Raw genomic sequence first — 222,469 nt, forward strand, 5'->3', positions numbered from 1 at the left:
GGGCGTAGTGCTCGGGCAGGTAGCCGATGTAGGCGCCAGACAGTACCAGAATCAACTGCGCCTCCATGCTCTCCACCGTCGCCGCGCTGTGCTTGAAGCCGTGCCGGGCCAGTTCTGCCTGGCTCCAGTAGCCGCGGCCGACCATGCGCTGCTGGGTGATCACTTGCTCGGGAATGCGCCGCTCGTGGTACAGCGGATGGCGGTTGCTGCAATACAGCCAGTGCTGTTCGCGGTACAGCGGCTGGTAGACAAGGCCGCTCATGCGCGTGGAAAAGGCGCCGATGGCCAGGTCCAGACGGTTATCCTGCACGCCCAGTTGCAACTCGTAGGGACTCGAAACCGACAGGTGCAGGTGCACCGCCGGGTGTTCCTGGCTGTAGGCGCCGATGGCTTCGGCCAGGGGCAAGGCGCGGTCGCCGACGGTGGAGTCGATCACGCCGAGGTTGAGGGTGCCGCGCAGTTCGCCCTTGAGCGCCGCCGCGTACTGCTCGAAACCATCCAGCTCGGCCAGCAGGCGCAAAGTCTCCTGATGAAACAGCTCGCCCTTGCTGGTCAGGCTGAAGCCTCCGCGCCCGCGATGGCAGAGGACGATGCCCAGGGCCGACTCCAGTTGGCTCATGTAGGTGCTGATGGCCGAGGTGGACAGGTTGAGATCGCGCTGGGCATTGGCGAAGCCCTGGTGGCGCACCACGCTGGCGAAAATACGCAGCAGCTTCAGATCGGGCAGGTTCGAGGCCATGAAAACGGGCGTCCGCGGGTCGGAAATGGCAACAGTCTAACCGCGCCTGGGCGGATAGTTCAGAAAAACCTGAACTAAGTATTTGCCGGTAGCGATTCTTTCCGCCCACTACCTTTTGCAGACTGCGCCGCACAGCAACTGTTCCAGGACGATTCCGGCCGGCTGGCCGTTGTCGAGAACAGATATCAACAACTAGAACAATCGAATCGATGAGGCCCGAACCGTGGACAAGATTCTTCACCAACCACTGGGCGGCAACGAAATGCCGCGCTTCGGCGGCATCGCTACCATGCTCCGCCTTCCTCACCTGCAAAGCCCTGCCGGCCTGGACGCCGCCTTCATCGGCGTACCGCTGGACATCGGCACGTCCCTGCGTTCAGGTACCCGCTTCGGCCCGCGGCAGATCCGCGCCGAATCGGTGATGATCCGCCCGTACAACATGGCCACCGGCGCAGCGCCATTCGACTCGCTGTCGGTCGCCGACATCGGTGACGTGGCGATCAACACCTTCAACCTGCTCGACGCCGTGCGCATCATCGAAGAAGCCTACGACCAGATCGTCGAGCACAACGTCATACCGCTGACCCTGGGTGGCGACCACACCATCACCCTGCCGATCCTGCGTGCCCTGCACAAGAAGCACGGCAAGGTCGGCCTGGTCCACATCGACGCCCACGCCGATGTCAACGACCACATGTTCGGCGAGAAGATCGCTCACGGCACCACCTTCCGCCGCGCCGTGGAAGAAGGCCTGCTGGATTGCGACCGCGTGGTACAGATCGGCCTGCGCGCCCAGGGCTACACCGCCGAAGACTTCAACTGGAGCCGCAAGCAGGGCTTCCGCGTGGTCCAGGCCGAAGAGTGCTGGCACAAGTCGCTGGAGCCGCTGATGGCGGAAGTCCGCGAGAAGGTTGGCGGCGGTCCGGTGTACCTCTCGTTCGATATCGACGGCATCGACCCGGCCTGGGCCCCCGGCACAGGCACCCCGGAAATCGGCGGCCTGACCACCATCCAGGCGATGGAAATCATCCGCGGCTGCCAAGGCCTGGACCTGATCGGCTGCGACCTGGTGGAAGTGTCCCCGCCCTACGACACCACCGGCAACACCTCGTTGCTGGGTGCCAACCTGCTGTACGAAATGCTCTGCGTGCTGCCCGGCGTAGCCCACCGCTAAGGCCAAGGCAAGGAGCGGTATTTGCGGCAGGAGCCATGAAAAAGGGTCCGGTGACGGACCTGCATCACTACGAAGAAAAGACCCGCGGCGGGCCCACCGTGCGCGGGATCGATCTCACATAAAAAAGATAATTGGAGACACCCCATGGCCTTGGACATATTCGTTGTACTGATATACGCCGCCGGCATGCTGTTGCTGGGCTGGTACGGCATGCGCCGCGCCAAGACCCACGAAGAATACCTGGTGGCCGGACGCAATCTCGGCCCCAGCCTGTACATGGGCACCATGGCGGCAACGGTCCTGGGTGGCGCGTCCACCGTCGGCACCGTGAAGCTGGGCTACGTCCACGGCATCTCCGGCTTCTGGCTGTGCGCCGCGCTGGGCCTGGGCATCATCGCCCTCAACCTGTTCCTCGCCAAACCCCTGCTGCGCCTGCGCATCTTCACCGTGACCCAGGTCCTTGAGCGTCGCTACAACCCCATGGCCCGTCAGGCCAGCGCGGTGATCATGCTCGCCTACGCGCTGATGATCGGCGTGACCTCGACCCTGGCCATCGGCACCGTGTTGCAGGTGCTGTTCGAACTGCCGTTCTGGGCCTCGATCCTGCTCGGCGGTGGCGTCGTGGTGGTGTACTCGACCATCGGCGGCATGTGGTCGCTGACCCTGACCGACATCGTCCAGTTCATCATCAAGACCGTGGGCCTGATGTTCGTCCTCCTGCCGATCTGCCTGTACCGCGTCGGCGGCTGGGACGAGCTGGTAGCCAAGCTGCCGGCGGCCAGCTTCAGCCTGACCACCATCGGTTGGGACACCATCATCACCTACTTCCTGATCTACTTCTTCGGCATCCTGATCGGCCAGGACATCTGGCAGCGGGTGTTCACCGCCCGTGACGAGAACGTGGCCAAGTACGCCGGCACCACCGCTGGCGTGTACTGCGTGATCTACGGCCTGGTGTGCGCGGTGATCGGCATGGCGGCCCATGTGCTGCTGCCGGACCTGGGCAACGCCAACAATGCCTTCGCCGCCATCGTCAAATCGGCACTGCCGGACGGTATCCGCGGCCTGGTGATCGCTGCTGCCCTGGCCGCGATGATGTCCACCGCGAGCGCCGGCCTGCTGGCGGCCTCCACCGTGCTGACCGAAGACCTGCTGCCCAAGCTGCGCGGCGGCAAACAGTCGAGCCTGGCGATCAACCGCCTGTTCACCCTGCTGACCGGCCTGGTCGTGCTGGCCATCGCCCTGGTGGTGGAAGACGTGATCAGCGCTCTGACCCTGGCCTACAACCTGCTGGTGGGTGGCATGCTGGTGCCGCTGATCGGTGCCATCTACTGGAAACGCGCCACTACCCGCGGTGCGATCGTGAGCATGACCCTGGGCTTCGTCACGGCGCTGGCGTTCATGATCAAGGACGGGATGGATGCCAACACGCCGATCTACTACAGCCTGGCGATTGGCCTGGTGAGTTTCGTGGTAGTCAGCCTGATGTCGCGTCCGGCGGTGAATGCGGCCAAGCTGGCCTGAACACCGGAAATGAAAAGGGCCTGCTTCAAGCAGGCCCTTTTCTTTGGCTGACGCGTACCCTGTGGGAGCGGGTTGACCCGCGATTACGGTAGTGGACTCACCGACGCAATCGCGGGTCAACCCGCTCCCACAGGGTTCGTGTCGCTCTTCAGATTCTTGATTTCAGCGCCGCGGCTGCCGCTTGCGCTTTTCTTCATCGGTCGGAATCGGCACCGGCTGCATCGGCGGGATCAGTCCCAGCGCAACCGCGAGGTCATGGAGCCAGTTCATCATCAGGTTTTTCATAAAGCCCCCCTTGAGGGTCATCGTCCAATCCAATTTGGCTACGATGTTTCCTACCCATCATAGCCGTATGTCCTACAAATCGCCTGCAGAAAAAACACTGTTTCTGACCTGCATCAAGCGCTGAGCGCCTCGCCGACGGACGGTCCCTGGTGCAGTGCTTCCTGCAAGTTCACCCAGGCATCCAGGTTCGCCCCGCGCATACCGCGACGCCACACCAGCCAGGTAGTGGCCAGGTCGAACGGCGTCTGCAGGCGATGCACCGCCACATTCTCCCTTCCCGGCAGGCTGTCCAGCATCGACTGCGACATCAGCGCCACCCCCGAACCCGCCACCACGCAGGCGAGCATGCTCGGGTAGGACTCGATCTCCATGGCCCGCCCCATCGCCGCATGGTCATGGGCGTACCAGGCTTCCAGGCGCATGCGGTAGGAGCAGCCCTTGCGGAAGGTGAACACCGCGCGCCCGGCCACATCCCTGGCGCTGCGCACCGGGGGATGATCGGGCTCGGTGATCAGCACCAGGGTTTCCTCGCACAGCGGCACGCCATCCAGCCCCGAGAGCGACAGCGGCCCGTCCAGCAGTGCGGCATCCAGGCGCCCGGCGAGCAGGCCTTCGAGCAGTTCGCCGCTGGGCGCGGTCTGCACCTGCAGGTTCACCGCCGGATAGGCCTTGTGGTAGCGCGCCAGCAGGCTCGGCAGATGGATCGCGGCGGTGCTGTACATGCTGCCGAGAATGAACTCGCCGGCCGGTTGGCCGCCCTGCACGGCGGCGAACGCCTCGTCATGCAGGGCCAGCATGCGCCCGGCGTAGTCCAGCAGCACCTTGCCGGCAGGCGACAGCTGCAGGCGCTGGCGCTCGCGGTGGAACAGCTCGACGCCCAACTGCTCTTCGAGCTGGCGCAGGCGCGTCGACAGGTTCGACGGCACCCGGTGCAACTGCTCGGCGGCGCGGGTCACCGAGCCGGTCTCGGCCACGGCCTGGAAGATTCGCAGCTGGCTCAGTTCCACAGCCATTCTCCAAAATTGAAAAAGTAGCTCAGTATTATTCAATTTTTATGAATAGCAATCACCAGTAGTCTGACGGCACCCAAACGCTTGCACCGAGGAATTCCGCCATGTCGCCAAGACACCGCCTGCTGGCCAGCTTCGTCGCCCTGATGATGGCGATGGGCATCGGCCGCTTCGCCCTCACCCCGCAACTGCCACACCTGGTTGGCGAAGGCCAGTTGAGCCTGACCGCCGCCGGTCTGGTGGCTGCGGCAAACTACCTGGGCTACCTGCTCGGTGCACTGGACGCGATGTTCGCCCGCAGCCCGCGGCAGGTGCGCCTGCGCCTGGATATCGGCCTGTGGCTGTGCGTGCTCCTGACCCTGGTGTCGTTCTGGGCCGACGGCTTCGTTGCCCATGCCCTGCTGCGCTTTGGCACCGGCGTGGCCAGCGCCTGGGTGCTGGTGATGATCACCAGCCTGACCCAGCCCCTGGCCGCTCATCACAACCTGCCACGCCTCGGTGCCATGGTGTTCGCTGGGCCCGGCCTGGGCATCATGCTCACCGGCCTGCTGGCCCTGGGTTCCAACCTCTACGGCCTGGGCTCGGCGCCGCTGTGGCTGATCTATGCCGCCGCCGCGCTGATCATGCTGCTGGCGGTAAGGCCGATGATCCCGCGCCCCGAGCACCTGCCGGCCGCCCCGCTCGCCACACACGGCAACACGGCGCCAAGCCGCGGCATCGCCCGCCTCGGCCTGATCTACGGTCTCTATGGGATCGGCTACATCATCCCGGCCACTTTCATGTCGCAGATGGCCAGCGCACGCTTCCACGGCAGCTGGATGGCCGACCTGTTCTGGCCCGGCTTCGGGCTGGCGGCGGCCCTGGGCGTGGTGCTGCTGAGCCGGCGCCGGGCAACACCCAACGGTACATCGAACTGGCTGATGACCACGCTGTGGCTGCAGGCCGCCGGAGTCTTCGCCTGCCTGCTGGGCAACGGTCCCGGCCTGGCCCTGGGGGTGATCCTCTGCGGTGCGCCGTTCCTCGCCTGCATGCAACTGGTGATGCAGCGCTCGCGGGAGCTGGCGCCCCACGCCACCCAACGCAACGCCGGCCTGCTCACTGCCTGCTTCGCCATCGGCCAACTGGGCGGGCCGCTGCTGGCAGCGCTGAGCAATCAGCTCGCCGGCAGCCTGCAACCGGCGCTGATCATCGCGGGCAGCGGCCTGTTGCTGGCCGGCGCCCTGGCCTGGAGGCCTAACGCTGTCCCAGCAACGAACGCAGGCGCCTGCGCACCCACTGTTCCGCGCTGACCAGAACGATACCGGCCAACACGCACAGGGCGCCGACGATGAAGTTCAAGCTCAGCGGCTCGTCCAGCAGCAGCACGCCGAAGGTCACGCCAAAGATCGGTGTGACGAAGGAGAACACCGCAAGGTTGGATGCCAGGTATTTGCGCAGTAACCAGAACCAGGTCAGGTAGCTGAAGAACGACACTACCAGCGCCTGGAACAGCACGCTGCCAATGGCGATGGGCGTCAGCGATACGTGGGTGATCTTGCCGCTGAAGGCGGCGATCAGCAGCAGGCCGACGAAGCCCACCGCCAGCTGGTAGAAAAGTGTCAGGGTCGCCGGCGCCTCGGACAGGCGCGAGCAGCGCACCACCACGGTGGTGGCACCCCAGGCCGCGCCGGCCAGCACGCCGAAGAAATCGCCGAGCAGCATCGGTCCGCTCAGGTCCGACAGGGAAAGCCCGCCGGCAAAGGCGAAGGCGATCCCCGCGAAGGACAGCAAGATGCCCACCCACTGCAACGGCCGCAAGCGCTCGCTGGGCAGGAGAAAATGCAGACCAAGGGCAGTGAACACCGGCGCCGTGTAGAGAAACACCGACATATGCGCCGCCGAGGTCAGGGTCAGGCCTTCGGCGATAAACAGGAATTCGATACCGAACAGCGCCCCGGCCAGCAGCCCGCCACGCCAGGTCGTGCCAACCTGCTCCCAGCCGCCTTTCCAGCAGATCAGCAGACCGACCAGCAGCGCAGAGATACCGGAACGGCTGGCCGCCTGCATCACCGGGGCGATATCGGCGGCAGCCCATTTCACCATCACCTGCTGGACGCCCCAGATCAGGCACAGCCCCAGCATCACCTGAAACGCAAAGGCATCGGGATCGCGACGGGGAGCGTTCATCGGCGCCCCCCCACTTCTGACAACGGCATGACGACCTCATGGCAGCAAAGAATTGACGCCGATTATGAGGACCGCCCGTCAGCCATTACCAGATGTGTCTGACATCCATCACGCAATCTGTGCCTTGGTAGCCACTTCTTCGAAGGTCGCTTCGTCAAGGGCATCGGCCTGTTCGTCGAGAACTTGGCGCGGGTGATCGTTGCCGGGAATGCTGCTGTCAATCAGGCTGAGCAGGCGAGAGCCGCGTGGGGTGAGCACATAGTTCTCGCCGTTGCCGCCCTCGTCTTCCGGGCGGTCGGCGATGTAGCCGCGTTCCAGCAGCAGGCGCTCGTAATCGCAGGCACGGGTTTTCAGGTGGTCAACGTCAGGCACCGGCTCGCCCGCCGCGGCGAGCTGCGCGGCATGCTGTTCGGCGTAGGGGCGCGGGGTGAAGTGTTGGTCGGCGCTGTTCTGCACTTCGTGCAACAAGCGCTCGATCAGGTCCCAGTCATAAACGGTGCTCATGGGGTACGGCCTCCGTTGGGGGTGTATCGGTTGTGACCGGAAGTCGCGCTGGCGGTTCGACTGAACTTTCCGGACGGCGGCGGCCTCCACCGCAAACCTGAACATGGAGGCTCGACCATGAAGACCCTGATGATGCTGACCGCCACCGCCAGCCTGCTGTTTGCACTGCCGAGCTGGGCCTGCACCCTGGAGGAAGCGACGGAGAAACGCGAGGAACTGGCCAAGGAAGTGAGCCGGCTGACCGAGCAGAACCCGCAAAAGGCCAAGGAAATCAACGATGAGTTGAAAGGGATGAAGCTGGGGACGGAGAGCAAGGATCTGCCGGACAAGTGCCAGTTGATCGACAAGCGGTTGCAGGAATTGCGGGAAGCGGAGAAGAAGACCTGATTCTTGTACAAACGTTGAGGGCCCCATCGCTGGCAAGCCAGCGATGGGGCCCTCAGGGGCGAAAGATTACTCAGCCGCCGGCGCGCGCTTCTTCAGCGGTGCCAGGCCATCGGAGCTGGCCAGCGGCGCGTTCGGCCGTGGCTTGGCTGTCGGCTTGCGCTTGGCCGCGGCCTTCTTGTCACCGGCCTTCTTGTCTACCTTTTTCTTCTTCACCCCAGCCGCCTTGCCCGAAGCCTTGACCTTCTTCGGCCCGCTGTAGGTGCCCTTCACTTCCTTGATCACCCGGCGCTCGAAGCTCTGCTTCAGGTAGCGCTCGATGCTCGACATCAGGTTCCAGTCGCCGTGGCAGATCAGCGACACCGCCAGACCTTCGTTGCCAGCCCGGCCGGTACGGCCGATGCGGTGCACATACTCGTCACCACTGCGCGGCATGTCGAAGTTGATCACCAGGTCCAGGCCATCCACGTCCAGGCCGCGGGCCGCCACGTCGGTAGCCACCAGCACTTTCGCACCGCCGGTCTTGAAGCGCTCGATGGCCAGCTTGCGGTCCTTCTGGTCCTTGTCGCCGTGCAGAACGAACGCCTTCAGGTCCTTGGCCACCAGGTGACCATAGATCCGGTCGGCCATGACCCGGGTGTTGGTGAAGATAATGGCTTTTTCGTAAGTCTCGTTGGCCAGCAACCACTGGGCGATCTGCTCTTTGTGCTGGTTGTGGTCGGCGGTGATGATCTGCTGACGGGTGCCTTCGTTGAGCTGGCTGACCGCGTTGAGCATCAGGTGCTCAGGGTCCTTCAGGACCTTGCCGATCATGTCGCGCAGGCCGGCGCCGCCGGTGGTGGCGGAGAACAGCATGGTCTGCGCACGGTTCTGGCACAGGCCACAAAGGCGTTCCACGTCTTCGGCGAAGCCCATGTCGAGCATGCGGTCGGCTTCGTCCAGCACCACCACCTGCACGTGTTCCAGGTCGAGGTTGCCGGCGTTCAGGTGCTCCAGCATGCGCCCCGGAGTACCGATGAGGATGTCCGGGACCTTGCGCAACATCGCGGCCTGTTCCTTGAAGTCTTCGCCGCCGGTGATGATCCCCGATTTGATGAAGGTGAACTGCGAGAAGCGCTCGATTTCCTTCAGGGTTTGCTGCGCCAGCTCGCGGGTCGGCAGCAGGATCAGGGCACGGATTTCCACGCGTTTCTGGTTCAGGTCGACCAGGCGGTTGAGCAGCGGCAGGACGAAGGCCGCGGTCTTGCCACTGCCGGTTTTCGCCGTCACCCGCAGGTCACGCCCCTGCAACGCCAGGGGAATGGCCGCAGCCTGCACCGGCGTCGGCTCGACAAAGTTGAGTGCGGCGACGGCTTTGAGCAGGCGTTCGTGCAGGGCGAATTCGGAAAACACGGATGTAACCTCGGGCATGTGCAGAAATTCAGCCACATAGGGTAACGTTTTCCGCCGCCGGAGCCGAATTTCTTTTTGCTCCGGGCCTCCCCGCGCGGCTCTAATGGCAGCCTGTTTTTTCATCGATGTGGAGTTTTTGCGTTACCCATGGCTATTCAACAGTTCTGGCAAGACGCCCTCGACCTGTGGGGCACCCTCGACCAGCACCCGCTGCTGCACGCCGGTCTCGGCCTTCTGTTACTGCTGGTCATCGCCCTGGTGATGGGCCGGGTGGCACGCTTCGTGGTGCTGCATGCGGTCAAGCTGCTGTGCCGACAGCCGGCATTGCTCTGGCTGCGGGATCTGCTGGAAAACAAGGTGTTTCATCGCCTGGCACAGATCACCCCGTCGCTGGTGGTGCAGTTCGGCCTCAAGCTGGTACCGGAGCTGAGCGTCACCAGCCAGCATTTCCTCGGCAATCTTGCCCTGGCCTTCACCATCCTGTTCCTGCTGCTGGCGACCGCCGCCCTGCTCGATGCCCTGCTGGACATCTACGCCCGCACCGAACACGCCCGCACCCGCTCGATCAAGGGCTACGTGCAGTTGGCGAAGATGGTCCTCTATGTGTTCGGCGCCATCATCATCGTCGCCACCCTGATCGACCGCTCGCCGCTGTTGCTACTGTCCGGTCTGGGTGCCATGTCGGCGGTGATCCTGTTGGTATACAAGGACACCCTGCTGTCGTTCGTCGCCAGCGTGCAGTTGACCAGCAACGACATGCTGCGGGTCGGCGACTGGATCGAGATGCCCCAGGTCGGCGCCGACGGCGACGTGGTGGACATCACTCTGCACACGGTGAAGGTGCAGAATTTCGACAAGACCATCGTTTCCATCCCCACCTGGCGCCTGATGAGCGAGTCGTTCCGCAACTGGCGCGGCATGCAGCAGTCCGGCGGCCGGCGGATCAAGCGCAGCCTGTTCATCGACGCCGGTGGCGTGCGCTTCCTCACCGCCGAGGAACAGCACCGTCTCAGTGACGTGCGCCTGCTCAAGGACTACCTGGCGCAGAAACGCAACGAACTGCACACCTGGAACGAATCCCAGGGCCAGGTCGCCGAGCTATCGGCCAACCGCCGCAAGCTGACCAACATCGGCACCTTCCGCGCCTTCGCCCTCGCCTACCTGAAGAACCACCCCGACGTGCAGCAGGGCATGACCTGCATGGTCCGCCAGATGCAGACCACCGCCGAAGGCGTGCCGCTGGAGATCTATTGCTTTACCCGGACCACGGTGTGGGCCGAGTACGAGCGCATCCAGGGCGATATCTTCGACTACCTGCTGGCGGTGTTGCCGGAGTTCGGGTTGAGCCTGTACCAGCAGCCGAGCGGCAGCGACCTGCGTTCCGGCCTGCTGGCCGTGACCCAGCAAAGCAGCGTGATTACCGAAAGCGTCCGGCAGAATTAAGCCGGGCGACAAAACAGATAACGACGTTCAAGGATGAATCCATGTTGGGAAATTTGTTCGATGCACTGAAACGCTCTTTGTCCTTGGGATCGCCCAAGGCGCTTCCTGACCCCTTCGACACCTACTATGACGAAGAGGCCAAGGTTTTCTGCATTGGAGACCTGCCGCTGAATATCAAGAAGGAAGCCGCAGGAATCATCAAGGCGAAGCTGGGTAACGACGAGATCTTCGACCGGGCCAGCCTCGATGACCTGCTACTGCAACCGGAGGGCAGGGCGCTATTCGACGAAGCCTTTTCCCAGCTGTGTTTCTGGATTTCGAAGCTGATTGGCAATAACCATCGCAAGCACGGGCAGCCCCTTTATCCGTGGAAGTGCGCTGTATGTATCGTGCCCACCCTGGCGTTCAATGCGTGGGTCAGACTGTCTTACGACGAGAAGGAGAATACCGCCCTGATTTTCCTGAACATTGGGGTGCTTCTGGAGAATCTTGACCGTCTTCATCGTATTCACGCCACGCCCGGCTTTCTGGATACCTTCACTCAGGAAAGCGGGCTGGCCCCGATCGTACCCTTCCAACAACAGGAGGGATTGCTGGGCAATCTATCGGACAATCCCCACCTTCACGCCATAGCAACGGAGGTCGCGATCAAGGCCAGCATGCTCGTGGTCTTTCACGAATGGGCCCACTTCATTTGCGGTCATGTCTCTTATCTCAGGACAGAGTTGGGTCATTCGGGAGAGATTCATGAAGCACCCGAGGCATCCGACGAAGAAATGGATAACGATCTCAGGCGAATGATCGAGCTCGATGCGGACGAAACCGCCGGCATTGTCGCATCGGTATTCTGGCGAGAATTCGACCACCCGGCAGTGGCGTTGCCCGACATGCAGAACGAGGCGTTCTCCATGGAAGTGATAATGGCCGTTCTCTCCAACAACCTGATACTCGGTCAGTACGAACTCAATGACCGTTACTACAGTCCCCTGTGGAGAACCCAGCATCTGCTGGAGCGCTTTTACGCGGACTTCTTTTATGTCAACAAAGCGCTTCCTCAGCACGAACAAGCTCAGCAGCGGGAAAGCAACAGCAGGGAAATGCACCCCTTCCAAATGAAACTCGTTGCCGAGCTGGAGCGTGCCTACAAGATTCTCGGCCTGGGCGAAGGCCTGTCGTTCGAGCGTCTAGAAAAGGAAATCGAACACCTTCTCGGTCAGGACCAGCATGAACTGGTCCGCCTGAGAAACGATCTGCGCAAATACTCGCCCGCGAATCACTATATTCAACGGCCGACAGGACAGACCCAGTACTGACGGTTCATGACGGAGTTGCCGTCAGAGCAGGACGACTGCCAAGCCGGCTCAGCCACAGTGACGCGAGGATCACCGTCCCGCCGATGAACAAACGTCCCAGCGGCTCGTCCTGGTTCCAGATCAGCAGATTGAGCAGCAACCCCACCGGGACATGCAGGTTGTTCATCACCGCAAGGGTGCCGCCCGAGACCAGGCAGGCACCCTTGTTCCACCAGTACAGGCCCAGCGCCGTCGGACACAGCCCGAGGAACAGCAGCACGCCCCACTGCACGTCGGTGGTGGGTAGATGCTGGGCGTTGCCGAACACCAGGAAGGCCGGCAGCACGACGATCAGCGCGCCGAGGTAGAAGTAGCCGAAACGCCGGTAGTGCGGCAGGTCGCTCGGGTAGCGGGCGACCAGGTGCTTGTACAGGACCTGCCCGGCGGCATAGGTGAAGTTGGCCAGTTGCAGGAGCAGGAAGCCGATGAAGAAATCCGGGTTGATGCTGTCGAAGCGGATCACCGCGGCACCGGCTACCGCTACCAGAGCGGCAAGCAGGGCCCAGGGGTTGAAGCGACGGTTCAGCGCGTCTTCGATCAGGGTCACGTGCAGCGGGGTGAGGATGGTGAACAGCAGCACTTCCGGCACCGTGAGCACGCGGAAGCTCAGGTACAGGCAGACATAGGTGATGCCGAACTGCAGGGCACCGATCACCAGCATCGCGCGCATGAAGCGCGGTTCGACCTGGCGCCAGCGGGTCAGGGGCAGGAAGATCAGCAGGGCCAGGACGACCCGCGCGAGTACGGCGAAGTAGCTGTCGACATGGCCGGCGAGGTATTCGCCGATCAGGTTGAAGGAATACGCCTGGATCAGCGCGACGATCAGTAGGTAGCCCATGGTGGTCTCTCGGCAAAGGAGGCGGCGACCTTAGCGGGTTGGGTGGTCGGGGTGCAATTGCCGAGAGTTTTGTTTCGTCATTCAGGGCCTCATCGCGGGCAACGCCCGCTCCCACAAGTCATGCGGCGCACGCGAACCTTGTGGGAGCGGGCGTTGCCCGCGATGAGGCCCTGAAGGGCAATAAAAAGGTTCTTCACGGTATATCGGGAAACTTGGGGGTTGAATGTTCGGTGTCGGTGTCGCGAGCTTATCCATTGCAGGCGGTGACGCCGCCCGCAATGGATAAGCTCGCGATACCGATTCCGCCACTAAACCCAAAGCTTCCCGGTATTCCGTGATGAACCAATAAAAAGCCCGGTCGAGCACTGGGCTTCGACCGGGCACTACACCCAAAGGAGCAAAAAGGGGTGTCAGGCAGGGAAGATTCGTTGCAGTCAGGCCACCGCGGCCAGTTGGGCCTTGGCCTGGTTCAAGCCCTTCTCGTGGAAGTCGCCGCCCATGTTCAGGCCCTCCGCGTGGATGAAGGTCACGTCGTGGATGCCGATGAAGGCCATTACCTGGCGCAGGTACGGTTCCTGATGGTCGCTGGCCGCACCGGCGTGGATGCCGCCGCGAGCCGTCAGCACGTAGGCGCGCTTGCCAGTGAGCAGGCCCTGCGGGCCGGTCTCGGTGTACTTGAAGGTGACGCCGGCACGCAGCACATGGTCCAGCCAGGCCTTGAGCGTGCTCGGGATGGTGAAGTTGTACATCGGCGCCGCCAGCACCAGCACGTCGGCGGCGAGGACTTCGTCAGTCAGCTCGTTGGAACGGGCCAGGGCCTGCACTTCCTCGGCGCTGCGCTGGTCTTCCGGCTTCATCCAGCCACCCAGCAAGGTGCTGTCCAGGTGCGGCAGCGGGTTCAGGGCCACGTCGCGTACGGTGATGCTGTCGGCAGGGTTGGCCGCTTGCCATTGGGCGATGAAATCGCGGGTCAGTTGCCGGGAGGTGGAATCCTGCTGGCGGGCGCTGCTTTCGATGATCAGTACGCGGGACATTGAATTTTGCCTCCATCGGCAAGGTCGCTAAGTCGATGGAGGCAAGATTAATGATTGACCTATCGATAAAAAAGCGTAAAAACTCGGTCAAACCTATCGGTTAATTTGCTTGTTGCCCTTTGCAGTCCACCGCGATGCGCATCTTGATGATCTGCTTGTTGAACGACGCCGTGACATCGCGGCTCGACTTCGCCGGCACATCGACACGCTTCACCCGTGGGGTTTCCGGGCCGTTCTTGAAGGTCACCCGGCACGAGGCGGCGACGTCGCCGTAGTTGTTCAGGGTGATGGTGCTCATGTCGTTGGCGGTGTCGTAGGCAGTGGTATCGAGCTTGACCCCTTCGCCGAGGTCCTTTTTCACCTCGATGGGATAGGCGGCCATCACCGACAACGGCAGCAGGGCCAATAAAGCAACAACATATTTCTTCATGCGGCGCTCTCCTTGAGAAGAGCGCCAGCTTAGGACAACAGGAGCCGAAGATGAAAGCGCCGCGCGTTACCCTGGATCAGTGGCGAACCCTGCAGGCGGTGGTCGACCATGGCGGCTTCGCCCAGGCCGCCGAAGCCCTGCACCGCTCGCAATCCTCGGTGAGCTACACCGTGGCGCGGATGCAGGACCAGTTGGGCGTACCGCTGCTGCGCATCGATGGGCGCAAGGCCGTGCTGACGGATGCAGGCAGCGTGCTGCTGCGCCGTTCGCGGCAACTGGTCAAGCAGGCCAGCCAGCTGGAAGACCTTGCCCACCATATGGAACAAGGCTGGGAAGCCGAGGTGCGCCTGGTGGTGGACGCCGCCTACCCCAACGCCCGCCTGGTCCGCGCCCTCAGTGCTTTCATGCCGCAGAGCCGCGGCTGCCGCGTGCGCCTGCGCGAAGAGGTGCTGTCCGGGGTCGAGGAAGTGCTGCACGAAGGCATCGCCGACCTGGCCATCAGCAGCTTCAGCATCGCCGGCTACCTGGGCGCCGAGCTCAGCGCGGTGGAGTTCGTCGCTGTCGCCCACCCCGAACACCCCCTGCACCGCCTTGGCCGGGTCCTCAACTTCCAGGACCTGGAAAGCCAGTTGCAGGTGGTGATCCGCGACTCCGGCCGCTCGCAGCCCCGCGACGTCGGCTGGCTCGGCGCCGAACAGCGCTGGACCGTGGGCAGTCTGGCCACCGCCGCCACCTTCGTCGGCAGCGGCCTGGGCTTCGCCTGGCTGCCGCGCCACCTGATCGAACGCGAACTGCGCGAAGGCCTGCTCAAGCCGCTGCCGCTGGACCAGGGTGGCAGCCGTCACCCACTGTTCTACCTTTACTCGAACAAGGACAAACCCCTCGGCCCGGCCACGCAGATCCTCATCGAGTTGCTGCGCAACTTCGACACCGCGCCGCTGGACGTGCCGTTCGCCGCCCCGGTCCAAGCCTGACAGGAATCGCCCATGGCCTACTTCGAACATGAAGGTTGCACACTGCACTACGAAGAATACGGCCGGGGCGCCCCCCTGGTGCTGGTCCACGGCCTCGGCTCCAGTTGCCTGGACTGGCAGTACCAGATCCCGGTGCTGGCCGCCGACTATCGCCTGATCCTCCTCGACCTGCGCGGCCACGGCCGCTCCGACAAGCCTCGCGAGCGCTACAGCATTGCCGGCTTCAGCGCCGACCTGATGGCCCTGCTCGAACACCTCAACACCGGCCCGGTGCACTATGTCGGCCTGTCGATGGGCGGCATGGTCGGCTTCCAGTTCGCCGTCGACAACCCCGGCTGGTTGCGCAGCCTGACCATCGTCAACAGTGCGCCGGCAGTGAAAGTGCGCACCCGCGACGACTATTGGCAGTGGGCCAAGCGCTGGACACTGGCCCGGGTCCTGTCCTTGCGCACCATCGGCAAGGGCCTCGCCGCGCGGCTGTTTCCCAAGCCGGAACAGGCCGAGCTGCGCCGCGAGATGGCCGAGCGCTGGGCGAAGAACGACAAACGCGCCTACCTCGCCAGTTTCGACGCGATTGTCAACTGGGGAGTGGAGGAACGCCTGGGGCGGATAGACTGTCCTACCCTGATCATCAGCGCCGATCATGACTACACCCCGGTAGCCCTCAAGGAGCGCTACACCGCCCTGATTCCCGGCGCACGGCTGGCAGTCATCGCCGATTCCCGGCACGCTACGCCCCTGGACCAGCCGCAACAGTTCAACCAGACCCTGCTGCAGTTCCTCGCTGCAGCCTCAACCACCTCTCAAGGATCATTGAGTACATGTTGAAGAAAATCCTCATGGCCGCCTGCTCGGTCGCCTTCGCCACCGGCGTGATGGCCTCGGACAAGACCCCGCACGTCGAGCTGGTCACCAGCTTCGGCAAGATCGAGATCGAACTGAACGCCGAGAAAGCGCCGATCAGCACGAAGAACTTCCTCGACTATGTCGACAGCGGCTTCTACAACAACACTATCTTCCACCGCGTGATCCCGGGCTTCATGGTCCAGGGTGGTGGCTTCACCGACCAGATGGTGCAGAAGAACACCAAGGACCCGATCCGCAACGAAGCCGGCAATGGCCTGCAAAACACCCGCGGTACCCTGTCCATGGCGCGTACTTCCGACCCGAACTCGGCCACCAGCCAGTTCTTCATCAACGTCGCCGACAATGACTTCCTCAACCCGGGTCGCGACCGTGGCTACGCCGTGTTCGGCAAGGTCACCAGCGGCATGGAAGTGGTCGACCAGATCGTCAACTCGCCGACCACCGTCAAGAAAGGCATGCGCGACGTGCCCGCCGATCCGGTCTACATCAAGTCGGCCAAGCGCATCGACTGACCGCCGTGTCACAAGGATGTGACCCGCGGGCGGCGCGCTGCCCTTTCAACAGGAGTGATACATGCTGTTCCGTCGTTTCGAGCAATTGATCGACATCTTCCGCGAGGCGCCCACTGCGGCGCCTCCGTCCCGGGTCCTGCCCTTCTACCTCTACTACCTGCGCCAGGTCTGGCCGAGCTTCGCGGCGCTGATGGTGCTGGGACTGATCGTGGCCCTGATCGAGGTGGCGCTGTTCAGCTACCTGAGCCGGATCATCGACCTGGCCCAGGGTACGCCCAACCTCAACCTGTTCAGCGAACACGCCGGCGAACTCACCTGGATGCTGGTGGTGGCGCTGATTTTGCGACCGCTGTTCGTCGGTCTGCACGACCTGATGGTGCACCAGGCCATCAGTCCGGGCATGACCAGCATGATCCGCTGGCAGAACCATGCCTACGTGCTCAAGCAGAGCCTGAATTTCTTCCAGAGCGACTTCGCCGGGCGCATCGCCCAGCGCATCATGCAGACCGGCAACTCGCTGCGCGATTCGCTGGTGCAGGCCATGGACGCGCTGTGGCACGTGAGCATCTACGCCATCAGTTCCCTGGTGCTGTTCGCCGAGGCCGACTGGCGCCTGATGATCCCGCTGCTGCTGTGGATCGCCAGCTACGTCGTTTGCCTGCGCTACTTCGTGCCGCGGGTGAAGGAGCGTTCGGTAGTGTCTTCGGAGGCGCGCTCCAAGCTGATGGGGCGGATCGTCGACGGCTACACCAACATCGCCACTCTCAAACTGTTCGCCCACACCGATTTCGAGCAGCAGTACGCCCGTGAAGCGATCCGCGAGCAGACCGAAAAAACCCAGCTGGCCAGCCGGGTCATCACCAGCATGGACGTGGTCATCACCAGCCTCAACGGCCTGCTGATCGTCAGCACCACGGGCCTGGCCCTGTGGCTGTGGACCCAGTCGCTGATCAGTGCCGGCGCCATCGCTCTGGCCACCGGACTGGTGATCCGCATCGTCAACATGAGCGGCTGGATCATGTGGGTGGTCAACGGCATCTTCGAGAACATCGGCACGGTGCAGGACGGCCTGGAAAGCATCGCCCAGCCGGTCAGCGTCACCGACAGGCCCAACGCCCCGGACCTCAAGGTGGACCGCGGTGCGGTGCGCTTCGAGAACGTCGACTTCCACTACGGCAAGAGCGGCAGCCGGATCATCAGTGGCCTCGACCTGGATATCCGCCCCGGCGAAAAGATCGGCCTGATCGGGCCGTCCGGTGCCGGCAAGTCGACCCTGGTCAACCTGCTCCTGCGCCTGTACGACCTCGAAGGCGGACGCATCCTCATCGATGGCCAGGACATCGCCCAGGTGACCCAGCAGAGCCTGCGCGGACAGATCGGCATGATTACCCAGGACACCTCGCTGCTGCACCGTTCGATCCGCGACAACCTGCGCTACGGCAAGCCCGACGCCACGGACGAAGAACTGTGGAACGCGGTGTGCCGGGCACGTGCCGAGGAGTTCATCCCGGCCCTGAGCGATGCCCAGGGCCGTACCGGTTTCGATGCCCATGTCGGCGAGCGCGGGGTCAAGCTATCGGGTGGCCAGCGCCAGCGCATCGCCATTGCCCGGGTGCTGCTGAAGAATGCGCCGATCCTGATCATGGACGAGGCGACTTCGGCACTGGATTCGGAAGTCGAGGCGGCGATCCAGGAAAGCCTGGAAACCCTGATGCAGGGCAAGACGGTGATCGCCATCGCCCACCGTCTGTCGACCATCGCGCGGATGGATCGGCTGGTGGTGCTGGAGAAAGGGCGTATCGCCGAGATGGGCAGCCATAGCGAGTTGCTGGCACAGCGCGGGTTGTATGCGCGTTTGTGGCATCACCAGACGGGGGGCTTCGTCGGCGTCGATTGAAATGGGGCCGCTTTGCGGCCCCATGCCTCAGCCCTGTCGATACGGCAATGCCGAACGCGCGTCTTGCGCATAGGCCAACACGCCAAGCCGCTCCTGCCGCAGGAAATCCTCTACCGCCGTGCGCAACCCCGGATGCAGCAGGTAGTGCCACGACCGCGTGATCACCGGTTCGAACCCCCGAATCAGCTTGTGCTCGCCCTGTGCCCCCGCATCGAACCGCTGCAAGCCTTCGGCAATCGCATAGTCCATCCCCTGGTAGAAACAGGTCTCGAAGTGCAGGCGGTCGAACTCCGCCAGGCAGCCCCAGTAACGCCCATAGAAACTGTCGCCCGCCACCAGGCTGAACGCCATCGCCACCTCGCGCCCGCCCTGGATCGCCATCACTACGCGAATCACCTCCGGCATGCGCTCGGCCAGCAGACTGAAGAACTTACGGGTCAGGTAGGGCGCGCGACGACGCACCACATAGGTATTGGCATAGCAGGCGTAAACGAAGTCCCACTGCGCCTCGCTCAGCTCTGCGCCACGATACCAGCGGAACTCGATGCCCTGCCCCGCCACCTGTTCTCGCTCCTTGCGCATCTGCTTGCGCTTGCGCGAACTGAGGGCGTCGAGGAAATCCTGGAAATCCCGGTAACCCGGGTTGCGCCAGTGGAACTGGCAACCGAGGCGCTCCATCCAGCCGTCGCGACCACGCAATAGCGCATCGCTGGCCGGATCGGTGAAGTTCACGTGCAGGCCGGACAGGCCCTGCGCCACCAACGACGTCTCCACCTCGTCCAGCAACTGCGCCAGCGCCTCGGGCTGCCCCAGCAGGCGCGGCCCGCCCACCGGCGAGAACGGCACTGCGCAGAGCAGCTTCGGGTAATAGCGGATACCCGCACGCTCGCAGGCATCGGCCCAGCCGTGATCGAACACGTACTCGCCGAAGGAGTGAGTCTTGCCGTAGGCGGGCATGGCCGCCAGCAGCCTGCCCTGCTGATCGCTCAGCAGGCGGTGGGCTGGCGTCCAGCCGGTATGCGGACTGACGCTGCCGCTGTCTTCCAGGCTGGTGAGGAAGGCATGGCGCAGGAACGGCTGGTCGTCGCCCACCAGGTCGTCCCAGGTGGCGGCGTCGATCGTATTGAGGTGCGGCGGAGTTAGGATTGGCATCGCTGGAGTGTGCCGGGTTGCCGTGAAGAAAAGAAGATTCTCTGCTGATCACGCCCAAACACCTACAGAAAAAAGCCCCGGTTTCCCGGGGCCGTGCTGCCAGGGCGCCTGCCTGCGCCCGTCAGCCAAGACAACTGTCGAACTTCAACGCACCAGGCAAGGCCGCTTGTTATCAAACTGCCAGCCCGGGATCAGGAACTGCATCGCCACGCTGTCGTCCCGCGCCCCCAGGCCCATGTTGCGGTAGCACTCATGAGCCTTGGCCAGTTGCTCCTCGTCCAGCTCGACCCCCAGCCCCGGACGCTCCGGCACCCGCACATGACCGTCGACGATGCGCAGCGGCGCGCGGGTCAGGCGCTGGCCGTCCTGCCAGATCCAGTGGGTGTCGATGGCAGTGATCTCGCCCGGTGCCGCCGCAGCCACCTGGGTGAACATCGCCAGGGAAATGTCGAAATGGTTGTTGGAGTGCGAACCCCAGGTCAGGCCCCAGTCGTTGCACATCTGCGCAACCCGCACCGAGCCCTGCAAGGTCCAGAAATGCGGATCGGCCAGGGGAATGTCCACCGCCTGCGACTGGATCGCGTGGCCCATCTGCCGCCAGTCGGTGGCGATCATGTTGGTGGCGGTGGGCAGGCCGGTGGCGCGGCGGAACTCGGCCATCACCTCGCGACCGGAGTAACCGTCCTCGGCACCACAGGGGTCTTCGGCGTAGGCCAGGACGTGGTGCTGATCGCGGCACAGGGCGATCGCCTGCTGCAGCGACCAGGCGCCGTTGGGATCGAGGGTAATGCGCGCCTCGGGGAAGCGCTCGGCCAGAGCGGTGACCGCTTCGATCTCCTCTTCGCCGCGCAACACGCCACCCTTGAGCTTGAAGTCGTTGAAGCCGTAGCGTGCCTGCGCTGCTTCGGCCAGGCGCACCACTGCCTCGGGCGTCAGGGCCTTTTCGTGACGCAGGCGGAACCAGGCGTCCTCGGCATCGGCTTCGTTGCGATAGGCCAGGTCGGTCTGGCCGCGGTCGCCGATATAGAACAGGTAGCCGAGCATCTTCACCGCGTCCCGTTGCTGGCCCTCGCCCAGCAGCGCCGCCATGGGCACGCCCAGGTGCTGGCCGAGCAGGTCAAGCAGGGCCGACTCGACGGCAGTCACGGCGTGCACGGTGATGCGCAGGTCGAAGGTCTGCAGGCCGCGCCCGCCGGCGTCGCGCCCGGCGAAGGTCTGGCGCATGGCGTTAAGCACGCGCTGGTAGTGACCGATGGGCTGGCCGAGCAGCAGGTTGCGGGCGTCTTCCAGGGTCTGGCGGATCTTCTCGCCGCCAGGGACTTCGCCCAGCCCGGTATTGCCAGCGCTGTCCCGCAGGATCACCACGTTGCGGGTGAAGAACGGGCCATGAGCGCCGCTGAGATTGAGCAGCATGCTGTCGTGGCCGGCCACCGGGACGACCCGCAGGTCGGTGACTACGGGGGTATCACCATGGGCCTGGGGAGAACCGGGAGTTTGCGGGGTGCTGTGCATGTTCATGATTTCTGTCCTGCAGGGTTCAAAGGGCTTGCTGCTTGAATGCGGGTGACTTCATCACGGGGCCGGGTGCGCACGAAGAACACCAGGATCGCCGCCAGTACCGAGGTCACGGCCAGGCCGTAGAGACCGCCCTGGATCGAGCCGGTCTGCTGCTCCAGCAGGCCGAAGGTGGTCGGCGCGACGAAGCCGCCGAGGTTGCCTACCGAGTTGATCAGGGCGATCACCGCTGCGGCGATGCGCGCATCCAGGTAGCCCTGGGGGATCGGCCAGAACAGCGACGAGGCCGACTTGAAGCCGATGGCGGCGAAACACACTGCGACGAAGGCGAACACCGGCCCGCCAGTGGTGGACATGAACATTCCCAGGGCGGCGATCAGCAGCGCCCCGGCAACCCAGGCCTGCTGGAACTTCCAGCGCGCGGAGCCGGCGGCGAAGGCGTACATGGCGATGATCGAGATCAACCAGGGAATCGAGTTGAAGAAGCCGACCTGCAGATCGGACAGGTCGCCCATGCGCTTGATGATGCTCGGCAGCCAGAAGGTCGCCGCGTAGATGGTCAACTGGATGCAGAAGTAGATCAGACAGAACAGCAGGATCTGCCGGTCCTTGAGCAGCGACCACGCCGATGGCCTGGCCGTGCCTTGCACTTCGCGCTCGCGTTGCTCGCGGTCGATGGTCTCCACCAGCGCATCCTGCTCCTCGCGGCTTAGCCACTTGGCGTCATGGGGTTTCGAATCGAGCCAGAACCAGACCGCGAAGCACAGCAGCACCGAAACCATACCCTCGACGAACAGCATCCACTGCCAGCCGTGCATGCCCAGGCCCTGGATCTGCATCAGGGCCCCGGCCAGCGGCCCGGAGATCAGCGAAGCGACCGCCGACCCGCTGAGGAAGATAGCGATGGCCTTGCCCCGCTCCACCGCCGGCAGCCAGCGGGTGAAGTAGTAGATCACCCCGGGGAAGAACCCGGCCTCGGCGACGCCGAGAAGAAAGCGCAGGACGTAGAACTGGGTCTCGTTCTGCACGAAGGCCATGGCGGTGGCCACCAGGCCCCAGGTGAACATGATGCGGGTCAGCCAGAGCCGCGCGCCGACGCGCTGAAGGAGCATGTTGGAGGGCACTTCGAACAGGGCGTAGCCGATGAAGAAAAGGCCTGCGCCGAAACCGTAGGCGGCGGCACTGATGCCCAGGTCGCTTTCCAGGTGCGGGCGGACGAAGCCGATGTTGACGCGGTCCAGGTAGTTGACGATGAACATGATGACGAACAGCGGCAGGACATGACGCTTGACCTTGCTCACGGCGCTCGCCAACACGTCGCCGTGCCGGATGGACGGATCGAGGGTGCGGTTCACTGGGGAATCTCCCACTAATTGTTTTTGTGCGGGTCGATGGATGTCGTGGCGGGGGCAGTCCGCCTGGTTGTATGACATGCCAGTGGAAAAAGCATATGTGCTTCGATGTTGTACGACAAGAACACGAACAGCTTTAAAAAAACAAAATACAAGCGGTTAAACAGCAAAAATTCGGCGAAATAACCGCCAAAAAGAAAATACTGGCGGAATGAAAGCGGCAATTCGACAAGAAAAAAAGTTGAAAATATTTACTTGTCGTACAAGTATTGCCGTTTATACACGTTCATTGCCCGCCAACTTGTACGACCACCTCAGGAAAGCCACCGATGCCCTCGCCCGAGCTGCCGGAATCCACGCGCAAACGCGGTCACAGCCGCACCCACGACCTGGTCTCCAGCCTCACTCGGCAGATCCTGCTGGGTACCTTCAAGCCCGGTGACAAGCTGCCCTCGGAAAACACCCTGGTCCGCGAGCACGGGGTCAGCCGCACGGTGGTCCGCGAGGCCCTGTCGAAACTGCAGGCGTCCGGGCTGGTGGAGCCGCGCCATGGCATCGGCAGCTTCGTCATCGAGCGTCAGGCACAGGCGCAGCTGCGGGTCGGAGCCGAGAGCGCGGCCAGCGTGCGTGACCTGCTGGAGCTGCGCATCGGCCTGGAAGGACAGGCCGCCGCCCTCGCCGCCGTGCGCCGCGACGACAGGCATCTGGCGCGCATGCGTCAGGCGCTGGACGACTACCAGGACCTGGCGGCAGCCGGCGACAGTTGCATCGAGGCCGACCGGCGTTTCCACCTGCTGATCGCCGAGGCCACCGGCAACCTGTATTTCAGCGAGATGCTGGGGCAACTGGGCAGCGGCATGATTCCACGCAACCGCATGGCCGAGGAGGAACGCTCGGGGGCGAAACTGGCTCGCCACGCCTACCTGGCCAACCTTGAACACGAGGCGATCCTTAACGCCATCCGCCGCCAGGACCCGGATGCTGCGCGCGCCGCAATTTGCCTGCACCTGTCCAATAGCCGCGATCGTCTGCTTCCGGACTGAAAACGCAGGTAGAAAAGATTCTTCACAGGATTTTGTTTGGGGGGAGTACGGGGTGGACTAGCAACCGGCATCGCGGTGCTTAGTCAGTAAAGAAGGTGACGCGACCGACCCTTCGGGACTTCACGGCGGGCCCATTTTGCCGAATCCAGCCAATCGAATCACCCAACTGACTGATTTTCCAGAGAACCCTCGATTTTCAAGTAGTTAACAAGACCGCCATCATTTAGACATTATTTTGTCATTTTCCCTCGCAATACTTGCGCCTGTTTTACGGAACCCTAGAACCTGTCTATTCAGGCCCTTTCCGAAGACATGCCAACACAGGGGCGGGCGCAGAGCCACCCCATCTTTTTCAGTAGGGAGAACCTTATGCGTCTTGTTTCTACACTTACCGGAGCGGGCATCGCCAGTCTGGCATTCGCTCTCAGCACTCCGGCCAGTGCCGCCGTCGACGCCAAACTGCTCGAGATGCTGCGTGCCAACGGTTCGATCAACCAGGCCCAGTACAACGAGCTGCAAGGCGACCTGGCTAAGGAAACCAAGGAAAAGGCCGACCAGAAAGCTCAGTCCGACCGGATGAGTTCTTTTGAACAGAAAGTGGCATGGGCCGCCAAGACTCAGGTTAAAGGCGATGTGCGTCTGCGCTACGAAGACGTCAATGTCGACAACCCGAACGCCAGCAGCGGCAACCAGGACCGCCAGCGCATCCGTGCTCGCGTTGGCTTCTACAGCGAAATCAACCCGCAAGTCGATGCTGGCGTGCGCATTGCCACCGGTAGCAGCGCCGACCGCCGTTCGACCAACCAGAGCCTCGACGGCTACTTCGACAAGAAGTCCCTGTGGCTGGACCAGGCCTACCTCGACTGGCACCCGACCGCCATCCCTAACCTGCACCTGATCGGCGGCAAGATGGCCCAGCCTTGGGTCAGCATGGGCGACATCATCTGGGATAGCGACATCAACCCTGAAGGTGTGGCAGCGACCTACAAGATGAATCTCGGCGCCGCCGAAGTCTTCGGCAGCGCCGGCCAGTACACCCTGAAGGACAACGTCGACGGCGACGGCGTCCAGTACAAGCACGACGCGCAGCTGTACCACGCTCAGTTGGGTACCAAGTTCGCTCCGGCCGACACCGTGAAAGTCACCGTCGGTGCGAGCATCTACGGCTACGACAATGACAAGCCGTCCGCCCTGCTGCGTTCGCTGGGTAACACCACCGACGAATTCAACCTGGTGGAAGGCTTCGGTCAGATCGATCTGACGGGTCTGGCGATCCCACTGTCGGCTTACGGTCAGTACGTGAAGAACACCGACAGCACCGACGGCAAGGACAAGGCCTGGCTGGCTGGTCTGAAGACCAAGATCGGCGCCTGGAGCCTGGACTACAACTACCGCGACGTGCAACGCAACGCTGTGGTCAGCCTGTTCACCGACTCCGACTTCGGCAACGGCTTCACCGGCTCCCACGGTCACAAGTTCAAGGTCGGTTACGAAATCGACAAGAACTTCTCTCTGGGCGCGGCTTACCTGATGGCCAAGACCGACTACTCGCAGTTGCCTGCCAACAACGATGCTGACGTAGACACCCTGCAAGTGGATCTGGAAGCCAAGTTCTAATCCACGCTGCTTTACCCAAAAGGCGGGAAATGCTGACCCCATCCAGCATTTCCCGCCTTTTTTGTTTCTACGCAGAGCACAGTTGCAAAAACAACGCGGCCCTTGTGGGAGCGGGTTTACCCGCTCCCACAAGGGCCGCGTCGCTTGAAGGATCAGCGTTTACGCAAGATCACACTGCCGATCGAGTAACCCGCACCGAACGAACTGAGCACGCCCAGCGAACCCTTGGCCAAATCGTCCTGATAGCTGTGCAGCGCAATCACCGAACCCGCCGAACTGGTGTTGGCGTAACGATCGAGAATCACCGGCGCCTCTTCTTCCAGGGCATCGCGCCCCAGCAGCTTCTTGACGATCAGGTGGTTCATGCTCAGGTTGGCCTGGTGCAGCCAGAAGCGCTTCACGTCGCTGACGTTGAGATTGTTTTCAGAAAGGTGCTGACCGATCAGCTCGGCGACCATCGGGCAGACCTCGCGGAATACCTTGCGGCCTTCCTGGACGAACAGCTTGTCCGGCGTGTTGGCGCTCTCCTCCGCCGCGCGGTTGAGGAAGCCGAAGTTGTTGCGGATGTTGTTGGAGAACTGGGTCAGCAGCCTGGTGCTGACGATGTCGAACTGATGCGCGGAAGTGGCCAGGTCGGCACGCTCCACCAGCACTGCGGTGGCCGCGTCGCCGAAGATGAAGTGGCTGTCGCGGTCACGGAAGTTGAGGTGACCGGTGCAGATCTCCGGGCTCACCACCAGTACCGAACGGGCCTGGCCCAGTTGCACGCTGTTGCTGGCAACCTGGATGCCGAAGGTCGCCGAGGAGCAGGCGACGTTCATGTCGAAGCCGAAGCCGTTGATGCCCAGGGCCTGCTGCACTTCGATGGCGATCGCCGGGTACGGTCGCTGCAGGTTGGAGCAGGCGACGATCACCGCGTCGACATCGGCGGCGGTGCGCCCGGCACGTTGCAGGGCCTGCTCGGCAGCGGCTACGGCCATCTGGCAGAGGATCGACGGCTCGTCGTTGCTGCGCTCCGGCAGGCGCGGCTTCATGCGTTGCGGGTCGAGGATGCCGGCCTTGTCCATGACATAGCGGCTCTTGATGCCGGAGGCCTTCTCGATGAAGGCAGCGCTGGACTCGGCCAGGGCCTGGACCTCGCCGCGCTCGATGGCCGCGGCGTTGTCGGCGTTGAACTGGCCGACGAAGGTGTTGAAGGATTCCACCAGCTCTTCGTTGGAAATACTGTTGGCCGGGGTGTACAGGCCGGTGCCGCTGATGACGACGTTGTGCACGGTCGTTCCTCTGTTCGGGGCCGTGGCCAGGCGGGCAACGACCGGGTCGGTTCGGTGAGCTGGCACCAAGGTACCAACTCGTGCAGGCAATGAGCCCCGATCATACGGGGCATTGCCGGGTGTTTGTCACCACAGCCCGGGGAATTCCCCCAGGGCCACGGAAAATATCGCCAAGTGTGCCACAACCGCGCCAGTCAGGCGTCCACCTGACTCCATTGTTTGCTCAGGCGCTTGTCGGAAATCGGCACCTTGGTCCCCAGTTGCTGGGCGAACAGCGACACGCGGTATTCCTCCAGCCACCAGCGGTAGAGCTGCAGTTGCTCATCGCGCTTGCCTTCCTGGGCGTGCTTGTCGGCGCGAGCCTTGTACTGCGCCCAGCAGTTGTTCAGCTCGCCGCTCCAGACCCGGTCCTTCTGCACCTGGGCGCCGAGTTTTTCCAGGCGCAGTTCCACCGCCTTCAGGTAGCGCGGCAGCTCCTTGAGCCAGATGCCCGGGGTTTCCCGCACGAAGCCGGGATAGACCAGATTGCCCACCTGCTGCTTGATATCGTTGAGCGCCACCGCCTGGGCCAGGTCGATCTTGCCCTTGAAGCGCTTCTGCAGACCGTGCCACAGCTTGAGGATCTCCAGCACCAGGCGCGCCAGGCGCTCGGCGTGGTCGGTCCAGTCGCCACGCTTGCGCTCGGCCAGCGAGGCCAGGGCCGCGCCGTCCCGGGGCAAGGTGCTTTCGCCTTCGAGCACGCAACTGTCGAGGCTGGCCAGGAGGATATCCTCCACCAGCGCGTCGACCCGGCCCAGCTCGCGATAGAGCAGGCCCAGCTCGGTCAGCCCCGGCAGCTTGCCGCGCAGGAACTTCGCCGGTTCTGCCAGCTGTTGCAGCAGCAGGCGCTGCAGCGCGCGGCGGTGCTGGAAGGTGGCCTCGGCCTGGGTCGAGAACCGTCCTTCCTTGACCGTGCCGCCCTCCTCCACCAGCGCCGGGTAGACCGTCATCGACAGCCCGGCGATCTTCTGCTGGGCAGTCTGCTCGACCTTGCCGAAGCCCTTGGCTTCCACCGGTTTCTGGGTCTTTTCCGACTGCGGCACGGCCAGCGCCGCCTGGCTGGCGGCGGCGAAGCGCGCGGTCAGCTCGGCTAGGTCGCGGCCTTCGCCAAGGAACTTGCCCTGGCCGTCGACCACTTCGATATTCATCTTCAGGTGGTTTTCCACCTGGTCCGCCGCTTCGGCCCAGGCCTCGTCGCTGACCCGCGCACCGGTCATGCGCAGCAATTCGCGGCCCAGCGCCTGGGGCAGCGAGCCGTCGGCGAAGGTCATGCGCGCCAGTGCCGCCTTGACGAAGTCCGGCACCGGCACGAAGTTCTTGCGCAGGGCCTTGGGCAGGTTGCGCACCAAGGCGATGCACTTGGCCTCCAGCAGACCCGGCACCAGCCATTCCAGGCGCTCACCCGGCAGGCTCGGCAGCAGCGGCGCCGGCACCCGCACGGTGACGCCATCGCGTGGATGATTGGGTTCGAAATGGTAGGTCAGCGACAGCTTCAGGTCGCCCAGGCGCAGCGTATCCGGATACTGCGCGGCGGTGACTTCGCTGGCCTCGCGGGCCAGCACGTCCTCGGCACGCATGATCAGCAGGTTCGGGTCCTTCTGGCTGTTGACCCGGTACCAGCTGTCGAAGGTGGCGGTCTGGTGGATTTCCGCCGGCAGCCGTTCCTCGTAGAAGCCGTAGAGGGTCTCCTCGTCAGCAAGGATGTCGCGACGACGGGCCTTGGCCTCCAGTTCGTCGAGTTCTTCCAGCAGTTTTTTGTTGGCCGCCAGACAGCGCGCCCGGGAGTTGATCTCGCCGCGCACCAGACCTTCGCGGATGAACAGCTCGCGGGAGACCTGCGGGTCGATCGGCCCGTAATGCACCGGACGCCGGCCGACCACGATCAGGCCGTACAGGGTCACCTGCTCGAAAGCCACCACCTGGCCGCGCTTCTTCTCCCAGTGCGGCTCGAAGTGGTTCTTCTTCAGCAGGTGCCCGGCCAGCGGTTCGATCCAATCGGAATCGATCTTGGCCACCATGCGCGCGTAGAGCTTGGTGGTTTCCACCAGTTCGGCGGTCATGATCCATTGCGGGCGCTTCTTGCCGATGCCGGACGAAGGGTGCACCCAGAAACGCCGCTGGCGGGCACCGAGGTAGTCGCCGTCCTCGGTCTTCTGGCCGATCTGGCTGAGCAGGCCGGAGAGGATCGCCTTATGCAGCCGCGGGAAGTCCGCCGGCTCCTTGTTGACGCTCAGTTGCAGATCGCGGCAGATCAGCCCGAGCTGGCGATGGGCATCGCGCCATTCACGCAGGCGCAGGTAGTTGAGGAAGTTCTTGCGGCACCAGTTACGCAGCGGGCTGGAGGTGAGTTCCTGGCGCTGCTCCTCGAAACCGCGCCACAGGTTGACCAGCGCGGCGAAGTCGGAATCGGCGTCCTTCCATTGCGCGTGGGCTTGGTCGGCGGCCTGCTGGCGCTCCGGCGGCCGCTCGCGAGGGTCCTGCACGGACAGGGCGCTGGCGACGATCAGCACTTCCTGAAGGCTGCCCTGCTTCGCGCCTTCGAGCAGCATGCGGCCGAGGCGAGGGTCCACCGGCAGGCGCGCCAACTGGCGTCCCAGCGGGGTCAACTGGTTCTCGCGGTTGACCGCGGAGAGTTCCTGCAACAGGTTGAAACCGTCGCTGATGGCCTTGCCATCCGGCGGTTCGATAAACGGGAAGGCATCGATGGCGCCGAGGCGCAGATGGAGCATCTGCAGGATCACCGCCGCGAGGTTGGTACGCAGGATCTCGGGGTCGGTGAAGGCCGGCCGCGCATTGAAGTCCTCTTCGCTGTACAGGCGCACGCAGATGCCCGGCTCGACCCGGCCGCAACGCCCCTTGCGCTGGTTGGCGCTGGCCTGGGACACCGCCTCGATCGGCAGGCGCTGGACCTTGGCGCGGTAGCTGTAGCGGCTGATGCGCGCGGTGCCGCTGTCGATCACGTAACGGATGCCCGGCACGGTCAGCGATGTCTCGGCGACGTTGGTCGCCAGTACCACGCGACGGCCCGGATGAGACTGGAAGATACGCTGCTGCTCGGCCGGCGACAGGCGCGCGTACAGCGGCAGGATCTCGGTGTGGCGCAACTGCGCCTTGCGCAGCACCTCGGCGGCATCGCGGATCTCGCGCTCACCGGGAAGGAACACCAGCACGTCGCCCGGGCCCTTGCCGACACTGCGTTCGTGGGCGGCGATCTCGTCGAGGGTGGCGAGGATCGCCTGGTCGACGCTGAGATCCTCCTCGACCCGGTTGCCCTCCTCGTCCTGCTCGCTGGTGAGCGGCCGGTACCAGGTTTCCACCGGGTAGGTACGCCCGGAGACCTCGATGATCGGCGCGTCGTCGAAGTGCTTGGAGAAGCGTTCCAGGTCGATGGTCGCCGAGGTGATGATCACCTTGAGGTCGGGGCGGCGCGGCAGCAGGGTCTTCAGATAGCCCAGCAGGAAGTCGATGTTGAGGCTGCGTTCGTGGGCTTCGTCGACGATGATGGTGTCGTAGCGTTCGAGGAAGCGGTCGTGCTGGGTTTCCGCCAGGAGGATGCCGTCGGTCATCAGCTTGACCAGGGTGTTGGCGTCGCTCTGGTCCTCGAAGCGCACCTGATAGCCGACCAGCGCGCCCAGCGGCGTGCCCAGTTCCTCGGCGACCCGGCTGGCGACGCTGCGCGCGGCGATACGGCGGGGCTGGGTATGGGCGATCAGACCGAACTGGCCGCGGCCCAGTTCCAGGCAGATCTTCGGCAACTGGGTGGTTTTGCCCGAGCCGGTCTCGCCGGCAATGATCACCACCTGGTTTTCCGCCACCAGCTTCTTGATCTCGTCGCGCTTGGCGGCGATCGGCAGGCTGTCGTCGTAGCGGATGGCGGGCACGCTGGCCTTGCGCGCGGCGGCCTGGTCGCAGGACGCCTGGACCCGCTCGGCCCATTGGGCCAGCTTGGTCTCGTCAGGACGCTTGCGCAGTTCGTGCAGTTGCCGGCGCAGGCGGTGGCGCTCGGCAGACATGGCGTGATCGAGGTTTTTCAGCAGTTGCCCGATGGCGGCGTTCTGGTCAGTCATGGATTCTTTAGCGTACGCAGGTCAGCCCTGCGGGGACGTGATCGACTTTGGAATAGCCGGTGATTGTCGCAGATTACGGGCGGTTAGGCACCGCGGACCCTGTGGGAGCGGGTTCACCCGCGATGACGGCAGTGAATTCACCATCGCAATCGCGGGTGAACCCGCTCCCACAGGGTCCGCATCATGCTTTTCGATTGTTTAGCAAACTGTTGACTGAAGTTACACAAACACCAATTTAATAACCCTTCGCCAGCATGGGAGTATCAAGGCATGTCTCTGCCCACCAGCACGCCCCGCCCCCACCAAGCCCCTTCGTTCCCGAAGGTACGGGCTCGCCGTGGCGAAAACCCGCTGGTGCACATCATCCTCGCCTTCTGGGCCCTGTGGCATTGCCGTCACGCCCGCCCACCAGATACCGCCCTCGCCTGACCGATAACCCTGGCCGTGCTTTTGCATCGGCCGCCTTGTCGATTTCCAGCGCGCCGTCACGGCGCAAGCGAGAGCACCCATGCACTTTGCCCCCCTCGAGCAGGCCCGCGCGTTCCTGGCCGCCAATCCCGATATCGAAATGATCGAGCTGTTCATCCTCGACGCCAACGGCGTGCCTCGCGGCAAGCTGCTGCATCGCGAAGAACTGCTGGCGGTCTATGAAAGCGGCCGACCGCTGCCGAGCACCATCCTCGGCCTGACCTTGCACGGTGAGGACGTGGAGAACTCCGGTCTGGTCTGGGATGTCGGCGATATCGACTGCCGCGCCTACCCGCTGGTGGGCAGCCTGGTGCGCCTGCCGTGGCGGCAGATCCCCACCGCAGCGGTGCAGGTCAGCATGCACCCGGAGGAAGGCATGCCCGCCGCCATCGCCGATCCGCGCCACGTCCTGCTGCAAGTGATCGAAGCGCTCAAGGCCGACGGCTATCACCCGGTGATGGCCTGCGAACTGGAGTTCTACCTGCTCGACCAGCAGTGCGACAGCCAGGGCCGACCGCAGCCGGCGCTGGACGCCGACGGCGGGCGACCGCGAAGTACGCAGGTCTATGGCCTGCGCGAACTGGAACAGATCGAACCCTTCCTCGCCGACCTCTACGCCGCCTGCAAGGCCCAAGGCATACCGGCGCGCACGGCGATTTCCGAGTACGCCCCGGGCCAGGTGGAAATCACCCTGGAGCACGGCGATGCCCTGCTGGCGATGGACCAGGCGGTACGCTACAAGCGCATCGTCAAGGGTGTCGCACACCGTCATGGCATGCAGGCCTGCTTCATGGCCAAACCCTTCGACCACCTCGCGGGCACCGGCATGCACATGCATGTCAGCCTCAACGATGGAGCCGGGCATAACCTGTTCGCCAGCGATGACCCGGCCGGCACGCCACTGCTGCGCCAGGCAGTGGGCGGCATGCTGCGTTCTCTGCTGGACTCGCTGCTGCTGTTCTGCCCCAACGCCAACTCCTACCGACGCTTCCAGGCCAACAGCTACGCGCCGCTGGCACCGACCTGGGGCGTCGACAACCGCACCGTCAGCCTGCGCGTACCCGGCGGCCCGGCGCCGACCCGGCATATCGAGCACCGCATCTGCGGCGCCGATGCCAACCCTTACCTGGCGGCAGCGGCGATCCTCGCCGGCATCCATCGCGGCCTGCGCGAGCAGCTCGATCCCGGCGCCCCTGTGGAGGGCAACGGTTATGCGCAGGCCACCGAACGCCTGCCAACCGACTGGCTCACCTCATTGCAAGCTCTGGAACAGTCCGCCTGGGCCCGCGATGCCCTGGGCGCCGACTTCCTCGGCGTCTACCTCGCGGTCAAACGGGCCGAATACCGTCAGTTCATGGCCGAAGTCGGCGAACAGGACTGGCGCTGGTACCTGACCCAGGCCTGACCCGCACCTTTTTCTTTTACAAGGATTCCGCTTCATGAATGCAGCCGTCACTCCGGGTGCCGCACAGCGCGCCGCCTCTTACTACAGCGCCACCCTTAACGACCAGACCCACTACCCGACCCTGCAAGGCACGGTGGAAGTGGACGTGGTGATCATCGGCGGTGGCTTCACCGGCGTCGCCAGTGCCGTGGAACTGGCCGAGCGTGGCCTGAAAGTGGCCATCGTCGAGACCAACCGCATCGGCTGGGGCGCCAGCGGGCGCAACGGTGGCCAGGTCACTGGCAGCCTGTCCGGCGACGAGGCCATGCGCAAGCAGATGCGCGACCGCCTCGGCGATGATGTCGACGATTTCATCTGGCACCTGCGCTTCCGCGGCCACCAGATCATCGAGCAACGGGTACAGCGTTACGGCATCGACTGCGACCTCAAGCGCGGCCACCTGCACGCGGCGATGAAGCCGTCGCACATGAACGAGCTGGAAGGGTTCGCAGCAGAGGCGCAACGGCGCGGCATGGGCGACCAGGTCGAATTGCTCGACCGCGAAGGCGTCCGCGCCCACCTGGATTCACCTCTCTATCTCGGTGCTCTGAAGAACACCCGAAACCTGCACCTGCACCCGCTCAACCTGTGCCTGGGCGAGGCGCGCGCGGCCCACGGGCTGGGTGCGTTGATCTTCGAGAATTCCCAGGTGCTGGAGATCGTCCACGGCCCGCGCCCGGCGGTAGTCACCGCGCAGGGACGGATCGAGGCGAAGCAAGTGATGCTGGCCGGCGATGTTTATCACAAGCTTGAACCCGGTCAGCTCAAGGGCAAGATCTTCCCGGCCATGGGCGGCATCGTCACCACCGCGCCGCTGGGCGACCTCGCCCGCCAGCTCAATCCTCAGGATCTGGCGGTGTACGACTGCCGCTTCGTCCTCGACTACTACCGCATGACCGCCGACGGGCGCCTGCTATTCGGCGGTGGCGCCAACTATTCCGGGCGGGATTCGCGGGATATCGCCGGCGAACTGCGGCCGTGCATCGAGCGCACCTTCCCGGCGCTGAAAGGCGTGCCGATCGAGTTCCAGTGGAGTTGTGCCATGGGCATCGTGGTCAACCGCATTCCGCAGTTGGGCAAGCTGTCGGAGAACGTCTGGTACTGCCAGGGCTATTCCGGGCATGGCATCGCCACCAGCCATATCATGGGCGAGATCATGGCCGAGGCGATCACGGGGACGCTGGAGAAATTCGATACCTTCGCCGGCTGCTCGCATATTCGCGTGCCGATGGGAGATCTGCTGGGGAATCCGCTGTTGGCGGCGGGGATGTGGTACTACCAGATGCTAGAAAAATTGCGCTGATCTTCAGGCCGCTATCGCTGGCAAGCCAGCTCCCACAGAGTCCGCAGCGCATGCGATCCCTGTGGGAGCTGGCTTGCCAGCGATGAGGCCCTGAAGGACTCAGGCGATCTTCTTGAGTCCCAGCTTCTTCAGCTCTTCATCCCGCAGCTCGCGCCGCAGGATCTTGCCGACGTTGGTGGTCGGCAGCGCATCGCGGAACTCGACGAACCGCGGCACCTTGTAGCCGGTGACGTTGGCGCGCATGTGCTCCATCACCTGCTCGCGGGTCAGGGTAACTCCCGGTCTGGCGACGATGAACACCTTGATCACCTCGCCCGACTTCTCGTCCGGCACGCCGATCGCCGCACACTGCAGCACGCCCGGCAGGGCCGCCATGACGTCCTCCAGCTCGTTCGGGTACACGTTGAAACCAGAGACCAGGATCATGTCCTTCTTGCGGTCGACGATGCGCATGTAGCCGTCCTGCTGGATCAGCGCGATGTCACCGGTCTTCAGCCAGCCCTCGGCATCGAGGATCTCTGCGGTGGCATCGGCACGCTGCCAGTAGCCCTTCATCACCTGCGGGCCCTTGATGCACAGCTCGCCGACTTCGCCCAGCGGCAGCTCGTTGCCGGCGTCGTCGATGATCTTGCACAGGGTCGACGGCACCGGGATGCCGATGGTGCCGACCTGGTTGCGCTCGGCCGGGTTGACCGCCGCCACCGGGCTGGTCTCGGTCATGCCGTAGCCTTCGCAGATGGCGCAGCCGGTGACGTCCTTCCAGCGCTCGGCCACCGACATCTGCAGGGCCATGCCGCCAGACAGGGTGATCTTCAGCCCGGAGAAGTCCAGGCGGCGGAAGTCCTCGTTGTTGCACAGGGCGACGAACAGGGTATTGAGGCCGACGAAGCCGCTGAACTTCCACTTCGACAGTTCCTTGACCATCGCCGGCAGGTCGCGCGGGTTGCTGATCAGGATGTTGTGGTTGCCGATCAGCATCATCGCCATGCAATGGAAGGTGAAGGCGTAGATGTGGTACAGCGGCAGCGGGGTGATCAGGATCTCGCAGCCCTCGTTGAGGTTGGAGCCCATCAGCGCCCGGCACTGCAGCATGTTGGACACCAGGTTGCGATGGGTCAGCATCGCGCCCTTGGCCACCCCGGTGGTACCGCCGGTGTACTGCAGCACGGCGACGTCGTCGCTGGCCGGCGCGGCTTCCTTGACCGGCTTGCCGCGCCCCTTGGCCAGGGCATCGTTGAAGCTGACGGCAGTCGGCAGGTTGTAGGCCGGGACCATCTTCTTCACGTACTTGATCACACTGTTGATCAGCAGGCGCTTGACCGGCGGCAGCAGGTCCGCGACTTCGGTGACCACGATGTGCTTGACCGACGTCTTCGGTACGACCTTCTCGGCCAGGTGCGCCATGTTCGCCAGGCACACCAGCGCCTTGGCACCGGAGTCATTGAATTGATGTTCCATTTCCCGCGCCGTGTAGAGCGGGTTGGTATTGACCACGATCAGGCCGGCGCGCATGGCACCGAAGACCGCGACAGGGTATTGCAGAACGTTCGGCAGTTGAACGGCGATACGATCTCCGGGTTGCAGGTCGGTGTGTTGCTGCAGGTAAGCAGCAAAGGCACCGGACAACTCGTACAATTCGCCGTAGGTCAGGGTCTTGCCCAGGTTGCTGAATGCCGGTTTGTCGGCGAAGCGCTGGCAGGACTGCTTCAATACCGCTTGAATATTCGGATACTCGTCAGGATTGATTTGCGAGGCAATCCCGGCTGGGTACTTATCCTTCCAAAAGTTTTCGATCATGGAAGCCCACTCCTCCAGCAACCGCGAATTCTTCACCGCGTCGATGCGATTATTATTGATATTTGATGTCGGTTTATTGCAAACCGAGTGATCGGAAGCGCGCCGAGAGTAACAGCTTTGAATAGGGTCGCCTAGAGCTAAAGCGGCCCGAATGGTCACTAAAATGACTCTTGATAATTCATTGGTCACTTTTAGAGTAAAGAGTCTAAAGCTTCCGAAACCCGGCATGCAAAAGCCGCGAGAAGCGCCTTTTAGAAGGCTCTATCTCGCGGCTTTCGCTGTAATGCTAGTGGCTTATGCGGGTTCTCTCAACTCGCGACGCAGAATCTTCCCGACCGGCGTCATCGGCAGCGAATCCCGCAGGACGATGTGCTTGGGCACCTTGTAGCCGGTGAAGTTGGCTTTGCAGTAGGCCTTCAGCTCTTCGAGACTGACCCCGCCGTCCCGCGCTACCACGAACAGTTTCACCGCCTCGCCGGAACGCTCGTCCGGCACGCCGATGGCGGCGCACGCGGCGACCTTCGGGTGGGCCATGACCACGTCCTCGATCTCGTTCGGATACACGTTGAAACCCGAGACGATGATCATGTCTTTCTTGCGGTCGACGATGCGGGTGAAACCGTCGGGGTCGATCACCGCGATATCGCCGGTCTTGAACCAGCCCTCGCCATCGAAGGCATCGGCAGTAGCATCAGGCCGCTGCCAGTAACCCTTCATCACCTGCGGTCCCTTGATACACAACTCGCCACGCTCGCCCAGCGGCATCTCGTTGCCGTCGTCATCGGTGACCTTGAACGCCGTGCCCGCCACCGGGATCCCCACAGTGCCGAGACGTGCCAGTTCGCCATAGGGATTGGTACTGGCCACCGGCGAGGTTTCGGTCAGGCCGTAGCCCTCGACGATGCGGCAGCCGGTAATCTGCTCCCAGCGCTCGGCGGTTGCCTTGACCAGCGCGGTGCCGCCGGAGTTGGTGACCTTCAGCGCGGAGAAATCCAGGTCCTTGAAGCCGGGGTTGTCCATCAGCGCAACGAACAAGGTGTTGAGTCCGAGCAGCGCGGAGAAGCGCCATTTCTTCAGTTCCTTGACGAAACCGGGAATGTCTCGCGGGTTGGTGATCAGCACGTTGTGGTTACCGGTGACCATCATGCACATGCAGTTCGCGGTGAAGGCATAGATGTGGTACAGCGGCAGCGGCGCAATCATCACCTCCTGGCCGTCCTTGAGCAGCTTCTGCCCGTCCGGACCGAGCTGGGAGAAACAGGCCAGGACCTGAAGCATGTTGGCGACAAGGTTGCCATGGGTGAGCATGGCGCCCTTGGCCACCCCGGTGGTGCCGCCGGTGTATTGCAGCACGGCGATGTCGTCGTGGCTGGACTGCACGGGCTTCAGCGCATGGCCCTTGCCCTGGCGCAGTACCTGTTTGAACGACAGTGCCTGCGGCAGGCTGTAGTCGGGGACCATCTTCTTGACCTTGGCGACGATGGTGTTGACCAGCCAGCCCTTGGCCGTCGGCAGCATGTCGCCCATCTTCGCCTCGATGAGGAAGTCGATGCCGGTGTCCGGCAGCACTTCCTGAACCAGCTTGCCGAACATGTTCAGGTAGACCAGGGCGCGGGCGCCGGAGTCTTTGAACTGGTGGCGCATCTCCCGCGCGGTGTAAAGCGGGTTGGTGTTGACCACGATCAGCCCGGCGCGCAACGCGCCGAACACGGCGATGGGGTACTGCAGGACGTTGGGCATCTGCACCGCGATGCGCTCGCCCGGCTTGAGGTCAGTGTATTGCTGCAGGTAGGCGGCGAAGGCTGCGGAGTAGCGGTCGAGTTCGGCGTAGGTCAGGGTCACGCCCAGGTTGGTGAAGGCCGGTCGGTCGGCGAATTTCTTGCAGGAGCGCTCGAATACTTCGATCACCGACTTATAGCTGCCCATGTCGATCTGCGAAGGTACGCCAGCGGGGCGCTTGTCGTTCCAGAAATCGGCGTGCATTTATTATTGTCCTCGGTCCTGAGCCTTTTCGGTGCCGGTCGCTGCTTGCAACACGGCGTTCTGCCGACGTTAGCAGCAATGTGGCAGGTGGCAAATATGCCAAGCGTTGTCATTGATCGTGTGAATCTCGGGCCACCGTGCGTTGCAATTCATCATCCGGCTATACACTCAACGGCATCCCTTGGTCTGGAAATCTGTCCATGAGCTACGACGCCTTCTGGCTGCCGGCCAGCAACCATTGCAGCCTGTACGTCCACCAGTGGCTGCCGGCCACGCCGGTGCGCGCCGTGGTTTTGCTGGCCCACGGCATGGCCGAGCACGCGGGCCGCTACCAACGCTTCGGCGAAGCTCTGAGCAGTGCCGGCTTCGCCCTCTACGCCCATGACCAGCGCGGCCACGGACGTACGGCGGAGCTCGGCACCCTTGGCCTTTTCGCCCGCGAGAACGGCTGGAACAGCGTGGTCAACGACCTCGGCCTGCTCAGCCAGCACATCGGCCAGCAACATCCGGGTACACCTTTATTCCTGTTCGGCCACAGCATGGGCAGCTACATCGCCCAGGCCTATCTGCTGCACCACAGTGGCAGCCTGCAGGGCGCAGTGCTGAGCGGTTCGAATTTCCAGCCACCGGGGCTGTACCGCGCTGCACGCCAGATCGCCCGCCTGGAAAGCTGGCGCCAGGGCCCGCTGGGGCGCAGCGCGCTGATCGAGTTCCTCTCCTTCGGCTCGTTCAACAAGGCTTTCAAACCGAACCGCACAGCCTTCGACTGGCTCAGCCGCGATCCCGCCGAGGTCGACAAGTACGTGGACGACCCGCTGTGCGGCTTCCGTTGCTGCAATCGCCTGTGGATCGACCTGCTCAGCGGCCTGGAACAGATCAGCCGCACCAGCAACCTGGCGCAGATCGATCCGAACCTGCCGATCCTGGTGATTGGCGGCGAATGTGATCCGGTCAGTGCCGGCAAGCGTCTGAAGGATCTGACCGGTGCCTTGCGCCTGTCCGGGAACCAGCACGTGCAACTGCGACTCTATGCGCAGGCCCGCCACGAGTTGCTCAACGAAACCAACCGTGACGAGGTCACCACGCAGGTGATCGACTGGCTCGAACAGACCCTGGCCCTTGGCCGGCCGGTCCGCAGCGAGTGATACTGCGTCCCCGTCGCGTACAGAAGGAATTTCTTCAATGACCCAGGTCACCAACACGCCTTACGAATCCCTCGAAGTGGGCCAGACTGCCAGCTTCAGCAAGACCGTCGAAGAACGTGACATCCAGCTGTTCGCCGCGATGTCCGGCGACCACAACCCGGTGCACCTGGATGCCGAGTTTGCGGCAAAGAGCATGTTCAAGGAGCGTATCGCCCACGGCATGTTCAGCGGCGCGCTGATCAGCGCCGCGGTGGCTTGCGAGCTGCCCGGCCCGGGCACCATCTACCTGGGCCAGCAGATGAGCTTCCAGAAGCCGGTGAAGATCGGTGACACCCTGACCGTGCGCCTGGAAATCCTCGAAAAACTGCCGAAGTTCCGCGTGCGCATCGCCACCCGCGTGTTCAACCAGAACGAAGAGCTGGTGGTGGACGGTGAAGCCGAGATCCTCGCGCCGCGCAAGCAACAGACCGTAGAGCTGGTGAGCCCGCCGCCGATCACGTTCGGCTGATTTGATGAGTATCGTTCCTACAAATCCCGCAAGCGGCGCTCGATGAAGCGCCGCCCGGGTTCCTGCAGGGTCAGGTCCAGGGCGGTTCGGTACGCTTCACGGGCCTGTTCATGGCACCCCAACTGGCGATATAGCTCGGCCCGCGCGCAATGCGCCGGCTGGTAATCACGCAGTTCTCCCCGCTGCCGAAGCGCTTCCATCACCTCCAGTCCCGCCTGCGGACCGTCCCGCCGAGCCAGCGCGGCAGCACGATTGAGCTCGACCACCGGCGACGGCCAGCCGCGCAGCAGCACGTCATACAGCCCGACGATCTGTGGCCAGTCAGTGTCCTCGGCGCTTGCCGCCTCGGCATGCACGGCAGCGATCGCCGCCTGCAGGCTGTAAGGACCGAACCGCCGGCTGCGCAGCGCCTCCTGCACCAACGCGCAGCCTTCACCGATCAGGGCCTGGTCCCACAGGCCGCGGTCCTGCTGGTCGAGCAATATCAACTCGCCCTCCCCCGCACTGCGCGCTCGCGAACGCGAGGCCTGCAACAGCATCAGCGCCAGCAGGCCGAGTACTTCCGGGTCGGGCAGCAGCTCGCGCAGCAAGCGCCCCAAACGAATCGCCTCGGCGCACAGGTCGTCACGCACCACACTGCCACCGGACGACGCCGAATAGCCTTCGTTGAACACCAGGTAGATCACCCGCAGCACGCTGTCGAGCCGCTCCGGCAACTCGGCCAGGGCCGGCACCTGATAGGGAATCCGGGCCTCACGGATCTTGGCCTTGGCCCGCACGATGCGCTGGGCGATGGTCGCCGGCGCCAGGAGAAAAGCCCGGGCGATTTCCTCGGTGGTCAGGTCGCAGACCTCGCGCAGGGTCAAGGGCACCTGGGCATCCGCGGCCAGGGCCGGGTGACAGCAGGTGAAGATCAGGCGCAGGCGATCGTCTTCCAGTTCTTCCTCGTTCATGCCTCCGGCCTCCATGCGTTCGAGAGCCTGGCGCAACACCTCGGGCGAACGCTCGAAGCGCGCCCGCCGACGCAAGCCGTCGATGGCCTTGAAACGCCCGGTCGACACCAGCCAGGCCCGCGGGCTGTCGGGAATGCCATCGCGCTGCCAACGCTCCACGGCAATGAAGAAGGCTTCATGCATCGCCTCCTCGGCTAGGTCAAAGTCGCCCAGCAGGCGAATCAGGGTGGCGAGGATGCGTCGCGACTCCTCGCGGTAGACCCCGTCGAGGGTGACCCGGACCGCCTGCGCCTCGGCCATCAGTCGTCCAGCGGTCCGGTCACCAGTTCCACCAGGCGGTCGAGGCTTTCGCCCCAGCCACGGTGGAAGCCCATTTCCTCGTGGGCCTGGCGGTCGCTGGCGCTCCAGTGCCAGGCTCGGGCGGTGTAGAGGGTCTTGCCGTGGATATCGTCGAGGGTGATGACCGCAGTCATGAAGGCTTTCGCCGACGGCACCCAGCCGGGACCGAAGGCGTCGGTGAAGACAATCCGCTCGGGGGCGACGATTTCGAGGAAGACCCCCTGGTTCGGGTACTCGCTGCCGTCCGGCGCCCGTAGCACAGTGCGGAACAGGCCGCCGACCCACAGCTGCATCTCGCACTCCGGCGTGGTCATGCCATGGGGCCCCCACCAGCGACTGAGCAATTGCGGATCGGTCCAGGCGCGAAATACCCGGCTACGTGGCGCGTCGATCAGACGGCTCAGCGACAGTTCATGCAGCGCCTGTCCCTGGCCGGGTTGTTGAGGATGCATTGTCGTTGTTCTCCTCGTTCAGGGTTCAAGCTCGCGCACCGGCCGGACCTCGACACTGCCGACCCGCGCCGCGGGAATGCCACGGGCGATGTTCAGCGCTTCGTTGAGGTCGCGGGCTTCCACCAGGTAGAAGCCGGCCAGTTGCTCCTTGGTTTCGGCGAAGGGGCCGTCGGTCAGGCTCATCTGCCCGCCCCGCACCCGCACCGTGGTCGCGGTCCGTACCGGCTTGAGCGCCTCGGCGGCGAGCATGCGCCCGCTGTCGTGGACCGATGTCGCATAGGCCAGGCATTCGGCATCCGCGGGGCTCTCGGGCAGACCGTGCAACAGGGTTTCATCACAGTAGACCAGGCACAGGTATTTCATGATGTTCTCCGACGCAGGGTGACGGCTGGCTTCAGGGCTGAAGGTCGAACAGGGCTTTCTGGGTTTCCATGTCGAAGGGGGCCGACCAGTGTTCATGGATGACCTGCCATTGCCCACCGCTGCGCCGATAGCCGACGGTCACGCGCATGTAGCCGCACTGGCTGTCGTCGTCCGCCGGGCCGCAGCGATTGAGCCAGTGGGCCAGGGCCAGGTCGCCCTCGGCGTGCACCGTGAGTTGCGCCACTTCGAAGACCATCGGCCCGGTGCAGAAGCCCATGCACATCTCCCAATGCGCGCGGTAGGCGGCCTTGCCCCTGAACTGCAGGGACTTGATCGCGTCGAAGGCGACGATGTCCTCGGCATAGGGCGCGACGATGCCCTCGATGTCGCGGTCGCGCACCGACTGGATCCAGCGCTCGATCAGTTGGCGGATTTCGTGTTCGGCTGCGGTGTTCATCGGTACGTCCTCCGAAGGTTCATCAGGGTGCGGCACAGGAACATTCCGGCGCCTTCAACACTGGTCGAACGGGAAAACGTCAAATCGACAAGGCGATCGGAAAATCAGCGCGATCCAGTCGCCTCAAGGGGAATCCAGATTTCCACCGTGCCGCTGGCAGTCTGCGGGTCGAAGGCCTCGCCATAGCGCTCGAATTCCGGGGCATCGGCGGCACGCTCACCGGATTGCGGCAGCCACTGTTTCCAGATCCGTTCAAAGGTGTGACCCAGGCCACTGAGCTTGCCATGGTGCTCGAACACCGCGTAGCGCTGCGGCGCCAGGGTGTACCAGCTGAACCCCTCGGGCAACGCGCTCGGGCTGCGTACCTCGACGCCGGCGATGTAGAGGAACCCGCCACGGCCATCGAAATTGCAGCAGACACCATAGGTGTCGTTGCCGATCCGTCCGGGAACCCTACCGATCTGAGGGGCGAAACGCTGCCACAGTGCAGGAATGGCCTTGTTGGTCTGCAGGGTGTAGCGCTCACCGAAACCTGCGATGGTGAACGAACGTCCGTTTTCGATTCTGACCGGGGCGAATCCGGCATCCATCAGGGTCGACATATCCACGCCTCACAAGGTCAACTCAAAAGAGCCCGCGGGGCGGCATTATCGGTTGCCGCGCCTGATGGCACAGGGCTAGCGTAGCTGTATCGAGGGAATAGGGAAACCGCGCTTCAGAGGACCGGGGCGAGAATGAACTCGCGGTAGCCGGAAACGATCACGTAGATCGCGAAATAGCAGAAGATCCCTGCCGACGCCAGGTACGACCAGGTCAGCAGCCGGTCGCCAAGCAAGCGCCCGCCATGGCTGGCCACCCCGCACAGGGTCACGCACCAGAGCACGCCGGCAGTGAAGAAGCCGCCCAGAAACAGTCCCGCTTCCAGCGCCCCGCCGCCACCCGAGCGGGAAATCAGCACGCCGCCCACGGCAGCGAACCAGAGGATCGCGCTGGGCGACGACATGGCCAGGAAGATACCGCGCAGAAATTCGCGCCAAGGCGACTCGCGAACCACCTGCGCATCGGTGTCCAGGTGAGCGTCGCCGCGGATCGCCGCCAGCAGCATCTTCACCGCAAACCACGTCAGCAGCAGCGAACCGCCGATCCACAGGACCCAGCGCACGGTCTCGAACTGCAGCAGCACGGTCATCCCGGCCAATGCCGCCAGGGCATAGACCAGATCGCCGACGCAGGTGCCCAGGCCCAGCCACATGCCTTGCCAGAAGCCACGCTGCATGGCCAGGGTGATCATCGCGATGTTGGCGATGCCGATGTCCAGGCACAGCGACAGGCTAAGGAGAAATCCGTTGGAGAAAGGCATGGGAGGAATCCGCTTCCGACACTGAAAAAAGGGCGGCGGGTATTAAAGCGGATTGGGGCAGGGTTGTATTGGGAGAAATTGCAGGAGGATGGAGTTCTTGTGGGAGCGAGCTTGCTCGCGAACGGCGGCGAAGCCGTCGTGAAACCTGAGTCCCGAGTTTATCTGACACACCCTGCGCTCAGGTTTTGTGGCCGCTTCGCGCCCATTCGCGAGCAAGCTCGCTCCCACAGGGGCCATATCGGCCACCTGTGTAGATCCCTATGCGCATCAATTCTCCGCCAACACCCGCACATACCCCTCCCGATCGATATTCGCCCCGCTCAACACCACCGCCACCTTTTTCCCACGCTGCCGCTCCCGCTCCTGGTACAACGCAGCCAGCCCCGCGGCGCCGGCGCCTTCGGCGGTGTTGTGGGTGTCCTCGTGATAGATGCGAATCGCCTGGGCGATCTCGGCGTCGGTGACCCGGACGATCCGCGCTGCGCCCTGGCGGATGATGTCGAAGGCTTCCAGCACCGGCATGCGGCAAGCCATGCCGTCGGCGAAGGTATTGGCGGTCTCGGTGGTGACGATGCGGCCTTGCTCGACGCTTTGCGCATAGGCATCGGCCTCGCTGGACACCACGCCGACGATCTCGGTGTCCAGCCCCAACAAATCGCGAGTGCGGATCAGCCCGCAGATCCCCGAGCCCATGCCGATCGGCACATACACCGCGTCCAGCCCCGCCACCGCCTCCAGCAGCTCCAGGGCGTAGGTGGCCACGCCACGGATCAGGTCCGGGTGGAACGGCGGCACGCTCTCATAGCCATGCACTTGGGCCAACCGTGCGGCTTCGGCTCGGGCCAGATCGAAATCGGCGCCGTGCTCCACCAGTTCGGCACCCAGGGCGCGCATCGCCGCGTTCTTTTCCCGGGAGTTGCCTTCAGGCACGACGATGATGATCGGCACCCCGGCATTGCGTGCGGCCAGGGCCATGCTCTGGCCGTGATTGCCGCGTGTGGCGGTGACCAGGCCGCGGGTCTGCGGCGCCCGGGCCAGCAGCGACTGCACGTAGAGCAGGCCGCCACGCACCTTGAAGGCACCGGTGGGCGCATGGTTCTCGTGCTTGACCCAGACCTCGCAACCCAGCCGTTCGGCCAGACGCGGCCAGGCGTATTGCGGGGTGGCGGGCACCTCGGCGCGGACCAGGCGGGACGCTTCGCGCAGGGCAGGCAGATCGAACATGGAGCACCTCGAGTCAGTTGGATTTGACCTGATCCTGGCCGCCGCGCATTGTATGGGTCAAACCTTATATTGCATGGCCAACAATAAAACATGTGGACCCCCAGCCTCCCCGATGACGGGCAACCGCGCTATCTCGCCCTGATCGACGCCATCGCCCGCGCCATCGAAAGCGGCGAACTCAAGATCGGCGAACGCCTCCCACCGCAACGCCGCCTGGCCTGGGCCCTGGGCTTGAATCCGAGCACCACGCAGCAGGCTTACCGCGAAGCGGCAGCACGGCACCTGGTGTCCGGCGAGGTCGGGCGCGGCACCTATGTGCTGGCCGGGAGCAAGGAGGCCACGCTGTTCCGCCTCAAACAGCGCGACGACGAGAGCGCCAGCATCGACCTGTCGACCAACGTACCGGTGGTGGACGAGCACAGCCAGGACCTGGAACAGGCCCTGCGGGACTTGCTGCAACAGGGCGCTGGCCACGCACTCGAACACTACCTTGGCGCCGAGCAATTGCTACTTGGCCGCCTGCACGGTGCCAGCTGGTTGAATCGACGCGGCCTGGCGCTGAACGCCTCCCAGGTGCTGCTCTGCGGCGGCGCGCACCAGGGGCTGTTCAATGTCCTGATGTCGTTCTGTCACCCCGGCGAAGCGGTGATGGTCGAGGCCCTCACTGCTCCCGGAATCAAGGCCACCTGCCGCCAGTTGCGCCTGCCCTTGCATGGCATCGCCATGGACCGCGAAGGGATCCTGCCCGACGACCTCGACCGCGTGGCCCGAGCCAGTGGCGCGCGGGTAGTGGTGCTGACCCCGGCCTTGCACAACCCCACCGGTGCCAGCATGGGTGAGCAGCGCCGGCGCGAGATCGCCACCGTGGTCGAACGCCTCGACCTGCTGCTGGTGGAGGACGATGTCTACGGCGCCCTCGCCGATGAACCACCGCTGCTGCCACTGTTGGGCCCGCGCGGCCTGTTGGTCAGCAGCCTGTCGAAGACCGTCTGCGCCGGCCTGCGCCTGGGCTGGATCGCCGGTGATGCGACGCTGCTGGCGCAGATCGATCCTCATGCCCAGGCCACCCACTGGCAGATCGCGCCCTTGATGCTAGGCATCGCCTGTCGCTGGATCGACGATGGCAGTGCCGCGCGCAAGCTGGCCTGGCAGCGCGAGGAAGTCATGCAGCGCTGGCGCCTGGCGCAGCGCCTACTTGGGCCGACGCTGGCCCACCAGGACAGGCCGTCGCCGCATATCTGGCTCGGTGGACCGCGTCCCGGTGACGAACTGGCTGCGGCCTGTCGCGCCAAGGGCGTGGAAGTAGTGCCAGCGCAGGTTTTCGCGGTGAAGCAAGGGCAATTGTCGGCGGTACGCATCAGCCTGACCGCAGCGCGCAGCCGCGCCGAGCTGAAGCAGGCGCTGGAGCGGGTTGCGGCGGTGCTGGACGAATTCACGGCGCAGGATCCGGGGTGAAAAGTCCTGGCCCCCTCCTACACTCACGCGACTGTCACGGACCGGACTCCCATGAACGAACTCGACGCTTTCTACTCCCAGGCCACTGACCACCTGCGCCAGCAAGGCCAGGCCTGGGCCGCGCATATCGACGCCATCGGCCCGTGCCTGCACCTGCCCTTGCCGACCCGCGATCCGTACCAGGCGTTGGTCCGCGCCATCGCCTACCAGCAACTGCATGCCAAGGCGGCAGAGGCGATTCTCGGACGTTTTCTCGCGCTGTATCCCGGGAATGACTTTCCATCGCCGGAACAGTTGCTGGCGACCACACCGGAGCAACTGCGTGCCTGCGGGTTTTCCGGGCGCAAGATCAGTACCGTACAGGCCGTGGCCCAGGGGCGGCTGGACGGGCTGGTGCCGTGCCATGCCGAGGCTCGGCAACTGGATCAGGAAGTGCTGGTGGAGCGCCTGACCCGACTGCCCGGGGTCGGACGCTGGACCGTGGAGATGCTGCTGATCTACACCCTGGAGCAGATGGATATCCTGCCGGTGGATGATTTCGGGGTACGCGAGGGATATCGGCGATTGCATGGATTGGAGGTGCAGCCGACGCCCAGGCAACTGAAGCAGCTGGGTGCCGCGTGGAGCCCGTACCGGACGGTGGCGGCCTGGTACCTGTGGCGGGTGCCAGCGAAGTGAATTCGAAAGCAAGAGGCGGAGTTTCTGGATAACAGGGAGTTTTTAAGCTTCATCCACACCACGCGAAGACAACCGCTCCCACAGGGCCAGCGTCGACTTCAAGACGGTATGAACATGCCTCGGAGACAGATCCATGCGCCGCACCGACAAACCTGCCATCACCGAGTCCGACCCACGCTGGCAAGCCCTGCTGGCCCGTGACGCCAGCGCCGACGGCACTTTCGTCTACGGCGTGCGCACCACCGGCGTGTATTGCCCACCGTCCAGCAGCGCAAGGCGGCCGCGGATCGAGAACGTCGAATTCTTCGACACCCCGGCCGACGCCGAGGCCGCAGGCTACCGCCCCAGCCGGCGACGTGGCGGCGACCAGAGCGAGCTGGCGCGCCAGCATGCGGCGCAGGTCACCCGGGCATGCAAGCTGATCGAAAGCGCCGAAGTGGAGCCGAGCCTGAGTCAGTTGGCCGAACAGGTGAACATGAGCCCCTACCACTTCCACCGGGTGTTCAAGCGCGCCACTGGCCTGACCCCCAAGGCCTACGCCAGCGCCCACCGGGCACGCAAGCTGCGCCAGCAGCTGCACCACGCCGATTCGATCACCGAAGCGGTGTACGAAGCCGGTTTCAATTCCAATAGCCGCTTCTACGAATCGAGCAATGCCCGCCTCGGCATGACGCCAGGCACCTGGCGCGACGGCGGCGCCAACACCGACATTCACTTCGCCATCGCGCAATGCTCGCTCGGGGCGATCCTGATCGCGCAAAGCCCCAAAGGTATCTGCGCAATCCTGCTGGGCGACGATCCGCAATTGCTACTGCAGGATCTGCAGGACAAGTTCCCCAAGGCCAACCTGATCGGTGCCGATGCGGGCTTCGAGCGACTGGTGGCGCAAGTGGTGGGTTTCGTCGAAGCCCCCGCCATCGGCCTCGACCTGCCCCTGGACCTGCGCGGCACGGCCTTCCAGGAACGGGTGTGGCAGGCGCTGCGGGAAATCCCCGTGGGTAGTACCGCGAGCTACGCACAGATCGCCGAGCGCATCGGCGCGCCGAAAGCCGTGCGCGCGGTGGCCCAAGCCTGCGGCGCCAACAGCCTCGCCGTGGCGATCCCCTGCCACCGGGTGGTGCGCAGCGACGGGAATCTTTCCGGTTACCGCTGGGGCGTTGAACGCAAACAGCAACTTCTGCAGCGGGAAAGGCAATAAACACGCAATAAAAAGCCCTCCTGAAAAGAGGGCTTCTTATTTATCCAGCTATAACTTTCAGCCTTGGCTGCAACCATCCCCCATCACACGGTATTCGAGGATATGACGCTGGCCTTGATGATCTTCATAGACCATGGTGGCAGGGACAACTTCACAGACATTCGGAACTTTCGACAGGCTGATGACTTTGGCGATATCCAGGTCGGAACCGTAGCTGTACTGCTCTGCCGCTGGCTGCGCAGTAGCCGGCGCCTGTTCAGCAAGGGCGAGCGAAGACACTGCAAGTAATGCAACTGCAACTAATGCTTTCATGATCGTGGGCCTTTAAAGCAATCGAACCAACTGATTGACTTCATCTGCCAAGTGGCGCGGAGAAGTTGTCATTGCCAACTAACGGCATGACACGAAGTACCGATCCCATCAGGCGTTGTTTAGTGGGGATGCGCTCAGTTTACTGATCTGCTAACTTCGTTGAATCATCAAGCCTGACATTCACTGTTACCGATTCGGCAACAATACAGGTTGATCCTTACCCGATCGACTCGCATGGCATCCCCATCAAATGCCCGTCCCAGAGCCTTCGCCCGTGTCAGAATCGCCTCCGATCCAATGCAGCACACTGAGCGCCGCCGAGCGGCCGTTGCTGAACAAGTTCTATAAAAGCCAGTCCTCGCCGATGCGTGCCAGCGACAACGGTGTGGCCTGGGTGGCGCGTTCGGGAGAAATCATCGCCGCGCTCAACCTGAGCCCGGTGCCGGGCGGCCATTGGCTGACCGGCCTGCTCGTGGCCGGGCAATGGCGACGACAGCAGGTGGCGCGGCGCTTGATCGAGCAGGCCCGTCAACAGGCCGAGGGCTGCATCTGGCTGTTCTGCCATCCGGATCTGCAGGCCTTCTACGAACGGCTGGACTTCACCGTTAGCGAAGACATGCCCGCCATGCTCTGCGAGCGCCTGGCCCGCTACCGGCGCAGCAAGCCCTTGCTGGCAATGCTGCTGCCTCAGTCGTCGGCAGCCGGATCGAGGCCGGGAAACAGTACTTCGGTGTAGCCGAAGCGACTGAAATCGTGGATGCGCGACGGGTACAGGCGACCGATCAGGTGGTCGCACTCATGCTGCACCACCCGCGCATGGAAACCATCGGCGGTGCGGCGGATCGGCTGGCCCTGGGGATCGACCCCCTCGTAGAAGATGCTCTTGTAGCGACTGACCACACCCCGCAGGCCTGGCACGGAAAGACAGCCTTCCCAGCCCTCCTCCAGTTCGGTGCCGATCGGCGTGATCACCGGGTTGAGCAGGATGGTCTGCGGCACCGGCTCGGCATCCGGGTAACGCTCGCTGCGCTCGAAACCGAAGATCACCAGTTGCAGGTCCACGCCGATCTGCGGCGCGGCCAGGCCAACGCCGCCGACGTGGCGCATGGTCTCGAACATGTCATCGATCAGTTGCTGCAGTTCGGGACTGCCCAGCAGGCGTTCCGGGACCGGCGGGGCGAGGCGCAGCAGGCGCTCGTCGCCCATCTTGAGGATTTCACGAATCATGGGAGGTTCGGCTCACGGGTTCGGGTCCGGCTGCCGGGGCGTGATCGCGACCCAGTCCGGAATCCTCACTTGTAGCACGATCCACGCCGCCATCGCCGGGTTCTTTTTCCCCGGGATTCTTGCCTTCGCTGGACAGGTGCTCGATCGCCGCGTTCATCTCCGCGCCGAGCAGCAGCACTGCGGCGGAAATGTAGAAGTACAGGAGCAGGACGATGATCGCCCCGATGCTGCCGTACATGGCGTTGTAGTCAGCGAACGTTTTCACGTAGTAGCCGAAGCCCAGGGACGCGATGATCCACACCACCACCGCCAGCACCGAACCCGGCGTGATGAAGCGGAATTCCTGCTTCACGTCGGGCATCACGTAATAGATCAGTGCCACCGCCACCATCATCAGGATCACGATCGCCGGCCAGCGCAGCACGGTCCAGACCGTGACGATGATTTCCTCCATGCCCACCTGCGACGCCACCCAGCTCATCACCTGCGGGCCCAGCACCATGAGCGCGGCGGCGGCCAGGAGCATGCCGGCGATGCCAACGGTGTAGAAGATCGACAACGGAATGCGCTTCCACACCGGACGGCCCTCGACCACGTCGTAGGCGGCGTTCATCGCGCTCATCATCAGGCGCACGCCGGCCGAGGCGGTCCACAGGGCGATGACGATACCCACCGAGAGCAGGCCGCCTTTGGATTGCTGGAGCTGGTCGATCACCGGATTGACCTGTTCCAGCGCCTGCGGCGGCAGCACCAGTTCCGACTGCAAGCGCAGCCAGGAGAAGAAGTCCGGCAGGTGCAGGAAACCGATCAGGGCGATGAGGAACAGCAGGAAGGGAAACAGCGAAAAAAGCATCTGGTAGGCCAGTGCCGAGGCGTAGGTGGACATCTCGTCATCGAGAAATTCCTTGACGGTATGCACCATTACGCGGTGGACCGGCAGACCGCGTAGATGGGTAAGTCTCATTGGCGTCTCCTTGCACAGCCTGAAGCTCATTTACAAAACAGTCTAATAGACCCTGCACACAAGGTTGCGATTCCCTCTCGGGTGCAAAAAAAACGGCCATCCATGGATGGCCGTCTTCGCTTGGCCCGCAGGCCGGTCAAGGCTTCTTCACAGCATCCTTGACCTTGCCCACGGCTTGCTGGGCTTCGCCCTTCAGTTCCTGGGCCTTGCCCTCGGCGCGCATACGATCATTGTCGGTCGCCTTGCCGACGCCTTGCTTGATGTTGCCGACCGCTTCATTGGCCAGGCCTTTGACTTTGTCTTTGGTGCCACTCATGGGATTTCTCCTTGAAGGGAACGTCGGAATCGACAAAGGGTGGAGTGGCAGGCGAAGCGGAGAGTTTCATTTATTTTTTGGACGAGACCATAACTCACTCTTTTTCCGCGTAGCACTGGTTACGAAGATCTGCATCGCTGATGCTGCCACAGCCACCATTGCCCTGCTTTGCGTAGCAGTAATCGCGCTGGTCACTGTCGGAGATCGAACCACAACCGCCGTTACCGGTCTCTGCATAGCAAGCATTGCGCAGATCAGAGCGGCTGATGCTGCCACAACTGCCATTGCCCTGTTTTGCGTAACAGTAATTACGCTGGTCGCTATCGGAAATCGAACCACAGCTGCCGTTGCCGGTTTCGGCATAGCAGGCATTGCGCATGTCGGAATTGCCGATGCTGCCGCAACTGCCGTTGCCTTCCCGGGCATAGCAGTAATTGCGCTTGTCGGAGTCGTTGATACTTCCACAACCAGCCTGGGCAAACCCGCTGAACAGCAGCAACAATGCGATAAGTACGCGCATTTCATTCTTCCTGGAAAATGGGGCAGTGATTGTCGCCAAACGACGACATCAAATTGACATCAATCTGGAAAAAAGTTCCAGCCAGGACCTGCCGCCGCAGCTTTATGTTTCAGCCCATTGCCATCACAATACCCGGCCTTACCCAGCGTCACTTGCAGGACACCGCATGAAACTCGACAAGACCACCGCCATCGCCCGCCGCAACGAGGCCTTGGGCATTCCCGCCCTGGACAGCGACAACACCCTGTTCGCCGTGCTCGACGGCAAGCGCAGCCTGTGGTGGTTCGATGTGCCAGTGGCCTGGCTGCGCACCAATACAGGCTGGGTCAACCTGCTGCTGCACACCCCGGACGGCGATCAGTTGCAGCACCTCAAAGTGCCGAAGCGCTACCTGCGCTCGCACATGGAGCAGATGGAAGTGCGCAACCCGGGCAAACGCCGCTCGACCATCAGCATCGCCCTCTCGGCCGACCGCGACTCGCTGCTGCGCGACCTGCGCCCGGGCGGCGAAAACCTGGACTTCTCCGGTTTCCGCCAGCGCTGATCAGGCCAGTTCGATGCGGTTGTCGTGAATGACGATCTGACCGCTCTTGTACAAGGCGCCGATGGCCTTCTTGAAGTTGCCCTTGCTGACCCCGAACAGGTCGGCGATCACCTGCGGATCGCTCTTGTCGCTGACCGGCAGCACGCCGTCGGCGGCCTTGAGCCTGCTCAGGATCTGCTCGTGCAGGCTACCGGCGGCGGCCTCGCCGACCGGCTGCAGGCTCAGGGCAATCTTGCCGTCGTCGCGGACTTCCTTGATGTAGCCCTTCTCCTGCTTGCCCGAGCGCAGGAACTTGAACACTTCGTTCTTGTGGATCAGGCCCCAGTGCTGGTTGTTGATGATGGCCTTGAAGCCCATCGGGCTCTCTTCGACCACCAGCAGGTCCACCTGCTGGCCGACCCGGTAGTTGGCCGGGGTCTTGTCCAGGTAGCGATCGAGCTTGGCGGTGGCGGTGATGCGGCGGGTGCGGCGGTCGAGGTAGACGTGCACCACGCAGTACTCGCCGGCGCGCATCTGGCGTTTTTCCTCGGAGTACGGCATCAGCAGGTCCTTGGGCAGGCCCCAGTCGAGGAAGATGCCGATGCTGTTGATCTCGACCACCTTGAGGCTGGCGAACTGGCCGACCTGGACCTTGGCCTTCTCGGTGGTGGCGATCAGCTTGTCCTCGCTGTCGAGGTAGACGAAGACGTTGAGCCAGTCTTCGTCCTCGCTGGGCGTGTCCTTGGGGATGTAGCGGTTGGGCAGGAGAATCTCGCCATCCGCGCCGCCATCCAGGTACAGACCGAAGTCCGTGTGCTTGACCACTTGCAAAGTGTTGTAACGCCCAACTAAAGCCATCTTCGAAATCCTCGTTGCGAGGCGCGCATTCTACACCCGAACCGCAGCGATCGCCCGGCGCTTCGGCAGTTTCGCCCCATCAATCGGGACATTGGCATCGGGTTGAACCGCACTGGCCGAACCTGCTCTATAAAGACAGAGGAAGCCAATGCAAGGACTCGCACCATGTCCGCTCGTCTATCTCGCCGCCTGCGCCCGGTTCTGCTGCTGCTCGCCAGCCTCGTGCTGCTGTCCTGCACGCGCCTGGACCTGGCCTATCGCAACCTCGACGTACTGGTGCCGTGGTCGTTGAACGACTACCTGGACATGAACCGCCAGCAGAAGAACTGGCTCAACCAGCAGCTCAAGGAAGAACTGGCCTGGCACTGCAAGACCCAGTTGCCGGGTTATCTGACCTGGCTCGACGGGATCCGCGGGATGGTCACCCGCAACCAGGTCACCGACCAGGGCCTGCAGGAGCGAACCGTGGAAGCGCGCCAGGCGGTGGCTCGGGTCGCCGAACAGATCACTCCATCCGCAGCGCAATTGCTGCGCGGCATGGACGACGAACAGGTGCGCGAGATGCGCCAGAATTTCGCCAAGGATATCGAGGAGCGCCAGGCCAGGTACGTGGAGACGCCGCTGGCGCAGCAAGTCTTCGAGCGCGGCGAGCGCATGGAAAAGCGCCTGTCGCCGTGGTTTGGTGGCTTGAACCCGCAGCAGAAGCAGCGCGTGGCCTCGTGGTCGGCGCAGTTGGGCGAGCAGAACCGCGCCTGGATCGCCAACCGCGCGCACTGGCAGGCGCAGTTCAGTTCCTTGATGGACCAGCGTCACCAAGACGATTTCGAGCCTCGCCTGGGCCAGTTGCTCAAGGAGCGTGAGCGCTTCTGGACGCCGGAATACCGCGTTGCGTTCGCCAACACCGAGGCCCAGCTGCGCAGCCTGCTGGTGGACTTGATGGCCCAGAGCAGCGCCGAACAGCGCCAGCGCCTGGACCAGCGGCTGGGCAAGGTGAGGCAGGATTTCAGCGAGCTGAAATGCCTGAAAAGTTGACGTTGCTCGCGAAGGGCTGCAAAGCAGCCCCAACGGTTCAGGCAATCACCTCGTCCCGCCCCTTGCGCCGATAAGGGAACACATCGATCACCTTCCCCGCCCGAATCGCCTCCTGCAGCCCCTTCCAGTAATCGGCGTCATACAGCTCTCCATGCAACTGGCTGAACAGCCGCCGCTGGCCCATATCGGCGAACAGGAACGGCGGGAACTCCTCGGGGAATACGTCATGCGGGCCAATCGAATACCACGGCTCGCTGGACATCTCGTCCTCGGGGAAACGCGGCGGCGGGATATGCCGGAAGTTGGCCTCGGTGAGGAAGGTGATCTCGTCGTAATCGTAGAACACCACCCGACCGTGGCGGGTAACGCCGAAGTTCTTCAGCAGCATGTCGCCGGGGAAGATATTCGCCGCCGCCAGTTGCTTGATGGCCAGGCCGTAGTCGTCTAGGGCCTCGCGAACCTGGTCGTCGTTGGCGTTCTCCAGGTAGAGGTTGAGCGGGGTCATGCGCCGTTCGGTCCAGCAGTGACGCACCAGCACGGTGTCACCTTCCAGGCTGACCGTCGACGGCGCCACTTCCAGCAACTCGGCCAGGCATTCGGGCTCGAACTTGCTCAGCGGGAAGCGGAAATCGGAAAACTCCTGGGTATCGGCCATGCGCCCGACCCGGTCGACGCTCTTCACCAGGCGGTATTTCTCGATCACCGTGGCACGGTCGACGTTCTTCGACGGCGAGAAACGGTCCTTGATGATCTTGAACACGGTGTTGAAGCCCGGCAGGGTGAACACGCTCATGACCATGCCGCGCACGCCCGGAGCCATGATGAAGCGGTCGTCGGTGCCGGCCAGATGATTGATCAGGGCGCGGTAGAACTCCGACTTGCCGTGCTTGTAGAAGCCGATCGAGGTGTACAGCTCGGCGACGTGCTTGCCAGGCAGGATGCGCTTGAGGAAGCCGACGAATTCCGCCGGTACCGGGACATCGACCATGAAGTACGAACGGGTGAAGGAGAAGATGATCGACACATCGGCTTCATCGGTGATCAACGCGTCGATCTCGATGCCATGGCCTTCGCGGTGCAGCAGCGGGATCACCAGCGGCCATTGCTCGTCGCGGGTGAAGATGCGCCCGACCAGATAGGCACCCTTGTTGCGGTAGAGCACCGGCGAGAACAGCTCGACCTGCAGCGCCGGGTCCTTGCACACCCAATCAGGCAGGCTGTCGCGCAGTTGCGCTTCCAGCCGCACGAGGTCGCCTGGCAGGTCGGCGAACGGTACGTTGAAACAGTAGTCCTCGAAGACCCGCGCCAACAGCCCGGACAGGTGTCCTTCTGGGCGGTAGATACGGGTCTGCGCTGCGCGCTCGTGGGCGCGCAGCGACGGCCGGGTGGTGTGGATGAACATGCAGCCGTCGCTGATCTGGTCATGGCTGAACAGGCTGCAGAAGATCGAGTTGTACCAGGTCTCCGACAACTCGTCGTCCAGCCGCGGGTCGATCAGGTTGATGTAGGCGCTCTTCACCAGCGGCCACAGCGAGACGTCCAACAGCACGTCCTCGGCGAAGCGCTCGCGCAGGCAGGTAGTGACTTCGGCAACCTTCTCCTCGTACAGGTTGATTCGCGCCGCCGCGGCGCTCTGGATCTGTTGCCAGAGGGCTTTTTCAAAACGCTCGCGGGCACCGTCGGTGATCTGGCGAAAGTGCTCGCGGTAGTTGTCGAAACCATCGAGGATGGTCCGCGCGATATCGGCGGCCGGCCATTGCTGGGGCATGTCAGGACCTCTGGCGGGATGGGCGAAAGCCTGAGAGTAACCGCGGCGAACGACGCTGCACAGGGGCGGATCGGCCAAATCGGCAGCAGCGGGAAAGTGCAGTTTTTGCCAACCCGGCGACATAAAGCGCATGAACGGATTCAGCCGGCAAGAAAGCGGACGAGATCGCCACGGGTTTTCCCGTACACTCCCTCACCCGCCCCGAACCGGAGTCCGCCGTGAGCCCCATCGCCCTGTCCCGCCTGCTGATCCTCGCCGCCATCTGGGGTGCCAGCTTCCTGTTCATGCGCATCATCGCGCCGGTGCTGGGCACGGTGCCGACCGCCTTCTTCCGCGTGTCGATCGCCTGCCTCGGGCTGATCGCCATCCTTGCCCTGATGCGGGTGCGCTGGGACTTTGGCGGCAAGTTCAAGGTGGCGCTGGTGCTGGGGATGATCAACTCGGGCATTCCCGCGACGATGTACTCGGTGGCAGCGCAGGTGCTGCCCGCGGGCTATTCGGCGATCTTCAACGCCACCACGCCGCTGATGGGCGTGCTGATCGGCGCGCTGTTCTTCCATGAAGCCATGACCCTGCCCAAGCTGGCCGGAATCTTCCTCGGCCTGTTCGGGGTGGGCATTCTCAGTGGCGCGGGGCCGGTGGCGTTCGATGCCAGGCTGATGCAAGGGGCCCTCGCCTGCACCGCCGCCACGGCCTGCTATGGCCTGGCCGGCTTCCTTGCGCGACGCTGGCTGGACCAGCGCGGCGGCCTCGATAGCCGCCTGTCGGCGCTGGGTAGCATGATCGGCGCCAGCCTGTTGCTGCTACCGTTGTTCGCCTGGAGCGTTGCCACCCAGCCGCCTGCCAGCTGGGGTGGCTGGCAGGTGTGGCTGTCGCTGCTGGGCCTGGGCCTTTTGTGCACCGCCTTCGCCTACATCCTGTACTTCCGCCTGCTCACCGAGATCGGCCCGGTGAAAGCGTCCACCGTGACCTTCCTCATCCCTGTGTTCGGCGTACTCTGGGGTGCCTGGCTGCTGGACGAGCCGCTGTCCACCGCACACCTGTACGGTGGACTGCTGATCGGCCTGTCCCTGTGGCTGGTACTCAGGCCCGCGCCACGGCCCGTCCCGGCTGCCGGAAAACAAACAGCAGGCCAATGACGATCAGCCCCATGCCCAGCAGGCTGAGGGCCGCGAGACGGTTGCCGAAGATCAGGTAGTCCATCAGCGCGGTCACTGCCGGCACCAGGTAGAACAGGCTGGTGACGTTGACCAGGTTGCCACGGGCGATCAGGCGGTACAGCAGCAGGGTCGCCAGCACCGAGACCACCAGCCCCATCCACAGCACCGACAGTGTGAACTGCGGGGTGAGATGGATATCCAGCGGCTGGAACGGCGCGAACAGCGCACACAGCAGCAGCCCCGCCAGGTACTGCAATGGCAGGGTGCCGAGCGGTTCGCGGGTGATGCGCTTCTGCATGATCGAGCCGAAGGTCATGCTCGCCAGGGCCAGCAGGGCGAAGCCCATGCCGGCCCAGGACATGCCGCCCAGGCCGATGCCCTGCCAGACCACCATGACCAGCCCCGCCAGTCCCAGGCACAGGCCGAACACCCGGCTGAAGGAGCGCTGGCGTTCCATCAGGACTACGGTGAGGATCGGCTGCACGCCCATGACCGTGGCCATGATCCCGGGGGTGACCTTCAGGTTCAGAGCCAGCAGGTAGAAGATCTGGTAGGCGCCGAGCAATACCCCTCCGGTAGCCACGGCCTGCCACACGGCGCCGCGTTCACGGGGCCAGCGCAGGCGCAACAAAGGGCCAAGCAGCAACAACGCGACCAGGGCAAGAAAGAAGCGGACCAGCAGGAAGGCGAAGGGCGTCGCCTCGGCCAGTCCCAGTTTCGAGACGATCGCGCCGCTGCTCCAGAGCAGGACGAACAGGCTGGTGGTGGCCGCCGAGGCCACGGATGCTTTGTTGAAAAGAGACATGTGAATTGCCACCTGTAATCGGGCAAATGAGCCGAACGGTCGGGCTGCGTCGTGACAGCCGCCGTATTCAGAATCGCTGGGGGTGCAGCGGCCTCAGGCCACTACCACGCACGCCACGACGGCTCTTACAGGTGGAGACTGGCTGATGACCGGCTGCTGAATCCCGCGCACGACAACCACCGCGTCGGGCGCGGCAGGCAGTACTGGGGTTACAGGGGAAGCAGGCATAAGCGAGTCTTCGGTGAAGGGGAAGTGTCGGGGGACTATAGGCTTGGCCATTTGATAGCGCAAGCCTTGAGGGCCTTATCGCTGGCAAGCCAGTTCCCACAAGGATCTCCACGGCTCTCGAGAACACCGGAGTACCTGTGGGAGCTGGCTTGCCAGCGATGAGGCCCGAAAGATCACATCAGAACAACCAGCGATACAGCAGCCAGGCCACCACCACCGCCAGCACCGGCCGCAGCACGCGGTAGGCCTTGGGATTGGCTCGCTTGAAGGTCTTCACCCGGGCGCTGATGACATTGCTGAACTTCTTGCTCCAGGCATAGGCCTGGTTGATCCCGCCCACGCGCTCGTCATCGGTGTTCTGCGGCGCGGTGGCGCGACCGAGGAAGGCACTGACCTTGCGGTTGATCTTCGTCATCAAGGGGCTGCTCAGCGGCCGCTCGACGTCGCAGAACAGGATCACCCGGGTCACGTCGGTCTCGTTCTTCACCCAGTGTACGTAGGTCTCGTCGAACATCACGTCCTCACCGTCGCGCCAGGCATAGGGCTGGCCATCGACATAGATGCGGCAGTTGTCCGAGTTCGGTGTGGTCAGGCCCAGGTGATAGCGCAGGGAGCCTGCGAACGGATCGCGGTGCGGGTTCAGGTGGCTGCCGCCCGGCAGCAGGGCGAACATCGCGCCCTTGACGTTGGGAATGCTGTTGACCAGTTCGACGGTCTTCGGGCACAGCAGCTCGGCCGATGGCAGGGCCTTGTCGTACCACTTCAGGTAGAAACGCTTCCAGCCCTTCTTGAAGAACGAGCCGAAACCGGCATCGTTGTCCTTCTCGGCGGCACGGATATAGCCCTCATCGAACAGGTGCATGGCCTCTTCGCGGATGGTTTCCCAGTTGTTCTTCAGCACGTCCAGCTCAGGGAAGCGCTCACGGTCCAGGTACGGCTTGGACGGTACTCCGGAGAACAGGTACATCAGCGAGTTATAGGGCGCGAACAGGGCCGAATGGTTGACGAACTGGCGCAGCACCGGCAAGCGCGCCTTGCCGCGCAGGTGCACGAACAGGACGCTGCCGAAGAACAGTAGCAGCACGCCTGCCTTGGCGACAAAGGAAAAAGTCATTCAATGCTCCTGGAAATCTCGTTCAGGCTGGAGGCCGGAAATCGTCCATGATAAACCGAACAGGCCCCGGCAAGAACAACCGGGGCCTGATAGACAGTGTTGAGGATTTTGTAATAACCCCAGGTCTGATGCATTGCCCGGGATCAAGCTGTGAAGTCACTGGCCCTATCGCTGGCAAGCCAGTTGCTCCCACAGGGATCGCGCGATGAGGCCATCAATCACAACACAAAGAGCCTGTGCTTACTGCTGGTTTTCCTGATCGGTGAACAGGTCGCTGAAGAGCATGCTGGACAGATAGCGCTCACCGGAGTCCGGCAGGATCACGACGATGGTCTTGCCCTGCATTTCCGGCTTCTCGGCCAGGCGCACGGCCGCAGCCATGGCGGCACCACAGGAAATGCCACAGAGAATCCCCTCTTCCTGCATCAGGCGCAGGGCCATGGCCTTGGCTTCGTCGTCGCTGACCAGTTCGACCTGGTCGACGATCGACAGGTCGAGGTTCTTCGGCACGAAGCCAGCGCCGATGCCCTGGATCTTGTGCGGGCTCGGCTTGATTTCCTCGCCGGCACGGGCCTGGGTGATCACCGGCGAGGAGATCGGCTCCACCGCCACGGACAGGATCGCCTTGCCCTGGGTCTGCTTGATGTAGCGCGAAACACCAGTGATGGTGCCGCCGGTACCAACGCCGGCAACCAGCACGTCCACCGCGCCATCGGTGTCGTTCCAGATTTCCGGACCGGTGGTCTTTTCATGGATCGCCGGGTTGGCCGGGTTGTCGAACTGCGCCGGCATGAAGTACTTGGCCGGATCGCTGGCGAGAATTTCGTTGGCCTTCTCGATGGCGCCCTTCATGCCCTTGGCCGGCTCGGTCAGCACCAGTTCGGCGCCGAGGGCCTTGAGGACCTTGCGCCGCTCGATGCTCATCGAGGCGGGCATGGTCAGCACCAGCTTGTAGCCGCGGGCGGCGGCGACGAAAGCCAGGCCGATGCCGGTGTTGCCCGAGGTCGGCTCGACCAGGGTCATGCCCGGCTTGAGCTTGCCGCTGCTTTCCGCGTCCCAGACCATGTTCGCGCCGATCCGGCACTTGACCGAATAACCCGGGTTGCGCCCTTCGATCTTGGCCAGAATGGTGACGCCACGCGGGGCAATGCGGTTGATCTGCACCAGCGGCGTGTTGCCGATGGAATGGGCGTTGTCAGCGAAAATACGGCTCATGGCAGGGGGTCCTTTTGGCACCGAGCGAAAACCTCAAGGGTAAGCCTGCCTAGGGGGAGCGTCTACCCCGGTCGAACTCCCCGCACCTGACGGGGGTCAACCCTTCATCGCGCCCGGGAGATGCCCGATGAAACGTCGTTATCGCTGGCCGCTGGCGGGCCTTGCCAGCCTTGTCCTGATCCTTGTCGTCCTGCAGTTGTCGCTGCCGTGGCTGGTACGCAACTACCTGAACGACAAACTCGCCGACATGGGCGAGTATCGCGGCCAGATCGCCGATGTTGATCTTGCATGGTGGCGTGGAGCCTACAAGATCAATGGCCTGGAAATCGTCAAGACCAGCGGCAAGGTACCGGTGCCGTTGTTGAATGCGCCGCTGATCGACCTGTCGGTGAGCTGGCATTCGCTCTGGTACGACCATGCCGTGGTCGGCGAAGTTGAGTTCCTGCGGCCGGAGCTGAACTTCGTCGACGGCGGCAGCCAGCAGGCCTCGCAGACCGGTCGCGGCACCAACTGGCGGCAACAGTTGGAAAAACTGTTGCCCATCACCCTCAACGAAGTGCGGATCGTCGACGGCACCCTGACCTTCCGCAACTTCAACTCGAAACCGCCGGTGGACCTCAAGGCGACGAAACTCGATGCCAGCATCCGCAACCTGACCAACGTAGTCGACAAACAAGGCCGGCGCGACGCCAGCTTCGACGGCAAGGCCCTGCTCCTCGGTGATGCCCCGGTGGAAAGCCAGGCCACCTTCGACCCGCTGAGCAATTTCGAAGATTTCCAGTTCCGCCTGCGCGCCACCGATATCCAGCTACGCCGCCTCAACGATTTCGCCGGTGCCTATGGCAAGTTCGACTTCAAGGCCGGGCATGGCGACGTGGTTATCGAAGTCCAGGCCGAAAAGGGCCAGCTCAGCGGCTACATCAAACCGCTGCTGCGCGATGTCGAGGTGTTCGACTGGCAGCAGGACGTGGAAAACAAGGACAAGAACATTTTCCGCTCGGTATGGGAGGCCCTGGTCGGCGCCACCGAGACGGTGTTGAAGAACCAGCCGAAGAACCAGTTCGCCACCAAGGTCGAGCTCTCCGGCAGCGTGCACAAGAGCGATGTCAGCGCCTTCGAGGCAGTCATCCAGATCTTGCGCAACGGCTTTATCCAGGCTTTCAACGCACGCTACGAGCGTTCCCCACCCAAGTCTGACTGAGTCACCGAGTGACGGCCCATTCAGAGACTGAATGGGCCGTCTGCGTTCCCAGTCCTGTAGGACGCGCGCTATAGTCGCGCAAGACAATTTTCCACCAGGGCCATGTCCCCTGGCATTCGCAACAACGAGGATGGACAGATGAAGTTCGAAGGCACCAGCGCATACGTCGCCACAGACGACCTGAAACTGGCGGTCAACGCGGCGATCACCCTGGAGCGGCCATTGCTGGTCAAGGGCGAGCCGGGCACCGGCAAGACCATGCTCGCCGAGCAACTGGCCGCGTCCTTCGGTGCCAAGCTGATCACCTGGCACATCAAGTCCACCACCAAGGCCCACCAGGGTCTCTACGAATACGATGCGGTGAGCCGCCTGCGCGACTCGCAACTGGGCGTGGACAAGGTCCACGACGTGCGCAACTACCTGAAGAAAGGCAAGCTGTGGGAGGCCTTCGAGTCCGAAGAGCGGGTGATCCTGCTGATCGACGAGATCGACAAGGCCGACATCGAGTTCCCCAACGACCTGCTGCAGGAACTCGACAAGATGGAGTTCTACGTCTACGAGACCGACGAGACCATCAAGGCGAAACAGCGCCCGATCATCATCATCACCTCGAACAACGAGAAGGAACTGCCGGACGCCTTCCTGCGCCGTTGCTTCTTCCACTACATCGCCTTCCCCGACCGCGACACGCTGCAGAAGATCGTCGACGTGCACTACCCGAACATCAAGAAAGACCTGGTCAGCGAAGCGCTGGACGTGTTCTTCGACGTGCGCAAGGTGCCAGGCCTGAAGAAGAAGCCGTCGACCTCCGAACTGGTGGACTGGCTCAAGCTGCTGATGGCCGACAACATCGGCGAGGCGGTGCTGCGCGAGCGCGATCCGACCAAGGCCATCCCGCCGCTGGCCGGCGCCCTGGTGAAGAACGAACAGGACGTGCAGTTGCTCGAACGCCTGGCCTTCATGAGCCGCCGCGGCAACCGCTGAAGCCACGGGGGCGATCGCCATGCTGCTCAACCTGTTCAATGAAATGCGCGCGGCCAAGGTGCCGGTGTCGGTGCGCGAACTGCTCGACCTGCTCAATGCCCTGAAGCAACGGGTCACCTTTGCCGACATGGACGAGTTCTACTACCTGTCGCGGGCTATCCTGGTGAAGGACGAACGGCATTTCGACAAGTTCGACCGGGCCTTTTCCGCCTATTTCAAGGGTCTGGAAAACCTCGACCGGCACCTTGAGGCGCTGATTCCCGAGGACTGGCTGCGCAAGGAATTCGAGCGCCAGCTGACCGACGAGGAACGGGCGCAGATCCAGTCCCTCGGCGGCCTGGACAAGCTGATCGAGGAATTCAAGAAGCGTCTGGAAGAACAGAAGGAACGCCATGCCGGCGGCAACAAGTGGATCGGCACCGGTGGCACCAGCCCGTTCGGCTCCGGCGGCTTCAACCCGGAAGGCATCCGCGTCGGCGATGCCGGCAAGCGCCAGGGCAAGGCGGTCAAGGTGTGGGACCAGCGCGAGTACAAGAACCTCGACGACCAGGTCGAGCTGGGCACGCGCAACATCAAGCTGGCCCTGCGCCGGCTGCGCAAGTTCGCCCGCCAGGGCGCGGCGGACGAGCTGGATATCGACGGCACCATCGACCACACCGCCCGCGACGCCGGCCTGCTCAACATCCAGATGCGCCCGGAGCGGCGCAACAGCGTGAAGCTGTTGCTGCTGTTCGATATCGGCGGTTCGATGGATGCCCACGTGAAGATCTGCGAGGAGCTGTTCTCCGCCTGCAAGACCGAGTTCAAGCACCTGGAGTACTACTACTTCCACAACTTCGTCTATGAGTCGGTGTGGAAGAACAACCTGCGCCGCACCTCCGAGCGCACCTCGACCCTGGATCTGCTGCACAAGTACGGCGCTGACTACAAGGTGGTGTTCGTCGGTGATGCGGCCATGGCGCCCTACGAGATCACCCAGCCTGGTGGCAGTGTCGAGCACTGGAACGAGGAAGCCGGGTATGTGTGGATGCAGCGCTTCATGGAGAAATTCAAGAAGCTCATCTGGATCAACCCGTATCCGAAGGACACCTGGGGGTATACGGCGTCGACGAATATCGTCCGGGAGCTGGTCGAGGACCGGATGTATCCGCTGACCTTGCGGGGGCTGGAGGAAGGGATGAGGTTCCTCTCCAAATAAGAGGGTGTTCTTCAGGGCCTCATCGCTGGCAAGCCAGCTTGTGTCTTCAAGTCCTCTTAAACTCAAAGGGGTGAGAGCAGTGGATGGCAGACTGAATGCCAGCGGTGCCTAAAGCACGAGTGGGAGCCAAGTCGCCATCCACCTCTCACTCTGACCAGAAGCCCGAACAGTTGGATGAGCCACGAAACTCGAAATCACAAGCTAGGGATAGGTCAGAGTGCTCTCACTTCTTGAGTGTAAGAGGGCTTGGCAATGATTTCCTACTGTGTTGGTCTCGATGTTTCGAAAGCGACTGTAGACGTGGGCTTCTTTCCCGCGAATATCTCACAGTTTCGAGTCAGCAATGACCCTGCAGGCTTCGCTCAGTTGATCGCTTGTTTGAATGAGCTTGAGGTCGAGCGGGTATTGCTTGAGGCCACCGGCGGTTATGAAAGGGCTCTATTCAGGGCCTTGCGGCTGGGCGGGCTGAACGCAGTCCGCGTCAATCCCAAACGCGCTCGTGACTTTGCGAAATCCATGGGCAGGATTGCCAAGACCGACAAGATCGACGCTCAAATGCTGGCGAAGTTTGCCAGAGATTTCGAGGACGTGCCCCAGGTTGAGCCCAACAAGGACCGAGATGAGTTGGGGGAACTGATCAAGCTGCGAGGCAGCCTGGTCAAGAGTCGGGACAGCGACAAACGCCGGATCAAACAGACCACTTGCGCTACAGCCGTATCCACTTACACCGATCACATCGCTTACCTTAACGGCCAGATCAAGGCCTTGGACAAGGCGATTGAAAATGCCTCGAACGTGCTGGACAAGGAAAAAGCCAGGCGCTTGAGATCGGTTAAAGGGATCGGGGTCATCATGTGCGGCACGCTCATGGCGCTTCTGCCAGAACTCGGAACCGTGACGGGGCGCAAGATCGCGGCCTTGGCTGGATTGGCGCCCTACAACAACGACAGCGGCAAGAAGAACGGCCCCAGATCGATCGAGGGTGGGCGCTATGCAGTCCGCGGCGCGACCTATATGTCGACCTGGTCGATGGTCCGGCATGATCCGGAAGTCAAAGCTGAGTATCAGGCTTTGAGAGCGCGAGGAAAGCTTCCCAAGGTCGCTGTTGTGGCATGTATGCGCAAGCTCCTGGTGCGTCTCAATGCGATGTTGAGAGACGGTAAGGAGTGGAGAGAACAGGAAGCTCAGGCATCCGCGGCCTGATAAAAACCGAGGACCATTTTTTAAAGCGGGCTTCGCCAGCGACACCGCTACGCGGTATCGCTGGCGAAGCCGTGTCTGAAGGGATCATTTGAAAATAAATCCTCAAAGACAGTTGCTCCCACAGTGGGAGCTGGCTTGCCAGCGATGAGGCCGTGTCAGTCAACAAACCTTTTGAACCAGGCCTGCATTTCAGCCCAGGCAAAATCCTGCACCACCGCCCTGAACCTCACCTTCTCCCCCGGCAGACACTGCGCCAACCTGGCCAGCGACAAAGGCGTCAACGCCCCCAACCGCGGATACCCGCCAATGGTCTGCCGGTCATTGAGCAACACGATCGGCTGCCCATCAGGCGGCACCTGCACCGCGCCCAGTGGAATGCCTTCGGAGATCATCGGCTTGCCCTGGTAACGCAATGCCGGCCCGATCAGGCGAATGCCCATGCGATCCCCTCGACTGTCCAGCTCCCAGGCGCTATTGAACACATCGAACAGGCTCTGCCCACTGAACTCGCCCAACTGGGCGCCCATCACCAAATCCAGACAGGCCTCGCCCTCCAACCGTGGACGCAGTGCTTCAGGCACCACCCCGCGCCCCTGCGATCGACCGTCGAAACGCAACTCATCGCCCTTGCCCAGCGCCCGCCCTGCCCCATCCAGCCCGCCAAGCCCTTCGCGTACCACGGTGGCGCAACTGCCCAGCACCTGCGCCGCGGCAAACCCGCCCGGTGCCGCCAGATAGGCGCGAGCCCCCTGCAACGGCTGGCTGAACTGCAAACGCTGGCCCTTGTGCAGATCGAAGCTGTGCCACGGCTTCAGCGGCTCGTCATCGATCCGCGCATCCAGGTCGGCACCGGCCAGGGCAAGACGGCAATCGGCCTCAGCCACCACGGCAAAGCCACCCAGCGTGATCTCCGCCACCGCTGCATCTGCCGGGTTATCCAGCAACCAGTTGGCCCACCGCGCGGACACCCAATCCAGCGCTCCGCCTTGGGTCACGCCCAGATGGCGCACGCCGAAACGCCCGGCGTCCTGCAACTGACACAGCGGCGTGCTGGCCTCGACACGCAGGCCACTCATGGGCGTTCCTCCAGCGGCGTGTCGTCGCCACCCCGTTTCAGGAATTCGTTTCTTTCGATTGCTACGAAGCGCACCCGATCACCGGGCTGCAGCAGGCTGTAGCCGTCACGCTGGCGATCGAACAGTAGCGCCGGGGTGCGCCCGATCAGGTTCCAGCCGCCAGGAGACAAGGCCGGATAGGCGGCGGTCTGCCGCTCGGCAATCCCTACGCTGCCCGCCGCCACGCGCTTGCGCGGGGTTGCCAGGCGCGGCGCGGCCAAGGATTCCTCCACCAGGCCCATAAAGGCGAAACCCGGGGCGAAACCCAGGGCAAACACCTGGTACTCGCGGCCCGTGTGGCGCTTGATGATTTCCGCCTCGGACACCCCGCAACGCGCCGCCAGCACCGTAAGCTCCGGCCCGACACTGGCGTCGTACCACACCGGAATCTCCATCGAGCGCCCACCCTGCCCGCTGTCCGGTTGCAGGTCATGCAGCGCCTCGGCAATCAGCGCCCGCGCCTCGCCCGGCGCGCAATCGAATTGCACCATCAGCGTGGTGTAGGACGGCACCAGCTCGATCAGCCGTGTACCGAACACCGCCCGCAGGCGCTGGCCGGCGGCAAGCATCCAGGGCATGTTGGCTTCGTCGATCACATCGAACAGACGCACCATCAGCGCGTCGAGGGCGACCACTTCGATACGCGGCTTCATGGGTTGGACAAGGCGTCCAGCGCCTGACGGATCTGCCGCACCGCCGAAAGCGAACTGTCGTTGTCGCCATGCACGCAGAGGGTCTGCGCGCGCAACTGCACGGCGCTGCCATCGTTGGCGGTCAATGCCTCGCCACGGGCCAGGCGCAGGGCCTGTTCGACGATCAGCGCCGGATCGTGATACACCGCCCCCGGCAGGCGCCGCGACACCAGGCGCCCGGCAGCGTCATAGGCACGGTCGGCGAAGGCTTCGAACCACAGGGTCACCCCCAGTTCGTCACCCAGGGCCCGGGCCGCCCTGTCGTCGGCGGTGGCCATGAGCATCAGCGGCAATTGCGGGTCGTAGGCGGCCACGGCTTGCAGCACGGCGCGCAGCTTGCCGTGGTCGGCCATCATGTCGTTGTACAGCGCGCCATGGGGTTTGACGTAGGCGACCCGGCCGCCCTGGACCCGGCAGATGCCGTCCAGCGCACCGATCTGGTAGTGCAGCAGGTCGCGGATTTCCTCGTTGCTGCAGGCCATGGAGCGGCGGCCGAAGCCGACCAGGTCGGGATAGGCCGGATGGGCGCCGATCATCACCTGGCGGGCCACGGCGAGGGCCACGGTGTGCCGCATGATCCCGGGATCGCCGGCATGGAAGCCGCAGGCGATGTTGGCGCAATCGATGAAGGGCATGACCTCGGCATCCAGACCCAGGGTCCAGTTACCGAAGCTTTCGCCCATGTCGCAGTTGAGTAGCAGACGGCTCACGGGATGGACTCCGGAAAGGGTTAGCGCCAGCTAGGCTGCACGGCCTTGCGCCGGCCGCCCATGATCACCCAGCCGACCAGCAGCAACAGGCTCTCCACCAGCAGGGCGAACAGCAGCGCGCAGCCCAGGCCCCAGGTCGCGGCTTCCGGTGTCAGGAGAATCTGGTAGCTGTAGCCCTTGAGGGTTTCCTCGCGGATCGCCGGGTCCGGTCGAGTCAGTACATGCCAGGTACGACCGGCCCAGCCGGTCTGCAGCGACTGCCACTCGCCCTCCAGCAGGCGATTGCGGATGACCAGGCTGTCGATGCTGTTGGCATCGCTGAGGAACACCGGATCGTCACTGGCGCGGTAATGCCGCACCAGGGCGTCGAGGTCGCCATTGAAGAAGCGTTGCGCGGTCTGCTGGAAGCCCTTCAGGCCCTCCCGCGACTCCAGCAGGTGCGCCTGCACCCGCTGGCTGTAGTCATTGACCAGGCCGGGGACCTGGATGCCCAGCAGCAGGCCGCATGTGAACAGGATCAACCGCAGGTAGCTTCTGAGCATAAGCCCGTCCTTAGCTGGTCTGGCCCGAGGCGATACACTCGCCCTTGCGCCACAGCCCCCACTGGCCGGGCTCGTAGCGGTTCCAGGTTTCGTTTTCGGTTAGCGCTTCGGTGGTGATGACCGTGACCACGTCGTTGGGCGTGGTTTCGGCGTGGAAATCGACGATCATGTCCACGTCCTTGAGCCGCGCCGGGCCGAACGGCGCGCGCCGGGTGATATGCACCAGCTTGGTGGAGCAGAAGCAGAACAGCCAGTCGCCATCGCTGAGCAGGCCGTTGAACACGCCTTTGCCGCGGTACTCCGCGCAGGCCTGTTGCAGCACCGGCAACAGTTGCTCGACTTCCACCGGCTCCGGGAAGGCTTCGCGGATGCGGTTGAGCAGGTCGCAGAAGGCCGCTTCGCTGTCGGTGTCGCCCACCGGCCGGTAGAAGGTCTTCAGGCCGTCGAAGTCGGCGAGCTGGCCGTTGTGCGCGAAGCACCAGTTGCGCCCCCACAGCTCACGCACGAAGGGGTGGGTGTTGGACAGGCAAACCTTGCCGACGTTGGCCTGGCGGATATGGCCGATGACCACTTCACTCTTGATCGGATAACGCTGCACCAGGTTGGCGACTTCCGACTCGCAGCTCGCCGCCGGGTCCTGGAACACCCGCAGGCCGCGGCCTTCGTAGAAGCCGATGCCCCAGCCATCGCGGTGCGGGCCGGTGCGGCCGCCGCGCTGCATCAGGCCGGTGAAGCTGAAGACGATGTCGGTGGGGACGTTGGCGCTCATGCCCAGCAGTTCACACATGTTCGGGTCGCTCCAGGGTCAGAGACGCGGTTCGAGACGCTCGCGCGGGCCGCCACGGGGAGGCTCGGGCGGCTCGTTGCGATAACGGTCGCGGTTGTCCACCGGATCGGCCATGACTTCCTCGGCCTCGCGCTTGGCGGCGGCCTCGGCACGCTCCCGACGGGCCCGGGCACGGGCCTCAAGCGGCATGCGGATGGCGACGAAGATCAGGTACAGGGCGAAGGCGATCATGCCGTACATCGCCAGGTCCGAGGCGGCACGCCAGACGTTGTTGCCGACCTTGAAGGCCAGGTCCAGGGCGGTGATGGCAATGGCCGGGGCGAAGATGTCCTTGGCCGGGTCGACAATGGTCGGGGTCAGCAGCAGCACCGCCGCCAGCAGGCGCAACGGCTCACGCAGCCAGCGCCACATCCAGCCGGTGAGGCGAAAGCCCACCCACAGGCAACCCAGGGCAGCCAGGGCATACAGGCCCCAGGCGAACAGATAGTCGTTTTCGGTCATGGCGTCCGTGGAAGGTAGGCAAACAGGCGCTTATGATAACGATTTTTCCGCGCGCAGGCGCCCCCCAGCCAAGGAACCGCACATGCCCTCCACCGCCAACGCCCCTTCCGCCCCGATCGCCCGCCGCGCGGACGGCGCCGATCCCTATGCCTGGCTGCAGGAACGCGACGCACCGGAAGTGATGGCTTACCTGGAGGCGGAGAACGCCTTCCAGGAAGCGCAACTGGCCGACCAGGCCAGCTTGCGCGAGCTGCTGTTCGAGGAAATCAAGGGCCGCATCCTCGAAACCGACCTGTCGCTGCCTTCGCCCTGGGGCCCGTACCTTTACTACACGCGCACTACCGCCGGAGACGAATACGCCCGGCACTACCGTTGCCCACGCCCGGCAGACGATTCCAACACCGTGGACGAAAGCCGAGAGGAACTGCTGCTCGATCCCAACGCCCTGGCCGCCGGCGGCTTCCTCAGCCTCGGTGCTTTCAACATCAGCCCGGATCACCAACGCCTGGCCTACAGCCTGGATACCAGTGGCGACGAGATCTACACCCTGTACGTCAAGGAACTGTCCGACGGTTCGATCAGCGAACTGCCGTTCGACGACTGCGACGGCAGCATGACCTGGGCCAACGACAGCCAGACCCTGTTCTTCACCGAGCTGGACGAGACCCACCGGCCGTTCCGCCTGTTCCGCCATCGCCTCGGCGACACCGACGCGCAGACGGTGTTCGAAGAAGAGGACGGCCGCTTCTTCCTGCACTGCTACCGCACCAGTTCCGAGCGCCAACTGGTACTGACCCTCAACAGCAAGACCACCAGTGAATCCTGGGTCCTCGATGCCGATACCCCGGAACAACCCTTCCAGTGCGTGGCCACGCGGGTCGAGGACCACGAGTACGACCTCGACCACGGCAAGCTCGACGGTGAATGGCGCTGGTTCGTGCGCAGCAACCAGGATGGCATCAATTTCGCCCTGTTCCATGCTCCCGGCGACCGCGTGCCGACCCGCGAGCAGTGGCAGGTGCTGGTGGCGCACAGCGACGACGTCATGCTCGATGGCCTGACTCTCAACGCCGAAGCCCTGACCCTGAGCCTGCGCGAAGGCGGCCTGCCGGTGATCGAGGTGCGTCCGACGGGCCTGCCGGCCTACCGCGTGCAACTGCCGGACGCGGCCTACAGCCTGTATGTGCAGGACAGCCTGGAGTTCGTCAGCCCGCGTATCCGCTTGCGCTACCAGGCGTTGAACCGCCCGGCCCAGGTGCGCCAGTTGAACCTGGCTGACGGCGCACAGCAGGTGCTCAAGCAAACGCCGGTGCTCGGCGCGTTCGATGCCGACGACTACGTCAGCCAGCGCCTGTGGGCCGTCGCAACCGACGGCACGCGCATCCCCATCAGCCTGGTGCAGCGCCGCGCCGATGTCGGCCGTCCGGTACCGCTGTACCTCTACGGCTACGGCGCCTACGGCGAAAGCCTCGACCCTTGGTTCTCCCACGCGCGCCTGAGCCTGCTCGATCGCGGCGTGGCCTTCGCCATCGCCCACGTGCGCGGCGGCGGAGAACTGGGCGAGGCCTGGTACCGCGCCGGCAAGCAGGAACACAAGGCCAACACCTTCAACGACTTCATCGCCTGCGCCGAGCACCTGATCACCACCGGCGTGACCAGCGCCGAACGCCTGGCGATCAGCGGCGGCAGCGCCGGCGGCCTGCTGATCGGTGCGGTGCTCAACCAGCGTCCGGAGCTGTTCAAGGTGGCCATCGCCGAAGTGCCGTTCGTCGACACCCTCAACACCATGCTCGATCCCGACCTGCCGCTGACCGTCACCGAATACGACGAATGGGGCAATCCGCAGGAGCCGGAGGTGTATGAGCGGATCAAGGCCTACGCCCCCTACGAGAACGTCAGCGCCCAGGCCTACCCGGCGATGCTGGTGATCGCCGGTTACAACGACAGCCGCGTGCAGTACTGGGAAGCGGCCAAGTGGGTCGCCAAGTTGCGCGTCACCAGGACCGACAGCAACCCACTACTGCTCAAGACCGAGCTGGGCGCAGGTCACGGCGGCATGAGCGGTCGCTACCAGGGCCTGCGCGACGTCGCGCTGGAATACGCCTTCGTCCTGAATCAGCTGGCTGTGGTGTAAATCGCATTTTTCGTTGTCTGAGCTTGCACCGCGGCGCCCGTCGCGGTGCGATCTCTTCCAGACCGACAACAAAAGACCGAACGCGATGCCTGACGCCTCCCTCCTCAAAAACGAAATCCGCGACCTGCTCATGGACAGCGGTCTGTTCGACCAGCTGCAGCCCGTCGATTTCGCCGCGGCCGCCGGCTATTTCGCCCTCAGCGCCATGGGCGCCGGCCAGGAAATCTTTCACGAAGGCGATGCGGGCACCTTCATGTGCCTGATCGTTGCCGGCCAGGTGTCGGTGCGCAAGACCGATGCGGAGGGCCGCGAGGTCGAGATCGCCGTGCTGCGCAAGGGCCGCGCCTTTGGCGAGATGGCGGTGCTCGACGGCGAGCGGCGCTCGGCGTCCTGTGTCGCTGCCAGCGATTGCCAGTTGCTCAGCCTGGGCAAGGATGCGCTGGAGAAGATGCTCAACGATGCCCCGAAGATCGCGGCCAAGGTGATTCGCGCGCTGGCGGTGGCATTGTCGAAACGCCTGCGCATGGTGGATGGGCAATTGCTGGCGCAGCAGGTCTAGTCGTTCTTCGCCTTGTCAGGATCGGGTGTCAGCCCTGGCAGCGGTTGATCCCGAGGCGGTGATGGCAACGGCATCGGCGGCAGCAATGGCCCGCCCGGCTTGCCGTCGTTGGCTCGCGGCGCCTGTGGTGGCGTTACTTGCGGATAGGGCGTCGGGGTCGGCGTACCCGGTGCACCAGGCACGGGAGCGATGACCCGCGGTTGCAGGTCTTCGGCCTGGACGCTGGTGAAACTGGCCAGGCACAACAGCAGAATGCTCGTCAGACGCATGTAAGGCTCCTGTTCGAGGTCATGTCCTACAGCCTACTCCGCCGTGTGACGGATTGCCTGCCCAGCGCGCCGCCGTGGCGTTAAACTGACACCAAACCGTGAAGCACCTGAAGGCATGACAATGACCCAATCTTCCTCCGCCGCCGCCACCGCGCGGCTCGACCGCATCCTCGCCGACGCCAAGCGCGACGACGAACGGGGCTATCGCCAGAAAGCCCTGCGCATGTACCCCCACGTCTGCGGCCGCTGTGCCCGCGAGTTCTCCGGCAAGCGCCTGAGCGAACTGACCGTGCACCACCGCGACCACAACCACGACAACAACCCCCAGGACGGCTCCAACTGGGAACTGCTGTGCCTGTACTGCCACGACAACGAGCACGCCCGCTACACCGACCAGCAGTACTTCAGCGAAGGCTCGCTGAGCACGCCGTCGATCGCCAAGGCGACGCACAACCCGTTCGCCGCCCTGGCCGGAATGCTCGGCAAGAAGGACGACTGAGTTCGCTCGTCCGTATCCGGGCCCGTATAATCGCGTCTTTTTTTGCGAAGGGCCCGGCACGTGGCGAACAAAAGGTACAGCTGCATCGGCCTGTACAACCCCAAATCCCCCGAAAACGTCGGCTCGGTGATGCGTGCCGCCGGCTGCTATGGCGTCAACTCGGTGTTCTACACCGGCAAGCGCTATGAGCGGGCCCGCGACTTCGTCACCGATACCAAGCGGGTGCACTACGACATCCCGCTGATCGGCATCGACGACCTGCAGAAGATCATCCCCCTGGGCTGCACCCCGGTGGCCGTGGAGTTGGTGGACGGCGCACGCCCGCTGCCGGAATACACCCACCCGGACCGCGCGATCTACATCTTCGGCCCGGAAGACGGCAGCCTGGACGACGACGTCCGGGCCTGGTGCGAGGAGACCATCTACATCCCGACCAACGGCTGCATGAATCTCGCAGCAACGGTCAACGTGGTGCTCTACGACCGCATGGCCAAAGGGCTCAACACCCGTTCCGGACCGAAGTTCAAGTAAGCGATTGAACGCTGGCCGCGGGCTGGCGGTCTGCTGACTATCACGTCACTCACGAGGAGAAGCGCCCATGCGCCAGAAACTTGAGATTCCGGCAACGCCCTTCCAGAGCAATCCCGAACAAAACGTGCATGGCTGGGAACGCGCCGGCTCGGTGGCCACCGGGGTGGTGATGGTGGGCAAGGGGTTGCGCCGGGGCGGCCTGCTGGGCTTGATCCAGATCGCCATTGGTGGCGCCGTATTGGCTCGTGGGGTAACCGGGCATTGTTCGGCCAAGAGCCTGCTGGAGCGCGGACGCCAGGACCTGGACGGGATCCGGGCAAAGATCGAGCGCACCGGGAGCGAGCTGAAGCAGTTGAAGGATGCGGCGGAGGCGGCGACCAAGAGTGCGACCGTGACCGGGAATGATTCGCTGGTGAGTCCCAAGCCCTGACTTTTGCATTGCTCTTGAGGGCTCAATCGCAGGCTTCGCCAGCTCCCACAGGTACCGCGCTGATCTTGAATTCAGTAGTGTTCCTGTGAAATACAGGTCTGGAGTTAGACACGGACCCTGTGGGAGCGGGCGAAGCCTGCGATGAGGCCCGTCAGTTCAACAACGAACTGCGCAAGACCTCCGACTCCCGCCCCAGCACACTCTCCGCCAACTGCACGAACTCCGCCGTATTCACGCTGTTCATACGCATCAACGCCCGCACCAGGTCATCCAGCGACTGCTTGTTATGGGTATGGATGCGAATTTCCCGGTCCAGCGCCTGCAACAGCAAGACTGCCCGGGCGACGGTCGCCGCATTGACCTGCGAACCGCGCAAGCTCGTCACCGCCTTGCTTTCCTTGGCCAGGCGCGCCTGCAGCGCCTGGTAGCGGTCATCGCTGATCCCGCCAGCCCGGCGCAGCAATTCGGTGGCGTAGTACTCCGCCAATCCTTCGCCAATCCAGTCACTGTCCTCGCGATCATTGATCCGCGCGAACACCCGTACCAACTCACGCAGCAACGGACTGCTGCCGTTCTCACCCACCAGCGGCGTGGCGCTGTTCAGGTAGATCGAATTGTTCGCCGCCCGCGCCCCGCGCCACAGATGTTCACGGGCACCGACCAGCAACAGCTTCGGCGGATTGCGCGGGAACACCGCCTGGTACTGCGGCCAGACGAAGGTCAGCAGGGTCAGCGCATCCATCCGGCGCAGGCCCTGCCCCACCGGGCCGGCAACGCTGACTTCGGTCTCGCCGAGGCGCGCACGCCGCGCCCCCACCGTACCGGCGAGCATCCAGCCAGTGGGCCGGTCGAACAGGCGCGAGACGTTGTCGATGCGGAAACGTTGCTTGCCCACCCGCGGCCAGGCAGTTTCGATGCTGCTCCAGCCTGCCGGCAGATCCACGCTCAGGCGTGCCACCAGTTCGGTGCCGTCCTGCTGGTCGAGGCGCGCGGCCGGAACCAGGTCGTCACCACGGAAAAGCGCCCAGTTCGGTGCGATACGACTGTCGTAACTAGCGTTCTTCAGCTTGTGGTTGAGACGCACCCGGTAGGTCAGGCTGGCCTTGCCGGACGCCGGCTGCCAACGCCCGCGCTGGTTGTCGGGCTGCAGTTGCCACGGGCCGTCGGCCTTGAAGTCGCTGTACAGGCCTTCCTTGCCCAGGTCGAAATCCAGGCTGCGCACCTGAGCGCCATCGGCCAGGGTCACGCGCACCTCGGCCTGCCCGCTCTGCGGCAGCAGGCGCACGTGGTAATCCAGATCGACTTTCTTCGCCCAGGCGACATTGCTCGCCAACAGCAACACGACCCACGCCAGAGGGTGACGCACAGGCATTGCCCGACTCCTTGTTCGAACGCGAAACGCGCCAGCTCAGCTGGCGCGGAATATCAGATAGTCTTCCCAGTCATCCTCGGCGACGCTGTTCTCGCTGAGCATGCGCCCGGACTGCGAGATGCGCTGCTTGTGCACCTGCTCGCGGTCGCCGCAGACCAGGTGATGCCAGCGCGGCAAGTCCTTGCCCTCGCTGACCAGGCGGTAACCGCAGGTGGGCGGCAGCCATTTGAACTGGTCGGCCTTGCCCGGGGTGAGCTGGATGCAGTCCGGTACGTGCTCGAAGCGGTTCGGGTAGTCGCTGCACTGACAGGTCTTGAGGTCCAGCAGCTTGCAGGCGATCCGCGTGTAGTAGACGCTGTTGTCGTCTTCATCTTCGAGCTTCTGCAGGCAACACAGGCCGCAGCCGTCGCACAGTGACTCCCATTCCTGAGCATCGAGCTGATCGAGGGTCTTGCGGGTCCAGAACGGCTCGGTGCTTGCCAGCATGTTGCGGTGATCCTGTTTCAAAATTCTTCAGCCCGTATCAGGCGGCGCCAGTCTAGGACGTGCGCTGCGGCTTTGCCAGACCGCTTGTCAGGGGGCGGGCGACAGTTGTAGTTTTGCAAATCATTTCAGTTCTCATCCCCCCATCAGGTACCCGCCATGAGCGCCAACCCACGTATTGCCGACTACGCCATTCATGAACAGTTCATCCAGCGCTGGTCGCCGCGCGCCTTTACCGGCGAGGCGATCAGTGAAGAAACCTTGCTGGGCTTCCTCGAAGCCGCACGCTGGGCACCATCGGCCTACAACTCGCAGCCATGGCGCTTCCTCTACGCCCGCCGCGACACGCCGAACTGGGAGCGCTACCTGGGCCTGCTCAACGAGTTCAACCGCAGCTGGGCGCAGCATGCCTCGGCGCTGGTGATCGTGATCTCCAAGACCACCTTCACCGCCCCGGGCGCCAGCGAGGAAACCCCGGCGCTGTGGCACACCTTCGACACCGGTTCCGCCTGGGGCCACCTGGCGCTGCAAGCAAGCATCAGCGGCTGGCACACCCACGGCATGGCCGGCTTCGACCAGGAGCTGACCCGCAAGGAACTGAAGATCCCTGAGGGCTATGACCTGCACGCGGTGGTGGCGATCGGCAAACTGGGCGACAAGGCGACCCTGGCCGAGTACCTGCAGGCCCGTGAAGTGCCGAGCCCGCGTCGTCCGCTGAACGAGCTGGCGGCTGAGGGTGATTTCACCTTGTAAGTCTTTTGGGACCGCTTTGCGGTCCCAATCAGTACCCCCGCTGGAAATCGACTTCTCCGCGCAACCCGTCGCCCCGCTGATAAGCCCCCTGATTCTCCACGAACAACCGCACCATTGCCGACGGCGAGGTCGGCGCCGAGCTGTGTCCGGTCAACAGCAACCCCAGCGCAGTCCAGAACGGATGATTGCGCGGCAACGGCTCCTGCCGGCAGACATCGATCACCGCCCCCGCCAGATGCCCCTTGCCCAGTGCCGCGACCAGGTCGCCATCGACCACCGCCGCACCGCGCCCGGCGTTGATGAACAGCGCATCCGGATTGAAGCGGGCGAACAGTGCGGCATCGTAGATATCGTGGGTCGCCGGGGTATCCGGCAGCAGGTTGAGCACATAGTCCACCTGCCCCACCAGCCGGCCAAGATCATCCAGCCCGCCCACCTCGATGAACGGCGCCAGCTCCCGCGGCGAACTGGCGATGCCGTAAAGCTTGCAGCCGAACGGCACGAGGAAGCGCGCCACTTCGCAGCCGATATCGCCGGTGCCGACGATCAGCACCCGACGCCCGTCCAGGCTGCGCCCGGGACGCCCATCCCACTTGCGCTCGACCTGGCTCATCAGACGGGTCAGCACTTCGCGCTCATGGCCGAGCATGTAGGTCAGCATGTATTCGGCCATGACCTGGCCGAAGATCCCCACCGCACGGGTCAGGCGATACGAACGCGGCAGGCCCTCCGCCAGCAGCGGGGTAATGCCGGCCCAGGTCGACTGCATCCAGTCCGGGCGATGGCCCTGGCGCAACAGGCTTGCCAGCAGATCCGGCTGGCCCAGCCACACCGGACACTGGGCAGCCAGCCGCGCCAGTTCGGCGGAGTCGCCGCTGGTCAGCACTTCAAGTTCGGGCGAAGCCTCGCGCAACAGGCGGGCGTAGAGGGCGTGATCCTGTTCGGCGATCAGAACGCGCATATCGTTTACAACCTTGCAGTACGGCGGGAGGGCCGGCCCTGACGGCCGGCCCCGGAAAGGACGGGATCAGACCGGGTCGTTGCGGCGCAGCAACTCTTCCGGAAGGTGCTCGATGTACTCTTCCTCGGTCGGCGGCATCTGCAGGTGATACCCCTGGGTGTCGAGGTTTTCCAGGACCTTGGTGATGTCCTCGCGGGCCAGGGTGCGCTCCGGGCTGAGGACTACATCGAAAGCATGTTGCGGCGTACCGAACAGCGGCAACAAGGCTTCCGGGACCTTGCTCAGGCCATCGGCCTTGAGCAGGTACAGGTACATTTCGTTCTTGCGGGGACTACGGTAGATCGAGCAGATGCGTTTCAAATCGGTTCTCCAGCGTCGGCCAGGCAATCCAGCAGGGCCTGGCCCATGCGCTCGCGGCGCCAGCCGCGCAGCGAGTCGGGCAATTGGTACGGTCCCTCGGGGAAGCCGCTCTTGATCAGCGCTTCGAGGGTCTTCTTGCGCAGCATCAGCTCAGGGGCGATGTTCAGGCGTTCAGCCTCGGCCTGACCGATCGCGCGCAGCTTCTTCAGCAACGTCGCCGCCTCGATCGGCAGCGGCTCCGGCACGGCCGGCGGCCACTCCGACGGAGGCAGGTTGCCAGTGCGCTTGATCAGGTCGAGGAGGAATTCGCCATCCTGGCGGATGGTACGGGGATGCATGTCCTCGATGCGCGCCAGGGCCACCAGGTTGTCCGGCTGGGTCCGCGCCATCGGCCACATGGCGTGCTCGCGCAGAATGCGGTTGCGCGGCACGTCGCGTTCACGGGCTTCCAGTTCGCGCCAGGCGCACAGCTCGCGCAGCACCGCCAGTTGGGCGCGGGACAGCTTCCAGGCCAGCTTGGCCTCACGGTACAAGGTGTAGGGGTCGGTCTCGCGGCACAGTTGCACCACCAGCTCGGCGCCGTCTTCCAGGACCCAGGCGTTCTTCTCGTCGCTCATTTGCGGGCGCAGACGCTCGTACAGCTCGGCCAGGTGCACGGCATCCTCGGCGGCGTAGCTCACCTGGGTCTCGGACAGCGGGCGTTGCAACCAGTCGGAACGGGTCTCGCCCTTGGGCAGCTCGATGCCGAGCACTTCCTGGACCAGGCGCGAATAGCCCATGGAGAAACCGAGGTTGAGGTAGCCGGCGGCCAGTTGCGTGTCGAACAGTGGCAGAGGCAGGCTGCCAGTAAGGCGGGCGAGGACTTCAAGGTCTTCACTGCAGGCATGCAGGACCTTGGTCACCGCCGGGTCTTCGAGTAGGCCGGCCAGCGGCTGCCAGTCGTGGATCAGCAGCGGGTCGATGAGAAAGGCGCGTTGCCCGTCGCCGACCTGGATCAAACCGGCCTTGGGATAGAAGGTATCGACCCGCATGAACTCGGTGTCGAGGGCCACGAAGGGCAGTTGACGCCAGCGCTGGCAATGTTCCGCCAGGGCGCTGTCATCGCGGATCCAGTGAATATCGATGGCCACAAGGCTCTCCCACTTACAATGGCGCGCAGTATATACGGCACAGGCCACCGCCGGGAAACCGCTCGACGGTGGCTCTCTGGAGAGTAGATGCGGGAGGCCGGGGCAGCGATTTTTCGAAAGGACGCTACTTCGAGGCCTGCGCCCCGCGGCAACCGGTGAACAGGTCCAGTTGCGGGTCGTACAGCTTGGTCTTCACCTGCAGCAGGCCGAGCATGGAATGGAACAGGTTGTCCTGGCTCAGTGGCCGCTCGCGGCCCTGTTGCAGGCAGTCGACATCGACGCCGAAGGTGCTGCGGTAGTTGTCCGAGAACCAGGCCAGCATCGGCACGTGCTTCTGTTGCTCCGGCGCCAGCATGTAAGGGGTGCCGTGGAGGAACAGGTTGTATTCGCCTAGAGACTCGCCATGGTCGGACAGGTAGATCATCGCCGTGTCGACCTGGTCCTGCTTGCTGCGCAGCACGTCGATCAGCGAAGCCAGCACATGGTCGGTGTACAGCAGGGTGTTGTCGTAGCCGTTGACGATGCTCTGCCGGTCGCACTCGTTGAGGGCGTTGCTGTGACACACCGGGGTGAAGCGCTCGAAGGCGGCCGGGTAGCGCTTGTAGTAGTCGGGACCGTGGCTGCCCATCTGGTGCAGGACCAGCACAGTGTCTTCCTTCAGGTCATCGATGCGCGCGGCGAGATCCTTGAGGAGGATTTCGTCATGGCATTCGCTGTCGGCGCACAGGATCGGTTCCTTGAGGTTGCTCACGTCCTCCTGATGCACGCGGTCGCAGGTGCCCTTGCAGCCGGACTGGTTGTCGCGCCAGTACACGGCGAGCCCGGAGCGCTGCAGCATGTCGAGCAGGCCTTCCTGGTTCTTCGCCTTGGCGGCGTCGTAGTCCTTGCGGGTCATGCCGGAGAACATGCAAGGCACGGACACCGCGGTTTCGGTACCGCAGGAAGTGACGTTGCTGAACGCCACCAGACCCTTTTCCTTGCTCAGTTCAGGGTTGGTATCGCGGTTGTAGCCGAGCAGGCCGAAGTTTTCCGCCCGGGCACTTTCCCCCACTACCAGCACGGTCAGGGACTTGCGTGGATGGGTGGCCCAGGACGGCGCCAGAGTGGCGTCTTCGCCGATCGTGCTGAACGGCTTCGAGGCTACCCCGACTTTCTCGCGCACATAGTTGACCGAGGCACCGATGTAGTTGCTCGGCACCACCATCAGGCGCAGCTCATGGTGATTGCGCAACAGCGAGGCCAGGCCCTGGTAATTGACCATCGCCACCGCCGCCAGCAAGACGGCGCTGGCCAGGCCGACCCACAATTTCTGCAGCAACTCGCGCGGCAGGCTGCGGAACTTGATCGGCGTCTTGAACAGAATGAAGGTCGGCACTACACCGAGCAGAAAGAGATAGACGAACAACTTCAACGACAGCAGGTCACGCACTTCCGTGACATTGGTCTCGACGGTATTGCGCAACATGCCGATATCAATCAATACCCCGTACTGGCTCATGAAATAAGCCACGCCGGCACTGACGATGAACAAGGTTGCCAACAGCGGTTTCAATGTTCTGCGAAACGCCAGCAGGGTCAGCACGATATTGAACGCGCACAGCAACAGCACGCCGAAGGCCAGGCGCAATACCAGCGCATGACTATCGCCCTGCAATACCGAGGCGATGTGCTCCCAGAGCACCGAGTTGAAGCCGATCAACAGATAGGCACTGGCAAGCAGCGTCACCCATTCGGGACGCAGCGACTTGATTTTCAGCATGACGATTCGCTTTTAGAGAAATCCACCACTAATGTCTTTGCGACATCAGTTTGTTTGCGGGGTGGACTGTAAGCAGCCGTTCATCAATTTTCCGTGAAAAAAACGCCAACAAACGATGGCCGCAGATGAATCATTGTTAATCCGCGGCCTTTTGTTCAGCCGCCGTTCAGAAAACGACGGCGACTTTTGCTTTAGCCGGGCAAGCGCACTTTGGAATAAGAATCACGATCAATATCCAACAGTTCCACGCACAACTGGATATCCACTCCCGCCTGGGCCGGCACCAGATCCTTCAGCACCTCGATCAGGTCGGCGGACAACTGGCGTTTGATCGCCGGCGAGCGGCCGCTGAGCAGGGCCAGTTTCACATGGACGAAGGCTCGTTCGACCGGAGCGATGCCGACGCGGAACACCTCATGGGCCACGGCACGGCTCTTGATGTCCACTTCATCACTGAACTGACCGCTGGCGACCAGGGCGCTGTTCAGGCGCAGCAGCGCCTTGTCGGTGTCGAGGGTGCGCAGGTTGGCGCTGTATTCCAGGTGAAGCTGGGGCATGACGATGTCCGGTTGCGGGAATGGGTCCGACAGACTAACGCCAGCTTTCCAACCCGGCAAAGGCAACTATCCTGAAGACTCACGCCCCGACCTGACTGAGGAGATCCATGTATGCCGGTCAAGCACAATCTGTACGCCGACCTGGGAGTGACCGCGGAAGAATTCGAGGCACACAAGAAGAAGGATGCACGGCTCAGCACCCTGGAGGAGGATTACCTGCGCAAGGACCGGGAAGTCATCGAGGCCGAGGAAAGCGCCAGCGCAGATGACGAGGTCAACCGCCTGCGCAAGGAGCGCCTGAAGATCAAGGACGAGATCGTCGCCCATATCCACAAGCCCTGACGCCACCCTCGACGCTGGCGCGGGTGGCGACCGTCCGCCGCGTCAGCGCGCCGCCAGGCGCAGCGCCTCCAGTGCCAGGTAAGGCTGGCGCGCCCACGCTTCGACCTGCTCCCGTACCGCCGGCGAAGCCTCGTCGCGCTTGCCCTGGCTATCGGCGACGAAGGCCTGCCCGGGGTGCTTGGCATTGCGTGCGGCGGCGGCGTGGGCCAGTTCCGCTTCCTCCGGTGCCAGACCGAAGAAATCCGCCAGATGGCCGTGCATCGCCGCCGGCAGTTCGCTGTAGTTGAGCAGCAGGTTGCCCTCTGCACGGCAGTGCTCCACCGCGGCACCGAGCATCAGGCCCAGGCGGCGGGCGATTTCCTCCTCGCGCTTGGCAGGTGTACCGTCGCCATCGAGCCAGGCCGAACCGATCAGGCCGGGAACCATCTGCATGCCGCCCTGGCGCATGTGCGACACGGCGATTTCCACCGGCTCGCGGTACAGGTACAACCACGGCACCTCCGGGAAACATTCGCGCAGCAGTGCCCGCTCACGAATATTCCAGGCATCCAGCTTGATCACCAGCGCCCGCTCCGCGCCACTGCGCACCTGGCCATAGGCCGAGAGCAGGCCGCACAGTGCCGCCTTGCGCTGCGCGTCGGGCAGGTCGATGCGCAGCAGCGTGTCGAGGGGTGGCGGCTCGGACAGCACCACCAGGCTGGGCAGGCGCGAGAGCATCTGGCCCAGCAGGGTCGAGCCGCAGCGCGAGGCGTGGTAGATGAACGCGCGCGGTGGCACGCCAGGGCTTTGCGCCTGCCACTGGCTCAGTGCTTCCAGCGAGGTCTGGCGGCGCAAGGCCTGGTTGAACGGCAGGCGCAGGGCGTCGTCCACCGAATCACGGAAGAACGGCTGCTCCAGGCGCTGCTCGCCAAACCAGCACCAGTCGACCCGCCATTCATCCGCCTCTTGCCAGATACGAATCGGCAACCAGCCGCGCAGGTTCAGGCTTTCCATTGATCTCTCCAGCTACTGCGCCCCTGGCGCATGGCGGCGCGTACTTGCGCGCGGGTGAAGACGAAGCCCTGCTCGGCCGCCAACGCCAGGGTGCGCTCGATGAAGGCCTCGCTGTCGCGCAGCGCTTGCAACTGCGCGCTGGCTGGCGGGTTGCCCGCCAGCCATTGGGCGAAACCGGCGAAGGCGGCGGCCTGGCGACCGATGCCGGCGGGCGGCGTGGTCGCCAGGCCGGTTTCGATGGCCGCATCCAACCAGGGGCCGGGGCGCACGTCGATGACCAGGTGGACCCGCGGGCTGCTGTCATGGTTGTCGACGCTGTGCGCCCGGTCCAGGTCGAGGAACCAGCACTCCCCGGCCTGCATCGGCACCCGGCGGTTTTCCAGGAGGAAGTCCACCTGCACAGGGGCAAGCAGTGGCACATGCAGGCGCATGTCGGCATCCGGGCCACCGAGGTCGTAGTCGCGATGTTCGTGGATATGGCTATCAGGCCCGAGGCGCATGAGTCGGGCATTGCGGATTTCCACGTCCAGCGCAGCGAGCCCCTGGCGCCAGCGCGGATCGCGCAGCCATGGCTGGCGCTCGACGGCGGGCCCCTCGCCATGGGTCAGTTCGCTCACGGCATCGGCCGGGGAAATCAGGGCGACGCCACTCCAGTCGCCGTCGTAGTAGCCCTGGTTGAAATGCGCCTGCCATTGCCCTTCGTCGATCTCCGCCAGCGCCGCCAGCAGCGGCGCCAGGTCGATCGCCACCGGCAGGCGCGAAAACGGCGGACGGCGAGGGCTGCCGTCCGGACAACGCGAAGAATCCATATACCCGACTCCACAAGGAATGCGGCCCAGTCTAGGGCCGGCACGACTAGCGTCAAGCACAATGCCATCACGCGTTTCCAGCGTGCTGCGCTGGATCAGCCTTACAGCGTCCTGATCGACGTACTGATCGCCCGCGCACATTCCAACGCCGCCGGTGCCAGGCGGCGCTCCGCTTCCTCGGGCGTCCAGCGACTGGTGGGCGCCACCACGTGCACCGAGGCCACCGGACGGCCCTGGCTGTTGCGCACTACGGCCGCCACCGCCATGTCACCGAGGAATAGTTCCTCGCTGTTGATCGCATAGCCCTTGCGGCGGATCTCGGCAATCTCGCCGAGGATCTCGTCCAGAGACGTGCGGGTGAACTGGGTATGGCTGGCGATATCGCTCTGTTCCAGCAAGGCCATGACCTCATCGTCCTCCAGGGCGCTCAGGTAGGCGCGCCCGGACGCAGTGCAGTACATGGGGATGCGGCTGCCGATCGGCAGGTGGATGGGAATGAACTTGGGTCCGACGAAACGCGCGACGTAGAGCATGTCGCTGCGCACCGGCTCGGTCAGGTTGGTGGTCTCCCCGGTGGTCTGCGCCAGCTCGGCGAGAAAGGGGTTGGCGACGTCCACCAAGGTGTCGGCAGCGAGGTAGTTGTAGCCGATTTCCATGACGTGGGGGGTCAGTTGGAAGCGCTTGGTCACCGGGTGCTTGCTGACGTAGCCGAGGGCTTCGAGGGTATGGATCATGCGCTGCGCCGAGCTCTTGTTGATCCCCGCAGCCTCGGCCACCTCGGCCAGGTTCATGGTGCGATTGCGCGCGTTGAAGCCTCGCAGTACGGCCAGGCCCTTCTCCAGCGACTGGTTGAACAGGCTGTTGTTATTGTCGTTTTCGCTCATCTTTCGTCCTGAAACCGGGATTTGAATATCGATAATCGATACTTATAAATCTCTTTACGATTTATGTAAATCACATTATGGTGATTTCACTGCCTCCTGCCGCTCATGAGGCCATCCATAACGCACAACTATAAAAAACCGCGTCAAATGGGAGTAATCACCATGCATCCTCGCCTTCGTGTGTTTACCTGCGCCATCGCCCTCGCGGCCAGCTGCGCAACCTCGCTGGTCGCCCAAGCCGAGACCTACAAGGTCGGCGCCACCGCCACCGGCATTCCCTTCACCTTCCTCGACGTCAAGAGCAACAGCATCCAGGGCATGATGGTCGACTCGGCCCAGGCCGTGGCCAAGGCCGCCGGCTTCGAAGTGGAGATCGCCCAGACCACCTTCGCCGCCCTGATCCCCTCGCTGACCGCACGCAAGATCGATCTGATCTCCGCTGCCATGCTGCGCACCCCGGAACGGGAAAAGGTCGTTCAGTACTCCGACCCGGTGTTCGAATACGGCGAAGGCCTGATCGTCAGCGACAGTGACGACAAGGCCTACACCAGCATGGATGACTTCAAGGGCGAAGTAGTCGGCGCCCAGGTCGGCACCATCTTCATCGACGAGTTGAACAAACGCGGAATCTTCAAGGAGGTGCGCGGCTACGATTCGCTGGCCGACCTCACCCGCGACCTGGCCCTGGGCCGGATCAAGGCCGGCTTTGGCGACCACCCGATCCTCGCCTACCAGATGTCCAAGGGCACCCTGAAAAAGGCGCGCCTGGTGGACAGCTACCAGCCCCGGATCAAAGGCCAGGTGTGCATCATCCTGCGCCAGGGCGACAGCGAAATGCTCAGCCGGGTCAACCAGGGCATCGCCAGCATCAAGGCCGACGGCACCCTGGCGGCGATCATCGACAAGTGGCACCTCGACTGACCGTCCCCCCTTCACGCGCCCCGCGCGGGCGCGCTTTCCTGATTCGCACTCACGGACCAATCCCATGTTTCTCCAGAACGCCCTGGACTTCCTGCCCATTCTTTTGAGTGGCGCGGTGGTCACCGTGCAGGTCACGATCGCCTCGTTCCTGCTCAGCTCGCTCATCGGCCTGGCCTTCGCCCTGATGATGGTGTCGAAGGTGCGCGCCGTCGCCCTGTTCGGCATCAGCGTGGTCAACATCATCCGCGGCCTGCCGATCATCGTGCAGCTGTTCTACATCTACTTCGTCCTGCCGGAATTCGGCGTGCAGCTCACGGCGCTGCAGGCCGGCATCATCGGCCTGGGCATCGCCTACTCGGCGTACCAGGCGGAGAACTTCCGCGCCGGCATCCAGGCCATCCAGCAGGGCCAGATCGAGGCCGCCGAGTCCATCGGCATGCGCGGGCCGATGATCATGCGTCGGGTGGTCCTGCCCCAGGCCTTCCGCATCGCCCTGCCGCCCTACGGCAACACCCTGGTGATGATGCTCAAGGACTCGTCGCTGGTGTCCACCATCACCGTCGCGGAAATGACCCGCGCCGGACAGCTGATCGCCTCCTCGACCTTCGAGAACATGACCGTCTACACCCTGGTGGCCCTGCTCTACCTGGCCCTGAGCCTGCCACTGTCGTATGCCCTGCGCCGCCTCGAAGCGCGGATCGCCACGAGGAAGAAGCCATGATCGACATCAAGTCCCTGCACAAGAGCTACGGCAGCACCCGGGTGCTGGAAGGCATCGACCTGAACGTCGAGAGCGGCCAGGTGGTATGCCTGATCGGCCCCTCCGGCTCGGGCAAGTCCACCCTTTTGCGCTGTATCAACGGCCTGGAAACCTACGAAGGCGGCGAGATCCTCGTGAGCAGCGAGCGGGTCGACCGGAATGCCAGAACCATCCATGAGATCCGTACCCAGGTGGCCATGGTGTTCCAGCGCTTCAACCTGTTCCCCCACCGCACCGCTCTGCAGAACGTGATGGAAGGTCCGGTGTACGTGAAGAAGGAGCACCCGGACGCGGCCCGCGAACATGCCCGCGCCCTGCTGGAGAAAGTCGGTCTCAGCCATCGCATGGATGCCTACCCGGACGAGCTGTCCGGCGGCCAGCAGCAGCGGGTGGCAATCGCCCGCGCCCTGGCCATGCGGCCGAAGGCGATCCTCTTCGATGAACCCACCTCCGCCCTCGACCCCGAGCTGGTCGGCGAAGTGCTGACGGTGATGCGCACCCTCGCCGCCGAAGGCATGACCATGGTGGTGGTGACCCACGAGATGGGCTTCGCCCGCGAGGTCGCCGACAAGGTCTGCTTCCTTTATGGCGGACGAATCGTCGAGGAGGGCGCGGCCAAGGACGTACTCGGTGCGCCGCAACAACCGCGCACCCAGGAATTCCTCCGGCGCCTGCTGAATACCGAAGGGGGCCTGGCATGAACATGCAACGGCTGCCCCTGCCCCCATCACTGTGGGCCGCGACCGCCATCGCCGGGCCGGCGACACCACCGCTGCGGGATAACCTGCGGGTCGACGTGGCCATTGTCGGTGCCGGCTACACCGGGCTGGTCACCGCCCTGCACCTGGCCCGCGGCGGCGCCCGGGTCTGCGTGCTGGATGCTGGCGAGCCCGGCTGGGGCGCATCGGGACGCAATGGCGGGCAGGTGATTCCCGGGCTCAAGCACGATCCTGATGACCTACGCAGAATGTTCGGCGGCGAGCAGGCCGAGCGCTTGATCCATGTGGCCGGGCACGCCGCCGACGAGGTGTTCGAACTGATCGGACACTACGGCATCGACTGCGACGCCACGCGCAAAGGCTGGATTCAACCGGCAGCCTCACCCTCCGCCATGCGCGCCATCGAGCGGCGCGCCGAGCAATGGCGCCAGCAAGGCGTGCCGGTGGAGATGCTCGACCAGGCCAGCGTCACCCGCCGCATCGGCAGCACCGACTACCTCGGCGCCTGGGTCGATCCGCGCGCCGGCAGCGTGCAGCCGCTGAGCTATGCTCGCGGCCTGGCCCATGCGGCACTCGCCGAGGGCGTGCAGTTGCACGGGCACAACCGGGTCACCGACCTGCGCCGCGAAGACGGCCGTTGGCTACTGACCACCCACCAGCAACAACGGGTGCAGGCCGAACACGTGGTGCTCGCCACCAACGGCTACACCGACAACCTCTGGCCCAGCCTGCGCCAGACCGTATTGGCAGCCAACAGCTTCATCGTCGCCACCAAGCCGCTTTCGGAGGACCTGCGCCAGAGCGTGCTACCCAATGGAGAGGTGTGCTCCGACGCCCGACGACTGCTCCTTTACTTCAAGCAAGACGCCAGCGGCCGCCTGTTGCTCGGCGGACGCGGCCCATTCGCCGAGCCACGCTCGGCAGCAGACTGGCAACACCTGCGGCGCTCCGTGCTGACGCTGTTCCCACAACTGGCCGGGGTCGAGTTCGAGTACCAGTGGAGCGGCCGCGTCGCCCTGACCCAGGACTTCATGCCGCACCTGCATGAACCAGCGCCGAACCTGAGCATCCTGCTCGGTTACAACGGCCGTGGCATCGCCATGGCCAGCAGTCTCGGGCGGCATCTGGCACAGCGCCTGCTGGGCAAGGAGCGGAATTTCCCGTTCCCGGTCACACCGATCCGCCCCATACCCTTCCACGACCTGCAGCGCTTATACCTGGGCGTCGGCATCGCCTGGTACCGTTTGCTCGATGCCATTTCCTGAGGAGTATCCCGATGCACCCGATCGTCTTGAAAGCCGTCGAAGATCAACAGTTCAGCAATCCCGTCCCGGTGGGCCAGCCCATCGGCGAACCCATCGCCCAGGCGCGCACCGCTGGCGAATACAACCTGCAAGGCACAGCAGCCGAAACCGGAATCTGGGAATGCACGCCCGGCAGCTTTCGCCGCGGGATCAAGGAGGCGGAGTACAGCTACATCATCAGCGGCGACGGCAGCTTCACCCCTGATGGCGGGGAGCCCCTGGCGTTCCGCAGTGGCGACACGCTGTGCTTCCCGCCGGATTGCCAGGGCACCTGGACGATCCGCGAGACCGTGCGCAAGAGCTACGTCATCTTCGCACGGTAAAGGTGGCGCACAGCCGTCACTGGCTGTGCGCGGTGACGCGTCAGTTGGCTTGCTGGATCAGGATCTGTGCCGTGCCGGTGTTGTTCTGGCAGCCGTCATCGCCGATATAGGCAAAGAGGTTGGCAGTCTGGGGCATATCGACCACCGTCGGCTTGGCCGACACCATCGTGCCCCAGCGTGCATTACCCCAGCCACCCTGGAGAAACACCGAATCCGCCAGGCAGCCGTTCGACAGGTCGCCGTTGGAGCAGCTCATGGTGTTCGAGACCAGCGAAAAGACGTAGCGGCCGGCATCCAGCGGGATCTTTACCGCCGTGCCATAGGCCGTCGGCCCGAACGGGCTGGAAATGCAGTTGGCGTTGGCGTCGATGGTCACGGAGGTGGCGGCCATGGCGGCCATGGGTGCTGCGAAAACGAGGGCTGCAGCGAGAAGCTTTGCGTACATGTTTCAAATCCTTTTGTAGATCATGGATGAGACAATCAAACGGAACAGCGTGATTCCGCCTTCAGCCAGCGACCTGCGCCGCATTGGTGAGCCGGCGTTTTTACTGGTGGTTGTCGCGACAATCACACTAACAGGATGGGATGGGTTTGTTTCCTTAGAATGGCGGGGATATTTCCAAATCATTCATGGATGAAGAGCCGCCCCATGTTCAAGAATGCCCAGCTGGAATCGGTCAAGGCCTGGATCAACGATCCGGCCCACGGCGCCCAGTCCCTGCACGTGCGTATCCAGCGCGCCATTCGCCAACTGATCCTCGACGGCGCATTGGCGGTGGGCAAGCCATTGCCGGCCACTCGCCCGCTGGCCGTATCCCTGGCTGTTTCGCGGGATACCGTGGAAGCCGCCTACGGCCAGTTGCATGCCGAGGGCTTCATCGAGCGCAAGGTCGGCAGCGGCAGTTTCGTCTCGGAACGTGCCCGCCATCTGCCGACGCGAAAGCGCCAGCGCACCAAGGTCGACACGCAGCAGCCTGAACTGAGCCGCCGGGGTACGGCGATGGTTCTCGGTGGCGGCGTGGATAACTTCCAGTATCCGCGTCCCTTCGCCCCCGGCGTCGCCGAGACCCGCAATTTCCCCTTGCAGATATGGGAACGGCTGGAACGTCAGGTGCTCCGGGAACACGGCACCCGGGCCTTGCTGCACAGCGCACCACAAGGAATGGAGACCCTGCGCGGGGCGATCGCCGATTACCTCAACCTCGAACGCGGCGCCCGGGCCTCGGCGGACCGGGTGCTGATCCTCACCAGTTCACAGCAGGCTTTGAGCCTCTGCGCCAGCGTCCTGATGGACGCGGACGAGCAAGTCTTCGTCGAGGACCCGATGTACCACGGCGCGCGCAAGGCCTTGCAGGCCGCAGGCGTGAGCTGCGTGCCGGTATCGGTCGATCGCGATGGCATGCAGGTGGAAGGCCTGGGCGAACGCGCGGCGGATGCGCGAGCCGTGTTTCTCACGCCCTCGCATCAATACCCCAGCGGCGCGACGCTGTCCCTCGACCGCCGCCTGGCCGTCATCGAATGGGCCAGGCAGCAGCGCACCTGGATAGTCGAGGATGACTACGACAGCGAATTCCATTACGACGGCCGCCCCACCGCTTGCGTGCAGGGGCTCGATCCTCACGAGCGGACGATCTACATCGGCACCTTCACCAAGTCGCTGTTCCCCGGCCTGCGCATTGGCTACATGGTCCTGCCGACGCACCTGGTCGGCCCGATGACCGCGGCGCGCACGCTTCAGGACGGACATACAGCGTCCCTCTCGCAACTGACCCTGGCGCGCTTCATCGAAGGCGGCCATTTCGGTGCACATGTGCGGACCATGCGTACGCTGTATGGCGAGCGGCGCAATGTCCTGGCCGGGCTGGTAGAGAAACACTTGTCCGACTTCCTCGTGCCCCGGGTCCCCACTGGTGGCATGCAGATGCCCTGCGTATTCACCCGCCCCCTGGATGAACAGGCCGTGGTGCAGGCAGCCCGGGCGGTGGGTGTGGACCTGCTGGGAATGGGCAGCCTGTATGCCGTGCCGCGCAACGACCAGGGTTTCCTGATGGGATTCGCCGCCCATGCGCCGTCTGAGCTGGGCAGTGCGGTGACGAAGCTGAAGAAGATCTTGCGGAAAATGGTCTGAACACTCTTGTGTAAATGGCCGGTCAATTCCGGCCATTCGACGGCTATAAATCAGCCCCGGGCATGATTCGCCCGGCCTGCTCCGTCACACAAGGAATCTTTGCAATGACCGTTGAACAACAGCCGATCGCCATTCGCCCCCTGACCCAGGGTGATTGGGAACAGTGGTGCGTGTATTGGGCGCAATACCAGCGCTTCTACGAAGTCGACCTCGGGCCGGAAACCACCCGGACCACCTGGAACCGCTTCTTCGACCCGTCGGAACCGCTGTACTGCGCAGTCGCCGCGGACGACGCGGGCATTTATGGTTTTGTTCACTACGTGTTCCACCGCTCGACCTGGGGCCGCAACGATTTCTGCTACCTCGAAGACCTGTTCGTCAGCCCGAGCGTGCGCGGGCGGAAGATCGGCAAGCAGTTGATCGAATACGTTCAGGGACAAGCGCGGGAAAAGGGCTGCGACCGGCTCTACTGGCATACCCAGGAAAGCAATCACACGGCGCAGCGACTGTATGACTGGATCGCGCAGAAGCCGGGGGTGATCGAGTACCGGATGGGGTTGGATTGAGGCTGGCAGACCAACTGCGGCCCTTCGTGAGCAAGCTCGCGAAGAGCCGCAGAGCAGCCCCGAATGTCAACAAGACTTCAGAAATCCCCGCGTACCGTCAACATGTAGCTGCGCGGCGTCCCATAGGTCGTCCCCCGGGTCCAGTACCCCGTCGAATCGAAGTACTTGCGATCCAGCAGGTTCTCGATATCCACGCCCACCGTCCAGTTCTGGTCGACCTTGTACGCCGCACGTGCATCAAAGACCGCCCGGCCACTGTTGCTCACGCCGTTGTAGGCGTCGTAGTAGCTGTTTTGCGCCGACACGCCGCCACCGACGCTGATCCGGTTCCATTCACCCGGGAGGGTGTAGTTGGTGTTCAACCGCAGCATATGTTTCGGGGTTTGCGCGGAAATCGGGCCACCTTCCGAGGAGCGGGTGGTGTTGAAGGTATAGCCGGCCGCCACCTGCAACCCTGGCAGCAGTTCGCCGCTTGCCTCGGCTTCGAAGCCCTTGCTGCGGTTGATACCGTCGCTGTTCACATAACAGCGCCCGGCAACGTCCTGCGGGCAGTTGCCGGTGTTCTCGTAGTCGCGCGCGGCGACATCTTCCTGCTCGATGTAGAACACCGCGAAGGAGACGTTCAGGCGCTTGTCCAGCAGTTCGCCCTTGATCCCGGTCTCGTAGTTGGAGCCGATGGCCGGGTCGAGCATGCCGCCGGCGGCCGTGCGGTAACTGGCCTGGGGCATGAAGATGTCGGCATAGCTGGCGTACAGCGACCAGGAATCATCGAGGTCATAGATCGCGCCCACGAACGGCGTGAACTCGTGCCGCTGCTCGTTGGTGGTGACCCGCTCGCCATCATTGACCTCGGTCTTGTACCAGCTCAACCGCCCCCCCAGCACAAGGCTCAGGTCCTCGGTCATGTGCAGGCGGGCATTGAGGTAGGCGCCGTAGCGGGTATCAAGGGTGTCTTCCTTGGAGGCCCAGTCAGGTCGCGCCGGTTCCGGGAAAAGATGGTGGTCCGGATCGAACACGTTCAAGGGCAAGGGGGTGTCCAGCTTCGCGGTGCCGTCCTTGTCGTTCATGTCGCGCCTCGACCAGTTGGCGCCCAGCGACACCTGATGAGTCAGGCCGAAGGCTTCGAAGTTGCCATCCAGATGACCATCGACGGCGTTGGTCGTGCTGTCGAACTTGTGGAAGCCGGTCCCGGAAATCATCGGCCCGGTGGGGCTGCCGTATTCCAGGGAATCCTCCGCGCCCCACTCGATGGCGCTGCGGTTGAACGCGCTTTCCGAGTGGGAGAAGGCCAGCTTGCTGCTCCAGTTCTCATTGAAGCGATGACTCAGGTCGGCGAACACCTCGTCGGTGCGGGTCTGCAGCTTGGCCCAGTCCTGGCCGAGGAAGGTCGAACGCTTGAGGTGCGGGTTGCTGCCGTCAGGATTGGTCGGCAAGCCAAGGACGCTGTAGCCGTCGATGCGCGAGGTCTGCCGACGCAGGCCCACGGCCACGGTGGTGGCGTCGCTCAGGTCGCCCTCGACGATGCCATACAGCAAGGGGCGCTTGGAGGTAGTGACGTCGATGAATGAACCGCGATCCTCGTACGAAGCGACCATGCGCCCGCGCAGGGTGCCCTCGGCGTTCAGCTTGCCGCTGGCGTCGAGGTCGAGGCGGTAGTTGTCCCAGGAACCGGCGCGGGTGGTGATGGAAAAGCGTGGCTCGACGGTCGGCCGCTTGCGCACCAGATTGACCGCGCCACCCGGACCGCCTGCCCCCACCAGCAGGCCGGCAGCGCCGCGCAGCACTTCGACACGATCGAACACCGCCATGTCCGGGATCATCCAGCCGGTATAGGCGAATGCCTGGCCAGGCACGCCGTCGACCATGTAGCTGTCATCGGTCAGGTCGAAGCCGCGGGAGCTGAAATGGTTGTTGCCGTAACCACGGTTGGCACGGGTGATCCCGGGGGTCTGGGCCATGACCTGGTCGAGGGAGACGAGGTTCTTGTCGTCCATCAGCTTGCGCGTCACCACGGTCACCGACTGCGGCGTCTGACGCAGCGATTGCGGGGTCTTGCCGATGGTCACCGCGCCGGTGGTGTAGGAACCGCTGCCTTCGGTGGTCTCCCCCAGGCCCATGCCGTTGACGTTGGTCGCCCCCAGTTCCAGCGCGCCGTCGACCGCCGGCACCACGCTGAACGTGCCACTGCCGGTGACGATGACCTGCAGGCCCTTGCCCGCCAATGCTCGCTGCAGGGCCTGCTGCACGCTCATCTCGCCGCGGATGGCCGGTGCTTGCTTGCCGGCCACCAGCGCAGGATCGAGGGACATTACCTGGCCACCCTGGCGGGCGATGGCGTTGAGGGTCTGAGCCAGGCTGGCGGCGGGCAGGTCGAAGCGCTGCAGTTGTTGCTCGGCAGTGCCTTCGGCGCGGACGAAGGCACTGGGCGCGGCGGCCAGGGCGATGGCGAGAGCGAATGGCCAGGGTTTGAACAATTGGATTCTCCTGATGGTGTTGGCGTTGTCAGGAGAAAGGTGTGACGAGCGCAAAAAACCGGACACGAATGAGAAAAATTTTTACTTGCACTACCGTCAGAGTGGCTCGATCAGGGTCAGCCACGGACCGAAGCGCCTGATCCGGATCGGCTGGGTTTCTGCCAGCGCGGCCAGGGTGCGCTCGCTGTCGTCCAGGGGGAACACGCCCTGCACCCGCAGGTTGCGCACCTGCGGACTGACCCGGATGTAACCGGAGCGGTACGGGCGCAAGGCGTCGATCAGGCTCGACAGCGGCTCGTCCAGCACGCTGAGGTGACCTTCGACCCAATCGGCGCGGTAAGCCTGCCCGGCTGGCAGCGGATCGATATGCCCCAGGCGCAGCAGCGCCGCCTGGCCTTCGGACAGGTCCCGCTGTGCGCCGTTGCTCAGGGAGACGCGCACGGCATGCTCCAGCACCACCACCCGCGTGCTGTCATCGGCGAGTTGTTCGACCAGGAAGCGGGTGCCCAGGGCGCGCACCTCACCCTGGGCGGTGCGCACGATGAAGGGCCGTGCCGGATCCGCAGCGACCTGGACCACCAGGGCGCCCCGGTACAGGCGCAGCAGACGGCGTTCCGCGGACAGCTGGATATCGACGGCGCTGCCGGCGTTCAGGAACAGCTGGCTGCCGTCGCCCAGGGTCAGGCGACGTCGCTCGCCGGTGCCCGTGCGCAGATCGGCCATCAACGTGCGGCCGCTGTCGCTGCGCCCGCCGAGCCACAACCCGCCGCTCAACAGGCCGAGGCCGGCCAGGCCACGCAACAGGTCGCGACGGGCGGTTTCCGGCTGCAAGAGGGTGTCGCGCAGACTTCCCGGCGCGCGGCGCACGACGTCGTAGTGGCGCCCCATCCCCCGCTGCAACTGCGCCCAGGCCGCTGCATTGGCCGGACTGCCTTCGAGCCACTGCTGGAACCGGGCCTGCTGGCGGGCATCGTCGGGGCCGGAACACAGGCGCACCATCCAGGCGATGGCTTCCTCGGCGACCGGGTCCAGCTCGGTACGGCTCATGGCTGCGCCCCGCTCAGGTAGCACTGGCGCAGCGCCACGGTCATGTAGCGCCCCACGGTGCGCACCGAAACATCAAGGCGCCGGGCGATTTCCGTGTAGCCAAGACCGTCCAGCTGGCTCATCAGGAAGGCTTTCTTCACCTCCAGCGGCAGGCCGGCGAGGCTGCGGTCGATGGCGTGCAGCGACTCCAGCAGCAGATGGGTTTCTTCCGGCGAAGGCGCCAGTTCCTCGGGCAACAGCATCAGCCGTTCGAGATAGGCCTGTTCCAGGCGCCGGCGGCGATGACGATCGAAGATGAGTCGACGGGCAATGGTGGAAAGATAGGCTCGGGGTTGCTCAAGGTTGTCCGGGTCGACCCGCGCGGCAATGATCTGACAGAACGCCTCGGCCGCAGTGTCCTCCGCATCCGCGCGATTGCTCAACCTGTGCTGGATATGCTGGAGCAGCCAGCGGTGGTGCTCGCTGAAGAAGAAACCCAGTTTGTTGGAATTGGAGGCGGGCACGGCGGCGGCGACCTGAGGCAAATGAGAAAGAGTCGCAATCTTATAGAGGGGATAGCGCGTCTCGCAATGCTCAGGACGAGAAAATCCGGTAGGCGCAAGGGGTCTTGAAGGCCTTGATGCAAGAGCTCAATGTACGCAGCTGCTCTGCATCGGCCGCATCGATTCCACCAGGCTGACTTCCAGGCGGCGATGTTCTTCGTCGTCCACCAGCCCTGCCAGGCGCAGGGCAATCAGCAGGCCAACGGCATTGCCGTACAAGACGAGTCGCTCGCGCTCGGTCGCTGCGTCAAGCCGTCCGAGAATCCCCTGGAACGTAGCGACCATGCGCTGCCTGACTTCATCCGGCTCCAGCACCCAGCGTTCGTTGGCGGCAGGCGTGTCTTCCTTGGACATGGAGGTTGATCCGTTCAGATGCACAAAGACGGGCCATGCTAGCGGGGTTTGGGAGGGACGGATATAAACGCGGCGGGTTGAGATTGTAGGAATTGAACGGGGCCGGGGACTACTTCGTGGTCGCTGTGAATTGCGATTCTGTTCATGAGCGTTCTGCTTCAGGGCGCGCACCAGGAAGACTGCCAGTGCGCCTGCTGACGCACGAAGCGAGCCCGTTGATGAATGGTGCGGGAAAGATCGAGCCACTCCAGCGACTTCATCTGGACGCGGATAATCGCGAAGTGCTTGAAGCCTTCCTGAAGATGTTCACAGGCTTGTTCGGGAGTATCGATGATCTGCCCCGGAATGCCGCCATGCCTGAACAGCGCCTGGGTTCTATCTCGCGCCTGCTGCCAGCAGTGTTGTCGCTGCGCGAGATCGTCGACCAGATTGGCCGCCCCTTCGATACGAACCTGCATGACGCCGCAAGGGCTTAGTGCAGTCAGCGCAACACGTTCATCAGCCAGCAATTGAGCGCATAGTGCCGAGCGTTGATCCGCATAAAAGCACAGTGTCCCCGCGTTCTGATCGACACTACGAAGAACCACCGTCCTGCATTTCGGCCATCCTTGCGGACCAATGGTCGCCAGTTGCATCAGGCGAAAGGGATTGCGCTCTGCGCCGACCGGGATTGCCAGGTCCGACCAGATGCGCTGGAACAAGACATCGAGCATGGGATATTCCGCTGCATGAAAAGCGGACCGCAACGAGCGTCGCGGCCTCAGGGGATCAGACGCTGCGCGTTACGCCGCCATCGACCTTGATGTTCTGCCCGGTGATATAGGCAGCGCCCTCGCTGGCGAGAAAGGCGATGGTAGCGGCGACTTCCTCGCTGGTGCCATAACGCTTGAGTGGCACGCTGTCGCGGCGCTGTTCGGTCGCCGGCAGGCTATCGATCCAGCCAGGAAGGACGTTGTTGATGCGCACGTTATCCTTGGCGAAGTTGTCGGCGAAAATCTTGCTGAACGCGGCCAGGCCGGCCCGGAATACGGCGGAAGTCGGGAACAGCTCACTGGGCTCGAAGACCCAGGCGGTGGAGATATTGATGATCACCCCGCCTTGCTGGCGCTGCATGATCGGCGCAACCAGACGGGTTGGCCGGACAACGTTGAGCAGGTAGGTGTCCATGCCTTTGTGCCAGTCTTCATCGCTGATTTCCAGAATCGGCGCACGAGGGCCGTGGCCGGCACTGTTGACCAGCACGTCGACGCGTCCCCATTTTTCCACCACGGCATCCACGAGGCGTTGCAGGTCATCGATCGACTGGTTGCTGCCGGTCACACCGATGCCACCCAGTTCCTTGGCCAGTGCTTCACCCTTGCCCGAGGAAGACAGGATACCGACCTTGAAACCATCGGCTGCCAGGCGTCGCGCTGCTGCCGCGCCCATGCCACTGCCGCCGGCTGTGATTATTGCTACTTTTTCTACTGACATAACGGCCTCCAGGGGTGGGAATCATGCTTTCCCAAGTGCATTAACCCTAGCAGCTGTATCAATGTGGAGGGAGGCAGCCAGCCTTTGCCAGCACAGTAGTTTAACTATCGGATACCTGTTGCTTGAGCCAATCCTTGACGACAAGCAGGGCCGGCGACTGCTGCGCCTTGCGTGGCCATACCAGAAAGAACGCCTTGTCGAGCAGCAGCTGCTGTTTGAAAACCTGTACCAGTCTGCCGGCCGCGATGTCGTTCTTGACGAACGCATGGCTGGCCAAGGCGATTCCCTGTCCGATGATAGCCGCCTCGATTGCCAGGGAGGTCTGGTTGAAACGCATGTTCTTGGCAGTGGGTGGCGGATGGCCGGGGAACAATGCCGCCGTGAATTCGGGCCAGAAGTTATGGGCGTCGTGGAGCATGAGGAATTCCTGAAGACTGTCGAAACTGGAGGGCATGCCCTTTCCTTCGAACAGCCTGGGGCCGGCTACGGCGACAACACGCTGCTCCATCAACAGTTCGGTATTCAGCCCCGCCCCGAACGCAGGCTGCCCATAGCGAACGGCGATATCGACCCCGTCGGTATGGAAATGCGACAGCCTGTCGGTTGCCAGCACACGCAAGTCGATGTCCGGATGGCTTTCGGCAAAAGTCCCCAGTTTCGGGATCAGCCATTTCGAGGCAAAGGTTGGCGTGACGCTGACGGTCAGATGGGACGGCTCCGGTCGCAGCAGGCGCGTCGCTTCGTCGATCATCGCCAGTGCGCTGCGAATGCTGCCACTGTAGGCCAGACCTGCATCGGTCATTCCCAGGCCGCGCGGCAGGCGTTCGAACAGGCGAATGCCGAGGCTGGCTTCCAGCCCACGGATCTGCTGGGCGACGGCAGCCTGGGTCACGCCGAGTTCTTCGGCGGCGAGACGGAAATTCAGATGACGGGCAACCACTTCGAACATGCGAAGCGCATTGAGCGAGGGCAACCCTGGAAAACCTTCAGGCATGGCAGTGGAATTTCTATCGATTGGTGACAGTTGGGGTGTCTCTCTTGCTTCGGCGCAGCGCTGTTAATCTGGCCATGAAAAAACCGCTATCGCTGCTTTCGTCTTCCTCGGATTCATTTGGGGCTGCAATTGCATTTTCGTCAAATCGGCAGAGTCCAGCCAGAAGCCATGACGCCGAACTGGCGAGTGTACAGTCAGCAGGAAAACCACAAGATGAAGACCTTTGATGCGCGCCGAATGATGCAGGCTGTTCACAATCAGCTCGTTGCGTTCGAGGCCACCGCCAGACTCGGCAGTTTCAGGGCAGCAGCCGACGAACTCTTCGTGACGCAGGGGGCGATCGCTCAGCAGGTACGAGCCATGGAGGACAAGCTGGGTATCAAGTTGTTCACCCGCTTGCCGCGTGGCCTGGCCACCACACTGGCTGCACAGGAGTATGTGAGCCGTGTTCGCCTGGCCATGGGAATTATCGAAGAGGCCACCCGGGTATTGCTGCAAAGCGAAAGTGAACAGGACCCGTATCGGCTGACGCTCAGTACCACAGCGGCGTTCGCCAGTCGCTGGCTGGTACCGCGTCTGGCTCGGCTAGCCGAGGACCATCCGCAGATTTCAATCATGATAGATGCCTCGGATGTTACGCGACCATTGCACGGCCGAGGCAGCGTCGACATGGCCATCCGATGGGGCGTCCCCCCCTTCGCCGATGCCAGCGCGAGCTTTCTGCTCCCTGGTCGGGCAATTGCCGTGTGTTCGCCAACGTTGAGCGGATTCGGCGACTGGCGGCTGCCTCAGGATCTAGTGCAGGCACCGCTCATCTCGGACAGTCACAACAACTGGAAACGATGGTTTGATGTCCACGGACTGCCTGGCGCCCGGTTCGTGGGGCCAACCTTTTCGCAGACCAGCCTCGCACTGGATGCCGCCGAACAGGGCGTGGGAATCGCACTGATTGCGGAACCCCTGGTAAGCCGATCATTGAAAACGGGGGCCCTGGTGCGGGCACTGGGAGACCGGTATCCGCTGGATGTCGAGGAAGGCTTCTACGTGCTGACTGCCGATCCGATCACGCCTGGATCAGTGATCGGAACCGTCGTCACCTGGTTGCTTGACGAGGTCGAGTAATCCCGCCGGGCGTGGTGTTTCGTCATGATGACGGCGCTGATGACGAATATCAGCGCCGTGGGCTTTATCAGATCACGGCCCGTTCGATCACTCGCTCGCCCTTGGCAAAGCGCGAGTAAAGGAACGGCGACAGATCCAGCGAGCGAAACTCACCGTAGATGATCTGCTCGGCTATGCCGCGTCCCACAGCAGGCCCCTGTTGGGAACCGTGGCCCGAAGAGCCATTGGTGAAGTGGAAATTCGATACCACGTCATGGGGCCCGATCACCACGTTGTAATCGAAGGTGTTGAAATCGTAGTGCCCCATCCAGAAGTCGATGACTTCCACATCACTGAACTGTGGAATGCGCTTTGACAGAATGGGGTGAACCTTCTTCTCCCAGATTCCCCCTTCTGCGGTGAAGTCATCACAAGCGACCGTCTCGTCCTCACCCATCGGCGGGCAGCCAACCAAGTAATCGTCACCGAACTGCCGGAAATGCACCCCGGTAGGGTCGATCGTAAGCGGCAGATCGCGATCCAGCGGCTGCTTCGCGCGGAAAATGAAGGTGTAGCGACGCTTGGGTTGAATATCGAGTTTGAGATCTGCCATGGCGGCGATCTCACCCGCGCGGGTTCCCGCCGCATTCACGATATGGCCTGCCTCGATAACTTCGCCGGTTTCCAGCGTGACACTGGTGACCTTGTCGTTTACACGCCCGATGGAGACCACCTTGTTGCGGACATACTCCACGCCACGCTCAATCGACTTCTTGATCAACCACTCGATCATCAAAGGAGCGTTGTAATAGCCCTCGTCCTGGGTGTTCAGGCTGCCTGCTTCGATGTCGTCGAGTCGGAAGAAAGGATACTGCGCGGCTATCTCCTGGCGGTCGACCATACGTGTGCCGGCGCCATTTTCCGCCTGAACTTGCTGATCACGCTCCAGCAGGGAGGTGAGAGTGGAGTTGTCGGAGAGATACAGGTAGCCGAAATTGCGGATTGGCAGTTCCGGTACTGCAGTGTCGCCCCCAAGATTTTCACGAAAAGCCTTCGCGAACTCGGCAGCAAACTGACCGATCCTGACATTAATCGGATTGGCAAATTGCTGACGCATGCAGTTGTTCGATGCACCGGTTTGAGCTTTGGCGAACGTCGGGTCGGGCTCGACGATAAGGATTCTGCCTTTGAAGTCCGGGTTCGACGCTAGAAACCAGGCGCTGCATGCCCCCATGGTTGCCCCGCCGATAATGACGACGTCATAGGCGCTGTGTTTTGGAGTGACATCAAATTGCGGAAGATTCATCTGCCAGGACGAATCCTTGGAAGTGGGAGCCTTATGGTTTGACATGATTATTTTCTCGGCGGTGAGTGACTTCGTGCCTATCAGGCCAGTGTGAGGAGGTGCTGTGTTTGGCACCAAACGAAAGCGGCCTAAAACAGGTGGGAAGACCATGGAAGACGCTGGATAACGGCGGAAAACCGGGGCTTTGGCGGGTGCAGGTAGTGCCAAACCGGTGCCAAATAGCTGCAAAATGGAAAACGACGTGTTTTAGCCCAAATGGGCTTTTCGAGCGGCCCAATTGGCACCGCGTTTCTCCCCTATCATTGGGCTGCAAGCCAAGCGATACCTAGTGAAAACCAGACTCACGCTTTCTACTTAATTTCCTTAGGTCGAAAAGGGAAAGAAACGAAAGCTGAAAGCTGGTTTCTTTCCGCAGAAGCCCCGCACTCTCTGGCGTGCAGAGGTTTAGCGCATCCCCGAACTCAGCTTAGAAAAGAAACCAAAGCTGAAAGCCGTCTTGCACCTCACCATGGGCGTAAGCCAGCCGTGGAGGCCGTCTGAGGTACCAGGCTGCATGATCTATACGCTTCGCTTTCCAGCAGGGAACAAACGAAAAATCATTAACTAGGCAATCCGACATTTCGGATTGCAAAAAAAATAGCAGAATCAGTAATTTGCGCTTCTGCCCTCACCCTGGCTGACCGCGAGAGAAAGCGAAAAGGGAGTGAGCGGAAATCGGCCTCGTTGTTGACGAGTTATCGTGAGTCTTTAAGGCCGATCCGCACCAGAAAGCTTGAGAATGTCTGAGTGCCAAGGCACCAATAAGGTTTATCAAGTCGTCATAGGTAAAAATGCCCAGAGTAAGAAAGATCATGCAAATTCCTCCTGGTCTGCGAGAGGAGTTGAACGCGCGTCTGCGACAGTCGGGTTACTCCGGTCTAGTGGGACTATCAGAATGGCTGAGTCTTCAAGGGTATAAGATCGGGAAATCCGCTGTGCATCGTTATTCCGTTGAGCTAAAAGCTCAGGATAGAGCCCATCAGACCGATGCGGCTGGTAGGCGCGGCGCTCTCTCAAATCTCACCACCTCAGACATGCTTATTGAACTTGGAATGCTGCGAGTTCGTGAGCATCAAATCATCAAGCGGCTGGCAGACATAGGCTACATCGGACAGCTCGACTCTCCAGTGCAGTTCAAAGCCGCCCAGCATGGGTAGAAGTGGCGAGACCGGTAAAAAAGCTTGCGTAGCCCACCGTTAGACGCTAGATTTCGGGCGTCACTGCAAATTCAGTGACCGGGTTTGGCGACCCGACGAGTAAACGGCGCAACAGCGCCCAACCAGACCGCAGGCGCTTTTTTTGTGCCCGCGATATGTCATGGCCGCTGTGCGTGGGAGACCTTCGGGTCTGCCGGGTTCCGTTTACCCCGGTTCGCCAACCTGCGCACAGCTGCCACCAATCGTTTGGCGACGATTCGGCAGCTCCATCAGTAAACGGAGCCCCATCATGACCGCCCTCATTCCGTCCAAAATCCGTGCTCTAGCACTTCGCAAGATAGCCATTGCCGCCTTGCACGCCGACTCCTCTCTTTCTGTCCGTCTTCGTCGCTACAACGCAGCCATGGAGAAAGCACGAGCCCTAGAAGCATTCTCGAATAATGAGGTGCGCCATGGATAAGTTTATCTCACTGGATGGGCGCGCAGAAACTCGCGCTGCGCTTTACATCAAAACCAATGCATCGTCAGAAGTTCTATACAGCGCAGCCTCCGAGCGTCAATATGCTGCACGCGGCCTACTTGATGCGATTGGGGCGTGTGAGATTGTAGAAGGTGAGGCGAAAGGAATTTCTAACATAGCACGAGCTATTGCAATTCTACTTGGTGATGCAGAGTCACTATACGAAGCGGCATTCAACGCTACCAGACCCAAGTAATCGAATGAAAGAACAAACTCCTGACTGCGCAAGGCCGTCGGGAGTTTTTATTTGTGTTCTGAAAAACTATATGGTTGGGGTCGATATGGCAAAGCAAGGCAGAAAGCCGATTGAAGTGGAACGAGCCACGGGAAAATCTAATCGACAACGAATCTGGGATGCGATATGTAAATTCCCCGAAGGATTCACCGGCTACTCAATCGCAAGAAAGTCTGGCGTTCACGACGCGACAGTACGCAGCTATATACAATCACTTGTTAACGCCGGTTACTTAAAGCGGATAGCCGGAGCAGATCACTTTTTAGAGCAAACGCTTTGCTTGGTCAAAAATACAGGCATAGATGCTCCGAGCGTCACCAGAAAAGGGAATAGCAGCACCGCCGGACTCAGAAATGAGGCCATGTGGCGAACGCTTAGAATCCTAGGCACTGTAACCGCAAGAAGCTTAGCCGAAAGCTCGTCAGCTAAACTCGATGTTTCGTTGTGGACAGCCCGAACTTATCTAAGGCACCTCGCTAAAGCTGGGTACGTCGAGTTAATTTCGACCGGGAATGGTGATCGGTCGGCTTACTATCGGCTTATCCCCATTGAGTACACCGGTCCCAAACCACCAGCCATAAAACGTGGCGGTATCGTATATGATGCCAATTTGGGGAAGATAGTTTTCCCGGCGGACTGATATTGAGATCATGCTCTGACAGGGCGCCTCCTGGCGCCTTTGTTACGCTAGTGTCCAGCCACCAATCACATCACCCAAGTCACCCCATATCCCCGAGCGTCTCTTGGCGCCAGCCAAGCGTCGTGTGCCATAGGCGCTATCATAGGACTAGCGGTTTGCGTTTAATCGTCCTGTGCAAATCTAACGCGCCTCTAACGGTGCTAGTCACTATGGCCTGCCAATCCATCTTGACCGAAGCATGTTTATTGGGTGCTTGGCGACTCTCTAAGGCCTTCGTGCAGCCTAGTAATGATCCTCCACGCCTTCCTAATCTTTCCGCTCTATCTTTCGTCTGGAAGAAATTCATACGTTGTCTGTAAAGTGATGAAATGAGTCTTGTCGGCGCAGGCCATTCATTGGAAGGCACATGCAATGCAAGATGTCATTAAGTCGCCTACCACACCCCGTGGCAGAGCCAAATACACCAAGTCGATGATTGAAATGATCGAGATCATCGAGCATGCAATTGATGTCGAGATGGAGCGAGACGCATCCCCAGCGCATCTTGCGAATGCAACAGTATTAGCGTTGTGCAAGGTCTTTGGCGGAACAATAGTTTACGTGCCCAAAGCTACCGCTTTTAAAAAGAACATCCGCGACAATCAGATGTTTAAGGATTTCCGGTCTGGAATGTCAGTTCGAGAGATCGCAAAAAAACATAAATCCAGCACGCAATTGGTTTACGACATCATTGGGGAGCAGCGACGCGCTCCACACTAGCCAACTTAAATAAATGGGGTAACCCAATGAGCAACTCGACAGAAAGCAGGGACTTGATACGTAAAGGGCCGCTCTTGGATATCTATGACGCCATTCTTGAGAAAATGGCGACCTTCGAGTCTGGGGCTAGTCCGGAGAAATATGCATTTCTCGCCACTATGGCCATCAAAGAAAAGCTTGGTGGTCAATGCCTCTACATCCCTATGGATCGCGATTTTTCGCGAAGAAAGCGAAACGCTGAGATCTACGCTTTCTGGGAAGATGGTAAAGCTTCAATACAGGATATCGCATTGAGGTTTGACCTAGCGCAATCTGTCATTTACGACATCATCTCTGACTTCGCAAAGCAGTCCGGTTTGTCGGGGAGAGCCCTTCAAAACCTTCGAAAAGATAGAAACAACAAGATTCATTTGGCGTGGAAAAACGGAGTCAAAATTCCGGAGCTAGTAAAAGAGTTCGGCATTTCTAATGCCGGAATTCGCCACATCATCCAAAGCGTTTCCAAATAATCCACTCGGGCTAAATCATGCTTATCACTGACAGAACACTTGACGCTCTCTTTACCGCCTTCAAAACCGCTTTCCGCCAAGGTGGGGAGAAGGCACAAACCAGCTGGAAACAAATTGCCACTGAGGTGCCGTCCACGACTTCGGGCAATACGTATGGCTGGCTTGGGCAGTTCCCAGCATTTCGCGAATGGATCGGTGATCGTGTTTTGAAGGATATCTCAGCGCACGGTTATGTCATTCAAAACAAATCCTACGAAAGCTCCATTGTCGTATCGAAGGATATTATCGAAGACGATCAAGTTGGTGTTTTCGGTCCACTTTTTGAGGAAATGGGCAGGGCAGCTACGGTCCACCCGGACGAGTTGGTTTATAACCTACTCAAAAATGGCACTACGGAAAAATGCTATGACGGCAAATTTTTCTTCGATACCACTCACCCTGTCGGTCTTGCCGGAGACAACCAGCGGTCAGTAAGTAATTTCCAGGATGGTGACGGACCGGCTTGGTATCTGATGGATGTTAGTCGGGCCTTGAAGCCTCTGCTCTTCCAGAAGCGTCAACAGTATGACTTGCGTGCGATGAACCGCGCGGAAGATGAGGCGGTCTGGATGCGAAGGGAGTACCGCTACGGTGTCGATGCGCGAGTCAGCGCAGGATTCGGCTTCTGGCAATTCGCGTACTGCTCCAAAGCACCTTTGACGCCTGAGAACTACGAGGCAGCGCGCAAAGCGATGCTCGGCTACAAAAGCGATGAGGGCCGTCCACTCGGGGTTATCCCACGCCTTCTGGTGGTGCCGTCGGAGCTTGAGGGCAAGGCCCGTACGCTGGTGGTCAAGGACGCTAACAATGGCAACCCATGGGCGGGAAGTGCAGAGGTACTCGTTAGCCCATGGCTCGACTATTGATTTCAGCTAGGCGAAATACACTGGCTGCGAGCCAGGTGTAAATTGGTGCCATCAGTTGATGGTTGCGGTAAGTGGTTGAGGTGAGAGGGAGGTAGCGCTCTTTGGGTAAGCACTGCGCGCTACGTTCGGCTCTGAGATGCGTTGTTCGGTTCGCATCTCAGGGCCATTTTTTTTGCGCTTCCTAGTGCCAAATAGCCCGCTCGACGGTGCCAAACGCAGCGCCTCCTTACAGCCAGATGTCACCGTCTTGCACTAACCACAAATAATCAGGTCTGCCAGGAGGAAAACTACAGGATAACAATCGCTGTGAACGACATATGAATGAACTACGCCCCGGCCTAATGCGGCCTGAACGAGTGATTTTTTGCCCGGAACCTGCCCAAAGCGCTGACCCCGAAACGACAAAACCCCTGAAAACGTCAACGTTTTCAGGGGCTTCGCGTACTACATGTATGGCGGAGAGATAGGGATTTGAACCCTAGGTACTGTTGCCAGTACAACGGATTTCGAATCCGTCCCGTTCGGCCACTCCGGCATCTCTCCAGTGGCGCGCATCATACCAGCACTTTTCTCAAAGGCGAAGCCTTTTGATGAAAAAAATCGCGTGCTTTCAGATGCTTGCGCGAACGCGCCGGCTTACAGCGGCACGCCCAGGCGTTTTGCGACTTCTTCGTAGGCTTCAATGACGTCACCTAGGCCCTGGCGGAAGCGGTCCTTGTCCATCTTCTTGCGGGTTTCCTTGTCCCACAGGCGGCAACCGTCCGGGCTGAACTCGTCACCCAGGACGATCTCGCCGTGGAACACGCCAAACTCCAGCTTGAAGTCGACCAGCAGCAGGCCGGCGTCGTCGAACAGCCTGGTCAGTACTTCGTTGACCTTCAGCGACAGCGCTTTCATCTTCGCCAACTGGTCAGCGGTGCCCCAGCCGAACGCGACGACGTGGGATTCGTTGATGAACGGATCACCCTTCTCGTCGTTCTTCAGGAACAGTTCGAAGGTCGATGGCTCCAGCTTGATGCCTTCCTCGACGCCCAGGCGCTTGACCAGGCTACCGGCGGCGTAGTTGCGGACCACGCACTCGACCGGAATCATGTCGAGCTTCTTGACCAGGCATTCGTTGTCGCCCAGCAGCTTGTCGAACTGGGTAGGAATACCGGCTTCTTCGAGCTTCTGCATGATGAAGGCATTGAACTTGTTGTTCACCATGCCCTTGCGGTCCAGCTGTTCGATACGCTTGCCGTCGAACGCCGAGGTGTCGTTACGGAACAGCAGGATCAAGCGGTCAGCGTCGTCGGTCTTGTAAACCGACTTGGCTTTGCCGCGGTAGAGTTCTTCACGTTTTTCCATGATGGGCTCCGCTTGCTAAATGAGGGGGGCTAGACGATTTCGCGCCAGTCGAGCCCACAATCCTGATTGGCCACTTGCAGCCAGTCCGGGTCGCACCCGAGGGTATCGACGAAACATTGCCGGGCCAGCTGTGGCAGGTTGTTCTTGCTGCTGAGGTGGGCCAGCACCAGGTGCTGCAGATTCTCCCATCCCAGTTCCGCCACCAGGTTCGCGGCCTGGTGGTTGTTCAGATGTCCGTAGTCGCCGCCGACCCGCTGCTTGAGAAAAACCGGGTAATGCCCACGGGCAAGCAGGTCTCGGCAATGGTTGGCTTCGATCATCAGGGCATCGAGGCCGCGGTAGTGCTCCAGCAGCACCGCGTCGTAGCAGCCCAGGTCGGTCAGCACGCCAAGGCGCCGACGACCGTCGCTGAACACGTACTGCAAGGGTTCCAGCGCATCGTGGGTAACACCCACCGCCTTGATGCTCAGGGCGCCCACGGCGAAGGTGTCGTTCGCCGCGAGAAACTCCGTCGCCTCCAGCGGTTTGCGCAGACCCCGCAAGGTGCCACGACTCAGGTACACCGGAACATTGTAGCGCCGTGCCAGCAGCCCCACCCCATGCACGTGGTCGGCATGTTCGTGGGTCACCAGCACGGCGCTCAATTGATCGGCCGTGACACCGAGCCGCGCCAGGCGCCGCTCGGTTTCGCGCAGGGAAAAGCCGCAATCGACCAGGACGTGCGTATCGCCACTGGAGACCAGCGTGCCATTTCCCTGGCTACCGCTTCCAAGAACCGCGAAGCGCACTTAACCCAGGTTGTCCTGGATGACACTCAGTACGCGACGGGCCACGTCAGCCGGGGCCACGGTATTGATGTTCTTCTCGACGGTGACCTGGACGCTGTCACCCACCTTGCTCAGGCGAACCTGATAACGCTCGGCACGGGCTTCGATCTCTTCCTTGCTCGGCGCGCTGCCGAACATGCGGCTGAAGAAGCCAGGCTCCTGGTTCTTCGGCTCGGCTTTCTCGGCCAGGTTGATGTAGTACAGGCCCAGGCTGCGGTTGATGTCCTCGACACGCCATTCGCCGTGCTCCAGGGCACGACCGACGCTGGACCAGGCACGATCGAGGTCGGCGCCCAGGTTCAGTACCGGGTTGCCGCTGCCGTCTTCGCTCAGGCTGACGCGGCTTGGCGCGTCGAAGTCGCGGGCCGCGAGCAGGGACACCGAACCGCCCTTCTCGGCGCTGCGGGTCATACTGGCGAGCATTTCGTCGACCAGTACGGCGTCGACGCCGGTGTTGCTGGAGCGTGCCGGGAATTCCTGCTCGGCGCTGTCGCCGGCCTTGCGCTCGACGGTCACCACGTAGACTTCACTGGTGTTGCGCTGCACGCCTGGTTCGATCCGTACACGGGCACGGATCTCGTCGTCGCGGCTGCTGGCCGCGCCGCCGAGGCGATCGGCCATGGACGCGGAAAGCTCGTCGAAACGCTGCCAGGTGGTGTTGAACTCACCGGTCTGCGGACGTTCTTCGGCAATACGGAAACCGTTGTCCTCGAAGAACTGCCGGGCCACCGGCCAGACTTCGGCCGGGGCGCGCTGGGCCAGGACCCAACGGGCAGCGCCGCTCTTCTGCAGGCTGAAGTCGCTGGCCTCGGCACTGGCGGCCAGAGGCAACGGACGCGGAACCTCGAACTCGCCCTTGACGGTGTCGTCGGCGACGTTGCGTGGAATCGGCAGCAGTGGATCGAGACGCTTGACGTTGCTCGCATCGGGCGGCAGCTGCATCGGCGGCGTCGGGTTCGCCTGCAGGTAATCGCTGCCACGGTCACGGAAATACCCGTCTTCGCCCCACAACCAGCCGCAACCGCTGGTGCTGGAAATGATCAGGGCAAGGGCGGAAAGACCAGCCAATCGCTTCATGCGGTGTACTTCCTCGATTAATACTGCACGCCAGCCTGGCGCAGGGCCTGGCGGACGGTGTCGTGACAGGACTCGCTCAGCCAGGTCAGCGGCAGGCGGATTCCCTTGTGCATCAGGCCCATTTCCACGAGCGCCCATTTCACCGGGATCGGGTTGGCTTCGCAGAACAGGTGCTTGTGCAGCGGCATGAGTTTTTCGTTGATGGCCCGGGCGGTCTCGGCATCGCCACGCAGGGCGGCCTCGCACAGGTCGGCCATTTCACGCGGGGCGACGTTGGCAGTCACGGAGATATTGCCCTTGCCGCCCAGCAGGATCAGTTCGACCGCGGTCGGATCGTCGCCGGACATGACGATGAAGTCGTCGCTGACGCCGTCGAGGATCGCCTTGGCGCGAGCCAGGTCGCCCGTGGCTTCCTTGATGCCGATGATGTTCGGCACGGTGGACAGGCGGATCACGGTCTCGGCCTGCATGTCGCAGGAGGTGCGGCCGGGAACGTTGTAGAGGATCTGCGGGATGTCGACGGCTTCGGCGATGTGCTTGAAGTGCTGGTACAGACCCTCCTGGGTCGGCTTGTTGTAGTACGGCACGACCAGCAGGCAGGCATCGGCACCGGCGTCCTTGGCGTTCTGGGTCAGGTGAACGGCTTCACTGGTGGAGTTCGCACCGGTGCCGGCGATGACCGGGATGCGACCATTGACTTGCTTGACCACGAACTCGATGACCTTGATGTGCTCTTCGACATCGAGGGTCGCCGACTCGCCGGTGGTGCCGACGGCGACGATGGCATGGGTACCGTTCTGCAGGTGGAAGTCCACGAGTTTGCTGAGGCTGTCCCAGTCCAGACGCCCTTGTGCATCCATGGGTGTGACCAATGCCACCATACTGCCCGCAATCATGAAGCTGCTCCTGCCGGAAAAAGAGAGCGGTAATGGTACTGGCGCCATCGGGCTTGCACAAGCGACGCAGGCGCCCGGAGCATTCCCCTTCGCGGCCATTTTCGCTACCCTTCCTCCTTTGATCGGTACACAGCGGCCCGCCGGGCTGCCAACAATGCGTCCCGGCGGCGTCAGTCCCCTCGATCCAGAGCCCCTGGAACCCGCTGAACCGTCTCTTTGCCGCGTCAGGTACCGACCGCTCATCGCTTTAGGAATGCTATGTCCACCCCCATCGTCCGCGAACAATTCCTTGTCGTCAGCGCCCTCGGCCCTAGCCCGATGGAGCTGACCAACATCCTCTGCCGCGCCAGCAACGACAGCCGCTGCTCGGTGGTGACCTCGCGCCTGACCCGCCACGGCGAGTGCAGCGCCCTGATCCTGCAGATCACCGGCAACTGGGACGCCCTGGCGCGCTTCGAAGGCTCGCTGCCGAGCCTGGCCAAGAAGCACGGTTTCATCGTCAACGTGGTGCGCAGCAGCGAGCTGGAAGTGCGCCCGCTGTCGCTGCCCTATGTCGCCTACGTCAGTGCCGCCTACCGCCCGGACATCATCAACGAGCTGTGCCAGTTCTTCATCGACCACCGCGTCGAGCTGGAGAACCTGACCTGCGACACCTACCAGGCACCGCAGACCGGCGGCACCATGCTCAATGCCACTTTCACCGTCACGCTGCCCGCCGGCACCCAGATCAGCTGGTTGCGCGACCAGTTCCTGGACTTTGCCGACGCGCTCAACCTGGACGCACTGATCGAACCCTGGCGTCCACAGAACCCGATGTAAGGAGCCTTCTCCATGGCCGTTGAACTCGACCAACCCGTCGCCGATTTCCAGGCCCAGGCCACCAGTGGCCAGCAGGTCAGCCTCGCAGGCCTGAAGGGCCGCCAGGTCGTGCTGTACTTCTACCCGAAAGACAGCACCCCGGGCTGCACCACCGAAGGCGGTGACTTCCGCGACCAATACGCTGCCTTCCAGGCTGCAGGCACCGAGGTGTTCGGCGTATCCCGCGACGGCATCAAGTCCCACGAGAACTTCAAGGCCAAGCAGGGCTTCCCCTTCGAGCTGATCAGCGACAAGGACGAGAGCCTGTGTCAGCTGTTCGACGTGATCAAGCTGAAGAAGCTGTATGGCAAGGAGTACATGGGCGTCGACCGCAGCACCTTCCTGATCGACAAGGACGGCGTGCTGCGCAAGGAGTGGCGTGGCGTGAAGGTGCCGGGCCATGTGGCGGCGGTTCTCTCTGCCGCCGAAGATCTGCACAAGGCTTGAAAAGCGCCAAGCCTTAAGCTTCAAGCGGCAAGAAAGAGCAGTCGGCAGCGCTACGGATTGCTCTTTCTTGCCGCTTGAAACTTGCGGCTTGAAGCTCTAGAGCAGCGGCGCTACCTGCGGCTCGCGCCGCGGCCAGGCATCCAGCACCGCCTTGAACAGCGTCGCCAGCGGAATGGCGAAGAAGATCCCCCAGAAACCCCACAGCCCGCCGAACAGCAGCACCGCGCAGATGATCGCCACCGGGTGCAGGCTAACCGCCTCGGAGAACAGCAACGGCACCAGCACGTTGCCATCCAGAGCCTGGATGATCGCGTAGACCGCCATCAGGTAGATGAACTGGTCACCCCACCCCCACTGGAACAGGGCGATCAGGGTCACCGGCACGGTCACCACCACAGCCCCCACGTAGGGCACTACCACCGACAGTCCCACCAGCAGCGCCAGCAAGGCCGCGTAGTTCAGCCCCAGGGCGACGAAGGCGATATAGGTCGCCACGCCGCAGATCAGGATTTCGATACCCTTGCCACGGATGTAGTTGGCGATCTGACGGTTCATCTCCTCGGCGACCCGGGTCATCAACGCGCGCTCCTGCGGCAGATAGCCGCTGACCCAGCGGGCGATGGTCTCGCGGTCCTTGAGGAAGAAGAACACCAGGATCGGCACCAGCACCAGGTAGATCATCACGCTGACCAGCAGCGGCAGACTGGACAGGGAGAAGGTCAGCGCCCACTGGCCGAACTTGCCGATCTCTCCGCGCATGGCCTCGATCGCCTGCAGCACCTGGTCGTCCGAGACCAGATGCGGGTAGCGCTCCGGCAGCAGCAACAGCAGCGACTGCCACTTGCCGAGCATGCCCGGCAGCTCGTTGAACAGGGTGATCAATTGGTGCCAGAGCAACGGCACCAGCACCAGCAGGAACACCGCCAGCGCCCCCATGAACAAGGTGAAGACCAGCCCCACCGCGACCTTGCTCGGCACCCGCAGGCGTTCGAGGGCATTGACCAGCCCCTGCATCAGGAAGGCCAGGACCATGCCCGCCAGCACCGGCGCAAGCATGCCGCCGAGGGTCAGGACGGCAGTAAAACCGAGGAACAGCAGGACAGCCAGCACCACCGCCTCTTCGTCGGAGAAATAACGGTGCAGCCAGCTGCGAAGCACTTTGAACATCGAGGATTCCTGGAAAACGGGTCAGGCCTTCTTCAGCCAGTAGGTATAGGTGCCGCCCTCGGCGGTATCGAGCAGCAGCGTATGACCGGCAAGCTGGGCGAAAGTGCGGAAGTCGCGTTGCGAGCCGGCGTCGGTGGCGATCACCTTGAGCACGGCGCCGGAGGCCAGGCGATTGAGCTCCAGCTTGGCCTTGAGCAGCGGCAGCGGACAGTTCAGGCCGCTGGCGTCCAGTTCGGCGTCATGGTGCAGGGTGTCGGTCATTGCAACTCTCCAGAAAAACCGGCGCGCCAGAAAAGCCCTGGCGTACGGCGCACGCAAGCCTCGCAGAATACCGCCACTGGTCGCAACCGTGCGAGGCGGCTACAGTAAGGCTCTTTGTCGACCAGAGCTCCGTGCATGAATGTTCTGCGCCCTACCCTGCTGACGCTGGCCTGCCTGCTTGCGCTTCCGAGCCATGCCGACGACCTTCCGTCACTCGGCGACGCCAGCTCCGCGATTGTCTCGCCGCAACAGGAACATCAGCTCGGCCGCGCCTGGCTGAGCTTGCTGCGCGGCAATGTCGCGCAGCTGTCCGATCCGCAGCTCAAGGATTACGTCGAAACCAGCGTCTACCGCCTTGCCGAAACCAGCCAGCTGCAGGATCGGCGCCTGGAATTCATCCTGATCAACAGCCCCGACCTCAACGCATTCGCCGCCCCCGGCGGGATCGTCGGGGTCAACGGCGGCCTGTTCCTCAACGCGCAGACCGAAGGCGAGTACGCCTCGGTGCTGGCTCACGAACTGGCGCATCTGTCGCAACGCCACTTCGCTCGCGGCGTCGAGGCCCAGCAACGCATGCAGTTGCCGATGATGGCAGCGCTGCTCGCCGGCATCGTGGTCGCCGCTTCCGGTGCCGGCGACGCCGGTATTGCCGCCATCGCCGGCACCCAGGCCGCGGCGATCCAGGAACAACGGCGCTTCTCCCGGCAGAATGAGCAGGAAGCCGACCGCATCGGCATCCTCAACCTGGAAAAGGCCGGCTACGACCCACGCAACATGCCGACCATGTTCGAGCGCCTGATGCGCCAGTACCGCTTCGATGCCAAGCCGCCGGAATTCCTCCTGACTCACCCGGTCACCGAATCGCGGATCGCCGACACTCGCAACCGCGCCGAACAGGCGCCTGCCGGCGGCACCGAGGACAGCGTGCGTTACCAACTGATGCGGGCGCGCGTACAACTCTTCTATGAAGGCACCCCGGGCCTCGCGGCCAAGCGCTTCCGTGCACTGCTGGATGAAAACCCGAAACTCGACGCGGCCCGCTACGGCTTGGCCCTGGCGCAGATCAAAGGCGGCCAGCTCAACGAAGCGCGGGAGAACCTCAAGCCGCTGCTGGCCAAGGCACCGAACGACATCACCTACAACCTGACCCAGATCGACCTGGACATCACCAACAATCGCCTGGCCGACGCCCAGCAACGGGTCGACAAGATGCGCCTGCTATATCCAGGCAACTATCCGTTGCAACAGGTGGCAGCCGACCTGCTGCTCAAGCAGAACAAGCCTGCCGAGGCGGAGAAGTCACTGGAAGCACTGGTCAAGAATCGTCCTGACGATCCGGACGTCTGGTACGACCTGGCCGAAGCCCGCGGTCTCTCCGGCAATACCATCGGCCTGCACCAGGCCCGTGCCGAGTTCTTCGCCCTGACGGGTGATTTCGACCAGGCGCTACAGCAGCTGGATTACGCCAAGCGGCGCGCCGGCAACAACTTCCAGTTGGCCTCGCGGATCGATGCCCGGCAGCGGGATCTGCTGGAGCAGCAGCGGATGGTCAAGGACATGATGCGCTGAGGGCATTTGGGGCTGCCTTGCAGCCCCAAGACTTCAGGCGTTACCGGACAGTTTCAAGCGCGCCGCCGCGGTGAAATCCAGCATGCGCTGCAACGGCTTGATCGCCTGCGGCACCAGCGCCGGCTCGACGAAGATCTCGTTGGTCCCTTCCCGCAGACACTGCAGGGTGCGCTCCAGGGTATTCATCGCCATCCACGGGCAGTGCGCGCAACTGCGGCAAGTCGCACCATTGCCGGCAGTTGGTGCTTCGATGAACTCCTTGTCCGGGCACAGCTGCTGCATCTTGTAGAAGATGCCGCGGTCGGTAGCGACCACGAAACGCTTGTTCGGCATACGCTGCGCTGCAGCGATCAGCTGGCTGGTGGAACCTACCGCGTCGGCCAGTTCGATCACCGCCTCCGGCGACTCCGGATGCACCAGGATCGCAGCGTCCGGATACAGTGCCTTGATATCGGCCAGTTGTCGCGACTTGAACTCTTCGTGAACGATGCAGGCACCGTCCCACATCAGCATGTCGGCACCGGTCTGCTTCTGGATGTAGCGCCCCAGGTGCTGGTCCGGTCCCCAAATGAAGGTCTCGCCGTTGTCCATCAGGCTCTCGACGATTTCCAGCGCGCAACTGGAAGTCACCACCCAGTCAGCACGGGCCTTCACCGCCGCCGAGGTATTGGCGTAGACCACTACGGTGCGCTCCGGATGCTTGTCGCAGAACGCCGAGAACTCCTCCACCGGGCAGCCCAGGTCGAGGGAACAGGTGGCTTCGAGGGTCGGCATCAGCACGCGTTTTTCCGGGGTGAGGATCTTGGCGGTCTCGCCCATGAAGCGCACACCCGCCACGAGTACGGTGGTGGCTGGATGGTTCTTGCCGAAGCGGGCCATCTCCAGGGAGTCGGCCACGCAGCCGCCGGTCTCTTCAGCCAGCGCCTGGATCACCGGATCACAGTAATAGTGGGCAACCAGCACTGCATCCCGCGCCTTGAGCTCGGCGGCGATGGCTGCACGGTATTCGGCCTCTTGTTCAGACGTGAGGGGCTTGGGCTGCTTGGCGTCCAGGTGGGCCTGGACCAGAAGGCGTTCGGAAATCTGCGTCATGTTCGCAAGACCTGCAGGCGCTGATGCGCGTAAGTCGAGTGTATCATCGGGCACGGACAACTCGGGTAACAGCTCAGCCCTTGCCAGGGTGGCAAAAGTCCGCTGCGACCTCGGTTTTATGAGAGGCCGAAGGCTACAGCCAATCGGATGAATTCCAAAGAGATTTTTGCCCGGACAGGCCGGCGGACGACGCTCGACACGCCGCCCGCCGTAGCAGGGTTTTACTGCGCGCTGCCGCTGAACCCAGCGGTGCGCTGCTGGACCAGCGCGGCGAACTGATCGACGGTCATCTTCTGCCCGTTGAAGTCCACCTGGCCGTCTGCATAGCCCAGTTGCAGGAGGATATCGTCGCCCTTGACGGTCGCGAGCTGGCTTTGCAGCGCGATCATGCCGACCATTTCCCCGGACGCCGAGGCCTGGCGCACCTGTTCGGCATCCAGACCTTCCAGGGTGGCGCGCAACGCGGCAAGATCCCCGACCATCGGCTTGGAAATCTTCAGGTTGGTCTGCAGCGACTTCACCGACTGGGCGAACGCCTGCTCAAGCGGCACACCGTCCAGCCCTTTGCCGGAAAGATCCAGATCCAGGTCGAAACGGCTCTCGCCATTGGCGGTCCTGAACGAAAGCTCCTCGAGAGCGATGCGCGGACCGCCCACCAACAGTTGCAGCAACGGTGCCTGCAATTGTGGATCGTCCAGCATGGCAGCACCGGCATCAGGCGCCAGACCAAGGGCCGCGCTTTGCAGTTGCACCAGGTTCTGCTCGTACCACTTCACCAGGCTACCTACCGCCTCGGGATTCAGGCGCTCCACGCGCCATGCCAGGCGCGCACTGCCGATCGGCTTGCCGGAGAAACTGATGTCGGCCAGTGTCGCCGCCTGCTTCAGCGACAGACCGGCCTCCTCGATGCGATAGACATCACGTTGCTCGAACTTGCCGAAACGCAGCGACTGATTGTCACCGAACGAAAGAGTGCTTTGCGCGACGTCGATGTTCATGGATCCGACGAAGTAGCCGTAGTCGCTCATCTTGAAATCGGTGGCCAGGGTCACGTCCTTCAGGCTGAAGCTAGACGCTGCTTCGCCCCCCGTAGCGATCGCCAGCCGGCCCATCTCGCCTTGCAGGCGCAGCCCTTCGCCTTCCAGGGCGGAGTCCATGCGCAAGGTCAGGCCGGAAAATGACAAGGAGAAACCATCCTCGTCGCTCACCTCGAAAGGCCGCACCAGCAACTCGTTGCGAATCGCGCCACCGTAACCGACGCTCATGCTGCCCTGCAGCGGCGACTGCTCGCTGGTGACGGCGAACCAGGGGGCGCTGTCGTCGTTCTTTTCCAGCGCATAGTTGCTGGCCGCCATCACCGGCAGCAGTTGCAGACGCTTGAGACGCGACCAGGGAAACGGCCCGTGCTCCAGGTGATCGGCAAAGTCCAGCTGAACATGTTCGCCATCGGCACCGTCGAGGGTCAGCCGGTAGCGGGCCTCGCTGCTGAACACGCCAGACTCCAGGGACAGCAGTTCCACCTTGCCACTGCCGCTGCCACTCAAGGCCGCTGTCAGTTGCCGGTTGGACTGGGCCAGCGAGGTGTCGAGCACCTCGGGCAACTGCTTGCCGGTGTACCAGGCAACCCCGGTACAGGCGGCAGCGCACACGGCAACCAGCCCGCCAATAGCGATGAGTGTTTTCTTCATGAAGTGATCCAGATGTCCCTGAGAGTAAGAACGGCCACTGCGCTGCATGCACAGGCCTCGCCGGGCGCGAGATTACCACCCTTGACGGCTTCGGATCCGTTGGTTTGGCGCCGCCTGGACGGGAAAGATCCTGAACGCTAGTAAGATTTTTCTCGATTTGCGCTGCAACAGTGCTGCAACCGCTATCCGATCCTCATACAACTGTCATCGGACACTGACATGTTCAGGGCACGCCCCGCCCGACCGGCGGAAGGAACAGCATCGCCTGTCAACGGAGCTTCGCCATGAAACTTGCCGTGTTCGGTACTGGTTATGTCGGCCTGACCCTCGCCGCCTGCCTCGCTGAGGTCGGTCATTCGGTGTGCTGCGTCGATGTCGACGCCGATCGCGTTGCCGGCCTGTCCAAGGGGCTGTGCCCGATCTTCGAGCCCGGCCTGCCGATGCTGTTGAAGAAAGGCCTGGCCAGCGCCCACCTGCAGTTCACCACCGAAGCTACCCGGGCCATCGACAGCGCCACGGTGATCTTCATCGCCGTCGGCACGCCTGCGCTACCCGATGGCAGTGCCGACCTGAGCCAGGTCTTCGCGGTCGCCGACAGCATCGCCCGGCATGCCAGGGACAAGAAGATCATCGTCAACAAATCCACCTCGCCAGTGGGTACCGTGGACACGATCAAGGAACGCCTGGCCCGCCACGCCCCCAGCCTGGCCAGCCGCCTGGAAGTGGTCAGCAACCCGGAATTCCTCAAGGAAGGCTCGGCGGTCCTCGACTGCATGCGCCCGGACCGTATCCTGATCGGCGGTGCCAGCCCGGCCACCCTGGTCTTGCTGCGTGACCTGTTCGCCCCGTTCAGCCGCAACCACGACAAATTCATCAGCATGGATGCACGCAGTGCCGAATTGGCCAAGTACGCGGCCAACTGCATGCTGGCAACGAAGATCTCGTTCATGAACGAAATGGCTAACCTGGCCGAACGCATGGGTGCGGATATCGAGGCTGTACGCCGCGGCATCGGCTCCGACCCGCGCATCGGCTACGACTTCATCTATGCCGGCTGCGGTTTCGGTGGCTCATGCTTCCCCAAGGATCTTTCGGCCCTGCAACGCATCGCCGAGCAATACGACTACCAGCCGCGCCTGCTGCAGGCGGTGGATGCCATCAATCAGCGGCAAAAACATCGCCTGTTCGAGAAGATCCTCGATCACTACGACGGCGACCTGGCAGGCAAGACCTTCGCCGTCTGGGGCTTGGCATTCAAACCCAACACCGATGACATGCGCGAGGCATCCAGCCTGGTGTTGCTGCGTGCACTGTGGCGGGCCGGAGCCAAGGTGCGCGCATTCGACCCGCAAGCCCGCGAGGAAGCCCGGCGTCTGTTCGGCGATCGTGCAGACCTGCACTTGCTGGACAATAAGGAAGACACGCTGGAAGGCGCCAACGCGCTGGTGATCGTCACCGAATGGCAGGATTTCAGGGTGCTGGACAGCGAGCGGGTCAGGCAACAACTGCTCGACGGCGTGCTGTTCGATGGGCGCAATCTGTTCGAGCCGGCACAGATGGCCGCTGCGGGCCTGGCCTACTACAGCATCGGCCGCCCGGATGCCGGAACGCGCGGCGGCGCTCCGGCGTGAGGCAAGGTCTTACTCGTTGACGTCCATGAACTCACGCGCCCAGACGATGTAGTCGTTCGGCTGGGTATAGGTGTGAGTCAGCTCGGTCGCACTCAGGTCGGAGGCGGAGCTGGTGATGCGACGTTGTTCGCGCAGGCAGTCGTACGTGGCCTTGATCGCGGCGAAATAAGCGCCGTGACCATCGACCGCGATGCGCACGCCCAGTTCGGCGAGGCGCACGTCATCGTGCAATTGCGGATTGCCATAAGTGACCAGCATCAGTGGCACGGTCAGGTGCGCGGCGATCTCTTCCAGGTGGGCGAAATCACGTACACCCACCATGCACACGCCGTCCGCACCAGCGTTCTGGTAGGCAACGGCACGGGCAATGACTTCCTCGGTCGGAATGGCCGCAGCATTGGTCCGGGCGATGATCACCAGCTCGGGATCGACCCGGGCCTCCAGGGCGGCACGAACCTTGCCTACACCTTCCTCAATGCTGATCAGGTCGGTGGACTTGCGGCCGAACTGAGCAGGCAACAGGGTGTCCTCGATGGTCAGCGCGGAAACGCCGGCGCGCTCCAGCTCGATTACCGTGCGCATCACATTGAGAGCGTTACCGTAGCCGTGGTCAGCGTCGGCAATGAACGGCAGTTGGGCGACACGACCGATACGAGTCGCCTGTTCGGCGAACTCGCTCAGGGTGATCAGGGCAAAATCCGGTGCGGCAAGGACCTGTAGCGACGCCACCGAGCCCCCGAGGATACCCACTTCGAATCCGAGATCGGCGGCGATTCGCGCAGACATCGGATCGAACACCGAGGCGGTGTGGTAGCAACGAGGAGAAGCAAGGAGTTTACGAAACGCACGGCGCAGTTCTTGGTGGGACGCTTTAGGCATGATCAATCCACTATTTCGACTTCATTCTGGAAAGAAACATACCACTGCTTGATGTCGCTCTGACAGCAGCAGAAGTCTCGTTCCGACAAATTGACGAAACGTTTCATCTGGCGTTCTTGCACGTTTCCTGCAGGTCAGGGATTCCCTGAGTACCTGTCTGGCGACGACAGCAGTCTGGCAGAGGACATTCGGCTGCGGCACAGTGGCCGATCGAAAACTGGCGCGAATCAACGATGCGGGGAAAATTTTATGGATTTCATTAAAATTTCGCGAAATGAGTATGAACTGTGCATGACTTTATCTCGCGACACGCTTTAAGACTTTCCCTGACGCAGATCAGGGTTTTCCGGGCTTGATCCGCTTTTACGCTCAGTGTTTCCCTGAGGTAGTAAGCGTAGTCTTTGTACGGCTATGGCATAATGAAATCATCCCGCACCTCCAGCTAACGAGCCATGATTTGTGTCAGTGACTACCCTAACCGTATGTGACGACTCCACCGTTGCCCGCAAGCAGGTTCTGCGGGCGCTACCGCCCGACTGGCCGGTGTCGATCACCGAGGCCAGCAATGGCCACCAATGCATGGAAGCTGTGCGCAAGGGCCTGGGCCAGGTCGTCGTCCTTGACCTGAACATGCCGGAAATGGACGGCTACCAGGTGCTTCACGCCCTGCGCGAGGAAGGTCTGAAGACCAACGTCATCGTTATCTCGGGGGACGTCCAACAGGAAGCCTTGCGCCGCGTGCAGGAACTCGGCGCCCTGGCCTTCCTGAAGAAACCCTTCGAAAAAGACGAACTGCGCCAGACCCTCGACCGCCTGGGTCTGATGAGCCTGGGCGGTGCCGCGGCGCACAGCCATCGTCCACAGACCAGCGCCCACGTCAGCTTCAACGAGGTATTCCGCGAGACCGCCAACGTCGCCATGGGCCGCGCCGCTGCGCTGATCGCCAAGGTGCTTGGAGTCTTCGTGCAACTACCGGTACCGAACGTCAACGTACTCGAAGTCGGAGAACTGCACATGGCCCTGGCTGACGCGGGACGCTGTCAGCGGCTGACCGCAGTGTGCCAAGGCTTCATCGGTGGCGGCATCGCCGGTGAGGCGCTACTGATGTTCCACGATTCGGAAATCGCCAGCATGGCGCGACTGATGAAACATCAGAGCAGCCAGTCCTCCGACCTGGAAATGCTCCTCGACCTGTCCAGTATCCTCATCGGCGCCTGCCTGGCGAGCATCGCCGAACAGGTCGACGTGGTGTTCTCCCAGTGTCACCCGCAGATACTCGGGCAGCACGCCAACATCGAAGAGCTGATCAGGGTCAACCAGCAGCGCTGGAAGAAGACCCTGGCGGTGGAGATCAGCTACGGCCTCGAAGGCCATGACATCAGCTTCGACCTGCTGTTGCTGTTCACCGAAGACTCCATCGAACGACTGACCCATAAACTCGCGTACCTGATGACCTGACCCATGAACAAACCCCTTGATCTGACCGAGTTCCACTGGCTGCTGGCGATCGTGCAGAGCATCGATGTCGGCGTCGTGGTGCTCGATCGCGACTATTGCGTGCAGGTCTGGAACACCTTCATGGAGAACCGCTCAGGTGTCGCGCCGAAGGATGCCAATAGTCGCTCGTTCTTCGAGCTGTTTCCCGAGGTCAACCGCGAATGGTTTCAGCGCAAGCTGGACAGCGTGGCCACGCTCGGTACGCCAGCATTTACAGTGTGGGAACAACGCCCGTATCTGGTGCGGTTCAAGAACTACCAGCCGATCACCGGGCAGGAAGACTTCATGTACCAGAACACCACACTGTTCCCGCTGCGCTCCACCGACAGCAGCATCAGCCACTACTGCCTGGTGATCTACGACGTGACCGACGTCGCCACCAACCGCCACATGCTGCAGTCGGCCAATGCGCAGTTGCAGAAGCTGTCGAGCACCGACCGCCTGACCGGGCTGTACAACCGCGGACACTGGGAAGATAGCCTCAAGGTTGCCTATGCCCGTCATCAGCGCCATGGCAACCACACCAGCCTGGTGATGTTCGACATCGATCACTTCAAGCGCATCAACGACACCTACGGTCACCAGGCCGGTGACAAGGTCATCGAGCAGGTCGCCGCAATGCTGCGGCAGTACGTACGCGATACTGACGTGGCCGGGCGTTACGGTGGCGAGGAATTCGGCGTAGTGCTGTCTGACACCGACAAACATGGCGCAGTAGCATTCGCCGAGCGCCTGCGCAAGGCCATCGAGGCGCTGGAAGTGGTTCACGAGGGACAGAGCATCCGCTTCACCATCAGCCTCGGTGTCGCCGACCTCAGCCAGCCGTCCGATAGCCATGCCGACCTGATCGCCTGGGCGGACCAGGCGTTGTATGCATCGAAGAAGGGCGGGCGCAACCAGGTGTCCGTACATCAGTGACAGCGTGCTAGTACCGAGAGATCGAGAACGCAATGCGAACATTATGAGAGCCGGGAAACCCGCCTCCATACGATCCTTGCAAATCTTGTGTCCTTCGAAATGGTGTCGTGCCCAGCCCTAGAGGTCCTGAAGGGATACCCAGGCGCTCGCAAAGGAGTTGCGAGGGTGTATGGTGGCGACTTTACATTGCGAGTTGATCGCCATGAGTACTGCTCTGAAAATCGATTTTGTCAGCGATGTGTCGTGCCCTTGGTGCGTCATCGGCCTGCGCGGCCTCAGCGAAGCCCTGGACCGGCTGGGCGCCGAGGTGCAGGCCGAGATTCATTTCCAGCCCTTCGAGCTGAACCCTGACATGGAGCCCGAAGGCCAGAACATCACCGAACACCTCACTGAGAAGTACGGCTCTACAGCCGAACAGTCCCAGGCCAACCGCGCACGTATCCGCGATATGGGGGCCAGCGTCGGTTTTGCCTTTCGCACTGACGGCCAAAGCCGTATCTACAACACCTTCGACGCGCACCGCCTGCTGCACTGGGCAGGGCTCGAAGGCTTGCAGTTCAACCTCAAGGAAGCGCTGTTCAAAGCATATTTCACCGACCAGCAGAACCCGTCCGACCACGCCACCCTGGCGACGCTGGCCGAAAGCGTGGGCCTGGACCGTCAGCGCGCCGAAGCCATCCTGGGCTCGGATGAGTACGCTAGCGAAGTCCGTGAGCAGGAACAGTTGTGGGTGTCGCGCGGGGTGAGTTCGGTGCCGACGATTGTGTTCAACGACCAGTACGCCGTCAGCGGTGGGCAACCTGCCGAAGCCTTTGTGGGCGCCATCCGCCAGATCATCAGCGAGGCCCGCGGCTAGTCCCTGGCCCGTCCCTTGCATTCACCCTCGAAAGCCCGTTCGGCCAGCGTTCATGTGTGATGAACCTGGTGTACGGACGGGTCTGCCAAGAGGTGAAATATTTCCTTGTATATTCTTGACCTCGATCACAGCCTCACCGAGCAGGCACCGATTGCCAAACGTCTTGCCTGCGGCCAGGCCACACGCCTGGACCTGCTCGACCTGGGTCCCGGATTGCGCCTGTGGTCCACCGAAAAAACCTGGAAGCGCTTTGCCGAGCGCCTGGCCTTGCGGCCACCCTCCACGGGCGCGCGTCCGGAAATCATCTTTGTTGGCTCAGGTGATTATCACCACCTGACCCCGGCCTTTCTGGCTGACCTGAAAGAGCCCGTCAGCCTGATCCACTTCGACAATCACCCCGACTGGGTGCGGTTTGCGCCCAAGCGCCACTGTGGTTCGTGGGTCAACCGTGCCCTGAAGATGCCAGCGATCAGACGCATCGTCACCCTGGGCCCATGCAGCGAAGACCTGCACAACCCGCAATTGCGTGGCGGCAATCTCGCAGCGCTCAAGCGTGGGGATCTACAACTGTTTCCCTGGCAGCACGCGCCGTCGAAAGTCTGGGGCCGCATCGGCGACGGCGCCGGGCACCGGCAACAGGAAGATCACCTGCACTGGTGCAACCTGGCGGACCTGGACTGGACGGCTTTCCTTGACCAGATGATCGCCAGCCTGCCCACAAAGGCCATCTGGATCACCATCGACAAGGACGTGCTGGCCAGCGAGGACGCCGCCACCAACTGGGATCAGGGCGGCATGCGCCTGACCCATCTGCTGGAGGCGCTACGGGCACTGGCCGCGCGCAAACGCATCATCGGCATTGACGTGTGTGGCGAATTCGCCCGCCCGGCCTTCAGCAATGCGCTCAAGCGCTGGGAGGCCAGGTCCGACCAGCCGCCCGCCGAACGCTGGAACGAAGAGGATTTGCTGCGCAACGCCGCAACCAACGAGGCGTTGATCAATCTGTTCGAGGAGCTGTTTCCGTGACCCTGATCGTGGTGTTGCTGGTGGCCTTTTCCATCGTGCTCGATGTGATCGGCCAGCTATGTTTCAAGATCGGCCTGGACCGCCTGCCGGAGCTGGAGGGCGGTTTTCGCCTGAACGTCTTCTGGGGCCAAGTGTTGAGTGCGCCTCTGCTGTGGGCCGGGATCGGCGCCTATGCGGTGGAATTTTTCGTGTGGCTGGAAGCCTTGTCCCGTGCGCCATTGAGCCTGTTGTTTCCGTCGGCGGCGCTGGCGTATGTGGGTGTGGTGCTGGCAGGCAAAGTGGTGCTGGGCGAGACAGTCAGCCGTCGACGCTGGATGGGCACGCTTGTGATTACAGCTGGCGTGATGCTGGTGGCTATTGCAGGAACTCAAGCATGAATCTGGAAAATGTAACGGTAGAGCGTCAGGAGGGCTGGCTGCACGGGCGGCTGGGGACGGTGATTTTGTGGGCTTTGCTGATCACTACGGAAAGCGCGGGGCAACTGTTCACCAAAATAGCGGGCGACCAGATCGGCCAGATGGATTTCAGCCTGCAGTGGCTTGCGCAAGTGATGCGCAACCCTGGCATTCTGGCGGCGATCGGCAGCTATATCGGCGCGTTCTTCGTGTGGATGCTGATTCTGCGCCGCAGCAGCCTCTCGCTGGCCTTTCCGCTCAGCTCGCTGGTGTTTGTAGTGGTGCTGCTCGGTTCCTGGCTTGGCCTGGGCGAACACATCAGCCTGCTGCACTGGGTGGGCGTGGCGGTGATTATCGGTGGGATTGCGCTGCTCGCCGAGGGCGAGGAGAACTGACCCGCGTGTTTGCACTGCGCAGGCTTGTCCCTGGTGGGTCAAGCCTGCGCAGTGCAAGGAACGGTTTCGGGATCAAGATTTGCGGTGGGCGACCAAAAAGCCCAGGCCGTGGGACACCGGCAGCACTTTCACGCCGGCCTCACGCTGCTGCTGGGCGATTTCGCGGTGGAACGCCTTCATTTTGGTCCAGTGCATCTTGGGCCGGTAGTGATGCTCGGCATGGTAGCCGTTGTTCATCCAGATCAGGTTGTACAACACGCTGTAGGAGCTTACGCCCCAGGCAATCGGCACGTCCGGGTTGCCCTGGTAGTGCTCGTAGAAGCCGTTGAGCGATGACAGGCTCTGGCCCAGGTACCAGAACGGCAGCAACCACAACACCGCTTGCCAGTTATAGAACGTCAGCGCGATGTAGAAAACCACGGTCACGACGATTTCAACCTTGACCCAGCGTGCGTCGGCCGGGCGCTTGCGCTTCATTTCGTCATAGAACGGCTTTGGATCGTCGCGGAAAAAGCTCAGGAACGTGTAGGCCCACGGGTTTTCCGGCTGGCCATTTTTGCCGCGCTGATAGATTGACAGCGGGTCGATGGTTTTGCCGTCCGGCCCCGGCAAGTCAGCGTTGCCGCGATGGTGGCGGTTGTGGATATCGCGGTAGAGGGTTTGCGAAAACCCGATGGTGACCGACAGCAGAAGGTCGAACGCACGGTTCAGGCTCTTCTGCGGAAAATAGGCATTGTGAATCTGATTGTGAGAAATGCTGTTGATGCTCCACGACAGACTGACGGCGTACACCAGCGCCAGTGGCACCAGTGCCCACCAGGACAGGCTGTGGAAAGCCGTGACCAACCAGATGACAAACGCGAAATGCGCCAGGCCCATTGCGATGGGGATCAGGTCCCACAACGAATGGGCGAGCAAGCGGTAAGCGGGGCGAGCCATGAATAGCGTCCTGAAGAAATGGATTCCAGGGGGCTATTGCAAAGCTCAGACCAGTGTTTGACGGTCAGTCGAATTTGTAACTGATCGCGGTTTGCACCTGGCCCTGGTTCACCTCGCCGGACTCCTTGACGATGCTGCTGTTGGCCGCCGAGCCCACCAGATGGGTCCAACTGGCGCTGGTCAGCAGCGACCATTTGGGCGCCAGCGGAAACTCGAAGCTTTGCGTCAGCGTCAGGTTCTGAAAACCCGCGCTGGCGTTGTAGGCCCGGAACTGTGAGGCCGCCGCCTCGTTGTCGTCCACCCCGAAGTAGGTCTGGTTCTGGCGAGCGTCGGCAAAATGCGCGGCCAGCTCGCTACTGCCGATGATTCCGGCGCCCAGCGGGTAGCCCAGCTCGCCGCCGATCTTGCCCAGCACACCGCCCTGCCCATGTCCACCACCAATGGCCTGGCCCACCTGTGCATACACCCGCCAGAAATCGGCTGGTGCGTACTGCACGAAGCCGCCCACCTCGGCCATGCTCGATACGTCGCGCAGCCCGGCCAGCGCGCCGTTTGCTGTACGTCCCGGTACATAGTTGATGAAGGGTCCGGCGCTGAAACCGTTGCTGTTCAAAACGCTCCAGGTCAGGCCGTCGTCGGTGCTGAGGCTGACGTCGCCCCAGTCCAGATCCAGGTAGGGCACCGCAGCGGTCTCGTAGCGACTGCCGGTGGGCTCACGGGGTTGATAGCTGACCCCGGCGCCCACCTCGCCGGTAATCGGTTCGGCTTCGGCTGCCGTTGAAAAGCCCCACAGGCCAAGCAAACCGGCCAACGCAGCACAGGTGATCCTGAACATGAAAGATGATCCTTGATTAGGTATGCGCGCATAAATGCTCAAACGTCCGCAGGTGCGCAAGCACTCATGTTGTTTGTAGCGACCTACAAAAATTGTAGCTGCGCCGACACATTTCTCCGCAATCCCCTCCCAAACCCCCAGCCCCGGCGGGCTTCATGCACTTGGCACACTCCATGCTCCACCCCCTGCTGCAAGCGCAACAGCGCGCTCCTCTTCAAGGTAAACACAGATGATTCAGTGGCATATCGTGTGTGACTTCGATGGGACCATCACCCCCACCGACGTCATCGACAACGTCCTCCAACGCTTCGCCGACCCCGAGTGGGAAGTCATCGAACAGGAATGGCTGGACGGGCACCTCGGGTCACGCGAATGCCTGAGCCGCCAACTGGCACTCGTCAAGGCCACTCCGGCCGAGCTGCTGGAGTACTTCGACAGCGTCGAGATAGACCCAGGGTTCCCTGACTTCGTCGACCACGTGCTAGGCCTGGGAGCTTCCATCGAAGTGGTCAGCGACGGCATCGAGCAGGGCATCGCGCGGATTCTTTCGCGCAACTACGTGACCCTGTTGCCGATCCTCGCCAACCGCCTGCGCCAGCTCGACCACAACAGCTGGCGCCTCGACTTTCCGTACTCCAGCGACGCCTGCCGCTCTGCGTCCGGCAACTGCAAGTGCAAATCCACCCCGCGCAACAAGCGCGTTCTGGTGATTGGCGATGGCAAATCCGACATGTGCGTAGCTTCCACAGCCGACTTCGTCTTTGCCAAGGGCAGCCTGGCCAAGTATTGCGAGGCCAACAATCTCCCGCACCTGCGCTTCGACAACTTTGACGAATTGCCCGCGTTGCTAGCCAGGCTGCCTCAGGGCATGGCTGCCAACGCCACTTCCTTCAACACCTCTTCCGACACTCAGGACCTTTTCCGCCATGTCTGATACCCGTATCGCTACCGCAGAAGACCAGGTGCTTCTCGACAAAGAAGCCAAGTACTGCTCCTACGGCGACACCGTTCACTACATCGAGCCGCCACGCATTTTCAGCCGTTGCGAAGGCTCCTATGTATGGGACACCGAAGACCAGGCCTACCTCGACCTGCAAATGTGGTATTCGGCCGTCAACTTCGGCTACGCCAACCCGCGCCTGAACAACGCGCTGAAACAGCAGATCGACACCCTGCCGCAAATCGCCAGCCAGTACCTGCACAAAGGCAAGATCGAGCTGTCGGAAATGATCGCTGTCGACGCCAAGAAGAAATTCGGCCTGGACGGTCGCGTGCACTTCAACGTGGGCGGCTCGCAGTCCATCGAAGACTCGTTGAAGGTGGTACGTAACGCCTCCAACGGCAAGAGCCTGATGTTCGCCTTCGAAGGCGGCTACCACGGCCGTACGCTGGGCGCGTCCTCGATCACATCGAGCTACCGCTACCGTCGCCGCTACGGTCACTTCGGTGAGCGTGCGCAGTTCATCCCGTTCCCGTACCACTTCCGCGGCCCCAAAGGCATGACCAAGGAAGAGTACGGCAGCTACTGCGTGAAGCAGTTCGCCCGCCTGTTCGAGACTGAATACAACGGTGTGTGGGACCCGAAAGTCGGCGCCAGCGAATACGCCGCGTTTTATGTCGAGCCGATCCAGGGCACCGGCGGCTACGTGATTCCGCCGATGAACTTCTACCGCGAACTCAAGCACGTGCTGGATCAACACGGGATCCTGCTGGTGTCCGACGAAATCCAGATGGGCTTCTACCGTACCGGCAAACTGTGGTCCATCGAACACTTTGACGTGCAACCGGACGTGATCGTCTTCGGCAAGGCGCTGACCAACGGCCTGAACCCGCTGGGCGGCATCTGGGCCCGTGAAGAACTGATCAATCCGAAGGTGTTCCCGCCAGGCTCCACCCACTCCACGTTCGCTTCCAACCCGCTGGGTACAGCCGTGGGCCTGGAAATGTTCAAGATGACCAACGAAGTCGACTACGGTGCGATGGTCATGGCCAAGGGCAAATATTTCCTGGAAGGTCTGCAGGACCTGCAGAAGCGCTTCCCGATCATCGGCGACGTCGATGGCCTGGGCCTGGCCCTGCGCTGCGAAATCTGCGCACCGGACGGCTTCACGCCGGACAAGGCCACCCTGGACTACATGGTCGAGGAAGGCATGAAGGGCGACATGATCGTGGACGGCCAGAAACTGGGCCTGATCCTCGACGTGGGCGGCTACTACAAGAACGTGATCACCCTGGCACCGTCGCTGGAAATCAGCTACCCGGAAATCGATCTGGGACTCAAGCTGCTCGAGCAACTGCTGGTTCGGGCGACCAACCGGTGAACATCACTGGGATCGACCTCGGTGAAGGTGATGCTGGCTTCGTTCTCGGCGAAGGTCCGGTCGGGATCCTGTTGATCCACGGCCTGACCGGCACCCCGACAGAATTGCGTCGGGTGGCCCAGGGCCTGGCCAAAGAGGGCAACTGCACGGTGTACGTGCCGACCCTGGCCGGGCACTGCGGGGACAACAGCGACCTGCAGGCCACCGGCTGGCAGGACTGGTACGAAGGCGTGCGCAAAACCTTCGTGGGCGTGAAACAGCGCCACGAACAGGTGTTTGTCGGTGGCCTGTCGATGGGGGCCGTGATGTCCATGTACGTGGCGTCGCAGTTCCCCGGGCAGGTCACGGGCTTGCTGATGTATTCCACCACCTTGAAGTACGACGGCTGGAGCATCCACAAACTGGCGTTTCTCACACCTTTGTTGATGAAGATTCCGTTCGGCGTGCACATTTGCAGCTTCGAGGAAAAACCGCCGTATGGCATCAAGAACGAGCGCCTGCGGGCGATCGTCGAGCGCCAGATGAAGGAAGGTGAGAGCAGCCAGGCCGGGCTTCTGACCATGGAAGGCATCACGGTGCGCGAGTTGCACCGGATGAACGCCGTGGTGAAAAAGCTCATGCCGAAGATCAAGACGCCTGCGCTGGTGCTGCACTCCATCGAGGACGACATCACCAGCCGCTGGAATGCCGATTACGTGGAGCGCCATCTGGGCGGACAGGTCACCAAGGTCCTGCTCGACAACTGCTACCACATGATCACCGTCGACCTGCAATACCGCCGCGTGATCGAGCTGAGCGCCGAGTTTGTCCTGCAGCACGTGCGCCCGGCGCCTGTTCCCGAAGCATTGCGACAGTTGGCGTGAGCCTAAGGATCCACACGTGATTACCGCCCAAGCCTTCTCGTCCATCCGGGCTATCGAACGCTGTGTCTGGAACGACTGTTTCCCCGGCGCACTGGAGAACTGGGACTATTACGTGGCCGTGGAAAACGCCGCGATCGACGATTTCCAGTGGCGCTACCTGGCGGTGTTCGACGATGCCACGCTGGTTGCGGTCGCACCGGCCTTTATCACCAACTACCGCCTCGACACTACGTTGTCGGGCGTGGGCAAGCGCTTTACCGAGCGCTTGCAACGGGTGTGGCCGGGCGCCTTGCAACTGGGACTCTACGCCATTGGTTCGCCGGTGGCCGAACAGTGCAATGCCGGAACGGCCAGCCACGTGCCCCACGAACAGCGCCAGGCCCTGTTGATGGAACTGCTTGCCGCTGCCCGCCGCGATGCGGACGGGTTCGGCATCGGTCTGCTGGCGGTCAAGGATGCGCCGACCCACGATGAACAATGGGCCAACAGCTGTCAGGCGGCAGGTTTTCAAAGCATGCCCAGCCTGCCTTCGGCAATGTTGCCCATGCCTTTCGACTCGGTGGACGCCTATCTGGGTTCACTGGGCAAATCCACCCGCAAGGACCTGCGCCGCAAACTGCGCTCCCCGGGACCAAGGGTGGAATGGCGGCGCAACATCGATGATGTGCTGCCGCAAATCATGCGCCTTTATGACGCCACGCTGGCCCGTGCAGAGCTGCAATTCGAGCGGCTGCCTGTGGGCTACTTCACCGGTATCCTTGAAGGGTTGCAGGAGCGTGCGGCCTGTGTTTTGTACTGGGTGGACGACCAACTGGTGGCGTTCAACCTGATCCTGTTGAACCAGGACCGGCTGATCGACAAGTTTTTCGGTCACGACCTGGAGCTCAGTCGTGAATACAACCTGTATTTCCGCAGTTGGCTGACCAATGTTGACTACTGTATTCAGAACGACATTCCGGTGTATGAATGCGGTCAGGCCGGATATGCCAGCAAGTTGCGCCTGGGCTGTCGGTTCCAGGGCAACAGCATGTTTTTCTGCCACCGCAACTGGCTGGTCAACCGCGTGCTGGCGGTGGCCAAAATGTTCTTCCGGCCGGACCGATCCGACCCTGCCATGGCTGCTGCGATAAGCGAAACCTGATGATCAACAAGAACCGCCCAAAAGCCCGCCCTTTTGCCATTTCGCGCTGGAGTGTCCAGCGTAAGCTGGTGCTGGCATTCTGGCTGGTCAGTGTGGTCCCGACCATGATCGCCGCCGAACTGGCCGCCAGCACGCTATCGCAGATTTTCGACAGCAACGTGCGCATCTGGCTGCAAGAATCGACCAAGATCGTCAAGGACGAGATTGGCGAAATCCTCCACGACAATGCCCGCGTGGCGCAGTTGTTCCTGCGCTACACCAAGCCGCCGTCGTCGCGCCAGGCCACCAGGCACGACCGGCTCACCGCCGACATCGCTGCCGCTACCGACATCGACGTGGTCGCGCTTATCCGCAGCAGTGACCACAAGGTGGTGTTCAGCAATGCGCCTGACGACATCATCAAGCAAATCAGCCTGGCCAGTAACGCCGTACTGCAAACGGTGCAGGTGGCCGGCGTGAACACGGGCGTGGTGGTGTCCACCTTCGAGACGAGCCAGGAAGGGGTCGACTACATGCTGCTGGTTGCCACCTATCTGGACAGCAGCTTTCTGACCAGCGTGGCCGATGTGCACTCGCTGGATCTGCGCCTGTACCTGGCCAATCCCAACGGTTTCTCGGAGATTTTCTCCACCCAGAGTTTTGAAGACCACCCCACGCGTATCCCGAGTAAAGTCGAAGCGGCGTTGCGCAGCACTCGCGCGCCGAGCGAGCAGTTCACCAACAATTACAGCGGACTGTACTGGCCAATCTTCAATGACAGCGGCGAGCTGCAAGGCGTGATTTTCAGCGGCTTGCTGCGTCACACCAGCCTGGTGGGGCTGGTGAACCAGAGCAACCTGTTCGTGTTGATCTTTTTGCTCAGCTCGGCGCTGTCCCTGGGCGCGGGCGTACTGGTTTCCCAGCGCCTTACCTTGCCATTGCGTGATTTGTCCCAGGGCGTTAGCGCGGTGATTTCCGGTAACTACCAGCACCGTGTCGCCGTGAGCGGTGGTGACGAACTGGCGCAGTTGAGCACAACGTTCAACCACATGACCGAGCGCCTGGGCGAACTGCATCACCTGGAAGCCCAGTTGCGCCGTCGTGATCGTCTGCATGCGCTGGGTGAAGTGGCGATGGGCCTGGCCCACGAAATCCGCAACCCGCTGGGCATCATCAAGACCGCCACCCAATTACTGCATCGCCGGGCGGATCTGGCAGAGACCGACAAACGTCACCTGGAATACGTTGTGAGCGAGGTCAGCCGTATCAATGACCTGATCACCGAGTTCCTCGACTTCGCCAAGCCCAGTGCGCCGCTACGCAGCCTGCAACCGGCGCGTCCTCTGGTGGACGAGATTCTCGGGTTCTGCGGCCCCGAGCTTGCCATTCACAATATCGACGCCCGGATCGACGACCGGGCACCGGGTGCCAAGCTGTATGCCGATGCCAAACAGCTCAAGCAGGCGTGCCTGAACCTGATTCTCAATGCCATTGATGCAATGCCCGAAGGCGGACACCTGACCCTGGGCATCAGCAGCGTGGACGACTACACCGTCATCAGCATTTCCGACACCGGCCAGGGCATCCCGGCCGACATGATCGAACGCATCTTCACGCCATTCGTCACCACCAAGGCCACCGGTACGGGGCTAGGGCTGGCGAAAGTCTTCTCGATCATGGAAAGTCATGATGGCAGTATCGAATGTGTCAGCGAGAAAGATGCCGGCGCCACCTTCAGCCTGTACATTCCGGCCCACGGTGAAGACGACGGCGATGATGAGGAAGCTAATGACGCATAACGTATTGGTCGTCGACGACGAGCCCAAGCTCTGTGACCTGCTGTCCTCGGCCTTGAACCAGGGTGATATCCAAGTGTTCACCGCCGGCAACGGCCTGCACGCGCTCAAGGTGCTGGAGGCCGAAGACATCGACCTGGTCATCAGCGACTGGCGCATGCCCGGCATGGATGGGCCGGCGCTGTTGGCGGAAGTCAAACAGCGTTACCCGAACATTCCGGTCATTGTGATGACTGCCTACAGCACGGTGAAAAACGCCGTGCAGTCGATGCGCAATGGCGCTTATGACTACATCGCCAAGCCATTCGACATCGACGAACTGGATATCACCGTAGCCAAGGCCCTGCAGTTTCGCGACATCATGCGCGACAACGCGCGGCTGCGCGCCGAGCTGGACGAGCATGCGCAATTTGACAGCCTGGTGGGCGACAGTCCGGCCTTCAGGCGGGTGCTGCAAGCGGTGGATTCGGTGCGCGACAGCAGCGCCACCATCCTGCTGACCGGCGAAAGCGGCACCGGCAAGGAAATGGTCGCCCGTGCCATTCACAAGCACGGCAACCGTGCCGACAAACCGTTTGTGGCGGTGAACTGCGCGGCCATCCCGGAAGGTTTGCTGGAAAGCGAAATGTTCGGCCATCGCAAGGGTGCATTTACCGGCGCCGTGGCAGACCGTGTGGGACGCTTTCAACAAGCTGACAAAGGTACGTTGTTTCTCGACGAAGTGGGCGATATGCCGTTGGCGCTGCAGGCCAAGATTCTGCGGGCCTTGCAGGAGCGCGTGATCGAGCCGGTAGGCGACCCGCGTGAACGCAAGGTGGACGTGCGGGTGATTGCGGCCACTAACAAGAACCTGCTGGACGCGGTGGCCAACAAGGAGTTTCGCGAAGACCTCTACTACCGCCTCAACGTGTTTCCTATCCCGTTGCCCGCGCTGCGCGAGCGGGTGGAGGATATCGGCCCTCTGGCCCGACACTTTGCTCAGACCCTGAGCGCCACGGCCGGAAAACGCATCACCGGGTTCAGCCCGGAAGCATTGCAGGCCATGGCGGCGTACGCCTGGCCGGGCAATATCCGCGAGCTGCAAAATTGCGTCGAGCGGGCGACCATCGTGGCCTCGAGCCCAGTGATCGAGGACATCGACTTGCCAGCGTACCTGTTCGCCTCTCAGCCGGCGGAAGGCGACGTGGCCACGATCCTCAGCGAAGGCTCGGGATTGCCCCGGGACCTCGATGCTGCGCTGGCGGAAGTGGAGAAGGCGTACATCCTCGCGGCGCTGCAAGAGAGCAATGGCGTGCAGGCGGCAGCTGCGCAGAAAATTGGTATTTCCGATCGTAGCTTCTGGTACCGCCTCAAGAAGCTGAAGATCCAGGTTGACAAGATCGTTCGCTGAAAAAATGCAGTGGGCGGGCTTGCCCGCCAGGGGCGGATCGACCTGGCAGGCCAGCCGATAGTGCCAGGCAAGAATATGTCGATCACGAAAACGAAAAAGCCCGCTGACCGGTTACGGTAGCGGGCTATTTCATATTTGAATCACTCTGCTGCGTGCCTATGGTTCGCAACATACGGCTTAAAGAGTAAAGATGACCGTATAAAGCCCGATCTCTAGTACTCACTAAACCGCTGTGAATATGGTGGGTCGTGTAGGATTCGAACCTACGACCAATTGGTTAAAAGACAATTGGGATCTAGGGCGAAATTTCCATCTAGGGAGGGGTTTTAAGCACCATTCCAGCGCCTAGGCACGCAGCCTCTAATGAAATCCACATTAGAGGCATGGCAATGACACATCCGAAGAAAGCAAGACGAGCAGGTAAGGTTTCCACCAAAGGCGGCACCGGTAAATCCACCGGGTCCACCAATCTGGGGGCATTCACTGCAGACGCTGGGCTGCGCACCCTCCTCATCGATCTGGACCCCGTCCAGCCTTCCGCATCCTCCTATTTCCCCCTGGAGTACACCGCCCCTGGCGGCATTTTCGAGCTGCTGTCGTACAACGAGACCGACCCGGCCAAGATCATCTCCCGCACGTCGATCAAGAATCTCGACGTCATCATCTCGAACGACGCCAACAACCAGCTCAACAACCTCATACTGCAGGCGCCTGATGGCAGACTGCGACTAGCCAACCTGATGTCGGCTTTCGATGCCGATTACGACCTCATCCTCTTTGACACCCAGGGCGCCCGCTCTGCGATGCTGGAGATGGTCGTTCTTGCATCCGACATCATCCTCTCCCCCCTCCCCCCGAACATGTTGGCCGCGCGCGAATTCAGCCGTGGGACCATCCATATGATGGATGGCCTGCGCAGTTACGCACGCCTCGGCCTCACCATTCCCCACATCAACATCATCATCAACGGCCTAGATGAAACTGCTGACGCGCGCGAGATCCACCGCACCGTCCGTGAAATTTTCGACGGGAACCCTGACTACACCGTCCTGCAATCGATCATTCCAGATGCCGTCATCTTCAAGAAAGCCGCGAGCCAAGGCGTGCCGGCGCATCGGCTTGAATATCGTCAACCGTCGAACCGTAAGTTGCCGTCGGCGCTGAACGTCATCCGCAACCTGGCTATCGAGGCGTTCCCAGAATGGAAAGACCGCTTCGAGGCAATGACCGAAGAGCGTGTTGCCGAGATCGCCAAGGAGGCCCGCCGCGATGAGTAAGCACGCGATTACCGAGGCGGCCGGGATCACGGCCGATGAAGTCCTCAGGATTGGGAAACTCTACAGCTCCAATGAGTTACGCGGCATCCAGAAAAAGCTGACATCCGCGTCTGGAGACCTGCACAAGCTAGCCAACGGTTGGAAGATGGGTGCCGGCTTGCTCGGTTCGCTCGGTGACCTTCTGAGCATTGAACAGCGCGAGCTACTGCGTAGTGCAGCACAACTCGTTGATTCGATCGGTCACAACGTGACCCATGCGAAGGAAAAGCGCGTTCGTTCCGAGAAAGAAACGAAACGCCGGCAAGATGCGCGTGATGCTCAGTCGAAACAGCTGGTAGCCCGTACGTTCCCCTTGCCTACCGAAACTCACGAAGAACTGCTGGAGACGATCAAAGCCGCACTCATTCTGAATCGTGCACGGCAGTTAAACACCTCCTACAACCCTTCTGAATTCAACGTTTACATCAGAAACGAGCTGAAGACACCTGCTCGGCTCCATGGGCATTCAGTGGAGCAACACCGAGCCGGGAATGTCAGATCACTCCGCTACTTCATGATCAGCGACCTGACCAGCCACCTTGCTTATGACGATGGTTCATCGGTTGAGGAACGCCTGCGGCTCCTGCAGGAGAAAGTGGCCGAAGCTGTAGGCCTGGCTGCCTTGACAGCAGACGAACGCGAGACCCTTCGCCTCTGGCAAGAGGCCTTGGTGCCTGCAGCGGACAGGCAGGAGGGCCAAGCATGAGCTTTGCCCTCATATCTCAATTCGCAGGCTTGCTCTGCCTATACCTCACGAACTGCTCCGTAGCGTTGGCCACAGCCTACGGCTTGGGCTCGATCTTCAAAGCCCCCCATGCCGAGCTTGCTCTGCAGGGAGCGGTCTATTCGGCGTATGCGCTCGGTACCGCCGGGCTGGTGAATCTCCTGGCCTTGATCGTGTCCGCAATGCGTGGCCGACCTCACCGATTTGGGGAGGGCTCCTGATGGACAAGCAGAAGATCCTCGACAAAGTCACCAAGCTGATGGCCTTGGCCAACAGCCCTGGGGCAAACGCGAACGAGGCAGCCACCGCATTGCGCCAGGCCCGTTCGCTTATGGCCCAATACAACATCGCGTCCGACGAACTTCGTGCCGGCCAGGTTCTTGAAACCAGCATCCCCACGGGCACACGTCGCTCCCCAGCGGATTGGTTGCATTCCCTCGCCGGAACGTGTGCAGCTGCTTTCGACTGCAGCCACCTCTCCTACTACCACCCACTGAAGGGTTACTGCTTCAAGTTCTTGGGCAAGGGTATCGGTCCGGATCTGGCTGCCTATGCCTACAGCAGCCTCGTCCTGCAATTACAGAAAGCACGTCGCGAGCATGTCTCGCAGCAGAAACGGTGCCAGCTGAAAACCAAACGACGCCGCGGCCAACTCTTTGCCGAGGGTTGGATCGGGGCAGTGGCCTACAGAGTTCGAGAGTTCGCGGGTGACCTAGCTCCGGAAATTCAGGCTGATATCACAGCCTACTTGACCGTGCATCACCCTGAGTTGAAGCACAGCGACATCACGCCAAGCGAAGCCAAAGGCCACGATCGTAGCTCGCTGTACGCAGGAATCCGGCAAGGCCGGCGTGCTCAGATCCACCGGGGGCTTGGCCGCACTGACCAGCCTAGCATTACCCACGGAGGTGCCAGATGAACGATCTGAACCTTTCCCCACCTCACTCCATCGAGGCCGAGCAAGGAGTTCTGGGCGGGCTGATGCTGGACAACGAAGCCTGGGATCTGGTCGGTGATCTACTGCAGGCGGATGATTTTTTCCGCTCAGAGCACAGGCTGATCTTCTCTGCCATCCAAGACCTGTCAGAGAAAAACAGCCCGTTCGACGTAGTGACGATTTTCGAGGCGATGGCCGTCCCCGAGGAGGTAGGAGGCCTTTCCTACCTGGTCGAGCTGGCCAAGAACACCCCGTTTGTGGCGAATATCCAGTCGTACGCCGAGATCGTCCGCAACCGCGCCCATCTCCGCCGCATCATGTCCCTGTGTTTTCAGGGGACTCGGGACGCATCTGAACTCGCCGCTGACGCGGCTGAGGTGCAAGACACGCTAGAGCAGAAGCTGTTTAAGCTGGGCGAAGGTCGTGTGGTTAGCGAATTCACCGACATGAATGCGGCATTGCTCTCTGTCGTCGACAAGATCGACGCCAATTTCAATGGCCATGTGACCGTGACCGGTGTGCCGACCGGGATAACCGACCTTGACGAGATGACCCGCGGTTTGCAGCCAGCGGATCTGATCATCGTAGGCGCGCGCCCCTCCATGGGCAAAACCTCGTTCTGCTTGAGCACCGTCGATACTGCGCTGACCAATTCGCCTGACGAGATCGTGCTGGTTTTCAGCATGGAGATGCCTACCGAGGCCCTGATTTATCGAATGCTGGCCATTCTGGGCCACATCGATCTGAGCAGGCTGCTTTCGGGTCAGCTGCAGGATGAGGACTGGCCCAAACTATCAGCCGCCGTCCATCGCATGAACGCCTATGGCAACCGACTGGTCATCGATGACAGCGCGAACCTGACCCCAGCTGCTATGCGGGCCAAGGTTCGACGTGCTAGCCGGCGTTTCGGGAAGCCTTGCTTGATCATGGCGGATTACCTGCAGCTCATGCGGAGCCCAGGTCAGGAAAACAGGGTCAACGAAATCAGCGAAATCTCCCGATCACTCAAGGGGATCGCCAAGGAGTTCAACTGCCCCTTTATGGCCCTCTCCCAGCTCAATCGGGACCTCGAGCGCCGTCCCAATAAGCGCCCCGTGAATGCTGATCTACGGGACAGCGGGGCTATCGAGCAGGACGCGGATCTTATCCTCTTTGTCTATCGGGACGAGGTGTACAACGAGGACACCGAACTCAAAGGCGTTGCCGAACTGATCATCGGTAAACACCGCAACGGCCCCGTCGGCTATGTGCGTGCAGCCTTCATCGCCAACCAAACCCGATTCGCAAACCTCACTGCCGATCATTGGCAAGGAGCTGCCGCATGACGCCCATGCAACTCCATCCGATTACGCATGCCTGCCGTAGCTGTGGCCGGCACTTCGCGGTGCATCAAGTTCGGCAGGTGCATCCCGCCGAGCACACCCCTGAAGGTGAGGCAGAGGTCCTGGTATGCCCGGTTTGCGGCAGCTACGACCTGGATCCTCTTTCGGAGGTGCAGAATGCAGGTTGAGCAGATCTACCCTTCGATCCCTGCGATCGCAAACACCGACCAATCGGCCTTGGCCTTCGCGCACCAGTCTGGCGTAAACGCGGTTTGGCTGGATGCTCTCGGCCAGGTTGTCTCACGGCTCACCCAGTTCGGTGAAACTACGGTGCCCGTTGAGCTGAATGAGGTTCTGCAAGAGCTGACACAGCTGCAGTACATAGAGCTGGAAAGCCATGATGCTGGAACCCTGACAGCGACCCTTCTTGGCCAACCAGCCCTGCTGATCAATTATTTCTGGTCCGTATGGGTACCAAGGCACCTGCTGAGCTGCGGTCTGAAGGTTGCAGTAACCCCCCATCTGGCCTGCTCCGTGGACGAGGCTCACCACTGCACCGTGGTCTTCCGCATTCCTGGATCGCGCGAAACTACACGTGAGTTCCTCACCGACCTGGCCACCCAATACCCGGGCTACACCCCGGAAATTGTGGCCATCCAAGCCGGTGATGCACTTTGCCTGAAGGAGGCCGGATCCAATGCGTAATCTCCTTCGCGGCGCGCACGATAGCGTTCGCCGGCTTGCTGAATTCGCACTCGCCGAGGGCTGGACCCTAACCCGCTCCAACAGCGGACACCTGAAGTTTAGCAAGGCCGGCTTCACGCCGATCTTCACCTCCTGCACACCCAGCGACCATCGCACCGAGCGTAATACTCGGGCTCTGTTGCGTCGTGCGGAAGCCCACAACTGCTCTACGCGGGGGATTCAGTAATGCCGATCCGACACGCAATCGTTCACCAGCTCGATAAGCAGCCCGACGGCAACCCAGCCGTCCTTCACGCCCGTGACACAGAGCTCCCGGCCACAGATGTCATCGAGAACCTCCAGGCCGACCTGAACGACAGTTACAACGCCAAGCAAGGCAAAGCGTGGGGCTTTTTCCATGGGGAGTCGGGTGCGTACCCATTCAGCGGTTGGCTGAAACAGTACTTGGAGGAGGAGCAAGACTTCACCAGCTTCAGCCGTGTGGCTGTCGAGCACCTGCAGAAACTGATTGAAGAGGTCAACCTATCCACCGGTGGTCATGTGCTCTTCACCCACTACCAGCAGGGTATGACCGAATACTTGATGATCGCTGTCCTCCAACAGGTCGAGACCGTTGGCCTGGACGGTGATCTCAACGTTGTCGTCTCCCGCTATCTGGACACCAGTAACTTTTCCTGCGCGGCCCGGATCAACCTGAGCGAGTGGCGGAACAATCCGCACTCGAAGCAGTACATCTCTTTCGTCAAAGGCAAGACTGGCAGGAAGAGCTCGGACTACTTCCGCGACTTCATCGGCTGCCAGGAAGGTATCGACGGGCCAGGTGAAACCCGCACGCTTCTCAAAGCGTTCACCGAGTACGTCGAGAAAGAGGACCTTCCTGAAGAAAGCGCGCGTGAAAAAACGCATGCGCTCCTCGATTACGCCACGACTCAAACGAAGCTCGGTCAGCCGCTCCATCTGCAGGAGCTGTCAGAAGTTCTCGATGAAGATCGACCCCAGGCGTTCTTCGACCACATCCGCAACAGCGATTACGGCTTGTCACCCGAGGTCCCGGCCGACAAGCGCGTGCTCAAGCAGTTCCGCCGTTTCACGGGCCGCGCCGAGGGTCTGTCGATCAGCTTTGAAGCGCACCTGCTCGGATCCAACGTCACCTACGACGCCGACACCGATTCCCTGACGATCAAGAACTTGCCCACTCAGCTCAAGGACCAGCTGAAACGCCGTATCACGGACTCGGGAGAGCATCAATGAAAGAAGTTCAGCGCCCGATACTTCGGTATCACGGGGGGAAGTGGAGGCTTGCTGAGTGGATCATCCAGCACTTAGCCCCCCATCACACCTACGTAGAACCGTTTGGTGGGGCCGCATCTGTTCTGCTGCGCAAGCCTCGAAGCTCTGCCGAGATCTATAACGACCTGGACAGCGAAGTAGTCAACCTTTTCCGTATAGCCCGGGACCGTGGTGATGAGCTTCGCAACGTACTCGCACTGACCCCCTTCGCCCGTGAAGAGTTTGCCGCAAGCTACAGCGAGACGGCAGATCCTCTCGAGCGCGCCCGGCGGATGGTACTCCGCTCTTTCCAAGGGTTCGGTAGTGCCGCTGCCAGCGGGGAGCGCACAGGGTTTCGTTCAACATCGGTTCGATCCGGCACCTCACCTGCGGTGGACTGGCGCAACTACCCCGATGCCTTAGACACGATTATCGAGCGTTTACAGGGGGTAGTGATCGAGCAGCGCGACGCCCTGACGGTCATGGCACACCACGACCGGTCGAGCACTTTGCATTACGTGGATCCACCGTATGTGCATTCCACCCGCAGCACGAAAGTCCGCCACACCGCCACGGGCAAATCCTATCGGTACGAATTGAGCGACGAAGAACACCTGCAGCTCGCCATGTTCTTGCAGAGAAGGCAAGGGATGGTGGTGCTCTCCGGCTACCCCTGCGCCCTTTACGACGACCTCTACAAAGACTGGTACCGGGTAAGCAGGCAGGCATACGCCGATGGCGCGCGAGGGCGGACCGAATGCCTCTGGCTCAATCCGGCAGCCTTTCAAGGCCTGTCTCAATTCGATTTTTTCGCCTCTGTTCCAGACAACAGCTACCGCCCCGTCATTGCCCAGCGCTGAGCGCACCCGCATTTTTGGAGAACATCATGAACGCAACCAACTCCCGTACCGCTGACAAATTCGTGGTTCGCCTGCCGAACGGCATGCGTGAACAAGTGGCAGAAGTCGCCCGCAAGAATCATCGCTCCATGAACAGCGAAATCATCGATCGCCTGGAACAGTCACTACTCAATGCCCAATTCGAGCCGGCGCAGAATCCGCTGTCGGACGGCTCCGACGCAGAGGAGTTGAGGTCCGAGCTGACGCGCGCGTATCGGATCATCGATCGCCTGCTGCAAAACGCCGTTCCTACTCAGGATGACATCCAAGAAGTGTTGCACCTGGTCCGCCACTCTCCCCTGGCTCAACCCCATGCTGCGGTAGGAGCTTGATATGGCCGGTTCTGACCTCAAAGCGAGGCTCCTCGCTCCAGGCTTCAACCCTACAGGCTCCACCGCCGCCATGAGCGACCCTATCGCTGATACCCCACTCGTGCTTAGCATCGACGAGGTCCTCCCTTGGGAGGACAACCCTCGTACCACCCGGAACCCTCGGTACGATGAACTCAAGGAGTCGATACGCAACCGCGGCCTCGACACCCCCCCGCCTGTAACTCGCCGGCCAGGAGAGGAGAAATACCGGATTCGCAACGGCGGTAACACTCGAATCAACATCCTCAAGGAGCTTTTCCAGGAAACTGGAGAAGAAAGGTTCCACAGGATCAATTTTCTGTTTCGACCGTGGGACCAGATCCGGGGCGAGATCGTCATGCTCACCGGCCACCTGGCCGAAGATCTCAAGGGCGAACTCAAGTTCATCGAGCGCTCGGTGGGGGTCGGCAAAGCCAAAGCTCTTTATGAAGCTGAGGACGGACAAGAAATTGGAATTCGAGAACTCTCTCGACGCCTGACGAAGGACGGATATCCAGTCTCGCATTCGCACATCAGTAGAATGCTGGATACTTTGCAGTACCTATTACCGGCTGCACCTGGGTTGTTGTATTCAGGCCTCGGGTACGACCGGATCACCAAAATATTAGCCCTGAGAAAATCTGCCTTCGCCTGCTGGACGAAACATTACAACGGAGACGGCGTCGACTTCGAAATGCTGTTCCAGGATGTGCTTGCTCAGTTCGAAGGCGAAGCAGAAGAGTTTCTGTTCCAGCGTTTCCAGGACGAACTCATCGGAACAATGAAAAAGTCACTGCCGCTGGGCTATGAGGACATTCTGCTGGAAATCACTCAACAGCAGGACAAACTTCGTCGCTCGACGCCGGTGGTTGAATTGCCGATCACCAGTTCGACGTCTACTCCACCCGCGCCTGCGCCTGGGGCAAGCTCCACCCTTCCGCCCTCGCATCAACCACCTGAAGGTTCTGGTCGCTCGCAGCGGCCTCCTCAGACACCACCACAGCCAACTGCTACAGCGCCAGGAGCTGCGCTCACACCAGAGGAGCAGCAGGAACGAATTGCAGGGCACATTGCGTCCCCTGCGAACCTCAGCCAGCGGGTGATCGAGACCAAAGCGAAGGTTGCCGCCCTTAGCGGGGAAACGCTGCCCGATTTCAACTCGAACTGTCTGGTCGCCATCCCAGTGCAAGCCGGCGGACTGCACCCCATCACAGACCTCTGGTACATCGAGCACCAGATTGACGAACCTGGCGAGTTGCGCAGTCAGGTAGCCCAACTTGCCGTGGAGATTCTCGAATCCGTCAACGGCCCTGGCGATATCCAGGCCATCGATGGAGGGATCGGGTTCAAGTACAAGCAGCCGGACACTGAAGTTGAGGTTACTGCAACAGCTCAGCATACGCTGACACTGCTTCAGTCATTAAGCGGAGCCATGGCTATCGCTCTGAAGATGCTGAATGAGCAACCAGATCCTGCCAGTGCATTGGCAGAATTTGAATTTGCAGCTGGCCTGGGCCAACTGCTGCTCGGCCAGCCTCTGAGTGCTGAACAAGAGCCAGGTGACGAAGGCCGTTTAAGCGACGGCGCTCTGGTCAAACTGTTCCGTATCATTCGGCTGGCTCGCCGGCTAATCGACTTGGAAATCGAAGAGTTCAAACGGTCCTCGCCAGTCCAGGACAACTGAACACTCGATGAGATGAATGGGAGGGAGTCTCAATGTCCAAGTCAACACTTAACGAAGCGGTTCTGTCGCAGCTACTTGACCTTATGCGTAATGGTCAACTTCAGCGCTGTGTGGAAATGGGAGTTGAACCTGAAGTGCTGGGCCAGATCCAGCACCCAACAGTCCTCAGCTTACTCCGCAACACACCTGTTTCATGGGTCAACGTGTCAATCAACAGCTCGATGATCCTGAAGCTGCTGACCGGCGCCGCGCGTACAGAAGAGGAAACTCGTCTTATTGAGCGCGCGATCCGACTGGGGGCCACCACCAGCTTGCTCGGCAAGTTCTTCGGGCTCACGCCGCAAGAGATCGCTTTGCAGCGAACCGTCATTGGGGTGCGCGCCCCGCGCGGCCGATGGCCAGAGCTCTCTGAGGATCAAGATCACCATATTTGGCACCGCTGGACCAAGTTGATGGATACGCATCGCGTCGACCTCGAGGATAGCCTAGCCATGCTTGACGTGGCCATGCTGGTTGCTGAGGAACTGAGCACAGACGGATTAACGCTTGCGCAGATCTGGTCACGAATCACTCAGTGGGTTGAGCAAGGCTTGTATCCCGGCAGCAGGGAACGGCCCCGAGCCACAGAACGTCGACAGCTCACTCTTTTGGACGAGGGCAGCGTACGCCTTGTCGATGAGGACTGCACCGCCTCTAGCCATCCTGGAGAAGGCGATCATAGAAGATGAAGCTCACACGGTTCCCGATTTCCATGCTCCTAGACTCGGCCTCGGGGCAACTCGAGGCCCATGTGCAGAAGAAGAGAGCTGAGGACACCGCCCCTACTGCAGCGCCTGCTACCCCCTATTCCGGGATCATATTCAGCGGAAATCCGCATGAAACGGTCCCGCGTAAACTCCTGCTCGACAATCGGCTTACTCCTTTGGAGCGCAATTGCTGGCAAGTCTTTCGACTGCTAGTCAACGAAGATGGGATCACGGCTTTCCCCACCTATGACCAATTGCGACCTTACCTGGGCATGAATCCAGGTAAACATGCCTCTAGAGAAACCGTCGCAAAAGCCTTGACCGTGCTCCGTCTGACACGCTGGCTAAGCCTGGGCCGGACCGTACGCAATGAGATCAACGGCCAGGTTCAGGGTAACGTCTATCTCCTACACGACGAGCCTGTTACGCCGGCGGAAGCCTTGGAGTTCGACAAGGACTACATGACCTTGCTGATGCAATCTATGGAGCATCAGAACAAAGCGATCAAGGACATCGCCGCAATCACCTGGCGTGAATTCACCAGTGATCCCGATGTAGGTCGACGACTTCCCTCGCGCATTGACACGATTAGCGATCGGCTGAATGCCCAGACCTGGGCGGTTGAGACCAAGCAAAATGCACTCCCCGCGCCTGAGTTCGGAATCCGAACTCAGCAAGATTTGGCGGCGGATGGACTGAGTTCGGATTCCGAACTCAGTGCGAACTCAGCGAAACAGGGGGCCCTCCCCCTGAGTTCGGAATCCGAACTCAGCTTAAAACCACTGAGTACACCCTCAGTTCGGAATCCGAACTCAGCTAGTACGTATACAAATACAGACAAGTTTGTATCTAAAAGCTCTGTACAACAGCGCGAGAGTACAGGTGTGAACTGGTTGCTTGCCCTGGACCTCCTCAAGCCCGAGGACCGTGTGAAGGCACGCGAGATCATGGGACCGGTACCGGAGAATGTCCGAGAGGCGGTGATCAACCAGTGGAAGCATCGCTGCATAAGCGGGAGCGTGGCCAAGCCCCTTGCATACCTGACGAGCCTTGCTGGCAAGGCCATACGGGGGGACTTCAACGCCGAATGGAGCCCTTCAGCCCCCGCTCCAACTCCGACGCCAATGCGCCCAGCGGCCAGGGCGGTTACACGCCCCACACAGCCCACTGCCCCTAAGCCGACGCCGACGCCGACGCCGACGCCGACGCCGACAGCGATGCAGACAGCGAATTCCGCGCTGACCTCGCTGCAAGCGCTGCTTGACCCTAGACGCCGCGTGGAGCCCACCGATGAGTGATTGGATCGACTCTGAGATCGCCCTAGGTTTTGCCTCTGTCGTGCTTGGTATGCTGGCCGGCCGGGGCTGTGCTTGGGGCGCTTGCTACCTACCTGCGCACCTCGAACGCCAATGGCAGCGGGATGCACGGGAACTACTGGGACTGGATATCCAGAGGCCTAACGACCTTCAAACGGTCAGAGCCTCATCGCGAGAAATATGGATCGCGCAGATCAGCTGTGCCACATTCTCGTTCATGGTGACGCTGAATTATGGGCCGACTATGCAGACGGTATGTGCCCTGCTGTTCACCTGGTTGCTCCTGACTTTAAGCTTGATCGACAGTGAGCACCACTTACTGCCGGATGCACTGGTGATACCAGGGCTCTGGGCTGGCATCACCCTCAATTCCTTCGGATTGTTCGCGACATTGCAGGATGCACTCTTGGGGTGTATCGCAGGCTATATGAGCCTTTGGTCCGTGAGTCAACTGGCCAGACTAATCACGGGGCGAGTGAGCATGGGCATGGGCGACCTCAAGCTGTTGGCCATGATAGGAGCTTGGGGCGGTTGGCAAGTTCTTCCCGGCACCGTGGCTGGCTCGTTAATGATCGCAGTCATTCTCACTGTATACCTGCGCCTCGTAGAGGGCATAACCAGCGGTGCAAGTATGCCTTTTGGCCCCCCCCTATCGCTGGCAGGTTGGATGATCTTCCTCGCCAGCGCCAACTCATCTTATTAGCCAGTAATTAGTCTTAGATATACCCGCTCATTGGAACATGACATGAAAACCCGACAGAACAATATCGCCTATTCTTTAATTACTGCATTGCAAAAACCACTCAATCACCCACTCAGTTTATTCATATTTCTTTTTATCGCTTCACTGGCAATCACTCACTGGAGCAAAATTAAGCTGCAGCAGGATTTCTGGCTGGAGTGGTCTACTTGTCTATCAGCAAATTTGCTAGCCATCTCCATCACTAATTTCCTCAACCGGAAACTGATTCCGAAAGTGACATTCACGAAAAACCTCAAAAACATATCGAAAGCCATCAGCATTTGGATGGCAGCCCTTACATTCTGTTGGATAAGCCTGCATTCTCACGAATCACAATACCTGGCACTAACTCGAATTACGACTGACGTAGACGTCTTCCCATTCTTGACAGGCGCATCACTGTCTATAACTGCACTGACAGTGATAGCACAGCTATTCCTATTACTCTCAACAATTACCGCCCCGTACAGATGCATCTTCACGAAAGAAAAAATTTAATGACAAAATTATCCTTTATAGAACCCAGTTTAGTTACCTGAGCAGTCAACACCACTACCGCAAATAGCAAAGTAAGCAAAATCCAAACAATCAGTTTTTTCATATCGAACCAGTCGCTCCGGCCGCAGGACGAAAACCAAGCCTATCATGCAGCCCGCAGTCTGGCCGCCGGCAGCGGCAATCAGCCGAGTGGTGGTGTGGCCCACACCACCCGGCAGGCCCGGCACTCAATCAACCGGCTGCTGACACCGCCGCACAGTGGTGTGGCCCACACCACCCGGCAGACCCGGCACTCAATCAGCCGGCCGCTGAGGTCACCTCAAGTGGTGTGGCCCACACCACCCGGCAGGCCCGGCACTCAATCAGCCGGCCGCTGAGGTCACCTCAAGTGGTGTGGCCCACACCACCCGGCAGGCCGACACCCAATCGACCGGCCGCTGATACCACCTCACAGTGGTGTGGCCCACACCACCCGGCAGACCCGGCACTCAATCAGCCGGCTGCTGACACCGCCGCACAGTGGTGTGGCCCACACCACCCGGCAGGCCCGGCACTCAATCAGCCGGCCGCTGAGGTCACCTCAAGTGGTGTGGCCCACACCACCCGGCAGGCCGACACCCAATCGACCGGCCGCTGATACCACCTCACAGTGGTGTGGCCCACACCACCCGGCAGACCCGGCACTCAATCAACCGGCTGCTGACACCGCCGCACAGTGGTGTGGCCCACACCACCCGGCAGGCCGACACCCAATCGACCGGCCGCTGATACCACCTCACAGTGGTGTGGCCCACACCACCCGGCAGACCCGGCACTCAATCAACCGGCTGCTGACACCGCCGCACAGTGGTGTGGCCCACACCACCCGGCAGGCCGACACCCAATCGACCGGCCGCTGATACCACCTCACAGTGGTGTGGCCCACACCACCCGGCAGGCCCGGCACTCAATCAACCGGCTGCTGACACCGCCGCACAGTGGTGTGGCCCACACCACCCGGCAGGCCGACACCCAATCGACCGGCCGCTGATACCACCTCACAGTGGTGTGGCCCACAACACCTCCAGGGTAACCCCGGCTACCGACGACCGGCCGGGGCTCCACTGGAACCACACAGAGTGTTGTGGCCCACAACACCCGGCAGGCCCGGCACTCAATCAACCGGCTGCTGGCACCACCTCGCAGTGGTGTGGCCCACACCACTTTCGTGCTTTGATGCCGCCAAGCTGGGCGGTGCCGCGGGCACTACCTCACCGTGATGCGGCCCACATCACTTATAGCCCGGCCACCGGTGGCGGCGCCAAGCGAGTGGCTCCACTGGAACCACCTGGAGTGGTGCGGGCCGCAACACCTGCCGACAGGATCACCAGCGCCGAGACAGGTGAGTGTTGCCAGTGGCAACATCCGGCAGTGTTGCGGGCCACAACGCCTACCGACAGGATCACCAGCGCCGAGAGACAGGTGTGTGTTGCCAGTGGCAACACCGCACAGTGATGGGGCCCACATCACTTACAGCCCGGCCACCGGTGATGGCGCCAAGCGAGTGGCTCCACTGGAACCACCTGGCAGTGGTGCGGGCCGCACCACCTACCGACAGGATCACCAGCGCCGAGAGACAGGTGAGTGTTGCCAGTGGCAACACCGCACAGTGATGGGGCCCACATCACTTACAGCCCGGCCACCGGTGACGGCGCCAAGCGAGTGGTGCCACCGGAGTCACCGACAGTGATGCGGGCCGCATCACTTACCGGTATCGACACCGGCGCCGACGGCCAACCGAGTGATGCCATCGGTATCACCTGGCAGTGTTGCGACCCGCAACACCAGGATGGTGTGAACCGACCAGGACAAATCCAGCACCCCGGGTTCTTCATTTATTACTGCGCCCCCAACAGCCTGAAAGCAGCATGGACATCGCTCACCCACCTTATATAAGGAAACCATGTCCATGGCTGACAACTATCAGCTCAACATCGGCTCCCTCAGGAGCCAGGTCCAGCTGACTCTCCACACACATCATGCTGCTCGAATCTGGCTGGGTCGCCAGAAGACCGATGACAAACACAGCATCCTCGGGCTGGCCGGCTTCTGCCTCAAGATCAACCAGATCGACCGCGCCGCCGCACAAGATGATCCCTACTCCGACTGGTGGATGATCAGGGTCGAGGAGAAGATCCAGGAAGTAGACGATGCCCTCAAGGCCATCGACAGCCGCCTGGATGGGGTGATGGCCCAGCTGCCCAAGGCACTCGAAATCGGTGAGAACCTCTCCATCCAGCCGCTGAAGCTGCCGCTCTTCATCTCCAACCCGCTGGGCTTCAAGGGCGTCCACCTCCTGACTCAGTACGACGAAGTCGTCCGCCGCATCCTGCTGGCTCAGCACGTTGCCATGATCGGTCGCCGCGATGGCGAGATTTGGATCGATGAAGGTGCCCACCTGCTGCGCAGTCTTTTTGGGCTGGCCCAGCTCCATCGCTTCTCTGGCGCATCGCGAGACGACTTCGCCGCCAATAATGCCCGGGCGGAAAACGCGCGCGAAATGTACAAGCGCTACGGCGACATCCCCCAGGACATCCTGGAAGGCACCCGCCGCTCGAACTTCGCCCCACCCATCCGCCGTGGCTCCTCAGAGCCCATCGAGGAGATGGATGACGATATCGAAGGCGAGGCCTGATCCTCATGCGTTCGGACACCCGATCAATGGAGGCGCTGCAACAGGGTGCCTTCAAACCACTGCAACAGGGTGCCTATCAGGGGCTGCAACAGAGTGCCTCACTAAAAGGCCTTTTAAAGCCCTTTAAAGGTAAGGGGGAGCTGGTCCAGTTGGCGGAGCAGTGCGCATCGCTGGAGGCGGGGCTGCGCACCCTTACCCAGGAAGTGCTGGCCCAGGTTCGCCAACATCCATTCGCCCTGCTGCCCGTCAGGCTCATCGAGCAAAACACAGCAGCTGGCACAACCTTTCTTCGCTGGCAAAGCGTGCAAGAGCGGCGCATGGGTGTCGGCGTATGGGCTCAGATGGTTCACGCCCCCAAAACACCAATCCACTTGCTGCAGGACCTGTTTGCCCTGGAGCAACACCGAATCACCCTGAACATGCAGATCAGCCTCATCCACTCCATCGGCAAACAGGCCGCCGAGTGTGCAGAAAAGATGGGGCAGGCCGAGGCCGAATATCAGGCTCGACTGCAGCAGGTCATGAACCCACCTCAACACTGAACGGAGATAGACCATGGGTACACCAGTAGTTTGGGAAGGCAACGTCGGTAACGCAGCTGAGCACCGTTCGTTCGCCAACGGCAACAAAGATCCGCGGCACATGCTGCGACTCAATGTGATGTTCGACAACTCGATCCCTGATGGCCAGGGTGGCTACAAGGATCGTGGGGGGTTCTGGTGCAACGTTGAGTGGTGGCATCAGGATGCCGAGCGCTTTGCTGAACTGTTCCAGAAAGGTATGCGGGTCCTGGTCATTGGCCGGGCGATCATGGACACCTGGAAAGACAAGCAAACGGGTGAAGACGTTTCGGCGCTGAAGGTCGAGGCAAGCCGCATCGCGATCCTCCCGCATCGTATCGAACAGATCACCCTGGCATCGAACGGCAATGGTCAGCGTCCGGCCAATCACCAGCAAGGTCAGGGGCGTAGTCAGCCCAGCGGCGGCCACGCTCAAAACGTTCCTCAGCCGAGCCCCGACGACATGCGCCACTACAGCGAAGGCTTTGACGACGACATCCCCCTGTAGCCCCCCCTTAATTTGGCGCGCCACATCGCGAAGCTCCTGGTGACAAGGACGTCACTTCGAGTTTCCCCTCCCTTCGATGGGGCATCTCCACGGCATTCTAGCCACAGCCTGGCAGGCGATTTTTCAGGCGCCTCTCGTGAAGTCACTGGGGGCAAGGACGGATCGTCGCCACCTCATTCCGCTTCGAGGTATCGCCCCATGCACCACGACTACCCGGAATATCCATCCGTCAAAGCGACTGTAGACCCCTCGCGCTACATGGATGCCGTTCGAGCTCTCAATGGCGTCCGCCAGGTCTTTTGCGACGGCGAATCCATCATGCTGCCGGAGGCAGAAGTGGAGGCCATCGAAATGCTTCGCCTCCGGTTCAATGCCACCTTTGAGTATGGGCAGGCCGAGAAGTATGAGTTTGCGACCAAGGCCCGGGATGCAGGGGTGAAAGCTGAGCTCCTTCGACTTGGGCAGGCAGTTTGCGACATCACAGGTCAACACGCTGAGGTGATGGTTCGTGCCGCACTGGAGGACCCCAGCGCTACGCTGCTGGCATGGTCGGCGCTCTACCGCTCAAGCATGATTCCCCACTAGCTGTGGCACACGGGCATTGGCGTGAGAGCTATTTTCAGGCGCGCCACTCGTGAAGTTTCCGGAGACAAGGACGGATCGTCGCTGTCCCTTCCTCTGAACCTGGCGTTCTGATGCTTCACATTACCGGCGACAAGGACCTTCTGTTGCGGCCGCAGCTCGTGAAGCTCCTACGACGAGGACGCGAACTCGTAGCCGAAGGGGCGCTGCAGGCAGCGCTTGCCCAGGTCAGGGGGAATTTGAAATGCCAGCGTTGGCAAATTACCATTTCCTGAAGGCATCTCCGCCCTACGGCTGCTAACTTGTATCGAAGTGAGCCACAGGGTCGTAAAAAACGCCCTTGTCGAGGAATTGCTGGTGGCTAGGTCGTTTGAGGCGTGACTCGCCCGGCGTGAACAGTGGCGCTGATGAGGAACAATCGATACAGAACGAAGATGCCCAGGAGCGAAAAGCGGACAGGCGCCAGTTCAATAACCCCCATCCTGCGGTGGAGGCCGCTGGGGTTGAAGCCGCCGAGAAAGGGCTGCCCATATATGCCTGCCCCTACAAGCACCCCGCCATGCTTGCCTCCTGGCTGAAAGGGTACAAGCGCGCCCAGCAGCTCACTCTCAATTTTTGACCCTTCCTCCGTGGGCCTGAGCCCTACCGAATTCCCTCCCTTCCATTTGACCATTTCGCGTTGTGCCGTCCCCGGTCGGCGGCAAGAGTGCTCCCTGATTTATCTGTGCAGGGGCACCCTATGAAACTCATGATCATCGAGGCACCGGGCAAGCTGAAGAAGCTTGGGCCCATGATGAAGAAGATCCGCCCTGGCGAGCACTGGGTGGTGGTGGCATCTGGTGGCCACATCCGTGATCTCCCCCAGTCGGGTCAGGACGACACGATGATCACAACCGGCGTCTTGAAGACCCTTCGTCCGGTCTACGAGATCCTGCCCAAGAGTGCCCGCAACGTCAGCACCATTCGCAAAGCGCTCAAGGACGCCACGGAGGTGTACATCGCCACCGACCCGGATCGGGAGGGGGAAAGTATTGCCTGGCACATACAGCAGGCGCTGGGGATCCGCGAGTACAAGCGAGTCACGTTCAATGAGATCACCCAAGCCAGAGTACGAGAGGGCCTGGCCAATGCACGGAGAATCGATGGGCAACTCGTTGCCTCACAAGAGTGCCGGCGAGTGCTGGACCGCCTGGTGGGCTACCTGGTCACGCAGGAGCTTCGCAGAGTCCTGGGCCAACCTACCTCCGCTGGTCGAGTTCAATCACCTGCCCTCTACCTGGTGGTGTTGCGCGAGCGAGAAATCAGGAACTTCAAGGTGGTCCACCACTTCGGGGTAGAGCTGACCTTCAAGGACGAAGCCACCGGTATGGACTGGACTGCCGTATGGCAACCGATCCCCGACTTCGCGAGCAAAGAAAACCCCTATATTCAGGATGGCACACTCGCGGCAAGGGTTGCCGCAACGCGCGCAGTCATTGTCGAGTCATGTGAAGACGGCAAGAAGCGGCGCCCGCCACCCCCACCGTTCATTTCATCCACCCTGCAGCAGGCGGCCAGCGTAGCGCTGAAATGGGACCCGGACAAAACCATGCAGGTCGCGCAGCGCCTGTACGAGCAGGGCGTGATCACCTATCACCGGACGGATAACCCCAACTTGGCCGATGAAACCATGCCAGATATCCAGGCAATGGCTCGCAGGCAAGGCCTCGACGTTGTTGACGAGCGCCGGACGTTCAAGGCTGCGGATAGCGCCCAGGAAGGTCACCCCGCAATTGCGCCAACCGCGTGGGAGGATGAAGTCGCAGGCGAGTCTGCTGAAGAGCAAGCGCTGTACAAGCTCATCCGGATCAGGGCGCTGGCCAGCCAGCTCGCAGACGCCATCTACGACGTGCGCATGGCCAAACTGCTGGCCAGGGGGCCGGATCAGAGGCCTCTGCGCTTCGCCGCGACTGGCAGCACTGTCGCCTATCTCGGATGGATGAAGCTTTTGCAGAAGGACGAGACGGATGAAGAGTCGACCGACATCCCCAGGAATCCGGTGCCGGTGCTCGAACCCAAAGAGATCCTCAGCGTGCTTCAGGGTGAGGTGCTCAACCAGAAGACGAAGGCGCCGGCACGCTTCACCAAGGCAAGCCTGATCAAGGAGCTGGAGCGACTGGGGATCGGACGCCCCAGCACGTTTGCATCGATCATCAAGAACATCACCGGCAAAGGCCTGGTCGTTGAGGAGAAGCGCAAATTGGTCCCAGGCCCGCTGGGGGTGAGCACCATCGACCAGTTGGAGGGCCGGTTCAGCTTCGTCGAACTGGCGTTCACCAGCACGCTGGAGAAGGATCTGGACCGAATCGCACGGGGGGATGAGCAGTACGGCTCGGTGGTTGCCAAGTTCTTTCAGCATCTCCAGACAGAGCTCGCAGCCCTCCGCCAGGCGCCCACAGTGGCGATGAAGGCGCGTTCGCCTGAAGCTTCATCAGGCACCCAGGGCGGCCATTCCTGCGGCAAGTGCGGGATGCCACTGGCGCGCCGCCAGAAGCGCGGTGATGGGGGTTACGACTTCTGGGGATGCACCGGGTACAAGGTGAACAACTGCCGTGTGAGCTACCCCTCGGTGAGCGGCAAGCCGGATATGTCCAAGCCCAGGGGCTTGTAGCCAAAATGCTTCGGGGGCGGTAATCCATTTCTCCTGTAGCCGCTCTCCCCCAGCTGCCAATCTGCTCGCTCTTACGGGTGCGGGCAGGCGCACCTTGAATGATGACGTGTTGACTACTCATCCTCCCGGAGGTGCTTGTGGCTCGTTCCAAGAAAGTCATTGATCGGCTGAAGGCCGAGCAGGCGAACAATCCGAAGATACCCCATTATGAGTCCCGGCCAGGTGAGTCAAGCTGGCCGCTACAACCTGACGACATCAAGACCGCCGGGTATTGGAAGCAGGAGCGCAGACGTGTGCCGAAGGACGCAGAACCAGCTGCGTATGTAATCAGTGGCCAGGGAGGATCACTCCACGGCTCAGTGCTCTTAACCCGTTGGGTCGCGGCCTACCACCTCGACCAAACGGTGCCGATGAAGCCCAAGAGCGCGGACGCAAATTGAAACGTCCACGCCTCCTCAACAGCCAGCCAGTGTTGCTCGAAGCTGCCGTGTTCGACGGCTACGACATGGGCATCCTCATGCCCTACATCGAGGGCGCAAACAAGGTCATGTTCGCCCGTAGCGGGTTCTTCATTCGCCGCGGTGATCACCCGCTCTGCCGCTATTGGCGCGTACCCAAGGCCAAGTTCATCGACGAGCTGGACCTGGTGTACAACCAGCTGATCGAGCTTGCCGGTGGCAAGGTCACTGAATCATGGCAGGCATTCCGCCAGAAGATCGAGAGCGCACTGGCCAACCCACGCCGAGACGCTTTCATCTCCGGAATGCTCCTGCGAATTGCTCCGCTAGCCGACGGCGGCGTGCTGCTGTCCGGAGATTATCATCCTGGAGTCGTTGCAGTGGCCCGCCGGATGCGGGGAGTGTTCCTGGGAAAATCCAGCTCGTGGCGAGTCAACGCCACCGCCGAGATCCTGCGCAGCAACCTGGTCCTGGAGCTCGGTCTTGTAGAGGATCAGTTCGAGATCCTGGACGTTGTACAGGAGCTCCTGGGCGATGGCTCTGTTACTCCAGCAGCAGACATCCCGCGCATCAGCCTGGGCGGTACTCCTCAGGAACCCTCGACAGCCGCCAGCGGTGAGGAGAGCTCCAACGACATCTACCTCGCTGCCGTCTCGCCGATCGAACGCACCGAGTTCTCAGATGCCACAATCGCCCAGGCCCTGGTCGGCTATTCCCTGCTCAATCACCAGCCTGCTGGCATCGCTCACCTGCTCCAGCGCACCAGCGCACTGCTGGCTGATGATATGGGCCTCGGCAAGACGCGCCAGGCCATCATCGCGGCGCATATCAGTGCAGCCGGTCGCCCGATCCTGGTGGTGACCCTTTCCTCGTTGCTGATCAACTGGCAGCGCGAAATCCTGGCGGTCTACCCCGACGCGACAGTCGCTGTGCAGAAGCACGACCCGCTGGTCCAATGGATGCTGATCAACTACGAGCGTCTCGGCGACTACGTGCTGCTGGCTGAGCATTACCACGTTCTAGTGGTCGACGAGGCGCACCAGTTGAAGGAGCCGACTGCCGAGCGTACACGCCATGGCTTCGATATCGCAGCCAAGGTGCCTAATCGCTATCTGCTGACAGGCACGCCTGTCCTCAATCGCGAGACGGAGCTGCACACCCTGCTACGTCTATCGGGGCACCCGGTCGGCCAGTTGCCCCTCAGCGATTTCTGCGAACGCTTCGCCGGCAGCCCAGAGTTCCGGCAAAACCTCCGGGCAGAACTGGGCGACTGGATGCTTCGCCGGCGCAAAGACGTTCTGCCCGGGCTCAAGGGTAAGCACCGGCAGTTGCTGCCCGTGGCGATGGGGGTGGAGGAGCGGAAGAAGTACGACTGCATTCGCCTCGAGGACAGGCCCATCTTTGCCAGGCTCGGCGCGCTTCGCCATTACCTGGAACAGGTGAAGGTCAGAGTCGTTATGGACCTGCTGGGCGAGCTGGACCCCGAAGACAAGGTCATCCTGTTCTGCGAGTTCAAACCCACCGTCGCCCGCCTCAAGGAGCTGTGCGATGCAGCCGGTATCGGGAACGTCACCCTGGTCGGCAGTGACTCACTCACCAAGCGCCAGAAGGCGATCGACAAGTTCCAGGGCGACCCCGACTGCAGGGCTTTCATCTGCACCACCCAAGCCGCCGGTACAGGCAACAACCTCACGGCCGCCAACTATGTATTCTTCCTGGGCCTGCCCTGGACACCCGGACAACAGGATCAGGCCGAGGACCGGGCGTACCGGAATGGTCAGCTCAGGACGGTGATCGTGAAGATCCCCCTCGTGGAGAACAGCATCGATCAGCAACTCTGGCAGATGCTCTTAGCGAAGCGCCAAGTCAGCTTGGAGCTCATTGAGCCGGAAGAGCAGCAGGACGCCTTGGCCAAGGCTATGCTCGCCGCGACCATCAGCCAGTAGATCCGCGTGGGAGGTCGACCAGCAAGCGTGCGATCTCCCAGGCCCATCCAAACTCAACGTAGATTGGTGAACCATATTTGTCGCCGGTCTTCCGACAGACCCAGCATTCGCCATCAAAACGCACTCCCCTGATGATCTCGGTAACGTCATAAACATCATCAGGTACGAGCACCCCTTCCCCGCCCAGAATGCCTTGGGCGATCGAATGGTTACCGCCGTTGACCCAAGCTATGTTCAACGGCTGCATTAGGGTCACGCTATGGTTTGGATCCTGCACGAACGCGCCGAGTTCTCGCCCCTCGCCGATCATGCCGAGGCTGTTGAGTATGCTGCTTTCCGACCACAAAGTTGGGATTACCATGTCACTGGCCAACCGGATGCTTGAGCTCTGATCAACTGGCCGGCGGCAATTCTTCAGCAGAAATGCGGCCCAAGTGCCGTTATCGGCGTAACCATCCCACAGCCCACCAAGTGAGCTCATCCAGTGCAGCGACTGAGGGCCCGCATGCCGAGGTCGAAGCAGTGCGTCTCGTAAGTGAACGGCCTGAACGGGCCTGAGCACAATTTTTATGAGGTCTTCCAGGCCGCGCCGATTGTGCTCAGCGCTGAGGCTGTTCGCCCAGTCCATCAGGTGTTCGAAAGCGGCAATTCGACTGTCGAGCATTATCACCTCCGTTGATCATTTCCATTTCTAGGTCAGGCCAACCTCGGCACCCTAAGCGGCAACCTGCTTGCGTTCCATCAAGCGCGCCGGAAATTCTAACTCTGTGTGATATTGATTTCCTGCTGCATGAGAATTTGCTGGCTGTCACCGTGCCCTCAATGACTACAGGGGGCCTCATGATCAGGCAGTTGACCACTCTCTCGCTCGTCGCACTCGTTGCGGGTTGTGCGATTCAGAAGGCTGAGCAGCCGCCGAAGCCGGCGTTCGATAGCAGCCGCAATCCCGAATGGCTGTCTCCGGACATCTACCCGAACGGGGCGACCCCGGAAAAAGAGCCGGTTGTTCGGTATGGCCGCTACACCTTGGTAAGTACCCAACCCGACGCGAGCCAGCGGGACCTGATGGCACAGATCATCGACGTGACCATCCCGTCCAGCATGAACCCAAGCGTTAGGGATGCCATGCTCTACGTGGTCGACCGGTCAGGGTACGCCCTCTGCCCGCCCAGTTCGCAGCACGTCAACATCCTGTACACCCGACCTCTGCCGGCAGCCCAGTACAAACTTGGCCCGATGACGCTGCGCAATACCCTCCAGGTCCTCGCCGGCCCAGCCTGGCAGGTGAAGATCGATGAAGTGAACCGTCAGGTGTGCTTCGTGCTTCGCCCCGGTTACCAATTGCCAACCCCGTCGACGCCGGCAGGCGAGCTCTACGCCGACAAAGCGCGGGCTCTTGGAACCAGCTCCGCCACACCGGCCTCGACGTCAGGCGTAGTCGTCGCCGCAGTGCCTACTCCCGCTTCCATCTCCACGAATACGCCCGCTGTCGCAGCCCCAGCGCCAGTGGCTCCCGCGCTCCCCCCAGTGGCACCCGCCAAGGATGGCTCTATCCCGGCTGCGATGGTCACCACCGCGGCTAAACCTTCGACACCTGCGTCCCCAGCACCGAAAGCGCCCGACCAACTTGCAGCATCCAAGCCAGCGGCTGCCGTGACCACTACAGCAGTGGCGGCCCCAGCCATCGAGGTCAAGCCCGCTCCACCACCCCGGCCGCTGCCCCAGGTATGGACGGCCGAAGTTGGATCAACCCTGCGCGATAGCGTTGAGGAATGGGCCAAAAAAGCCCGGTGGCGCGTGATCTGGGCCCAGGAAGACCTCAACTATCCGATCGAGGCACCGCTGCACTTCGAGGGCTCGTTCCAGGAAGCCGTCAAGCAGCTGTTCCCGCTCTACGACAATGCCCAGCGATCCTTCGTAGTCGATGGTAGCGAAGGCTCCCAGAGCGTCTTGTACGTCGCTGAGAGGAAGAAGAAATGACCAAGTTTCCCTGGGTCCACTGGGCACTGACTCCAATTGCTCTGGCCCTGCTGAGCAGTTGTGCCGTGCAACGGGTCAATGAGTCGTTCGACCGAGCAGAGTTCCAGGGCCGCACGGCTAGCCAGTACAACAAGTTCCTGCAGAACCAGCAGCCACAGCAGAACCGCGACACGGTCGTTTTCAGCAATAAGCCGTGGGTCTCTACGGAGCCACTGGTGACCAGGCGCGGGCTTCCATTCAGCCTGGACCGGAATATTTCCTATCGGCCTGCTGGATCAGTCTCAATCACTGACGTGGCTCAGCTGATCACCAAGGAAACCGGTCTGCAGGTCATCGTAGCGCCTGACGCATTGAATCCCGCGATCCTCTCCTCGAAGCCTGCCGGCGCAGCTACACGGGGCACTGCTCAGGCTTTAACAGATCCAGACAGCCTGGCTGGTCTCATGCCAACCGGCATCGCCGGCGCTGTACCGGGCAGTGCCAGTTCGTTCGACCTCAGCTTGAGCGGTAACGTTGGAGGGCAAATTTCCGGGCTGAACTATAACGGCAACGTTTCGGGGTTGCTGAACCAGACCACCGCTCGCCTGGGGCTATCTTGGCACTTCGACCCTGAACTGCAGGGCGTACGCATCACGTACTTCGACACCCGAACCTTCGACGTATGGACGTTCGGTGATGAGCTGGAGATCGAAAGTACCGTCAAATCTGGCCTGCTGACCTCCACGGGCAATGGCGACTCTGGATCCTCAACCTCTTCGGGGGGGGCCACGGGCGAGTCCGGCAGCAACCAGAGCACCAAGTCCACCTACAAGACCTCGCTAATGAGCGACATCGAGAGCAACGTCAAAGCCATGCTCAGCATGCAACCCCCAGGGCGGCTATATCTCTCCCGCTCCACCGGCACTCTCACCGTTAGCGATCGGCCGGAGGTGCTGAATCGCATCTCGGCCTACCTGAAAGAGACCAACCGCAGCATCACTCGACAAGTGCTTTTCAACGTCAAGGTCTACGAGGTGAACTTCAGCGACAGCGACCAGACGGCGGTCAACTGGAGCGCCGTCTATAAGTCCATCTCCGGAAAATGGGGCTTCGGCCTGAGCAACACCGTCGCCGGAATCAGCTCAGAGGCGATCTCGGCCAGCGGCAGCATTCTCGATACGTCCAGCTCTCCGTGGGCCGGCTCCAAGGCCGTCGTCCAAGCCCTGTCAGAGCAAGGGCGCGTCTCCGAGGTGCGTTCGCCATCGGTGACCACGCTGAACCTGCAGCCGGCCCCGATCCAAATAGGTAACGTCAAGGGCTACGTTTCCTCCAGTTCAACTTCGACCACAGCATCTGTTGGGTCCACCACCTCTCTGACTCCTGCGTCCATTACGAGCGGCTTCAACATGATGCTGCTGCCAAAGCTTCTGGACAAAGAAAACCTGCTGCTGTGGATAACCCTCAACATCAGCAGCAAGCCTATTTTTGCCGACTTTGAGAGCAACGACTCGAAAGTACAGATCCCAGACTACGACACCAAAAACGTTGCGCCGAAAGTTCGCCTTCGCAGCGGTGAAACGCTGATTCTCACTGGCTTCGACGAAAACAGCGACGACGCTGGCAAGTCCGGCGTGGGAAGCCCCAGTTTCTTCGCCTTAGGTGGGGGTCGAACCCGCTCGACGTCCCACAGCGCCCTGGTGGTGCTGGTGACGCCAATTGTCCTCCCGGACAACTTGTAAGTGGCGGCGCTCATGAACAGCGACACTCCCAAACCGTCGAGCCGGGTGCAGACCATTCAGCACAGAGGGCGCGTCTTCGTCACTGGCATGCTTTGGACGCCCTTGGGCAATATGACCAGTTACATGAAGGAAGCCCGCCAGTATGGCCATGAGCACGGCCTGGACATCGTGGCTATCCGAAGAACGTCGCTGATGATCCAGGCGGGCTTTGTCTCTCGCTCCTCTGACGTTCACAAAGGCATGTACTCGTTGGCTGCGACGATGGCTGGCCAGCTCGGGGATTCGTGGATTGCTGCCTGGGCCGTCGACGCCGATCAAGACCGATATGCCATCGTCGCGGTCCATGAGGGCAGGATCATCCCGGGCTGCGACCTGATTGCCACGGCATCAGAGGTCCGTAAGCGGGTGTTGCAGCAACGCAGCCGCGGGATCCAGTTCGAGCGAGAGTTCTTGCCGACCGAGTTTGCCATGGGTGGCGAGCTCATCGACGTCGACGAGCTACTCCAACCATCTCGGCTCAAGCGTGAGTATCGGCTACGTCCCCTCGTGTTTGGGATGTCCAAGCCTGAACTGGCCCAGCTGTTCCTGGTGGTCCTCCTGATCGGTGGCGGCCTGCTGGCCTGGTCACAATGGAAATCCCACCAGGCAGAGATTGCGCGCCAGGCTGCCATCGAAGCGGAGAAGAAACGCCTCGAGGAGTTGGCCGAGCTACAGCGGCAAACAGGTACAGAGCAACCTCTCCAGGCGCTGGAACATCCCTGGGCGAAACAACCCTCGGTCACTGACTTCGTAGCGGCATGCAGCCATGTGATGTACCAGTTGCCACTGAATATTCAGGGCTGGCCCATCAACAAGGCCGAGTGCAACGGTTCTCAAATCGTGGCGACCTACGACCGTGCTGGTAACAGCACTGCTCACGATTTCACGACGGCCGTCAGAGAGCTTTTCTCCATATACCCGGAATTCACCGACCAGGCAAAGTCCGGGGTCCTGAGGTTCGACATTGCCATTGACGCTGCGGGTGACGACGCATTGGTCGAGGCCAAGGACGCTCTCGAGAGTTTGACCAGCTGGTTCCACAGTTTCTCTCAGGAGCCACAGTTGCAATCCATGCCGGTGGTTATTCCCCAGGAGCCAGCTCTGCCGGGCCAGCCGGCACCACCGCCGCCCCCACCACCTCAGTGGAAGCAATACCAGCTTTCCTACACCACCGGCGTTCTGCCTTACGACTCCTTCAATGGCGCGCCAACCCAGGGACTGCGCCTTCAGGAGATCAAGACCGAATACAAGGCTGACCACCTGATCTGGTCGGTCACAGGAGTCCTGTATGCGAAATAACCTCAGCCTTTTGTTCCTGGCCTGCTGGCTGCCGATCACCAATGCCCTTGCTGCCGTCCCCGACCTCTCGGGCATCAACGTCGGCGAGCTCGGCAAGGTGCAGAGCGAAACCATCCTGTTTAAGGCAAAGGCCGAGCGCAGCAAGGCCGAACTCGAAGCAAACGGCACACTTCCTAGCGCCCCTCAGCCAGTAGCGCAGTTCCCTGCTCCTAGGTTCACTCCCACCGTGACCCCAACCTCTCCTGCACCGCGCCAGTCGCCCTTGCCAGTAGTGAAAGAAATCAGCGGCTCAGGACAGAAACTGCGGGCAAGCCTGATCTACGGCGACGGCAGCGAGGTCGATGCCAAGCCGGGAAGCGAGGTACCCAACGGTTTCCGAGTCCAGCAGATCACGCTCGATGGGGTGGTACTAAGCAAGGAGGGGAAGCGGTTCCCCTTAGGGTTTGGAAACCGGGTGGTATCTCAACCACAACAGAGCCTGCCTGGCCTCATCCCCGGCCAACCCTGAGGAGCATTGAACATGACCGAGCTATCCGCAGAGCCCGTCGACCTTGAGCCTGTCGACTTGGCATTGTCACCGTTACCAGTGGCGGTGCTGACCGCACCAGGCGGCCCTCATCCAATCAAAGACGATCTGCGACAGGTCCTTGCGCTGACGGCCGATGGGAAGTTGTACATCTCCCCCCAGCATGTCCGCGACCCCTATGTCATGTCCTTCATGGACCAGTTGGACCACAAGGGGATCAACTTCGAGGTCATCTCCGCATCGATGACGGAGATCAAAGCGCTATATCAGGCCTCGGTGTCGACGGGCATGAAGGCTCTTGTCGAGACTCAGCGTCAAGCCCAGGTGGTGGAGCTGATGGGAGACGCCCATCACCGCGGCGCCAGTGATGTTCACATCGTCGTTTCGCATGATGTCACTCAGATCAAATATCGGCTGTACGGGATCCTTCAAGAGGTACGTCAGGAAAAGAGCGACGTAGGGCGGGAGTTCTGCGCTGCTCTGTACAACAGCATGTGCGATGTCTCCGGCGATTACTACCAGCCCCATATCGCTCAGGATGCCCGCGTTAGCCGCAAATTCGTCGACCAGCTCGGGCTGTATGGAGCACGGGTTGCAACTCGACCGCTGGTGGATGGCCCGTTGATGGTGATGCGTCTGCTGTACGACGACACGTCCAAGCAGAGCTTCGAGGAGCTCGGCTTTCTGCCTGAGCAGACAGAGCATTTCAGAAGGCTGCGAGGTCTTCCGTTTGGGCTGAACCTGATCACTGGGCCAACAGGCTCCGGCAAATCCAAGACCCTGCAGGTCAATCTCAACGCGCTGCACGACGAGACCCGTGGCTCCCGACACATTCTTACGCTCGAGAATCCTCCTGAGTATCCGCTTAAGGCTAACCAATCACCGATCTACGCCGGCGAGACTTGGGGTGACGGGATTACCAATGCTGTACGTCTGGACCCCGATGTCCTCATGTACGGTGAGTTACGCGATCTGGAGTCGGCCAAGGCAGCGTATACCGGCGCCATGACAGGCCACCTGGGCTGGACGACACTGCACACCAACAACGTGATCGCCACCATCCAGCGCCTGATTGATATGGGCGTGGCTCATTACCTGGTCACCGACCCACTATTGACCACTGGGATCGCGAACCAGTCCCTGGTGCCAGTTCTCTGTCCCGCCTGCCGCATCCCGCTCCGAGACCATACACACGGCATCAGCAGCGATCTCTTCGTCCGTTTGAAGCAACTGAAGATTGTCGACCAAGTCAACCTGATCGGTGAAGGCTGCAGCAAGTGCAGGCACCTCGGGGTCGTCGATCGCACCGTTATCGCCGAAACCTTACTGACCAACGTCAAGCTCATGGATACGTTCACCAGGCGCGGGGCAAGCGCTGCGCGCAGGTACTGGGTCAACGAGATGGGCGGCATCACCAAGATCGCCCACGGGATCATGAAAGTCACCAGCGGCATAGTGGACCCACGCGATGCCGAGCTCTTTGCGGGGCCGCTCGATTTCGACCGGCAATTGATGGAGCAATCCGATGCTTGAGTTGCTTCAGGACTTCTGGACAGGCGTACGGGAGGCCGCCCAGGGATGGGTAGTCACCTTCTACGCTAAGCAGTTTGGGAAGAACGAACGAATCCAGTTTTACGAAAGCCTGATGGGCGTGCTCGAGGACGGGATTGCGATCGAGGAAGCGCTGGAGACCGTTGCGAAAGCGTTTAGCAGCGATGGAACGACGATGCACCCTGTGTCGGTCATTTGTGGTCAAGTGGCTATGCTCGTGCGCGGTGGTAAATCTCTGGCGGATGCCTGCAGGAGCCACCTGCCACATGACGAGGCTTCCCTGGTCGAGACCGGGGAGAAAACCGGCAATCTGGTCGGAGCGTTCAGGGATTGCGTCCGGCTTATCGAGGCTCGCCAACGCATAGCTCGCTTGGTCATATCAGTCGTAGCGCTTCCTTCAATCACTTGGAGCCTCATGGGCGCACTGCTCTATGTCATCGCCACATGGATGGTGCCGTCGATGGCCCAACGCCAAGATCCTGAGCTGTGGACAGGCATCCCAGGTCTTCTGTATGCCCTATCCAAGCTGGTCACGCACTATGGTCTGCTGATAGTGGCGGTGGTGTTTACTCTGATCGTCGTGTCGTTCGTGACGCTTCCATTTTTCTGCGGTTTACAGGTTCGACCGAACAGCCCGGCATGGAAAACACAGCTCAGCCTGCTATTGCAAATCACCAGGCTGCGACTCGAGAGCATTCCACCATGGTCGATCTACAAGGTACTGCATGGCTCGATCTTCCTGCTCAACATGTCAGTGATGCTTCGCGCTGGCGTAGGCCAGTTGAGCGCACTCAACATCCTCAGCCGCAGCGCATCTCCATGGCTGCGAGAAAGGATCGACGCCATTAACTATGGAGTGAGCTCGGGTAAAGATTTCGGAACTGCGCTCAAATTGGCAGGGCACCAGTTCCCAGACCAGATGGCCATTCACTTCCTGCAGGTCCTGGCCACCCGACAGAGCTTTGCCATATCCATGGAGCGGTTTGCCAATCGTTGGCTCGAGCAAATGCTCAAGCGCGTGGAAACAATCTCGAAGTCCCTGACAGCCATATCCGCAGTAATCATGGGCTTGCTCATGATTTTCGTGATGGTCGGTATCTTCCAGCTCGCCATCGGCCTGATGGACTCAATCCAACACTAAGCACATAGCCCAGAGGCAATCAATGAAACTCTCTACCCCCAAAAAACAACGTGGCTTCCTGTCAATCGACGGAGCACTGTGGATCATGCTCATCACCATTGCTTTGGGCTTCATCGCCTGGATCGGCTACAAGATGCTCGGCAGTTCTGATGCCGCTGTAGAGCAAAGCAATATCACCACCATCATCACCAACGCGAAGAAGCTCAAAGGGTCGTCTGGATACGGGACCTCCGGGACCAACCTGGTCCCTTCGCTGATCGCCATTGACGGAACCGGCTCCATGGGCGTTTCAGGTACCAACCTGACGAATCAGTGGAATGGCGCCGTCACACTTGTGAGCAATGGCATGACCTTCACTCTTTCCGAGAGCAACGTGCCCAAGGCGGCCTGCATCATGCTGACCACAAAGATCGCCAAGGACAAGCAGACCACCACTGCCATCAACGGTGGTTCGTCAACCAGCGGCGAGGTGCTTCCCGCGACTGCAGCAACAAGCTGCTCCAACGATATGAACTCGATCTCCTGGACCACCTACTGAAGGCTGCCGGCGTGAGCTTGATCGCAGATGCTGATTTCGTGGACCTCTACCTTGGCCACGACTTTTCCGATGTGAAGGGGCTCGCCGGCCAGCCCCGCCGAGCCCCCGTTCCTGCGGAATGGTTGACCGAGATCCAGGAGCTTCGGGCACAGTGTCTGCGTCAGTACGAGACGACACGTGAGCCTGAGTTTTCCCTTGTGCTCGAAGAGCGAGTGCTCCTGCGGGTGACGTACAACCTGGATGTCTTCACCAAGGCATTTTTTGTACTGAACCGCTCAAGAGCAACCATCATCCCCCTCGAAGATCTTGGGCTGCCGGATCATATCTACGAGTGCCTGCTCGCAGAGGAAACCAGAGGCCTTGTGTATTTCGCCGGAGAGATGGGGACTGGGAAGACTAGCAGTGCAGCCTCGGCGGTCAAGGCTCGGCTGATGTCCCTCGGAGGCCTTGGCCTGACGGTCGAGGATCCGCCAGAAACTCTCCTGCAAGGGGAACATGGCCCAGGCCGTTGCATCCAGTTGCCAGTCTCCCGCATCCAGGGAGGTTACTCAGAAACGCTGATCCGTGCCCTTCGCACGCGCGCGGACCTCATTCTAGTCGGAGAAGTGAGGGACACAGCTACGGCAGTTGAGGTCATCAAGGCATCCATCAACGGCCACCTCATTTTTTCTACGGGGCACGCGGGCAGCATAGGGGGGGCCATCAAGCGTCTGTCTGTGCTCGCCGAGCCAGTGATGCCCAATGCCATGGAGGTGCTCTCCCAAGGGTTGACGGCGGTGATTCATCAAACCCTGCTGCGCCCAGAACACGGACAGCCGCGGCTGACACTCCAAACCCTGTTGCTCACACTGGATGACGCACCGTCCATCCGCGAAAAGATCCGCAGCGGGCATCTCCAGATGATCGAGCAAGACATCGTCACACAATCGAACAGGAGTCTCTGGCATGGCCAGTAAACGCGGGCAGGCTGGCTTCTTTACCATCGATGCGCTGTTCGGCCTGATCGTGCTGAGCATAATGCTCTCCCTCGCAGCCTGGTGGATGTTCAGCTTGGGGAATCACCAGGACTACAGGATCGCCGCCGAACAGCAGCGGACCGTGGCAGACGCCTTTGCCAAGTACCTGAAGGACAACTATGCCGTGGTGCTCTCCAACGCCGGCCCGACAACGCCCGTCCAGATTACCGTGGACATGATGCAGAACACCAAATATCTGCCGGGGAGCTTCAGCTCGACCAATAGCTTCGGCCAGACCATCGTTGGTCTGGCCAGGCGCCTGAATGCCAATCAGCTGGAGGCCATTGTGGTGACCACCGGTGGCCAGGCGATCCCTGAGTTGGGCATTCGTACGATCGCGGAGCACCTGGGCGGGCCGGGCGGCTTCATTTCGGCGCTGAAGCCCGGGGTCATCCAGGGAGTCCGTGGAGGCTGGGAGCTCGCCTTGAGCAACTACGGCATCAATCCAGGACAGGGTCATACCGCGAGTGCTCTGTTCCTCATGGATGGAGACCTTGCCAACGACTACCTCTATCGCAACGCTGTTCCAGGTCACCCTGAGTACAACCGGATGAACACGGCGATCGATATGGGTGGCAACGACATTAACAATGCCCGCGCTGTCACCACGACGAACGATATCACCAGTAAGGACGGCTGGTTCAGAAGCCAGAACGACACTGGGTGGGTGAACGAAAAGTGGGGAGGCGGCATCTATCAGTCCGATACTGACTGGGTCAGGGTCTTGAACGACAAGGGCCTGTTGACCGGCGGGAAGATCCGCGGCGGCACGCTCCAGGCGGATGGACGTGTGACAGTTGGGGAATACCTGGACATCGAGAGCACCGCTGTCGAAGGACAGGCCTGCCCGAAGATAGGTATCCAGTCGAAAAACAATCTGGGCGCGCCGCTGACCTGCCAGTGCCTCACATCTTCTTGCCAATCCGGTGTCTGGGTTGGCGGAATGGATCGTAACCTTGAGTACACAGTTAAACCCGCGAGTTCATGGTTCTCAGCAAAACAAACATGTGGGTCCATGGTAGAGAGATGGCACTTAACCGGACTGTCTGAAATGTAAATTCCGTCTGAGCTATGTGGCTGAATTCGGCACGTCTTTTGTGGCAGTAGTGCGTGAGTTGTGCGATCGCGAATGCAGGGGTACTAACTCATTACAACTTCTATGGATACACGGTTGGTGTTAAAGACCTGCCCATAACATCCTCAGTGAGGGAGTGGTGATATGAATAGTTTGGATTTTCTTGTTTTAATCGAAGCGACCATATCCACTCTTAGTTCACAGCATGCTCTTCTTAAGCGATTGGCGACTAAAGAGTTCTCCACAGAGCTTGCAGAGTCCGCCAAAGCGTTGGAAACCTTGCGATTGATTTATAAAGCCCTGACTGACACCGACCAAATTTCTTCGCTAGGGCAGCATTTAAATTACCTGCTAAAAGCGAAAGTACACACAACTATTTCGACGTGACGCATTGCCATCTTGCCAATCCGGTGTCCGGATTGGCAGATGGATCGTCACGTCGAGAACAGTTATGTGACTTCGCTTTTAGCAAATTTAAATGTGCCCTAGCGAAGAAATTTGGATATTACGGCTGTCAGCAGGACTTTATAAAGCAATGCAAGGTCTATTCCAACGCTTTGACGGACTCTGCAAGCTCTGTGGTAGAACATTTAGTCGCCAATCGCTCAACAGAGCATGCTGTAACTAAGTGTGGATACGGTCCGCTTCCTGCATTAAAAGCAAGCAAATCCAAACTATGCATATCACCACTCCCTTACTGAGGATGTTATGGGCAGGTCGTTAACACCATACCGTGTATCCATAGAAGTTGTCAATGAGTAGTACCCCTGCATTCGCGATCGCACAACTCACGCTACTGCCACAAAACACGTAGCCGAATCCACCACATACATCAGATCCGGCATTTAATGTTCCAGAAAACAGGCTGCCCGTTACAGTACCGGTCCCGCTGTACCCTGTATTACCGTTTATGCCAGAGCTGCCATCCGCCAAGCTCGCCACGAACCGTGCTGCTGTCCACACACCGGATTGGCAAACTTAATCGAGTCACGATAGTCGGTTAGCTTCTGATGCAAGTCGCGAATAGTGTTTGTCCACGTGCATAGGCGCTACCAACAGTTGAAACATACCAATACCCATCAGGCCCTACATATACTCGACCATTGAACGAATCGTAGTTATTCAGAGAAGCTGTATAAAATCCGGATTGAAAGCAGGTTCCCTCTGACGCAGAGATCATCCTGATTACTTCACCAGGACCTGCAGAAAATTCCCCAGCAATAACAAATTTCGGCTCACTACCTTTCCACACACCGGATTGGCAATAGGATCTCACTGAGATGCCCAGCCTACCTGGCCAGGGCAATCTGTAGGCATCACCTAATCACCGTAAAAAGGTGTGATTCCCTTCTAAGGGACAATTCTGACTCAACGGGTCCAACATGATTATGTCGCCCTCGTTGACCGGCTCTAAATACTGGTCAGGCGCTGGAATAGGCTCCTTGTCTCGCAACGACACCATCAGATGTCGTAGCAGCGCATCTTGCGCCACGCGCTTTGCCAGCTCCGCAGTCCGCCCTGCCCCTTGTACACCATCAAAGTCGAGCACTCGCACGATGACACCGTTAGGGGTTTCCGAAACTACAGCAGGATACGGAACTAGATGATTGATGATCACCTGCTGACCACGATGCTTATTCCCCTCAAGCTTCTTGACCAACCTAGAGGCTTTTAAGTGGGTGTACCTCTTCAACATTGCGAGGCTCTTGTGCCCGCTGATGGCAGCAATTTCCATGATGTCGAGCGTGCCAAGCTCAAACAGGCGCGAGCAGGCCTCATGTCTGAGGTCGTGGAAATGAAGATCCTTGATATCCAGGCGCTGGAGCATGATGCGCCAGGCCGACTTCAACCCATTGGCGGTATAGCCGAACACCTTGCCCTTCGATCGTGCACCGAGCTGGATTAACGCATCACGAGCCTTGAGGCTCAGGGGCACGTCCCGCTTCGATCCGTTTTTGGTATCCGGGAGGTGCGCAATTCGCCGTTGTAGGCTGATGTGCTCCCACTCAAGCTTCAACAGTTCCCCCTGGCGCATAGCCGTCTCGATTGCCAGGACGACAAGGACATAGAGGTCTGGCGTGGGATGCGTGTGACAATAACGCATGATCTGGCGCTCCTCACGGGCGGTTAAGCGTCGATCACGGCCAGGTGCTGCTTTCGGCTTACGCACGTTCGAGACTGGGTTCGACTCGCATACCCCCCACTCGATCCGGCCGATGTCGAACACGTTCGACAGCAACGACATCTCCAGGCGCACCGTCGATGGTGAAATCGGTGAACCCGTTTTTGGGTTGGTCTGCGACAGACGTTCGTCGCGGAGACTAGCGATATCTGGACTTCGAAACTCACGCATGCTCTTGTCGGCGTACTTGGACTTGAGCAGACTAGAGATACGGTAACTTTCTTGTACAAAGCCTTTCTTCAGTACGGAGACTTTCTGTCGATAAAGGGTCAATCCCTCAGCAAGCGTCATGTCCTGGGTCATTCAAATCTTCCAATTTGGCCTGCAGCAGCCTGGCCAACTGGTCGAATCGGATTTCCAATGCGCGGCAAAGGTTGAAAACGGTATCCAGGGTTGGAGATTTGTGGCCACGCTCAAGCAGACTGATGTACGACCTATCTACACCAGCTTCGAAGCTCAGCTTTTCTTGCGAGATGCCCCGAGCAATGCGCAACTCGGCCAACACCATGCCGAAAGCATGATTGTGCTTTTTCGAAGAGTCTGGTTGTAATTCCAAAAGTCCAACCCGAGATCACGAGATCAAAGGTCAGAATTTTCGGGTTGTTGACTATAATCGTCAGCGGACTATAGTCCACAACGCTTAATCCTCAGGATTTCTTCATGTACATCTACTGGATCGCTATGACCCTGCTAATCGTGGCAGGAGGCATCTTCACCCAGGTGCAGCACACAGATGAGGTCGTTTCTGAGCAGGCAACGATCGATGCTCTCAGCCGGAGCATGCTGATCTACCGCTCTGCCGCAGCAGAGTATGCCCAGACCAATCCTGGATTCACTGGAGCGCCGGCGGACGCATCGCTGAACCTTCCGAGCTGGTACATCAAGCAAAACGGGATCGCCACATACATCGTCGGAGGGGTCTCATACACCTACGTCAGCGGAATGGTTCCTGCCGGCCTGCCTTCCGCACTGAGCGAGCGCACTGAGTCCATGACGGTAGGTATTAAGCGGTCGGGCCAGTTGTTCTCGCCGAAGGGGGGGAGCATGGCCATCGCTGTTCCAGCGCCAGTCCCGGAAGGGGCAGTCGTTGCGGTCTATTGACCGTTGACGCCGTGCGAAAATGCCTACGAGCCTTGCGTCCCGGCCGTTGTACAACCCATAATGACATCAGTTCTGGTTTAACCCCGCTGGCTACTGTCGGTCATCAGTAGCGCCCAGGTGTCGTGGTTCGCCTCAACACCAAACCGTAAGCACGCTATAGCTCCGGGAAGGGCGTGCGGATCTGGTTGAAAGCTCTCCCTGTGTCTCCCTGCTCTCTCTAGTCGCGCAGCCGTCTAACTCGTGATGATCGGGTTCAAAGGCACATAGAGTTTCAAGAGGTTCGGTGCTTCTTTGATCCAAGGGCCACATTGGTAATGTGGCCCCTCCTCTTTTCCTCCCCTTGGGTAGCCTGATGGACTTGTGAAAGGTTCATGAGGCTACCCAATGGGTACTCTCTCCTTTGCCGGTGGCCCGCCGGCGATAAGCCGGGCTCCTTTTGTGCGCGGATGCGTGCCTCATGTTTGCTGGCCAAAGCCACGAGAATGGCCAGGTGATGAGAATCGAGACGATCAATGCCCAGGGATCGACGATTTCGACACAGGTGGCTTCTTCAACTTTTTTTCAAATACGGCTGGATCACCTCCAAGGGCTGATCCAGCCGGCCTTCTCCCTCTCTCTCCCCCCTTTCCGCCCCCTCCGCTTGACACAATCCATCCCCGCTCCGATTATTAAGCGGTGATCTGCTGACGTCGTCAGCAACATGCCCCATGCAGCTCGGATCCGTAATGCTGCAGCACGAAGTCTGTGTGGTCCAACAGCCCAAGGTCGTTTAGCTTCTGGTAGCACGACCGGTCGACCTCCGTCGATAGAAGCTCATTCCGCAAACCCAGCGGGGAATACATTTCCCCGTCAGGGTCAGTGTTTTCTCCGCATTTTTAAACCGCAGGAGAAACACCATGACCGCAATGTCCGCACCCTCGATCGGCTTCCGTTTTGGCTACGCGCTCGGCACTCTCACCCGTGAGTTCCTGCGCGCCATGAAACGTCCAGCCCCAGTCGTCCCAGCCCACGCCCGGCCTGTCGTTCAATTCGCGAGCATAACGCCCACCCGCAACGACTGGGATGAGCTTTGCCGCATTCCAACCCTTTCACGCCGCGGCGTTGATCTGAACCAGTGGTACGAAATCAACACCAAAGCGGTACCACCGACCAAGCGCCGGCCCCGTCAGCGCAAGCCGAGCAAATCCAACGCATCAGAGCTGCGTATGGGCCCGTTGAACGATCTCATAGCTCCAGTTGCGATCTAACTCCCCTCCAACCTCAACCAGTGCCAGGCTCCCTACCTGGCAAGGTGAGGGCCTGGCGATCAAAGGAACGCCATGGTTTCAAAAAAACGTGCGGCAGTGGCAGACGACCTTCGCAAGATCGGAACGACGGCCGTTGCCGCCGCCCTCGTAGGTATCTTCCTCAGCACTAGCCGTCTCCTAACCGCTTTCGCCCTCGTGGTAGGTGTTGTAATCTGGATAACAGGCATCTACCTCACCCCGGAGGAATGACATGAGCCAAACCACATTCGGCATCCTCATGTTCACCGCCCTGCTCGTCATCTGCGTCGGCATGGCAGTTTGGGCCGATTGGCCTAACATCAAACGCCGGTGCCAGAAGATTCTTCGAGCACATTGATCATCTATTTTCCCAACTTAACCCTCCACCAGGAGGTTTTTTTTCTTTCAGGGCTTGACAATGTGTTTCTCCGTTTCCATCCTTGTGACTGTGAGCTGCTGACGTCGTCAGTAACCCAAGCCCGAGCGGTTATGATCTGAAAGACCGCTACACCCACTACGGTGTTGATCTCCCCAAAATCGCCAAGCTTCCGGAAGCGCGATTGATCAATCTCTCGATTGATGGAAGCCCACCCAACTTGCTACATCCCAACCCATGCGGGGAATACTTCCCCCATGGGCAAAGTGTTTCTCCGCTTTCGCTATTGAAACTGGAGAATCACCATGAGCAACCAATCCAACGAAGCCAAATTCTTCGACCTGCACACCACTGGCATCGGCTACCTCAACCGTATCCGTGAAGTCAGTCCCCGCAAGGGCAAGCCCTTCACCTGTGTCACCGTTGCAGCCTTGCACGGCTCGGCTGATAAAGCCGAGTACTCCTACATCGACTGCAATGTTGTCGGTGCCGAGGCAGAATCGCTGATCAAACGCTGCCAGCAGGCCGTTGAAGCCAAAAAGAAGGTGCTCGTCTCCTTCCGAATCGGCGACATCTGGGCTGATGCTTTCACCTACGATAAAGGCGACAAGAAGGGTCAGGCCGGCGCAAGCCTCAAAGGCCGTTTGCTCTTCATCGGCTGGATCAAAGTTGACGGCAAGCTGGTTTACGAAGCGAAGCCAAAATTCACCAACCCGCCCGTTGGCAATGAAGACCACTCTGATGATACGGACCGTCCGGGCGACCAGGACCAACCCGTAGACCAAGGTCAGCCAGGCGCCGAGCAGCTCGGTGAACAGCTTCCCCCAGTCTTCGGCAGTGATCGTTCCCAAGAGGTCAACGAGGCCGCGTAACCCCTATCAAGGCGCTGATTTCAGCGCCTTTACTTTCTGCCCACGATCGTGCCGATCAACTGATCACACCACCTGATTCCAACCCACTAGGGGACGCCGATCTCCTAGGGGAGGCGTATTCCTCACCTCCCTTGGAGCTAAAAAATGCACACTAATACTTATCCTGAAAGACTATCTCTAATCATCAAGATTGGTGTTCTCTACGCGCATGAGCGGGTTCTCGATAAGATTGAACTCGATTTTTCAACAGCAATACCCCCCTATACTGGCTCTGCAGAAACACCGCTCAATCTCTTTGATAGGGACAGTGAGTGGGAGATAGCCTTATGGGAGCTTGCAGGCTCGGATCACCTTCACAACTACCGCCCGAAGCATCAACCGATGCTTGAAGAACTTGGGCTTCTCAGGAAGTACAAGAGCTTAATGAATGAGCTCGAATTGAGCTATGTAGATGATGACTTCATGCCTCATTGAAAATCGCACGGAGAGACTTTTCTTCCGGGCTTCCAATATAACCGTAAGTTCCCCGTCTAGACGGGGACAGATTTAGCTCACTGTCGTTGACAGTGCCTCCCGGAGCCAGGGTTTAAGGCTCCAGCGCATTGCGCCAACCCACCCAAGATCGCCGAGCACTCGGTAGCGCGATCACATCACTCAGTGATGGAGTGCCTTCTACTTTACCTACCCGCGGGGATCTCATCCCTCGCGGACCGAGGCCTCGCTCATTCTGGAGACCTCTGATGTCCATACCATCCGCATCGTCCGAGCCATACCTCACCCTTCCGGTTGTCCTGGACAACGCTGCGTGGATGCGTGCGGTCTATCTCGAAAACCCGGACCGGGTAGCCGAAATGAGCCAACGCCTCGCCACTGTCGTCCAAACTGCGTGGCAAGAGCTCAAGCAGCAGCCTCAGGCGAATGCTCTGTCCTTCGGTGTGTACACGAAGCGCCACACCGGCTGTGACCGTGACTGGGTCACCCTCATGTTGCAAATCGTGGCCCCCGAGGACGAGCCATCCTACATCCAGATCAAGCTGCAGCCCGCTGCAGCCCCTGCCTGACACAGCCATTTTTTACTCACCCAGAGGGGTCACCCTCTGGGGTGGCTTCCTCTCAACCAGGAACACGCCACATGGCACAATCACCCAACCCCTTCCACATCTCTGCTGGTGATCACCCTGTAACTCATCCCTGCTGCAGCCACGCGTTCGAGATCGCATCTGCGCACTTGCCCGAGGAGGACTGGGAGGAGCTGCAGGCATTCGTTGAAACTGCTGATACAGCTCTCCTTCAGTTCGAGTGCTTTGTACTGCCCGACAGTGATGCCATCGGCTTCAAACTTCTCAGTACGCCCTGGACCGACCAACATCTGGGACAGTACTGGGGGTACGACCTATCGACACTTCAAGCGCTGCAAGCCGCCGAGGGCTTCAGCGAGCAGACCATCCGAGTGCTCACTCTTGCCGCTGAGGCTGAAGTGAGGTTCCTGGTCATCGACCCCAACGGTAACGTTCTCGACGGTCTGCCGCTGTTCGACTGCTGAACACCTTCCACCCTCGCGGGGAACGCCCGCAGGGAGTTCCCCATGCTTTACGGGGAGCGCACATGATCTCAATCACCGGCCAGTTGGCCATCCGCACCATCTCCGGCCGACTCGGGCTATTCAACGTCGGCCGCCTCAGTACCTCGATCGGTGAGTTCACCATCAAGGATGCTCTTCTGGATCAATACCAAGAGGGTAAATACCGAGGTGACTTCGCGATCAAGCAGATTCGCCCATCGTATTACTCACACGGCGGTCGACTCGTTGTTGAGATCAGGGCTGAACTCGAGGGCATGACCCTGGAGGATGTCACAGGTCTCAGTCGCGAGGACGAAGAACACCTGCCAACCAACGTCCCTGACCCTCTTGAAGAGGACGGGCCACCACCCACACCGATACCGTCACGTCGGGCTCCAAGTGCGCCGGCGCGACAGCCCCAAACTGATGCCCTCGCCTCGGATGAGCCCTTCGGGATGACCCCACCGGTGTCTCCGATCACGAACGACATCGATGCCGAGCTATTTGGCACGGTGTGGCCATTGAGCGAAACCGTGAGGCTCGACACCACCGTAGACCGACAACGGCTGCGCGCCCAGTGCACGCGGCTGGACCAGCTCGGTTTTACCATGGACTTCAAAACTCAAACCTGGACCAGGGCTTCCCCTTAAAGCGGCCTGTCAGACCACTGCCGCAGTCAACCTGAACCACACACCCTGAGGGGCCTCCTCAGGGGCTCCATTTATCTACCTGGAGCACCATCATGAACGCTATGTTCAGCAACTTGAGCAAACAAATCCTCGCCAACATTGAGGACCAGCTGTCCAACAACGAGGTGTCGACTGACGAGGAGCTCGTCGACTTCTTCATCGAAGAGTTGGACCTCACCCTAGACCAGGCTGAGGCTGCTATACGTCTCCGCGACCAGTACCGGATCCAAATATTCCTAGAGGGTCACGGCCCGCTGCACCAACACAGTGTGGCTTTCGATCCGCTCACCAGGACCTTCAATTAACCACCAGACCATCCCGGGGGGCGTTTCCGCCCTCTGGGACGGACGCCTCCACAATGGAGGCCATCATGCACCCATCCCCCCTGTTCCAGATCGAGGAATGCCCAGACCTGTACGTCGACGCCTGCGTGTGCGACGAGCAGCGCAACCTGGTGTTCATGTCGGCCTGGGGTCGTGACACTGCCCTGCAGGAGTTTCTGGCCAGGCTCACGCTTGGCCGGGAAGATAACGGCCTCGAGCAGTTTCACATTCTCGTCGACGGGCGGAGCATCCCCGTTTTCCCCAACCAGGACCAGCTGGAAAAGCGCACAACACGGCAATTCCGCGGGACTTTGTTCGGCAGCATGTTGCACCTCTGGCTGTTCGATCGACGCGCCTCGGTGCCCGACCAAGCCAATCACTTCGCCTTCGCCCTACTGAAGCGTAATGAAGCCCCACACCATCGGCTCTGGCCGCTGGTGATCGAGACCTGCCCGCTTCCCCTTCTCTCCCACTGGCGCGAGCCTGTGATGGAAGTCCTCACCCAGCACCAGATGCTGATCGCCCTCCCTGGAGCGTTCGGCGATGTCTGCGCCTGGCGACTCGCCATGAAGCTCGAGGTACTTGAGCCTGCTCTCGGAGAGCTGATTCGCCAGGGCGTACTCACCACTGAAGCTCAGGCGCCTGCCTGAGCTCATTCACCAATTCAAAGGATGCCCTATGGCCCTCATGTTTCCGCGCCTGGCGCGCAACTTTGCCCGCAACGGCTACTACCCCACCGATGAAATCACTCTTGAACGCACGCTGCAGGCACTCACTCCCGCCACTTCGGGCAGGATGAGGATCTGCGACCCTTGTGCCGGTGAGGGTGTTGCCCTTGCTGAAGCAGCTCACTTCCTGGGCCGCGACCAGGTCCAAGCGTTCGCGGTCGAGTACGATCGCGAACGCGCGGTTCACGCGCGAGGTCTGCTCGACCGGGTGCTACACAGTGACCTCTTCGACACCTTGATCAGCCGTCAGTCGTTCGGCTTGCTCTGGCTCAACCCACCCTACGGTGACCTGGTCGCGGATCACTCCGGTGCATCACAGTACCAAGGCAGCGGCCGCCGGCGCTTGGAGAAAGCCTTTTATCAACGCTGCCTCCCGCTTCTGCAGTACGGCGGCGTCATGGTGCTCATCGTTCCTCACTACGTGCTGGACGACGAGTTCACAGGATGGCTGAGCAACCACTTCGCCGAACTGCGTGTATACGCTGCTGCAGACCCCACCTTCAAACAGGTGGTGATCTTCGGCATTCGCGTACGCCGGCAAGACCTGGCTCGGGCCACCACCAACCAGGTGAGGTCCCGCCTGCAGGCGATCGGCGCTGGGCAGCAACTGCCCGAGGAGGTCCCTGCCACCTGGCCATGGGAGCCGTACCTCATTCCGTCAGTTGCCAGCGAGCTGGAGCACTTCTATCGCATTACCCTGGAGCCGGAGCAATTCGCCTCCGAGATTCTGCGGCTGCGAGGCCTCTGGCCCGACTTCAACTTGCACTTCGGGCAAGTCGGCCTTCAACCCCGGGCCCCTGTCCGCGAGCTTTCCCGCTGGCACCTCGCACTGGCCCTGGCCGCCGGCGCAATCTCCGGTGTTGTACGTTCGAAGTCGGGGCGCGTCTTGGTCGTGAAGGGTGATACCTACAAGGACAAGGTGCGCAAGACCGAATTCACCGAGGACGAGAAAGGCAACGTCTCAGAAGTCAGGATCCTCACCGACCGGTTCATTCCGATCATCCGCGCTTGGGAAATGACACCTTCCTCGGTGAACCACGGCCAGGTGCTGATCATCAGTTCCTCACCGGCGAGCAACGACGAGGCGCCTGCAACTGTTGAGTCAGTTGCAACGCCGCTGTTCAACCCGGGGCAGATCATGATGACCGCCGCTGTCAGCCATCTGGTCGAAACCGGGCAGCTCAACCCTACTCCCTCGCTGAAACGCCATCTTGCTGGCGACTGGGGTGAGCTATGCGATGACGATCGAGCCTCCAATCAGCTTGCGCTTACCCACGGAGACCGTTTGTTCTCAGGCTACGACATCGACGCCGGCGACGAGTCCAGGCTCTGGATCATCACCGAAGCCGACCGCAGCTCCACCACCCTGCTGCTTCCCAGCGACTACTGACCAGCGCCGCAACGGCGACAACCCCACACCGACCCACAGGGTATGCCTATACCCGTCGGGGTTTGTGCATGCCCTGCTTTCCCTGCAGGAGATGCACATGAACGCACTGACCCAAGTAGCCGCCTCGGCCAACTCACCACTGAACATCAACCTGACCGATTTCATCGACGAGTTCGGCGACGAGCTCCTGGAGTCGCTCAACCGCTCCAACCCTCCGGTTTATACCGGCAGCATTAACGAACAGCGGCAGGCCGTGATGGCAAGTCTCAAGCGCACGCCATTCGTGGCGCAAGCTGAGGTTGTTCAAGCCATCACCGCGCTTCTGCTCGATCGCAACGAGCAAGCTGCGATCATCAACGCCGAGATGGGGACCGGGAAGACGATGATGGCCATCGCAGTCGCTGCCGTGCTCCACGCGGCCGGCTACCGTCGAACCCTCGTCATCTCGCCGCCCCACCTGGTCTACAAGTGGCGGCGCGAGATCCTGGAAACCACACCAGGCGCCCGCGTCTGGGTGCTCAACGGCCCGGACACGCTGGTCAAACTGCTCAAGCTGCGTGACCAGTCGGGGCAAGCCTACGATGGCCGACCGGAGTTTTTCATTCTCGGCCGCGTCAGGATGCGGATGGGTTTCCACTGGCGGCTCGCCTGCTGGAAGCGGCGTACTGCAGGTGGCCAGCTGCTGGCGGCATGTCCAGATTGTGGCCAGGTCCTCGAGGACCTGGAAGGCAACCTGGTCACCGTGGATGAATTCGAGCGCGGTGATCGCCGTCGCAACTGCACTGCCTGCAACGCTGCCCTCTGGACGCTTATGCGCCCAGGTAAAGCCGATGGTGGGGACCGGCGCTCGACAATCCTGAAGTCGATGTGCCGGATACCGACGATCGGCCCGGTCCGGGCGGAACGGCTGCTGAACGACTTCGGCGAGGACTTCCTGGCCTCGATGCTGGTCGACAACGTTTCAGAGTTCATCAACCTGATGGACGCGAAAGGCAACTTCGTCTTCAGCGATCGCCAGGCCAAGCGCATGGAACGGGCGATGGCCAACATCGAGTTCGGATTCGGCGAAGGCGGCTATCAGCCGACAGAGTTCATCAAGCGCTACCTACCCGATGGCTTCTTCGACCTGCTGGTGGTCGACGAGGGGCATGAGTACAAGAACAGCGGTTCGGCCCAGGGCCAGGCCATGGGGGTATTGGCCGCGAAGGCGCGTAAAACCGTGCTTCTCACCGGCACCTTGATGGGTGGTTACGCCGACGACCTGTTCTACCTTCTGTTCCGCATCCTCACCCAGCGCATGATCGAGGACGGCTACCGACCCAACGCACGCGGCAGTATGGCTCCTGCAGCCATGTCGTTCATGCGCGATCACGGCGTGCTCAAGGACATCTACACCGAGCGCGATGGCGATTCGCACAAGACCGCCAAGGGCAAGAAGCTGTCAGTACGCACCGTGAAAGCCCCAGGCTTCGGCCCTAAAGGCATCCACCGGTTCGTGCTGCCATTCACCGTGTTCCTGAAGCTCAAGGATATCGGTGGCAATGTGCTGCCCAGCTACCAGGAGGAGTTCATCGACGTGCCCATGGCGCCGGAGCAGGCCTCGGCCTACCTGCGCTTGGCGGCCACGTTGACAGCTGAACTCCGCCGGGCTCTGGCCCGGAGAGACACCACCCTTCTGGGAGTGGTGCTCAATGTGCTGTTGGCCTGGCCGGATTGCTGCTTCCGATCGGAGATGGTCAAACATCCTCGCACCCGAGACACGCTAGCCTTTGTGCCGGCGCTCTTCGGTGACGATGAACTGATGCCCAAGGAGCAGGCGCTGCTGAACCTGTGCCTCGAGGAGAAAGCAAAAGGCCGCAAGGTACTTGCATATACCGTCTACAGCGGGACGCGCGACACCACGTCCAGGTTGAAGAAGGTCCTCGAGCAGGCCGGTCTGCGCGTTGCGGTACTGCGAGCCACGGTTGAAACGGCTCGGCGCGAGGACTGGATCCTCGACCAGGTCGACCGCGATGTCGACGTGCTGCTTACCAACCCGGAGCTGGTTAAGACCGGGCTGGATCTGCTGGACTTCCCAACCATCGCGTTCCTGCAGACGGGGTACAACGTGTACACCCTACAGCAAGCCGCGCGGCGTTCGTGGAGGATCGGGCAGAAACACCCGGTGCGCGTGGTCTTCTTCGGCTACGCCGGCAGCTCGCAGATCACCTGCCTGCAGCTGATGGCCAAGAAGATCGCAGTGGCGCAGAGCACTTCGGGCGATGTGCCGGAATCCGGGCTCGACTCACTGAACCAGGATGAGGACTCTGTTGAAATGGCTCTTGCTAGACAACTTATAGCTCCATGAAAAAAGGGCCACCAATCGGTGGCCATTTTTCTCCGAATGCTATTACTCTGCTTCGTAACCGAAGCCGCGACAAATCTCCCACACTGCGAGAAACGGAGTTAACATCTGATAACCAAACATGACTTTTTGCTGCCCAGTTTCATAAAGATAGCAAATATATTCGGTATAAACCTCCCTCAAAAGTCCAGTAGTATGAGTCTCCAAATTGTGTGTAAATACCGCATCGACCATACTCGTCTTAAATCCATACCAATCCGGCAGTCAAATTTCGACATGTATTGATCGCGAATCATTCAGAAGGCAGAACTCCAGCTGATCGCGTACGGCTCGAATCAAACGACCGGTATAGTTACTTTCCATCGCCTCAAACCAGTTAAAGCGCTGATCGTCTTTGGTGAGCTGGTTATAAATTGCTTGAATTTCAGTCAGCCTCCCGGGCGCAGATCTTCCCCCAATCTCATCATCCTCAACATACGTTCTCACCGAGGAAAATGGATTCACTGCGGCCACAACAATCATATTAGGATAGGGGAATAGACTCGTGATCTCGCTCCACTTCTGAGAAGCATAAACTATAGAATGGAAGCCTTTAGACTCTAAGACTTGCGCAATAGATTTGCTTATTTGATTCAATGCATCTTTTGCGCACTGCGGAGGCTCGCTGTATTCAGAATCTATCCAACCTTTAATCAACGGAAATGACAGAGTCAAACAGGTCATGGAGTGATCATTGAACACATTATTCTCAAACCATCTATAATAGCTCTCATCAGGGTAAAACACATTAAGGCGATAGCGACCGCCCTCACAAGAAGGAATAAGAGAGACAATATTCTTCTTGTTCAGCAATAGCTCTTGAACATATGCATCCTTTACCGTTCGGGTCTCCATCGGAGCAACCAACACTGTGGTGATGGCCGTCTCGTTAACTCCAGCAAATATCGAGGAGAAATGATTTGCATAGGCTAAGAGTTCAGTAAAGGCCTGCCGTTCGGTTTGCTGCGACTTTTTCAACTCGATGATAGTGATGCCTGTAGAATCCGAGCACCCAAAAAGATCCACGCGAGTCGGATGAGGGCCATTTTTTTCAAGGCGTAGTTCCTTAGCCGTTAAGACCAATTCTTCCAGCTGATCCAGAATTTCATTTATGGCACGCTCAACCTTTCGGCGAAGCAAGAAATGAAGCGGTGGAAATTCTTCACCGTACCACTCTACCGGCTCCCTCCTTCCTGCAATCAAAGAGGAAAAATCTTCCTTATGATTATTGAATATATAATCCCTGAACGCATTCTCACTTATATTCAGCATAGCAACTCTTCCATGTAGTCATAGCGGGGGCTCACGGAAGAGTAGACTGGCTTACTGCGATCGCAAGCTTCACCAGTCAGCACCTCAACCATCCGATTTTTGGCATCTACCCAGCCTTGAAATACTGTACTACGCTCGTAGATTAAAGGGTGATTATCGATTAAGGCCGCTATTAAATATGCGATGGCCTGCCCAGCCTCAACACAGACAAACAAGGTGTGATTGACTTGCCAGCTATTTTCCCCGCACACGCTAGTAAGCTCAAACCCAGCAGACCTTCTCCGGCCGGCCCGGAGTCAGACAGATGACCAATCACAGACTTGGTGTAAGGGTGCGCACCAAAATCTATTGAGGCCTCGTAATACCCCAGACATAATCGGCCCCGTTGCCAGCAGGAAAATCATGTAGCTGGCAGTACATGATTCGGCGGTGGTCACCAGAAGATCATTTTCCTTGCAGTGCCAGCAGGTCCGCAACGGGATCCTTAAACAAGGCTGTAGTCCCCTTGGTCTGTTTCTGGATTGACGTTTATCCAAAACGATTGGTTCAGCAGACCTCGTAGACGGTCACGTGTCGCCTGCTCCGGATAGAGAGTGGCGAGTGTCCCAGCCCTAAAACTCCTTCACAAAGGACTGAGCGTCTCCTCGCGTCTGAAGCAGGTCACATAATTCGGCGACGGATTTGAGAAGACTGGTGCCTCCGCTATTTTGTCAAAGACACACAGCAGCCGAAGCAGAGGCGGAGACAATGAAATACCGGGGAAAGGCCTTTTGGCAGTGGGCGGATCCTAATCTTCATCACCGAACTCACAGTGAGAAATTGGATAACGGGCGTTTGATCGATGTACAGGTGCGCTTGGCGCGGACAGGAGAAACCCAGCTCTTCATAGGGGTTTACGATGAGCTCGGTCAGCCGCTCTCTGAGGAGGGCTTCTACAAGCGCCCCGGCGAGACAATGACCCGCGCGATGAACTGGGGGGTTGCACGTGCTCGCCACCTCGGCCAAGCCGCTTCAACATCGATTGTGAGGCAACATGGCAGCTGAATACCTGTGTGAACCTCGGGGCCCAGACAACTGAACACGTCTAGCAGCAGCATAGGATCGGAAAGACGGAGCAACCGATCGAACTGAACGTAGACGCTGCGAAGCGCTCCAACCGTGGGTAAAGGAGGTGCACTATGCAGCCAAAAACAGAAGGTTCTGAAGAGCAAGGGCCGAGCAAGGTCCCTTTCATCAACGACCCGGAGAGGCCTACATCTCCACCGTTGAACGATGCCGACGCCACGGATGCAGCTGAAGCTGAAGAAGACATCCAGGACGATGGCGAATTAATCTAATCTAATAGGAGGATGAGCCGTGGAAAATTATCACGTGAGCCCGACCGCCGATGGTTGGGAGCTGAAGAAAGCCGGTGCTGAACGTGCTTCCAAGCGCGCTGCTACGAAGGCTGAATTGGTCGGCCACCTTTCCGAGTTCTTCGACGGGAAAACCGCCTCGGTGAAGATCCACAAGGCCGACGGTACAATCGAGGAAGAACGGACGTATCCACGTGCCGCTGACCCGAAGCGCACCAAGGGGTGATCACGGTTACCGCTGCCACTTTGGGCATCGACATTTCAAAGGCTTATGAAGTCGGTGTTTACAAGTGGCTGCTGGCCAGCTTTCTGATTGGAAAGAGGATTCGGTCCAGCACCGCAGTAGAGGCCTATCGCACCCTGGTCGACAGACATGGTTTGGATTCACCGAGCGAGCTGGCCGGATGCTCGCACCAGGTCCTTGTAAAGTTGCTGGGCCAGGCTGGCTATGCACGTTACGACGAATCAACAGCCCGCCGGCTCCACGCTTTAGGGCTACGCCTTGAGGCAGAGCTCCACGCCAAACTTGCAACTGTCGTCACAGCATCCGACACCGGTCAATTTGAAACTTGGCTTCTAAGCCTGGACGGGATTGGGCCGAAAACCCTCGAAATTTTTCTCCGAGAGTTCCGCCCCTACCTTGAGCGTACCCATAGCGCCGAGTAGGGAATTTTGTCATGCCGCTTCGTTCAGAATATCTCTGGACGTGGGGGCTCGCATCCACACACCGAAGACGACCTTCTTCGCAACCATCATCCTTTGGTGGTCTGTTCAAAAATATGACGGCGCGAGCAGACGCGATGGCTATACGCTACCGTCGATTACCACCTAGGATCATGAAAAACTCTCTTTTTTGCAGGCGAGAGGCCTTATGGAATTCGAGACAAAAGGACTGTCTTTGACCGGAATGAAGGTACTTGTTCTGGAAGACGATCAGACGTTGAGGACATTGATGTCCGATATCATTCGGGAGTTGGGAGGTGACTGCACCACATTCGATAACGCCGATGACGCGCTCATCGAGTTATTGGAGCAGCACGGTAGCTTCTCTCTGGCCATCGCCGACCATGGGCTACCTGGTAGCATCAAAGGTATGGAGTTCCTTTCCATGATCCAACAGAAGTGGCCCGATTTGCCCTGTATATTCACGTCCGGCTTCAACCTAGACACAGGTGGGCTCGATCCTCGGACCATCTTCCTTTTCAAACCTTGGGCTCTTGAACAACTCATTGACGCCATCGGACAAGCCCTGAGCCGGTAACCCCCTGCTCTGGGTACATCCGCTTGCTGAACTGTTCGAGAACGGGCTTTACCAGTTGGTCAAAAGACTCTGAAGGCCACGGTTTGGGCAGAAAAGACACTCCCATCGGCAGTGGTCTTCCCATCTCTTCATAGAACCCGCTCATTACTATGACCCCAGCGGCCGGCAGTCTTGCCCTAGCTGTGGTTGCAAGAGCAAGCCCATCGACAGGCCCTGGGGTTCTAACGTCCGTCAGGACCAACGCCCAGTCATGAGCACCTAGAGCGGCGAGTCCTTCAGCCGCGGTTGCAAAGCTGGTCACCACAGCTCCGAGATCCTCCAGCATAAAGGTGAGGATTTCTCTTAACGCAGGTTCGTCTTCTACAAGCATCACGGGGGGAAGCGGTGGAGGGGAAATCGTGTGTTTCATCATCTGACTCGCGTAACGCGCACCAGGTCGAAGCTGACATCCTGTCGCCGTCTTCAAGGCGGCTTGGTGCGCGATGTCATTACGACATCGCTTGTACCAGAAAAATTCCTTCTGACTCACTTAATCAATCAAACGCCCCAGGCTAGCGTTGCTGATCGATATTTTCGCGCTGCTCATCCTCAGGAGCGCTTGGCTCCTGCAAGTCCGCTTGACCGCAATTTTCAGCCATCGCGCGGTATTCCCTGCGCAGCGCTCGAAGCTCTTTGCTGTCCATATCTTCCAAATCCAAGACAGAACGTTGAGCCGACTTGGTGGCGCGAATCAGCTCGTCCAGCTTCACGTGGATGATGTCGTTATCCCTGTTCTGCGTGTTCTGAATCAGAAACACCATCAAGAAAGTGACGATCGTCGTAGAGGTGTTGATGATGAGCTGCCAGGTGTCGTTGTAGTGGAACCAGGGCCCTGAGATAGCCCATAACCCAATGAGCACCACGGCGATCAAAAATGTACTTGGCTTCCCCGACCGGTTGGCGAGCCATTGGCAGAACTGCGCGAATTTCATGACTTTCTCCTAGGTGTACTAGAACGTAGGACCGTCGTGAGAGCCTGAAATCTTTTTTTACATTTGGTCGGCTAGACAAGTGACATCTGGAGACAGGCTGAACGAGCCGCTTCGGTACCCACTCGAACGCTCACCATCTGAGTTTCAAGGCGTTTGGGTAATGACCTTCATCGTTTGGTTCGCCATGCTGGGCGCAGTGCTCTTGGTCCTAGCCCTGTCATCGTCCTATCTTCGCTGGGCACCGGTTACCACCTCGGTGGTTTGTCTTGGCCTTGGCATCGCGCTCGGCTCACCTGCTCTAGGGTTGCTACAGTTGGAACTCTCAAAGTCGAGTGGTTGGCTCGAACACCTCACGAACCAGGAGAAAGGGTGCAGCACCAAAAAGCACATATGTTGCGCCCGCGTCCTTGTATGTGATTAGGGAGATAACACCTCCAAAGGCACTGAGGTTGACATTCAATTACGTTTAGTGGTGCGCGTGGTATTTTGAGACAGGAGCTCTTCCAGCAGGACGGCGACTTCCAGTAGCGAATAAGCATGAACTTGCGTCTGGCCGAACTGCATAGTCAGTTTTCTCGCAGGGGCTTCTGCAAACCACGCGGCAATTGCCAACCAGGCGGTTGGCTGCATGGCCTGCGAGACAGTAAGAAAATACTGAGCATAAGTGTGCTGTGACGAGGGCTCACTTAGGAGCATAGAGACGCCTGGGTCATTGACGGATGTATACTTTACCAATGCATAGCAAGGGCAGAGACTATCGCCATGTTCGCCATAAAAAACGAATAGTATTCCAGTAATGAGGTCCATACGCTAACTCCAACTCACTTCGATAATTATGACAATGTCAGAGGCTAGAGAGCAATTCTTTGAGATCCTTAAAAGGCACCCGAGGATAAAGAAAGCCACCCTGAACATATTTGAAGCCATACACTTTCAAAAAATCAATCTATTGGTGTGATTCTATGTTTTTGGCTGTGAGCAGGCAATTCGTCCCCCAAGGAAGACCTCACGGACCATTGACCACTTATCGCCAATCCAACGCATTCGAGGAAACAGGAACCTTGAATGGATTTAGGACGATGGTACTTAGTGTCGCTATCACTAGGAAATTAGTAAAGCCATTCACCTCGGTACTACCGTCAGGCGCTACACCACGCAAAGCCATGGTGCTCTGCAGAATTTCAGCGCAAACGTATTGTGGAGTGTTACCGTTCAGGATCGGGAGCTGACCCCATCTGCGGCAATCACTGAGCCAACCGGGCATCAGTGGCGTTCGCCTCCGATTTTTACGAACTGTTCAACCCACTGCAGGACGTGTTCCGCTGGCATAGGCTTGGCAATAACATACCCTTGAGCGATATCGCAGCCTAGGCGCATCAGCAGATCTGCCTGTTCAACGGTTTCGACCCCTTCAGCTATGACCTGTCGATTAAATGACTTCGCCAGGCCAATTATGGCGATGGTCAGCAACAAGCTCTTCTTGTCATTCAGTATGCCCCGTATAAATGACTGATCAATTTTTATGGACTGGGTATCCAGCTTCTCGAGATAGCTAAGTGATGAATAGCCTGTGCCGAAATCGTCCAACGAGAAGGTCACGCCCAAGCTTTGGCAATCGTTAATATTTTTGATGGCACCTGGCATATCGCCTAGCAAGACAGACTCAACAATCTCAATATCCAACTGTTCCGGTCGCACCTCGGGGTATTGGGCAAGCAAGCACTTTAACTTCTCAGCAAAACCTTTTTGCTGGAAATGCAAAGCACCAATATTGACTGAAATCGACCATACTTGTCCTGATTCGCGCCACTGTGTAATTTGCTTCAGGGCTTCTTCCATAACCCAATTACCGATATCCACGATCAGATTAGTACTTTCGATGAACGGGATAAAATTCTGAGGTGAGATAATCCCGTCTTGTGGATGTAACCATCGTAGCAACGCCTCGAAACCAACAGGTTTTCCGGTATTAAAGTCAATTTTTGGTTGATAGTACAATCGGAATTCGTTATTACGTAGTGCCTTGCTGACTTCGACCACCGTTTCGAATGCAGTACGGTGCTCATTATCCAATAACAAATTGAATACATGGAAGCAATTTCTCCCTCTCAATTTAGCCCTGTACATTGCCTGATCGGCATGCAAAAGGAGCGAGTCGATACCGACATTATCTTTGGGGTAGAGGGTAACCCCAATACTGGCGGAAATCTCCAGTTCGACACCATCAATAGTATATACATAGGAAATATCATGCAGAATTTTGCGCATCACCACTTCTAAATCACTGGTGTCCGACAGGTATAAAAGGAGTACAAACTCGTCGCCTCCCAAGCGCGCCACTGTATCATCGCCAAAAATAGTTTTCTTTAACCGCTCACTCACCTCTACCAGTAAGCGATCACCTGTAGCGTGACCATAACGGTCGTTGATAATTTTGAAGCCATCGAGATCAAGCACGCACACCGCGATGGAAATACCGCGGTTACTCGCCGTCTGAATGGCTTGTTTGAAACGTTTATTCAGCAAGGATCTATTGGGAAGACCCGTCAATACGTCATGATCCGCACGCCACTGTAGCGTATCCATCAACTTACGCTTTTCGGTCACGTCAAAACGAATAGACACGTATTTTTTAACTTTTGCAACACTGTCAAACGTGGGGACGATTGTACTGTCCACCCAATAGAGACTGCCATCCTTGCGAATATTACAGATTTCCCCTTTCCAGACGTTGCCGCGTGAAATGGTATTCCATAACTCGGTAAAAAACTCCGGCGGATGCATGGCCGAATTCAGAATCCGGTGATTTTGCCCTAAGAGCTCATGAGCGCTATAACCGGAAATAGCGCAGAAATGATCATTGACATAGGTAATATTTCCCTCCATGTCGGTTTCTGAAAAAATAGCCGCCGCATCAACAGCTGCACGATATCCTTCACTCATTGACTAATCCCATAGCTTTCCAAGACGTTACCTATTGAAGCGCTCAACCAGGGCATGCAAACCACGCGAGGTGGTTTCAAGCTCACCCGCCCGAATCACTGCTGCGTGGGAACTCTTTGCAGTGTGCTCCACGGTGCCGGCAACATTGTTAATTTGTTGGGCAATATCCTCTGCGACATGAGACTGCTCTTCTGAGGCAGCCGCCATCTGCTGGCTCATGCCGCTAATGCGCCCAACTGCTTCGCGAATACCTTCCAGCGCCCCTTGAACCTGTATGACCTGCTGCACACCATGATCAGCTTCCAGCGTACCGATCCTCGCGATATCAACTGCCTCATCGGTGCCTTTTTTCAGAGTTTCAATCACTCTCTGAATTTCTTGTGTGGATACCCGAGTTTTGCTGGCCAAGGCGCGGACTTCATCAGCTACTACAGCAAAACCGCGCCCCTGCTCGCCAGCCCGTGCTGCCTCTATCGCAGCGTTGAGCGCGAGTAAATTTGTTTGATCCGCGATGGACTGAATAACCTCTGCGGCGGACATGATTTGTTGAGTCTCTCGGGCGAGATTATCCACAGCATTGCTAATGTTCGTGACCGTAGTTGCTAGGAGCTGAATAGCCTCACGAGAAGTCCCGGCAACTTTGTCACCTTGCACAGCCAGCCCATGTGCTGTTTCAGCCTCTGTGGCAGTTTGGTGGACATGCCCGGAGACCTCGCTGATGGAGGCGGCCATTTCTGTCATGGCGGCGGCGGTCATGTCTGTTTCCGCGCGCTGCTCCACTAATGCATGTTCGATTTGGGTCGAAAGCAAAGAGGCATGCGATGCAGCTTCAGCCACTTTGCCAGCCAGATCATCCAGGCGAGTGAGCGCAGTTTTAAGACGCGCATCCTCGCTGAGTAAGATCAGCTCCAACTGACCTAGACTGCCCGGCCTGTCGCTATAGGTCAGAGAACTTAATGAATCCTTAAAAGCATGAGGGACAGTTTTAATAACTTCCTTCAATACCTTTTCTTGCCTGGCGCATATCCACCAAGCCGAGGCCAGGAATAAGATAAATGTTATAGATAAGGCTGCTAGGCTCGGGAGTAATAGAGTCGCACCGCAGGCGACCATCCCAGCTATGATAGGCACTACATATCTGCACAGGATCACCATGAATTTACGCAGCAAAGGAATCGCAGGTTTCCCGATCAGCAAACGAGCATATAGCAGTTCAGCGCGCTCTATTTGTTTACGGGTAGGGTTGACCCTTACAGACTCATATCCGGTCAACCGGCCATCTTCCATGATTGGAGTGACGTAAGCGCTGACCCAGTAAAAATCACCGTTTTTGCATCGGTTTTTCACGACACCCATCCAACTTCTTCCCGACTGTAAATATGACCACATCTGCTTAAATACGGCTTCTGGCATGTCGGGATGCCTTACAATGTTATGGGGACTCCCTATCAGTTCTTCGCGACTGTATCCACTGATGGAGGCGAACTCCTCATTGCAATAGGTCAGATTCCCTTGAAGATCTGTAGCTGAAATCAAACGCTGACTTGAAGGGAAAACGCACTGGTTATTTGTGACGGGTAAGTTCTTCTTCATGATTAAATTCTAGATGGGAAGGCATTGATGGATAAACGTCGAATTCTTCGCTCCGTTGAAAGGCATAATCCATTACCACTCTAGCGCAGGCCGATAAGGCATGATGATTAGAGTAGACTGCGAACAAAGGCTCACCTTCAGCTATAAACTCAGGTAAAACCCGTATCAAAGAATTATTGTTAATCATACAAGAAGTATTCATTAACACGATTCCAACGCCATGCTCGGCGGCGTTAATCAGGGCTGGAATTGACCTAGTTTTCAATCTCTTGCATATAATAATCTCTTTGGCGCCGCTACCGTCCCGCCGTTTAATTTCAACGGAGCTTCCAGATGTACAGTGAAAGCAATCATGCATCTCCATTTCTTCAGGTCTTTCAGGAAGTCCATTTTCGGCAAGATACGAGGGACTCGCGTACAAACCCAACTCCGAACCACTCAGCCTCCTTATAATATAGCTTCCCTTTCTCGGCTCACCGAAGTGAAACATAAGGTCAATCCCTTCCTCTATGAGATTCTTTTCCTCATCTGAAACAATTATCTCAATCTCAAGTTCCGAGTGAACTTCTAACAATTTGCACAGGAAATCATTTTTCGGATAATTAAAGAAACCTGAAGGAACCTGCACTCTGACCTTCCCGGACACGTCATTGAGCGCAGACTGTAAAGAGTTTATTTTTAAATTTAAAATATCAATATGAGCACTACAACTGTCAAAAAGACGCTCACCATCGGCTGTGCACCGTAATGCTTGAGTCGACCGGAGAATCAACGACGTGCCAAGTCTCTTTTCGAGATTTATCAGTCGTCGACTTAACGTATTGGCTGGAACGGAAAGCTTTTTGCTCGCCTTTGACAAGCTTCCAGATCGCACGATCTCAACAAACAATGCCACATCGTTAAGCATTGGGATTCACTCTTAAATTCTTATCTTGAATCTTAAATCTATAGCAACCCGACATCTCACTTCTCATCAAACAAGGATAACTTATGTTTATTTTTTATAATGGCAATATGATATCTCACCATATGCTCTAGACGGAACTCACACTTTTGGATTGCAATCGTCCAGCAATGGAATAAGCGTGCACCTGCTAGACTTTTTTTTGGCGTCCAAAAAATGGCACTGCGCGTATTGGATCCAACCCCTGGATTTTACTTGATAGACTGGCTATTTTTGCTTGATAGAAATATACTATTTTGAAGGTATTGACATTAGCTTCGCAAGCGTTTCCAAACCGGAAATTAGGTTGGTTGCACCACTAGTTCAGATATTAATAGTTTATCGAGTATTCGGCAGTACCGTCTGTCTATGGAAAATGCTTTATATTCTCACTACATTAGCTTAATAGGAGGCTAGCCCCGGTTAATCCTAGTGTTTTAGTCAGATACTGAGAAGCCTTCTTGAAGTATCAACTCGTTATCGAAAGCATTTAAGGCGGAAGCAAAGAATATGCTTGAGAATATTGTGTATAGATATCTGAGCAATGAGACATTGGCGATCTCCCATATGAAAGCAGCCAAACCCTTGGCATTCTTATCCATTCAAGCATCGCGAACCAGGGCATCAAAGTATCATATATTGAATTCACCTTTATTTGTGGCAATATTCGCAATTGTATCAGGGCATTTGCCACTAGCATAATTACGCCAGCCAGCGACTTACTACCTTATTAGAAAATTTCATTCTTCGAAATCGGCTCATAACAAATTATTCAGCGATTACAGACAGGTGCAATATGAAGGCGTGGTGGAATAAGTCAGAAAATGAAAACAATGAAGTTCAGAGGTTGAAGCTAGCTCTGGAGATTGCGGATAAAAACCTTAATTCAGCCAATCAGCGTGCATTTGAAGCTGAGCAGCGAGTGGCCGAATATCAAGCGAGCAGTCAAAAATTTGCCAGCTTGGTCGCAAATCTTTCAACATTCTCCAGATCGTTGGAAATGACTCAATCTTCCTTCGCTAAATTGGCGGAGAGTATGGGACAAGAAAGGCAGCACGCTGTCCAAGCTCAGCTGATTTCCCAAGATAGCCGAAGCGCTATCGATTCCATTGCAATGAACTTGCAAACATTGGCCGGCTCCTCTGAAGAGGCGTCAGCGAAAGTTGGTCAACTTGATGAGCAAGCGCAGAAGGTTGGCGGCATCCTCCAGATTATTAAAGAGATAGCTGACCAAACGAATTTATTAGCCCTTAATGCTGCCATTGAAGCTGCGCGAGCGGGTGACGCGGGGCGAGGGTTTGCTGTAGTGGCTGATGAAGTGCGTAAACTGGCAAAGCGGACAGCAGAAGCCACCGCAGAAATTACAACTCTTGTAGGAAAAATTCGCTCAGATAGTTCAAATAGCCGCGATCAGATCGCTAATTTAGCTGAGCACTCCGCGGTGTTTAGCAAAGACGGCCAAGAGGCGGCTGACACCATGCGACGTCTTCTAGAAATGTCCGCCACCACCGAACGGACTGTTTCTGCCTCAGCGTTGCGTAGTTTCTGTGAGCTGGCAAAAATTGATCATCTGATCTATAAGTTTCGAGTTTATAAAGTACTATTTGGTATCTCCGACGAAAGCGAAAGTAGTTTTGCACTTCATACTCACTGTCGACTTGGTAAGTGGTACTATGAGGGTGCAGGTAAAAAAAGCTACTCTCAACTACCTGGCTATCGAGAAATTGAGACCCCACATAAAAGAGTTCATGATGCTGCTTTTGCTGCTCTAAAGGCGCACGCGTCGCGCGACTCAGACACGTTATCGAAAGAGGTCGCCGCTATGGAGGAAGCCAGTCTCATCGTGCAGGAATGCCTGGAGCATATGGCAACGTGTGGCGAAGTTGATCCTCGCCTTTTGCTGCTTCAGTGATTGTGCATGTCCACTTAAACTGTGATACGGCGCGAAATAAGACAATCAGACATTACCAACGTTATGATGACAACGTTCTCCACGATCTGGCACCGACGTGGGCCGGCAAGCATTACCAGCAGCGGGCCAGCGCGATACTGCTGGACATGGACGGGGCGCGGGACGAGGTGTTGCAACTGGCTGGCAGCACCTCGGGAACGTCACGGTCGGGCTTTCCACTGTTCCCCACATTGCCTTTCTACGAATAGTGCTTGAGCCGTTTAAGCAGCGTTATCCGGCCGTCAAGCTGACCATCCATGAGGGACTGTTATCGCGTATGCAGCAAGATCCGGAGTAGGGCGAAATGGACTTTTACATCGGTCCGATCACTGACCGGGTACACTTCAAGGCACTGGAAAAACCAGCGGCTGTGCATCAACAGGCTGCTGGTGTTTTCCGACGGGGCATCCGCTGCGCAATGCCAAGAATCTGGCCGAACTCACCGAGGCGCTGTAGGGGGGACACCGCCGTGTCCGAGGTAGCCGGGGCCGCACTGGCACCGCTGTTTCAAAAATACGGGCTGCCCGCACCGCCCGTTGTTTTCAGGCCACCGATAACGGCCGCTACATTCGTCGCATGCCAAAACGCAATCCCGATCGGACCACCACCATTTGCAAATCGTAATTTACGAACGTAAACTGAACGCACGTTGATGGTCCCTGTGAGGACTCGCAATTCAGACCCCTAATCTGGATTGCACAAAAACCGCCTCCCCTAAAGGCGGTTTTTTTTGCCTGCTGGAAAGTGAATCCAGTGTAACCCACAGATGGCTGGTTCTAAACATTCGGGGCAATCGTTCACTGAACCGCCCCGGGTATCGCGGAGGCTGTTCTGTTTGAGTCAGGCTGCAATTGGGCTTGTTGTCTGACTCTGTTCGTATAGTGCCTCAAACTCAGCCGGCGGCCTATTTCCAATCGGCTCCAGCAGGCGCTGATGGTTGAACCAAGCCACCCATTTCAGCGTTTCCCATTCCAAGCTTTCAACACTTTTCCATGGCCCTCGTTTGTGAATCAGCTCGGTCTTGTAAAGGCCATTGATGGTCTCTGCCATTGCGTTGTCGTAGCTGTCACCGGTATTGCCAACTGACGGCTCAATACCCGCTTCTCCCAGCCGTTCGCTGTAACGAATCGACAGATATTGCGAGCCTCTGTCGCTGTGGTGAACCAGTCGATGAGGCTCAGGCCGACGGGCGTGAAGGGCTTGTTCTAGTGCATCCAGAACAAACTCTGTACGCATGTGTCGGCTGACACGCCAGCCAACGATGAACCGTGAATAGACATCCACGATGAACGCGACATAGGCAAACCCCTGCCAGGTTGAAACGAACGTGAAGTCGGCGACCCAGAGCTGATTGGGGCGTTCAGCAGTGAACTGACGCTTTACCAGATCCCTGGGATTGGCATTGTCAGGATCCGCTTGTGTGGTTTTCACCGTTTTGCCCCGGGTCACGCCGCAAAGCCCCCTCTCACGCATCAACCGCTCCACTGTGCAGCGCGCTACTGCCTGATGTTCGCGATGCATCTGCCGCCAGATTTTCCTGGCCCCATAGACCTCGTAGTTTTCCTGCCAGACACGATGAATCTGTACGGCAAGTGCCTCGTCACGAATCGCTCGGGCAGAGCGCCGTGAGCGATCACGTAACCGTACAGCATGCCGCCGGTAAGCCGATGGAGACACTTGCAACACGCGGCACAGTGGCTCGACTCCAAAGCGCTGTCGATGCTCGTCGATCAGACGCCAGATCACTTCAAACGACGGTCGAGCTCCGCCTGGGCGAAAAAAGCGCTGGCGACCTTGAGGATCTCATTGGCTCGCTTGAGCTCACGAACCTCGCGCTCCAGCTCTTTGATCCGGGGATCAGCCGGGGCACTAGACGTTGCGGGGGAAGAGGCCTTGCGGATCCAGTTGCTCAAGGTCTGGGCTGTACATCCGATCTTGCTGGACACAGCCTCGATGGCTGCCCACTGAGAATCGTGCGACTCGCGGACTTCGTAGACCATCCGCACAGCACGCTCACGGACTTCGGGGGAAAATTTAGGTGGTTTTGGCATAGTGGCTCCAGTTTCTCAAAAGGTGGAGCCTCCGCGATACCCGGGGCGGTTCACACTGACCGTCAGCCGAAAAAGCCGTTTGTCCAGCACGCTCGCCTTGAGCGACCCGGGCTGCAAGAGTGGGTTTTCAGTCGCGGCGCTCACCAGCAGATGGCGGGCCCTTCGGCATCGATCAATAAATTCCACGCGGTCGGGCTAAGTATTTTCTGCTGAAACAGCATCATGGTTGCGCGAGGGTGTACTCGGCTTCGAGAGGACCCCCATGAAACTGCCGATCCGAAAATATCTGCCCATCGCCGCAGGATTGCTCATCCTGGGCGGCATCATCGCGTTCCAGCAATACCAGCTGTCGACCCTGTCTCGCGCTGTGAACGGAGCAGCAGAGAAAATTTCCATCGACGCACTCCAGAGCAGGGTGAGCACGATCGACGATCGTCTCGACACTGTGTCAGGCAAACCCCTGGTCACGATGGAAGACTTCCGTGTTAGCCAGCAAACACTCTCGAGCCGGATCGATGCAGTGCAAGCCACGGCAAAGCAGGCCCACGAAGCTGCAGTTGAAGCCACTCGCTCATCCGCGACTGCGGGGGATCTCCTGGTACTGAAAGCCGACCTTGAGTCACTTGACGGCAAACTGCAGAAAATGAGCAGGCCACAGGCCCAGGCAACTGCACCAGCTCCTAAAGCCTCCACTTCCAAACCGAAGGCGAAGCCCGCACCGGTTAAAGCCACGCCCATGCCGCAAGAGCCTCCGCCATTTCAGATGGTCGGTCTCGAATACCGGGGCGGCGAGCGCTTTCTATCTGTTGCCCCCACCGGTAGCACGCGACTGAGCCAGATCTACCTGCTTCGGCCAGGCGAAGTGGTCAGTGGCAGCACCTGGCGACTCAAGGCTGTAGATGAACGAACTGCAACCTTCGACGCCGGCGGCACAACCCGAACCCTGAGCATCCAGCCATGAGAAAAGCATCATGAATCTACCGATCGTTCGAGCCGTCGCCTGCGCCTGCGCATTTACTGCTGCGGGCATTGAGGCCGCGCCGCTTCCTTCCGCTGTAGGAGGAGGCGCCCCCAGTGTTCAACAGCTCACCAGCGAAAGCATCCTGTCGCAGGACAAGCTTCATGATAAAGCAGCGCAGGAGTGGGGCCTGACCTCCAAGGAATACGAGCGATATCAAGAGGTGATGCAAGGGCCTCGGGGGGTGTATTCGCCGGGGCTTGACCCGCTAACTGCACTCGGAATCGAAGCTCGATCGGATAGTGAGCGGCGCCGGTTTGCCGAGCTCCAGGTTCAGGCAGAGCGTCAACGAGTCGACAGGGAGCTCGCCTACCAGCGAGCCTACGATGAGGCGTACCAGCGTCTGTTCCCGGGCATCAATGCCATTGAGATTTCGGCCTCCCCTTCGGCCCGGTCCGGGTCCGGGAGCGGCCCAGCTCTGGAAGGTAACGGGCGAATGGCACTCTTCGTCAAAGACGACTGCCTGCCCTGCATCGACCAGGTCAAACGCCTGCAGGCGTCCCAGACGCCGTTTGACCTCTATTTCGTCGGCAGCCAGAACGACGATGAACGTATTCGCCGCTGGGCAATCCTCGCGGGTGTTGACCCGTCCAGCGTTAAAAGCCGACTGATCACACTCAATCATGACCAGGGTCGTTGGATTCGCCTCGGTCTCGGCGGCTCGCTGCCAGCGGCCGTGACGCAGGTGAACGGATCATGGCGCCGTCAATGAGTTGGTGGCAGCTCTGCCTGCTGCCGGTGCTACTGTTCGCCGGCAATGCGTGGGGCGTGGAAGATCCGCCACCAGCTTACAAGGCGATCGCCATAAGGCACGGGGTTCCACCGGTCGTGCTCTATTCAGTGGCGCTGCAGGAGAGCGGCACCCGACTTCGGGGTCAGCTTGTGCCCTGGCCGTGGACGTTGAATGTAGCGGGCACCGGCTATCGCTTCGCCACCCGCGCCGATGCTTGCAGAGCGCTGGTGATCGCAATTGCGACGGCTGGGCCCGCTCGAGTCGACGTGGGACTGGGGCAAACCAATATTCGCTCGAACGGGCATCGCTACAGCTTTCCCTGCGAAGGCCTGGACCCCTACAAGAACTTGGCGGTGACCGCCCAGATCCTGGCTGAGCAAAAGGCCAAGGGGGGAACCTGGATCGATGCTGCCGGGCGGTATCACCGCCCGGCCGGCGGCGCGCCGGCGGCAAAGTACCGTGGCTACTTCGCGAAACATCTCAGCCGGGTCACCGGCATCAATTTCGAGGTACGGACCCCATGACATATCCCCACGCCTGGCGGTCACACGTCTTGCAAGCCCTAGCCTTTGCGATAGTGACCAGTCTGGCCCTACCCACCAATGCTGACCAGCAAGCGGTGCTCACTGTAGTGGAGGACCGCGGCGGAGCATCGGCATTGCCCTACTACCAGGACATTGAGCCCGAGCCTGCGCACGCTCCCCCGGTTGTGACTGGTGTCCGGGCTGGTGGGGCTTTCCCGGTGTTGACTCCAGAACTGAGCCCGGGCCCAGTACAGGGACGGGTCATCAATGCAGCTGGTCTGCAGCCGATGTTCATCGTCGGGGATGATCCAATGTCGCAGGCCTGGCTCAAGCAGAAACTGCCGGCACTTCAAGGCCTGCAGGCAGTGGGACTCGCCGTGAATGTCGGCAACGCAGCACGACTGCAAGAGATCCGCCGCTGGGCTCCCGGGTTGCAAGTGATGCCCGTTCCTGCCAGCGATATTGCTGGTCGCTTGGGACTGCAGCACTACCCGGTGCTGATCACAGCCACAACCCTTCAGCAGTGAGAATCGGTATGCGCCCAACGCGACCTGTATCGCCGGTGTTCACGCTGATCATCAGCCATCCCCTGCACCGACCCGGCCGGGAGCAAATGATCGAGCAGGTCCGCCACGTGAGCGAGCTCTACGGTGCGCGCTTAACCGGGATCTCCGAGTTCAACGAACACGCATTCGCCCAGCGCCTGGCCGAACGGCTGACTCCGGACCAGGTCGAGGCAGCACGCGCTGAAGCCGACGCCCTAACCTACACCTCGAGGACGTGAGATGGCGACATACACCCTTGAATCTCTGCTCCGCCCCCCGGTAGAACTATTCACCACTGCCGTCTGCTATGTAGCGGCTGCACTCTGCATTGGCGCACCCTGGGCTTTCGCCCTGACACCACTGTTCGGGATTGTCGCCGCCCTGGGTTTTATCTACCTGGGCACCATTCGGCTCCTGCAGGCGCGGAGGGTCCTACGCTACCAGGCGAATCTACGGCGGCTTCCCCACTACACCATGACCAGCGCTGAAATGCCGATCAGCAACGAGCGCTTGTTCATCGGTCGTGGATTCCGGTGGACACAGAAGCACACGCAACGCCTGGCCGACACCTACCTTCCCCAGTTCGCGGCCTACGTCGAGCCGACGAACCTCTATATGCGTGCGCGCTGGATGGAGGAACGTCTGGAGTTCGCCCCCTTTCCACTGAAGCTAATCACCAAGGTCACTGGCTGGGACTCCAACTGGAACCCCGCCAGGCCACTGCCACCCGTGGGTGGCCTGCCCAGACTGCATGGAATCGAGCCTGATGAACAGAACGTTAGCCTGCCTCTCGGTGAGCGCGTGGGCCATACATTGGTGCTGGGAACCACACGGGTAGGTAAGACTCGGCTGGCTGAGGTCTTCATCACGCAGGACATTCGCCGAACGCATCGACGTGGGCCGCGAGTCCGTATGGGGCGCCGGAGCCAAACTTCCCATCGCTGGAGCCGGCGCCGGCGTGCAGAGGCACAGGCCGACCACGAGGTTGTGATCGTCTTCGATCCGAAAGGTGATGCGGATCTGCTCAAGCGCATGTACATCGAATGCAAGCGCGCGGGGCGCCTCGACGAGTTTTATGTGTTTCACCTGGGCTGGCCGGACATTTCCGCGCGCTACAACGCCATCGGCCGCTTTGGTCGGATCAGCGAGGTCGCCACCCGTATCGCTGGCCAGCTCTCCGGCGAGGGCAATTCTGCTGCGTTCCGGGAGTTCGCCTGGCGATTCGTCAACATCATCGCGCAGTCATTGGTCGCCCTCGGCCGCCGCCCTGACTACGAACAGATCCGCCGACACGTCATCAACATCGATGAGCTATTCATCGAATACGCCCAGAAGTACTTCGCAGAACATGATCCGAAGGCCTGGCAAGCCATCGTTGAAGTTGAAGGCAAGATCGATCGGAAGAACCTGTCTTTTGCTATGAAAGACCGCCCGCTGCGCGTCGTGGCTATCGACATGTACTTGACCCAGAAACGCATCAACGACTCGGTCATGGATGGCCTGCGCAGCGCCGTGCGCTACGACAAGACCTACTTTGACAAGATCGTTGCATCCTTGTTACCACTCCTGGAGAAGCTCACCACTGGTCGTATCGCTGAACTCCTCGCACCTGATTACCTGGATCTCGCTGACCAGCGACCGATTTTCGACTGGATGCAAGTGATTCGGAAGCGTGCGGTTGTCTACATCGGTCTCGACGCGCTGTCCGACACCGAGGTTGCCGCGGCGGTGGGCAACTCGATGTTCAGCGACTTGGTCTCCGTCGCTGGCCACATTTACAAGCATGGCATCGATGATGGCCTGCCAGGCCATATGGCCGGTGGCAAGGTTCGCATCAACCTCCACGCTGACGAGTTCAACGAACTGATTGGGGACGAGTTCATCCCGATGGTGAACAAAGCTGGCGGCGCCGGCATGCAGGTCACCGCCTATACCCAGACCATGAGCGACATCGAGGCGAAGATTGGCTCGAAAGCCAAGGCCGGCCAGGTGATCGGTAACTTCAACAACCTGTTCATGCTACGCGTCCGTGAGACTGCAACTGCCGAGCTGCTGACCAACCAGCTGCCCAAGGTGCAGATCTACAACAGCACGCCGGCAAGCAGTGCGAACGACTCGGTCAACGGCAAAACAGCATTCACGTCGAGCTCCCATGACCAGGTGCAGTTGGCGAGCGTACCGATGATTGAGCCAGCCCACGTGGTCGGGCTACCCAAAGGACAGGCCTTCGCGCTCATTGAGGGGGGGAACCTCTGGAAGGTGCGCATGCCGCTTCCCGCGAACGACCCAGATGAGGTCATGCCCAGCAACCTGCAGGACCTCGCGGCCGGCATGCGGCGATCGGCGGCGTCCTCGAGCGATTGGTGGGAAGCCCCTGGCTATCAAGAGCTGAAATCAGCTTTGCCCGAAGACCTGGTTGAAGATTTCCGCCAGGTGGCCACCGATGATGCAGCTTGAGGTGTAGCCAATGGCAGATGACGTTTCAAAGAAGGCCGAACAGCAGCAAGAGCGGCAGGAATCGCTGTTCAGCAAGATCTTCTGGTTCCCTATCACCTTCATCGGTGTGATGTTCAGCTCGCTATTCCTCGCCATCGTGGTCGACTGGGTATGCCTGTACTTCTTCTGGCCAGAGGCCGGGTGGCGGCACGGTCAGCAAATGCTGGTCAGCGAGATCAGCTGGTTATCCAAGGGGCTGGTCCATAGCGCTATCGTCCAGGAGCCCGGGCGTACCGCGACCTGGCTGGTCACCGAAGCTTACGATTGGCTGGTCGTGAAGACCGGGATGCTTAGCTGGGTCCAGGGCATGGAGTCGATCGCTCAAGCCGGTCCCCGCAACGAGTTGGACATGCGCTATTGGGCAGCGCAGAGCGTCACAACTGTACAGAACTACGCCTTGGCGGCCCTTTTCACCGTCCTGGTATTTTGCGTCCGCTTGGTCGTGCTGTTGATGACGGTACCGCTTTTTGCCATGGCCGCACTCACAGGCCTGGTCGACGGTCTGGTCCGGCGCGACCTCCGTAAATTCGGTGCCGGTCGAGAGTCCAGCTACCTGTACCACAAGGCCCGGGCAACGATGATGCCGTTGGCCATTTTCCCTTGGACTTTCTATTTGGCGCTCCCGATCAGCATCAGCCCCATGCTGGTGCTACTCCCCTGCGCTGCCTTGCTCGGCGTGTCCGTGAGCATTACGGCCGCGAGCTTCAAGAAGTATTTGTGAGGAAGAGTACGTCGACGCTCTCGCCCTTGGGGCGCGTCAAGTGCGCGGCTGATTAAACAAAGGAGTCTCTATGAGCAAGAAATTCGAACACCACGCTGAGTACGTCGCTATCCCATTCAAAAACACGACCAGCGGCGCTTGGATCTTCAAGAGCACGGAGCAGACGTTGGAGCCCGATATTGTCTCTCTTCTGGCGGAGGAAGAGCCACTGCAGAAGAAGATGCTCGAACTCGGCGCCGCCGGTTGGGAGCTCGTCAGCACACAGCCCGTTTGTCGAGGGGAGATCAAGGTGGGCAATCAAAATGCCCAGGCATGGTCCTACGGCTTTCCTATGCCAGTCGGATATCTGCTCTTTTTCAAGCGCGAGATAGCTTGAATCCCACCTTGAAACCAGGAACTCATGGGACCGCAGCCACCGTGCCGCTAACCAAGCAGAGCGTTAAATCCCAAAGGCGGCACGTGGAAATCCAGTTTCGGCTGGAAGACCAAGCGAGACGAACGTGCATCCTGGTAACCCCGGTTTGCTGTCAACCAGATCCGCAACCTTTCTGATCCAGTCCGAGCTAGGCGCGAGCTGCTTGAGCAAGAACCAAATAATGGATACCAAACCGTAAAGCCTGGCCAACGCATTGCCGTCCAAATTCAAGGCTGCAAAATAGGGGTCTGCAGGGAGAGCAGATAATGGGTTAGCCGCAACCTGGTTCCAGATCCGGGTATGATGAGCGCAACGATTTCGCAGTAAGTTGATCGCCTGCAACCAGCGGGCGAAAATCTTGGCATCAGTCAAACCAAACCTTGAAAGGATCTGATTCTGGTAGGTCCCTTTGAGCATCTCAAAATAACGAGACAGCGCACCAAAATCCCACGCCTCCACAGCAACCCAGAAAGGAATGGGTCTACCTGTACGACGGTGCCATTGAATGGAATCCTCGGTACTCCTATCCAAGAGCTTCTGTTGGTTCAACGTCCACTCGTTCCAGGTATTTCGAGGATTTCCGCGCGAGTCGACGAAGTTTTTTGCATATTTAGGGACGATATAGCTGACGTCTATATACGCCATCGGGTCGTGGTAACCAACAACGTGGGCTATAACCGTTTTCAGGTTGACTTCCAACCGTTCGATCGCATCCAGCATCAGAAGCCGAAGGTCCTTATCGAACCTGTACAGACTTACAACGTCGTCAAAAGAGGTACCTGCTGCAAACACATCCTGCCGAAGCGGCTTGCTGGTGATCGGACAAATCTTCGCCTGGTTGGTCACCGTATCGACATCGAACTCGCGTGCGGGATACCAGTATCCGCTTAGGCGGTAGTAGCCCAGCTGAGCCAGCTTGCGCTCGGCTCGAACCGTATCGGCGACGTGCATCCTGCGCTGCTGGATGAGAGCCACGAGATCTGTATAGGTTCGAAAAGGTTTCGGAGCCAGCAAAATCCATTTCCCAGAAATAAGAAGGCCCGAACGTAATGCCGGACTAAGCCAGCACCAGAGGATCGGGCGCGATTGAGATCATCATGCCAATCGTACCATTCGCCGTCAACCAAAATCGGTTGACGAAAAATTACGTCGAAATCGACGCAGAAACGGTGCCCCAAAAGCAGTCGCATTCGTGGCCGAGTTTTCAATGGGCTTAGTCAAGCGCCAGAGGCCACTACTACCTTAACCGTGAAGCCGGAGCAGGAACACATTGGCTCGCTTGATCATATCGACTAGCTCCGCTGAGCTCACCAGCCCATCAGCATGCAGTTGCTCCGCTGCCTGGATGGCATTGTCGTAGCACGACTCATCCCGGAAATTGACGCCTAGGTAGTCCGCTATCCACTCACGGAGTTTCGGTGATTGTGGTTTTCGATGCGGCATCTGACCTCCTCAAACGCGCAAGACTTTTCTTACCGCAAAAAATTCTACGACACCCAGATAAGTATTTCTTAAGGCGAGCCAGCCCACGGCCTCGGCATCCTGACGCCCACAGTCAGTCTTGCCAGAGCCCAGCCGTGAACATGCCATTCCTCCTCCTTGCATCTCCTCGCCGAATCCTGATTGGCGCGCTGATCAGCGTCAGCGGCGGCTTTTCCCTCATGCCCAATGCCCAAGCGGCCGGCGCATCAGAACAGGCCAACATCGAGGTGATGATCCGTCAGCTGAATGCCCTGGAGGACTCGGCGCGGCGCAGCGCCACAATCGCCAGCGAACCTGGTCAGCGCTACCACTTCGACTATGAGCGTCTGGCCGGCGACATCCAGCGCGTCCGCCAGGGCCTGCAGGAGTACCTGACCCCAAGCCGAGCACAGCCTCGGGATCCTGCAGAGCTAGCGGGCAAATACACCCTCACCGGCGGGCGTATCCCATGAGCATGAGCGGCACTCAAGTCGCAGCCTTCAACGCTGCGAGCGGCATAACGCCTCAGGCCAGCACCGTACTGTTCGTAGGTACCGTCATCGCACTGTCGACCCTCTGGGGTGCCTGGGCGCTGTACAGCATCTATCGGGGCTGGGCGACTCAGAACATTGACAAACACATCGCAGGATCGTCGACCGTCCGGGTCATCGTCTTGCTGCTGATCCTTTCCGCACTCGTTCTCAGCTAGCCAAGGAGCTAACCGATGTCTATCCGCACCATCACTAAGTCACTCACAGGCGCCGCCGCATTGATCATGGGCCTGCACCCAGTCATTGCCGCCGCAGCCTTACCAGGAGCACAAGCCCCGACACGCGGCGAGGGAACGAGCTGGCTGCAGACCATCCAGAACTACGGTTACGACGGTTTCATGCTGATCGGGCTCTTCTTGCTCGGAGGCATGATGGTGGGGGTCGCCTCCCATGCCTATGGCGTATACCACGACATCCACGAGGGTAAGAAAAAGTGGCGAGACCTGGGGCTCACCGCCGTGGTCGGGATCTGCCTGATCGGCGTTGGCATCTTCATGGTCACCAAGGCTACTGGCGTCCTCTAACTGGTGATGCGATATGGCTGAGACCACTTACCTGAAGGACGGAACGCTCGACTTCCTTCCACACAACCTCAACAGGCAGCCCATCGTCATGGGCGGCCTCACTGCTGATGAAATGTGGGGAACGGTCGGCGTTTGTGGGGGAGCCGGAGTGATCCTGGGCATCCCTGTGTCGTTCTTGTTCGGCAACCCAGCTCTCTTTATCGCTTGCGCGCTTGTAGGTGGAGCTCTGGGCTTGACCGTGGCAAGCCGGATCCTCCGGAAGATGAAGCGCGGCCGGCCGGATACATGGTTTTACCGCCAGCTCCAGTTCTACAAAGCTCAACACCTCCCCTTCCTCGGTGGCCCCCAGTTGGTCATCCGGAAGGGTGCGTGGACATGCCGTCGTACAGGAAAGTAGGGATCTTCATGAGTTTTCGAAAACGAGTGGATGCTCAGCAGGCACACATTCTCAGCTTGCGAATCGCGGTCATTGTGCTGGGCGCAGTCAGTCTTTTCGCGTTCTACGGCTGGCACAAAGCCCCAGAAGACCTGACCGTGCATGTGCCGCCGGACCTCCGCTCCGGCAGTACTCGCAAATGGTGGGAGGTACCACCAGAAAACGTCTACGCATTCGGGTTCTATATCTTCCAGCAGATGCAGCGGTGGGAGAAGAACGGAGACGACGACTACCAAGACAACATCGAGCGCTTGGCCTCCTACGTGACCCCTGGCTGCAAGGAATACCTGCAGAAAGACTACGAGATGCGCCGTAACGCCGGTGAGCTGCGCCGCCGTGAGCGGAATGTCTCAGAGATCCCGGGCCACGGATTGACCGACCCTGGCGTGCTGCGCGTGGAAGAGATCGGAATCAACGACTGGACAGTCAACCTGGATCTGCTCGCTGACGAGTCAGTGAACGGCGAGCGGGTCAAGCGTGCAATGACCCGCTACCCACTGTCCATCGTCCGGGCGGACGTCAATCCTGAAAAAAATCCGTTCGGGTTGATGTGGAACTGCTACGCCTCCAACCCGCAACGCATCGAAGTTGACCTGCAAGCCGCCGGGGTGAAGCCATGAATCTACGCACCTGGTTCCTTGCTCTGGGCCTCCTCGCAGCTGCCGATGTGAAAGCAGTTGAGCTGCTGCAGTGGGACCGTATTCCCATGGCAGTCCCGCTGATTGTCGGGCAAGAGCGCATTGTGTTCGTCGACCAGAATGTGCGCGTAGGCATGCCTCCGGAGCTTGTTGGCCATCTGCGGGTCCAGAGCACCGGCGGCGCCATCTACCTGTTGGCCAGCCAGGAAATTCCACCGACCAGGCTGCAACTGCAAAACGTGACAACCGGCGAGATCATGCTCGTCGATATTGCTGCGACACCTGCGACAGAGGGACAAGCCAAGCTTGAACCCGCGAAGATCATCGCCGGTACGGCCCCCTCCACCTACTACGGCGATACCACCTCCACACGCGCTCCGACGAAGCGATCCTCGACGTCTGCACCGTCGGAGGAGGACGATGTTCCGCCCGCACCCCGCCATGAAACGCCAGCGCCTGTGGCTCTCACGCGCTATGCGGCACAAATGCTGTACGCCCCACTTCGAACCGTTGAGCCAGTCACCGGCATCAGCCAGGTGCGTGTTGATAGAGGCATGGACCTGAGCACCTTGTTGCCAGTGTTGCCAGTGGAGGCATCGGTGCTGGGGGCTTGGCGCCTCGACAACAGTTACGTCACAGCAGTCAAGCTGAGGAATCTGAGCGCCCAGCAGTTGACGATGGATGCAACAGAACTGATGGGGAACTTCACCACAGCAACATTCCAACACCCGTACCTTGGGGCTCGCGGAAACGCCAGCGATACCACCACGCTATACCTGGTCACCCAAGGCAAAGGACTGAAAGACGCCTTGCTACCGTCCTCGGTCAGCCAAGTTGATCCGAAAGCAGGAGGGCGCCGTGGGCAGTCTAAAAAGTAATCCACTCCTCAAGTACCTGCTCATACCGGTGCTCGTCATCGCGCTCATCATCCTGTTCAAGGGGGTGAGTAAAAAAGAAGAGGTGAAGGATTCGGAAGAAAAACCGATCCTCATCGGAAGCGACACCGCGCGCAAGCTAGGGGTGGATGGTGATACCCCTGCCGACACCCTCCGCACCGTTGTCGCCGAAAGCCGGGAGGTGAAAGACCAGATCGCAAAGGTGCTGACCGACAACAAAGAACTCAAGGACCAGAACGCAGAGCTCCAACTCCGGCTCTCGCGCATAGATCAAAATGTCGACAGCAAGCTAAATGACGCGAAGGGTGAGCTGCAGGAGCAGGTGAAGAACCAGAGCCTAGGCCTGCTGGACCAGTTCCAGCGTCAGTTGGATAACCTGTCGCAGAATCCCAATGCCGCTGGGCAGGACCTCCCCATTGGGCTAGGAGTGCAACCAGGTGACGGTGCGGGTTTCGACAAAGCGACGAAGTCCAGTGGACTTGTGTGGGTTGAGCCAACCGATGCCACTGCCGTGGATGCTAGCGGTAAACCCCTTCAGCCCGGCTCCCCCCAGGCAGCCAGCGGCTTCAATTTTCCCACCAGTTTTGGCAGCACCCTGGACAAAGGCCAGACCGTTCTCAGCGCAACGGCGCAGAACGTCGGTGCTGAGATGTCTCCCCAGGATGCCCGCAAGCAAGTGCGCAAAGCCTATACCCTGCCTCAGAACTCGACCCTGATGGGGTCGGTAGCCATGTCAGCGCTCATTGGCCGCGTCCCGATCGATGGAACAGTCAATGACCCCTTCCCATTTAAGGTTTTGATCGGTCCGGACAACCTAACCGCCAACGGCATTGATCTCCCTGACGTCGTCGGTGCCGTCGCCAGTGGGACCGCATCGGGCGACTGGACACTGTCCTGCGTGCGCGGGCAAGTCCGAAGCCTGACCTTCGTGTTCGCCGACGGCACGGTTCGATCGTTCCCTGCCCCGGCTGAGGAAGCCAACGGTAGCCAGAACAACAATCAGAACAGCAGCAACGGGAACGGGCAGCCGGCGATCCAAGGCGGACTCGGCTGGATTAGCGATTCCTACGGCATCCCCTGCATCTCGGGCGACCGCCGATCAAACGCTAAGGAGTATTTGACCAACCAATCCCTGGTGACGGCCGCGGGCGCGGGCATCGCCAAACTGTTGAAGACCGATGAGCAAAATAGCTCGACATCCTTCAGCAGCGGAGGAACGTCATTCGGGACCACGGGCTCCTCGGGGAACTCAGCCATGGGCGCGATCCTCACCGGCGGGGTCAGCGACATCCGCTCCTGGATGAACAAGCTCTACGGCGAAGCCTTCGCCGCCGTGTACGTCCAGCCCGGGGCGAAGGTCGCCGTCCACTTGGACCAGCAGCTCGCCATCGACTACGAGATCAAAGGCCGCAAGGTCGATTACAACGCCGGAGCCAACCATGTATCCGCAAACTTGGACTAAGCCCCACCTCCAGGCCGGGGCCTGGCTCGTGCTCGCCCTCATTCTCGGCGGATGCACGACTGACAAAGACGAACTGCTGCCCCACGGGGAAGCCAACATGATGGACGTCTGGCAACACGGCACGTCTGGCGGGAGCTCTGGCAGCTCCAACAGCAGAACGCTGCTGGATGCTCGCCAAGAGCTTCGTCGGCCGCTCGATGAGGCGCAGGTGGTTCGCCAGCAGGCAGGTGCTGACACCTTCACTCGCACGCCCCAGAACGAGATTTACAGCCAGTTCAAGCGCCTGCCGAACCCTGACCTGGTGATGTACGTGTTCCCGCACCTGGCTGGTACGGATCCGGTTCCAGTCCCGGGTTACACCACGGTGTTCCCGATGTATCAACGCGTGCAGTACGCCATGCCAGGCGAGCGTACGGAGGAGTACTGATGCAGTTCATCAGCAAATTGCTGGGCAAAGGCTCTGCAATGCCCATAGAGCCCGTGCTCGGCCAGACGGCGACCGAACACGAGCCAATCGACGACCGTCCCGCAACGGTTAGTAAAGCCGTCAACGAGGAGGACCGCCTGGCTGCGAATGACCGGTACATCGCCCGCCTGGAGTCGATGGGCATCCCTTCCCCTATCGACTGGCAAAACCCTAAACGTCGGCCGGCGACGAAAGCTGACGTGTCGCGCATGTACGAGGTCAACCCGTCGTTCGTTGACATGCTGCCATGGGCTGAATATCTGCCCGAGGAAGAAGCCATGCTCCTCGAGGATGGCATCTCCAGGGCCGCGTTCTTCGAGCTGGTCCCGATCGGCACCGAGGGGCGTTCCGACAACTGGCTTCAACAAGCCCGAGATGCGTTGCAGGGTGTACTGCAGGACAGCTTCGACGAGCTGGAAAGCTCCCACTGGGTAGTCCAGCTCTACGCCCAGGACGAAACAGACTGGGGTGACTACCTGCAAAGACTCCAGGCCTACGTCCAGCCGCGGGCTGAGAACACGGATTTCACCAGGTTGTACCTCGCGCTGTTCCGCCACCACCTCGAGTCCATCTCCAAGCCGGGTGGGTTGTTCGTCGACACTGCAGTCAGCAATCTCCCGTGGCGTGGGCAGACCCGGAAAGTCCGCCTGGTGGTGTACCGCCGGGTAAAGAAACAGGACCTCGTGGTTCGCGGACAGGATCCTGCCGCCTACCTCAAGTCAATCTGCGATCGTCTCAAGGGATCCCTGGCCAACGCCGGCGTTACAACCAAACGCATGGATGGCCACGCGATCAAGCGCTGGCTCGTGGGTTGGTTCAATCCACACCCAGATCATCTGGGCACGACCGATCGCGATATCCGTCGATTCTACGACACGGTCTGCCAACCACCACGCGAGCTCGACGAGGGTGAGCTGCCGGTGGCCAGCGGTACCGACTTTTCGGAGAATTTGTTCTTCCGAGAACCGCGCTCGGATGTCGACAGTGGCCTTTGGTCGTTCGACGGCATGCCGCACCGAGTTGTGATCCTCGATCGCCTGAAAAATGCCCCCCTTACTGGGCACCTGACCGGTGAGACCAAGCAGGCAGACTCATTGAACTCGCTGTTCGACCGCCTGCCTGAGGATACCGTGCTGTGTATCACCATGGTGCCGACCCCGCAGGATCTGCTGGAAGGGCATCTTGAACAACTCTCCAGGAAGGCCATCGGCGACACCCAGGCATCCAGCCACACCCGGGATGACGTTCAAACCGCACGGACCATCCTCGGGCGCAAGCACAAGCTCTACAGGGGCAGTGTTGCGTTCTTCCTGCGTGGGCAGGATAAAGCCGTGCTCGAGGAGCGCACTACCAGCTTGTGCAACGTCCTGCTCGGCGCCGGCATGCAGCCAGTCCAGCCACAGGACGAGGTAGCGCCCCTGAACAGCTACCTACGGTGGTTACCCTGCAATTTCGACCCGAATGAAAACCGCGCTCTGGACTGGTACACCCAGCTGATGTTCACCCAGCACATCGCGAATCTGGCGCCGGTATGGGGGCGTTCCACTGGCACAGGCAACCCAGGTTTCACGCTCTCCAACAGGGGTGGAGCGGCGCTGACCTTCGACCCGTTGAACAAGCTCGATCGCCAGATGAACGCGCACCTGTTCTTGTTTGGTCCCACCGGCGCGGGTAAGTCTGCAACAGCCAACTACCTGATCATGCAAGCCATCGCACTGTACCGCCCAAGGTTCTTCATCATCGAGGCCGGCAACAGCTTCGGCCTGCTGGGGGATTTCGCCAAGCGGCTCGGTTTGACCGTCAACCGAGTGCGGCTCGCCCCAGGCAGCGGCGTGAGCCTTGCCCCGTTCGTAGACGCGGTGCAACTCGTCAAAAACAAGGACCAGGTCAAGGTCCTGAATGCCGCGGACGTGGATGCTTCCGATCAACACCTCGCCGACGCCATGGCGGGGCTCGAGGACGACCAGCGGGATATCTTGGGCGAACTTGAGATCACTGCCCGACTGATGATCACAGGCGGCGAGTCCAAGGAAGATGCTCGGCTCACTCGGGCTGACCGCAGTGCTATCCGCCAGTGCATCCTCAACGCGGCCGAGCTGTGTGTCAGCAAGAACCGGCCAGTGCTCACTGAAGATATCAGCGCAGCACTCCAAGCGATGGCCAGCAACGACAAGCTCCCTGAAAGCCGGCGCAACCGACTCATGGAGATGGCCGAAGCCATGGGGATGTTCACCATGGGTACGGAAGCCGAGATGTTCAACCGTCCTGGTACCGCCTGGCCGGAAGCTGACATCACGATCGTAGACTTAGCCACTTACGCGCGTGAGGGCTATCAGGCCCAGATGGCCATCGCCTATATCTCACTGCTGAACACCATCAACAACATCGCAGAGCGTGACCAGTTCAAAGGTCGACCACTGATTGCCTTCACCGACGAAGGCCACATTCCATTGAAGGTCCCACTGCTCTCCCCGTACTCGGTCAAGATCACCAAGATGTGGCGAAAACTGGGTGCCTGGTACTGGATGGCGACCCAAAACGTCGACGACATCCCCCCAGAAGCATCGGCGCTGCTGAACATGATCGAGTGGTGGATCTGCCTGAACATGCCACCAGACGAGGTGGAGAAGATCGCGCGCTTCCGTGAGCTCACGCCGGCACAGAAGACGATGATGCTCTCGGCAAGGAAGGAGAACGGCAAGTTCACCGAGGGCATCGTCCTGGCCAAGCGGATCGAGATGCTGTTCCGGGTAGTGCCGCCCAGCTTGTGCCTCGCCTTGGCCATGACCGAGCCAGAAGAAAAGCGGCAACGTTATGAAACCATGCAAGCGCTCGGCTGCGACGAATTACATGCCGCGCTGCAGGTCGCCGCGGACCTGGACCGCAAACGCGGCATCACCCCCTTCCCCATCACCTTTCCCGAACAAAAAAAGGCCGTGGAGCGCGTGGCATGAGAGTCATGAATACCCTGACCCAGAACATCATTGATAACCTGACCCAACTGCTCAAAGAGCCCGGACACGACACACTGCAGTCGCTGTCAGTTTGCGCCCCCGTGCTCATTGACGAGCTGCAACAGATCAAAAATAACGCCCTCGATCGTCGCGACATCATTCCACTGGTTCAGTGCGTGTTGGATGAATGGCTGAAACAGCATCCCCAACCTGAGGGGGCAATCCAGGATCTCCAAGTCGCATTGCAGAATCTCGGTCGCTCTGGAGCGCATCCTGATGATTTCGGGGGGAAGCATGCCTAAGCTTAGGCCCAACCTCATCTTGTTTATCGTCATGGTGATCGCAGGCGTAGGTGCCTGCTGGCAGCTCGCAACGAGCTCGAACACCAGAAACCCGGATGAGACCTGGTACTTCGGATCCACGAATGCTAGGTGGGTAATTACTGAGTATGCAGACCTCGAGTGCCCTTATTGCAGGGCATACGCCCCGCAACTGAAGCAATGGGTGAACGGGCAAGATAACGTGAAGCTCGCGTGGCACCATTTCCCCCTCGATATCCATGGCGTTGCTGCACAATCGGAGGCCCGACTCGTTCAATGCGCAGGGTACTTAGGGGGGGCGGCGGTGTTCTGGCAGGCAATCGAACTGGTTCTGCTGCGCACACGGGGTGATGGACAAGGGCTCGCTGAGGATCTGGAGGTGCCAGGTATCTCAGCCAAGTCTCTTTCCAGTTGCGCACAAAAAAACATGGACATCCGTGGAGTTGTAGAAAGACAACTGGCTGTGGCCAAGAATCGCGGCATTGCCGCTACCCCCACGATCGAGGTCACCGACACCCTTACAGGGCAAAGCGTACGACTGGAGGGCCCTGTGGACAGCGCTGTACTACTATCGACCATTGATGCCCTGGCCACTCAAAGCACGCTGCGCAAGGAGTAGCCAGGTGACAATCAAACTCACAGTTACGCACACTGATAACAATGACGAAGAAAGTAATCTGCCAAGCAGTTTTTTTCCAGGTGCTGGAGCTGGGAGTGCGAGCTTTAAGCTTGAAATATCCGAGGAAAAATTCCCATCTCACACAGAACTAAGCTGGGCTCTCCAGGAGTGGAATGACGATTGTGTGCTCATGGACTATGACGCATCCATCGGGACGGGACGTTTCGTGATCGTCGACTGGTACAGCCCAACGTCCGGAACCATCATCAAGCTGAATTTGGCGAAAGACTCCAAAATGGATATCTGACAATTGACGCTTCGAAGTCTCCACCACGCACGTATCCGCACGCGGTGGGCACTTTTCTATGTAGCAACTTCGATCAACAGGTCACCGGATGCTTGTGTTATCGATAACAAGCTCACGCATGCCATTGGTATGCTCAATCCGCTCGCCCGACAAACCGAGACGCTGATTGAGAGTATAGTTATGGACGGCCCGCGCCTTGTCGATCAATGACAGGTCAAGGCTCAGCTGGTGCCGCGACTCGCCACGCCCGGCCTCAAGCAGCACCTTACCATACGGGTCTACCGCTATGCTTCCTCCGATGAACACGCAGCTATCGGGTCCGTCGCCTATACGGTTGGCGGTAACAGCGAAAACCTGGTTCTCCATCGCCCGGGCCATCACCGACACCCTGTGGACATGATCTTCTGGCTCGGCTAAGCCGTCGGTGATCAACAGCACTTGTGCCCCAAGTGCCTTCAGCGCACGCGCGGTCTCAGGGAACTCGCTGTCGTAGCAGATCAAGAGACCCAAGCGCACTCCACGCCATTCGACGGTAGCAAAGCGATCGCCCGGCACCACAATGCCGTGCTCCGGCACCCACAAATGAGTCTTGCGGTAGGTAAGCAGGATTCCCTCGGGAGCGATGAACAGGGTAGTGTTATAAAAGATGCCATTGGCGTTCTCGTACAGCCCCAACACTACCGCCACATTGCGTTGGCGTGCCTCCGCAACCACTGCCTGCACCGCATCGCCGTCGATGGCTTCGGACAGCATGCCCACATCATCTGCGGTGAGGAAGCCGGTCAGATGTGACTCGGGGAATAGCAGGATATCGGTGTCCGACGCACACTGGGCCATTGCCTTGAGAATGGTCTTCAGGTTGTGTGCTGTATCGCCATCACGGGTTGTCGTCTGTACCACTTCGATCTTCATGGGCAATCCGTCTCGCTGAGCCCGACCCTTCCGCGGGCAAAGTGACAATTGCGAAGGGTGGTGCAAGTATGAAAATAATTACCCACAAAACAATCACTTCAACGGGTTAACCCGGGGGTAGGTATGGGATTGAACCCGCAAGATCTTCCATGGCACCAGGGCGTTGGCCAATGCATCGAACACCTCGACCGGCCGAGTTTCTGGCATACCTTGGCGACGATGCTCGGCGACTTCGTGGAGTTGGATACCTGGGTGGCTCTGCTATTTAGTCACGAGAAACCATTGATCTTCGCGCAGAGCCCCTATCAGCACGAGGGTGTCGACCCGCTGGTAACCGAGTACGCCAACCGCCTATACCTACTCGACCCGTTTTATATCAGTAGCCGAGAGCAGCCACTGACCGGCCTCGTGCGCCTAGCAGACGTGGCCCCGCAGCATTTCCAACAGACTGACTACTACCGACTGTACTTCACACACAACGTGGTCGCCGACGAGGTTCAGTTCAACGTGGCAATCCGCGATGGGCGCACGCTATGTTTATCACTGGGCAGACGCTCGCGCTTCGACACTCAGGCCATAGCCCAGTTGGAGTTGGTTCGCCCCTGGCTGATTGGACTGCTGCGCCAGCGGCTGCACTTCGAGCAATTGCCCGAACCCGCAGTGGAAAAACCCACCCTGGGCCTTGCGCACAAGCGAGACGATGCGCGCCGCCAGGTAGAGTCGGCGCTCACGGCACGGGAATTGGATGTGGTGCGCTTAATTCTTTCGGGGCACTCCAACAAAGAGGCTGCGAACAAACTCAAGCTTTCCGCTGAGACCGTTAAAGTCCATCGACGCAACGTCTATCGAAAACTGGACGTGAGCTCCCAGAGCGAGTTGTTCTCGTTGCTGTTTCTGGCGGGCGATGACCTCGCCAGGCTGCAAACGGCGCCTTAGGTTCCTTACGCCTCTACCCCGGGTTAATCATTTGACGTTATAGAAATCTGCGCCTAGCCCCGCATACTAGGCCGGCAGTAGCTCACAAGCGATCACCTGCTCCACTACTCCCAGGCTCAAAGCTCTTGGAGTTCCAATTCAGCCTCCTAGAAAAACCACAAGAGAGGATGAACCATGGCTCATATCGTTCAACCCCCGGCGCGTGGCATGACCCCAAAGTCCCAAGGGGTCGCCCATGTCTAATGCCGCACCCGCAAAACTCTCATTGACGTCCCTGACAGTCTTCGGTCTAGCCTACATGTGCCCAAGCCTGGCCATGGTCATTTTCGGCGTCATATCCGACAGCAGTGACGGCATCGCCCCAAGCGCCTTCTTGCTGGCTACCGGCGCCATGCTCCTGTCGGCCCTTAGCTACGCCAAGCTTTCGCATCTATTCCCTGTATCCGGCTCTGCCTACTACTACGCCAAGCGTCTGCTCGGCCCAGGCTGCGGCTTCATGGTCGGCTGGTCGGTGCTATTGGCCTATCTGTTCATGCCCATGGTCGCCTGGCTATTGCAGTCCGTGTTCCTCAACGCCCAGTTTCCGCAGATCCCTACTTGGGGTTGGCTGCTGATCAACATCGGCCTGACCACGGCAGTGACCGTCAGCGGCATGGCCTTGACTGATCGTCTAAACAAAGTGCTAACAGCCCTAAGCGTGGCCCTTGTGCTGCTATTCATTGGCTACTGCCTGCGCTATGTGGCTGGCCAGCCGCAGATTGGCTTCACTCAACCCATCTGGAACGAGCACAGCACCCTAACGGGACTGACCGCCGCCGCCGCAATTGCCGCCTATTCGTTCCTCGGTTTCGACGCCGTGACCACTCTCGCTGAGGAAGCCGAGCAGCCCAAACGTGACATCCCCCGGGCGGTGTTGTTGGTTATCAGCCTAGGCGGACTGTTGTTCACAGCGGTAGCCTACTTAATGCAACTGAGCCATCCTGGCGGGCAGTTCGCCGACCCGGAGACAGCGACCTACGCATTATCGATTGAGGTAGGTGGGCAATTCTTCGCCGACTTCGTAAATCTGGGAGGCATCATCGGAGGCTTTGCATCATGCCTAGCGGTGCAGGTCAGCGCCAGCCGATTGCTGTACTTCATGGGACGCGAAGGTGCATTACCTCCACGCTACTTCGCCCGACTGCAGGGCAAGGCGCAAACACCAGTGTTCAACCTGCTGTTGATCGCCGGACTGGGATTGATCGGGATCAGCGCCGATGTGAGTTCGGGAGCATCGGTAATCAACTTCGGTGCGTTTCTGGCGTTTGCTGCGGTTAACGTGTGCGTGATCGCCTACTACCTGCGAGAGCGGCGCAAACAGCGGCTGAGCGGGGTGAGATTCGTGGTACTTCCGGTGCTGGCAATTGGAGTGAATCTTTATCTGCTGTCGCTACTAAGCGCTGTGGTAGTACTGACCGGGGTGGCTTGGTTGGTATGCGGTGGTGTGTACCTTATGTGGCTGACAGCAGGCTTTAAAAAACCAGCACCGGGATTGATGGTCGTTGAGTCTTAAAACCTTAATTCTTGCAAAGAGCACTATAAGCTAAGAGTCATGTCCGAGCTTGTGGCAGCCCTGGCGAGGGCTGCCACAAGCTTTAGAACCTTTCAGCAGTTTAACCTAGAACGATTTGGAATACCTAGATTTCTTGGGCATGGAAATCTTGTCGAGAAGTTCGAGCGCGAGCGATAAGAGCCCCGGATATTATCGTCCGTAATCCTGGGTTAGATAAATGCCTACAGGACTAAACTGCACTTTTGGTAGCTTTTGCAGCGTCGCGTCGGCGAGCTGGACCAGCTACTATCTAATCTGCTAATGGATACCTACCAGTACAAGCCTGCATTACAAGCCAATAACAAGACTCTCAAGGATTTCGCGCCCATGCTTTTAAATCGCTTATCCATCCAATGGAAAATTACGTTATTGGCTGGCCTTTGCCTACTGGCGATCGTCGCAGTGCTGATCGGCATTTCGCTCTATCGTATGCATGCAAGCGCCGAACTAGTTAAGCAAAATAGCGCGCAGATGCTGGAATCGTCTGCCCGTGAACTCATGAGTGGCGAGGGCAAGGTCCAGGCGCTCACCATCCAGCGTTACTTCCTCGCGGCCTATCAGACCGGCCTCAACTTCTCCCGCCAAACACTGAATCAACGTAGACAGGCTCAGGCGCTGGGTATCGACAGCAAAACCCTGCGTGCGGATTTGCACCAGCAGGTCAAGACTACGCTACAAGGCACGCCTGAGCTGCTCAGCCTTTACCTGGTATTTGAGCCGAATGCGCTGGATGGTAACGATGCCCAATACATCAGTCGTGACGATCTTGGCAGCAATGAAACGGGGAGATTCTCCACATACTGGTCGCAACTTGATGGCAAGCTTAATTCGATGACGCCGGCCGAGGCAGCAATTTTCGATGCTACGCCGATGCTCGATGGCGAACCCTTCAGCGCCTGGTATACCTGTCCACAAAAGACTCTCAAGCCTTGTCTGCTGGACCCCTATTTCGATGATGCCTCCGGGCAGCCAACACTGATCACCACGTTGACTTTCCCAGTGATCGAGGATGGTAAAATGATTGCGATTGTAGGTATGGACATCAGCCTTAGTAGCTTGCAACAACTGGCCAATCAAGGCAGCCAAGAGCTATACAAAGGCGAAGGCGCAATCAGCATCATCAGCCCTTCTGGTCTCCTTGCCGGCTATAGCAAAACCGACGAGCTCCTCGGCAAAGCGTTATCCCAAGCCTATCCGGAAAGCGCCACCACTTTGCTAGAGCTCCAACTCAAAGAGCAGAGGCATGAGCGTCAGACCAACGGCCATCTCCAGCTACTGGAACCATTTCAACCGATTCCGGGCTCTAAGTCGTGGGGCGTCCTGCTGGATGTCCCTCAGGATTCTCTTCTGGCACCTGCGTTAGCGCTGCAGGCTGACCTCGACCAGCACAACGCACAAGGTACTGCTCTAGAGCTATTGTTCGGTACAGCAGCAGCTATTGTCGGCTTGTTGCTAATGTGGTTGACCGCACGTGGTGTAACTCGCCCGATCATCGCGGTTTCTAGAATGCTGAAAAACATCGCTAGTGGTGAAGGGGACCTGACGCAGCGCCTGGCGTACACCAATCAGGACGAGCTCGGGGAACTGGCCGGTTGGTTTAACCGTTTCCTCGAAAAGCTCCAACCAATCATCGCAGATGTGAAACGTTCGGTGCAGGATGCACGTGCCACTGCCGACCAGTCTGCAGCCATCGCCAGCCAGACAAGCGACGGTATGCAGCAACAGTTCCGCGAGGTTGACCAAGTCGCTACCGCCTCTCAGGAGATGAGCGCCACCGCTCATGATGTTGCGAACAACGCCGCCCAGGCTGCCAATGCCGCACGAGGAGCTGATAGTGCGACCCGCGAGGGACTGGCGGTGATTGATCGTACGACAATGGCAATACAGCAACTGGCAAACACACTCAACTCGGCAACGGATGAAGTCGAAGCGCTTGCCGGTAGCAGCGAGCAAATCGGATCGGTGCTGGAAGTGATTCGCGCCATCGCCGAACAGACCAATCTGCTTGCCCTCAATGCAGCCATCGAAGCAGCTCGCGCGGGGGAAAGCGGCCGCGGCTTTGCAGTGGTTGCCGACGAAGTGCGCAGCTTGGCTAAGCGCACCCAAGATTCGGTAGAAGAGATCCGCCTGGTGATCGAGAAGCTACAAAACGGTACTCGTGATGTAGTGGACACCATGCACAACAGCTACAAGCAGGCGGAGAATAGCGTTGAACTTGTCGACCAGGCAGTCACTGCTCTACATCGTATCGGAGATTCGGTTACCGTCATCAACGATATGAACCTGCAAATCGCATCAGCAGCGGAGGAGCAGAGCGCAGTGGCGGAGGAGGTCAATCGTAACGTAGCGAATATCCGGGATGTTACGGAAGCGCTGTCAGGCCAGGCCAATGAGTCTGCGAAGATCAGCCAGAACCTCAACCAGCTGGCCAACCACCAGCAAGGATTGATGGAACAGTTCCGCGTGTGATCCAAACAGGGCAGGCTCCAAGCCTGCCCGTGTGATCTCCTACAACTAGGACGACAGCACTTCCGGGGGACACCGTCCCTCGCGACACCTCTCTACATCAATCGTCTATCCCAAGCCGAGCATGAGCGCCGCCCTCAATCCTTCGTCGGTTGCAGTTTAGTTCTGTCCTCGAGCCAGGTACGGGCGCGCAGCAATGCCCAGGTCGTTGCCGCTGTCATCGTCTGCCCTTCGCAATCCAGATACCCCTCCTCAAGCAACATGCTCCCATCATGGGTATAGATTCCGAGGAACAATTGTGTCTGCTTCGCCTTGGAGGTACGCACTTGGATATTGATGAGCGAACCATCGGCTAAACGCTCATCGAAATTTCGGAAATGCAGATCAGGATCTGCCCACTCCCAGAAAATTTGACCTCTATTGCGCATATCCGCCTCCGTGCAAATCGAACCAGTATGCCCCCTCTAAGGCGGTGCTTCCACTCAAAGCTCGCTGACTGCTCAGCTACCATTAGAGCACGCGGTCGAAGCGTCTTGTACAGGATCTCGACCTGGCACCTGATGCTGGCCTTTATGCTGCTGCATCTTCAAGTGAGGCCCCTACTATGGTCACAGATACTCTCACCTTGGCTCTGCTTTCACGGTTGGCCAATGTTCAGCTGTCGCTGGCGACATCCATGAAGGGAATCACCCGGGACAGTATGTCGTATCCAGCACAATCGCTGGAACAGATTTCCGAAACCCTAGATGCGCTCGAAAGCCTGCTGGAAGAGGTGATGCGAGTTACCCATAGCGCAAGTGATCGCGATCACGGAGGTAGGCTACAATAGATTGGTCGAGCTACTAACCTCCCCTTTTCAGTGCTCGATAGAAGCCCGCCTCGGTGGGCTTCTCTTTAAATCATCCCTTCTGTCTTAGATGATTCCCGACTATCACTTGAAATCTTTATACTTTTCTTACTAAGCTAGGTGAATTTTTCAACAGGGATGAAAATCATGGACGAAGTCTTCATCGTACAAAAGAGACCAATGGCTAGCGAGACGGGATGCGGCTTTTACTTCCGGATCGTCAATACCGAGACTGGCGTCCATCTTTCGACTAAATTCCCGAACCAGCTACAGGCAGATGAAGAATGTTTGCGCCTGAACGAGGAGGCTGCACAGACCAAGCACGTGCTCAATCTGTCTTTAAGACGGTAGGCTAGTCGCACCGGACTTCATATTGAATCAGACGCAAGCGATAAAGATGTACATCTGACCGACTTACCGAGAAATGCAAGCGCCCGCCCAACTCACCTTGTGTGAGTTTTTTAACCGCATTGATTTGGGCCACCTGTTTGCATTCGACTTGACCAGCAAACGGATACATCTTAAGCGGCTGAAATAGATCTAAATCGGACGATATGGCTAGTTGGCACGCAAAGCATCAATTACAAGGCGTACTGCAAGCGAAGACTGGCGTCTGTGAGCATAATAGGCATGGTGGCCGGTCACAGTTGCAAACCAATCCTCAAGTACTAAGCGGAGTCGTCCTGCCTCGACATGGGGTTGAACAAGAGCCAGAGGGAGATACGCTAGACCAAAGCCCCTCAATGCAGCATCCAACATCTGATAAGAGTTGTTGAACACCAGTTGACCTCTCACTTTCACCTCAAGCGTGTCATTTCCCTTACACAACTCCCATGACATGAGCGTGTCTTTGGTGGGAAGTCGTAGATTGATGCAGTTATGCGCAGTGAGGTCTGCGGGCACCTCTGGAGCAGATCTGCTTTCCAGATAGCTCGGAGCGCCTACTATCGCAAGGGTTTCATCAGGCGCTATGCGCGCTGCAATCATGTCCTTTTCAACCTGGTCGCCAAGGCGCACACCAATGTCGTAGCGCTGCTTTACGATATCTGATAGGCCGTAGTCATTGATAAGTTCGACCTGCAACTCGGGATGCTCAGCCAGGAGCCCCTGCAGCTTTGGCCAGATGTATTGGTTGACGGCATAGTCGGTAGCAGATATGCGCACCGTACCTATCGCCTTTTCTCGGAGCTCAGCAACAGCCATCAGCTCTGCCTCGATTTCCTCCAGCTTCGGAGCGACCGAGTCCAAAAGCCGCTGCCCCGCCTCAGTGGGAGAGACACTTCTGGTCGTGCGCATCAGCAGTAGCATCCCGAGCCTGGTTTCTAAAGTGGTCACTATTCTGCTCAGTGACGACTGAGGGATACCCAATTTTGCAGCCGCTTTCGTAAAGCTCCGTTCACGCGCAACGGTCAGCAGGGCGACCAAATGGTTCAGATCAGGAGAGGACATTTATCCACCTGTGAATGAGTGTATCCATATTTTGCCGCCTAGTACCCAATTCCTGAAGCTTCTACAGTGTTCGTACGGCCTTGAACTGGCCCATCCACGGCGGCTAAGCCTCAACGAACGGGTACGAATACCATGAGCAGCACAGACCAGACCATTATCCGCAACGGCAGCAAACCTTCGGTCAAGGGTCCAGAAAACTGGTTCACCGGCTCGGTGCGGATCGATTACATGTTCCAAGCCGCAGCGCCTGGTCGAGCAACCGGAGCCATTGTCACGTTTGAACCTTCCGCACGGACGCACTGGCATGCACATCCGCTGGGTCAAACCTTAGTGGTGCTGACCGGTGTAGGTTGGACTCAATGCGAAGGCGGCCCGCGCACTGAAATTCGTGCTGGGGATGTCGTCTCCTGCGCCTGCGGCAAGCGCCACTGGCATGGTGCCGCTGCAGAAACCGGCATGTCGCACTTCGCGATCACAGAAACGCTCGATGGCAAGAATACCGACTGGATGGAAGCTGTCACCGACGAGCAGTACCTCAACGGTCAACTCGTTACGGAGTGAAGCTTTACATCGCTATGGGCGCTCGCTAATTGAAGCTCCCTTAGCGACGGACGCAGACCGGCCAAATGGCCGGCGGTTACAGCATGCTGATCACACCGCCTGCGCCGACTCGCTGCCACGGCAGACTCAGTACCAGCGCCTGGAATTGTTCGCTATCGAGATTGACTTTGTGGCCGTGATTCCGTCGCCACGTGGCAAGCCATATGCCCACACCATCTTGCATCAGCACTTTCTTCCGGTTAGCGCGTCGATTGGCGAGCAAATAAGTGCAGTGCGGCTTCGCCGCACCGAACACCGCGATCACCCGGGCCAATGCGGTTTCGGTGCCGGCGCGCATATCCAACGGTTCAAGGGCCAGCCAGATCGCATAAATGCGGATCATTGGACGACAGCCCGAATAAATTGCGCGCAGCCCTCAGGATCTGAGGTTGGCCACTTCACTGTGATCATTTGGCCGGCCATGGGCAGCTCGATGATCACTGACGCTTCAACTGGCCGTTTAGATGCGGCTTTTAGCGGAACGAATGCCGGCAGTGAAGTTGCTCTGGCGCATGGAAATCTTGGCGATAAGGATGATCGCGTCCGCTTAAAAATACGCGGACACCATCGTCCTTAAGGCTGGAGTTCGGAAGGTAGGGTAGCCGGACGCTTACCGAGAAATTCCCACCTAGTCGATTATTCATTTCCTACTGAACCTATGAGGCCGATGAGATTTCCTGTACCGGTTCCCCTTCTAGGTACAGCCCGATGCTCAAACTTCACCCACAGTCTTGGCGAACCGCCATATTCCTTGTCGTCGCATTGGCCAACGGCACCGCACACGCCGAGACCTGGGCCATTACAGACACAGCACACCCACTGTCCGCCGTGCCAACTGATGTGCGAGTCATCAAGCTCGATGAGCAGCAACACATCGAGGAGCAGCTGTCCAAGAAGTTGCCACCCAACCCGCACCAGGCAGCTCTCGCAGCAAGACAGCTGATGGGTACACCGGCCGGAGCAATGCTGATGGAACAGCTGGCCGTTGCCCAGCAGGGCAATGCTGATGCGTGGAGTATCGGCATCTCGAAAGTGCCGGCTGTGGTGGTCGATCGCCAGTATGTGGTTTACGGCCAACCCGACGTTACAGCTGCCATACAGGTCATCAACCGGGCAAGGGGGCGATGATGAGACGGATTCCCCAACTCACCCTGGCTGGTGTTCTGGCGTCGGCATTACCGTTCACAGCCTCTGCGGCCATCAGCTCGGCAGCAATTCTCGCCTCCACCAGCTCGCCCACGTGCCTGGAGTACAAGGTAGTTGGCATTTGCTACTGGCTGCTCTGCACCCCAGTCGGCTGTACGGTGAAAACGTCTACCAAAGTCCGCCACTACATCCCAGACGCGGTGGTATCGGCTTACGCCAACACTGGCGGCAACCCCTGGACTGAGGTGAGCCCGATGGGGATGCCGAACGCCACAGCACAAGCCGGCAACGATGGCACCACCAACCATAACGCCGAGAACAACATCACGAAGTTCAAAGAGGCTGACGTTATCGGCCACCCTGGAGCTGCGGTGTTCAACCAGTTTGTCAGCTCTTTTGGATACTCCTGTCACGGCGCGACTACCCCATACGTGCCCTACATGCTCAGCACGCTGGACACCCTCGCATGGCGGTACGGAGTTCCCGAATCCGTCTATCCCGAGGCCCTGCTTCCCGGCATGCGTGAAGTCGGGGGGCTTCTCTCAGCTGACATGTGGGGAAGCATCTACCCACGTAGTGGGTTTATCCACCAGGTCGACGACTTCAAGTCCGGTGCAGTGATCGCCCAACGCGCCGGTGACATCACGACCCGCGTAGGACAGCCCCATGTTTACCTACCAATGCGTTCCCTTCCAGAGCCAGGCTACTGGCCTGCTGGGGAGCTGAAAGAAGGTGATGCAAGCACAGGCAAGTGGCAGGAGCTCACGCCGAACATGAGCCCCACCTGTGCCGTGTTCCCCTCCCCTGGCCCTAATGCCGACGCGGTCGACGAAGCCTATGCCTGGGCCCTGTGGCGGCCCTATTCATGCTGCCAGCGCAAGGGGCAAACCTTCCTGGGAAGCACTGACTTCCAATGAGATATGACCTGGAGATCTCTATGAACAAATTAGCCGCCGCCATCTTGCTCGCTGTTGGCTTGAGCAGTACCTGGTCCATGGCCGAGGCCGCGGACCCCATCAAGGTGGAGTCCCAGGGTAGCGTGATCGGGGACGACGTGCTCTACAGTATCGGCGGTGGCAGTGCTGTCCAGATGGGCAGCGCTGGCCAAATGGAAAGCATCACCGTCGGCGCCGGCTGGCAGAACAACCTGGTCTGCGGGAACATGGACCTCAGCAACACTCTGCAGAACCAGCTGAACGGCGCAACGCAGGGTTTTCAGCAGATCATGAGCAGCGTCATCCAGAACGCGACCGGCGCTGTCACGTCACTACCAGCATTGATCCTGCAGCGGGCCAATCCTGCCCTCTACAATCTGCTCACGAACGGGATCCTGCAGGCACGCCTCGACTACGACCGCTCGAAGGGAACCTGCAGGGCGATGGCCGAACGGATGGCTGACATTGCAGGCGGCCAGATGGGATGGGGCAAGGTTGCGGAGGGCCAGAAGATGGGGCAAGCCCTGGCATCCAGCAACGACGCCGTAGCAGTGGTCGACAAGGTCGAGGAAGCACCAGGTTCCAACGGTGTGACCTGGGTAGGTGGGAAGCAGGCCGGTGGCAATGGCCAGCAGCCCATCAAGGTGGTCGGGGACGTCGCCAAAGCAGGCTACAACCTCCTCAACAACCGCGCAGCTCAGGATACCTCAAGCATCCCGCAGTCCAACTGCTCCAATGGCCTGGTATGCGGCAGTTGGGAGTCCCCGGCCGAAGCCGCGCAGTTCGCGAACCGCGTCCTAGGTGAGCAGCAGCTCCAGACCTGTGAAGGCTGCACCACAACGTCCACTCCGGGTGTAGGCCTGACCCCGCTGATCCAGGAAACATACGACAAGAAGCTCGCTGCCCTACAGGAGCTGTTGAAGCCCGGCACACAGATCACCTCCGAGAAGCTGCGTGAGGCAAGCAGCGACTCCCTACCCATCACCCGCGGTGTCGTTACAGCCCTTCGTGACGAGCGGGATCAGGCGGTGCTGGCCTCACGCTTGGCATCCGAGGTGGCCCTGGCAGATGTCCTGGAGAAAGGGCTGCTGCTGCAACGCATGCTGATTACAGGCAGCAAGGAACCCAACGTGAATGCTAACAAGCTGGCGGTTGAGGCCACCCTCGGACAGGTCGACACGCTTCAGCAACTCATCACCAACCTCAAGACCGAGCTCGACATGCGGCAGCAGCTCGCGAACAACTCCCCGATGAAGATCATCGAACGAGGCAAAGCGCGCTCCGAAAGCTCCCGCTCAATCTATGACGCGGCTCCTGAACAGGATCGCCTGCTGCAGCTGCAGAAGCCTGCAGGCAAGGAGTGAACATGTCCGAGGATGTAGAGAAAAAAGCCCACCCCCTGAAAGTTCTGCTGGAAGGCGTGGTTCTCAGCGTGGTGATGCTGCTGCTGAGCATGTTGCTCGGCATCATTGCGATCAATCACCTGGGCGTGTTCGACGCCTGGTTGAAGTGGCGGGAGGGAAATTACCTGCCACTGCTGCTATGGCGAATTACCCTCTACGGCATCATCGTCTTTGGCTGGTTGAAACTCAAAGCGCGCCTACCCGGGGCTGAGGCAGGGCAAGGATCCAAGGGGACGCAGCGAATCGAGTTCCTGGTGCTCCTGCTGTTCGTGATCATCGAGATCTCTAAAGCACCAATCACCTGGTCGGAGGTGCTATGACACTCTACACGAACGACTACCTGGAGTATTACCTCACCCTTGTAGGATGGATCATCAACAACGGGATCTGGGACATGATTTCGGACACGGGCCTGTTCGCCCTACCCTTCATCATCATCGTGGCCCAGGAGTGGCTCAAGGTCCGAGGTGAAGGCGCCGACGAGGGCAACAAGGGAGTGCTGTCCCTGGCTCGAATTGAGACCCGGATCTACGTCGGATATGTGGTGGTATCTCTGTGCGCTGTACCATTCATACCTGTTGGCTTTGACACTTTGCAATTCGACCAATCGCGAGGGAAGCAGTGCCAGGTGCTGACGCCAGCCCCCTCGGAGACAGGGTGGAACACTACCTTCAGTTCGTTGGCCGGCAAGAGCGCGAAGGTGCCGGTCTGGTGGGCGCTCGTGCACGCCCTGTCCAAGGGG

At 60.3% G+C, this 222,469-nt stretch carries 230 protein-coding genes, 1 tRNA gene, 6 pseudogenes and 1 other annotated feature (2 of these 238 running past the window's edge); of the genes and pseudogenes, 148 read left to right on the forward strand and 89 right to left on the reverse strand.

The genetic code is table 11. The annotated features are described in order from the left end of the window. Positions 1-739, reverse strand: partial view of a LysR family transcriptional regulator gene (locus tag AC5QPF_RS23460; RefSeq protein WP_330075671.1) — the 5' portion only. Its footprint begins 155 nt before the window's first position; only the first 739 of its 894 coding nucleotides appear in the window; it begins with the start codon at positions 737-739; its stop codon lies beyond the left edge, outside the window. A 223-nt stretch (positions 740-962) separates the two neighbouring features. Here AC5QPF_RS23460 and speB point away from each other — a divergent pair, with 223 nt between their 5' ends. Together speB and AC5QPF_RS23470 are read left to right on the forward strand one after the other, a co-directional pair. Further along, positions 963-1,913, forward strand: coding sequence for an agmatinase (speB, locus tag AC5QPF_RS23465; RefSeq protein WP_494960109.1), 951 nt, complete (start codon positions 963-965; stop codon positions 1,911-1,913). 144 nt (positions 1,914-2,057) lie between these two features. Further along, entirely contained in the window at positions 2,058-3,437 is a 1,380-nt protein-coding gene (locus AC5QPF_RS23470; RefSeq protein WP_494960110.1) for a sodium:solute symporter family transporter, read from the forward strand. A gap of 162 nt (positions 3,438-3,599) precedes the next feature. Here the strand turns inward: AC5QPF_RS23470 and AC5QPF_RS23475 are convergent, their stop codons facing one another. After that, positions 3,600-3,722, reverse strand: coding sequence for a PA1414 family protein (locus tag AC5QPF_RS23475; protein WP_494960111.1), 123 nt, complete (start codon positions 3,720-3,722; stop codon positions 3,600-3,602). A 113-nt stretch (positions 3,723-3,835) separates the two neighbouring features. Then, on the reverse strand, positions 3,836-4,729 hold the full coding sequence (gene ptrR, locus AC5QPF_RS23480) for a putrescine utilization regulator PtrR (RefSeq protein ID WP_494960112.1): 894 nt from the start codon (positions 4,727-4,729) through the stop codon (positions 3,836-3,838). A gap of 107 nt (positions 4,730-4,836) precedes the next feature. Here ptrR and AC5QPF_RS23485 point away from each other — a divergent pair, with 107 nt between their 5' ends. Next, on the forward strand, positions 4,837-6,021 hold the full coding sequence (locus tag AC5QPF_RS23485; protein WP_494960113.1) for a YbfB/YjiJ family MFS transporter: 1,185 nt from the start codon (positions 4,837-4,839) through the stop codon (positions 6,019-6,021). On the opposite strand, the gene AC5QPF_RS23490 is transcribed toward AC5QPF_RS23485, so the two are convergent. Then, the gene (locus AC5QPF_RS23490) at positions 5,966-6,898 is read right to left on the reverse strand and encodes an EamA family transporter (protein ID WP_494960114.1); all 933 of its coding nucleotides are present in this window, start codon (positions 6,896-6,898) and stop codon (positions 5,966-5,968) included. The genes AC5QPF_RS23485 and AC5QPF_RS23490 overlap by 56 nt on opposite strands. Positions 6,899-7,006: 108 nt before the next feature. After that, positions 7,007-7,402 (reverse strand): transcriptional regulator, encoded by a 396-nt coding sequence (locus tag AC5QPF_RS23495; RefSeq protein ID WP_494960115.1) that lies wholly within the window; start codon positions 7,400-7,402, stop codon positions 7,007-7,009. A gap of 117 nt (positions 7,403-7,519) precedes the next feature. Here AC5QPF_RS23495 and AC5QPF_RS23500 point away from each other — a divergent pair, with 117 nt between their 5' ends. Then, entirely contained in the window at positions 7,520-7,789 is a 270-nt protein-coding gene (locus tag AC5QPF_RS23500; RefSeq protein ID WP_494960116.1) for a hypothetical protein, read from the forward strand. Between the two features lie 66 nt (positions 7,790-7,855). Here AC5QPF_RS23500 and AC5QPF_RS23505 read toward each other — a convergent pair whose 3' ends face one another. Continuing rightward, positions 7,856-9,196, reverse strand: a complete 1,341-nt coding sequence (locus AC5QPF_RS23505) for a DEAD/DEAH box helicase (RefSeq protein WP_494960117.1) — start codon at positions 9,194-9,196, stop codon at positions 7,856-7,858. A 129-nt stretch (positions 9,197-9,325) separates the two neighbouring features. Here AC5QPF_RS23505 and AC5QPF_RS23510 point away from each other — a divergent pair, with 129 nt between their 5' ends. Both AC5QPF_RS23510 and AC5QPF_RS23515 read left to right on the forward strand, forming a co-directional pair. Next, a complete protein-coding gene (locus tag AC5QPF_RS23510; protein WP_494960118.1) occupies positions 9,326-10,621 on the forward strand; it encodes a mechanosensitive ion channel domain-containing protein in 1,296 nt (431 codons plus the stop codon). A gap of 41 nt (positions 10,622-10,662) precedes the next feature. Next, positions 10,663-11,934, forward strand: a complete 1,272-nt coding sequence (locus AC5QPF_RS23515) for a hypothetical protein (protein ID WP_494960119.1) — start codon at positions 10,663-10,665, stop codon at positions 11,932-11,934. Positions 11,935-11,938: 4 nt separating this feature from the next. Here the strand turns inward: AC5QPF_RS23515 and AC5QPF_RS23520 are convergent, their stop codons facing one another. From AC5QPF_RS23520 to AC5QPF_RS23530, 3 genes are all read right to left on the reverse strand, one after another. Further along, positions 11,939-12,811 carry a carboxylate/amino acid/amine transporter gene (locus AC5QPF_RS23520; protein WP_494960120.1) on the reverse strand — a complete coding sequence of 291 codons (873 nt, stop codon included), beginning with the start codon at positions 12,809-12,811 and terminating at the stop codon, positions 11,939-11,941. A 434-nt stretch (positions 12,812-13,245) separates the two neighbouring features. Beyond that, on the reverse strand, positions 13,246-13,845 hold the full coding sequence (locus AC5QPF_RS23525) for an NAD(P)H-dependent oxidoreductase (RefSeq protein ID WP_494960121.1): 600 nt from the start codon (positions 13,843-13,845) through the stop codon (positions 13,246-13,248). Positions 13,846-13,945: 100 nt separating this feature from the next. Next, on the reverse strand, positions 13,946-14,275 hold the full coding sequence (locus tag AC5QPF_RS23530) for a 3-phosphoglycerate kinase (RefSeq protein ID WP_494960122.1): 330 nt from the start codon (positions 14,273-14,275) through the stop codon (positions 13,946-13,948). Between the two features lie 50 nt (positions 14,276-14,325). On the opposite strand from AC5QPF_RS23530, the gene AC5QPF_RS23535 reads away from it, so the two are divergent. The 4 genes from AC5QPF_RS23535 to AC5QPF_RS23550 all read left to right on the forward strand — a co-directional run bounded on the left by AC5QPF_RS23535 (position 14,326) and on the right by AC5QPF_RS23550 (position 18,525). Continuing rightward, complete coding sequence (locus tag AC5QPF_RS23535; RefSeq protein ID WP_330075657.1) at positions 14,326-15,249, forward strand: PA3225 family LysR-type transcriptional regulator; 924 nt, start codon at positions 14,326-14,328, stop codon at positions 15,247-15,249. Positions 15,250-15,261: 12 nt separating this feature from the next. Then, positions 15,262-16,077, forward strand: coding sequence for an alpha/beta fold hydrolase (locus tag AC5QPF_RS23540; protein WP_494960123.1), 816 nt, complete (start codon positions 15,262-15,264; stop codon positions 16,075-16,077). Then, positions 16,071-16,628: a peptidylprolyl isomerase gene (locus AC5QPF_RS23545; RefSeq protein ID WP_494960124.1), complete on the forward strand. Its 558-nt coding sequence runs from the start codon at positions 16,071-16,073 to the stop codon at positions 16,626-16,628. Before AC5QPF_RS23540 ends, AC5QPF_RS23545 begins: the two co-directional genes overlap by 7 nt. A gap of 61 nt (positions 16,629-16,689) precedes the next feature. Beyond that, positions 16,690-18,525, forward strand: coding sequence for an ATP-binding cassette domain-containing protein (locus AC5QPF_RS23550; protein ID WP_494960125.1), 1,836 nt, complete (start codon positions 16,690-16,692; stop codon positions 18,523-18,525). Positions 18,526-18,552: 27 nt separating this feature from the next. On the opposite strand, the gene AC5QPF_RS23555 is transcribed toward AC5QPF_RS23550, so the two are convergent. The 3 genes from AC5QPF_RS23555 to AC5QPF_RS23565 all read right to left on the reverse strand — a co-directional run bounded on the left by AC5QPF_RS23555 (position 18,553) and on the right by AC5QPF_RS23565 (position 22,547). Further along, positions 18,553-19,677: a GNAT family N-acetyltransferase gene (locus tag AC5QPF_RS23555; protein ID WP_494960126.1), complete on the reverse strand. Its 1,125-nt coding sequence runs from the start codon at positions 19,675-19,677 to the stop codon at positions 18,553-18,555. Between the two features lie 144 nt (positions 19,678-19,821). Continuing rightward, positions 19,822-21,189, reverse strand: a complete 1,368-nt coding sequence (gene gudD / locus AC5QPF_RS23560; protein ID WP_494964239.1) for a glucarate dehydratase — start codon at positions 21,187-21,189, stop codon at positions 19,822-19,824. Positions 21,190-21,191: 2 nt separating this feature from the next. Then, the gene (locus AC5QPF_RS23565; protein WP_494960127.1) at positions 21,192-22,547 is read right to left on the reverse strand and encodes an MFS transporter; all 1,356 of its coding nucleotides are present in this window, start codon (positions 22,545-22,547) and stop codon (positions 21,192-21,194) included. Between the two features lie 326 nt (positions 22,548-22,873). Between AC5QPF_RS23565 and AC5QPF_RS23570 the strand changes: the two genes are divergently transcribed. Next, positions 22,874-23,587 (forward strand): FCD domain-containing protein, encoded by a 714-nt coding sequence (locus AC5QPF_RS23570; RefSeq protein WP_494960128.1) that lies wholly within the window; start codon positions 22,874-22,876, stop codon positions 23,585-23,587. A 369-nt stretch (positions 23,588-23,956) separates the two neighbouring features. Then, positions 23,957-25,204 carry a putative porin gene (locus AC5QPF_RS23575; RefSeq protein ID WP_494960129.1) on the forward strand — a complete coding sequence of 416 codons (1,248 nt, stop codon included), beginning with the start codon at positions 23,957-23,959 and terminating at the stop codon, positions 25,202-25,204. Between the two features lie 152 nt (positions 25,205-25,356). Here the strand turns inward: AC5QPF_RS23575 and AC5QPF_RS23580 are convergent, their stop codons facing one another. Continuing rightward, complete coding sequence (locus tag AC5QPF_RS23580; protein WP_494960130.1) at positions 25,357-26,478, reverse strand: beta-ketoacyl-ACP synthase III; 1,122 nt, start codon at positions 26,476-26,478, stop codon at positions 25,357-25,359. Between the two features lie 194 nt (positions 26,479-26,672). Then, on the reverse strand, positions 26,673-30,584 hold the full coding sequence (hrpA, locus tag AC5QPF_RS23585; RefSeq protein ID WP_494960131.1) for an ATP-dependent RNA helicase HrpA: 3,912 nt from the start codon (positions 30,582-30,584) through the stop codon (positions 26,673-26,675). Positions 30,585-30,854: 270 nt separating this feature from the next. Between hrpA and AC5QPF_RS23590 the strand changes: the two genes are divergently transcribed. The 3 genes from AC5QPF_RS23590 to AC5QPF_RS23600 all read left to right on the forward strand — a co-directional run bounded on the left by AC5QPF_RS23590 (position 30,855) and on the right by AC5QPF_RS23600 (position 33,799). After that, a complete protein-coding gene (locus tag AC5QPF_RS23590; protein ID WP_494960132.1) occupies positions 30,855-31,013 on the forward strand; it encodes a hypothetical protein in 159 nt (52 codons plus the stop codon). A 79-nt stretch (positions 31,014-31,092) separates the two neighbouring features. Then, positions 31,093-32,457, forward strand: a complete 1,365-nt coding sequence (locus tag AC5QPF_RS23595; RefSeq protein ID WP_494960133.1) for a glutamine synthetase family protein — start codon at positions 31,093-31,095, stop codon at positions 32,455-32,457. A 34-nt stretch (positions 32,458-32,491) separates the two neighbouring features. Beyond that, a complete protein-coding gene (locus AC5QPF_RS23600; RefSeq protein ID WP_494960134.1) occupies positions 32,492-33,799 on the forward strand; it encodes an FAD-dependent oxidoreductase in 1,308 nt (435 codons plus the stop codon). A 99-nt stretch (positions 33,800-33,898) separates the two neighbouring features. Here AC5QPF_RS23600 and fadD1 read toward each other — a convergent pair whose 3' ends face one another. Continuing rightward, positions 33,899-35,596, reverse strand: a complete 1,698-nt coding sequence (fadD1, locus tag AC5QPF_RS23605; RefSeq protein WP_494960135.1) for a long-chain-fatty-acid--CoA ligase FadD1 — start codon at positions 35,594-35,596, stop codon at positions 33,899-33,901. A 294-nt stretch (positions 35,597-35,890) separates the two neighbouring features. Then, positions 35,891-37,579, reverse strand: a complete 1,689-nt coding sequence (fadD2, locus tag AC5QPF_RS23610; protein WP_494960136.1) for a long-chain-fatty-acid--CoA ligase FadD2 — start codon at positions 37,577-37,579, stop codon at positions 35,891-35,893. A gap of 200 nt (positions 37,580-37,779) precedes the next feature. On the opposite strand from fadD2, the gene AC5QPF_RS23615 reads away from it, so the two are divergent. Continuing rightward, positions 37,780-38,724, forward strand: a complete 945-nt coding sequence (locus AC5QPF_RS23615) for an alpha/beta fold hydrolase (protein ID WP_494960137.1) — start codon at positions 37,780-37,782, stop codon at positions 38,722-38,724. 37 nt (positions 38,725-38,761) lie between these two features. Continuing rightward, positions 38,762-39,232, forward strand: a complete 471-nt coding sequence (locus AC5QPF_RS23620) for a MaoC family dehydratase (protein ID WP_330075643.1) — start codon at positions 38,762-38,764, stop codon at positions 39,230-39,232. 17 nt (positions 39,233-39,249) lie between these two features. Here the strand turns inward: AC5QPF_RS23620 and AC5QPF_RS23625 are convergent, their stop codons facing one another. From AC5QPF_RS23625 to AC5QPF_RS23655, 7 genes are all read right to left on the reverse strand, one after another. Next, positions 39,250-40,485, reverse strand: coding sequence for a DUF6596 domain-containing protein (locus tag AC5QPF_RS23625; RefSeq protein WP_494960138.1), 1,236 nt, complete (start codon positions 40,483-40,485; stop codon positions 39,250-39,252). Continuing rightward, positions 40,485-40,976 carry an SRPBCC domain-containing protein gene (locus AC5QPF_RS23630; protein ID WP_494960139.1) on the reverse strand — a complete coding sequence of 164 codons (492 nt, stop codon included), beginning with the start codon at positions 40,974-40,976 and terminating at the stop codon, positions 40,485-40,487. The genes AC5QPF_RS23625 and AC5QPF_RS23630 overlap by 1 nt, the downstream gene beginning before the upstream one ends. Before the next feature lie 18 nt (positions 40,977-40,994). Then, positions 40,995-41,339, reverse strand: a complete 345-nt coding sequence (locus AC5QPF_RS23635; RefSeq protein ID WP_330075640.1) for a YciI family protein — start codon at positions 41,337-41,339, stop codon at positions 40,995-40,997. A gap of 31 nt (positions 41,340-41,370) precedes the next feature. Continuing rightward, positions 41,371-41,796 (reverse strand): nuclear transport factor 2 family protein, encoded by a 426-nt coding sequence (locus AC5QPF_RS23640; protein WP_494960140.1) that lies wholly within the window; start codon positions 41,794-41,796, stop codon positions 41,371-41,373. A 104-nt stretch (positions 41,797-41,900) separates the two neighbouring features. Further along, positions 41,901-42,398: a GyrI-like domain-containing protein gene (locus AC5QPF_RS23645; protein ID WP_494960141.1), complete on the reverse strand. Its 498-nt coding sequence runs from the start codon at positions 42,396-42,398 to the stop codon at positions 41,901-41,903. 113 nt (positions 42,399-42,511) lie between these two features. Beyond that, entirely contained in the window at positions 42,512-43,156 is a 645-nt protein-coding gene (locus AC5QPF_RS23650) for a LysE family transporter (protein WP_494960142.1), read from the reverse strand. A 267-nt stretch (positions 43,157-43,423) separates the two neighbouring features. After that, entirely contained in the window at positions 43,424-44,380 is a 957-nt protein-coding gene (locus AC5QPF_RS23655; protein ID WP_494960143.1) for a threonine dehydratase, read from the reverse strand. A 90-nt stretch (positions 44,381-44,470) separates the two neighbouring features. Between AC5QPF_RS23655 and AC5QPF_RS23660 the strand changes: the two genes are divergently transcribed. The 3 genes from AC5QPF_RS23660 (at position 44,471) to ada (ending at position 47,711) form a co-directional block, all read left to right on the forward strand. Beyond that, a complete protein-coding gene (locus tag AC5QPF_RS23660; RefSeq protein WP_494960144.1) occupies positions 44,471-45,835 on the forward strand; it encodes an aminotransferase class I/II-fold pyridoxal phosphate-dependent enzyme in 1,365 nt (454 codons plus the stop codon). A gap of 51 nt (positions 45,836-45,886) precedes the next feature. Beyond that, positions 45,887-46,513 (forward strand): DNA-3-methyladenine glycosylase family protein, encoded by a 627-nt coding sequence (locus tag AC5QPF_RS23665; RefSeq protein ID WP_494960145.1) that lies wholly within the window; start codon positions 45,887-45,889, stop codon positions 46,511-46,513. A gap of 133 nt (positions 46,514-46,646) precedes the next feature. Then, the gene (gene ada / locus AC5QPF_RS23670) at positions 46,647-47,711 is read left to right on the forward strand and encodes a bifunctional DNA-binding transcriptional regulator/O6-methylguanine-DNA methyltransferase Ada (protein ID WP_494960146.1); all 1,065 of its coding nucleotides are present in this window, start codon (positions 46,647-46,649) and stop codon (positions 47,709-47,711) included. Positions 47,712-47,768: 57 nt separating this feature from the next. On the opposite strand, the gene AC5QPF_RS23675 is transcribed toward ada, so the two are convergent. After that, positions 47,769-48,023, reverse strand: a complete 255-nt coding sequence (locus tag AC5QPF_RS23675; RefSeq protein WP_494960147.1) for a DUF2790 domain-containing protein — start codon at positions 48,021-48,023, stop codon at positions 47,769-47,771. Between the two features lie 274 nt (positions 48,024-48,297). Between AC5QPF_RS23675 and AC5QPF_RS23680 the strand changes: the two genes are divergently transcribed. Continuing rightward, positions 48,298-48,759, forward strand: a complete 462-nt coding sequence (locus AC5QPF_RS23680; protein WP_494960148.1) for a GNAT family N-acetyltransferase — start codon at positions 48,298-48,300, stop codon at positions 48,757-48,759. Here the strand turns inward: AC5QPF_RS23680 and def are convergent. The 4 genes from def to AC5QPF_RS23700 form a co-directional block, all read right to left on the reverse strand. Beyond that, complete coding sequence (gene def, locus AC5QPF_RS23685) at positions 48,711-49,250, reverse strand: peptide deformylase (protein ID WP_494960149.1); 540 nt, start codon at positions 49,248-49,250, stop codon at positions 48,711-48,713. The two genes, AC5QPF_RS23680 and def, sit on opposite strands and share 49 nt — an antisense overlap. After that, the gene (locus tag AC5QPF_RS23690; RefSeq protein WP_494960150.1) at positions 49,240-50,214 is read right to left on the reverse strand and encodes a YhjD/YihY/BrkB family envelope integrity protein; all 975 of its coding nucleotides are present in this window, start codon (positions 50,212-50,214) and stop codon (positions 49,240-49,242) included. The genes def and AC5QPF_RS23690 overlap by 11 nt, the downstream gene beginning before the upstream one ends. Positions 50,215-50,350: 136 nt before the next feature. Next, positions 50,351-50,530, reverse strand: coding sequence for a CsbD family protein (locus AC5QPF_RS23695; RefSeq protein WP_494960151.1), 180 nt, complete (start codon positions 50,528-50,530; stop codon positions 50,351-50,353). A gap of 94 nt (positions 50,531-50,624) precedes the next feature. After that, entirely contained in the window at positions 50,625-51,050 is a 426-nt protein-coding gene (locus tag AC5QPF_RS23700) for a hypothetical protein (RefSeq protein ID WP_494960152.1), read from the reverse strand. 166 nt (positions 51,051-51,216) lie between these two features. Between AC5QPF_RS23700 and AC5QPF_RS23705 the strand changes: the two genes are divergently transcribed. Then, positions 51,217-51,594 carry a hypothetical protein gene (locus AC5QPF_RS23705; RefSeq protein WP_494960153.1) on the forward strand — a complete coding sequence of 126 codons (378 nt, stop codon included), beginning with the start codon at positions 51,217-51,219 and terminating at the stop codon, positions 51,592-51,594. Here the strand turns inward: AC5QPF_RS23705 and AC5QPF_RS23710 are convergent, their stop codons facing one another. Then, positions 51,595-52,431, reverse strand: a complete 837-nt coding sequence (locus tag AC5QPF_RS23710) for a S1-like domain-containing RNA-binding protein (RefSeq protein ID WP_494960154.1) — start codon at positions 52,429-52,431, stop codon at positions 51,595-51,597. A 165-nt stretch (positions 52,432-52,596) separates the two neighbouring features. Here AC5QPF_RS23710 and AC5QPF_RS23715 point away from each other — a divergent pair, with 165 nt between their 5' ends. Further along, positions 52,597-53,463, forward strand: a complete 867-nt coding sequence (locus tag AC5QPF_RS23715; RefSeq protein ID WP_494960155.1) for a DUF6279 family lipoprotein — start codon at positions 52,597-52,599, stop codon at positions 53,461-53,463. Between the two features lie 37 nt (positions 53,464-53,500). Here AC5QPF_RS23715 and aceK read toward each other — a convergent pair whose 3' ends face one another. After that, positions 53,501-55,231, reverse strand: coding sequence for a bifunctional isocitrate dehydrogenase kinase/phosphatase (gene aceK / locus AC5QPF_RS23720; protein ID WP_494960156.1), 1,731 nt, complete (start codon positions 55,229-55,231; stop codon positions 53,501-53,503). Between the two features lie 218 nt (positions 55,232-55,449). Between aceK and AC5QPF_RS23725 the strand changes: the two genes are divergently transcribed. After that, positions 55,450-56,370 (forward strand): EamA family transporter, encoded by a 921-nt coding sequence (locus AC5QPF_RS23725; RefSeq protein WP_494960157.1) that lies wholly within the window; start codon positions 55,450-55,452, stop codon positions 56,368-56,370. On the opposite strand, the gene AC5QPF_RS23730 is transcribed toward AC5QPF_RS23725, so the two are convergent. From AC5QPF_RS23730 to cysK, 3 genes are all read right to left on the reverse strand, one after another. Continuing rightward, positions 56,315-57,196 carry an EamA family transporter gene (locus tag AC5QPF_RS23730; RefSeq protein WP_494960158.1) on the reverse strand — a complete coding sequence of 294 codons (882 nt, stop codon included), beginning with the start codon at positions 57,194-57,196 and terminating at the stop codon, positions 56,315-56,317. The genes AC5QPF_RS23725 and AC5QPF_RS23730 overlap by 56 nt on opposite strands. Before the next feature lie 406 nt (positions 57,197-57,602). Further along, a complete protein-coding gene (locus AC5QPF_RS23735) occupies positions 57,603-58,538 on the reverse strand; it encodes an aspartyl/asparaginyl beta-hydroxylase domain-containing protein (protein ID WP_494960159.1) in 936 nt (311 codons plus the stop codon). Between the two features lie 240 nt (positions 58,539-58,778). Continuing rightward, positions 58,779-59,753 (reverse strand): cysteine synthase A, encoded by a 975-nt coding sequence (gene cysK, locus AC5QPF_RS23740; protein WP_494960160.1) that lies wholly within the window; start codon positions 59,751-59,753, stop codon positions 58,779-58,781. A gap of 127 nt (positions 59,754-59,880) precedes the next feature. Between cysK and AC5QPF_RS23745 the strand changes: the two genes are divergently transcribed. The 4 genes from AC5QPF_RS23745 to AC5QPF_RS23760 all read left to right on the forward strand — a co-directional run bounded on the left by AC5QPF_RS23745 (position 59,881) and on the right by AC5QPF_RS23760 (position 64,339). After that, a complete protein-coding gene (locus tag AC5QPF_RS23745; protein WP_494960161.1) occupies positions 59,881-60,954 on the forward strand; it encodes a DUF748 domain-containing protein in 1,074 nt (357 codons plus the stop codon). A gap of 138 nt (positions 60,955-61,092) precedes the next feature. Further along, a complete protein-coding gene (locus AC5QPF_RS23750) occupies positions 61,093-61,938 on the forward strand; it encodes an AAA family ATPase (protein WP_494960162.1) in 846 nt (281 codons plus the stop codon). A gap of 19 nt (positions 61,939-61,957) precedes the next feature. After that, a complete protein-coding gene (locus tag AC5QPF_RS23755; RefSeq protein WP_494960163.1) occupies positions 61,958-63,136 on the forward strand; it encodes a VWA domain-containing protein in 1,179 nt (392 codons plus the stop codon). A gap of 252 nt (positions 63,137-63,388) precedes the next feature. Beyond that, positions 63,389-64,339, forward strand: a complete 951-nt coding sequence (locus AC5QPF_RS23760; RefSeq protein WP_494960164.1) for an IS110 family transposase — start codon at positions 63,389-63,391, stop codon at positions 64,337-64,339. A gap of 155 nt (positions 64,340-64,494) precedes the next feature. Here AC5QPF_RS23760 and AC5QPF_RS23765 read toward each other — a convergent pair whose 3' ends face one another. Genes AC5QPF_RS23765 through AC5QPF_RS23790 form a run of 6 tightly spaced genes read right to left on the reverse strand, consistent with a single transcriptional unit; the run spans position 64,495 to position 68,686 of the window. Next, positions 64,495-65,415 carry a 5-oxoprolinase/urea amidolyase family protein gene (locus AC5QPF_RS23765; RefSeq protein ID WP_494960165.1) on the reverse strand — a complete coding sequence of 307 codons (921 nt, stop codon included), beginning with the start codon at positions 65,413-65,415 and terminating at the stop codon, positions 64,495-64,497. Beyond that, positions 65,412-66,107, reverse strand: coding sequence for a 5-oxoprolinase subunit PxpB (pxpB, locus tag AC5QPF_RS23770; protein WP_494960166.1), 696 nt, complete (start codon positions 66,105-66,107; stop codon positions 65,412-65,414). The genes AC5QPF_RS23765 and pxpB overlap by 4 nt, the downstream gene beginning before the upstream one ends. Continuing rightward, a complete protein-coding gene (locus AC5QPF_RS23775; RefSeq protein WP_494964240.1) occupies positions 66,104-66,829 on the reverse strand; it encodes a 5-oxoprolinase subunit PxpA in 726 nt (241 codons plus the stop codon). The genes pxpB and AC5QPF_RS23775 overlap by 4 nt, the downstream gene beginning before the upstream one ends. Positions 66,830-66,876: 47 nt before the next feature. Next, entirely contained in the window at positions 66,877-67,398 is a 522-nt protein-coding gene (locus AC5QPF_RS23780; protein ID WP_494960167.1) for a DUF2937 family protein, read from the reverse strand. 10 nt (positions 67,399-67,408) lie between these two features. Continuing rightward, the gene (locus AC5QPF_RS23785) at positions 67,409-68,185 is read right to left on the reverse strand and encodes a class II glutamine amidotransferase (protein ID WP_494960168.1); all 777 of its coding nucleotides are present in this window, start codon (positions 68,183-68,185) and stop codon (positions 67,409-67,411) included. Between the two features lie 18 nt (positions 68,186-68,203). Continuing rightward, a complete protein-coding gene (locus AC5QPF_RS23790) occupies positions 68,204-68,686 on the reverse strand; it encodes an MFS transporter (protein WP_494960169.1) in 483 nt (160 codons plus the stop codon). A gap of 82 nt (positions 68,687-68,768) precedes the next feature. On the opposite strand from AC5QPF_RS23790, the gene AC5QPF_RS23795 reads away from it, so the two are divergent. Then, positions 68,769-70,820 (forward strand): prolyl oligopeptidase family serine peptidase, encoded by a 2,052-nt coding sequence (locus AC5QPF_RS23795; RefSeq protein ID WP_494960170.1) that lies wholly within the window; start codon positions 68,769-68,771, stop codon positions 70,818-70,820. A gap of 85 nt (positions 70,821-70,905) precedes the next feature. Next, complete coding sequence (locus tag AC5QPF_RS23800) at positions 70,906-71,379, forward strand: cyclic nucleotide-binding domain-containing protein (protein ID WP_494960171.1); 474 nt, start codon at positions 70,906-70,908, stop codon at positions 71,377-71,379. Here the strand turns inward: AC5QPF_RS23800 and AC5QPF_RS23805 are convergent. Further along, on the reverse strand, positions 71,376-71,648 hold the full coding sequence (locus AC5QPF_RS23805) for a hypothetical protein (RefSeq protein WP_494960172.1): 273 nt from the start codon (positions 71,646-71,648) through the stop codon (positions 71,376-71,378). The two genes, AC5QPF_RS23800 and AC5QPF_RS23805, sit on opposite strands and share 4 nt — an antisense overlap. Positions 71,649-71,769: 121 nt before the next feature. Between AC5QPF_RS23805 and AC5QPF_RS23810 the strand changes: the two genes are divergently transcribed. The 3 genes from AC5QPF_RS23810 (at position 71,770) to AC5QPF_RS23820 (ending at position 73,108) form a co-directional block, all read left to right on the forward strand. Beyond that, positions 71,770-72,147 carry a YajD family HNH nuclease gene (locus AC5QPF_RS23810; RefSeq protein ID WP_494960173.1) on the forward strand — a complete coding sequence of 126 codons (378 nt, stop codon included), beginning with the start codon at positions 71,770-71,772 and terminating at the stop codon, positions 72,145-72,147. Between the two features lie 60 nt (positions 72,148-72,207). Next, positions 72,208-72,678 (forward strand): RNA methyltransferase, encoded by a 471-nt coding sequence (locus AC5QPF_RS23815; RefSeq protein WP_330077120.1) that lies wholly within the window; start codon positions 72,208-72,210, stop codon positions 72,676-72,678. Between the two features lie 67 nt (positions 72,679-72,745). Further along, positions 72,746-73,108 (forward strand): YgaP family membrane protein, encoded by a 363-nt coding sequence (locus tag AC5QPF_RS23820; RefSeq protein WP_494960174.1) that lies wholly within the window; start codon positions 72,746-72,748, stop codon positions 73,106-73,108. 151 nt (positions 73,109-73,259) lie between these two features. Here the strand turns inward: AC5QPF_RS23820 and AC5QPF_RS23825 are convergent, their stop codons facing one another. Beyond that, positions 73,260-74,480: a hypothetical protein gene (locus tag AC5QPF_RS23825; RefSeq protein WP_494960175.1), complete on the reverse strand. Its 1,221-nt coding sequence runs from the start codon at positions 74,478-74,480 to the stop codon at positions 73,260-73,262. A 36-nt stretch (positions 74,481-74,516) separates the two neighbouring features. Continuing rightward, positions 74,517-74,966 carry a YcgN family cysteine cluster protein gene (locus AC5QPF_RS23830; RefSeq protein ID WP_494960176.1) on the reverse strand — a complete coding sequence of 150 codons (450 nt, stop codon included), beginning with the start codon at positions 74,964-74,966 and terminating at the stop codon, positions 74,517-74,519. A 156-nt stretch (positions 74,967-75,122) separates the two neighbouring features. Between AC5QPF_RS23830 and AC5QPF_RS23835 the strand changes: the two genes are divergently transcribed. Next, positions 75,123-75,716 (forward strand): nitroreductase family protein, encoded by a 594-nt coding sequence (locus AC5QPF_RS23835; RefSeq protein WP_330077116.1) that lies wholly within the window; start codon positions 75,123-75,125, stop codon positions 75,714-75,716. Positions 75,717-75,744: 28 nt separating this feature from the next. Here AC5QPF_RS23835 and AC5QPF_RS23840 read toward each other — a convergent pair whose 3' ends face one another. The 5 genes from AC5QPF_RS23840 to AC5QPF_RS23860 form a co-directional block, all read right to left on the reverse strand. Beyond that, the gene (locus tag AC5QPF_RS23840; protein ID WP_494960177.1) at positions 75,745-76,677 is read right to left on the reverse strand and encodes an NAD(P)-dependent oxidoreductase; all 933 of its coding nucleotides are present in this window, start codon (positions 76,675-76,677) and stop codon (positions 75,745-75,747) included. A 66-nt stretch (positions 76,678-76,743) separates the two neighbouring features. Beyond that, positions 76,744-77,037, reverse strand: a complete 294-nt coding sequence (locus AC5QPF_RS23845) for a YcgL domain-containing protein (protein WP_494960178.1) — start codon at positions 77,035-77,037, stop codon at positions 76,744-76,746. After that, positions 77,034-78,167: a ribonuclease D gene (gene rnd / locus AC5QPF_RS23850; RefSeq protein ID WP_494960179.1), complete on the reverse strand. Its 1,134-nt coding sequence runs from the start codon at positions 78,165-78,167 to the stop codon at positions 77,034-77,036. The genes AC5QPF_RS23845 and rnd overlap by 4 nt, the downstream gene beginning before the upstream one ends. A 124-nt stretch (positions 78,168-78,291) precedes the next feature. Next, positions 78,292-79,926, reverse strand: coding sequence for a phosphoethanolamine--lipid A transferase (locus AC5QPF_RS23855; protein ID WP_494960180.1), 1,635 nt, complete (start codon positions 79,924-79,926; stop codon positions 78,292-78,294). A gap of 191 nt (positions 79,927-80,117) precedes the next feature. Next, the gene (locus AC5QPF_RS23860; protein WP_494960181.1) at positions 80,118-80,483 is read right to left on the reverse strand and encodes a 5-carboxymethyl-2-hydroxymuconate Delta-isomerase; all 366 of its coding nucleotides are present in this window, start codon (positions 80,481-80,483) and stop codon (positions 80,118-80,120) included. 111 nt (positions 80,484-80,594) lie between these two features. On the opposite strand from AC5QPF_RS23860, the gene AC5QPF_RS23865 reads away from it, so the two are divergent. Then, entirely contained in the window at positions 80,595-80,825 is a 231-nt protein-coding gene (locus tag AC5QPF_RS23865) for a DUF465 domain-containing protein (protein WP_494960182.1), read from the forward strand. A 42-nt stretch (positions 80,826-80,867) separates the two neighbouring features. Here the strand turns inward: AC5QPF_RS23865 and AC5QPF_RS23870 are convergent, their stop codons facing one another. The 3 genes from AC5QPF_RS23870 to AC5QPF_RS23880 form a co-directional block, all read right to left on the reverse strand. After that, complete coding sequence (locus tag AC5QPF_RS23870; RefSeq protein WP_494960183.1) at positions 80,868-81,818, reverse strand: sulfotransferase family protein; 951 nt, start codon at positions 81,816-81,818, stop codon at positions 80,868-80,870. After that, on the reverse strand, positions 81,806-82,627 hold the full coding sequence (locus tag AC5QPF_RS23875) for an aspartyl/asparaginyl beta-hydroxylase domain-containing protein (RefSeq protein WP_494960184.1): 822 nt from the start codon (positions 82,625-82,627) through the stop codon (positions 81,806-81,808). The genes AC5QPF_RS23870 and AC5QPF_RS23875 overlap by 13 nt, the downstream gene beginning before the upstream one ends. Positions 82,628-82,728: 101 nt before the next feature. Beyond that, entirely contained in the window at positions 82,729-83,511 is a 783-nt protein-coding gene (locus tag AC5QPF_RS23880; protein WP_494960185.1) for an IclR family transcriptional regulator domain-containing protein, read from the reverse strand. 162 nt (positions 83,512-83,673) lie between these two features. Here AC5QPF_RS23880 and AC5QPF_RS23885 point away from each other — a divergent pair, with 162 nt between their 5' ends. The 5 genes from AC5QPF_RS23885 (at position 83,674) to AC5QPF_RS23905 (ending at position 87,538) form a co-directional block, all read left to right on the forward strand. After that, positions 83,674-84,432, forward strand: coding sequence for a transporter substrate-binding domain-containing protein (locus AC5QPF_RS23885; protein WP_494960186.1), 759 nt, complete (start codon positions 83,674-83,676; stop codon positions 84,430-84,432). 64 nt (positions 84,433-84,496) lie between these two features. Continuing rightward, entirely contained in the window at positions 84,497-85,153 is a 657-nt protein-coding gene (locus AC5QPF_RS23890; RefSeq protein WP_494960187.1) for an ABC transporter permease subunit, read from the forward strand. Further along, on the forward strand, positions 85,150-85,893 hold the full coding sequence (locus tag AC5QPF_RS23895; protein WP_494960188.1) for an ATP-binding cassette domain-containing protein: 744 nt from the start codon (positions 85,150-85,152) through the stop codon (positions 85,891-85,893). Before AC5QPF_RS23890 ends, AC5QPF_RS23895 begins: the two co-directional genes overlap by 4 nt. Beyond that, positions 85,890-87,176: an FAD-dependent oxidoreductase gene (locus tag AC5QPF_RS23900; RefSeq protein WP_494960189.1), complete on the forward strand. Its 1,287-nt coding sequence runs from the start codon at positions 85,890-85,892 to the stop codon at positions 87,174-87,176. Before AC5QPF_RS23895 ends, AC5QPF_RS23900 begins: the two co-directional genes overlap by 4 nt. Before the next feature lie 11 nt (positions 87,177-87,187). Further along, on the forward strand, positions 87,188-87,538 hold the full coding sequence (locus tag AC5QPF_RS23905) for a cupin domain-containing protein (RefSeq protein WP_494960190.1): 351 nt from the start codon (positions 87,188-87,190) through the stop codon (positions 87,536-87,538). Between the two features lie 40 nt (positions 87,539-87,578). On the opposite strand, the gene AC5QPF_RS23910 is transcribed toward AC5QPF_RS23905, so the two are convergent. Further along, positions 87,579-87,983, reverse strand: a complete 405-nt coding sequence (locus AC5QPF_RS23910) for a hypothetical protein (RefSeq protein ID WP_494960191.1) — start codon at positions 87,981-87,983, stop codon at positions 87,579-87,581. A gap of 204 nt (positions 87,984-88,187) precedes the next feature. On the opposite strand from AC5QPF_RS23910, the gene pdxR reads away from it, so the two are divergent. Beyond that, positions 88,188-89,666 carry a MocR-like pyridoxine biosynthesis transcription factor PdxR gene (gene pdxR / locus AC5QPF_RS23915; protein ID WP_494960192.1) on the forward strand — a complete coding sequence of 493 codons (1,479 nt, stop codon included), beginning with the start codon at positions 88,188-88,190 and terminating at the stop codon, positions 89,664-89,666. A gap of 104 nt (positions 89,667-89,770) precedes the next feature. Next, positions 89,771-90,232 (forward strand): GNAT family N-acetyltransferase, encoded by a 462-nt coding sequence (locus AC5QPF_RS23920; protein WP_494960193.1) that lies wholly within the window; start codon positions 89,771-89,773, stop codon positions 90,230-90,232. Between the two features lie 77 nt (positions 90,233-90,309). Here AC5QPF_RS23920 and AC5QPF_RS23925 read toward each other — a convergent pair whose 3' ends face one another. From AC5QPF_RS23925 to AC5QPF_RS23955, 7 genes are all read right to left on the reverse strand, one after another. Continuing rightward, positions 90,310-92,706: a TonB-dependent siderophore receptor gene (locus AC5QPF_RS23925; protein ID WP_494960194.1), complete on the reverse strand. Its 2,397-nt coding sequence runs from the start codon at positions 92,704-92,706 to the stop codon at positions 90,310-90,312. A gap of 96 nt (positions 92,707-92,802) precedes the next feature. Next, complete coding sequence (locus AC5QPF_RS23930) at positions 92,803-93,753, reverse strand: FecR domain-containing protein (RefSeq protein ID WP_494960195.1); 951 nt, start codon at positions 93,751-93,753, stop codon at positions 92,803-92,805. After that, complete coding sequence (locus tag AC5QPF_RS23935) at positions 93,750-94,256, reverse strand: sigma-70 family RNA polymerase sigma factor (protein ID WP_494960196.1); 507 nt, start codon at positions 94,254-94,256, stop codon at positions 93,750-93,752. The genes AC5QPF_RS23930 and AC5QPF_RS23935 overlap by 4 nt, the downstream gene beginning before the upstream one ends. Positions 94,257-94,382: 126 nt before the next feature. Beyond that, positions 94,383-94,649 carry a hypothetical protein gene (locus AC5QPF_RS23940; protein ID WP_494960197.1) on the reverse strand — a complete coding sequence of 89 codons (267 nt, stop codon included), beginning with the start codon at positions 94,647-94,649 and terminating at the stop codon, positions 94,383-94,385. A 158-nt stretch (positions 94,650-94,807) separates the two neighbouring features. After that, entirely contained in the window at positions 94,808-95,362 is a 555-nt protein-coding gene (locus AC5QPF_RS23945; RefSeq protein WP_494960198.1) for a pyridoxamine 5'-phosphate oxidase family protein, read from the reverse strand. A gap of 55 nt (positions 95,363-95,417) precedes the next feature. Continuing rightward, positions 95,418-96,122 carry an SDR family oxidoreductase gene (locus tag AC5QPF_RS23950; RefSeq protein ID WP_494960199.1) on the reverse strand — a complete coding sequence of 235 codons (705 nt, stop codon included), beginning with the start codon at positions 96,120-96,122 and terminating at the stop codon, positions 95,418-95,420. Between the two features lie 100 nt (positions 96,123-96,222). Further along, positions 96,223-97,116, reverse strand: a complete 894-nt coding sequence (locus tag AC5QPF_RS23955) for a LysR substrate-binding domain-containing protein (RefSeq protein ID WP_494960200.1) — start codon at positions 97,114-97,116, stop codon at positions 96,223-96,225. A 213-nt stretch (positions 97,117-97,329) separates the two neighbouring features. Here AC5QPF_RS23955 and AC5QPF_RS23960 point away from each other — a divergent pair, with 213 nt between their 5' ends. Then, positions 97,330-98,238 carry a LysR substrate-binding domain-containing protein gene (locus AC5QPF_RS23960; RefSeq protein WP_494960201.1) on the forward strand — a complete coding sequence of 303 codons (909 nt, stop codon included), beginning with the start codon at positions 97,330-97,332 and terminating at the stop codon, positions 98,236-98,238. A gap of 67 nt (positions 98,239-98,305) precedes the next feature. On the opposite strand, the gene AC5QPF_RS23965 is transcribed toward AC5QPF_RS23960, so the two are convergent. After that, entirely contained in the window at positions 98,306-99,523 is a 1,218-nt protein-coding gene (locus AC5QPF_RS23965) for an FAD-dependent oxidoreductase (RefSeq protein ID WP_494960202.1), read from the reverse strand. Between the two features lie 851 nt (positions 99,524-100,374). Between AC5QPF_RS23965 and AC5QPF_RS23970 the strand changes: the two genes are divergently transcribed. The 7 genes from AC5QPF_RS23970 to AC5QPF_RS24000 all read left to right on the forward strand — a co-directional run bounded on the left by AC5QPF_RS23970 (position 100,375) and on the right by AC5QPF_RS24000 (position 104,287). Next, a complete protein-coding gene (locus tag AC5QPF_RS23970; RefSeq protein ID WP_494960203.1) occupies positions 100,375-100,719 on the forward strand; it encodes a phage protein Gp27 family protein in 345 nt (114 codons plus the stop codon). A gap of 289 nt (positions 100,720-101,008) precedes the next feature. Continuing rightward, positions 101,009-101,179: a hypothetical protein gene (locus AC5QPF_RS23975; RefSeq protein ID WP_494960204.1), complete on the forward strand. Its 171-nt coding sequence runs from the start codon at positions 101,009-101,011 to the stop codon at positions 101,177-101,179. Further along, on the forward strand, positions 101,172-101,435 hold the full coding sequence (locus AC5QPF_RS23980) for a hypothetical protein (RefSeq protein WP_494960205.1): 264 nt from the start codon (positions 101,172-101,174) through the stop codon (positions 101,433-101,435). The genes AC5QPF_RS23975 and AC5QPF_RS23980 overlap by 8 nt, the downstream gene beginning before the upstream one ends. 4 nt (positions 101,436-101,439) lie before the next feature. Further along, the gene (locus AC5QPF_RS23985; RefSeq protein WP_494960206.1) at positions 101,440-102,114 is read left to right on the forward strand and encodes a hypothetical protein; all 675 of its coding nucleotides are present in this window, start codon (positions 101,440-101,442) and stop codon (positions 102,112-102,114) included. A gap of 411 nt (positions 102,115-102,525) precedes the next feature. Beyond that, positions 102,526-102,873 carry a Mor transcription activator family protein gene (locus tag AC5QPF_RS23990; RefSeq protein WP_494960207.1) on the forward strand — a complete coding sequence of 116 codons (348 nt, stop codon included), beginning with the start codon at positions 102,526-102,528 and terminating at the stop codon, positions 102,871-102,873. Between the two features lie 26 nt (positions 102,874-102,899). Next, positions 102,900-103,382, forward strand: a complete 483-nt coding sequence (locus AC5QPF_RS23995) for a Mor transcription activator family protein (protein ID WP_494960208.1) — start codon at positions 102,900-102,902, stop codon at positions 103,380-103,382. A 17-nt stretch (positions 103,383-103,399) separates the two neighbouring features. Next, entirely contained in the window at positions 103,400-104,287 is an 888-nt protein-coding gene (locus AC5QPF_RS24000; protein ID WP_494960209.1) for a Mu-like prophage major head subunit gpT family protein, read from the forward strand. A 453-nt stretch (positions 104,288-104,740) separates the two neighbouring features. On the opposite strand, the gene AC5QPF_RS24005 is transcribed toward AC5QPF_RS24000, so the two are convergent. From AC5QPF_RS24005 to dapA, 5 genes are all read right to left on the reverse strand, one after another. Beyond that, a tRNA-Ser gene (locus AC5QPF_RS24005) sits at positions 104,741-104,830 on the reverse strand. A gap of 93 nt (positions 104,831-104,923) precedes the next feature. After that, positions 104,924-105,634: a phosphoribosylaminoimidazolesuccinocarboxamide synthase gene (gene purC, locus AC5QPF_RS24010; RefSeq protein ID WP_494960210.1), complete on the reverse strand. Its 711-nt coding sequence runs from the start codon at positions 105,632-105,634 to the stop codon at positions 104,924-104,926. Positions 105,635-105,663: 29 nt separating this feature from the next. Beyond that, the gene (locus AC5QPF_RS24015) at positions 105,664-106,422 is read right to left on the reverse strand and encodes an MBL fold metallo-hydrolase (protein WP_494960211.1); all 759 of its coding nucleotides are present in this window, start codon (positions 106,420-106,422) and stop codon (positions 105,664-105,666) included. After that, positions 106,423-107,538, reverse strand: coding sequence for an NlpB/DapX family lipoprotein (gene bamC / locus AC5QPF_RS24020; RefSeq protein ID WP_494960212.1), 1,116 nt, complete (start codon positions 107,536-107,538; stop codon positions 106,423-106,425). 17 nt (positions 107,539-107,555) lie between these two features. After that, a complete protein-coding gene (gene dapA, locus AC5QPF_RS24025; RefSeq protein ID WP_458978578.1) occupies positions 107,556-108,434 on the reverse strand; it encodes a 4-hydroxy-tetrahydrodipicolinate synthase in 879 nt (292 codons plus the stop codon). A 258-nt stretch (positions 108,435-108,692) separates the two neighbouring features. On the opposite strand from dapA, the gene AC5QPF_RS24030 reads away from it, so the two are divergent. Both AC5QPF_RS24030 and AC5QPF_RS24035 read left to right on the forward strand, forming a co-directional pair. Further along, on the forward strand, positions 108,693-109,253 hold the full coding sequence (locus tag AC5QPF_RS24030) for a glycine cleavage system transcriptional repressor (RefSeq protein ID WP_330077092.1): 561 nt from the start codon (positions 108,693-108,695) through the stop codon (positions 109,251-109,253). A gap of 12 nt (positions 109,254-109,265) precedes the next feature. Next, positions 109,266-109,739, forward strand: a complete 474-nt coding sequence (locus tag AC5QPF_RS24035; protein ID WP_494960213.1) for a redoxin domain-containing protein — start codon at positions 109,266-109,268, stop codon at positions 109,737-109,739. Between the two features lie 96 nt (positions 109,740-109,835). Here the strand turns inward: AC5QPF_RS24035 and AC5QPF_RS24040 are convergent, their stop codons facing one another. After that, positions 109,836-110,906 (reverse strand): AI-2E family transporter, encoded by a 1,071-nt coding sequence (locus tag AC5QPF_RS24040; RefSeq protein ID WP_494960214.1) that lies wholly within the window; start codon positions 110,904-110,906, stop codon positions 109,836-109,838. A 21-nt stretch (positions 110,907-110,927) separates the two neighbouring features. Continuing rightward, positions 110,928-111,167, reverse strand: a complete 240-nt coding sequence (locus tag AC5QPF_RS24045; protein WP_330077089.1) for a sulfurtransferase TusA family protein — start codon at positions 111,165-111,167, stop codon at positions 110,928-110,930. 135 nt (positions 111,168-111,302) lie between these two features. Between AC5QPF_RS24045 and AC5QPF_RS24050 the strand changes: the two genes are divergently transcribed. Then, positions 111,303-112,736: a M48 family metalloprotease gene (locus tag AC5QPF_RS24050; RefSeq protein ID WP_494960215.1), complete on the forward strand. Its 1,434-nt coding sequence runs from the start codon at positions 111,303-111,305 to the stop codon at positions 112,734-112,736. A 33-nt stretch (positions 112,737-112,769) separates the two neighbouring features. Here the strand turns inward: AC5QPF_RS24050 and nadA are convergent, their stop codons facing one another. Next, positions 112,770-113,828, reverse strand: coding sequence for a quinolinate synthase NadA (gene nadA / locus AC5QPF_RS24055; RefSeq protein WP_494960216.1), 1,059 nt, complete (start codon positions 113,826-113,828; stop codon positions 112,770-112,772). A 221-nt stretch (positions 113,829-114,049) separates the two neighbouring features. Then, on the reverse strand, positions 114,050-115,516 hold the full coding sequence (locus tag AC5QPF_RS24060) for a DUF945 family protein (protein WP_494960217.1): 1,467 nt from the start codon (positions 115,514-115,516) through the stop codon (positions 114,050-114,052). Between the two features lie 284 nt (positions 115,517-115,800). On the opposite strand from AC5QPF_RS24060, the gene AC5QPF_RS24065 reads away from it, so the two are divergent. Continuing rightward, positions 115,801-117,147, forward strand: coding sequence for a nucleotide sugar dehydrogenase (locus AC5QPF_RS24065; protein WP_494960218.1), 1,347 nt, complete (start codon positions 115,801-115,803; stop codon positions 117,145-117,147). Between the two features lie 9 nt (positions 117,148-117,156). Here the strand turns inward: AC5QPF_RS24065 and AC5QPF_RS24070 are convergent, their stop codons facing one another. Then, complete coding sequence (locus AC5QPF_RS24070; RefSeq protein WP_042121785.1) at positions 117,157-118,026, reverse strand: isocitrate lyase/PEP mutase family protein; 870 nt, start codon at positions 118,024-118,026, stop codon at positions 117,157-117,159. A gap of 459 nt (positions 118,027-118,485) precedes the next feature. Here AC5QPF_RS24070 and AC5QPF_RS24075 point away from each other — a divergent pair, with 459 nt between their 5' ends. From AC5QPF_RS24075 to AC5QPF_RS24100, 6 genes are all read left to right on the forward strand, one after another. Then, the gene (locus AC5QPF_RS24075; protein ID WP_494960219.1) at positions 118,486-119,484 is read left to right on the forward strand and encodes a response regulator; all 999 of its coding nucleotides are present in this window, start codon (positions 118,486-118,488) and stop codon (positions 119,482-119,484) included. 3 nt (positions 119,485-119,487) lie between these two features. Beyond that, positions 119,488-120,441: a diguanylate cyclase gene (locus AC5QPF_RS24080; protein ID WP_494960220.1), complete on the forward strand. Its 954-nt coding sequence runs from the start codon at positions 119,488-119,490 to the stop codon at positions 120,439-120,441. 202 nt (positions 120,442-120,643) lie between these two features. After that, the gene (locus AC5QPF_RS24085; protein ID WP_494960221.1) at positions 120,644-121,297 is read left to right on the forward strand and encodes a DsbA family protein; all 654 of its coding nucleotides are present in this window, start codon (positions 120,644-120,646) and stop codon (positions 121,295-121,297) included. 105 nt (positions 121,298-121,402) lie between these two features. Beyond that, positions 121,403-122,323: an arginase family protein gene (locus AC5QPF_RS24090; protein WP_494960222.1), complete on the forward strand. Its 921-nt coding sequence runs from the start codon at positions 121,403-121,405 to the stop codon at positions 122,321-122,323. Further along, positions 122,320-122,700 carry a DMT family transporter gene (locus tag AC5QPF_RS24095; RefSeq protein ID WP_494960223.1) on the forward strand — a complete coding sequence of 127 codons (381 nt, stop codon included), beginning with the start codon at positions 122,320-122,322 and terminating at the stop codon, positions 122,698-122,700. The genes AC5QPF_RS24090 and AC5QPF_RS24095 overlap by 4 nt, the downstream gene beginning before the upstream one ends. Next, positions 122,697-123,113, forward strand: a complete 417-nt coding sequence (locus AC5QPF_RS24100; protein WP_494960224.1) for a DMT family transporter — start codon at positions 122,697-122,699, stop codon at positions 123,111-123,113. Before AC5QPF_RS24095 ends, AC5QPF_RS24100 begins: the two co-directional genes overlap by 4 nt. A gap of 72 nt (positions 123,114-123,185) precedes the next feature. Here AC5QPF_RS24100 and AC5QPF_RS24105 read toward each other — a convergent pair whose 3' ends face one another. Then, positions 123,186-124,052: a fatty acid desaturase gene (locus tag AC5QPF_RS24105; protein ID WP_494960225.1), complete on the reverse strand. Its 867-nt coding sequence runs from the start codon at positions 124,050-124,052 to the stop codon at positions 123,186-123,188. A 64-nt stretch (positions 124,053-124,116) separates the two neighbouring features. Further along, positions 124,117-124,887 (reverse strand): MipA/OmpV family protein, encoded by a 771-nt coding sequence (locus tag AC5QPF_RS24110; RefSeq protein WP_494960226.1) that lies wholly within the window; start codon positions 124,885-124,887, stop codon positions 124,117-124,119. Positions 124,888-125,116: 229 nt separating this feature from the next. Between AC5QPF_RS24110 and AC5QPF_RS24115 the strand changes: the two genes are divergently transcribed. The 19 genes from AC5QPF_RS24115 to AC5QPF_RS24205 all read left to right on the forward strand — a co-directional run bounded on the left by AC5QPF_RS24115 (position 125,117) and on the right by AC5QPF_RS24205 (position 144,885). After that, positions 125,117-125,821: an MtnX-like HAD-IB family phosphatase gene (locus AC5QPF_RS24115; protein WP_494960227.1), complete on the forward strand. Its 705-nt coding sequence runs from the start codon at positions 125,117-125,119 to the stop codon at positions 125,819-125,821. Beyond that, entirely contained in the window at positions 125,814-127,208 is a 1,395-nt protein-coding gene (locus AC5QPF_RS24120) for an aminotransferase class III-fold pyridoxal phosphate-dependent enzyme (RefSeq protein WP_494960228.1), read from the forward strand. The genes AC5QPF_RS24115 and AC5QPF_RS24120 overlap by 8 nt, the downstream gene beginning before the upstream one ends. Then, positions 127,205-128,071: an alpha/beta fold hydrolase gene (locus AC5QPF_RS24125; protein ID WP_494960229.1), complete on the forward strand. Its 867-nt coding sequence runs from the start codon at positions 127,205-127,207 to the stop codon at positions 128,069-128,071. The genes AC5QPF_RS24120 and AC5QPF_RS24125 overlap by 4 nt, the downstream gene beginning before the upstream one ends. Positions 128,072-128,087: 16 nt before the next feature. After that, entirely contained in the window at positions 128,088-129,212 is a 1,125-nt protein-coding gene (locus AC5QPF_RS24130; protein ID WP_494960230.1) for a GNAT family N-acetyltransferase, read from the forward strand. Then, a complete protein-coding gene (locus AC5QPF_RS24135) occupies positions 129,212-130,990 on the forward strand; it encodes an ATP-binding protein (protein WP_494960231.1) in 1,779 nt (592 codons plus the stop codon). The genes AC5QPF_RS24130 and AC5QPF_RS24135 overlap by 1 nt, the downstream gene beginning before the upstream one ends. After that, positions 130,980-132,377 carry a sigma 54-interacting transcriptional regulator gene (locus tag AC5QPF_RS24140; protein ID WP_494960232.1) on the forward strand — a complete coding sequence of 466 codons (1,398 nt, stop codon included), beginning with the start codon at positions 130,980-130,982 and terminating at the stop codon, positions 132,375-132,377. Before AC5QPF_RS24135 ends, AC5QPF_RS24140 begins: the two co-directional genes overlap by 11 nt. A 389-nt stretch (positions 132,378-132,766) precedes the next feature. Next, positions 132,767-133,654 carry an AAA family ATPase gene (locus AC5QPF_RS24145; RefSeq protein ID WP_494960233.1) on the forward strand — a complete coding sequence of 296 codons (888 nt, stop codon included), beginning with the start codon at positions 132,767-132,769 and terminating at the stop codon, positions 133,652-133,654. Next, positions 133,647-134,399, forward strand: coding sequence for a hypothetical protein (locus tag AC5QPF_RS24150; RefSeq protein ID WP_110968472.1), 753 nt, complete (start codon positions 133,647-133,649; stop codon positions 134,397-134,399). Before AC5QPF_RS24145 ends, AC5QPF_RS24150 begins: the two co-directional genes overlap by 8 nt. A gap of 238 nt (positions 134,400-134,637) precedes the next feature. Next, entirely contained in the window at positions 134,638-135,336 is a 699-nt protein-coding gene (locus tag AC5QPF_RS24155; protein WP_494960234.1) for a DUF7168 domain-containing protein, read from the forward strand. Next, positions 135,333-136,679, forward strand: coding sequence for a replicative DNA helicase (gene dnaB, locus AC5QPF_RS24160; protein ID WP_494960235.1), 1,347 nt, complete (start codon positions 135,333-135,335; stop codon positions 136,677-136,679). The genes AC5QPF_RS24155 and dnaB overlap by 4 nt, the downstream gene beginning before the upstream one ends. A gap of 174 nt (positions 136,680-136,853) precedes the next feature. Further along, on the forward strand, positions 136,854-137,381 hold the full coding sequence (locus AC5QPF_RS24165; RefSeq protein WP_494960236.1) for a hypothetical protein: 528 nt from the start codon (positions 136,854-136,856) through the stop codon (positions 137,379-137,381). Positions 137,382-137,606: 225 nt separating this feature from the next. Continuing rightward, positions 137,607-138,632 carry a nucleoid-associated protein YejK gene (gene yejK, locus AC5QPF_RS24170; RefSeq protein ID WP_494960237.1) on the forward strand — a complete coding sequence of 342 codons (1,026 nt, stop codon included), beginning with the start codon at positions 137,607-137,609 and terminating at the stop codon, positions 138,630-138,632. Then, a complete protein-coding gene (locus AC5QPF_RS24175) occupies positions 138,629-139,510 on the forward strand; it encodes a DNA adenine methylase (protein WP_494960238.1) in 882 nt (293 codons plus the stop codon). Before yejK ends, AC5QPF_RS24175 begins: the two co-directional genes overlap by 4 nt. 26 nt (positions 139,511-139,536) lie before the next feature. Next, the gene (locus tag AC5QPF_RS24180) at positions 139,537-139,881 is read left to right on the forward strand and encodes an Arc family DNA-binding protein (protein ID WP_494960239.1); all 345 of its coding nucleotides are present in this window, start codon (positions 139,537-139,539) and stop codon (positions 139,879-139,881) included. A 1-nt stretch (position 139,882) separates the two neighbouring features. Then, positions 139,883-141,583, forward strand: coding sequence for a ParB family protein (locus AC5QPF_RS24185; RefSeq protein WP_494960240.1), 1,701 nt, complete (start codon positions 139,883-139,885; stop codon positions 141,581-141,583). A 32-nt stretch (positions 141,584-141,615) separates the two neighbouring features. After that, complete coding sequence (locus AC5QPF_RS24190; RefSeq protein ID WP_494960241.1) at positions 141,616-142,311, forward strand: STY4526/YPO1902 family pathogenicity island replication protein; 696 nt, start codon at positions 141,616-141,618, stop codon at positions 142,309-142,311. After that, on the forward strand, positions 142,308-143,627 hold the full coding sequence (locus AC5QPF_RS24195) for an STY4528 family pathogenicity island replication protein (RefSeq protein WP_494960242.1): 1,320 nt from the start codon (positions 142,308-142,310) through the stop codon (positions 143,625-143,627). The genes AC5QPF_RS24190 and AC5QPF_RS24195 overlap by 4 nt, the downstream gene beginning before the upstream one ends. After that, on the forward strand, positions 143,620-144,348 hold the full coding sequence (locus AC5QPF_RS24200; RefSeq protein ID WP_494960243.1) for a prepilin peptidase: 729 nt from the start codon (positions 143,620-143,622) through the stop codon (positions 144,346-144,348). The genes AC5QPF_RS24195 and AC5QPF_RS24200 overlap by 8 nt, the downstream gene beginning before the upstream one ends. A 42-nt stretch (positions 144,349-144,390) precedes the next feature. After that, complete coding sequence (locus AC5QPF_RS24205) at positions 144,391-144,885, forward strand: hypothetical protein (RefSeq protein ID WP_494960244.1); 495 nt, start codon at positions 144,391-144,393, stop codon at positions 144,883-144,885. A gap of 1,667 nt (positions 144,886-146,552) precedes the next feature. Here the strand turns inward: AC5QPF_RS24205 and AC5QPF_RS24210 are convergent. Beyond that, on the reverse strand, positions 146,553-146,675 hold the full coding sequence (locus tag AC5QPF_RS24210; protein WP_494960245.1) for a hypothetical protein: 123 nt from the start codon (positions 146,673-146,675) through the stop codon (positions 146,553-146,555). A gap of 158 nt (positions 146,676-146,833) precedes the next feature. On the opposite strand from AC5QPF_RS24210, the gene AC5QPF_RS24215 reads away from it, so the two are divergent. The 8 genes from AC5QPF_RS24215 to AC5QPF_RS24250 all read left to right on the forward strand — a co-directional run bounded on the left by AC5QPF_RS24215 (position 146,834) and on the right by AC5QPF_RS24250 (position 154,263). After that, positions 146,834-147,559, forward strand: coding sequence for a PFL_4669 family integrating conjugative element protein (locus tag AC5QPF_RS24215; RefSeq protein ID WP_494964241.1), 726 nt, complete (start codon positions 146,834-146,836; stop codon positions 147,557-147,559). Positions 147,560-147,564: 5 nt separating this feature from the next. Beyond that, a complete protein-coding gene (locus tag AC5QPF_RS24220; protein WP_494960246.1) occupies positions 147,565-148,101 on the forward strand; it encodes a DUF3158 family protein in 537 nt (178 codons plus the stop codon). 13 nt (positions 148,102-148,114) lie between these two features. Next, the gene (locus AC5QPF_RS24225) at positions 148,115-148,627 is read left to right on the forward strand and encodes a single-stranded DNA-binding protein (protein WP_177010850.1); all 513 of its coding nucleotides are present in this window, start codon (positions 148,115-148,117) and stop codon (positions 148,625-148,627) included. 198 nt (positions 148,628-148,825) lie between these two features. Next, positions 148,826-149,212: a hypothetical protein gene (locus tag AC5QPF_RS24230; protein ID WP_494960247.1), complete on the forward strand. Its 387-nt coding sequence runs from the start codon at positions 148,826-148,828 to the stop codon at positions 149,210-149,212. A 418-nt stretch (positions 149,213-149,630) separates the two neighbouring features. After that, on the forward strand, positions 149,631-149,828 hold the full coding sequence (locus AC5QPF_RS24235; protein WP_023660706.1) for a CrpP family ICE-associated protein: 198 nt from the start codon (positions 149,631-149,633) through the stop codon (positions 149,826-149,828). 120 nt (positions 149,829-149,948) lie between these two features. Beyond that, positions 149,949-151,859 (forward strand): DNA topoisomerase, encoded by a 1,911-nt coding sequence (locus AC5QPF_RS24240; protein ID WP_494960248.1) that lies wholly within the window; start codon positions 149,949-149,951, stop codon positions 151,857-151,859. A 137-nt stretch (positions 151,860-151,996) separates the two neighbouring features. Continuing rightward, positions 151,997-152,299: a hypothetical protein gene (locus AC5QPF_RS24245; protein ID WP_225422434.1), complete on the forward strand. Its 303-nt coding sequence runs from the start codon at positions 151,997-151,999 to the stop codon at positions 152,297-152,299. Next, on the forward strand, positions 152,296-154,263 hold the full coding sequence (locus AC5QPF_RS24250; protein ID WP_110968454.1) for a DEAD/DEAH box helicase: 1,968 nt from the start codon (positions 152,296-152,298) through the stop codon (positions 154,261-154,263). Before AC5QPF_RS24245 ends, AC5QPF_RS24250 begins: the two co-directional genes overlap by 4 nt. On the opposite strand, the gene AC5QPF_RS24255 is transcribed toward AC5QPF_RS24250, so the two are convergent. Continuing rightward, positions 154,253-154,927: a DUF6710 family protein gene (locus tag AC5QPF_RS24255; protein WP_009399145.1), complete on the reverse strand. Its 675-nt coding sequence runs from the start codon at positions 154,925-154,927 to the stop codon at positions 154,253-154,255. The genes AC5QPF_RS24250 and AC5QPF_RS24255 overlap by 11 nt on opposite strands. Before the next feature lie 176 nt (positions 154,928-155,103). Between AC5QPF_RS24255 and pilL2 the strand changes: the two genes are divergently transcribed. From pilL2 to AC5QPF_RS24305, 10 genes are all read left to right on the forward strand, one after another. Further along, the gene (pilL2, locus tag AC5QPF_RS24260) at positions 155,104-156,243 is read left to right on the forward strand and encodes a PFGI-1 class ICE element type IV pilus protein PilL2 (protein ID WP_494960249.1); all 1,140 of its coding nucleotides are present in this window, start codon (positions 155,104-155,106) and stop codon (positions 156,241-156,243) included. After that, positions 156,240-157,961: a PilN family type IVB pilus formation outer membrane protein gene (gene pilN / locus AC5QPF_RS24265; protein WP_110968453.1), complete on the forward strand. Its 1,722-nt coding sequence runs from the start codon at positions 156,240-156,242 to the stop codon at positions 157,959-157,961. The genes pilL2 and pilN overlap by 4 nt, the downstream gene beginning before the upstream one ends. 12 nt (positions 157,962-157,973) lie before the next feature. Beyond that, positions 157,974-159,299, forward strand: a complete 1,326-nt coding sequence (pilO2, locus tag AC5QPF_RS24270; RefSeq protein WP_494960250.1) for a type 4b pilus protein PilO2 — start codon at positions 157,974-157,976, stop codon at positions 159,297-159,299. Continuing rightward, positions 159,289-159,807: a type IV pilus biogenesis protein PilP gene (pilP, locus tag AC5QPF_RS24275; RefSeq protein WP_330078236.1), complete on the forward strand. Its 519-nt coding sequence runs from the start codon at positions 159,289-159,291 to the stop codon at positions 159,805-159,807. The genes pilO2 and pilP overlap by 11 nt, the downstream gene beginning before the upstream one ends. Before the next feature lie 12 nt (positions 159,808-159,819). Then, the gene (locus AC5QPF_RS24280) at positions 159,820-161,358 is read left to right on the forward strand and encodes an ATPase, T2SS/T4P/T4SS family (RefSeq protein ID WP_494960251.1); all 1,539 of its coding nucleotides are present in this window, start codon (positions 159,820-159,822) and stop codon (positions 161,356-161,358) included. Further along, positions 161,351-162,517 (forward strand): type II secretion system F family protein, encoded by a 1,167-nt coding sequence (locus tag AC5QPF_RS24285; protein ID WP_110968450.1) that lies wholly within the window; start codon positions 161,351-161,353, stop codon positions 162,515-162,517. Before AC5QPF_RS24280 ends, AC5QPF_RS24285 begins: the two co-directional genes overlap by 8 nt. 22 nt (positions 162,518-162,539) lie before the next feature. Continuing rightward, complete coding sequence (locus AC5QPF_RS24290; RefSeq protein WP_110968449.1) at positions 162,540-163,055, forward strand: type 4 pilus major pilin; 516 nt, start codon at positions 162,540-162,542, stop codon at positions 163,053-163,055. An 11-nt stretch (positions 163,056-163,066) separates the two neighbouring features. Then, entirely contained in the window at positions 163,067-164,011 is a 945-nt protein-coding gene (locus AC5QPF_RS24295; RefSeq protein WP_110968448.1) for an ATPase, T2SS/T4P/T4SS family, read from the forward strand. Beyond that, entirely contained in the window at positions 164,001-165,128 is a 1,128-nt protein-coding gene (gene pilV, locus AC5QPF_RS24300; protein WP_494960252.1) for a shufflon system plasmid conjugative transfer pilus tip adhesin PilV, read from the forward strand. Before AC5QPF_RS24295 ends, pilV begins: the two co-directional genes overlap by 11 nt. A gap of 162 nt (positions 165,129-165,290) precedes the next feature. Beyond that, positions 165,291-165,533, forward strand: a complete 243-nt coding sequence (locus AC5QPF_RS24305) for a hypothetical protein (RefSeq protein ID WP_494960253.1) — start codon at positions 165,291-165,293, stop codon at positions 165,531-165,533. A 937-nt stretch (positions 165,534-166,470) separates the two neighbouring features. Here the strand turns inward: AC5QPF_RS24305 and AC5QPF_RS24310 are convergent. Together AC5QPF_RS24310 and AC5QPF_RS24315 are read right to left on the reverse strand one after the other, a co-directional pair. Then, positions 166,471-167,631 (reverse strand): tyrosine-type recombinase/integrase, encoded by a 1,161-nt coding sequence (locus AC5QPF_RS24310; protein ID WP_110968445.1) that lies wholly within the window; start codon positions 167,629-167,631, stop codon positions 166,471-166,473. Next, entirely contained in the window at positions 167,606-167,836 is a 231-nt protein-coding gene (locus tag AC5QPF_RS24315; RefSeq protein WP_110968444.1) for a helix-turn-helix domain-containing protein, read from the reverse strand. Before AC5QPF_RS24315 ends, AC5QPF_RS24310 begins: the two co-directional genes overlap by 26 nt. A 152-nt stretch (positions 167,837-167,988) precedes the next feature. Between AC5QPF_RS24315 and pilM the strand changes: the two genes are divergently transcribed. From pilM to AC5QPF_RS24375, 12 genes are all read left to right on the forward strand, one after another. Beyond that, entirely contained in the window at positions 167,989-168,429 is a 441-nt protein-coding gene (gene pilM / locus AC5QPF_RS24320) for a type IV pilus biogenesis protein PilM (protein ID WP_110968443.1), read from the forward strand. 896 nt (positions 168,430-169,325) lie between these two features. Continuing rightward, on the forward strand, positions 169,326-169,676 hold the full coding sequence (locus AC5QPF_RS24325) for a hypothetical protein (RefSeq protein ID WP_110968442.1): 351 nt from the start codon (positions 169,326-169,328) through the stop codon (positions 169,674-169,676). 250 nt (positions 169,677-169,926) lie between these two features. Next, positions 169,927-170,052 (forward strand): hypothetical protein, encoded by a 126-nt coding sequence (locus tag AC5QPF_RS24330; protein WP_023629570.1) that lies wholly within the window; start codon positions 169,927-169,929, stop codon positions 170,050-170,052. 323 nt (positions 170,053-170,375) lie between these two features. Further along, positions 170,376-170,942: an STY4534 family ICE replication protein gene (locus AC5QPF_RS24335; RefSeq protein WP_110968441.1), complete on the forward strand. Its 567-nt coding sequence runs from the start codon at positions 170,376-170,378 to the stop codon at positions 170,940-170,942. 144 nt (positions 170,943-171,086) lie between these two features. Continuing rightward, positions 171,087-171,416, forward strand: a complete 330-nt coding sequence (locus AC5QPF_RS24340; protein WP_110968440.1) for a hypothetical protein — start codon at positions 171,087-171,089, stop codon at positions 171,414-171,416. A gap of 266 nt (positions 171,417-171,682) precedes the next feature. Next, positions 171,683-172,003 (forward strand): hypothetical protein, encoded by a 321-nt coding sequence (locus tag AC5QPF_RS24345; RefSeq protein ID WP_330076352.1) that lies wholly within the window; start codon positions 171,683-171,685, stop codon positions 172,001-172,003. Positions 172,004-172,074: 71 nt separating this feature from the next. Beyond that, positions 172,075-172,485, forward strand: coding sequence for a DUF5983 family protein (locus AC5QPF_RS24350; protein WP_110968438.1), 411 nt, complete (start codon positions 172,075-172,077; stop codon positions 172,483-172,485). 62 nt (positions 172,486-172,547) lie between these two features. After that, positions 172,548-173,153 (forward strand): DUF3275 family protein, encoded by a 606-nt coding sequence (locus tag AC5QPF_RS24355; protein ID WP_110968437.1) that lies wholly within the window; start codon positions 172,548-172,550, stop codon positions 173,151-173,153. A gap of 92 nt (positions 173,154-173,245) precedes the next feature. Further along, positions 173,246-173,497 (forward strand): hypothetical protein, encoded by a 252-nt coding sequence (locus AC5QPF_RS24360; RefSeq protein WP_494960254.1) that lies wholly within the window; start codon positions 173,246-173,248, stop codon positions 173,495-173,497. A 65-nt stretch (positions 173,498-173,562) separates the two neighbouring features. After that, complete coding sequence (locus AC5QPF_RS24365; RefSeq protein WP_404821275.1) at positions 173,563-174,165, forward strand: hypothetical protein; 603 nt, start codon at positions 173,563-173,565, stop codon at positions 174,163-174,165. A 28-nt stretch (positions 174,166-174,193) separates the two neighbouring features. Then, positions 174,194-175,633 (forward strand): DUF6094 domain-containing protein, encoded by a 1,440-nt coding sequence (locus tag AC5QPF_RS24370; protein WP_330076354.1) that lies wholly within the window; start codon positions 174,194-174,196, stop codon positions 175,631-175,633. 97 nt (positions 175,634-175,730) lie between these two features. After that, positions 175,731-177,980 carry an SNF2-related protein gene (locus tag AC5QPF_RS24375; protein WP_330076355.1) on the forward strand — a complete coding sequence of 750 codons (2,250 nt, stop codon included), beginning with the start codon at positions 175,731-175,733 and terminating at the stop codon, positions 177,978-177,980. A gap of 261 nt (positions 177,981-178,241) precedes the next feature. Here AC5QPF_RS24375 and AC5QPF_RS24380 read toward each other — a convergent pair whose 3' ends face one another. Further along, positions 178,242-179,288 (reverse strand): hypothetical protein, encoded by a 1,047-nt coding sequence (locus AC5QPF_RS24380; protein ID WP_494960255.1) that lies wholly within the window; start codon positions 179,286-179,288, stop codon positions 178,242-178,244. A gap of 747 nt (positions 179,289-180,035) precedes the next feature. Between AC5QPF_RS24380 and AC5QPF_RS24385 the strand changes: the two genes are divergently transcribed. From AC5QPF_RS24385 to AC5QPF_RS24405, 5 genes are all read left to right on the forward strand, one after another. Continuing rightward, positions 180,036-180,332 (forward strand): hypothetical protein, encoded by a 297-nt coding sequence (locus tag AC5QPF_RS24385; protein WP_494960256.1) that lies wholly within the window; start codon positions 180,036-180,038, stop codon positions 180,330-180,332. 134 nt (positions 180,333-180,466) lie between these two features. Continuing rightward, positions 180,467-180,625, forward strand: a complete 159-nt coding sequence (locus AC5QPF_RS24390; RefSeq protein ID WP_494960257.1) for a hypothetical protein — start codon at positions 180,467-180,469, stop codon at positions 180,623-180,625. Between the two features lie 19 nt (positions 180,626-180,644). Then, positions 180,645-180,869 carry a DUF2188 domain-containing protein gene (locus tag AC5QPF_RS24395; RefSeq protein WP_095158064.1) on the forward strand — a complete coding sequence of 75 codons (225 nt, stop codon included), beginning with the start codon at positions 180,645-180,647 and terminating at the stop codon, positions 180,867-180,869. After that, complete coding sequence (locus AC5QPF_RS24400) at positions 180,866-181,309, forward strand: HhH-GDP family DNA glycosylase (RefSeq protein WP_494960258.1); 444 nt, start codon at positions 180,866-180,868, stop codon at positions 181,307-181,309. Before AC5QPF_RS24395 ends, AC5QPF_RS24400 begins: the two co-directional genes overlap by 4 nt. A gap of 205 nt (positions 181,310-181,514) precedes the next feature. Further along, positions 181,515-181,904 (forward strand): response regulator, encoded by a 390-nt coding sequence (locus AC5QPF_RS24405; protein ID WP_095158060.1) that lies wholly within the window; start codon positions 181,515-181,517, stop codon positions 181,902-181,904. Here AC5QPF_RS24405 and AC5QPF_RS24410 read toward each other — a convergent pair. After that, positions 181,870-182,316 (reverse strand): response regulator, encoded by a 447-nt coding sequence (locus AC5QPF_RS24410; RefSeq protein ID WP_494960259.1) that lies wholly within the window; start codon positions 182,314-182,316, stop codon positions 181,870-181,872. The two genes, AC5QPF_RS24405 and AC5QPF_RS24410, sit on opposite strands and share 35 nt — an antisense overlap. A 139-nt stretch (positions 182,317-182,455) precedes the next feature. Next, positions 182,456-182,875, reverse strand: coding sequence for a low affinity iron permease family protein (locus AC5QPF_RS24415; RefSeq protein WP_494960260.1), 420 nt, complete (start codon positions 182,873-182,875; stop codon positions 182,456-182,458). Positions 182,876-183,035: 160 nt separating this feature from the next. On the opposite strand from AC5QPF_RS24415, the pseudogene AC5QPF_RS24420 reads away from it, so the two are divergent. Continuing rightward, positions 183,036-183,230 (forward strand): annotated as a pseudogene (locus tag AC5QPF_RS24420) (cation:proton antiporter); the annotation flags it as partial. 101 nt (positions 183,231-183,331) lie between these two features. Here AC5QPF_RS24420 and AC5QPF_RS24425 read toward each other — a convergent pair. The 5 genes and pseudogenes from AC5QPF_RS24425 to AC5QPF_RS24445 all read right to left on the reverse strand — a co-directional run bounded on the left by AC5QPF_RS24425 (position 183,332) and on the right by AC5QPF_RS24445 (position 188,318). Then, positions 183,332-183,682 (reverse strand): hypothetical protein, encoded by a 351-nt coding sequence (locus tag AC5QPF_RS24425; protein ID WP_494960261.1) that lies wholly within the window; start codon positions 183,680-183,682, stop codon positions 183,332-183,334. A 456-nt stretch (positions 183,683-184,138) separates the two neighbouring features. Then, on the reverse strand, positions 184,139-185,818 hold the full coding sequence (locus tag AC5QPF_RS24430; RefSeq protein ID WP_494960262.1) for an EAL domain-containing protein: 1,680 nt from the start codon (positions 185,816-185,818) through the stop codon (positions 184,139-184,141). A 27-nt stretch (positions 185,819-185,845) separates the two neighbouring features. Continuing rightward, a pseudogene (locus AC5QPF_RS24435) lies at positions 185,846-186,772 on the reverse strand (methyl-accepting chemotaxis protein); the annotation flags it as partial. A 357-nt stretch (positions 186,773-187,129) separates the two neighbouring features. Beyond that, positions 187,130-187,411, reverse strand: a pseudogene (locus AC5QPF_RS24440) (PAS domain-containing protein); the annotation flags it as partial. After that, complete coding sequence (locus AC5QPF_RS24445; RefSeq protein WP_494960263.1) at positions 187,383-188,318, reverse strand: LysR substrate-binding domain-containing protein; 936 nt, start codon at positions 188,316-188,318, stop codon at positions 187,383-187,385. The pseudogene AC5QPF_RS24440 and the gene AC5QPF_RS24445, both read right to left, overlap by 29 nt. A gap of 1,240 nt (positions 188,319-189,558) precedes the next feature. Between AC5QPF_RS24445 and AC5QPF_RS24450 the strand changes: the two are divergent. Together AC5QPF_RS24450 and AC5QPF_RS24455 are read left to right on the forward strand one after the other, a co-directional pair. Continuing rightward, positions 189,559-189,816: pseudogene (locus AC5QPF_RS24450) on the forward strand (methyl-accepting chemotaxis protein); the annotation flags it as partial. Between the two features lie 33 nt (positions 189,817-189,849). Further along, positions 189,850-190,266 (forward strand): CZB domain-containing protein, encoded by a 417-nt coding sequence (locus AC5QPF_RS24455; protein WP_494964242.1) that lies wholly within the window; start codon positions 189,850-189,852, stop codon positions 190,264-190,266. Positions 190,267-191,145: 879 nt separating this feature from the next. Here AC5QPF_RS24455 and AC5QPF_RS24460 read toward each other — a convergent pair. Further along, positions 191,146-192,356 (reverse strand): IS3 family transposase gene (locus AC5QPF_RS24460; RefSeq protein WP_494960264.1). Its coding sequence is split into 2 segments (ribosomal slippage): positions 191,146-192,089 and positions 192,089-192,356, totalling 1,212 coding nucleotides; the frame shifts between segments, so codons are not numbered across the junction. Then, positions 191,974-192,090 (reverse strand) — a sequence feature (AL1L pseudoknot). Its footprint overlaps the gene before it by 117 nt. A 262-nt stretch (positions 192,357-192,618) precedes the next feature. Here AC5QPF_RS24460 and AC5QPF_RS24465 point away from each other — a divergent pair. The 8 genes from AC5QPF_RS24465 (at position 192,619) to AC5QPF_RS24500 (ending at position 198,769) form a co-directional block, all read left to right on the forward strand. Beyond that, positions 192,619-193,317, forward strand: a complete 699-nt coding sequence (locus tag AC5QPF_RS24465) for a methyl-accepting chemotaxis protein (protein ID WP_110968595.1) — start codon at positions 192,619-192,621, stop codon at positions 193,315-193,317. A gap of 10 nt (positions 193,318-193,327) precedes the next feature. Further along, the gene (locus AC5QPF_RS24470) at positions 193,328-194,086 is read left to right on the forward strand and encodes a TIGR03759 family integrating conjugative element protein (protein ID WP_110968410.1); all 759 of its coding nucleotides are present in this window, start codon (positions 193,328-193,330) and stop codon (positions 194,084-194,086) included. After that, positions 194,071-194,631, forward strand: a complete 561-nt coding sequence (locus AC5QPF_RS24475; protein ID WP_494960265.1) for a lysozyme family protein — start codon at positions 194,071-194,073, stop codon at positions 194,629-194,631. Before AC5QPF_RS24470 ends, AC5QPF_RS24475 begins: the two co-directional genes overlap by 16 nt. Further along, a complete protein-coding gene (locus AC5QPF_RS24480) occupies positions 194,628-195,158 on the forward strand; it encodes an integrating conjugative element protein (RefSeq protein WP_225231595.1) in 531 nt (176 codons plus the stop codon). Before AC5QPF_RS24475 ends, AC5QPF_RS24480 begins: the two co-directional genes overlap by 4 nt. Before the next feature lie 35 nt (positions 195,159-195,193). Further along, complete coding sequence (locus AC5QPF_RS24485) at positions 195,194-195,415, forward strand: hypothetical protein (protein WP_009402022.1); 222 nt, start codon at positions 195,194-195,196, stop codon at positions 195,413-195,415. A gap of 1 nt (position 195,416) precedes the next feature. After that, a complete protein-coding gene (gene traD, locus AC5QPF_RS24490; RefSeq protein WP_494960266.1) occupies positions 195,417-197,633 on the forward strand; it encodes a type IV conjugative transfer system coupling protein TraD in 2,217 nt (738 codons plus the stop codon). 10 nt (positions 197,634-197,643) lie between these two features. After that, positions 197,644-198,393, forward strand: a complete 750-nt coding sequence (locus AC5QPF_RS24495; protein WP_494960267.1) for a TIGR03747 family integrating conjugative element membrane protein — start codon at positions 197,644-197,646, stop codon at positions 198,391-198,393. A gap of 70 nt (positions 198,394-198,463) precedes the next feature. Beyond that, positions 198,464-198,769 carry a hypothetical protein gene (locus AC5QPF_RS24500; RefSeq protein WP_494960268.1) on the forward strand — a complete coding sequence of 102 codons (306 nt, stop codon included), beginning with the start codon at positions 198,464-198,466 and terminating at the stop codon, positions 198,767-198,769. A gap of 63 nt (positions 198,770-198,832) precedes the next feature. Here the strand turns inward: AC5QPF_RS24500 and AC5QPF_RS24505 are convergent, their stop codons facing one another. Then, positions 198,833-199,759 (reverse strand): Abi family protein, encoded by a 927-nt coding sequence (locus AC5QPF_RS24505; RefSeq protein ID WP_494960269.1) that lies wholly within the window; start codon positions 199,757-199,759, stop codon positions 198,833-198,835. Between the two features lie 626 nt (positions 199,760-200,385). Between AC5QPF_RS24505 and AC5QPF_RS24510 the strand changes: the two genes are divergently transcribed. From AC5QPF_RS24510 to AC5QPF_RS24565, 12 genes are all read left to right on the forward strand, one after another. Next, the gene (locus tag AC5QPF_RS24510) at positions 200,386-200,742 is read left to right on the forward strand and encodes an integrative conjugative element protein, RAQPRD family (protein ID WP_494960270.1); all 357 of its coding nucleotides are present in this window, start codon (positions 200,386-200,388) and stop codon (positions 200,740-200,742) included. Beyond that, the gene (locus AC5QPF_RS24515) at positions 200,739-200,978 is read left to right on the forward strand and encodes a TIGR03758 family integrating conjugative element protein (RefSeq protein WP_124320357.1); all 240 of its coding nucleotides are present in this window, start codon (positions 200,739-200,741) and stop codon (positions 200,976-200,978) included. Before AC5QPF_RS24510 ends, AC5QPF_RS24515 begins: the two co-directional genes overlap by 4 nt. Positions 200,979-201,044: 66 nt before the next feature. Next, positions 201,045-201,344, forward strand: a complete 300-nt coding sequence (locus tag AC5QPF_RS24520; protein ID WP_225231682.1) for a TIGR03745 family integrating conjugative element membrane protein — start codon at positions 201,045-201,047, stop codon at positions 201,342-201,344. Between the two features lie 13 nt (positions 201,345-201,357). Further along, positions 201,358-201,741, forward strand: coding sequence for a TIGR03750 family conjugal transfer protein (locus AC5QPF_RS24525; RefSeq protein ID WP_023048762.1), 384 nt, complete (start codon positions 201,358-201,360; stop codon positions 201,739-201,741). An 8-nt stretch (positions 201,742-201,749) separates the two neighbouring features. Then, positions 201,750-202,400, forward strand: a complete 651-nt coding sequence (locus AC5QPF_RS24530) for a PFL_4703 family integrating conjugative element protein (protein WP_023628669.1) — start codon at positions 201,750-201,752, stop codon at positions 202,398-202,400. Continuing rightward, the gene (locus tag AC5QPF_RS24535; RefSeq protein WP_494960271.1) at positions 202,397-203,296 is read left to right on the forward strand and encodes a TIGR03749 family integrating conjugative element protein; all 900 of its coding nucleotides are present in this window, start codon (positions 202,397-202,399) and stop codon (positions 203,294-203,296) included. Before AC5QPF_RS24530 ends, AC5QPF_RS24535 begins: the two co-directional genes overlap by 4 nt. Then, positions 203,277-204,776, forward strand: a complete 1,500-nt coding sequence (locus AC5QPF_RS24540) for a TIGR03752 family integrating conjugative element protein (protein WP_494960272.1) — start codon at positions 203,277-203,279, stop codon at positions 204,774-204,776. The genes AC5QPF_RS24535 and AC5QPF_RS24540 overlap by 20 nt, the downstream gene beginning before the upstream one ends. Then, the gene (locus AC5QPF_RS24545) at positions 204,754-205,203 is read left to right on the forward strand and encodes a TIGR03751 family conjugal transfer lipoprotein (RefSeq protein ID WP_494960273.1); all 450 of its coding nucleotides are present in this window, start codon (positions 204,754-204,756) and stop codon (positions 205,201-205,203) included. The genes AC5QPF_RS24540 and AC5QPF_RS24545 overlap by 23 nt, the downstream gene beginning before the upstream one ends. Next, complete coding sequence (locus AC5QPF_RS24550; protein ID WP_494960274.1) at positions 205,203-208,196, forward strand: conjugative transfer ATPase; 2,994 nt, start codon at positions 205,203-205,205, stop codon at positions 208,194-208,196. The genes AC5QPF_RS24545 and AC5QPF_RS24550 overlap by 1 nt, the downstream gene beginning before the upstream one ends. Further along, positions 208,193-208,498, forward strand: coding sequence for a death domain-containing protein (locus tag AC5QPF_RS24555; protein WP_494960275.1), 306 nt, complete (start codon positions 208,193-208,195; stop codon positions 208,496-208,498). Before AC5QPF_RS24550 ends, AC5QPF_RS24555 begins: the two co-directional genes overlap by 4 nt. Positions 208,499-208,529: 31 nt before the next feature. Then, positions 208,530-209,135 carry a thioredoxin domain-containing protein gene (locus tag AC5QPF_RS24560; protein ID WP_494964243.1) on the forward strand — a complete coding sequence of 202 codons (606 nt, stop codon included), beginning with the start codon at positions 208,530-208,532 and terminating at the stop codon, positions 209,133-209,135. A 4-nt stretch (positions 209,136-209,139) separates the two neighbouring features. Beyond that, positions 209,140-209,442, forward strand: coding sequence for a hypothetical protein (locus AC5QPF_RS24565; RefSeq protein ID WP_494960276.1), 303 nt, complete (start codon positions 209,140-209,142; stop codon positions 209,440-209,442). 81 nt (positions 209,443-209,523) lie between these two features. Here AC5QPF_RS24565 and AC5QPF_RS24570 read toward each other — a convergent pair whose 3' ends face one another. Beyond that, on the reverse strand, positions 209,524-210,354 hold the full coding sequence (locus AC5QPF_RS24570; RefSeq protein WP_494960277.1) for a nitrilase-related carbon-nitrogen hydrolase: 831 nt from the start codon (positions 210,352-210,354) through the stop codon (positions 209,524-209,526). A 123-nt stretch (positions 210,355-210,477) separates the two neighbouring features. Here AC5QPF_RS24570 and AC5QPF_RS24575 point away from each other — a divergent pair, with 123 nt between their 5' ends. The 4 genes and pseudogenes from AC5QPF_RS24575 to AC5QPF_RS24590 form a co-directional block, all read left to right on the forward strand. Beyond that, a complete protein-coding gene (locus AC5QPF_RS24575; protein ID WP_494960278.1) occupies positions 210,478-211,290 on the forward strand; it encodes a LuxR C-terminal-related transcriptional regulator in 813 nt (270 codons plus the stop codon). 235 nt (positions 211,291-211,525) lie between these two features. Beyond that, the gene (locus AC5QPF_RS24580; RefSeq protein WP_494960279.1) at positions 211,526-212,842 is read left to right on the forward strand and encodes an amino acid permease; all 1,317 of its coding nucleotides are present in this window, start codon (positions 211,526-211,528) and stop codon (positions 212,840-212,842) included. A gap of 537 nt (positions 212,843-213,379) precedes the next feature. Next, positions 213,380-214,444, forward strand: a pseudogene (locus AC5QPF_RS24585) (cache domain-containing protein); the annotation flags it as partial. A gap of 390 nt (positions 214,445-214,834) precedes the next feature. Then, positions 214,835-215,350 (forward strand): annotated as a pseudogene (locus AC5QPF_RS24590) (methyl-accepting chemotaxis protein); the annotation flags it as partial. Between the two features lie 134 nt (positions 215,351-215,484). On the opposite strand, the gene AC5QPF_RS24595 reads toward AC5QPF_RS24590, so the two are convergent. Beyond that, on the reverse strand, positions 215,485-215,775 hold the full coding sequence (locus AC5QPF_RS24595) for a hypothetical protein (RefSeq protein WP_494960280.1): 291 nt from the start codon (positions 215,773-215,775) through the stop codon (positions 215,485-215,487). Positions 215,776-216,341: 566 nt separating this feature from the next. Between AC5QPF_RS24595 and AC5QPF_RS24600 the strand changes: the two genes are divergently transcribed. Continuing rightward, entirely contained in the window at positions 216,342-216,545 is a 204-nt protein-coding gene (locus AC5QPF_RS24600; protein WP_494960281.1) for a hypothetical protein, read from the forward strand. A gap of 207 nt (positions 216,546-216,752) precedes the next feature. On the opposite strand, the gene AC5QPF_RS24605 is transcribed toward AC5QPF_RS24600, so the two are convergent. Then, on the reverse strand, positions 216,753-217,643 hold the full coding sequence (locus AC5QPF_RS24605; protein ID WP_494960282.1) for a LysR substrate-binding domain-containing protein: 891 nt from the start codon (positions 217,641-217,643) through the stop codon (positions 216,753-216,755). Between the two features lie 132 nt (positions 217,644-217,775). Between AC5QPF_RS24605 and AC5QPF_RS24610 the strand changes: the two genes are divergently transcribed. Beyond that, positions 217,776-218,204 carry a (R)-mandelonitrile lyase gene (locus AC5QPF_RS24610; protein ID WP_494960283.1) on the forward strand — a complete coding sequence of 143 codons (429 nt, stop codon included), beginning with the start codon at positions 217,776-217,778 and terminating at the stop codon, positions 218,202-218,204. A 76-nt stretch (positions 218,205-218,280) separates the two neighbouring features. Here the strand turns inward: AC5QPF_RS24610 and tnpB are convergent, their stop codons facing one another. Then, positions 218,281-218,586, reverse strand: coding sequence for an IS66 family insertion sequence element accessory protein TnpB (gene tnpB / locus AC5QPF_RS24615; RefSeq protein ID WP_494960284.1), 306 nt, complete (start codon positions 218,584-218,586; stop codon positions 218,281-218,283). A gap of 365 nt (positions 218,587-218,951) precedes the next feature. Between tnpB and AC5QPF_RS24620 the strand changes: the two genes are divergently transcribed. The 5 genes in view from AC5QPF_RS24620 to AC5QPF_RS24640 are tightly spaced (at most 20 nt apart) and all read left to right on the forward strand, a layout consistent with a single transcriptional unit that may run on beyond the window. After that, entirely contained in the window at positions 218,952-219,371 is a 420-nt protein-coding gene (locus AC5QPF_RS24620) for a TIGR03757 family integrating conjugative element protein (protein ID WP_494960285.1), read from the forward strand. Continuing rightward, positions 219,368-220,306 (forward strand): TIGR03756 family integrating conjugative element protein, encoded by a 939-nt coding sequence (locus AC5QPF_RS24625; protein WP_494960286.1) that lies wholly within the window; start codon positions 219,368-219,370, stop codon positions 220,304-220,306. The genes AC5QPF_RS24620 and AC5QPF_RS24625 overlap by 4 nt, the downstream gene beginning before the upstream one ends. A gap of 20 nt (positions 220,307-220,326) precedes the next feature. After that, positions 220,327-221,688 carry an integrating conjugative element protein gene (locus AC5QPF_RS24630; protein WP_494960287.1) on the forward strand — a complete coding sequence of 454 codons (1,362 nt, stop codon included), beginning with the start codon at positions 220,327-220,329 and terminating at the stop codon, positions 221,686-221,688. A 2-nt stretch (positions 221,689-221,690) separates the two neighbouring features. Next, positions 221,691-222,047, forward strand: coding sequence for a hypothetical protein (locus AC5QPF_RS24635; protein WP_494960288.1), 357 nt, complete (start codon positions 221,691-221,693; stop codon positions 222,045-222,047). After that, positions 222,044-222,469 carry the 5' portion of a conjugal transfer protein TraG N-terminal domain-containing protein gene (locus tag AC5QPF_RS24640; RefSeq protein ID WP_494960289.1) on the forward strand. The gene runs 1,116 nt beyond the window's last position, so only the first 426 of its 1,542 coding nucleotides appear in the window; the start codon lies at positions 222,044-222,046; its stop codon lies off the right edge, out of view. Before AC5QPF_RS24635 ends, AC5QPF_RS24640 begins: the two co-directional genes overlap by 4 nt.

Source organism: Pseudomonas sp. Con_6, from assembly GCF_059379395.1.

Excerpts from the sequence above, each read along its gene's own strand:
- AC5QPF_RS23470 (WP_494960110.1), top strand. The coding sequence starts at position 2,058 with ATGGCCTTGGACATATTCGTTGTACTGATATACGCCGCCGGCATGCTG.
- AC5QPF_RS23475 (WP_494960111.1), bottom strand. The coding sequence starts at position 3,722 with ATGAAAAACCTGATGATGAACTGGCTCCATGACCTCGCGGTTGCGCTG.
- AC5QPF_RS23485 (WP_494960113.1), top strand. The coding sequence starts at position 4,837 with ATGTCGCCAAGACACCGCCTGCTGGCCAGCTTCGTCGCCCTGATGATG.
- AC5QPF_RS23490 (WP_494960114.1), bottom strand. The coding sequence starts at position 6,898 with ATGAACGCTCCCCGTCGCGATCCCGATGCCTTTGCGTTTCAGGTGATG.
- AC5QPF_RS23495 (WP_494960115.1), bottom strand. The coding sequence starts at position 7,402 with ATGAGCACCGTTTATGACTGGGACCTGATCGAGCGCTTGTTGCACGAA.
- AC5QPF_RS23500 (WP_494960116.1), top strand. The coding sequence starts at position 7,520 with ATGAAGACCCTGATGATGCTGACCGCCACCGCCAGCCTGCTGTTTGCA.
- AC5QPF_RS23505 (WP_494960117.1), bottom strand. The coding sequence starts at position 9,196 with ATGCCCGAGGTTACATCCGTGTTTTCCGAATTCGCCCTGCACGAACGC.
- AC5QPF_RS23510 (WP_494960118.1), top strand. The coding sequence starts at position 9,326 with ATGGCTATTCAACAGTTCTGGCAAGACGCCCTCGACCTGTGGGGCACC.
- AC5QPF_RS23515 (WP_494960119.1), top strand. The coding sequence starts at position 10,663 with ATGTTGGGAAATTTGTTCGATGCACTGAAACGCTCTTTGTCCTTGGGA.
- AC5QPF_RS23520 (WP_494960120.1), bottom strand. The coding sequence starts at position 12,811 with ATGGGCTACCTACTGATCGTCGCGCTGATCCAGGCGTATTCCTTCAAC.
- AC5QPF_RS23525 (WP_494960121.1), bottom strand. The coding sequence starts at position 13,845 with ATGTCCCGCGTACTGATCATCGAAAGCAGCGCCCGCCAGCAGGATTCC.
- AC5QPF_RS23530 (WP_494960122.1), bottom strand. The coding sequence starts at position 14,275 with ATGAAGAAATATGTTGTTGCTTTATTGGCCCTGCTGCCGTTGTCGGTG.
- AC5QPF_RS23535 (WP_330075657.1), top strand. The coding sequence starts at position 14,326 with ATGAAAGCGCCGCGCGTTACCCTGGATCAGTGGCGAACCCTGCAGGCG.
- AC5QPF_RS23540 (WP_494960123.1), top strand. The coding sequence starts at position 15,262 with ATGGCCTACTTCGAACATGAAGGTTGCACACTGCACTACGAAGAATAC.
- AC5QPF_RS23545 (WP_494960124.1), top strand. The coding sequence starts at position 16,071 with ATGTTGAAGAAAATCCTCATGGCCGCCTGCTCGGTCGCCTTCGCCACC.
- AC5QPF_RS23550 (WP_494960125.1), top strand. The coding sequence starts at position 16,690 with ATGCTGTTCCGTCGTTTCGAGCAATTGATCGACATCTTCCGCGAGGCG.
- AC5QPF_RS23555 (WP_494960126.1), bottom strand. The coding sequence starts at position 19,677 with ATGCCAATCCTAACTCCGCCGCACCTCAATACGATCGACGCCGCCACC.
- gudD (WP_494964239.1), bottom strand. The coding sequence starts at position 21,189 with ATGCACAGCACCCCGCAAACTCCCGGTTCTCCCCAGGCCCATGGTGAT.
- AC5QPF_RS23570 (WP_494960128.1), top strand. The coding sequence starts at position 22,874 with ATGCCCTCGCCCGAGCTGCCGGAATCCACGCGCAAACGCGGTCACAGC.
- AC5QPF_RS23575 (WP_494960129.1), top strand. The coding sequence starts at position 23,957 with ATGCGTCTTGTTTCTACACTTACCGGAGCGGGCATCGCCAGTCTGGCA.
- hrpA (WP_494960131.1), bottom strand. The coding sequence starts at position 30,584 with ATGACTGACCAGAACGCCGCCATCGGGCAACTGCTGAAAAACCTCGAT.
- AC5QPF_RS23590 (WP_494960132.1), top strand. The coding sequence starts at position 30,855 with ATGTCTCTGCCCACCAGCACGCCCCGCCCCCACCAAGCCCCTTCGTTC.
- AC5QPF_RS23595 (WP_494960133.1), top strand. The coding sequence starts at position 31,093 with ATGCACTTTGCCCCCCTCGAGCAGGCCCGCGCGTTCCTGGCCGCCAAT.
- AC5QPF_RS23600 (WP_494960134.1), top strand. The coding sequence starts at position 32,492 with ATGAATGCAGCCGTCACTCCGGGTGCCGCACAGCGCGCCGCCTCTTAC.
- fadD1 (WP_494960135.1), bottom strand. The coding sequence starts at position 35,596 with ATGATCGAAAACTTTTGGAAGGATAAGTACCCAGCCGGGATTGCCTCG.
- fadD2 (WP_494960136.1), bottom strand. The coding sequence starts at position 37,579 with ATGCACGCCGATTTCTGGAACGACAAGCGCCCCGCTGGCGTACCTTCG.
- AC5QPF_RS23615 (WP_494960137.1), top strand. The coding sequence starts at position 37,780 with ATGAGCTACGACGCCTTCTGGCTGCCGGCCAGCAACCATTGCAGCCTG.
- AC5QPF_RS23620 (WP_330075643.1), top strand. The coding sequence starts at position 38,762 with ATGACCCAGGTCACCAACACGCCTTACGAATCCCTCGAAGTGGGCCAG.
- AC5QPF_RS23625 (WP_494960138.1), bottom strand. The coding sequence starts at position 40,485 with ATGGCCGAGGCGCAGGCGGTCCGGGTCACCCTCGACGGGGTCTACCGC.
- AC5QPF_RS23630 (WP_494960139.1), bottom strand. The coding sequence starts at position 40,976 with ATGCATCCTCAACAACCCGGCCAGGGACAGGCGCTGCATGAACTGTCG.
- AC5QPF_RS23635 (WP_330075640.1), bottom strand. The coding sequence starts at position 41,339 with ATGAAATACCTGTGCCTGGTCTACTGTGATGAAACCCTGTTGCACGGT.
- AC5QPF_RS23640 (WP_494960140.1), bottom strand. The coding sequence starts at position 41,796 with ATGAACACCGCAGCCGAACACGAAATCCGCCAACTGATCGAGCGCTGG.
- AC5QPF_RS23645 (WP_494960141.1), bottom strand. The coding sequence starts at position 42,398 with ATGTCGACCCTGATGGATGCCGGATTCGCCCCGGTCAGAATCGAAAAC.
- AC5QPF_RS23650 (WP_494960142.1), bottom strand. The coding sequence starts at position 43,156 with ATGCCTTTCTCCAACGGATTTCTCCTTAGCCTGTCGCTGTGCCTGGAC.
- AC5QPF_RS23655 (WP_494960143.1), bottom strand. The coding sequence starts at position 44,380 with ATGTTCGATCTGCCTGCCCTGCGCGAAGCGTCCCGCCTGGTCCGCGCC.
- AC5QPF_RS23660 (WP_494960144.1), top strand. The coding sequence starts at position 44,471 with ATGTGGACCCCCAGCCTCCCCGATGACGGGCAACCGCGCTATCTCGCC.
- AC5QPF_RS23665 (WP_494960145.1), top strand. The coding sequence starts at position 45,887 with ATGAACGAACTCGACGCTTTCTACTCCCAGGCCACTGACCACCTGCGC.
- ada (WP_494960146.1), top strand. The coding sequence starts at position 46,647 with ATGCGCCGCACCGACAAACCTGCCATCACCGAGTCCGACCCACGCTGG.
- AC5QPF_RS23675 (WP_494960147.1), bottom strand. The coding sequence starts at position 48,023 with ATGAAAGCATTAGTTGCAGTTGCATTACTTGCAGTGTCTTCGCTCGCC.
- def (WP_494960149.1), bottom strand. The coding sequence starts at position 49,250 with ATGATTCGTGAAATCCTCAAGATGGGCGACGAGCGCCTGCTGCGCCTC.
- AC5QPF_RS23690 (WP_494960150.1), bottom strand. The coding sequence starts at position 50,214 with ATGAGACTTACCCATCTACGCGGTCTGCCGGTCCACCGCGTAATGGTG.
- AC5QPF_RS23695 (WP_494960151.1), bottom strand. The coding sequence starts at position 50,530 with ATGAGTGGCACCAAAGACAAAGTCAAAGGCCTGGCCAATGAAGCGGTC.
- AC5QPF_RS23700 (WP_494960152.1), bottom strand. The coding sequence starts at position 51,050 with ATGCGCGTACTTATCGCATTGTTGCTGCTGTTCAGCGGGTTTGCCCAG.
- AC5QPF_RS23705 (WP_494960153.1), top strand. The coding sequence starts at position 51,217 with ATGAAACTCGACAAGACCACCGCCATCGCCCGCCGCAACGAGGCCTTG.
- AC5QPF_RS23710 (WP_494960154.1), bottom strand. The coding sequence starts at position 52,431 with ATGGCTTTAGTTGGGCGTTACAACACTTTGCAAGTGGTCAAGCACACG.
- AC5QPF_RS23715 (WP_494960155.1), top strand. The coding sequence starts at position 52,597 with ATGTCCGCTCGTCTATCTCGCCGCCTGCGCCCGGTTCTGCTGCTGCTC.
- aceK (WP_494960156.1), bottom strand. The coding sequence starts at position 55,231 with ATGCCCCAGCAATGGCCGGCCGCCGATATCGCGCGGACCATCCTCGAT.
- AC5QPF_RS23730 (WP_494960158.1), bottom strand. The coding sequence starts at position 57,196 with ATGTCTCTTTTCAACAAAGCATCCGTGGCCTCGGCGGCCACCACCAGC.
- AC5QPF_RS23735 (WP_494960159.1), bottom strand. The coding sequence starts at position 58,538 with ATGACTTTTTCCTTTGTCGCCAAGGCAGGCGTGCTGCTACTGTTCTTC.
- cysK (WP_494960160.1), bottom strand. The coding sequence starts at position 59,753 with ATGAGCCGTATTTTCGCTGACAACGCCCATTCCATCGGCAACACGCCG.
- AC5QPF_RS23745 (WP_494960161.1), top strand. The coding sequence starts at position 59,881 with ATGAAACGTCGTTATCGCTGGCCGCTGGCGGGCCTTGCCAGCCTTGTC.
- AC5QPF_RS23750 (WP_494960162.1), top strand. The coding sequence starts at position 61,093 with ATGAAGTTCGAAGGCACCAGCGCATACGTCGCCACAGACGACCTGAAA.
- AC5QPF_RS23755 (WP_494960163.1), top strand. The coding sequence starts at position 61,958 with ATGCTGCTCAACCTGTTCAATGAAATGCGCGCGGCCAAGGTGCCGGTG.
- AC5QPF_RS23760 (WP_494960164.1), top strand. The coding sequence starts at position 63,389 with ATGATTTCCTACTGTGTTGGTCTCGATGTTTCGAAAGCGACTGTAGAC.
- AC5QPF_RS23765 (WP_494960165.1), bottom strand. The coding sequence starts at position 65,415 with ATGAGTGGCCTGCGTGTCGAGGCCAGCACGCCGCTGTGTCAGTTGCAG.
- pxpB (WP_494960166.1), bottom strand. The coding sequence starts at position 66,107 with ATGAAGCCGCGTATCGAAGTGGTCGCCCTCGACGCGCTGATGGTGCGT.
- AC5QPF_RS23775 (WP_494964240.1), bottom strand. The coding sequence starts at position 66,829 with ATGGGCGAAAGCTTCGGTAACTGGACCCTGGGTCTGGATGCCGAGGTC.
- AC5QPF_RS23780 (WP_494960167.1), bottom strand. The coding sequence starts at position 67,398 with ATGCTCAGAAGCTACCTGCGGTTGATCCTGTTCACATGCGGCCTGCTG.
- AC5QPF_RS23785 (WP_494960168.1), bottom strand. The coding sequence starts at position 68,185 with ATGTGTGAACTGCTGGGCATGAGCGCCAACGTCCCCACCGACATCGTC.
- AC5QPF_RS23790 (WP_494960169.1), bottom strand. The coding sequence starts at position 68,686 with ATGACCGAAAACGACTATCTGTTCGCCTGGGGCCTGTATGCCCTGGCT.
- AC5QPF_RS23795 (WP_494960170.1), top strand. The coding sequence starts at position 68,769 with ATGCCCTCCACCGCCAACGCCCCTTCCGCCCCGATCGCCCGCCGCGCG.
- AC5QPF_RS23800 (WP_494960171.1), top strand. The coding sequence starts at position 70,906 with ATGCCTGACGCCTCCCTCCTCAAAAACGAAATCCGCGACCTGCTCATG.
- AC5QPF_RS23805 (WP_494960172.1), bottom strand. The coding sequence starts at position 71,648 with ATGCGTCTGACGAGCATTCTGCTGTTGTGCCTGGCCAGTTTCACCAGC.
- AC5QPF_RS23810 (WP_494960173.1), top strand. The coding sequence starts at position 71,770 with ATGACCCAATCTTCCTCCGCCGCCGCCACCGCGCGGCTCGACCGCATC.
- AC5QPF_RS23820 (WP_494960174.1), top strand. The coding sequence starts at position 72,746 with ATGCGCCAGAAACTTGAGATTCCGGCAACGCCCTTCCAGAGCAATCCC.
- AC5QPF_RS23825 (WP_494960175.1), bottom strand. The coding sequence starts at position 74,480 with ATGCCTGTGCGTCACCCTCTGGCGTGGGTCGTGTTGCTGTTGGCGAGC.
- AC5QPF_RS23830 (WP_494960176.1), bottom strand. The coding sequence starts at position 74,966 with ATGCTGGCAAGCACCGAGCCGTTCTGGACCCGCAAGACCCTCGATCAG.
- AC5QPF_RS23835 (WP_330077116.1), top strand. The coding sequence starts at position 75,123 with ATGAGCGCCAACCCACGTATTGCCGACTACGCCATTCATGAACAGTTC.
- AC5QPF_RS23840 (WP_494960177.1), bottom strand. The coding sequence starts at position 76,677 with ATGCGCGTTCTGATCGCCGAACAGGATCACGCCCTCTACGCCCGCCTG.
- AC5QPF_RS23855 (WP_494960180.1), bottom strand. The coding sequence starts at position 79,926 with ATGCTGAAAATCAAGTCGCTGCGTCCCGAATGGGTGACGCTGCTTGCC.
- AC5QPF_RS23860 (WP_494960181.1), bottom strand. The coding sequence starts at position 80,483 with ATGCCCCAGCTTCACCTGGAATACAGCGCCAACCTGCGCACCCTCGAC.
- AC5QPF_RS23865 (WP_494960182.1), top strand. The coding sequence starts at position 80,595 with ATGCCGGTCAAGCACAATCTGTACGCCGACCTGGGAGTGACCGCGGAA.
- AC5QPF_RS23870 (WP_494960183.1), bottom strand. The coding sequence starts at position 81,818 with ATGGAAAGCCTGAACCTGCGCGGCTGGTTGCCGATTCGTATCTGGCAA.
- AC5QPF_RS23875 (WP_494960184.1), bottom strand. The coding sequence starts at position 82,627 with ATGGATTCTTCGCGTTGTCCGGACGGCAGCCCTCGCCGTCCGCCGTTT.
- AC5QPF_RS23880 (WP_494960185.1), bottom strand. The coding sequence starts at position 83,511 with ATGAGCGAAAACGACAATAACAACAGCCTGTTCAACCAGTCGCTGGAG.
- AC5QPF_RS23885 (WP_494960186.1), top strand. The coding sequence starts at position 83,674 with ATGCATCCTCGCCTTCGTGTGTTTACCTGCGCCATCGCCCTCGCGGCC.
- AC5QPF_RS23890 (WP_494960187.1), top strand. The coding sequence starts at position 84,497 with ATGTTTCTCCAGAACGCCCTGGACTTCCTGCCCATTCTTTTGAGTGGC.
- AC5QPF_RS23895 (WP_494960188.1), top strand. The coding sequence starts at position 85,150 with ATGATCGACATCAAGTCCCTGCACAAGAGCTACGGCAGCACCCGGGTG.
- AC5QPF_RS23900 (WP_494960189.1), top strand. The coding sequence starts at position 85,890 with ATGAACATGCAACGGCTGCCCCTGCCCCCATCACTGTGGGCCGCGACC.
- AC5QPF_RS23905 (WP_494960190.1), top strand. The coding sequence starts at position 87,188 with ATGCACCCGATCGTCTTGAAAGCCGTCGAAGATCAACAGTTCAGCAAT.
- AC5QPF_RS23910 (WP_494960191.1), bottom strand. The coding sequence starts at position 87,983 with ATGTACGCAAAGCTTCTCGCTGCAGCCCTCGTTTTCGCAGCACCCATG.
- pdxR (WP_494960192.1), top strand. The coding sequence starts at position 88,188 with ATGTTCAAGAATGCCCAGCTGGAATCGGTCAAGGCCTGGATCAACGAT.
- AC5QPF_RS23920 (WP_494960193.1), top strand. The coding sequence starts at position 89,771 with ATGACCGTTGAACAACAGCCGATCGCCATTCGCCCCCTGACCCAGGGT.
- AC5QPF_RS23930 (WP_494960195.1), bottom strand. The coding sequence starts at position 93,753 with ATGAGCCGTACCGAGCTGGACCCGGTCGCCGAGGAAGCCATCGCCTGG.
- AC5QPF_RS23940 (WP_494960197.1), bottom strand. The coding sequence starts at position 94,649 with ATGTCCAAGGAAGACACGCCTGCCGCCAACGAACGCTGGGTGCTGGAG.
- AC5QPF_RS23945 (WP_494960198.1), bottom strand. The coding sequence starts at position 95,362 with ATGCTCGATGTCTTGTTCCAGCGCATCTGGTCGGACCTGGCAATCCCG.
- AC5QPF_RS23950 (WP_494960199.1), bottom strand. The coding sequence starts at position 96,122 with ATGTCAGTAGAAAAAGTAGCAATAATCACAGCCGGCGGCAGTGGCATG.
- AC5QPF_RS23955 (WP_494960200.1), bottom strand. The coding sequence starts at position 97,116 with ATGCCTGAAGGTTTTCCAGGGTTGCCCTCGCTCAATGCGCTTCGCATG.
- AC5QPF_RS23960 (WP_494960201.1), top strand. The coding sequence starts at position 97,330 with ATGAAGACCTTTGATGCGCGCCGAATGATGCAGGCTGTTCACAATCAG.
- AC5QPF_RS23965 (WP_494960202.1), bottom strand. The coding sequence starts at position 99,523 with ATGAATCTTCCGCAATTTGATGTCACTCCAAAACACAGCGCCTATGAC.
- AC5QPF_RS23970 (WP_494960203.1), top strand. The coding sequence starts at position 100,375 with ATGCAAATTCCTCCTGGTCTGCGAGAGGAGTTGAACGCGCGTCTGCGA.
- AC5QPF_RS23975 (WP_494960204.1), top strand. The coding sequence starts at position 101,009 with ATGACCGCCCTCATTCCGTCCAAAATCCGTGCTCTAGCACTTCGCAAG.
- AC5QPF_RS23980 (WP_494960205.1), top strand. The coding sequence starts at position 101,172 with ATGGATAAGTTTATCTCACTGGATGGGCGCGCAGAAACTCGCGCTGCG.
- AC5QPF_RS23985 (WP_494960206.1), top strand. The coding sequence starts at position 101,440 with ATGAAAGAACAAACTCCTGACTGCGCAAGGCCGTCGGGAGTTTTTATT.
- AC5QPF_RS23990 (WP_494960207.1), top strand. The coding sequence starts at position 102,526 with ATGCAAGATGTCATTAAGTCGCCTACCACACCCCGTGGCAGAGCCAAA.
- AC5QPF_RS23995 (WP_494960208.1), top strand. The coding sequence starts at position 102,900 with ATGAGCAACTCGACAGAAAGCAGGGACTTGATACGTAAAGGGCCGCTC.
- AC5QPF_RS24000 (WP_494960209.1), top strand. The coding sequence starts at position 103,400 with ATGCTTATCACTGACAGAACACTTGACGCTCTCTTTACCGCCTTCAAA.
- purC (WP_494960210.1), bottom strand. The coding sequence starts at position 105,634 with ATGGAAAAACGTGAAGAACTCTACCGCGGCAAAGCCAAGTCGGTTTAC.
- bamC (WP_494960212.1), bottom strand. The coding sequence starts at position 107,538 with ATGAAGCGATTGGCTGGTCTTTCCGCCCTTGCCCTGATCATTTCCAGC.
- dapA (WP_458978578.1), bottom strand. The coding sequence starts at position 108,434 with ATGATTGCGGGCAGTATGGTGGCATTGGTCACACCCATGGATGCACAA.
- AC5QPF_RS24030 (WP_330077092.1), top strand. The coding sequence starts at position 108,693 with ATGTCCACCCCCATCGTCCGCGAACAATTCCTTGTCGTCAGCGCCCTC.
- AC5QPF_RS24035 (WP_494960213.1), top strand. The coding sequence starts at position 109,266 with ATGGCCGTTGAACTCGACCAACCCGTCGCCGATTTCCAGGCCCAGGCC.
- AC5QPF_RS24040 (WP_494960214.1), bottom strand. The coding sequence starts at position 110,906 with ATGTTCAAAGTGCTTCGCAGCTGGCTGCACCGTTATTTCTCCGACGAA.
- AC5QPF_RS24045 (WP_330077089.1), bottom strand. The coding sequence starts at position 111,167 with ATGACCGACACCCTGCACCATGACGCCGAACTGGACGCCAGCGGCCTG.
- AC5QPF_RS24050 (WP_494960215.1), top strand. The coding sequence starts at position 111,303 with ATGAATGTTCTGCGCCCTACCCTGCTGACGCTGGCCTGCCTGCTTGCG.
- nadA (WP_494960216.1), bottom strand. The coding sequence starts at position 113,828 with ATGACGCAGATTTCCGAACGCCTTCTGGTCCAGGCCCACCTGGACGCC.
- AC5QPF_RS24060 (WP_494960217.1), bottom strand. The coding sequence starts at position 115,516 with ATGAAGAAAACACTCATCGCTATTGGCGGGCTGGTTGCCGTGTGCGCT.
- AC5QPF_RS24065 (WP_494960218.1), top strand. The coding sequence starts at position 115,801 with ATGAAACTTGCCGTGTTCGGTACTGGTTATGTCGGCCTGACCCTCGCC.
- AC5QPF_RS24070 (WP_042121785.1), bottom strand. The coding sequence starts at position 118,026 with ATGCCTAAAGCGTCCCACCAAGAACTGCGCCGTGCGTTTCGTAAACTC.
- AC5QPF_RS24080 (WP_494960220.1), top strand. The coding sequence starts at position 119,488 with ATGAACAAACCCCTTGATCTGACCGAGTTCCACTGGCTGCTGGCGATC.
- AC5QPF_RS24085 (WP_494960221.1), top strand. The coding sequence starts at position 120,644 with ATGAGTACTGCTCTGAAAATCGATTTTGTCAGCGATGTGTCGTGCCCT.
- AC5QPF_RS24100 (WP_494960224.1), top strand. The coding sequence starts at position 122,697 with ATGAATCTGGAAAATGTAACGGTAGAGCGTCAGGAGGGCTGGCTGCAC.
- AC5QPF_RS24105 (WP_494960225.1), bottom strand. The coding sequence starts at position 124,052 with ATGGCTCGCCCCGCTTACCGCTTGCTCGCCCATTCGTTGTGGGACCTG.
- AC5QPF_RS24110 (WP_494960226.1), bottom strand. The coding sequence starts at position 124,887 with ATGTTCAGGATCACCTGTGCTGCGTTGGCCGGTTTGCTTGGCCTGTGG.
- AC5QPF_RS24115 (WP_494960227.1), top strand. The coding sequence starts at position 125,117 with ATGATTCAGTGGCATATCGTGTGTGACTTCGATGGGACCATCACCCCC.
- AC5QPF_RS24120 (WP_494960228.1), top strand. The coding sequence starts at position 125,814 with ATGTCTGATACCCGTATCGCTACCGCAGAAGACCAGGTGCTTCTCGAC.
- AC5QPF_RS24135 (WP_494960231.1), top strand. The coding sequence starts at position 129,212 with ATGATCAACAAGAACCGCCCAAAAGCCCGCCCTTTTGCCATTTCGCGC.
- AC5QPF_RS24140 (WP_494960232.1), top strand. The coding sequence starts at position 130,980 with ATGACGCATAACGTATTGGTCGTCGACGACGAGCCCAAGCTCTGTGAC.
- AC5QPF_RS24145 (WP_494960233.1), top strand. The coding sequence starts at position 132,767 with ATGACACATCCGAAGAAAGCAAGACGAGCAGGTAAGGTTTCCACCAAA.
- AC5QPF_RS24150 (WP_110968472.1), top strand. The coding sequence starts at position 133,647 with ATGAGTAAGCACGCGATTACCGAGGCGGCCGGGATCACGGCCGATGAA.
- AC5QPF_RS24155 (WP_494960234.1), top strand. The coding sequence starts at position 134,638 with ATGGACAAGCAGAAGATCCTCGACAAAGTCACCAAGCTGATGGCCTTG.
- dnaB (WP_494960235.1), top strand. The coding sequence starts at position 135,333 with ATGAACGATCTGAACCTTTCCCCACCTCACTCCATCGAGGCCGAGCAA.
- AC5QPF_RS24165 (WP_494960236.1), top strand. The coding sequence starts at position 136,854 with ATGCAGGTTGAGCAGATCTACCCTTCGATCCCTGCGATCGCAAACACC.
- yejK (WP_494960237.1), top strand. The coding sequence starts at position 137,607 with ATGCCGATCCGACACGCAATCGTTCACCAGCTCGATAAGCAGCCCGAC.
- AC5QPF_RS24175 (WP_494960238.1), top strand. The coding sequence starts at position 138,629 with ATGAAAGAAGTTCAGCGCCCGATACTTCGGTATCACGGGGGGAAGTGG.
- AC5QPF_RS24180 (WP_494960239.1), top strand. The coding sequence starts at position 139,537 with ATGAACGCAACCAACTCCCGTACCGCTGACAAATTCGTGGTTCGCCTG.
- AC5QPF_RS24185 (WP_494960240.1), top strand. The coding sequence starts at position 139,883 with ATGGCCGGTTCTGACCTCAAAGCGAGGCTCCTCGCTCCAGGCTTCAAC.
- AC5QPF_RS24190 (WP_494960241.1), top strand. The coding sequence starts at position 141,616 with ATGTCCAAGTCAACACTTAACGAAGCGGTTCTGTCGCAGCTACTTGAC.
- AC5QPF_RS24195 (WP_494960242.1), top strand. The coding sequence starts at position 142,308 with ATGAAGCTCACACGGTTCCCGATTTCCATGCTCCTAGACTCGGCCTCG.
- AC5QPF_RS24200 (WP_494960243.1), top strand. The coding sequence starts at position 143,620 with ATGAGTGATTGGATCGACTCTGAGATCGCCCTAGGTTTTGCCTCTGTC.
- AC5QPF_RS24205 (WP_494960244.1), top strand. The coding sequence starts at position 144,391 with ATGAAAACCCGACAGAACAATATCGCCTATTCTTTAATTACTGCATTG.
- AC5QPF_RS24210 (WP_494960245.1), bottom strand. The coding sequence starts at position 146,675 with ATGGCATCACTCGGTTGGCCGTCGGCGCCGGTGTCGATACCGGTAAGT.
- AC5QPF_RS24215 (WP_494964241.1), top strand. The coding sequence starts at position 146,834 with ATGGCTGACAACTATCAGCTCAACATCGGCTCCCTCAGGAGCCAGGTC.
- AC5QPF_RS24220 (WP_494960246.1), top strand. The coding sequence starts at position 147,565 with ATGCGTTCGGACACCCGATCAATGGAGGCGCTGCAACAGGGTGCCTTC.
- AC5QPF_RS24225 (WP_177010850.1), top strand. The coding sequence starts at position 148,115 with ATGGGTACACCAGTAGTTTGGGAAGGCAACGTCGGTAACGCAGCTGAG.
- AC5QPF_RS24230 (WP_494960247.1), top strand. The coding sequence starts at position 148,826 with ATGCACCACGACTACCCGGAATATCCATCCGTCAAAGCGACTGTAGAC.
- AC5QPF_RS24240 (WP_494960248.1), top strand. The coding sequence starts at position 149,949 with ATGAAACTCATGATCATCGAGGCACCGGGCAAGCTGAAGAAGCTTGGG.
- AC5QPF_RS24255 (WP_009399145.1), bottom strand. The coding sequence starts at position 154,927 with ATGCTCGACAGTCGAATTGCCGCTTTCGAACACCTGATGGACTGGGCG.
- pilL2 (WP_494960249.1), top strand. The coding sequence starts at position 155,104 with ATGATCAGGCAGTTGACCACTCTCTCGCTCGTCGCACTCGTTGCGGGT.
- pilN (WP_110968453.1), top strand. The coding sequence starts at position 156,240 with ATGACCAAGTTTCCCTGGGTCCACTGGGCACTGACTCCAATTGCTCTG.
- pilO2 (WP_494960250.1), top strand. The coding sequence starts at position 157,974 with ATGAACAGCGACACTCCCAAACCGTCGAGCCGGGTGCAGACCATTCAG.
- pilP (WP_330078236.1), top strand. The coding sequence starts at position 159,289 with ATGCGAAATAACCTCAGCCTTTTGTTCCTGGCCTGCTGGCTGCCGATC.
- AC5QPF_RS24280 (WP_494960251.1), top strand. The coding sequence starts at position 159,820 with ATGACCGAGCTATCCGCAGAGCCCGTCGACCTTGAGCCTGTCGACTTG.
- AC5QPF_RS24285 (WP_110968450.1), top strand. The coding sequence starts at position 161,351 with ATGCTTGAGTTGCTTCAGGACTTCTGGACAGGCGTACGGGAGGCCGCC.
- AC5QPF_RS24290 (WP_110968449.1), top strand. The coding sequence starts at position 162,540 with ATGAAACTCTCTACCCCCAAAAAACAACGTGGCTTCCTGTCAATCGAC.
- pilV (WP_494960252.1), top strand. The coding sequence starts at position 164,001 with ATGGCCAGTAAACGCGGGCAGGCTGGCTTCTTTACCATCGATGCGCTG.
- AC5QPF_RS24305 (WP_494960253.1), top strand. The coding sequence starts at position 165,291 with ATGAATAGTTTGGATTTTCTTGTTTTAATCGAAGCGACCATATCCACT.
- AC5QPF_RS24310 (WP_110968445.1), bottom strand. The coding sequence starts at position 167,631 with ATGACCCAGGACATGACGCTTGCTGAGGGATTGACCCTTTATCGACAG.
- AC5QPF_RS24315 (WP_110968444.1), bottom strand. The coding sequence starts at position 167,836 with ATGGTGTTGGCCGAGTTGCGCATTGCTCGGGGCATCTCGCAAGAAAAG.
- pilM (WP_110968443.1), top strand. The coding sequence starts at position 167,989 with ATGTACATCTACTGGATCGCTATGACCCTGCTAATCGTGGCAGGAGGC.
- AC5QPF_RS24325 (WP_110968442.1), top strand. The coding sequence starts at position 169,326 with ATGACCGCAATGTCCGCACCCTCGATCGGCTTCCGTTTTGGCTACGCG.
- AC5QPF_RS24330 (WP_023629570.1), top strand. The coding sequence starts at position 169,927 with ATGAGCCAAACCACATTCGGCATCCTCATGTTCACCGCCCTGCTCGTC.
- AC5QPF_RS24335 (WP_110968441.1), top strand. The coding sequence starts at position 170,376 with ATGAGCAACCAATCCAACGAAGCCAAATTCTTCGACCTGCACACCACT.
- AC5QPF_RS24340 (WP_110968440.1), top strand. The coding sequence starts at position 171,087 with ATGCACACTAATACTTATCCTGAAAGACTATCTCTAATCATCAAGATT.
- AC5QPF_RS24345 (WP_330076352.1), top strand. The coding sequence starts at position 171,683 with ATGTCCATACCATCCGCATCGTCCGAGCCATACCTCACCCTTCCGGTT.
- AC5QPF_RS24350 (WP_110968438.1), top strand. The coding sequence starts at position 172,075 with ATGGCACAATCACCCAACCCCTTCCACATCTCTGCTGGTGATCACCCT.
- AC5QPF_RS24355 (WP_110968437.1), top strand. The coding sequence starts at position 172,548 with ATGATCTCAATCACCGGCCAGTTGGCCATCCGCACCATCTCCGGCCGA.
- AC5QPF_RS24360 (WP_494960254.1), top strand. The coding sequence starts at position 173,246 with ATGAACGCTATGTTCAGCAACTTGAGCAAACAAATCCTCGCCAACATT.
- AC5QPF_RS24365 (WP_404821275.1), top strand. The coding sequence starts at position 173,563 with ATGCACCCATCCCCCCTGTTCCAGATCGAGGAATGCCCAGACCTGTAC.
- AC5QPF_RS24370 (WP_330076354.1), top strand. The coding sequence starts at position 174,194 with ATGGCCCTCATGTTTCCGCGCCTGGCGCGCAACTTTGCCCGCAACGGC.
- AC5QPF_RS24375 (WP_330076355.1), top strand. The coding sequence starts at position 175,731 with ATGAACGCACTGACCCAAGTAGCCGCCTCGGCCAACTCACCACTGAAC.
- AC5QPF_RS24380 (WP_494960255.1), bottom strand. The coding sequence starts at position 179,288 with ATGCTGAATATAAGTGAGAATGCGTTCAGGGATTATATATTCAATAAT.
- AC5QPF_RS24385 (WP_494960256.1), top strand. The coding sequence starts at position 180,036 with ATGAAATACCGGGGAAAGGCCTTTTGGCAGTGGGCGGATCCTAATCTT.
- AC5QPF_RS24390 (WP_494960257.1), top strand. The coding sequence starts at position 180,467 with ATGCAGCCAAAAACAGAAGGTTCTGAAGAGCAAGGGCCGAGCAAGGTC.
- AC5QPF_RS24405 (WP_095158060.1), top strand. The coding sequence starts at position 181,515 with ATGGAATTCGAGACAAAAGGACTGTCTTTGACCGGAATGAAGGTACTT.
- AC5QPF_RS24410 (WP_494960259.1), bottom strand. The coding sequence starts at position 182,316 with ATGATGAAACACACGATTTCCCCTCCACCGCTTCCCCCCGTGATGCTT.
- AC5QPF_RS24415 (WP_494960260.1), bottom strand. The coding sequence starts at position 182,875 with ATGAAATTCGCGCAGTTCTGCCAATGGCTCGCCAACCGGTCGGGGAAG.
- AC5QPF_RS24425 (WP_494960261.1), bottom strand. The coding sequence starts at position 183,682 with ATGGACCTCATTACTGGAATACTATTCGTTTTTTATGGCGAACATGGC.
- AC5QPF_RS24430 (WP_494960262.1), bottom strand. The coding sequence starts at position 185,818 with ATGAGTGAAGGATATCGTGCAGCTGTTGATGCGGCGGCTATTTTTTCA.
- AC5QPF_RS24445 (WP_494960263.1), bottom strand. The coding sequence starts at position 188,318 with ATGCTTAACGATGTGGCATTGTTTGTTGAGATCGTGCGATCTGGAAGC.
- AC5QPF_RS24455 (WP_494964242.1), top strand. The coding sequence starts at position 189,850 with ATGTCCGCCACCACCGAACGGACTGTTTCTGCCTCAGCGTTGCGTAGT.
- AC5QPF_RS24465 (WP_110968595.1), top strand. The coding sequence starts at position 192,619 with ATGAAACTGCCGATCCGAAAATATCTGCCCATCGCCGCAGGATTGCTC.
- AC5QPF_RS24470 (WP_110968410.1), top strand. The coding sequence starts at position 193,328 with ATGAATCTACCGATCGTTCGAGCCGTCGCCTGCGCCTGCGCATTTACT.
- AC5QPF_RS24475 (WP_494960265.1), top strand. The coding sequence starts at position 194,071 with ATGGCGCCGTCAATGAGTTGGTGGCAGCTCTGCCTGCTGCCGGTGCTA.
- AC5QPF_RS24480 (WP_225231595.1), top strand. The coding sequence starts at position 194,628 with ATGACATATCCCCACGCCTGGCGGTCACACGTCTTGCAAGCCCTAGCC.
- traD (WP_494960266.1), top strand. The coding sequence starts at position 195,417 with ATGGCGACATACACCCTTGAATCTCTGCTCCGCCCCCCGGTAGAACTA.
- AC5QPF_RS24495 (WP_494960267.1), top strand. The coding sequence starts at position 197,644 with ATGGCAGATGACGTTTCAAAGAAGGCCGAACAGCAGCAAGAGCGGCAG.
- AC5QPF_RS24500 (WP_494960268.1), top strand. The coding sequence starts at position 198,464 with ATGAGCAAGAAATTCGAACACCACGCTGAGTACGTCGCTATCCCATTC.
- AC5QPF_RS24505 (WP_494960269.1), bottom strand. The coding sequence starts at position 199,759 with ATGCACGTCGCCGATACGGTTCGAGCCGAGCGCAAGCTGGCTCAGCTG.
- AC5QPF_RS24515 (WP_124320357.1), top strand. The coding sequence starts at position 200,739 with ATGAGCATGAGCGGCACTCAAGTCGCAGCCTTCAACGCTGCGAGCGGC.
- AC5QPF_RS24520 (WP_225231682.1), top strand. The coding sequence starts at position 201,045 with ATGGGCCTGCACCCAGTCATTGCCGCCGCAGCCTTACCAGGAGCACAA.
- AC5QPF_RS24525 (WP_023048762.1), top strand. The coding sequence starts at position 201,358 with ATGGCTGAGACCACTTACCTGAAGGACGGAACGCTCGACTTCCTTCCA.
- AC5QPF_RS24530 (WP_023628669.1), top strand. The coding sequence starts at position 201,750 with ATGAGTTTTCGAAAACGAGTGGATGCTCAGCAGGCACACATTCTCAGC.
- AC5QPF_RS24535 (WP_494960271.1), top strand. The coding sequence starts at position 202,397 with ATGAATCTACGCACCTGGTTCCTTGCTCTGGGCCTCCTCGCAGCTGCC.
- AC5QPF_RS24545 (WP_494960273.1), top strand. The coding sequence starts at position 204,754 with ATGTATCCGCAAACTTGGACTAAGCCCCACCTCCAGGCCGGGGCCTGG.
- AC5QPF_RS24550 (WP_494960274.1), top strand. The coding sequence starts at position 205,203 with ATGCAGTTCATCAGCAAATTGCTGGGCAAAGGCTCTGCAATGCCCATA.
- AC5QPF_RS24555 (WP_494960275.1), top strand. The coding sequence starts at position 208,193 with ATGAGAGTCATGAATACCCTGACCCAGAACATCATTGATAACCTGACC.
- AC5QPF_RS24560 (WP_494964243.1), top strand. The coding sequence starts at position 208,530 with ATGGTGATCGCAGGCGTAGGTGCCTGCTGGCAGCTCGCAACGAGCTCG.
- AC5QPF_RS24570 (WP_494960277.1), bottom strand. The coding sequence starts at position 210,354 with ATGAAGATCGAAGTGGTACAGACGACAACCCGTGATGGCGATACAGCA.
- AC5QPF_RS24575 (WP_494960278.1), top strand. The coding sequence starts at position 210,478 with ATGGGATTGAACCCGCAAGATCTTCCATGGCACCAGGGCGTTGGCCAA.
- AC5QPF_RS24580 (WP_494960279.1), top strand. The coding sequence starts at position 211,526 with ATGTCTAATGCCGCACCCGCAAAACTCTCATTGACGTCCCTGACAGTC.
- AC5QPF_RS24595 (WP_494960280.1), bottom strand. The coding sequence starts at position 215,775 with ATGCGCAATAGAGGTCAAATTTTCTGGGAGTGGGCAGATCCTGATCTG.
- AC5QPF_RS24600 (WP_494960281.1), top strand. The coding sequence starts at position 216,342 with ATGGACGAAGTCTTCATCGTACAAAAGAGACCAATGGCTAGCGAGACG.
- AC5QPF_RS24605 (WP_494960282.1), bottom strand. The coding sequence starts at position 217,643 with ATGTCCTCTCCTGATCTGAACCATTTGGTCGCCCTGCTGACCGTTGCG.
- AC5QPF_RS24610 (WP_494960283.1), top strand. The coding sequence starts at position 217,776 with ATGAGCAGCACAGACCAGACCATTATCCGCAACGGCAGCAAACCTTCG.
- tnpB (WP_494960284.1), bottom strand. The coding sequence starts at position 218,586 with ATGATCCGCATTTATGCGATCTGGCTGGCCCTTGAACCGTTGGATATG.
- AC5QPF_RS24620 (WP_494960285.1), top strand. The coding sequence starts at position 218,952 with ATGCTCAAACTTCACCCACAGTCTTGGCGAACCGCCATATTCCTTGTC.
- AC5QPF_RS24625 (WP_494960286.1), top strand. The coding sequence starts at position 219,368 with ATGATGAGACGGATTCCCCAACTCACCCTGGCTGGTGTTCTGGCGTCG.
- AC5QPF_RS24630 (WP_494960287.1), top strand. The coding sequence starts at position 220,327 with ATGAACAAATTAGCCGCCGCCATCTTGCTCGCTGTTGGCTTGAGCAGT.
- AC5QPF_RS24635 (WP_494960288.1), top strand. The coding sequence starts at position 221,691 with ATGTCCGAGGATGTAGAGAAAAAAGCCCACCCCCTGAAAGTTCTGCTG.